The 230686-nt window shown below is 60.3% G+C and carries 180 protein-coding genes and 36 pseudogenes (2 of these 216 only partly in view); 86 read left to right on the plus strand and 130 right to left on the minus strand.

The features are described from left to right. The 7 genes and pseudogenes from LJU32_04170 to LJU32_04200 all read right to left on the minus strand — a co-directional run. Positions 1 to 249 (minus strand): annotated as a pseudogene (locus LJU32_04170) (response regulator) (it extends 692 nt beyond the left edge of the window). A 177-nt stretch (positions 250 to 426) separates the two neighbouring features. Beyond that, positions 427 to 1188, minus strand: a complete 762-nt coding sequence (gene phoU, locus LJU32_04175) for a phosphate signaling complex protein PhoU (protein WKV89587.1) — start codon at positions 1186 to 1188, stop codon at positions 427 to 429. 111 nt (positions 1189 to 1299) lie between these two features. Further along, on the minus strand, positions 1300 to 2133 hold the full coding sequence (gene pstB, locus LJU32_04180; GenBank protein WKV89588.1) for a phosphate ABC transporter ATP-binding protein PstB: 834 nt from the start codon (positions 2131 to 2133) through the stop codon (positions 1300 to 1302). A 94-nt stretch (positions 2134 to 2227) separates the two neighbouring features. Then, a pseudogene (gene pstA, locus LJU32_04185) lies at positions 2228 to 3897 on the minus strand (phosphate ABC transporter permease PstA). Between the two features lie 16 nt (positions 3898 to 3913). Further along, positions 3914 to 6197 (minus strand): annotated as a pseudogene (locus tag LJU32_04190) (ABC transporter permease subunit). Positions 6198 to 6417: 220 nt separating this feature from the next. Continuing rightward, positions 6418 to 7415: pseudogene (locus LJU32_04195) on the minus strand (phosphate ABC transporter substrate-binding protein PstS). 232 nt (positions 7416 to 7647) lie between these two features. After that, positions 7648 to 8946 (minus strand): MFS transporter, encoded by a 1299-nt coding sequence (locus LJU32_04200; protein WKV89589.1) that lies wholly within the window; start codon positions 8944 to 8946, stop codon positions 7648 to 7650. Between the two features lie 377 nt (positions 8947 to 9323). Between LJU32_04200 and LJU32_04205 the strand changes: the two genes are divergently transcribed. Together LJU32_04205 and LJU32_04210 are read left to right on the plus strand one after the other, a co-directional pair. Next, positions 9324 to 9728, plus strand: a complete 405-nt coding sequence (locus LJU32_04205) for an acyl-CoA thioesterase (GenBank protein ID WKV89590.1) — start codon at positions 9324 to 9326, stop codon at positions 9726 to 9728. A gap of 57 nt (positions 9729 to 9785) precedes the next feature. Beyond that, positions 9786 to 10685: a D-hexose-6-phosphate mutarotase gene (locus LJU32_04210; protein ID WKV89591.1), complete on the plus strand. Its 900-nt coding sequence runs from the start codon at positions 9786 to 9788 to the stop codon at positions 10683 to 10685. 210 nt (positions 10686 to 10895) lie between these two features. Here LJU32_04210 and LJU32_04215 read toward each other — a convergent pair whose 3' ends face one another. From LJU32_04215 to LJU32_04235, 5 genes are all read right to left on the minus strand, one after another. Further along, positions 10896 to 11432: a DUF3299 domain-containing protein gene (locus LJU32_04215; protein ID WKV89592.1), complete on the minus strand. Its 537-nt coding sequence runs from the start codon at positions 11430 to 11432 to the stop codon at positions 10896 to 10898. Between the two features lie 47 nt (positions 11433 to 11479). Then, positions 11480 to 11770, minus strand: coding sequence for a GlsB/YeaQ/YmgE family stress response membrane protein (locus LJU32_04220; GenBank protein WKV89593.1), 291 nt, complete (start codon positions 11768 to 11770; stop codon positions 11480 to 11482). Between the two features lie 109 nt (positions 11771 to 11879). Beyond that, the gene (locus LJU32_04225; protein WKV89594.1) at positions 11880 to 12962 is read right to left on the minus strand and encodes a 5-(carboxyamino)imidazole ribonucleotide synthase; all 1083 of its coding nucleotides are present in this window, start codon (positions 12960 to 12962) and stop codon (positions 11880 to 11882) included. Positions 12963 to 12972: 10 nt separating this feature from the next. Beyond that, a complete protein-coding gene (gene purE / locus LJU32_04230; GenBank protein ID WKV89595.1) occupies positions 12973 to 13464 on the minus strand; it encodes a 5-(carboxyamino)imidazole ribonucleotide mutase in 492 nt (163 codons plus the stop codon). Between the two features lie 331 nt (positions 13465 to 13795). Beyond that, positions 13796 to 14704 carry a LysR family transcriptional regulator gene (locus LJU32_04235; protein ID WKV89596.1) on the minus strand — a complete coding sequence of 303 codons (909 nt, stop codon included), beginning with the start codon at positions 14702 to 14704 and terminating at the stop codon, positions 13796 to 13798. Between the two features lie 180 nt (positions 14705 to 14884). On the opposite strand from LJU32_04235, the gene LJU32_04240 reads away from it, so the two are divergent. The 6 genes from LJU32_04240 (at position 14885) to LJU32_04265 (ending at position 22930) form a co-directional block, all read left to right on the plus strand. Then, positions 14885 to 16309 carry an aspartate ammonia-lyase gene (locus LJU32_04240; protein WKV89597.1) on the plus strand — a complete coding sequence of 475 codons (1425 nt, stop codon included), beginning with the start codon at positions 14885 to 14887 and terminating at the stop codon, positions 16307 to 16309. Positions 16310 to 16867: 558 nt separating this feature from the next. Beyond that, on the plus strand, positions 16868 to 18316 hold the full coding sequence (locus LJU32_04245) for an alanine:cation symporter family protein (protein ID WKV89598.1): 1449 nt from the start codon (positions 16868 to 16870) through the stop codon (positions 18314 to 18316). A 170-nt stretch (positions 18317 to 18486) separates the two neighbouring features. Further along, a complete protein-coding gene (locus LJU32_04250) occupies positions 18487 to 19491 on the plus strand; it encodes an asparaginase (protein ID WKV89599.1) in 1005 nt (334 codons plus the stop codon). A 171-nt stretch (positions 19492 to 19662) separates the two neighbouring features. Then, positions 19663 to 20658: an AraC family transcriptional regulator gene (locus LJU32_04255; protein WKV89600.1), complete on the plus strand. Its 996-nt coding sequence runs from the start codon at positions 19663 to 19665 to the stop codon at positions 20656 to 20658. A gap of 155 nt (positions 20659 to 20813) precedes the next feature. Then, a complete protein-coding gene (locus LJU32_04260) occupies positions 20814 to 21839 on the plus strand; it encodes a histone deacetylase family protein (protein WKV89601.1) in 1026 nt (341 codons plus the stop codon). Next, entirely contained in the window at positions 21836 to 22930 is a 1095-nt protein-coding gene (locus LJU32_04265) for a polyamine ABC transporter substrate-binding protein (GenBank protein WKV89602.1), read from the plus strand. Before LJU32_04260 ends, LJU32_04265 begins: the two co-directional genes overlap by 4 nt. A gap of 197 nt (positions 22931 to 23127) precedes the next feature. On the opposite strand, the gene LJU32_04270 is transcribed toward LJU32_04265, so the two are convergent. Beyond that, entirely contained in the window at positions 23128 to 23346 is a 219-nt protein-coding gene (locus LJU32_04270; GenBank protein WKV89603.1) for a hypothetical protein, read from the minus strand. Positions 23347 to 23438: 92 nt separating this feature from the next. Here LJU32_04270 and LJU32_04275 point away from each other — a divergent pair, with 92 nt between their 5' ends. The 3 genes from LJU32_04275 to LJU32_04285 are packed head-to-tail and all read left to right on the plus strand — an operon-like array spanning position 23439 to position 27199. Continuing rightward, entirely contained in the window at positions 23439 to 23921 is a 483-nt protein-coding gene (locus tag LJU32_04275; protein WKV89604.1) for a hypothetical protein, read from the plus strand. Continuing rightward, positions 23918 to 24865 carry a hypothetical protein gene (locus tag LJU32_04280; GenBank protein WKV89605.1) on the plus strand — a complete coding sequence of 316 codons (948 nt, stop codon included), beginning with the start codon at positions 23918 to 23920 and terminating at the stop codon, positions 24863 to 24865. The genes LJU32_04275 and LJU32_04280 overlap by 4 nt, the downstream gene beginning before the upstream one ends. A gap of 48 nt (positions 24866 to 24913) precedes the next feature. After that, complete coding sequence (locus LJU32_04285; GenBank protein ID WKV89606.1) at positions 24914 to 27199, plus strand: hypothetical protein; 2286 nt, start codon at positions 24914 to 24916, stop codon at positions 27197 to 27199. Positions 27200 to 27217: 18 nt separating this feature from the next. Here the strand turns inward: LJU32_04285 and LJU32_04290 are convergent, their stop codons facing one another. Then, positions 27218 to 27583 carry a hypothetical protein gene (locus LJU32_04290; protein ID WKV89607.1) on the minus strand — a complete coding sequence of 122 codons (366 nt, stop codon included), beginning with the start codon at positions 27581 to 27583 and terminating at the stop codon, positions 27218 to 27220. A gap of 40 nt (positions 27584 to 27623) precedes the next feature. Then, a pseudogene (locus tag LJU32_04295) lies at positions 27624 to 29173 on the minus strand (PLP-dependent aminotransferase family protein). 92 nt (positions 29174 to 29265) lie between these two features. On the opposite strand from LJU32_04295, the gene LJU32_04300 reads away from it, so the two are divergent. The 3 genes and pseudogenes from LJU32_04300 to LJU32_04310 all read left to right on the plus strand — a co-directional run bounded on the left by LJU32_04300 (position 29266) and on the right by LJU32_04310 (position 31029). Then, a complete protein-coding gene (locus LJU32_04300; GenBank protein ID WKV89608.1) occupies positions 29266 to 29889 on the plus strand; it encodes an FMN-binding negative transcriptional regulator in 624 nt (207 codons plus the stop codon). A 10-nt stretch (positions 29890 to 29899) separates the two neighbouring features. Continuing rightward, positions 29900 to 30346: a GNAT family N-acetyltransferase gene (locus LJU32_04305; GenBank protein ID WKV89609.1), complete on the plus strand. Its 447-nt coding sequence runs from the start codon at positions 29900 to 29902 to the stop codon at positions 30344 to 30346. 12 nt (positions 30347 to 30358) lie between these two features. Continuing rightward, positions 30359 to 31029: pseudogene (locus tag LJU32_04310) on the plus strand (GNAT family N-acetyltransferase). 117 nt (positions 31030 to 31146) lie between these two features. Here the strand turns inward: LJU32_04310 and LJU32_04315 are convergent. Continuing rightward, the gene (locus tag LJU32_04315) at positions 31147 to 32049 is read right to left on the minus strand and encodes a homocysteine S-methyltransferase family protein (GenBank protein ID WKV89610.1); all 903 of its coding nucleotides are present in this window, start codon (positions 32047 to 32049) and stop codon (positions 31147 to 31149) included. A gap of 113 nt (positions 32050 to 32162) precedes the next feature. Here LJU32_04315 and LJU32_04320 point away from each other — a divergent pair. Beyond that, positions 32163 to 32979 (plus strand): annotated as a pseudogene (locus tag LJU32_04320) (ABC transporter substrate-binding protein). Continuing rightward, positions 32976 to 33812 (plus strand): amino acid ABC transporter permease, encoded by an 837-nt coding sequence (locus LJU32_04325; protein ID WKV89611.1) that lies wholly within the window; start codon positions 32976 to 32978, stop codon positions 33810 to 33812. Before LJU32_04320 ends, LJU32_04325 begins: the two are co-directional and overlap by 4 nt. Positions 33813 to 33819: 7 nt before the next feature. Here the strand turns inward: LJU32_04325 and LJU32_04330 are convergent, their stop codons facing one another. Together LJU32_04330 and LJU32_04335 are read right to left on the minus strand one after the other, a co-directional pair. Further along, complete coding sequence (locus tag LJU32_04330; GenBank protein ID WKV89612.1) at positions 33820 to 34098, minus strand: helix-turn-helix domain-containing protein; 279 nt, start codon at positions 34096 to 34098, stop codon at positions 33820 to 33822. Beyond that, complete coding sequence (locus LJU32_04335) at positions 34095 to 35444, minus strand: HipA domain-containing protein (protein ID WKV89613.1); 1350 nt, start codon at positions 35442 to 35444, stop codon at positions 34095 to 34097. The genes LJU32_04330 and LJU32_04335 overlap by 4 nt, the downstream gene beginning before the upstream one ends. Positions 35445 to 35813: 369 nt before the next feature. Between LJU32_04335 and LJU32_04340 the strand changes: the two are divergent. Next, positions 35814 to 38023, plus strand: a pseudogene (locus LJU32_04340) (autotransporter domain-containing protein). 206 nt (positions 38024 to 38229) lie between these two features. Here the strand turns inward: LJU32_04340 and oadA are convergent. Both oadA and LJU32_04350 read right to left on the minus strand, forming a co-directional pair. After that, positions 38230 to 40038, minus strand: coding sequence for a sodium-extruding oxaloacetate decarboxylase subunit alpha (gene oadA / locus LJU32_04345; GenBank protein ID WKV89614.1), 1809 nt, complete (start codon positions 40036 to 40038; stop codon positions 38230 to 38232). A gap of 101 nt (positions 40039 to 40139) precedes the next feature. Further along, positions 40140 to 41555 carry an acetyl-CoA carboxylase biotin carboxylase subunit gene (locus LJU32_04350; protein WKV89615.1) on the minus strand — a complete coding sequence of 472 codons (1416 nt, stop codon included), beginning with the start codon at positions 41553 to 41555 and terminating at the stop codon, positions 40140 to 40142. Positions 41556 to 41745: 190 nt separating this feature from the next. Here LJU32_04350 and LJU32_04355 point away from each other — a divergent pair, with 190 nt between their 5' ends. Further along, positions 41746 to 42708, plus strand: coding sequence for a LysR family transcriptional regulator (locus LJU32_04355; GenBank protein ID WKV89616.1), 963 nt, complete (start codon positions 41746 to 41748; stop codon positions 42706 to 42708). Here LJU32_04355 and LJU32_04360 read toward each other — a convergent pair. The 3 genes and pseudogenes from LJU32_04360 to LJU32_04370 all read right to left on the minus strand — a co-directional run bounded on the left by LJU32_04360 (position 42650) and on the right by LJU32_04370 (position 46953). Then, positions 42650 to 42853: a hypothetical protein gene (locus LJU32_04360; GenBank protein WKV89617.1), complete on the minus strand. Its 204-nt coding sequence runs from the start codon at positions 42851 to 42853 to the stop codon at positions 42650 to 42652. The genes LJU32_04355 and LJU32_04360 overlap by 59 nt on opposite strands. Positions 42854 to 43086: 233 nt before the next feature. Then, entirely contained in the window at positions 43087 to 43953 is an 867-nt protein-coding gene (gene hexR / locus LJU32_04365; protein WKV89618.1) for a transcriptional regulator HexR, read from the minus strand. Between the two features lie 127 nt (positions 43954 to 44080). Continuing rightward, a pseudogene (locus LJU32_04370) lies at positions 44081 to 46953 on the minus strand (EAL domain-containing protein). A gap of 257 nt (positions 46954 to 47210) precedes the next feature. Here LJU32_04370 and uvrD point away from each other — a divergent pair. The 3 genes and pseudogenes from uvrD (at position 47211) to LJU32_04385 (ending at position 51049) form a co-directional block, all read left to right on the plus strand. Continuing rightward, positions 47211 to 49390 (plus strand): annotated as a pseudogene (gene uvrD / locus LJU32_04375) (DNA helicase II). 239 nt (positions 49391 to 49629) lie between these two features. Next, the gene (locus LJU32_04380; protein ID WKV89619.1) at positions 49630 to 50505 is read left to right on the plus strand and encodes a Tim44 domain-containing protein; all 876 of its coding nucleotides are present in this window, start codon (positions 49630 to 49632) and stop codon (positions 50503 to 50505) included. A gap of 136 nt (positions 50506 to 50641) precedes the next feature. Continuing rightward, positions 50642 to 51049: an SMI1/KNR4 family protein gene (locus tag LJU32_04385; GenBank protein WKV89620.1), complete on the plus strand. Its 408-nt coding sequence runs from the start codon at positions 50642 to 50644 to the stop codon at positions 51047 to 51049. Positions 51050 to 51069: 20 nt separating this feature from the next. Here the strand turns inward: LJU32_04385 and LJU32_04390 are convergent. Next, positions 51070 to 52832: pseudogene (locus LJU32_04390) on the minus strand (cation:proton antiporter). A 277-nt stretch (positions 52833 to 53109) separates the two neighbouring features. On the opposite strand from LJU32_04390, the gene LJU32_04395 reads away from it, so the two are divergent. Beyond that, on the plus strand, positions 53110 to 53592 hold the full coding sequence (locus LJU32_04395) for an acyl-CoA thioesterase (GenBank protein WKV89621.1): 483 nt from the start codon (positions 53110 to 53112) through the stop codon (positions 53590 to 53592). 115 nt (positions 53593 to 53707) lie between these two features. On the opposite strand, the gene pdxY is transcribed toward LJU32_04395, so the two are convergent. Continuing rightward, positions 53708 to 54580, minus strand: coding sequence for a pyridoxal kinase PdxY (gene pdxY / locus LJU32_04400; GenBank protein WKV89622.1), 873 nt, complete (start codon positions 54578 to 54580; stop codon positions 53708 to 53710). A gap of 117 nt (positions 54581 to 54697) precedes the next feature. Between pdxY and LJU32_04405 the strand changes: the two are divergent. Then, a pseudogene (locus LJU32_04405) lies at positions 54698 to 55110 on the plus strand (DUF3301 domain-containing protein). Between the two features lie 6 nt (positions 55111 to 55116). Here the strand turns inward: LJU32_04405 and LJU32_04410 are convergent. Continuing rightward, a pseudogene (locus LJU32_04410) lies at positions 55117 to 56081 on the minus strand (CobW family GTP-binding protein). Between the two features lie 40 nt (positions 56082 to 56121). Here LJU32_04410 and LJU32_04415 point away from each other — a divergent pair. After that, on the plus strand, positions 56122 to 56478 hold the full coding sequence (locus LJU32_04415; protein ID WKV89623.1) for an NADH:ubiquinone oxidoreductase: 357 nt from the start codon (positions 56122 to 56124) through the stop codon (positions 56476 to 56478). Between the two features lie 3 nt (positions 56479 to 56481). Here LJU32_04415 and LJU32_04420 read toward each other — a convergent pair whose 3' ends face one another. Together LJU32_04420 and zigA are read right to left on the minus strand one after the other, a co-directional pair. Further along, on the minus strand, positions 56482 to 57132 hold the full coding sequence (locus LJU32_04420; GenBank protein ID WKV89624.1) for a DUF1826 domain-containing protein: 651 nt from the start codon (positions 57130 to 57132) through the stop codon (positions 56482 to 56484). Then, positions 57132 to 58337 carry a zinc metallochaperone GTPase ZigA gene (zigA, locus tag LJU32_04425; GenBank protein ID WKV91038.1) on the minus strand — a complete coding sequence of 402 codons (1206 nt, stop codon included), beginning with the start codon at positions 58335 to 58337 and terminating at the stop codon, positions 57132 to 57134. Before zigA ends, LJU32_04420 begins: the two co-directional genes overlap by 1 nt. 203 nt (positions 58338 to 58540) lie before the next feature. Between zigA and LJU32_04430 the strand changes: the two genes are divergently transcribed. The 5 genes from LJU32_04430 to LJU32_04450 all read left to right on the plus strand — a co-directional run bounded on the left by LJU32_04430 (position 58541) and on the right by LJU32_04450 (position 62319). Then, on the plus strand, positions 58541 to 58918 hold the full coding sequence (locus LJU32_04430) for a glutamine synthetase (protein ID WKV89625.1): 378 nt from the start codon (positions 58541 to 58543) through the stop codon (positions 58916 to 58918). Between the two features lie 83 nt (positions 58919 to 59001). After that, a complete protein-coding gene (gene folE2 / locus LJU32_04435) occupies positions 59002 to 59898 on the plus strand; it encodes a GTP cyclohydrolase FolE2 (protein ID WKV89626.1) in 897 nt (298 codons plus the stop codon). Then, positions 59895 to 60563 (plus strand): ATP-binding cassette domain-containing protein, encoded by a 669-nt coding sequence (locus LJU32_04440; GenBank protein WKV89627.1) that lies wholly within the window; start codon positions 59895 to 59897, stop codon positions 60561 to 60563. Before folE2 ends, LJU32_04440 begins: the two co-directional genes overlap by 4 nt. Beyond that, positions 60563 to 61432: a metal ABC transporter permease gene (locus LJU32_04445; GenBank protein WKV89628.1), complete on the plus strand. Its 870-nt coding sequence runs from the start codon at positions 60563 to 60565 to the stop codon at positions 61430 to 61432. The genes LJU32_04440 and LJU32_04445 overlap by 1 nt, the downstream gene beginning before the upstream one ends. 11 nt (positions 61433 to 61443) lie before the next feature. Beyond that, positions 61444 to 62319 (plus strand): metal ABC transporter substrate-binding protein, encoded by an 876-nt coding sequence (locus LJU32_04450; protein WKV89629.1) that lies wholly within the window; start codon positions 61444 to 61446, stop codon positions 62317 to 62319. Positions 62320 to 62401: 82 nt separating this feature from the next. On the opposite strand, the gene LJU32_04455 is transcribed toward LJU32_04450, so the two are convergent. Beyond that, positions 62402 to 62920 (minus strand): DUF3617 domain-containing protein, encoded by a 519-nt coding sequence (locus LJU32_04455; GenBank protein ID WKV89630.1) that lies wholly within the window; start codon positions 62918 to 62920, stop codon positions 62402 to 62404. 131 nt (positions 62921 to 63051) lie between these two features. On the opposite strand from LJU32_04455, the gene cls reads away from it, so the two are divergent. After that, complete coding sequence (cls, locus tag LJU32_04460; protein WKV89631.1) at positions 63052 to 64491, plus strand: cardiolipin synthase; 1440 nt, start codon at positions 63052 to 63054, stop codon at positions 64489 to 64491. A gap of 10 nt (positions 64492 to 64501) precedes the next feature. Here the strand turns inward: cls and LJU32_04465 are convergent, their stop codons facing one another. From LJU32_04465 to LJU32_04485, 5 genes and pseudogenes are all read right to left on the minus strand, one after another. After that, a complete protein-coding gene (locus tag LJU32_04465) occupies positions 64502 to 65689 on the minus strand; it encodes a class I SAM-dependent methyltransferase (protein ID WKV89632.1) in 1188 nt (395 codons plus the stop codon). Positions 65690 to 65865: 176 nt separating this feature from the next. Continuing rightward, positions 65866 to 67776: a cadmium-translocating P-type ATPase gene (gene cadA / locus LJU32_04470; GenBank protein ID WKV89633.1), complete on the minus strand. Its 1911-nt coding sequence runs from the start codon at positions 67774 to 67776 to the stop codon at positions 65866 to 65868. Next, positions 67773 to 68821 (minus strand): annotated as a pseudogene (locus LJU32_04475) (protease modulator HflK). The gene cadA and the pseudogene LJU32_04475 overlap by 4 nt, the downstream one beginning before the upstream one ends. Next, positions 68818 to 69861: a protease modulator HflC gene (locus LJU32_04480; protein ID WKV89634.1), complete on the minus strand. Its 1044-nt coding sequence runs from the start codon at positions 69859 to 69861 to the stop codon at positions 68818 to 68820. Before LJU32_04480 ends, LJU32_04475 begins: the two are co-directional and overlap by 4 nt. Continuing rightward, positions 69858 to 71818: pseudogene (locus LJU32_04485) on the minus strand (protease modulator HflK). The gene LJU32_04480 and the pseudogene LJU32_04485 overlap by 4 nt, the downstream one beginning before the upstream one ends. Positions 71819 to 72020: 202 nt before the next feature. Here LJU32_04485 and lpdA point away from each other — a divergent pair. After that, positions 72021 to 73420: pseudogene (lpdA, locus tag LJU32_04490) on the plus strand (dihydrolipoyl dehydrogenase). Between the two features lie 110 nt (positions 73421 to 73530). Here the strand turns inward: lpdA and LJU32_04495 are convergent. Further along, positions 73531 to 74003, minus strand: a pseudogene (locus LJU32_04495) (Lrp/AsnC family transcriptional regulator). Between the two features lie 145 nt (positions 74004 to 74148). Between LJU32_04495 and LJU32_04500 the strand changes: the two are divergent. Continuing rightward, positions 74149 to 74778: a LysE family translocator gene (locus tag LJU32_04500; GenBank protein WKV89635.1), complete on the plus strand. Its 630-nt coding sequence runs from the start codon at positions 74149 to 74151 to the stop codon at positions 74776 to 74778. On the opposite strand, the gene LJU32_04505 is transcribed toward LJU32_04500, so the two are convergent. From LJU32_04505 to LJU32_04530, 6 genes are all read right to left on the minus strand, one after another. Continuing rightward, entirely contained in the window at positions 74775 to 76910 is a 2136-nt protein-coding gene (locus tag LJU32_04505; protein ID WKV89636.1) for a hypothetical protein, read from the minus strand. The two genes, LJU32_04500 and LJU32_04505, sit on opposite strands and share 4 nt — an antisense overlap. Beyond that, the gene (locus LJU32_04510) at positions 76897 to 78081 is read right to left on the minus strand and encodes a DUF3142 domain-containing protein (GenBank protein WKV89637.1); all 1185 of its coding nucleotides are present in this window, start codon (positions 78079 to 78081) and stop codon (positions 76897 to 76899) included. The genes LJU32_04505 and LJU32_04510 overlap by 14 nt, the downstream gene beginning before the upstream one ends. 134 nt (positions 78082 to 78215) lie before the next feature. Further along, a complete protein-coding gene (locus LJU32_04515) occupies positions 78216 to 79043 on the minus strand; it encodes a methyltransferase domain-containing protein (GenBank protein WKV89638.1) in 828 nt (275 codons plus the stop codon). Then, positions 79037 to 80191 carry an acyltransferase gene (locus LJU32_04520; protein ID WKV89639.1) on the minus strand — a complete coding sequence of 385 codons (1155 nt, stop codon included), beginning with the start codon at positions 80189 to 80191 and terminating at the stop codon, positions 79037 to 79039. Before LJU32_04520 ends, LJU32_04515 begins: the two co-directional genes overlap by 7 nt. Next, positions 80188 to 81489: a glycosyltransferase gene (locus LJU32_04525; protein ID WKV89640.1), complete on the minus strand. Its 1302-nt coding sequence runs from the start codon at positions 81487 to 81489 to the stop codon at positions 80188 to 80190. Before LJU32_04525 ends, LJU32_04520 begins: the two co-directional genes overlap by 4 nt. Continuing rightward, entirely contained in the window at positions 81483 to 83060 is a 1578-nt protein-coding gene (locus LJU32_04530) for a glycosyltransferase (GenBank protein WKV89641.1), read from the minus strand. The genes LJU32_04525 and LJU32_04530 overlap by 7 nt, the downstream gene beginning before the upstream one ends. A 525-nt stretch (positions 83061 to 83585) precedes the next feature. Here LJU32_04530 and LJU32_04535 point away from each other — a divergent pair. Next, positions 83586 to 85022: a glycosyltransferase family 4 protein gene (locus LJU32_04535; GenBank protein WKV89642.1), complete on the plus strand. Its 1437-nt coding sequence runs from the start codon at positions 83586 to 83588 to the stop codon at positions 85020 to 85022. Here the strand turns inward: LJU32_04535 and LJU32_04540 are convergent. The 18 genes from LJU32_04540 to mnmG all read right to left on the minus strand — a co-directional run bounded on the left by LJU32_04540 (position 85005) and on the right by mnmG (position 102547). Next, positions 85005 to 85631 carry a glutathione S-transferase gene (locus LJU32_04540; protein ID WKV89643.1) on the minus strand — a complete coding sequence of 209 codons (627 nt, stop codon included), beginning with the start codon at positions 85629 to 85631 and terminating at the stop codon, positions 85005 to 85007. The genes LJU32_04535 and LJU32_04540 overlap by 18 nt on opposite strands. Before the next feature lie 104 nt (positions 85632 to 85735). Then, the gene (locus tag LJU32_04545; protein WKV89644.1) at positions 85736 to 86662 is read right to left on the minus strand and encodes a LysR family transcriptional regulator; all 927 of its coding nucleotides are present in this window, start codon (positions 86660 to 86662) and stop codon (positions 85736 to 85738) included. 75 nt (positions 86663 to 86737) lie between these two features. Further along, positions 86738 to 88570 (minus strand): glutamine--fructose-6-phosphate transaminase (isomerizing), encoded by a 1833-nt coding sequence (gene glmS / locus LJU32_04550; protein WKV89645.1) that lies wholly within the window; start codon positions 88568 to 88570, stop codon positions 86738 to 86740. A 2-nt stretch (positions 88571 to 88572) separates the two neighbouring features. Further along, positions 88573 to 89349, minus strand: a complete 777-nt coding sequence (locus LJU32_04555) for a DeoR family transcriptional regulator (protein ID WKV89646.1) — start codon at positions 89347 to 89349, stop codon at positions 88573 to 88575. Between the two features lie 209 nt (positions 89350 to 89558). After that, complete coding sequence (glmU, locus tag LJU32_04560; GenBank protein WKV89647.1) at positions 89559 to 90926, minus strand: bifunctional UDP-N-acetylglucosamine diphosphorylase/glucosamine-1-phosphate N-acetyltransferase GlmU; 1368 nt, start codon at positions 90924 to 90926, stop codon at positions 89559 to 89561. Between the two features lie 117 nt (positions 90927 to 91043). Continuing rightward, positions 91044 to 91469: a F0F1 ATP synthase subunit epsilon gene (locus LJU32_04565; protein WKV89648.1), complete on the minus strand. Its 426-nt coding sequence runs from the start codon at positions 91467 to 91469 to the stop codon at positions 91044 to 91046. A gap of 45 nt (positions 91470 to 91514) precedes the next feature. Further along, the gene (gene atpD, locus LJU32_04570) at positions 91515 to 92894 is read right to left on the minus strand and encodes a F0F1 ATP synthase subunit beta (GenBank protein WKV89649.1); all 1380 of its coding nucleotides are present in this window, start codon (positions 92892 to 92894) and stop codon (positions 91515 to 91517) included. A 27-nt stretch (positions 92895 to 92921) separates the two neighbouring features. Further along, positions 92922 to 93782 (minus strand): F0F1 ATP synthase subunit gamma, encoded by an 861-nt coding sequence (gene atpG / locus LJU32_04575; protein ID WKV89650.1) that lies wholly within the window; start codon positions 93780 to 93782, stop codon positions 92922 to 92924. Positions 93783 to 93832: 50 nt separating this feature from the next. Continuing rightward, a complete protein-coding gene (gene atpA, locus LJU32_04580) occupies positions 93833 to 95377 on the minus strand; it encodes a F0F1 ATP synthase subunit alpha (GenBank protein WKV89651.1) in 1545 nt (514 codons plus the stop codon). A gap of 21 nt (positions 95378 to 95398) precedes the next feature. Next, on the minus strand, positions 95399 to 95935 hold the full coding sequence (locus LJU32_04585) for a F0F1 ATP synthase subunit delta (protein WKV89652.1): 537 nt from the start codon (positions 95933 to 95935) through the stop codon (positions 95399 to 95401). Between the two features lie 12 nt (positions 95936 to 95947). Further along, positions 95948 to 96418 (minus strand): F0F1 ATP synthase subunit B, encoded by a 471-nt coding sequence (locus LJU32_04590; protein WKV89653.1) that lies wholly within the window; start codon positions 96416 to 96418, stop codon positions 95948 to 95950. Between the two features lie 58 nt (positions 96419 to 96476). Next, positions 96477 to 96734, minus strand: a complete 258-nt coding sequence (gene atpE / locus LJU32_04595; GenBank protein WKV89654.1) for a F0F1 ATP synthase subunit C — start codon at positions 96732 to 96734, stop codon at positions 96477 to 96479. A gap of 133 nt (positions 96735 to 96867) precedes the next feature. Beyond that, positions 96868 to 97737 carry a F0F1 ATP synthase subunit A gene (gene atpB, locus LJU32_04600; protein WKV89655.1) on the minus strand — a complete coding sequence of 290 codons (870 nt, stop codon included), beginning with the start codon at positions 97735 to 97737 and terminating at the stop codon, positions 96868 to 96870. A 16-nt stretch (positions 97738 to 97753) separates the two neighbouring features. Then, positions 97754 to 98161, minus strand: a complete 408-nt coding sequence (locus LJU32_04605) for a F0F1 ATP synthase subunit I (GenBank protein WKV89656.1) — start codon at positions 98159 to 98161, stop codon at positions 97754 to 97756. A 148-nt stretch (positions 98162 to 98309) separates the two neighbouring features. Next, the gene (locus tag LJU32_04610; protein WKV89657.1) at positions 98310 to 99182 is read right to left on the minus strand and encodes a ParB/RepB/Spo0J family partition protein; all 873 of its coding nucleotides are present in this window, start codon (positions 99180 to 99182) and stop codon (positions 98310 to 98312) included. A gap of 9 nt (positions 99183 to 99191) precedes the next feature. After that, complete coding sequence (locus LJU32_04615) at positions 99192 to 99989, minus strand: ParA family protein (GenBank protein ID WKV89658.1); 798 nt, start codon at positions 99987 to 99989, stop codon at positions 99192 to 99194. A gap of 18 nt (positions 99990 to 100007) precedes the next feature. Further along, positions 100008 to 100652 (minus strand): 16S rRNA (guanine(527)-N(7))-methyltransferase RsmG, encoded by a 645-nt coding sequence (gene rsmG, locus LJU32_04620; protein ID WKV89659.1) that lies wholly within the window; start codon positions 100650 to 100652, stop codon positions 100008 to 100010. Then, entirely contained in the window at positions 100649 to 102547 is a 1899-nt protein-coding gene (gene mnmG, locus LJU32_04625) for a tRNA uridine-5-carboxymethylaminomethyl(34) synthesis enzyme MnmG (GenBank protein ID WKV89660.1), read from the minus strand. Before mnmG ends, rsmG begins: the two co-directional genes overlap by 4 nt. A gap of 569 nt (positions 102548 to 103116) precedes the next feature. Here mnmG and LJU32_04630 point away from each other — a divergent pair. The 3 genes from LJU32_04630 to LJU32_04640 all read left to right on the plus strand — a co-directional run bounded on the left by LJU32_04630 (position 103117) and on the right by LJU32_04640 (position 107124). Next, the gene (locus tag LJU32_04630; protein ID WKV89661.1) at positions 103117 to 103623 is read left to right on the plus strand and encodes a sigma-70 family RNA polymerase sigma factor; all 507 of its coding nucleotides are present in this window, start codon (positions 103117 to 103119) and stop codon (positions 103621 to 103623) included. Next, positions 103623 to 104570 (plus strand): FecR domain-containing protein, encoded by a 948-nt coding sequence (locus LJU32_04635; protein ID WKV89662.1) that lies wholly within the window; start codon positions 103623 to 103625, stop codon positions 104568 to 104570. The genes LJU32_04630 and LJU32_04635 overlap by 1 nt, the downstream gene beginning before the upstream one ends. Before the next feature lie 118 nt (positions 104571 to 104688). Further along, positions 104689 to 107124, plus strand: coding sequence for a TonB-dependent siderophore receptor (locus tag LJU32_04640; GenBank protein WKV89663.1), 2436 nt, complete (start codon positions 104689 to 104691; stop codon positions 107122 to 107124). 39 nt (positions 107125 to 107163) lie between these two features. Here the strand turns inward: LJU32_04640 and mnmE are convergent, their stop codons facing one another. The 5 genes and pseudogenes from mnmE to rpmH form a co-directional block, all read right to left on the minus strand. After that, positions 107164 to 108531, minus strand: a complete 1368-nt coding sequence (gene mnmE / locus LJU32_04645; protein WKV89664.1) for a tRNA uridine-5-carboxymethylaminomethyl(34) synthesis GTPase MnmE — start codon at positions 108529 to 108531, stop codon at positions 107164 to 107166. An 81-nt stretch (positions 108532 to 108612) separates the two neighbouring features. Beyond that, the gene (yidC, locus tag LJU32_04650; GenBank protein ID WKV89665.1) at positions 108613 to 110295 is read right to left on the minus strand and encodes a membrane protein insertase YidC; all 1683 of its coding nucleotides are present in this window, start codon (positions 110293 to 110295) and stop codon (positions 108613 to 108615) included. A gap of 2 nt (positions 110296 to 110297) precedes the next feature. After that, a complete protein-coding gene (gene yidD / locus LJU32_04655) occupies positions 110298 to 110543 on the minus strand; it encodes a membrane protein insertion efficiency factor YidD (protein WKV89666.1) in 246 nt (81 codons plus the stop codon). Further along, a pseudogene (rnpA, locus tag LJU32_04660) lies at positions 110536 to 110936 on the minus strand (ribonuclease P protein component). The gene yidD and the pseudogene rnpA overlap by 8 nt, the downstream one beginning before the upstream one ends. 16 nt (positions 110937 to 110952) lie before the next feature. Beyond that, positions 110953 to 111087: a 50S ribosomal protein L34 gene (gene rpmH / locus LJU32_04665; protein ID WKV89667.1), complete on the minus strand. Its 135-nt coding sequence runs from the start codon at positions 111085 to 111087 to the stop codon at positions 110953 to 110955. Positions 111088 to 111653: 566 nt separating this feature from the next. Here rpmH and dnaA point away from each other — a divergent pair. The 4 genes from dnaA to gyrB are packed head-to-tail and all read left to right on the plus strand — an operon-like array spanning position 111654 to position 117858. Beyond that, on the plus strand, positions 111654 to 113177 hold the full coding sequence (dnaA, locus tag LJU32_04670; GenBank protein WKV89668.1) for a chromosomal replication initiator protein DnaA: 1524 nt from the start codon (positions 111654 to 111656) through the stop codon (positions 113175 to 113177). 39 nt (positions 113178 to 113216) lie between these two features. Continuing rightward, on the plus strand, positions 113217 to 114320 hold the full coding sequence (gene dnaN, locus LJU32_04675) for a DNA polymerase III subunit beta (GenBank protein ID WKV89669.1): 1104 nt from the start codon (positions 113217 to 113219) through the stop codon (positions 114318 to 114320). A gap of 14 nt (positions 114321 to 114334) precedes the next feature. Beyond that, the gene (gene recF / locus LJU32_04680; protein ID WKV89670.1) at positions 114335 to 115435 is read left to right on the plus strand and encodes a DNA replication/repair protein RecF; all 1101 of its coding nucleotides are present in this window, start codon (positions 114335 to 114337) and stop codon (positions 115433 to 115435) included. Positions 115436 to 115440: 5 nt separating this feature from the next. Then, positions 115441 to 117858 carry a DNA topoisomerase (ATP-hydrolyzing) subunit B gene (gene gyrB, locus LJU32_04685; GenBank protein WKV89671.1) on the plus strand — a complete coding sequence of 806 codons (2418 nt, stop codon included), beginning with the start codon at positions 115441 to 115443 and terminating at the stop codon, positions 117856 to 117858. A gap of 100 nt (positions 117859 to 117958) precedes the next feature. Here the strand turns inward: gyrB and LJU32_04690 are convergent, their stop codons facing one another. Then, on the minus strand, positions 117959 to 118678 hold the full coding sequence (locus LJU32_04690) for a response regulator transcription factor (GenBank protein ID WKV89672.1): 720 nt from the start codon (positions 118676 to 118678) through the stop codon (positions 117959 to 117961). Between the two features lie 165 nt (positions 118679 to 118843). On the opposite strand from LJU32_04690, the gene LJU32_04695 reads away from it, so the two are divergent. Further along, complete coding sequence (locus LJU32_04695) at positions 118844 to 120379, plus strand: sensor histidine kinase (protein WKV89673.1); 1536 nt, start codon at positions 118844 to 118846, stop codon at positions 120377 to 120379. Between the two features lie 167 nt (positions 120380 to 120546). On the opposite strand, the gene LJU32_04700 is transcribed toward LJU32_04695, so the two are convergent. The 4 genes from LJU32_04700 to glyQ form a co-directional block, all read right to left on the minus strand. Continuing rightward, complete coding sequence (locus tag LJU32_04700; GenBank protein WKV89674.1) at positions 120547 to 121326, minus strand: 1-acyl-sn-glycerol-3-phosphate acyltransferase; 780 nt, start codon at positions 121324 to 121326, stop codon at positions 120547 to 120549. Between the two features lie 83 nt (positions 121327 to 121409). Next, a complete protein-coding gene (gene gmhB, locus LJU32_04705) occupies positions 121410 to 121949 on the minus strand; it encodes a D-glycero-beta-D-manno-heptose 1,7-bisphosphate 7-phosphatase (GenBank protein WKV89675.1) in 540 nt (179 codons plus the stop codon). Between the two features lie 4 nt (positions 121950 to 121953). After that, the gene (gene glyS, locus LJU32_04710) at positions 121954 to 124008 is read right to left on the minus strand and encodes a glycine--tRNA ligase subunit beta (protein WKV89676.1); all 2055 of its coding nucleotides are present in this window, start codon (positions 124006 to 124008) and stop codon (positions 121954 to 121956) included. After that, positions 124005 to 124958, minus strand: coding sequence for a glycine--tRNA ligase subunit alpha (gene glyQ, locus LJU32_04715; protein ID WKV89677.1), 954 nt, complete (start codon positions 124956 to 124958; stop codon positions 124005 to 124007). The genes glyS and glyQ overlap by 4 nt, the downstream gene beginning before the upstream one ends. A gap of 80 nt (positions 124959 to 125038) precedes the next feature. On the opposite strand from glyQ, the gene LJU32_04720 reads away from it, so the two are divergent. Beyond that, positions 125039 to 125596 carry a DNA-3-methyladenine glycosylase I gene (locus LJU32_04720; protein WKV89678.1) on the plus strand — a complete coding sequence of 186 codons (558 nt, stop codon included), beginning with the start codon at positions 125039 to 125041 and terminating at the stop codon, positions 125594 to 125596. A 41-nt stretch (positions 125597 to 125637) separates the two neighbouring features. Then, positions 125638 to 126525 carry a lysophospholipid acyltransferase gene (locus LJU32_04725; protein WKV89679.1) on the plus strand — a complete coding sequence of 296 codons (888 nt, stop codon included), beginning with the start codon at positions 125638 to 125640 and terminating at the stop codon, positions 126523 to 126525. Positions 126526 to 126576: 51 nt separating this feature from the next. Here LJU32_04725 and LJU32_04730 read toward each other — a convergent pair whose 3' ends face one another. The 5 genes and pseudogenes from LJU32_04730 to def form a co-directional block, all read right to left on the minus strand. Next, positions 126577 to 126891, minus strand: a complete 315-nt coding sequence (locus tag LJU32_04730; GenBank protein WKV89680.1) for a tetratricopeptide repeat protein — start codon at positions 126889 to 126891, stop codon at positions 126577 to 126579. A gap of 138 nt (positions 126892 to 127029) precedes the next feature. Further along, positions 127030 to 128406, minus strand: coding sequence for a Trk system potassium transporter TrkA (trkA, locus tag LJU32_04735; protein ID WKV89681.1), 1377 nt, complete (start codon positions 128404 to 128406; stop codon positions 127030 to 127032). 21 nt (positions 128407 to 128427) lie between these two features. Next, positions 128428 to 129738: a 16S rRNA (cytosine(967)-C(5))-methyltransferase RsmB gene (rsmB, locus tag LJU32_04740; GenBank protein ID WKV89682.1), complete on the minus strand. Its 1311-nt coding sequence runs from the start codon at positions 129736 to 129738 to the stop codon at positions 128428 to 128430. Then, a pseudogene (gene fmt, locus LJU32_04745) lies at positions 129735 to 130693 on the minus strand (methionyl-tRNA formyltransferase). Before fmt ends, rsmB begins: the two are co-directional and overlap by 4 nt. 55 nt (positions 130694 to 130748) lie before the next feature. After that, positions 130749 to 131255, minus strand: coding sequence for a peptide deformylase (gene def, locus LJU32_04750; protein ID WKV89683.1), 507 nt, complete (start codon positions 131253 to 131255; stop codon positions 130749 to 130751). Positions 131256 to 131414: 159 nt separating this feature from the next. Between def and LJU32_04755 the strand changes: the two genes are divergently transcribed. From LJU32_04755 to LJU32_04770, 4 genes are all read left to right on the plus strand, one after another. Beyond that, positions 131415 to 132440, plus strand: a complete 1026-nt coding sequence (locus tag LJU32_04755) for a LysM peptidoglycan-binding domain-containing protein (protein WKV89684.1) — start codon at positions 131415 to 131417, stop codon at positions 132438 to 132440. 84 nt (positions 132441 to 132524) lie between these two features. Further along, positions 132525 to 133622: a DNA-processing protein DprA gene (gene dprA / locus LJU32_04760; protein WKV89685.1), complete on the plus strand. Its 1098-nt coding sequence runs from the start codon at positions 132525 to 132527 to the stop codon at positions 133620 to 133622. Between the two features lie 55 nt (positions 133623 to 133677). Further along, a complete protein-coding gene (locus LJU32_04765; protein WKV89686.1) occupies positions 133678 to 134235 on the plus strand; it encodes an L-threonylcarbamoyladenylate synthase in 558 nt (185 codons plus the stop codon). Between the two features lie 221 nt (positions 134236 to 134456). Further along, positions 134457 to 135164 carry a hypothetical protein gene (locus LJU32_04770; GenBank protein WKV89687.1) on the plus strand — a complete coding sequence of 236 codons (708 nt, stop codon included), beginning with the start codon at positions 134457 to 134459 and terminating at the stop codon, positions 135162 to 135164. 177 nt (positions 135165 to 135341) lie between these two features. On the opposite strand, the gene LJU32_04775 is transcribed toward LJU32_04770, so the two are convergent. Continuing rightward, complete coding sequence (locus LJU32_04775) at positions 135342 to 136319, minus strand: NADPH:quinone reductase (GenBank protein ID WKV89688.1); 978 nt, start codon at positions 136317 to 136319, stop codon at positions 135342 to 135344. A 150-nt stretch (positions 136320 to 136469) separates the two neighbouring features. Between LJU32_04775 and hemF the strand changes: the two genes are divergently transcribed. After that, a complete protein-coding gene (hemF, locus tag LJU32_04780; protein ID WKV89689.1) occupies positions 136470 to 137384 on the plus strand; it encodes an oxygen-dependent coproporphyrinogen oxidase in 915 nt (304 codons plus the stop codon). Between the two features lie 9 nt (positions 137385 to 137393). After that, positions 137394 to 138215 (plus strand): shikimate dehydrogenase, encoded by an 822-nt coding sequence (gene aroE / locus LJU32_04785; protein WKV89690.1) that lies wholly within the window; start codon positions 137394 to 137396, stop codon positions 138213 to 138215. Positions 138216 to 138321: 106 nt separating this feature from the next. On the opposite strand, the gene LJU32_04790 is transcribed toward aroE, so the two are convergent. The 3 genes from LJU32_04790 to betC all read right to left on the minus strand — a co-directional run bounded on the left by LJU32_04790 (position 138322) and on the right by betC (position 142552). Continuing rightward, complete coding sequence (locus LJU32_04790; GenBank protein ID WKV89691.1) at positions 138322 to 139890, minus strand: SulP family inorganic anion transporter; 1569 nt, start codon at positions 139888 to 139890, stop codon at positions 138322 to 138324. 210 nt (positions 139891 to 140100) lie between these two features. Further along, positions 140101 to 141021 (minus strand): choline ABC transporter substrate-binding protein, encoded by a 921-nt coding sequence (choX, locus tag LJU32_04795; protein ID WKV89692.1) that lies wholly within the window; start codon positions 141019 to 141021, stop codon positions 140101 to 140103. A gap of 16 nt (positions 141022 to 141037) precedes the next feature. Then, a complete protein-coding gene (gene betC / locus LJU32_04800) occupies positions 141038 to 142552 on the minus strand; it encodes a choline-sulfatase (protein WKV89693.1) in 1515 nt (504 codons plus the stop codon). A gap of 114 nt (positions 142553 to 142666) precedes the next feature. On the opposite strand from betC, the gene LJU32_04805 reads away from it, so the two are divergent. Then, complete coding sequence (locus LJU32_04805) at positions 142667 to 143617, plus strand: LysR family transcriptional regulator (protein ID WKV89694.1); 951 nt, start codon at positions 142667 to 142669, stop codon at positions 143615 to 143617. A gap of 59 nt (positions 143618 to 143676) precedes the next feature. On the opposite strand, the gene LJU32_04810 is transcribed toward LJU32_04805, so the two are convergent. Then, positions 143677 to 144342, minus strand: a complete 666-nt coding sequence (locus LJU32_04810) for an NAD(P)H-binding protein (GenBank protein WKV89695.1) — start codon at positions 144340 to 144342, stop codon at positions 143677 to 143679. A gap of 81 nt (positions 144343 to 144423) precedes the next feature. Between LJU32_04810 and LJU32_04815 the strand changes: the two genes are divergently transcribed. Beyond that, the gene (locus LJU32_04815; GenBank protein WKV89696.1) at positions 144424 to 144750 is read left to right on the plus strand and encodes a DOPA 4,5-dioxygenase family protein; all 327 of its coding nucleotides are present in this window, start codon (positions 144424 to 144426) and stop codon (positions 144748 to 144750) included. Here LJU32_04815 and LJU32_04820 read toward each other — a convergent pair. Next, positions 144747 to 145157: a GFA family protein gene (locus tag LJU32_04820; GenBank protein WKV89697.1), complete on the minus strand. Its 411-nt coding sequence runs from the start codon at positions 145155 to 145157 to the stop codon at positions 144747 to 144749. The genes LJU32_04815 and LJU32_04820 overlap by 4 nt on opposite strands. A 328-nt stretch (positions 145158 to 145485) precedes the next feature. Between LJU32_04820 and LJU32_04825 the strand changes: the two genes are divergently transcribed. The 9 genes and pseudogenes from LJU32_04825 to LJU32_04865 all read left to right on the plus strand — a co-directional run bounded on the left by LJU32_04825 (position 145486) and on the right by LJU32_04865 (position 156000). Then, entirely contained in the window at positions 145486 to 146793 is a 1308-nt protein-coding gene (locus LJU32_04825) for a CitMHS family transporter (protein WKV89698.1), read from the plus strand. Between the two features lie 86 nt (positions 146794 to 146879). Beyond that, positions 146880 to 147647 (plus strand): TerC family protein, encoded by a 768-nt coding sequence (locus tag LJU32_04830; protein WKV89699.1) that lies wholly within the window; start codon positions 146880 to 146882, stop codon positions 147645 to 147647. 323 nt (positions 147648 to 147970) lie between these two features. Further along, complete coding sequence (locus LJU32_04835; GenBank protein ID WKV89700.1) at positions 147971 to 149629, plus strand: Na/Pi cotransporter family protein; 1659 nt, start codon at positions 147971 to 147973, stop codon at positions 149627 to 149629. Between the two features lie 176 nt (positions 149630 to 149805). Further along, positions 149806 to 151199: pseudogene (locus LJU32_04840) on the plus strand (insulinase family protein). A 208-nt stretch (positions 151200 to 151407) separates the two neighbouring features. Beyond that, positions 151408 to 152435: pseudogene (locus LJU32_04845) on the plus strand (DUF2914 domain-containing protein). A gap of 86 nt (positions 152436 to 152521) precedes the next feature. Beyond that, on the plus strand, positions 152522 to 153637 hold the full coding sequence (locus tag LJU32_04850) for an ABC transporter permease (protein ID WKV91039.1): 1116 nt from the start codon (positions 152522 to 152524) through the stop codon (positions 153635 to 153637). Further along, on the plus strand, positions 153634 to 154437 hold the full coding sequence (locus tag LJU32_04855) for an ABC transporter ATP-binding protein (GenBank protein ID WKV89701.1): 804 nt from the start codon (positions 153634 to 153636) through the stop codon (positions 154435 to 154437). Before LJU32_04850 ends, LJU32_04855 begins: the two co-directional genes overlap by 4 nt. 1 nt (position 154438) lies before the next feature. After that, positions 154439 to 155377, plus strand: coding sequence for an MCE family protein (locus tag LJU32_04860; GenBank protein WKV89702.1), 939 nt, complete (start codon positions 154439 to 154441; stop codon positions 155375 to 155377). Beyond that, positions 155374 to 156000, plus strand: coding sequence for an ABC-type transport auxiliary lipoprotein family protein (locus LJU32_04865; GenBank protein ID WKV89703.1), 627 nt, complete (start codon positions 155374 to 155376; stop codon positions 155998 to 156000). Before LJU32_04860 ends, LJU32_04865 begins: the two co-directional genes overlap by 4 nt. 113 nt (positions 156001 to 156113) lie before the next feature. Here the strand turns inward: LJU32_04865 and LJU32_04870 are convergent, their stop codons facing one another. From LJU32_04870 to LJU32_04890, 5 genes are all read right to left on the minus strand, one after another. Then, on the minus strand, positions 156114 to 157343 hold the full coding sequence (locus tag LJU32_04870; GenBank protein ID WKV89704.1) for a spore maturation protein: 1230 nt from the start codon (positions 157341 to 157343) through the stop codon (positions 156114 to 156116). 201 nt (positions 157344 to 157544) lie between these two features. Beyond that, entirely contained in the window at positions 157545 to 158876 is a 1332-nt protein-coding gene (gltP, locus tag LJU32_04875) for a glutamate/aspartate:proton symporter GltP (protein WKV89705.1), read from the minus strand. Positions 158877 to 159588: 712 nt separating this feature from the next. Then, positions 159589 to 160053 carry an inhibitor of vertebrate lysozyme family protein gene (locus LJU32_04880; protein WKV89706.1) on the minus strand — a complete coding sequence of 155 codons (465 nt, stop codon included), beginning with the start codon at positions 160051 to 160053 and terminating at the stop codon, positions 159589 to 159591. Between the two features lie 2 nt (positions 160054 to 160055). Further along, positions 160056 to 160220, minus strand: a complete 165-nt coding sequence (locus tag LJU32_04885) for a DUF1328 domain-containing protein (GenBank protein WKV89707.1) — start codon at positions 160218 to 160220, stop codon at positions 160056 to 160058. 74 nt (positions 160221 to 160294) lie between these two features. Then, positions 160295 to 160579 carry a hypothetical protein gene (locus LJU32_04890; protein WKV89708.1) on the minus strand — a complete coding sequence of 95 codons (285 nt, stop codon included), beginning with the start codon at positions 160577 to 160579 and terminating at the stop codon, positions 160295 to 160297. A gap of 428 nt (positions 160580 to 161007) precedes the next feature. On the opposite strand from LJU32_04890, the gene algB reads away from it, so the two are divergent. Both algB and LJU32_04900 read left to right on the plus strand, forming a co-directional pair. Beyond that, positions 161008 to 162354: a sigma-54-dependent response regulator transcription factor AlgB gene (gene algB / locus LJU32_04895; protein ID WKV89709.1), complete on the plus strand. Its 1347-nt coding sequence runs from the start codon at positions 161008 to 161010 to the stop codon at positions 162352 to 162354. A 10-nt stretch (positions 162355 to 162364) separates the two neighbouring features. Further along, the gene (locus LJU32_04900) at positions 162365 to 164155 is read left to right on the plus strand and encodes a PAS domain-containing protein (protein ID WKV89710.1); all 1791 of its coding nucleotides are present in this window, start codon (positions 162365 to 162367) and stop codon (positions 164153 to 164155) included. Here LJU32_04900 and LJU32_04905 read toward each other — a convergent pair. The 7 genes and pseudogenes from LJU32_04905 to LJU32_04935 form a co-directional block, all read right to left on the minus strand. Next, positions 164152 to 165764 (minus strand): annotated as a pseudogene (locus LJU32_04905) (EAL domain-containing protein). The gene LJU32_04900 and the pseudogene LJU32_04905 sit on opposite strands and share 4 nt — an antisense overlap. 75 nt (positions 165765 to 165839) lie before the next feature. Then, a complete protein-coding gene (locus LJU32_04910; protein ID WKV89711.1) occupies positions 165840 to 166622 on the minus strand; it encodes an N-acetylmuramoyl-L-alanine amidase in 783 nt (260 codons plus the stop codon). Between the two features lie 101 nt (positions 166623 to 166723). After that, on the minus strand, positions 166724 to 168739 hold the full coding sequence (locus LJU32_04915; protein WKV89712.1) for a diguanylate cyclase: 2016 nt from the start codon (positions 168737 to 168739) through the stop codon (positions 166724 to 166726). After that, positions 168736 to 169614 carry an endonuclease/exonuclease/phosphatase family protein gene (locus LJU32_04920; protein ID WKV89713.1) on the minus strand — a complete coding sequence of 293 codons (879 nt, stop codon included), beginning with the start codon at positions 169612 to 169614 and terminating at the stop codon, positions 168736 to 168738. Before LJU32_04920 ends, LJU32_04915 begins: the two co-directional genes overlap by 4 nt. Positions 169615 to 169628: 14 nt before the next feature. Further along, positions 169629 to 170270, minus strand: a complete 642-nt coding sequence (locus tag LJU32_04925; protein ID WKV89714.1) for a thiol:disulfide interchange protein DsbA/DsbL — start codon at positions 170268 to 170270, stop codon at positions 169629 to 169631. 197 nt (positions 170271 to 170467) lie between these two features. Then, positions 170468 to 171078, minus strand: a pseudogene (locus LJU32_04930) (cytochrome c4). 30 nt (positions 171079 to 171108) lie between these two features. Beyond that, a complete protein-coding gene (locus LJU32_04935) occupies positions 171109 to 171414 on the minus strand; it encodes a c-type cytochrome (GenBank protein WKV89715.1) in 306 nt (101 codons plus the stop codon). A gap of 191 nt (positions 171415 to 171605) precedes the next feature. Here LJU32_04935 and yihA point away from each other — a divergent pair, with 191 nt between their 5' ends. Then, positions 171606 to 172250: a ribosome biogenesis GTP-binding protein YihA/YsxC gene (yihA, locus tag LJU32_04940; GenBank protein WKV89716.1), complete on the plus strand. Its 645-nt coding sequence runs from the start codon at positions 171606 to 171608 to the stop codon at positions 172248 to 172250. A 407-nt stretch (positions 172251 to 172657) separates the two neighbouring features. Here the strand turns inward: yihA and polA are convergent, their stop codons facing one another. Continuing rightward, the gene (gene polA / locus LJU32_04945; protein WKV91040.1) at positions 172658 to 175441 is read right to left on the minus strand and encodes a DNA polymerase I; all 2784 of its coding nucleotides are present in this window, start codon (positions 175439 to 175441) and stop codon (positions 172658 to 172660) included. A gap of 94 nt (positions 175442 to 175535) precedes the next feature. Between polA and LJU32_04950 the strand changes: the two genes are divergently transcribed. Together LJU32_04950 and LJU32_04955 are read left to right on the plus strand one after the other, a co-directional pair. Then, positions 175536 to 175826, plus strand: coding sequence for a DUF2782 domain-containing protein (locus LJU32_04950; protein WKV89717.1), 291 nt, complete (start codon positions 175536 to 175538; stop codon positions 175824 to 175826). A gap of 53 nt (positions 175827 to 175879) precedes the next feature. Then, a complete protein-coding gene (locus LJU32_04955) occupies positions 175880 to 176833 on the plus strand; it encodes a homoserine kinase (GenBank protein WKV89718.1) in 954 nt (317 codons plus the stop codon). A gap of 128 nt (positions 176834 to 176961) precedes the next feature. Here the strand turns inward: LJU32_04955 and LJU32_04960 are convergent, their stop codons facing one another. After that, positions 176962 to 177882, minus strand: coding sequence for a zinc ABC transporter substrate-binding protein (locus LJU32_04960; protein WKV89719.1), 921 nt, complete (start codon positions 177880 to 177882; stop codon positions 176962 to 176964). 66 nt (positions 177883 to 177948) lie between these two features. Here LJU32_04960 and LJU32_04965 point away from each other — a divergent pair. The 4 genes and pseudogenes from LJU32_04965 (at position 177949) to LJU32_04980 (ending at position 180746) form a co-directional block, all read left to right on the plus strand. Next, a pseudogene (locus LJU32_04965) lies at positions 177949 to 178443 on the plus strand (transcriptional repressor). Continuing rightward, the gene (gene znuC / locus LJU32_04970) at positions 178430 to 179215 is read left to right on the plus strand and encodes a zinc ABC transporter ATP-binding protein ZnuC (GenBank protein ID WKV89720.1); all 786 of its coding nucleotides are present in this window, start codon (positions 178430 to 178432) and stop codon (positions 179213 to 179215) included. Before LJU32_04965 ends, znuC begins: the two are co-directional and overlap by 14 nt. Further along, positions 179208 to 179995, plus strand: a pseudogene (gene znuB / locus LJU32_04975) (zinc ABC transporter permease subunit ZnuB). Before znuC ends, znuB begins: the two are co-directional and overlap by 8 nt. 37 nt (positions 179996 to 180032) lie before the next feature. After that, a complete protein-coding gene (locus LJU32_04980) occupies positions 180033 to 180746 on the plus strand; it encodes a hypothetical protein (GenBank protein WKV89721.1) in 714 nt (237 codons plus the stop codon). 78 nt (positions 180747 to 180824) lie between these two features. On the opposite strand, the gene katE is transcribed toward LJU32_04980, so the two are convergent. Next, entirely contained in the window at positions 180825 to 182966 is a 2142-nt protein-coding gene (gene katE / locus LJU32_04985; GenBank protein WKV89722.1) for a catalase HPII, read from the minus strand. Between the two features lie 262 nt (positions 182967 to 183228). Between katE and LJU32_04990 the strand changes: the two genes are divergently transcribed. From LJU32_04990 to LJU32_05000, 3 genes are all read left to right on the plus strand, one after another. Next, positions 183229 to 184236, plus strand: coding sequence for a methionine ABC transporter ATP-binding protein (locus LJU32_04990; protein WKV89723.1), 1008 nt, complete (start codon positions 183229 to 183231; stop codon positions 184234 to 184236). Beyond that, positions 184236 to 184910 carry an ABC transporter permease gene (locus LJU32_04995; GenBank protein ID WKV89724.1) on the plus strand — a complete coding sequence of 225 codons (675 nt, stop codon included), beginning with the start codon at positions 184236 to 184238 and terminating at the stop codon, positions 184908 to 184910. Before LJU32_04990 ends, LJU32_04995 begins: the two co-directional genes overlap by 1 nt. Before the next feature lie 63 nt (positions 184911 to 184973). Next, entirely contained in the window at positions 184974 to 185744 is a 771-nt protein-coding gene (locus LJU32_05000; protein WKV89725.1) for a MetQ/NlpA family ABC transporter substrate-binding protein, read from the plus strand. Positions 185745 to 185915: 171 nt separating this feature from the next. On the opposite strand, the gene LJU32_05005 is transcribed toward LJU32_05000, so the two are convergent. Genes LJU32_05005 through LJU32_05025 form a run of 5 tightly spaced genes read right to left on the minus strand, consistent with a single transcriptional unit; the run spans position 185916 to position 189824 of the window. Then, the gene (locus LJU32_05005) at positions 185916 to 186551 is read right to left on the minus strand and encodes an SCO family protein (protein WKV89726.1); all 636 of its coding nucleotides are present in this window, start codon (positions 186549 to 186551) and stop codon (positions 185916 to 185918) included. Beyond that, positions 186548 to 187447, minus strand: a complete 900-nt coding sequence (gene cyoE / locus LJU32_05010) for a heme o synthase (GenBank protein WKV89727.1) — start codon at positions 187445 to 187447, stop codon at positions 186548 to 186550. The genes LJU32_05005 and cyoE overlap by 4 nt, the downstream gene beginning before the upstream one ends. Beyond that, positions 187435 to 188514, minus strand: a complete 1080-nt coding sequence (locus tag LJU32_05015; protein ID WKV89728.1) for a COX15/CtaA family protein — start codon at positions 188512 to 188514, stop codon at positions 187435 to 187437. The genes cyoE and LJU32_05015 overlap by 13 nt, the downstream gene beginning before the upstream one ends. A gap of 10 nt (positions 188515 to 188524) precedes the next feature. After that, positions 188525 to 189118: a hypothetical protein gene (locus tag LJU32_05020; protein ID WKV89729.1), complete on the minus strand. Its 594-nt coding sequence runs from the start codon at positions 189116 to 189118 to the stop codon at positions 188525 to 188527. Further along, complete coding sequence (locus tag LJU32_05025) at positions 189084 to 189824, minus strand: SURF1 family protein (protein WKV89730.1); 741 nt, start codon at positions 189822 to 189824, stop codon at positions 189084 to 189086. Before LJU32_05025 ends, LJU32_05020 begins: the two co-directional genes overlap by 35 nt. Before the next feature lie 70 nt (positions 189825 to 189894). Between LJU32_05025 and LJU32_05030 the strand changes: the two genes are divergently transcribed. Continuing rightward, positions 189895 to 190098 carry a twin transmembrane helix small protein gene (locus LJU32_05030; protein ID WKV89731.1) on the plus strand — a complete coding sequence of 68 codons (204 nt, stop codon included), beginning with the start codon at positions 189895 to 189897 and terminating at the stop codon, positions 190096 to 190098. Positions 190099 to 190188: 90 nt separating this feature from the next. Here LJU32_05030 and LJU32_05035 read toward each other — a convergent pair whose 3' ends face one another. The 4 genes from LJU32_05035 to coxB form a co-directional block, all read right to left on the minus strand. After that, positions 190189 to 191076, minus strand: coding sequence for a cytochrome c oxidase subunit 3 (locus tag LJU32_05035; GenBank protein ID WKV89732.1), 888 nt, complete (start codon positions 191074 to 191076; stop codon positions 190189 to 190191). Positions 191077 to 191101: 25 nt separating this feature from the next. Beyond that, complete coding sequence (locus tag LJU32_05040) at positions 191102 to 191653, minus strand: cytochrome c oxidase assembly protein (GenBank protein ID WKV89733.1); 552 nt, start codon at positions 191651 to 191653, stop codon at positions 191102 to 191104. Between the two features lie 128 nt (positions 191654 to 191781). Further along, positions 191782 to 193368 (minus strand): cytochrome c oxidase subunit I, encoded by a 1587-nt coding sequence (ctaD, locus tag LJU32_05045; protein ID WKV89734.1) that lies wholly within the window; start codon positions 193366 to 193368, stop codon positions 191782 to 191784. An 82-nt stretch (positions 193369 to 193450) separates the two neighbouring features. Continuing rightward, positions 193451 to 194578 carry a cytochrome c oxidase subunit II gene (gene coxB, locus LJU32_05050; GenBank protein ID WKV89735.1) on the minus strand — a complete coding sequence of 376 codons (1128 nt, stop codon included), beginning with the start codon at positions 194576 to 194578 and terminating at the stop codon, positions 193451 to 193453. Between the two features lie 370 nt (positions 194579 to 194948). On the opposite strand from coxB, the gene LJU32_05055 reads away from it, so the two are divergent. Further along, positions 194949 to 195599, plus strand: a complete 651-nt coding sequence (locus LJU32_05055) for a hypothetical protein (GenBank protein ID WKV89736.1) — start codon at positions 194949 to 194951, stop codon at positions 195597 to 195599. A gap of 24 nt (positions 195600 to 195623) precedes the next feature. On the opposite strand, the pseudogene LJU32_05060 reads toward LJU32_05055, so the two are convergent. The 4 genes and pseudogenes from LJU32_05060 to LJU32_05075 form a co-directional block, all read right to left on the minus strand. Beyond that, positions 195624 to 195725: pseudogene (locus LJU32_05060) on the minus strand (metal ABC transporter ATP-binding protein). Positions 195726 to 195734: 9 nt separating this feature from the next. Next, positions 195735 to 197261 carry a SulP family inorganic anion transporter gene (locus LJU32_05065; protein WKV89737.1) on the minus strand — a complete coding sequence of 509 codons (1527 nt, stop codon included), beginning with the start codon at positions 197259 to 197261 and terminating at the stop codon, positions 195735 to 195737. Positions 197262 to 197351: 90 nt separating this feature from the next. Next, positions 197352 to 198080: a carbonic anhydrase gene (locus LJU32_05070; protein ID WKV89738.1), complete on the minus strand. Its 729-nt coding sequence runs from the start codon at positions 198078 to 198080 to the stop codon at positions 197352 to 197354. Between the two features lie 236 nt (positions 198081 to 198316). Then, the gene (locus tag LJU32_05075; protein ID WKV89739.1) at positions 198317 to 199375 is read right to left on the minus strand and encodes a PA0069 family radical SAM protein; all 1059 of its coding nucleotides are present in this window, start codon (positions 199373 to 199375) and stop codon (positions 198317 to 198319) included. 235 nt (positions 199376 to 199610) lie between these two features. Here LJU32_05075 and LJU32_05080 point away from each other — a divergent pair, with 235 nt between their 5' ends. Continuing rightward, complete coding sequence (locus LJU32_05080) at positions 199611 to 199913, plus strand: hypothetical protein (GenBank protein WKV89740.1); 303 nt, start codon at positions 199611 to 199613, stop codon at positions 199911 to 199913. Between the two features lie 69 nt (positions 199914 to 199982). On the opposite strand, the pseudogene LJU32_05085 reads toward LJU32_05080, so the two are convergent. The 3 pseudogenes from LJU32_05085 to LJU32_05095 form a co-directional block, all read right to left on the minus strand. Further along, positions 199983 to 201241: pseudogene (locus tag LJU32_05085) on the minus strand (cytochrome c). Positions 201242 to 201295: 54 nt separating this feature from the next. Further along, a pseudogene (locus LJU32_05090) lies at positions 201296 to 203079 on the minus strand (GMC family oxidoreductase). Positions 203080 to 203081: 2 nt separating this feature from the next. Beyond that, a pseudogene (locus LJU32_05095) lies at positions 203082 to 203826 on the minus strand (gluconate 2-dehydrogenase subunit 3 family protein). 279 nt (positions 203827 to 204105) lie between these two features. Between LJU32_05095 and LJU32_05100 the strand changes: the two are divergent. Beyond that, entirely contained in the window at positions 204106 to 204753 is a 648-nt protein-coding gene (locus tag LJU32_05100; GenBank protein ID WKV89741.1) for a tyrosine-protein phosphatase, read from the plus strand. A 5-nt stretch (positions 204754 to 204758) separates the two neighbouring features. Here LJU32_05100 and LJU32_05105 read toward each other — a convergent pair. The 3 genes and pseudogenes from LJU32_05105 to prlC all read right to left on the minus strand — a co-directional run bounded on the left by LJU32_05105 (position 204759) and on the right by prlC (position 209262). Continuing rightward, positions 204759 to 206578, minus strand: a pseudogene (locus LJU32_05105) (M3 family metallopeptidase). Positions 206579 to 206897: 319 nt separating this feature from the next. Continuing rightward, the gene (locus LJU32_05110) at positions 206898 to 207188 is read right to left on the minus strand and encodes a YheV family putative metal-binding protein (protein ID WKV89742.1); all 291 of its coding nucleotides are present in this window, start codon (positions 207186 to 207188) and stop codon (positions 206898 to 206900) included. Beyond that, positions 207185 to 209262 (minus strand): annotated as a pseudogene (prlC, locus tag LJU32_05115) (oligopeptidase A). Before prlC ends, LJU32_05110 begins: the two are co-directional and overlap by 4 nt. 62 nt (positions 209263 to 209324) lie before the next feature. On the opposite strand from prlC, the pseudogene LJU32_05120 reads away from it, so the two are divergent. Then, positions 209325 to 209869 (plus strand): annotated as a pseudogene (locus LJU32_05120) (gamma carbonic anhydrase family protein). A gap of 28 nt (positions 209870 to 209897) precedes the next feature. Continuing rightward, positions 209898 to 210548, plus strand: a complete 651-nt coding sequence (locus LJU32_05125) for an HAD family hydrolase (GenBank protein WKV89743.1) — start codon at positions 209898 to 209900, stop codon at positions 210546 to 210548. Positions 210549 to 210647: 99 nt separating this feature from the next. On the opposite strand, the gene LJU32_05130 is transcribed toward LJU32_05125, so the two are convergent. Next, positions 210648 to 211739 (minus strand): aminopeptidase, encoded by a 1092-nt coding sequence (locus tag LJU32_05130; GenBank protein ID WKV89744.1) that lies wholly within the window; start codon positions 211737 to 211739, stop codon positions 210648 to 210650. 58 nt (positions 211740 to 211797) lie between these two features. On the opposite strand from LJU32_05130, the gene LJU32_05135 reads away from it, so the two are divergent. After that, on the plus strand, positions 211798 to 212220 hold the full coding sequence (locus LJU32_05135) for a hypothetical protein (GenBank protein ID WKV89745.1): 423 nt from the start codon (positions 211798 to 211800) through the stop codon (positions 212218 to 212220). A 40-nt stretch (positions 212221 to 212260) separates the two neighbouring features. After that, complete coding sequence (locus tag LJU32_05140; GenBank protein ID WKV89746.1) at positions 212261 to 212680, plus strand: hypothetical protein; 420 nt, start codon at positions 212261 to 212263, stop codon at positions 212678 to 212680. Positions 212681 to 212684: 4 nt separating this feature from the next. Here LJU32_05140 and LJU32_05145 read toward each other — a convergent pair. After that, positions 212685 to 212923: pseudogene (locus LJU32_05145) on the minus strand (DUF1161 domain-containing protein). Positions 212924 to 213162: 239 nt separating this feature from the next. Further along, the gene (locus tag LJU32_05150; GenBank protein ID WKV89747.1) at positions 213163 to 213594 is read right to left on the minus strand and encodes an OsmC family protein; all 432 of its coding nucleotides are present in this window, start codon (positions 213592 to 213594) and stop codon (positions 213163 to 213165) included. 239 nt (positions 213595 to 213833) lie between these two features. On the opposite strand from LJU32_05150, the pseudogene LJU32_05155 reads away from it, so the two are divergent. Next, a pseudogene (locus LJU32_05155) lies at positions 213834 to 214834 on the plus strand (LLM class flavin-dependent oxidoreductase). Positions 214835 to 215006: 172 nt separating this feature from the next. Here the strand turns inward: LJU32_05155 and LJU32_05160 are convergent. Next, positions 215007 to 215231, minus strand: coding sequence for a DUF1161 domain-containing protein (locus tag LJU32_05160; protein ID WKV89748.1), 225 nt, complete (start codon positions 215229 to 215231; stop codon positions 215007 to 215009). Between the two features lie 129 nt (positions 215232 to 215360). Beyond that, positions 215361 to 215576, minus strand: coding sequence for a dodecin family protein (locus LJU32_05165; protein WKV89749.1), 216 nt, complete (start codon positions 215574 to 215576; stop codon positions 215361 to 215363). A gap of 166 nt (positions 215577 to 215742) precedes the next feature. On the opposite strand from LJU32_05165, the gene LJU32_05170 reads away from it, so the two are divergent. Next, positions 215743 to 216069, plus strand: coding sequence for a DUF883 family protein (locus LJU32_05170; protein WKV89750.1), 327 nt, complete (start codon positions 215743 to 215745; stop codon positions 216067 to 216069). Here LJU32_05170 and LJU32_05175 read toward each other — a convergent pair. Further along, complete coding sequence (locus LJU32_05175) at positions 216042 to 216959, minus strand: LysR family transcriptional regulator (protein WKV89751.1); 918 nt, start codon at positions 216957 to 216959, stop codon at positions 216042 to 216044. The two genes, LJU32_05170 and LJU32_05175, sit on opposite strands and share 28 nt — an antisense overlap. A 113-nt stretch (positions 216960 to 217072) precedes the next feature. Here LJU32_05175 and trpB point away from each other — a divergent pair, with 113 nt between their 5' ends. Both trpB and trpA read left to right on the plus strand, forming a co-directional pair. Beyond that, a complete protein-coding gene (gene trpB, locus LJU32_05180) occupies positions 217073 to 218305 on the plus strand; it encodes a tryptophan synthase subunit beta (GenBank protein ID WKV89752.1) in 1233 nt (410 codons plus the stop codon). Further along, positions 218305 to 219114, plus strand: coding sequence for a tryptophan synthase subunit alpha (trpA, locus tag LJU32_05185; GenBank protein WKV89753.1), 810 nt, complete (start codon positions 218305 to 218307; stop codon positions 219112 to 219114). Before trpB ends, trpA begins: the two co-directional genes overlap by 1 nt. Positions 219115 to 219168: 54 nt before the next feature. On the opposite strand, the pseudogene LJU32_05190 reads toward trpA, so the two are convergent. The 10 genes and pseudogenes from LJU32_05190 to LJU32_05235 all read right to left on the minus strand — a co-directional run bounded on the left by LJU32_05190 (position 219169) and on the right by LJU32_05235 (position 229019). Beyond that, positions 219169 to 221129: pseudogene (locus LJU32_05190) on the minus strand (DUF4105 domain-containing protein). Then, positions 221126 to 221446 carry a DUF2388 domain-containing protein gene (locus LJU32_05195; GenBank protein ID WKV89754.1) on the minus strand — a complete coding sequence of 107 codons (321 nt, stop codon included), beginning with the start codon at positions 221444 to 221446 and terminating at the stop codon, positions 221126 to 221128. The pseudogene LJU32_05190 and the gene LJU32_05195 overlap by 4 nt, the downstream one beginning before the upstream one ends. Positions 221447 to 221473: 27 nt before the next feature. Next, a complete protein-coding gene (locus LJU32_05200; protein ID WKV89755.1) occupies positions 221474 to 221791 on the minus strand; it encodes a DUF2388 domain-containing protein in 318 nt (105 codons plus the stop codon). A 108-nt stretch (positions 221792 to 221899) separates the two neighbouring features. After that, positions 221900 to 222217: a DUF2388 domain-containing protein gene (locus tag LJU32_05205; protein ID WKV89756.1), complete on the minus strand. Its 318-nt coding sequence runs from the start codon at positions 222215 to 222217 to the stop codon at positions 221900 to 221902. Between the two features lie 333 nt (positions 222218 to 222550). Further along, complete coding sequence (locus LJU32_05210) at positions 222551 to 222766, minus strand: DUF1127 domain-containing protein (protein ID WKV89757.1); 216 nt, start codon at positions 222764 to 222766, stop codon at positions 222551 to 222553. Between the two features lie 321 nt (positions 222767 to 223087). Next, positions 223088 to 224581, minus strand: a complete 1494-nt coding sequence (locus tag LJU32_05215) for an acetyl-CoA hydrolase/transferase family protein (protein ID WKV89758.1) — start codon at positions 224579 to 224581, stop codon at positions 223088 to 223090. Between the two features lie 214 nt (positions 224582 to 224795). Continuing rightward, positions 224796 to 226229: an NAD(P)(+) transhydrogenase (Re/Si-specific) subunit beta gene (locus LJU32_05220; protein ID WKV89759.1), complete on the minus strand. Its 1434-nt coding sequence runs from the start codon at positions 226227 to 226229 to the stop codon at positions 224796 to 224798. Further along, positions 226229 to 226548 (minus strand): annotated as a pseudogene (locus LJU32_05225) (NAD(P) transhydrogenase subunit alpha). Before LJU32_05225 ends, LJU32_05220 begins: the two are co-directional and overlap by 1 nt. Before the next feature lie 15 nt (positions 226549 to 226563). Beyond that, positions 226564 to 227685: a Re/Si-specific NAD(P)(+) transhydrogenase subunit alpha gene (locus LJU32_05230; protein ID WKV89760.1), complete on the minus strand. Its 1122-nt coding sequence runs from the start codon at positions 227683 to 227685 to the stop codon at positions 226564 to 226566. 434 nt (positions 227686 to 228119) lie between these two features. Then, positions 228120 to 229019 carry a LysR family transcriptional regulator gene (locus LJU32_05235; GenBank protein WKV89761.1) on the minus strand — a complete coding sequence of 300 codons (900 nt, stop codon included), beginning with the start codon at positions 229017 to 229019 and terminating at the stop codon, positions 228120 to 228122. 157 nt (positions 229020 to 229176) lie between these two features. Here LJU32_05235 and LJU32_05240 point away from each other — a divergent pair, with 157 nt between their 5' ends. Further along, on the plus strand, positions 229177 to 230358 hold the full coding sequence (locus LJU32_05240) for an acyl-CoA dehydrogenase (protein WKV89762.1): 1182 nt from the start codon (positions 229177 to 229179) through the stop codon (positions 230356 to 230358). A gap of 14 nt (positions 230359 to 230372) precedes the next feature. Next, positions 230373 to 230686, plus strand: the beginning of a protein-coding gene (locus LJU32_05245; protein ID WKV89763.1) for a CoA transferase. Its footprint extends 907 nt past the window's final position; only the first 314 of its 1221 coding nucleotides appear in the window; it begins with the start codon at positions 230373 to 230375; its stop codon lies off the right edge, out of view.

A 230686-nucleotide genomic window follows, 5' to 3' on the forward strand; every position in this document is an offset into this window, starting at 1 on the left:
TGACGAACGGCATGGTCTTGAGATTGTCCTGCTCGCGGCACCAGGTCAGCAATTCGAGGCCGGACATTTCCGGCATTTCCCAATCGCACAACACCAGGTCGAAGGCTTCTCTGGCCAGCATGGCCTGGGCCTTTTACCGTTCACGGCGTCCTCGGTGCGGATCCCCGGGAAGTAATTACGCAGGCACTTTTTCACCAGGTCACGAATGAACGAAGCATCGTCCACGACCAACACACTGATCTTGCTCATCCAACACCCCTATTAAAATCCCGGCAAGCATAACGCTGGCTGATGGCACATTGCCAAAACTCTTCAGTCACGCCGGGACTTTTCGTTCGCGGGTGCTGCTTTTTAATTCGGTTGTACCTATGAAAAGCACAAACAAAAACGCCCGGCCAAAGGGCCGGGCGCTTTTCTCAGGCAATCTTACTTATCGTCAGCTTCGCCCGGAACATTAGCGGTTTCGGCGCTGGTGCCTTCAACTTCTTCTTTCATGCGCTTGAGGCCCATGTGCCGCACGTCGGTGCCGCGGACCAGGTAGATCACCAGTTCGGAGATGTTACGCGCATGGTCGCCGATGCGCTCCAGCGAGCGCAGGACCCAGATGATGCTCAGAACACGCGAGATAGAGCGCGGGTCTTCCATCATGTAGGTCGCCAGCTCACGCAGGGCGGTTTTGTATTCGCGGTCGATGATCTTGTCGTACTGCGCCACCGACAGCGCCAGATCGGCGTCGAAACGCGCGAACGCGTCCAGCGCATCGCGGACCATGTTGCGCACCTGGTCGCCGATGTGACGAACCTCGACGTAACCGCGCGGCGCTTCGCCTTCTTCGCACAACTGGATGGCACGGCGGGCGATCTTGGTCGCTTCGTCGCCGATGCGCTCAAGATCGATCACCGACTTGGAAATGCTGATGATCAGACGCAAGTCCGACGCGGCCGGCTGACGACGAGCCAGAATGCGCAGGCATTCTTCGTCGATGTTGCGTTCCATCTGGTTGATCTGGTCGTCGATCTCACGCACCTGCTGAGCCAGGCCGGAGTCGGCCTCGATCAGCGCCGTGACCGCGTCGTTGACCTGCTTCTCGACCAGCCCGCCCATGGCCAGCAGGTGGCTGCGCACTTCTTCCAGTTCGGCGTTGAACTGCGCGGAAATGTGATGGGTTAAACCTTCCTTCGAAATCATGATTTGCTCCGCAAAAGCCATGAGCTGCAAGCTACAAGCTGCAAGCTGATTTGTGTCGTACTCGAACCGCTCTTTCTTGCCGCTTGAAACTTGCGGCTTGCAGCTGTTCGATCAGCCATAACGACCGGTGATGTAGTCTTCGGTCTGCTTCTTCGCCGGATTGGTGAACAGGGTATCGGTGTCGCCGAATTCCACCAGTTTGCCCATGTACATGAACGCGGTGTAGTCGGACACCCGTGCCGCCTGTTGCATGTTGTGGGTAACAATGACGATGGTGAACTTGGACTTCAGCTCGTAGATCAGCTCCTCGACTTTCAGCGTCGAGATCGGGTCGAGAGCCGAGCACGGTTCGTCGAGCAGCAGTACTTCCGGCTCGACCGCGATGGTGCGCGCGATCACCAGACGCTGTTGCTGACCACCGGACAGACCGAGGGCCGAGTCGTGCAGGCGGTCTTTGACCTCGTCCCACAATGCCGCGCCTTTCAACGCCCATTCAACGGCTTCGTCGAGGATGCGCTTCTTGTTGATGCCCTGGATGCGCAGACCGTAGACCACGTTTTCGTAGATGGTCTTCGGGAACGGGTTGGGCTTCTGGAACACCATGCCGACGCGACGACGCAGCTCGGCCACGTCTTCGCCCTTGCGATAGATGTTGTTGCCGTACAGGTTGATCGCGCCCTCGACACGGCAGCCGTCGACCAGATCGTTCATCCGGTTGAAGGTACGCAGCAGCGTCGACTTGCCGCAGCCGGACGGGCCGATGAACGCAGTCACACGCTGCTTGGGGATGTTCATGCTGACGTCGAACAGTGCCTGTTTCTCGCCGTAGTACAGGCTCAGGCCCGGCACTTCGATGGCAACGGTTTCCTGCGCCAGGTCCAGGCTCTGCTTGTCGCGGCCCAGGGCAGACATGTTGATGCCGTGGCTGTGTGTTTCGTGCTGCATGGGGTCTCACTCCGTTCGTAGCTGCAAGCTTCTAGCTGCAAGCTGCAAGTTTGAGCAAAAGCGGCTTGTAGCTTGCCGCTTGTGGCTAATGGCTTTAGCTGTCCAGTGCTTTGTATTTTTCGCGCAGGTGGTTGCGGATATACACCGCCGACAGGTTCAGCGTCGCGATCACCAGCACCAGCAGCAGCGCGGTGGCGTACACCAGCGGGCGGGCTGCTTCGACGTTGGGGCTCTGGAAGCCGACGTCATAAATGTGGAAGCCCAGGTGCATGATCTTCTGGTCCAGGTGCATATACGGGTAGTTGCCGTCCACCGGCAGCGACGGCGCCAGTTTCACCACACCCACCAGCATCAAAGGCGCCACTTCACCGGCGGCACGCGCCACAGCGAGGATCATGCCGGTCATCATCGCCGGGCTGGCCATCGGGATAACGATCTTCCACAGCGTTTCCGCCTTGGTCGCGCCGAGGGCCAACGAACCTTCACGCACGGTGCGCGGGATGCGCGCAAGACCTTCTTCGGTCGCCACGATCACCACCGGCACGGCCAGCAACGCCAGGGTCAGCGAGGCCCAGAGCAGGCCCGGGGTACCGAAGGTCGGCGCCGGCAGTGCTTCAGGGAAGAACAAGCGGTCCACAGAACCACCGAGTACGTAAACGAAGAAACCCAGACCGAATACGCCGTAAACGATCGCCGGTACGCCGGCAAGATTGTTCACCGCAATGCGGATCACCCGGGTCAGGGTGTTCTGCTTGGCGTATTCGCGCAGGTACACCGCCGCCAGCACGCCGAACGGGGTGACGATCATCGCCATGATCAGGGTCATCATCACGGTGCCGAAGATCGCCGGGAAAATCCCGCCTTCGGTGTTCGCTTCACGCGGGTCGTCGGAGAGGAATTCCCAGATTTTGCTGAAGTAGAAGCCGAGCTTGGTCAGTGTGCTCATCGCGTTCGGCTGGTAGGCGTGAACCACTTTGCCCAGACCGATTTCGATTTCCTTGCCGTTGGCATCGCGAGCAGTCAGTGCGTCGCGGTTGAACTGCGCATGCAGGTCGGCCAGGCGCGCTTCGATGTCCTGATAGCGCGCGTTCAGCTCGGCGCGCTCGGATTCCATGTCCGCTTGTGCGGTGGCGTCGAGTTTGCCTTCCAGCTCCAGCTTGCGGCCGTGCAGACGGATGCGTTCGAGGCCGGCGTTGATCGCGCCGATGTCGGTTTTTCCAACGACTTCAGTTGCGCAGCGAGGCCGTTCACACGATCGATGCGCGCCTGCAGCTCAGGCCATGCGGCCTCGCCCTCGGCGATGACCTTGCCGTCCTGTTTGACGTTGACCAGGTAGCCGTAGAAGTTACCCCACTCACGACGCTCGATCGCCATCAACTCCGGCGGCGTGGTCTGGTTGGTCAGCCACTCGCCGACGATCCAGGTGAAGTCGTTGCCGTTCAGGTCACGGTTGCCGACCTTGATCAGCTCGCGAGTCATGAACTCCGGACCCTCGTCCGGCACCGGCAAACCGGCACTCTTCAGACGCGCGCGCGGCACTTCTTCTTTCTGTACCACTTCGCCGATCACCAGGTGATTGGCCTGGCCCAGTACGTCGTAGTGAGCATGGATCAGATCCGCCGGCCAGAAGTGACCGAGACCGCGCACGGCAATCACCGCCAACAGGCCAATGGTCATGATGACCGCGATGGACACCGCGCCACCGCTGATCCAGACGCCCGGGGCGCCGCTCTTGAACCATCCTTTCAGGGAGTTCTGTTTCACAGACTTCTACCTTTGCTTAAAGCGACGAGTATTTCTTGCGCAGACGCTGACGAATCAGTTCTGCCAGGGTGTTCATGACGAAGGTGAACAACAGCAGCACCAGCGCCGAGAGGAACAGCACGCGGTAGTGGCTGCCACCGACCTCCGACTCGGGCATTTCCACCGCGACGTTGGCGGCCAGGGTGCGCAGGCCTTCGAACAGGTTCATCTCCATCACCGGGGTGTTGCCGGTGGCCATCAGCACGATCATGGTTTCGCCGACCGCACGGCCCATGCCGATCATCAGCGCCGAAAAATCCCCGGGCTGGCGGTCAGGATCACCACGCGGGTCATGGTCTGCCATGGCGTCGCACCGAGGGCCAGCGAACCCAGGGTCAGACCGCGCGGCACGCTGAACACGGCGTCTTCGGCGATCGAGTAGATGTTCGGGATCACCGCGAAACCCATGGCCAGACCGACCACCAGAGCGTTGCGCTGGTCGTAGGTGATGCCCAGGTCATGGGAGATCCACATGCGCATGTCGCCGCCGAAGAACCAGTTCTCCATGAACGGGCTCATGTACAGCGAGAGCCAGCCCACAAACAGGATCACCGGAATCAGCAGCGCACTTTCCCAACCGTCCGGGACTTTCAGGCGGATCGATTCAGGCAGACGACTGAAGGTGAAACCGGCGACCAGAATGCCGATCGGCAGCAACATCAGCAGGCTGAAGATGCCCGGCAGATGCCCTTCTACATATGGAGCCAAGAACAGACCGGCGAAGAAACCGAGGATCACCGTCGGCATCGCTTCCATCAGCTCGATCACCGGTTTGACCTTGCGGCGCATGCCCGGCGCCATGAAGTACGCGGTGTAGATCGCCGCAGCGACGGCCAGTGGCGCGGCCAGCAGCATGGCGTAGAACGCGGCTTTCAGGGTGCCGAAGGTCAGCGGCGAGAGGCTCAGTTTCGGTTCGAAATCGGTGTTGGCCGCCGTCGATTGCCAGACGTATTTAGGCTCGTCGTAGTTCTCGTACCAGACCTTGCTCCACAGCGCGCTCCACGATACTTCCGGGTGCGGGTTGTCGAGCAGCAACGGCTGCAGCTTGCCGCCGGCTTCGACGATCACTCGGTTGGCGCGTGGCGACAGACCGAACAGGCCCTGGCCTTCAACCACCTGATCGACCAGCAACGTGCGGTGTGCGGTGCTGTGGAACACGCCGAGCTTGCCGCTGGCATCGAGGGCGAGGAAGCCTTTGCGGCGCTCTTCGGCAGCGATTTCAACGATTGGCGTGGTGCCCATCTGGAAGGTGCGGATCTGCTTCAGGCGCAGCTCGCCATCGGTGTCACGGGCCATGAACCACTGCGCCAGACCACCCTTGGAGTCACCGACGATCAGCGAAATGCCACCGACCAGTTGCGTGGTGGCAGTGACTTCGGCGTCAGCATTTTCCAGCAACTTGTAACGCCCGTTGAGGCTCTTGTCGCGCAGGCTGAACACGTCGGCCTGGGCGCGCCCGTTGACTACATACAGCCACTGCTGGCGCGGGTCGACGAAGATGTTTTTCACAGGCTCGGTCATCTGCGGCAGATCGATACGCTTCTGCTCGTTGGTGACTTCGCCTGTCATCATGTTTTCTTCGCTGGTCAGCGACAGCACATTGAGTTGCGAGCCAGTGGAGCCAACCAGCATCAGTGTCGAATCAGTGGCGTTGAGGCTGACATGTTCCAGCGCACCGCCGCTCTCGTTCAGCGCAATCGGCGCCTCGCCGTACGGGTATTCGATGGCCGGGCTGATGGTTTTCTTACCGTCCGGGTAGCTGACTTTATAGGTATGACGGAACACCAGCGCCTGACCGTTGGACAAGCCCACGGCCACCAGCGGATGACCCGGCTGGTCTTCGCCAATGGACGTTACGCTGGCACCGGCCGGCAATGGCAGATCGACGCGCTTCAATTCAGCGCCACTGTCGATATCAAAAAACAGCGCCTGGCCCTTGTCGGAAACGCGCATGGCCACCTGATTCTGCTCTTCGAGCGAGATCATCAGCGGCTTGCCGGCGTCCTGCATCCAGGCCGGGGTGATCGAGTCTTTCGCAGTCAGGTCAGCGCCTTGAAACAACGGCGCGACGACGTAAGCGAGGAAAAAGAAAATCAGGGTGATGGCCGCGAGCACCGCCAGGCCGCCGACGAGGACGTACCAACGGGTGAAGCGATCCTTGAGCGCACGAATACGGCGCTTGCGTTGCAGCTCAGGCGTATTGAAATCAATGCGCTTGGGAGGGAAGTCGTAGTCATTGGGGAATTGGCCAGATCATTCATGCGCACACCCTAGCGATCCTGTATGACAGAAAGATGACAATGCAGTGACGCAGCAAATCCGCCAGCCGGAAGTCCGGCAGCGGAGTCGAAAATTTGGTGGTTGCAGGAGCGCGTCTGTTCGCCAAAGCGTCGGGTCAGTCACATTTATGCTGCATGTGACCACCCCTTCGCGAGCAGGCTCGCTCCCACAGGAGTCCGGCTTCAGGCCGGCCTCAGGGTGTTACTTCTTGGCGACTGCGCCGCCTTCCTGCAGACCGAGGTCAGCCAGTGCTTTGGCAGCAACCTTGGCTGGCAGCGGGATGTAGCCGTCTTTCACTACCACTTCCTGACCCTGTTTCGACAGCACCAGCTTCACGAACTCGGCTTCCAGCGGGGCCAGAGGCTTGTTCGGGGCTTTGTTGACGTAAACGTAGAGGAAGCGCGACAGCGGATACTTGCCGTTCAGGGCGTTTTCTTCGGTGTCTTCGATGAAGTCAGTGCTGCCTTTCTTGGCCAGCGGTACGGTTTTCACGCTGGCGGTCTTGTAACCGATGCCCGAGTAACCGATGCCGTTGAGCGAGGAGCTGATCGACTGCACTACCGACGCCGAACCTGGTTGTTCGTTGACGTTAGGCTTGTAGTCGCCTTTGCACAGGGCTTCTTCCTTGAAGTAGCCGTAGGTGCCGGATACCGAGTTGCGGCCGAACAGTTGCACTGGCTTGTTGGCCAGATCGCCGGTCACACCCAGGTCGCCCCAGGTTTTCACGTCGGCCTTGGCGCCGCACAGACGGGTCGACGAGAAGATCGCATCAACCTGTTCCATGGTCAGGTGCTGGATCGGGTTGTCCTTGTGCACGAACACGGCCAGGGCATCCACGGCAACCGGAATGGCGGTTGGCTTGTAGCCGTATTTCTGCTCGAAGGCCGCCAGTTCGGTGTCCTTCATCTTGCGGCTCATCGGGCCCAGGTTAGAGGTGCCTTCGGTCAGCGCAGGTGGCGCGGTAGCCGAACCTGCAGCCTGAATCTGGATGTTGACGTTCGGGTATTCTTTTTGTAGTTCTCAGCCCACAGGGTCATGAGGTTGGCCAGGGTATCGGAACCGACGCTGGACAGGTTGCCCGACACACCAGTGGTCTTGGTGTAGCTCGGGATAGCAGGGTCAACAGCGGCGAACGCGTTGGCAGTCGCAACGCCAGCAGCGACAAAAGTCATTGCCGCCATCAAACGCTTCAGTTTCATGCCTTACTCCTAGCAGATAGGGTGTGTTAAGTCGGGGCCAAGTATCAGCAGGCCATGTGAACACTCTATGGCTGAAATATGACAATTGGATGAAAGGCCAGTATGTCGCGCAGATCGTTCCCACGCTCCGCGTGGGAATGCCGCCAGGGACGCTCCGCGTCCGCTTCCAGAGGTGACGCAGAGCGTCACGGGATGCATTCCCACGCAGAGCGTGGGAACGATCAGCCGTTAATCAGCGGCCGTTTTTCCAGAGCCACGCACCGACCACCATCCCCACGCCGCACAACACCGCTACATAGTAAGCCGGCCCCATCGCGCTTTCCTTGAGCAGCAGGCTCACCACCATCGGCGTCAGGCCACCGAAGATTGCGTACGCAACGTTGTAGGAGAACGACAGCCCACTGAAACGCACCACCGGCGGGAACGCCTTGACCATCACGTACGGCACTGCGCCGATGGTACCGACCAGCAAACCGGTCAGTGCGTACAGCGGGAACAGCCAGTCCGGGTGGTCGGCGAGGCTGTGGTAGAAGGTCCAGGAGCTGATCAGCAGGCCCAGGCAACCGAACACGAATACGCGACCGGCGCCGAAGCGATCAGCCAACGCGCCGGCGCCAATGCAGCCGAGGCTGAGGAAGACGATCGCCAGACTGTTGGCTTGCAGCGCCGTGGTCGCCGAGAAGTGGTAGACCGTTTGCAGCACGGTCGGGGTCATCAGGATCACTACGACGACGCCGGCCGACAGCAACCAGGTCAGCAGCATCGAGATGGCGATGGCGCCGCGATGATCACGCAACACTGCGCGCAGCGGCACTTCTTCGGCCAGTGCCTTGCGCATTTGCAGCTCGGCGAACACCGGTGTCTCGTGCAGCCAGCGGCGCAGGTACACCGAGAACAGGCCGAACACGCCGCCGAGGAGGAACGGGATCCGCCACGCGTAATCCGCCACTTCGGCTGGCGTATAAATGCTGTTGATCGCCGTGGCGACCAGCGAGCCGAGGAGGATGCCGGCAGTCAGGCCGCTGGTGAGGGTGCCGCAGGCGTAGCCGATGTGCTTTTGCGGTACGTGTTCGGAAACGAAGACCCACGCCCCCGGCACTTCACCTCCAATCGCCGCGCCCTGGATCACCCGCATGAGCAGCAACAGGATCGGCGCCCAGATGCCGATCTGCGCGTAGGTCGGCAGCAGGCCCATGATCAGCGTCGGCACGGCCATCATGAAAATGCTCAGGGTGAACATCTTCTTGCGCCCCAGCAGGTCACCGAAGTGCGCCATGACGATGCCGCCCAACGGCCGCGCCAGATAGCCCGCAGCAAAGATGCCGAAGGTCTGCATCAAGCGCAGCCACTCGGGCATGTCGGCAGGAAAGAACAGTTTGCCGACGACGGTGGCGAAAAAGACGAAGATGATGAAATCGTAGAACTCCAGCGCCCCGCCGAGGGCGGACAGCGACAGAGTCTTGTAGTCATTGCGGGTCAACGGTCGTGCGGGTTGCTCGGGCTGCGCGAGGCTCGAAGGCGCTGTGGTCATGGCAAGGGCTTCTCTTATAGTCGAATCTGTCGCCACAACAACGCTGGCGGTGGCTTGGACAGGTTCGGCACCATAGCAAATTGTTCGAAAAAGCACATAGAGGCGCGTAATTGACGGTCGAAATCAGAACCGGGTGGTCGTCGCGGGGTCTATCGACCGATATACTCGCCACCTGCGCAGGATTTGTAAGAGGTTACTGTGCGAAAACGTTGTTGGCCCGTCCTTTGCTCGGGATTTAGCCTTTTTCGCAGAGTTTCCCTTTAGGCGCCTGATGGAAAACGTGACGAACGCAGTGTGTTCGGTGTTGAATCGTTTTTCTTGAAGACGGCTACCACCCGCAATACCCACGAAGAGTCACGGGTCAGAGGCCCCTCGGCATGATAGAGCTCGAACAAGAAGATCCGATCCCACAGGGCGACCTGGCCCTGCAAATCACCGCCCTTCCGCGCGAAACCAACGGCTTTGGCGATATTTTCGGCGGCTGGCTGGTCGCGCAAATGGATCTGGCCGGCACCGCCATGGCCAGCCGCGTTGCCGGCGGTCGCGTCGCCACTGTCGCCATTGACCGCATGGCGTTTCTCGTCCCGGTCGCGGTCGGCGCGCAGCTGTCCTTTTATACCCAGACCTTGGAAATCGGCCGCAGCTCGATCCAGATGATGGTCGAAGTGTGGAGCGATGACCCACTGTCCAGCGAATGGCGCAAGGTCACCGAAGCGGTTTTCGTTTTCGTCGCCATCGACGGCAGCGGTCGCACCCGTTCGGTGCCGCCACGCGCGCGTTAAACCTCGCCGCCGTTTTGCGGTCGATAGTCGTCCCCAGTGTCTGATCGAGAGTTGCCCATGAACACGCCCAACGTTGAAGCCGTCAAACAGGATGAACTGAACTGCTGGCGCATCCGCCACGGCAAGGCCGAAGTGCTGGTGGCCCAGCAAGGCGCGCACATCCTCAGTTATCAGATCGACGGCCAGCCGCCGATCATCTGGCTCAACGACAAGGCCGAGTTCAAGACCGGCAAGAGCATCCGCGCCGGCGTGCCGGTGTGCTGGCCGTGGTTCGGCAAGTTCGAACGCAACCCGCACAGCGTGCAGGCCATGTACACCGGCGAGCAACCGGCGCCCGCGCACGGTCTGGTGCGGGCGATGGACTGGGAGTTGGGCAACATCGAATCAGAGGCTGACGGCATCAAGGTCGAATTCAAGCTGCCCTACCCGGAAGGTGGCCTGCCGGGCTGGCCCCACGAGGTCGATCTGACCCTGACCCTGCATCTGGCGGATCAACTGCATTACAGCCTGACCAGCCATAACCGGGGGACTGACAGCGTCACGCTGAGTCAGGCGCTGCACACCTATTTCGCCGTCAGTGATGTGCGTAACGTGCACGTTGATGGTGTCGCCGGGCTGGATTACATCGAGACCCTGGATGACTGGAATACAGCCAGCCAGAGCGGCGATCTGCATTTCAGCGGCGAGACCGACCGCATCTACCTCGATGCTCCGCCGCAGCTGAGCATCGTCGATCCGACCTGGGAGCGGCGCATCGTGCTGACCTCGACGGGCTCGCGCACGGCGGTGATCTGGAACCCGTGGATCGACCGCGCCGCCGCATTGTCGGACATGGACAACGACGGCTGGCAGCGCATGCTGTGCATCGAAACGGCGAATGTGATGGATGATCTGGTGACCCTGGCGCCGGGGGCGAGCCATACCATGGGTGTCAGCGTAGCTGCTACGCCGCTCTAAGCTCTAGCACCATACAAAAGGGCAAAGAGCCCTGTGGCGAGGGATTTATCCCCGCTGGGTCGCGCAGCGGCCCCCGCTTTTTCTAAATCAAAAGCTGGGGCCTGCTGCGCAGTCCAGCGGGGATAAATCCCTCGCCACAGATAAATCCCTTCACCACAGATAAATCCCCTCACCAAAAAGGCTCGCTCCTAAATTTATGTGCGGCGCGCTTTAGAGGTCAGCCTCCTGCACCACCCGCACTTTCTCCGCCTCCAGCGCATACGCCGCATCCGCCAAGTCATTGCTGACCTTCTCGATCTTCAGCGTGCCGGTCACCCACAGCGGCGTGTAGATGTCGTCCAGCTTCAAGCCCTTGGGATATCGCACCAGCACCAGTTGATTCGGCGGCGGTGGCGGCACGTGGATGCAGGCGCCCGGATACGGCACGAGGAAGAACAACGTGCTGCGGCCCTTGGCATCGGACTCCAGCGGCACCGGGTAACCACCGATGCGGATGTGTTTGTCATTCATCGACGCCACGGTTTTTGTCGAATACATCACCGCTGGCAGACCTTTGGCCTGTTTCATCCCGCCCTTCTCGGTGAAGGTGCCGGTGGCTTCGGGCGAGTTGTGATCGATTTCAGGCATGGCCTCAAGGGCCTTTTGATCCGACTTGGGCATCAGTTCCAGCCAGTCGGTTTCCGGCAGTTCGCCGGCGTGGGCGAGATAGCTGCCCAGCAAGAGGAGAGTCAACAGAAGACGGCGCATGAAGGTGCTCGGCAGGCAAAGGAATGGACGGTGAGTCGCCGCGCATTCTAGCCCTCCCGACCGCGATGGCCGAGAGGGCTTTGTCGCTTTCGATCAGTTCTTTTGATCAGACCGGAGATCACCAGCAACACGATCGCGCCGACCAGTGCGCCAAGGAAACCTGCGCCCTCGCCTGCCTGATAGATGCCCAGAGCCTGGCCGCCGTAGGTGGCCGCCAGCGAACCGCCGATACCGAGCAGGATGGTCATGATCCAGCCCATGCTGTCATCGCCCGGTTTCAGGAACCGAGCCAGCAGGCCGACGATCAAGCCGATAAAGATGGTTCCGATAATTCCCATGGCAATTCCCTCTTGATGATAGATATGCGAAGCCTAGTCAGACTTTGGCATCCTGCCATGAGAGAACGGCGGCCCCTGAATGGTTCCGCCGCTGCCACATGAAACTGTTTTACTCGGCGATCAGCGCTTCGACCTTGATGATCTGCGCCTGCAGCGTGGCCATGTCGGCGCAGCGCAGGTTGGCGTGGCCGACCTTGCGTCCGGCCTTGAACGCTTTGCCGTAGTGATGCAGATGGCAGTCTTCGATGGCGATGACTTTCTCAACCGGCGGTACCACGCCGATGAAGTTGAGCATCGCGCTCTCGCCGACCTTCGCGGTCGAACCCAGCGGCAGGCCGGCCACGGCACGCAGGTGGTTTTCGAACTGACTGCACTCGGCGCCTTCGGTGGTCCAGTGCCCGGAGTTGTGCACGCGCGGGGCGATCTCGTTGGCTTTCAGGCCACCGTCGACTTCGAAGAACTCGAAAGCCATCACGCCGACGTAGTCGAGGTGCTTGAGCACACGGCTGGAATAATCCTCTGCCAGCGCCTGCAACGGGTGACCGGTGCTGGCGACCGACAGCTTGAGAATGCCGCTGTCGTGGGTGTTGTGCACCAGTGGATAAAACTTCGTCTCGCCATCGCGGGCACGCACGGCGATCAGCGACACTTCGCCGGTGAACGGCACGAAGCCTTCCAGCAGGCAGGCAACGCTGCCCAGTTCGGCGAACGTACCGGCAACCTCTTCCGGCTTGCGCAGGACTTTCTGGCCCTTGCCGTCGTAACCCAAGGTGCGGGTTTTCAGCACGGCCGGCAGACCGATCGAAGCGACGGCGGCGTCCAGATCGGCTTGCGACTGGATGTCGGCGAAGGCCGGCGTCGGAATGCCGAGGTCCTTGAACATGCTCTTTTCAAACCAGCGATCGCGGGCGATGCGCAGGGCTTCGGCGCTTGGGTAGACCGGCACGAACTGCGAGAGAAACGCCACGGTTTCGGCCGGGACGCTTTCGAATTCGAAGGTCACCAGATCGACTTCATCGGCCAGCTGGCGCAGATGCTCCTGATCGCCGTAATCGGCCCGCAGGTGTTCGCCCAGCGCGGCCGCACAGGCGTCCGGCGCAGGGTCGAGAAAAGCGAAGTTCATCCCCAGCGGAGTGCCCGCCAGGGCCAACATGCGACCCAACTGGCCGCCACCGATTACACCGATCTTCATCTCAACAACCTCAGGCAATACGTGGGTCTGGATTGTCCAGGACGCTGTCTGTCTGCTCGGCACGGAAGGTTTTCAGTACCGCGTGGAATTGCGGGTGCTTGGCGCCGAGGATGCTCGCCGAGAGCAGCGCGGCGTTGATCGCGCCGGCCTTGCCGATGGCCAGGGTGGCGACCGGAATGCCTGCCGGCATCTGTACGATCGACAGCAGCGAATCGACGCCCGAGAGCATGGCCGACTGCACCGGCACGCCCAGTACAGGCAAGTGGGTCTTGGCCGCACACATGCCAGGCAAGTGGGCTGCGCCACCGGCACCGGCGATGATCACCTCGATGCCGCGACTTTCAGCCTCTTCGGCGTACTGGAACAGCAGATCCGGGGTGCGGTGAGCGGAAACCACCTTGACCTCGTACGGGATGCCGAGCTTTTCCAGCATATCGGCGGTGTGGCTAAGGGTGGACCAATCGGACTTGGAGCCCATGATCACGCCAACCAGTGCACTCATCGTCGCGCCTCTTCTCTCTGGAGCGCCCGCAGGCGCGTCATAAAACAACAAGCCACGCAGGTTGCGTGGCTTGATTGTACGAAAAATGGCCGGACGTGCCGGCCGAAGGCCGCGCAGTATACCGCAAAGAAAGCAATAAACAGCCCCCGAAACGACCATCTGTCAAATGAGCGAAACGCCCGGTTTTATTGACCTTGAGGTCAGCGAAAAGACATCCCCGATCCCTGTGGGAGCTGGCTTGCCAGCGATGGCGTCGCATCAGTAAAAAGAGAGGGTGACTGAACCACCGCAATCGCTGGCAAGCCAGCTCCCACAGGGTTCTTCGATGGGGTCAGGTGTTTTGTGCAGCACCGCCCTCAAGCTTGCGCCACAGCAAGCGCACGTTGGCCTTGCGCACCAATGCGCAGCGGTACAGGCGGATCTCCAGCGGCACATGCCACTGCGGGCCGCCGCACACCACCAGCTCACCGCGGGCCAGTTCGGCGCGTACGCTCAGTTGCGGTACCCAGGCAATGCCGAGGCCTTCCAGCGCCATGCTTTTCAGGCTGTCGGCCATGGCGGTTTCGTAGATCGTGGTGAAGCGCAACTGGCGCTGGCGCAGCAGGCCGTTGACCGAACGGCCGAGAAACGCCCCGGCGCTGTAAGCCAGCAAAGGCACGCTCGCCTCGCCTTCCAGATCGAACAGCGGTTTGCCATCCAGATCCGCCGCGCACACTGGCAGCATTTCCGTCTGGCCGAGATGCAGCGACGGGAAAATCTCCGGATCCATCTGCATCGCCGCGTCCGGGTCATAGAACGCCAGCATCAGATCGCAGCCGCCTTCACGCAAAGCGTGTACGGCGTCGCCAACGTTGGTCGCCACCAGCCGCGTGGCGATGTTCAGCCCTTCGTTGCGCAACTGGGCGATCCAGCGCGGGAAAAAGCCCAAGGCCAACGAGTGCGCGGCAGCGACTTGCATCACTTCACCCTGCCCGCCTTCCAGATGATGCAGATGGCGCAGCACTTCACCGAGTTGTTCGACCACGGTACGCGCGGTCACCAGAAACAACTGCCCCGCCGCCGTCAGTTCGACCGGCGTGCGCGAGCGGTTGACCAGGGTCAGCCCCAGCGCCGCTTCGAGGCTGCGGATCCGCCGACTGAACGCCGGTTGGGTCACGAAGCGCCGTTCGGCCGCCTGCGAGAAGCTGCGGGTGGCGGCCAGGGCACTGAAGTCCTCGAGCCATTTGCTTTCCAGATTCATCACGTCCTCCCGGACACGCACCAAAACAGGTCACACGTCTGCCGCACAGGCGGCGTCACACGGGCATTATGCCGAATGTGCATAGGGCAGCGCTTAACAGCATTGGCCCAAAAATCCCCACAAGCCTAGCATTCGCAGCGTTCCGGCACAGACCGGGTCCTTATCGAGATGATTTCTATCATGTCCTCCGCTGCATCTTTCCGCACAGAAACCGACCTGCTTGGCGCCCTTGAAGTACCGGCCTATGCGTATTACGGCATCCAGACCCTGCGAGCGTTGAACAACTTCCGCCTCTCGGGCGTTCCGATTTCGCATTACCCGAAACTGGTTGTGGGCCTGGCGATGGTCAAACAGGCCGCCGCTGACGCCAACCGCGAGTTGGGTCACCTGAGCGAAGCCAAGCACGCTGCCATCAGCGAAGCCTGTGCCCGATTGATCCGCGGCGATTACCACGAAGAGTTCGTGGTCGACATGATTCAAGGTGGCGCCGGCACGTCCACCAACATGAACGCCAACGAAGTGATCGCCAACATTGCTCTGGAAGCGATGGGCCACGAGAAAGGCGAATACCAGTACCTGCACCCGAACGACGACGTGAACATGGCGCAGTCGACCAACGACGCTTACCCGACGGCGATCCGTCTGGGTCTGCTGCTCGGTCACGACGCGCTGCTGGCCAGTCTCGACAGCCTGATCCAGGCCTTCGCGGCCAAGGGCAAAGAGTTTGACCACGTTCTCAAAATGGGCCGGACCCAACTGCAAGACGCCGTGCCGATGACCCTAGGCCAGGAATTCCGCGCGTTCGCCACTACCATGGGCGAAGATTTGGCGCGTCTGAAGACGCTGGCCCCGGAACTGCTGACCGAAGTCAACCTGGGCGGCACCGCGATCGGCACCGGCATCAACGCCGACCCGCGCTATCAGGCTCTGGCAGTTCAGCGTCTGGCATTGATCAGCGGCCAACCGCTGGTACCGGCTGCCGACCTGATCGAAGCGACCTCCGACATGGGCGCGTTCGTGCTGTTCTCCGGCATGCTCAAGCGCACCGCGGTCAAGCTGTCGAAGATCTGCAACGACCTGCGCTTGCTGTCCAGCGGCCCACGTACCGGCATCAATGAAATCAACCTGCCGGCGCGTCAGCCAGGCAGCTCGATCATGCCCGGCAAGGTCAACCCGGTGATCCCGGAAGCCGTGAACCAGGTAGCGTTCCAGGTCATCGGTAACGATCTGGCGCTGACCATGGCAGCCGAAGGCGGCCAATTGCAGCTGAACGTGATGGAGCCGCTGATCGCTTTCAAGATCCTCGACTCGATCCGCCTGCTGCAGCGCGCCATGGACATGCTGCGCGAGCACTGCATCGTCGGCATCACCGCCAACGAAGCGCGCTGCCGTGAACTGGTCGAACATTCGATCGGTCTGGTTACCGCACTGAACCCGTACATCGGTTACAAGAACGCCACCCGCATCGCCCGTATCGCCCTCGAAAGCGGCCGCGGCGTGCTGGAACTGGTGCGCGAAGAAGGTCTGCTCGACGAAGCCATGCTCGCCGACATCCTGCGCCCGGAAAACATGATCGCCCCGCGTCTGGTTCCGCTCAAAGCCTGAGCCGACGCGAACTTGCAGCACCGCTCACCAGGTCGAGGGACTAGACACCTCTCACCTTTTGAGGGCTTGGGGATTTTGTCCCCGAGCCCTTTTTTTAACTGTTTGATCCTGAGACCCGAATGTAGGGGGACTGAACAATATGGAGGTGAGCCCTTGTGTCAAGGGGATTTATCCCCGTTGGGCTGCGAAGCGGCCCCGATACCAACAATAAGGATGTACCAGAAACACCGCGTGCAATGGTTTACGACTGCTTCGCAGCCGAACGGGGATAAATCCCCTCGCCACAAACGCCAAGTGTTTCAAAGCTTCGTTTCGTCGCTTGCACCACTACCGTGCAGACGGGCGCGCCACTGATCGGTATAGTGCCGCCCCTCTTCGCGTGAGCGGTCGTCGGTAACGAGGCCATAACCCATGCGAAACCCGAACTAATAACAAAACCCGCGATATGGATCCGGGACGAAACCTTCGCCTCGCCCGTCGTGCCGCGCGCAGACCGGTGTAACACGATGTTTCTCCGATCCAGCATTTGCACCCACAAAAAACAGCGAGGATAAATCCATGCTCGAAGTCATCAACGACTTCCTCTCAGGGAAAGTACTGATCGTGCTCATTGTCGGGCTCGGTAGCTACTTCACGATTCGCTCGCGTTTCGTTCAACTGCGTCACTTCTTCCACATGTTCGCGGTGTTTCGCGACAGCCTCAAAGGCAGCGCCGGGCAACTCAGCTCGTTCCAGGCCTTGATGCTCAGCCTCGCCGGCCGCGTCGGTGCAGGCAACATTGCCGGTGTCGGCATCGCCGTGACCCTCGGTGGTCCGGGTGCGGTGTTCTGGATGTGGGTGACCGCACTGGTCGGCATGTCCAGCAGCTTCTTCGAGTGCACCCTGGCCCAGGTCTACAAGCGCGCCGATGGCGACGGCCTGTACCGTGGTGGCCCGGCCTACTACATCCAGCACGGGCTCAAGCTCAAAGGCATGGCGATCGTTTTCTCTGTTCTGCTGCTGGTCACCTACGGCTTCGCCTTCATTGGCCTGCAGTCCTATACCGTGACCCACTCGCTGCAGAACGCCTTTGACTTCAACCCACAACACACCGGGATTGTCCTCGCGGTGCTGCTGGCCATCACCTTTATCGGCGGGATCAAGCGCATCGCCTCGGTCTCCGACCTGCTGGTACCGATCAAGACCCTGGCCTACATCGGCGTGACCCTGTACGTGATCGGTACCCAGATCGAACACGTGCCAGCCATGCTGGAAACCATCTTCAAAAGCGCCTTCGGCCTCGACCCGGCCTTTGCCGGTCTGCTCGGCAGTGCCATTGTCATGGGCGTGAAGCGTGGCGTGTTCGCCAACGAAGCGGGCCTGGGCAGTGCGCCGAACGTCGCCGCTGTGGCTGCCGTCAAGCACCCGGGCGCGCAGGGCGTGGTTCAGGCTTTCAGTGTGTTCCTCGATACCTTCGTAATCTGCACCTGCACCGCGCTGCTGATCCTTCTCTCAGGCTTCTACACCCCGGGCTTCGAGGGTGACGGTATCGTTCTGACCCAGAACTCGCTGGCTGCCGTGGTCGGTGACTGGGGTCGCATGTTCGTCAGCGTCGCACTGTCGCTCTTCGTCTTCACCTGCATCCTCTACAACTACTACCTGGGCGAAAACAGCCTGCAGTTCCTCAGCCGCAACCGCGCTTTGCTGATGCTGTTCCGTGGCTTGGTGCTGGCGTTGGTGGTGTGGGGTTCGATGCAGGACCTGACGACGGTATTCGCCTTCGCCGACATCACCATGACCTGCCTGGCCTTCGTCAACCTGGTGGCCCTGGCCATGCTGTTCAAGGTCGGCCTGCGGGTGATGCGCGACTACGACGAGCAGCGCCGCGCCGGCGTCAAACAGCCAGTGTTTGATTCGAGCAAGTTCGCCGACCTGGACCTGGATCGCAACGCCTGGCCGGCCAACCCGCCAGCAGCAGCGGGCCAGACTGAAACTGCGCCGCAAGGCGTACCTGCAGCGCAACGCTGACAGGTGAATGACGGGCGCATCCCTGCGCCCGTCAGTTATTGTGATGCAATAACTTGTAGGAGCGAGCCTGCTCGCGATGGCGGACTTTCAGCCAACATCATTGTTGAATGACACACCGCTTTCGCGAGCAGGCTCGCTCCCACAGGACCCTCATCGTTTCGGAGAATCCTATGAGCTCGTCGACCTATCCCGCCGCTCAACACGTCATGGTGCTCTACACCGGTGGCACCATCGGCATGCAGGCCAGCGCCAACGGTCTGGCCCCGGCGTCCGGTTTCGAAGCGCGGATGCGCGACTACCTGCACAGCCAGCCTGAGCTGGTGGTGCCGCAGTGGCGATTCCGCGAAATGTCGCCGCTGATCGACAGCGCCAACATGACCCCGGCCTATTGGCAGCAACTGCGCGAAGCGGTGGTGGATGCCGTCGATGTGCAAGGCTGCGACAGCGTGCTGATTCTGCACGGCACCGACACGCTGGCGTACAGCGCGGCGGCGATGAGTTTTCAGTTGCTCGGCCTGCAGGCGCGCGTGTGTTTCACCGGTTCGATGCTGCCGGCGGGCGTGACCGACAGCGATGCCTGGGAAAACCTCGGCGGCGCGCTGGGCGCCCTCGGCCAAGGCCTGGCGCCGGGCGTGCATCTGTACTTTCACGGCGAACTGCTGGCACCGGCCCGCTGCGCGAAAGTGCGCAGCTTCGGGCGGCATCCGTTCAAGCGCCTGGAGCGTCAGGGCGGCGGCGTCAAAGCCACTTCAATTCCAGCGTCGCTGAACTATAACCAGCCGAAGCAATTGGCCAAGGTCGCCGTACTACCGCTTTTCCCGGGCGTCAGCGCAGAAGTGCTGAACGGTCTCCTCGACAGCGGCATTCAAGGCCTGGTGCTGGAGTGCTACGGCAGCGGTACAGGGCCGAGCGACAACCCCGAGTTCCTCGCCAGCCTTGGCCGCGCACGGGATAACGGCGTGGTAGTGGTTGCAGTGACGCAATGCCATGAAGGCGGGGTAGAGCTGGATGTCTACGAGGCGGGAAGCCGCTTGCGGGGCGTGGGCGTGTTGTCCGGTGGCGGCATGACCCGCGAGGCGGCGTTCGGCAAATTGCATGGCTTGCTGGGGGCCGGGCTGGAAACGGCTGAAGTGCGTCGATTGATCGAACTGGATCTCTGCGGCGAACTGAGCTGATCTGTCACAACGCAGATCCCCTGTAGGAGCGAGCCTGCTCGCGAAAGCCATGACACATTCGGCATTCGTGTGCCTGACACACCGCTTTCGCGAGCAGGCTCGCTCCCACCAAGGATTTTTGTACGGCATATAAATTGCTGCGTTCCAGCCACCTCCAGGCTGGAAGATCCCATGCTCCACTCCCACCTCACCACCCTCAACGCGGTCTCGCTGATCCTCAACACGTTCAAGGCCGAAGGCCTGTCGAGCGAGGCGCTGCTGGCTGGCAGCGGCATCGTGGCGGCGGATCTGCAGCGTGCCGATACGCGCATCACCACCCATCAAGAGATGCAGGTCTGCACCAACGCGGTTGCGCTCAAGCGTGACATCGGTCTCGAATTGGGCCGACGCATGCACGTGTCCTGTTACGGCATGCTCGGTTACGCCCTGCTGACCTGTGCCACCTTCGGTGACGCTTTGCGGCTGGCGATCCGTTATCCGGCGCTGTTGGGCACGTTGTTCGAACTGAGCCTGGAAGACGATGGCGAGCAGGTCTGGTTCGTCGCTGCTGATTACCGTGAAAGCGCGGCGATGGCGGTGTTCAACGCCGAATTCTGTCTGGTGTCGCTGAAAGTCATCTGCGACGACTTGCTCGGCCACCCGTTGCCGCTGCGCGCCACGCGCTTCGAACATGCCGCACCGGACTACCGCGCCAGCTACGCTGAACCCTTCAACTCGCCGCTGCACTTTTCGGCCAAGGACAACGCCTTCGCCTTCGACCGCCACTGGCTCGATCAGCCGCTGCCGCTGGCCGACGCCATTACCCATCAAGCGATGGCCGAGCGCTGCCGCAAGCAGAATCTGGAGTTCACCGGACGTCAGGCCTGGCTGGGGCGGATTCGGCAGTTGCTCAGCGCACAATTGAATGCCGCGCCGGGACTGGAAGGTCTGGCACAGCAGATGAAGTGCTCACCGCGCACCCTGCGTCGGCATTTGAAAGACATGGGCAGCAGCTATCAGGAGCTGCTCGATGAACTGCGCTTTGAACGGGCCAAGCAGATGTTGTGTGAGGATCAGCTGCCGATCTATCGGATCGCCGAGACGCTGGGCTTCAGCGAGACCGCGAGTTTCCGCCATGCGTTTGTGCGCTGGAGTGGCGTGGCGCCGAGTCAGTTCAGACCGCATTGATGGCTGCTCCAGGCATGAGCCTGCATGAACAAGGGGCGAATTTCGGTCAGAGGTTTTGGCCATATCGATCCCCTTTTGGCCGCTCCCGACGTTCTCCGATTCAACTTGCGCCGCAACACTGAAGGCCACCGAATCAGCCTTGCGGAGAACAACAAATGCTGACGATCTACTCAGACGATCACCACTTGCACCATGGCCGCTGCGAACTCATCGATGGCCAGCTCAAGCCGTGCTTCGAGATGCCGTCGCGTGCCGACCATGTGCTGCAACGCGTGCACAAGCAAAACCTCGGTGCGGTCGAAGCGCCGAAGGATTTCGGCCTGGAGCCGATCGCGCGCATTCACAGCCGCGACTATCTGGAGTTTTTCAAAGGTGCATGGCAGCGCTGGACCGAGTTCAACACTGACGGCGACTTGCTGCCCTACACCTGGCCGGCGCGCACCCTGCGTGCGATCAAACCGACCAGCCTGCATGGCCAGCTCGGTTATTACAGCTTCGACGGCGGCGCGCCGATTACCGCCGGCACCTGGCAAGCGGCCTACAGCGCAGCGCAAGTGGCCCTGACCGCGCAGGCTGAAATCCAGCGTGGCGCACGCGCGGCCTTCGCCCTGTGCCGTCCGCCGGGACATCACGCCGCCAGCGACTTGATGGGCGGTTATTGCTACCTCAACAACGCCGCCATCGCCGCTCAGGCCTTTCTCGATCAGGGCCACAAGAAAGTCGCGATTCTTGACGTCGACTACCACCATGGCAACGGCACTCAGTCGATTTTCTACGAACGCAGCGACGTCCTGTTCACTTCGATCCACGGCCACCCGGAAGCGGAGTTTCCATTCTTCCTCGGCTACGACGACGAGCGTGGCGAAGGTGCCGGTGAAGGTTTCAATTTCAACTATCCGCTGCCGGCCGGTTCCGGCTGGGATGTCTGGAGCGCGGCGCTGGATCAGGCCTGCGACGAGATCGATCGCTATGGCGCGGACATCATCGTCGTCTCCCTCGGCGTCGATACGTTCAAAGACGACCCGATCTCGCAGTTCAAACTCGACAGCCCGGATTACCTGGCCATGGGCAAGCGCATTGCCGCCCTCGGCAAGCCGACCCTGTTCGTCATGGAAGGTGGCTACGCGGTAGAGGAAATCGGCATCAACGCAGTGAACGTGCTGGAAGGTTTTGAACAATGAAAAAGCGACTGATCGCCTTGGCGCTGTGCGCGGCCCTGCTGAGTGCTGGCGCCCACGCCGAAGAACGCACGCTGCGCGTCTACAACTGGTTCGACTACATCACGCCCAAGGCGCTGGACGACTTCAAGGCCCAGAACAGCCAGACCAAACTGATCTACGACATCTTTGACACCAACGAAGCACTCGAGGCCAAGTTGCTCACCGGCAATTCTGGCTATGACGTGGTGGTGCCGTCCAACGTGTTCCTCGCCAAGCAGATCGAGGCCGGGGTGTTCCAGCCGCTGGATCGCAGCAAGCTGCCGAACTGGAATCACCTCGATCCGAAACTGATGAAGCTGATCGAAGCCAATGATCCGGGAAACAAGTTTGCCGTGCCGTACATGTACGGCACCATCCTCATTGGTTTCAACCCGGCCAAGGTCAAGGCAGCGCTGGGTGACAACGCGCCCGTGGACAGTTGGGACCTGATCTTCAAGGAGGAGAACATCAGCAAGCTCAAGCAGTGCGGCGTCGCCCTGCTCGACTCGCCGTCGGAGATTCTGCCGCTGGCCCTGCAGCACCTCGGCCTCGACCCCAACAGCAAGAAGCCGGCGGATTACGCCAGGGCCGAAGCGCTGCTGATGAAGATTCGCCCTTACGTGACCTACTTCCATTCCTCCAAATACATGGCTGATATCGCCAACGGCGACATCTGCGTGGCCGTCGGTTATTCCGGCAGCTTCTCGCAAGCAGCCAACCGCGCCAAGGAAGCGAAAAACGGCGTGGTGGTCGACATGCGCTTGCCCAAAGAGGGTGCGCCGATCTGGTTCGACATGCTCGCCATTCCCAAAGGCGCGAAGAACACCGAGGACGCTTACACCTTCATCAACTATCTGCTGCAACCGGCGGTGATTGCCCCGGTCAGCGATTTTGTCGGCTACCCCAACCCGAACAAGGACGCCACTGGCCTGGTCGATCCGGCGATACGCAACAACCCGAACCTGTACCCGACCGACGCTGCCATGAACACGCTGTACACCTTGCAACCGCTGCCTCGGGATGCCGAACGCGCGCGGACGCGGGCGTGGACCAAAATCAAATCCGGGACCTGATTCCCGCGCCGCATCCAGGACCCGCACACGCGGGTCTTTTTTGCCTGGCAGATCTATGTACCGCACGCGCGAACGTAGCGCCTTTTACCTTGCCGTGATCCGCCGGCTTTCGGCGCCCGACAGAGCAGGAATCACTGATGCCCGAACTCCCCACACCCAGTGCCGTCGATATCGTGACCCAACTGGTCACCGGCCCTTCACTCCATGAAGTCGCCGCGAAAACGCTGGTCCCGGCACTGAAGACGCTGTATCCCGACCTCGAGATCGATCCGCAACTGGCCATGGTCGTAGAGCCGACGTGGGAGATCGACAACGATCAGGTCTTCGCCGGTCGGCCCAACGTTGAAACGCTGACGGATGCGCTCGTACGCCTCGGCATGACCGGCAGAACCGTGACGTACCTGGACGGCGAGCACTATCTGACCCAGCAGCCCGCGTGGCCTGCCCCCGTTCAACTGCCAGTTAAAATCGAAGCGATCAGCCTGCTGCTCAATGAACTCGCCCCCTGTTGTTCATCGCTTACAAAGAACAGCACGTCAAATACTGGGATGAGTTCACCTACCCCGGGCAGCCGCGCTGGCAGCAATTGTCGCAAGCGTTGCGCAATTTATGGAAAGCCGATGCCAGCCTTGGCCGGGATGCCACTCAAACCGCCGTCGCCGAGGCGGTTTTCCGGGAGCCCGACAGACTGCAGCGCATGGCCAACGACAAATACACCACCCGCGCCTGCCTGATCGACCTCGACCGGGAGGGCGCCGGACAGAACGCACACATGACCCTGCTCGATATGGCGGTGCTGATTGGTACGGATGCACAACGTACCGTGGTTCTCACTCACGCGGTCACCCGGGGTTTCCAGTCCTTCGATTCGCTGCAAGCGCTTGGCGAAGATCTGCAGCAACGCTTCGGCGCAACCCCCGCAGATCCGAAACTCACGTGGCGGCTGGTCGAACCGCAGGGCAACTTTTTGACCATCAGGCCTGCACCTTGATTTCGCTCGAGGCCGACGCGCTGGGCAGAATCAATTTTTTTGCTGACCGGCCGCTCAACCGCGCCTATCCGCACACCGGTACCCAGGGCCAGAGCGCCGAACCAACCCCGCGCCTTGAGGAACATTTCGAACGTCTGCGACCGATGCTGCCGCCGTGGCTGAACGATGCGTCGGCCGTCGATCAGGCGCGCTACAGCCGGCATCTGCTGGACCTGACCACGGTGCAACATGAACACAACGGCAAAACGTTTCAAAGCGAGGTCATCGGCCTGCACGCATACACTCGTGATGCCCTGATGGAGCAGATGTCGAAGGACCAGCCGAGTGCCAAGGACATCAAGCTCGATGACATCGAGATTACGATCACCAGCCTCGTGGTCTGGGGAACGTTCGTATTGCCCGGCAATACCAGCACCCAGACCCTGACGTTGCCGGAACTGGCCCTGCAGAACCTTGCCGGCCTGCCATTGGGCAACAAGACCGTGAACTACAAAGCTGCCAGCTCAGCGCCTGACTGGATGACTGTGGCCTATCTGGAAAAACTGGTCAGCGCCGTGGATATCGGCAGGACCTATCCGGCGTACCTGAAGGCGCGCCTGATAGACGACGCCGATCAGGCGTCAGCCTTGAAAGCGTTATACACCGGCCAGCTACGCATCGAGCTGCCATTGCTGGCGTTGCAACACAAGATCCAGGGCAGAGCAGACATTGATGATGCGGGGTACCGCTACGTTGCAGCAGCACTGGCGGCGACCGACGCAGAACGATACGTCGATGGTCAGGAAATCGTGGTCCGTCCACTGGCCTTCGTTGCACACCGCAGCAGCTGCGCAGCCGACAGCGTGGCCAATATGTACGTCATCGGCCCGCGCGAGGTGAACAAAGGTCCCTGCCTGCTTTACCGTCCGCTCTTCGAGATGACGTTGATGCAATTCCCCGGATAGGCCAACCTCCTCTACGCGATCCAGCATTCGCGACATCTGCGCGATTCGGTGCTGGCGTGGCTGGCCGATGATGTACGTTTCAACTACAGCCAGTTCGTCTTTACCGCCAGGCTGCCATCGATATGGACAATCCCGCAGATGCTGGTCAATCCGACGACGGCTCTGGACATGTCCGGCCCGGTCGCATTGGGCACACAAGCGCTGACCGGCAATGTGCTGGACACGCTGCATGAACGCAACGTGAAGGCCCTGCTCACCCAAGCCGACCGCCAATCGGTGTCCAACGCCGAGGCACGCTGGGCCACCCTGAAGCAGGGCGGCTGGCTGATGTTCAATGCCGCTCTGCCGTTCCTGGGACGCAGCGTCGGCACGGCGGCATGGATCTGGCAAATCATGGACGATCTGCAAGAGGTTACCGATGTCGCCAACCAGCCGTCGGGCAAGGTTGCATGGACCGCAATTGCCGACATCCTCCTGGCCTTGGGCATGGTGCTCGCACATCGAGCGGCCGTTGGCGAAGCACCGCCACGTGAACGGGTGGCCCAGGCAGAAGAAGAAACAAAGCCCATCAAAGCGGCCGCCAAAGTCCCCAAAGCACTGCAACTGCCAGATATCACCAGCGCTGAACTGCCCGGCGCCCACACTACCTCCATCGACATCATCACCGCACTGAAACGGTCGCCGCAGGCACTGGCCAAGCTCCTCGACGGTTTCACCGTCGACCCTCCCAAAGGTCTCGGCGCCGCTGCAAGCAAAGGCACGCACCAAGGCCTCTACGCCCACGGTAAGACCTGGTACGCCCAGGTCGGTCGGCGCTGGTTCGAAGTGATGCGCAACGCGCTCGGCAACGTACAGATTATCGACTCGCGCCAACAACCACACCGCATCGGTCCGACGCTGGCCTATTCCGCCAGGGGCGAGTGGGTGATCGATTTGCGCCTGCGTCTGCGCGGCGGCGGCCTGGACTCGGCACTGCAAAAATCCCGGGACAGCAGGCAGGCCGTCGCGAAAGCGCTCTGCGAGAAAATTGCCAAGTTCGATACAACACTGCATACCAAGGAGACCCGCCTGAACGCCGATCGAGATGCCTTGCGCGATGCTCTGCCGCAGGCCCGTGCACAGGCACGCACCGAATATCTCGCCACACTGGATGCACAACATCAGGAGTACGCGTCGAACATTCAACAGATCAAAGAGTTGAACCTCAACCAGACTATTCCCAATTACCGCACCGTCATGACCGAGCGCTTGCAGATGCAGTTGTTTTTGGGCCAGGAGTGGCTCAGCGAGCACTCTTCTCAGTTTCAACAGAGTGTCGAGGGTATGCAGACGATGATCGCGGATGGGGCGAACGCCGATCCAGAGGCATTCAGTCTGGCGGCCGTGAGCCTGAATGACGTCACTCAAAGCATCATCGAGAAAATGGAGGCGGCACAAGCCTGCTTCGAAGAAATGAAGCTGTTGGGAAAAGACGCTGTGGAGGCAATGCGTGTGTATCAGAACGCCCTGCCGGATTACCAGTTGGATGACCTCAAGGTGCTGCAAATCAGCCTCGCCGAGCGAATATGTATCAAGCCTGGCGACACCGCGGATCATGCCAGCGCTCAACAGGCGTTGGCCGATCTGGTCGAAGACGCTGCACTGAATATCCAGAGCTCGCTGGACCTGAGCGCCGATGAAGGCCTGGGCGATCTGCGCGGACGCATTGACGCCTTGAGCAACGTTGCACAACAGTTCGACTCGGTAGACCAGCGCTTCAACGATCTGGCCAGCGAATACTCCGACCAGCTCCACACTGACCGACTCAAACATGTACAAACGCGGGTGATTGCATTCAAAGCGGCCGCCGACAAACGCCTCGCCGACCTGCTGCGCTACCGGCATTTGCTGGTGCCGCAGGCCGGAACGTCAAGGTCATCCGCGTCTGCCTCGAATCGACAGATTTTCCAGACACGATCAAAAGGCACCGTGGTCGGCGAACGCAAGAAAAGCGTCGGTGATAACACGACCGACCTGATGGAAGTTCGCGCTCCTCTGACGGGTGTCATTGCCACTTTTCACGAAGAGTCGCCCGGTGTCTGGGTCGAACAGCGAACGCCGCCTGCACCGACACCAACATCCGCAGCCGACTTGAAAAAGCGTTCGCGACGGCCAGACGCTGATCGATGGTCTGGCGGCATTCCATCGGCGCATCGAGGCGCGCCTCAAACGCGGCGCGCGGATCCCGGTGGAGGTCGAGGAGGAATACCACCAGCACGCCGCACTTCTACGCACGGCCATTGCGGCGATCGACGAAGCCCTGACCGCCAAGAACCTTACCGCCGGCCAGCATGAACCCTCCGAAACGCTCAATCACGCGCTCGACAAGGCGGCGAAAAACCTGGAAGAGAAAGGCACCAGCACGCGCATTCGTCTGGTCAAACAGCAGCTACCCACGGCGGCGGGCGTGCAGTGGCTGAAGGAAAAGGGGAAATAACCATCGATAAAACCGTGACCCGGCGGCCCATCCGACACCGCCAGCATGATTTCCTCGACGAGTACCGGATTCGTGATGCTCACAATGACAAGGTCCTGTGCTACGCCCATTTTCACTACAGCAGCGCCGACGCGCCTGATCCATCGTTCATTCGCGGGCATATGAAAACCGTCGCCCAACAACGGATGGGCGGCGCCTACGAGCCCAGCCAGCAAAGCAACCAGCAACTGATTGAAATCCATCGCAGCGAAATTTCCAGTCGCTCGGCCGAAGCGTTGTTCTTCAATCTCGCCAAACCTGTCGCAAGCGCGCCAGTGCCGCTGTGATCGCAGACTCCGGCACAGCGGCAAAACCCAGCACCAGGCCGGCGCGCTGGGCCATCGGTGTAGTCGAGTCCGGCAACCAGTAACTGCTCAGGCCGTTGATTTCGACATCGACCTCAGCGGCCTGAGCGATCAATTGCTGCTCGCGCTCGATGCTGTCCACGGCGACGGTCAGGTGCAGCCCGGCCGGCACGGCGGGCAGTTGACCGACGCCGGCGACCGTCGGCCAGCCTTCGAGCAGGCAGTTGCGTCGGCTCAGCGCAGCCCGGCGCATGCGGCGGATATGCCGCTGGAAATGCCCGGCGGCCATGAATTCGGCCATCACCGCTTGCGTGCTGACCTCCGAGTGCCGAACATCGACGGCGCGGCGTTGCGCGAACGCGTCGACCAGCGCGGGCGGCAGCACCAGATAACCAAGGCGCAAAGCCGGAAAAGCGACTTTGCCAAACGTGCCGACGTAGAGCACACGACCCTGACGATCAAGTGCCGCCAACGGCGCCAGCGGTGCGCCGGTGTAGCGGTACTCGCCATCGTAATCATCCTCGACGATCCAGCCACCGACACGCTCGGCCCAGGCGAGCAACTCCAGACGCCGGGCCAGGCTCATCACCACGCCGGTCGGGTACTGATGGGACGGCGTGACGTAAGCCACCCGACAATCGCTGAGCTGAGCCATGGCGCTGCAGTCGATGCCATCGCTGTCTACCGCCACCCCATGCAATTTCGCCCCCGCTACAGCGAAGGCATGCCCGGCGGCGCGATAGCCCGGATTCTCGATCGCCACGCCGTCCCCAGGCTCGACCAGCAACTGTGCACAAAGGCTGATGCCCTGCTGCGCGCCACTGGTGATCACAATTTGCTCAGCCGTGCACTGCATGCCGCGGGAACTGCGCAAATAAGCGGCGATCATGCCGCGCAGTCGTGCATCGCCGGCCGGATCGCCGTAACACAGTTGCTGCAGATCCGGTTTACGCCAGAAAGCCGCGTTCAGCTTGGCCCAGACCTCGAACGGAAACAGATCGAATGCCGGCACGCCCACCCTAAAGGCCCGCGGCGGACCGCTCGGTGGTCGCGGCAAATGATGCTTTTCGATGCGGGAAAATCCGTCACTGTGGATAACTTTGCTGGATGGATTCACAGGTAAATCCAGCCAATTTGTGGATAAGGCTGTGGGTAAGTCTGTTGACAAGCCTGTGGATGAATTTGTGGATAGTTTTTCTTCGACGTGGACGCATGAGCCAATTGCGCCACGTAAGTACCGTCGCCGACGCGTCCTTCGATAAAGCCTTCGGCATACAACTGATCGTAGGCGCGCACCACGCTGTTGCGGGAAATGCCCAGCGCCGCGGCCAGGTCACGGCTGGCCGGCAATCGCGTGCCGCTAACGAGGCGCCTATCAAGCACCCGCTGGCGCAAGGCCTGATAGAGCTGGCGGCTCAGGCCCTGACGGCGATCGAGTTCGATTCCGGCCGGATTGAAAGGCATCGACAGCGGCGGTAGTTCAGGCATGGCAATGGACCTATGAAATGGCTCATCAATGGCTCTTACAACGGACCAATAGCCTGCCTAGGATGCAGGCATTCGCCAAGGAAAATCTGTCCATGTACACGCCAAGCGCCTTTGCCATCGAAGACTTGTCCCAACTGCACGAACTGATCCTCGCCACGCGCCTGGCCATTCTCGTCAGCCACGGTGCGAGCGGCCTGCAAGCCAGCCACGTGCCGGTGCTGCTGCATCGCGAACAGGGTGAGTACGGCACGCTCTATGGCCATCTGGCCAAGGCCAATCCGCAGTGGAAGGACCTGCGGGACGGCGCCGAGGCGATGCTGATCTTTGCCGGACCAGACGCCTACGTCAGCCCGAGCTTCTACCCGAGCAAAGCCGAGCACGGCAAGGTCGTGCCGACCTGGAACTATATCGCCGTGCACGCCTACGGCCATGCCGAAACCTTCAGCGATGGCGGGCGCCTGCTCGATATCGTCAGCACCCTTACTGACCGTCACGAAGCGGGCCGCGCCCAGCCATGGTCGGTCGATGATGCACCGGCCGATTACATTGATGGCATGCTCAAGGCCATTGTCGGTTTTGCCATTCCCATCGACCGCCTCGAGGGCAAACGCAAGCTCAGCCAGAACCGCAGCGCCGAAGATATCGCCGGCGTGCGCGACGGCCTTGCCGCCAGCCCCGACGCCAACGACCAGACCCTCGCCCGCTTGATGCGCTAAGGAAACCCGCATGACCCAGATCGACATTCGCCCGGTCAGCGCCAATGACCACGCCACCTGGCTGCCCCTGTGGCAGGCCTACCTGCGCTTCTACAATACCGAGCTGCCAGACGCCGTGACCCAAAGCACCTGGCAGCGCTTTCTCGACCCGAACGAACCGACCCACGCCACCCTCGCCTGGGCCGAGGGCAAAGCGCTGGGCATGGTGCACTACATCTATCACCGCTCGAACTGGAGCGTCGAAAATTCCTGCTATCTCCAGGATCTGCTGGTAGCGCCGGAAGCCCGTGGCACCGGTGTCGGTCGGCGGTTGATCGAGCATGTCTACGCTACCGCCAAGGCCGATGGCTGCTGCAAAGTCCACTGGCTGACCCACGAAACCAATGCAACGGCGATCCAGCTCTACGAGCGCATCGCTGAACGCCCGGGCTTCATCCAATTTCGCAAGGCCCTGTAAGGAGACGCGCACATGACCGCTTCACTCGCTGACTGGAAAGGCGTCCCCGCCCCTCCGCCACCCTGCTCGAGGGCCGTTTCATTCGTCTGGAAAAACTCGACCCGGCGCGCCATGCCGAGCAGCTTTACGCCGCCCTCGAAGGCCCCGGTGCCGATCCGAAACTCTGGGATTACTTGCCTTACGGGCCGTTTCCCGAGCGCAGCGCGTTCAACGACTGGCTGAACAATCATGCGGCCAACAGCGACCCGTATTTTTTCAGCGTCATCGACCGTGCGACGGGTCAGGTGCAAGGCATCCTCAGCCTGATGTCGATCGTCCCGGCCCAGGGCCGCATCGAAATCGGCCATGTCACTTTCGGTGCGCCAATGCAACGCTCGCCGAAAAGCACCGAGGCGGTGTACCTGCTGGCCAAATATTCGTTCGAGTTGGGGTACCGGCGCCTGGAATGGAAATGCAACAACGGCAACGCCCGCTCCAAATACGCGGCCGAGCGTCTGGGTTTCAGCTTTGAAGGCGTGTTCCGCCAGCACATGGTGGTCAAGGGCCAGAACCGCGACACCGCGTGGTATTCGATTCTGGATGGGGAATGGCCAGCGATTGGTGCTGGGTTCGAGCGCTGGCTGAGCGATGAAAACCAGACGCCTGATGGCCAGGTGAAAGGCTTGGCCGAGTGCCGTAGCTGATCGTCACAAAGCCCCTGTGGGAGCGAGCCTGCTCGCGAAGGCGCTGTGTCAGTCACCGCAAATATTGACTGACCGCTTTCGCGAGCAGGCTCGCTCCCACAATTGGCGGGGTCTTTCTTAACGACGCAGTTCTTGCGCCAGCACCGCAATATGCTCCGGACCGATCCCGCAGCAGCCACCCAGATGACTGGCGCCGCGCTGTTGCCAGTCCAGCGCCCAGTGCAGATACCCCGGCGGATCGAGATCGTCACGCAACGGATCGAGCCCGTCGTTGGCCGTGGCTTCTTTCGGTTGCGGAGGAAACGCGTTGGCATACGCGCCGATATTGATCGTGACGCCGAGACGCTCAAAGGTTGCGCGCGCCGCGTCGATGGCCGCGCCAATCACTTCAGGCTGACTGCAATTGAACAGCAGGGTTTCGACGCCAAGTTGAGCCGCCACCGCAGCCGCATCGGCTACCGGCTCACCGGAGCGCAGGCGTGGCACTTCATCGGTGTCTTCATCCTTGAGGGTGAACGACAGCCAGAACGGTTTGCCGTCCTTCGGCAACCCGGCGTGAATGGCCCGCGCCTCGACGATCGAACTCTGGGTTTCAGCCAGCCATAGATCAACGTGCGGGGCCAGCCCCTTGACCAGCGGCGTCAGCAATTCGCTTACCCGATCCGCTTCGAACAGGTCCGGACGGTACGAGCCGAACAGCGGCGGCAACGAACCGGCAACACGCACTGGCTTGCCCGATGCCTGCACGGCCCGCCGCGCCAACTCCCCAGCCAGTGCCGCAAGCGCCTGGCCTTCAGCCGCAAAGCGCGCCTCGCCAATGTGAAACGGCACCACCGCGTAACTGTTGCTGGTGATCACGTCCGCGCCGCTGTTGATGTAAGCGGCATGCACCGCCTCGACCGCCTGCGGCGCTTCACTCAGCGCCAGTGCCGACCACTCCGGTTGGCGAAACGGCGCGCCGGCGCGTTGCAGTTCACGGCCCATGCCGCCATCGAGAATGACCGTTGCTGCTGCGCTCATATGCGATTCACTCATATGCTTATGAAAATAACTCACTATCAGAGTCGTTCTTATAACTATTTAATACGCACCACTCGGTTAATAACAACCTCTTTTTTCAACAGGGATCGACTGTGAAATTCCAACCGCTATTGGCCCTGGGCCTGACCATTCTGGCCTCCACCCAAGCCTTCGGCGGCGCGACGCTGGACCGTGTCGAGCAGAAAAAGAGCTGGTCGGTGTGCTGATGGAGAGCTATCCGCCCTTCTCGTTTCTCAATGAGCAGAATCAACTCGACGGTTTCGATGTCGAGGTTGCCAAAGCGGTGGCGGACAAGCTTGGCGTCAAACTGCGTCTGGAAACGCCGTCCTGGGACGTGATCGCCGCCGGCCGCTGGAGCGGGCGCTACGACATCTGCATCTGCTCGATGACCCCGAGCAAGGCCCGCGCCGAAGTATTCGACTTCCCGGTCGAGTACTACGCTTCGCCAGCGGTGATTGTGGTCAATGCCAAGGACGATCGCATCCACAGCGCCAAGGACCTGAGCGGCAAAAGGTCGGCCTGACCAGCGCCTCCAGCTACGAAAGCTATCTGAACAAGAACCTGGTCATCGAAGGCGCCGAGGATACCCAGTTGGAGTATCCGTTCGAGGATGTGCAGATCGCTCCGTACGATACCGACAACGTCGCCTTCCAGGATCTGGGCCTGGGCGCCGGCGTGCGCCTGGATGCGATCCTCACCAATCTGGTCACCGCGCAGCCGCGCCTGAACCAGGACCAGCGTTTCAAACTGGCCGGCGAACCGCTCTACTCGGAACCCAACTCGGTGGCCATCGAAAAGGGTGACCCGCAGTGGGACGCCAAGGTACGCGAGGTGTTTGCCCAGCTGAAACAGGACGGCACCCTGAGCAAGCTGTCGCAGAAATGGATCGGCGCCGATATCAGCCAATGACTTCCTTTCCGACCCCGCCACAGCCACCGCAACCGGTGGCTGAGACACGCCTGCAAAAGCTCTTCGGTTTCCGTACGCGCCTTTATCTGACCTGGGCTGCTCTGTTCTGCCTGTTCGCCGGATTCTTTCTCAGCTTCGACCTGAAGTTCGCGATCATCCTCGACAAGTTGCCCAACCTGGTCGGCCTGAAGCTGGCGCCGAACGGATTTCTGCAAGGCGCAGCGCTGACGCTGTTCCTCTGCGCCTGCTCGATCATCGCCTCCTCGCTGCTGGGTTTCATCACCGCGCTGGCGCGCCTGTCGAACAGCGCCGTGGCGTTCGGCATCGCCAGTTTCTACACCTCGTTCTTTCGCGGCACGCCGCTGCTGATCCAGATCCTGCTGATCTACCTCGGCCTGCCGCAACTGGGCATCGTCCCGGGCGCCATCGTCGCCGGCATCATTGCCCTGTCGCTGAACTATGGCGCGTACCTGAGCGAAATCTTCCGCGCCGGGATCCTCGGCGTCGATCACGGCCAACGCGAAGCCTCCCTGGCACTGGGTCTGCGCGAAAGCGTGATCTTCTGGCGCATCACCCTGCCCCAGGCCATGCGCACCATCATCCCGCCGACCACCAACCAGTTCATCTCGATGCTCAAGGACTCGTCGCTGATCTCGGTGATGGGCGTCTGGGAAGTGATGTTTCTCGCCCAGTCGTATGGGCGCTCAAGTTATCGCTACATCGAAATGCTCACCACGGCGGCGATCATCTACTGGCTGATGTCGATCGGGCTGGAGCTGATTCAGGCACGGATGGAGCGGCATTACGGCAAGGCGTATGTGCGGCGTAGTTGAGGTGCATTCAAATGGTGTCCCGGCGTATTCGCACAACGCCCATTTTCATGCCGAAGGGGCGGAACACCGCGTTCAGCGACTTCAGGGTCTGATTGCCTTCGCCATGTTCGATATGCACCAGCGTGCGCACTGAAATCTTGCACATCTTCGCGAACTGAGTCTGATGCAGACCGGTGACTTCGACCCGTAAACGGCGCACGGCGTCACCGATTTCCAGAGTGCCTTCGGCCAGCGCTTGCTGAATGCTTTCGATGAGCGCCGTGCGCTCGAGGACGGTCAGACTCATTGCAGGTCCCACTCTTTCAAACGTTGCTCGAGGTTTTTCAGGTGAACGCTCGGGTGATTCATGGTTCTGGCGGGCAAACCGCTGGCTGCAAGAATATCCGGCAGTGCGGCCAGACGGCGGGCATCCGCGCGCAGGCCTTCGAACAGCGCTGAGGCATCCAGCCCCGTCAACGATTCGTGCGGATCCGCGCTATCGGCCAATACGCGGCAGACACCTCGCCAATCGACATCTCCCGCCCGCTCCAACTCTTTTGGCCACTTGGTCGTACGAGTCACGCCTTCGTCATCCATGACCATCGGGGCGAGGTCATAAATAGGCGCGAGCTGGAAAGCGTTCTCTTGCCGGATAATCGCCGTGTTACGACCGTGGTTATCGGAGTTTCCGAGGATTTTATTGATCAGGTCGCGACGCAGATAATCGGCGACGAGGCTGGGAATCTGGCTGGCCTGACCCGCTTTGCGCCAGAGCCCGGCGAGCATGCGGATCACTTCCAGATGATTCATGGCACTGCCTGGCGTCGTCACTCCAGCCAGCGAATAAACCGATTCGACGGCGAAACGCGACACCGCCCCATCTTTCACTTGTCGATCAAAACGCCGCATCCACACACTCGGTTTGCTCGCCTCTTCCAAGGCCAGGCCTTCCGCCGCGACCGTTTCGATGCCCAATGTCTGCAGCGCTTTGTAGTAATGGAATTCGCTGCGCAGGATGTCCTGGTCGGTCTGCCCGCCCCTGTTTTTGGCGAATTTCACGAACCAGTGCTGTCGCACTTCTTCATCGTCCAATACCGCATCGGGATACAGAAGCCCGGCACTGTTCTCTGCCAGTAATAGCTTCGGAGCTTCACCACCTGCCCCCGTCGCGCCACTGATGGCCGCGCCCAGCTCGTAGGCATATTCAAGAAAGCGATTGTCGCGGCTAATGACCTCCTCGCGCTTGAATCCGATCGGCTTTCTTTCATCGACTGCTTCCGCCGATTCCTTTATTCGCATGTTGCCAATGGGGGCCGGTGTACTGCGGCCCAGCAGAAACAGATCGGCGCTGATCTCGGCGGGTCTTTCCTGACCCAGGCGGGCGAGTAGAAACCGCTTGGCTGCGCCTGCCGGTGCGATGTCGTGGACAAAGGCTGGCGTCTTCGCGCGCCGACCTTCCCAATCCAGCGGATACAGGGCACTCACGGCTTGGGAAAAAGGCGACCCGATCAACTCAATGTTTTCCACCAGATAGTCCGCTTCATAGCCAAAACTGCAGCGGCTTTCGAAGCCTTTTTCCGGATTATCGAAATCAAGAATCATCGCGTCGTGCCATTGCCCGGCGGTGAAGATCTGAAGCGTCAGTTCGTACATGTTGATTCCATGTGCATTTCAATGCATTTCAACGAGGAAGGATCTCTTACGCATGCAATATAGTGCATTCAAATAAGCCCATGCACCGCAAAATCTGCAACAAAATGCAGATTAACTCATGCGATCGGATTTATGGATGCAAAATAATGCAGATACGCGACTGAGGTCACGCTGATAAAAAGTCGTCATTAGTAGAAAGCCGTAGGAAAAAGAACGGATGACGCTGCGCAAAAGCGTCGTTTGCCCAGCCCGCTGAGAGTTTTTCTACAGAGCCATCCGATGTCGCCTGCGTAGATGCGGGAAGCGGCCGACATCGGTTTTTTCGGGCAGCAATAGAGTTGGGTCTTCTCGATAAGGAGGTCGAACTTGATGCCCACTCAAAACCTATTCGCACCAAAACACTTGGCTCTGGCTATTTCATTGGCAATGGGTGGCGTAGCGCTGGCTAACGCCGAGCAATCCACTGAAGCAATAGAGCAGCCCCCAAGCATGGAAACGACGGAGCAGCCCGAAACCAACCCCAAGCAACAGGCGATGGAACGGCTAAAGGGTTTTCTCACCGACGCGAGCACGGTACCGATAACCTTTACGACACCGGAAACCTTGTTCAAAGGGACTGACGTCAACGACCTGATTACCCTAACCGACGGCGCAAGCTTCACGGGTCGGCTGGATGGCGGCAAGGGCGATAATGTGTTGTTCCTGAATGCTGCGAATGGCGGCACGTTGAACGACACGCGCAACTTCAATGGGTTATTCGTCGCCCAAGGCAACTGGACGCTGAGCTCCAAAGGCGATTTCCATGAAGGTGTTCTGGTCAACAGCGGTGGAGCGTTGACCAACCTCGGCAGCATCAAGGGCGATGTGTATGTCCAGAATGGCGGCAGTTTCGCCGGTAAAGGCACGGTGGGAAATCTTGAGGTGGGTGGGCTGCTCACCGTCAATGCAGCGCTTGGCGCACCGCGAGTGAAAGGTAATTTGCACTTGGCGCCTGGTGCCGAATTGGCTTACGAGGTCACTCCCGCTGGTGGTCAGACGATCAAGGTCGATGGTACAGCCCAACTCGAAGGTGCCACCCTGAAGATTGTTTCGGCTCCCGGTGAATATCCGCAGAGCAGCCAATACAAAATCATTGAGGCCCGAGAGGTAAAAGGCGAATTCGGCAGGATAGAGAACGATCTGGCCTATATGACCGCCACAGCTCAATACAACAAGAAGTCGGTTGGACTGACTTACGCTCGCAATGGTGAACCGATTCAAAATCTCGCCACTTCAGAAAACGGCGGTTCACTTGGCGAAAGTATCATCGAGCCTGAAACACCAAGATCCCCCGTTGCACCAATATCAACACCTACGATGCAAACGCCCGCTCCAGCCTCAAGAGCAGATGCAATCCCAGCAGCATCGCCAGCCCCGGCCTCGGTTGCGACCTTGGCTGAAGACGCCATTTCGGTGGAATCATCTACACCAAACACAATCGTGACTTCACAAACCAGCGCAGTTATCCCACGGCCCGCGTCCGAGCCCACAAGGCCGACCAACGCAGCGGTCGCCGCACTACTCACCAGCGATAAGACCACCGCGCCCATCGCCCTTGATCAACTCGCCGCCGGCAGCAATGCCAATCTCGCCAAAGCCACACTGAGCAGTGTCACGCCGGTCAGTGCGAGCATGCTCTCGGCGATGCGCCAACTGGACAACCGTTCCGGCTCTACTGACGGCTCGCGCAGTTCAACTCATCAGGCCTCGGGCAGCGAAGGCTCCGGGCGGGTGTGGTTTCAGGCATTGGGCCACGGCGGCAAGATTGACCGCGACGCCGACGGCATCCTTCAACATGCCACTCAAGGGCTGGTCATGGGCGCTGACTGGCGACTCGACGAGCACTGGCATGTCGGCCTGCTCGGCGGCAAATCGCAGACGAAACTCGATGCCCGCCAGTACGACGGCGACCTCGACAGCTGGCACCTCGGCGCCTACGCCGTGCGTCAGGATGGCCCGCTATCGCTGCGTCTCGGCGCTACCTACGCCAGCCATGACGGCAGCAGCACACGGCGGGTCGCGTTCAAGGGTTTCAGCGATCGGCTCAAGGGCAATTACGACGCCAATACTCAGCAAGCATTTGCCGAGGCCGGGTTCAACCTGGGCCGCAACAACGTGACCCTCGAACCCTTCGCCAGCCTCGGCTATCAGCGTTATCAGCGCGACAGTTACAACGAAAAAGGAGGCGACGCGGCATTGAAAGTCTACGGCCAGACCCGCGACAACTTCAGCAGCACCTTCGGTCTGCGGGTTGCGCAGGTCAACACGCTGGATAACGGCATGCATTTGACTCCGCGATTGAGCGCCGGCTGGAAACATACCTTCGACGAGATCGACAGCGACACTCGCCAACAACTGCTCAAGGGGGCAAGCGTTTCGAAGTGACCGGCGCGGCACTGGATAGGAACGCTCTGTCGGTGGATGCGGGGGTCGATCTTGGTATTTCAGCGGCGCACACGCTGGGCGTGGGCTTGACGGGTGAGCTGGGCAACGACAGCCGAACATATGGCGTAGCGGGTCAATGGCGCATGGCGTTCTGATGGATTAAGCACACCTACTGTGGGAGCGAGCCTGCTCGCGAAAGCGGTGGATCACTCGCAGATGATGTTGGCTGGTCCGACGCATTCGCGAGCAGGCTCGCTCCCACATCGGCTCCTCAAGCGAGCTGAGAAATATCGAAAATCACAGGCAAAAAAGGGGAGCACCTGCTCCCCGAGGTTTAAAGCGTTGGATCGCGACTGTTATCTCAGCCTTCGATCTCGACGAGGATTTCGCCCGGGTTGACCCGATCGCCCTTGGCCACATGAATCGCAGTGACCTTGCCGGCAATGGCAGCCTGGACTTCGGTTTCCATCTTCATCGCTTCGGTGATCAGTACCGCCTGGCCAGCCTTGACGGTGTCGCCTTCCTTGACCAGCACATCGACGATGTTGCCGGGCATGGTGGTGCTGACGTGGCCTGGCGCCGAGGCCTGTTTGCGTTTGCTGCTGCCACCGCCGACGAACTCGTTGAGCGGTTCGAACACCACTTCTTCCGGCATGCCATCGATGGACAGATAGAAGTGGCGCTTGCCTTCGGCCTTGACGCCGACACCGGTGATATCGACGCGGTAGGTTTCGCCGTGGACGTCGATGACGAACTCGGTCGGCACGCCTTCGCCGCCCGCCGAGGCAACGGCACCCGCTTCCGGGATCGGCAATAGCACTTCCGGCGTAAGAGTGCCGGCAGCGCGTTCTTCGAGGAATTTGCGGCCGATATCCGGGAACATGGCGAAGGTCAGTACGTCTTCTTCGGACTTGGCCAGTGCGCCGATATCGGCACGCAGCTTGGTCATTTCCGGCTTGAGCAGATCGGCCGGGCGCACGTCAATGACGTCTTCGCTGCCGATCGCCTGACGGCGCAGTTTTTCATTGACCACGCCCGGCGCCTTGCCATAGCCGCCCTGCAGATACAGCTTCACTTCGTTGGTGATGGTCTTGTAGCGCTCGCCGGCCAGTACGTTGAAAAATGCCTGGGTGCCGACGATCTGCGAAGTCGGCGTCACCAGCGGCGGGAAGCCAAGGTCTTCGCGTACGCGCGGGATTTCCGCGAGCACTTCGCTCATGCGGTTCAGAGCACCCTGCTCTTTCAACTGGTTGGCGAGGTTGGAAATCATCCCGCCCGGCACCTGGTTGACCTGCACACGGGTGTCGACGGCGGTGAATTCGCTTTCGAACTGGTGGTACTTCTTGCGCACGGCATAGAAGTACAGGCCGATTTCCTGGAGCAGCTCCAGATTCAGGCCGGTGTCATATTCGGTGCCTTTGAGCGCGGCGACCATCGACTCGGTGCCCGGATGGCTGGTGCCCGAGGCGAAGCTGGAGATTGCGGTATCGATGTGATCGGCACCGTTTTCGATCGCCTTGAGCTGGCACATGGCGGCCAGGCCAGCGGTGTCGTGGGAATGGATGAACACCGGCAGCGACTGCTCGGCTTTCAACGCACGCACCAGTTCACCGGTGGCGTATGGCGTGAGCAGACCGGCCATGTCCTTGATCGCCACCGAGTCGCAACCCATGGACTCCATTTGCTTGGCCTGGGTGACGAAAGCGTCGATGGTGTGCACCGGGCTGGTGGTGTAGGCGATGGTGCCTTGAGCATGCTTGCCGGCAGCTTTCACCGCTTCGATGGCGACACGCAGATTACGCACATCGTTCATGGCATCGAAGATGCGGAACACGTCGATGCCATTCACCGCTGCTTTGGCGACGAAGGCTTTGACCACATCGTCGCTGTAGTGGCGATAGCCGAGCAGGTTCTGCCCGCGAAGGAGCATTTGCAGGCGGGTATTGGGCAGCGCGGCACGCAATTGGCGCAGACGCTCCCACGGGTCTTCCTTGAGGAAGCGCACACAGGCGTCGAACGTCGCGCCGCCCCAGCACTCCAGCGACCAGTAGCCGACCTTGTCGAGCTTGTCGCAGATCGGCAGCATGTCTTCGGTGCGCATGCGGGTGGCGAGCAGCGATTGGTGAGCGTCGCGCAGGATGGTGTCGGTAACGAAGATCTTCTTAGTCATTGGTATCTCCTCATAGCGGCGAACTTCAAGCTACGAGCTGCAAGAAAAAGCCAATCTGCTTTTACTTGCCGCTTGCAGCTGAAAGCTCGCAGCTGCTTCATTCATAGGCCTGCGTGGGCGGCGATGGCGGCGGCGATGGCCAGGGCCAGCTCTTCGGGTTTGCGCTTGATCGAGTAGTTGGTCAGTTCCGGGTGGCTTTCAACGAAGCTGGTGTTGAACTGGCCGCTACGGAATTCCGGGTTACGCAGAATTTCCTGGTAGTACGCGGCGGTGGTCTTCACGCCCTGCAGACGCATGTCGTCGAGGGCGCGCAGGCCCCGGTCCATCGCCTCTTCCCAGGTCAGCGCCCAGACCACCAGTTTCAGGCACATCGAATCGTAGAACGGCGGAATGGTGTAGCCGGTGTAGATCGCCGTGTCGGTGCGCACGCCCGGGCCGCCGGGGGCGTAGTAACGGGTGATCTTGCCGAAGCTCGGCAGGAAGTTGTTCTTCGGGTCTTCGGCGTTGATACGGAACTGCAATGCAAAGCCACGGTGCTGGATGTCTTCCTGCTTCACCGACAGCGGCAGGCCGGAAGCGATGCGAATCTGTTCGCGGACGATGTCGATGCCAGTGATTTCTTCGGTGATGGTGTGTTCCACCTGCACCCGAGTATTCATTTCCATGAAGTACACCTCGCCCTCGGCGAGCAGAAACTCCACGGTGCCGGCGTTCTCGTAACCCACGGCTTTGGCCGCACGCACCGACAGGTCGCCGATGTAGGCGCGCTGTTCCGGGGTCAGTTGCGGGCTCGGCGCGATCTCGATCAGCTTCTGGTTGCGGCGCTGGATCGAGCAGTCACGCTCGAACAGGTGCACGACGTTGCCGAAGCTGTCGCCGAGGATCTGCGCTTCGATGTGCTTGGGATTGACGATGCATTTTTCCAGGAACACTTCCGCCGAACCGAACGCCTTGGTGGCCTCTGATATGACACGAGGGAAGTTCTGTTCGAGTTCTTCGCGGCTGTTGCAGCGACGGATACCGCGACCGCCACCACCGGAGGTGGCCTTGAGCATCACCGGGTAACCGATGCGGTCGCCTTCGACCAAGGCTTCTTCGATGCCGGAGACATTGCCCTCGGTACCGGGCGTCACCGGTACGCCGGCCTTGATCATGCTGCGCCGCGCTTCGGTCTTGTCGCCCATGCGCCGGATGACTTCCGCCGACGGGCCGATGAATTTGATACCGCGCTCGGCGCAGATTTCCGCCAGCTCGGCGTTTTCCGACAGGAAACCGTAGCCGGGGTGCAGCGCATCGCAGCCGGTTTCCACCGCCAGGTTCACCAGCTTGCGCGGGTTCAGGTAGCCGGCCAGCGGCTCGGCTCCGACGCTGTGGGCCTCGTCCGCACGCTTCACATGCAAGGCATGACGATCGGCATCGGAGAAAATCGCAACCGAGCGAATGCCCATTTCGGCGCAGGCTCGTACGATTCGTACGGCAATCTCACCACGGTTGGCGATCAGGATCTTTTTTATCACTTGGAGGTTCCCTTGAGCCGGTGGTACCACGACCTGCTAGACCCAGGTCTACGCGTGACCAAATGTTTCAATTCAGTGGCAGGTCCACACTAGCGCTGCCAAGGGATTAACAAAAATGAATAAAAATTGGGACAGGCATAAGTAAACACTTATAGTCGAAGCACACGACCGCCAACCGAGCCCGAATAATATGCGTAAGTCATTGATGCGTATGACATTGCGTCAACTGCAAATCTTCAATGAAGTGTGCGATCTGCGCTCCTACAGCCGCGCCGCCGAGGAAATGTCCCTTACACAACCGGCCGTCAGCCTACAGATTCGACAGCTTGAAGAGCTGATCGGCCAGCCGCTATTCGATTATGTCGGCAAAAAACTCTATATGACCGAGGCGGCGGAAGCGCTTCAACGTGCCAGTCGCGACATTTTCGGGCGCCTGGAAAACCTCGATATGCAACTGTCGGACATGCAGGGATCACTGCAGGGCCAACTGAAACTGGCAGTGGAATCGAGCGCCAAATATTTTGTGCCGCACCTGTTCGCTGCGTTCAAGCGCCAGCATCCGGAAGTCAATTTGCAGCTGACCGTGGTCAACCGTGGCCAAGTCATTCGCCGTCTCTCGGACAACCGCGATGATCTGGTGATCATGTCGATGGTGCCGCAGGACATGGGCCTGGAGTTTCTGCCGTTTCTGAACAATCCGATTGTCGCCGTGGCGCGCCCGGATCACCCGCTGGCGCACATGGGCCCGTTGCGCTTGCAGGATCTGGAGCCGTATACGCTGCTGATCCGCGAGCCAGGCTCGGGCACGCGTCTGGCCTGCGAGGAATACTTCAAGGAAAAGCGCGTGCACTTCACCCAGACCCAGGAAGTGGCGTCCGCCGAAGCCCAGCGCGAATGCGTATTGGCGGGTCTGGGCCTGGCGCTGTTGACGCGCCACGCCCTGAACCTGGAGCTGGCGACCGGCGGCCTGGTCGAGCTGCCGGTCGAAGAGTTGCCGCTGATGCGCAGCTGGTGTCTGGTGCAGGCCAAAGCCAAACGGCTGTCACCGGTGGCGCACGCCTTCCTGGCCTTTATCCGCAGCGAACGGGCGCAGATTATTGCGTTGGTTGAGCGTTTCGACGGGAAGCTGCGGGCGCTGCCTGCCAGTGAGTGATCTCGGGAAAATCGCCGATCTCGGCCTGAAGCTGGCGAAGTTCGAAGCGATCTTCAATTGCGCGGCGAAATTCCATGCGGCGCTGATCTTCCTGTTGACGACGGGTTTTCGCGGCGCTGTTGCGTTCTTCGTAGGGCTGAGCCATTTCGAGTCTCCCAGGGCGAGTACGGGAGTTTCACGATAGGCGTGGGGGATGACGGTTTGGCTGCGCCGGGATGACAATGTGATGAAATGTGCGCAGGGATGTGCTGTTGTTGAAGACGCTTTCGCGAGCAGGCTCGCTCCCACATTTGATCCCGTTATGACCCAGAATTTATGTTCTCAGGAGATCCCCTGTGGGAGCGAGCCTGCTCGCGAACAAGGTCGGAACGACCTTGCTCAATCATCCAGGGCTTTCACGGCTTTTGGAGACAAACGCAAGCTGCGCAGACTGCGCTTCACGCTCTTGAGGTGATTGACCAGACTCGGCCCGCGCGCCATGGCCACGCCCATCGCCAGAACGTCGATCACGACCAGGTGGGCGATACGCGAAGTCAGTGGTGTATAGATTTCGGTGTCTTCATGTACATCGATCGCGAGGTTCACCGTCGACAACTCCGCCAATGGCGTCTGGCTCGGGCACAGTGTGATCAGCGATGCCCCGCTCTCGCGAACAAGGTTTGCGGTGATCAACAAATCCTTTGAACGCCCCGACTGGGAAATACAGATCGCCACATCGGTGGGCTTCAGCGTCACCGCTGACATCGCCTGCATGTGCGGGTCGGAATACGCCGCCGCGGTCAACAACAAACGGAAGAACTTGTGCTGTGCATCCGCTGCCACCGCACCGGAAGCACCGAAGCCGTAGAACTCGACACGCTGCGCCTGGGACATCAGCGTCACTGCGCGCTGCAACTCCACCGGGTCGAGTTTCTCGCGCACTTCCATCAGGGTGTGCAGCGTGGTGTCGAAAATCTTCAGGCTGTAGTCGGCGACGGAGTCGTCTTCGTGGATCGCGAACTGGCCGAAGCTGGCACCGGCGGCCAGGCTTTGCGCCAGTTTCAGTTTGAGATCCTGAAAGCCGGAACAACCGATCGCGCGGCAGAAGCGCACGATGGTCGGCTCGCTGATACCGACGCTGTGAGCCAGGTCGGCCATGGAACTGTGCATCACTGCCGCAGGGTCAAGCAGCACGTGGTCGGCGACCTTGAGCTCCGACTTGCGTAACAGGTGACGTGACTGGGCGATGTGTTGCAGCAGATTCAAGGGGCTGGACTCTTCTTGTGGGCAAGGATGTAGCAAGCTTGTAGTTATACTACATGAATGGGCATTTTGCCTGCTCAAAGCGTAACTCGATGTCCCGGCATCAGGCACGCTGAGCTGTATGTAGCCCTTACTGCGGATTTCCCTGATCGCGCAAAAGCCCGGCCAGACTGGCAGCGTCCACCGGCCGGCTGATCAGATAACCCTGCACCTCGTCGCAACGCTCCACGCGCAGAAATTCCAGCTGATCCTGCCGCTCAACGCCCTCTGCCACGACTTTCAGCGCCAGCCCGTGAGCCATAGCGATGATCGCGCGAGTGATCGCAGCGTCCGCACTGCCGACGCTCAAGCCGCGAATGAACGCCTGATCGATCTTCACGTAATCCACCGGAATTCGCTTGAGGTAACTCAACGAGGAATAACCGGTACCGAAATCATCGATCGCCAGTTTCACCCCAGATCGCGCAGTTGCTGGAACGTCGCAATGATGTGTTCGACGCTGTCGAGCAAATGGCTTTCGGTCAATTCGAGCTCAAGGCAGTGCGGCGCCAGCCCGGTTTCTTCCAGCACCTGCCGCACCAGACTGACCAGCTTGCCCTGGCGCAGCTGATGCACCGACAGGTTCACCGACACGCGGATCGGCGCCAGGCCCTGGCGCTGCCATTCGCACGCCTGCCAGCACGCCTGACGCAAAACGAATTCACCGATCGGCCCGATCAGACCGGTCTCCTCGGCGAGGCCAATGAAATCCGCCGGCGGCACCTGGCCCATGCTCGGATGATCCCAGCGCACCAGCGCTTCAGCGGCATTCAGGCGACCGCTCTGCAGGCACAGTTTCGGTTGGTAGAATACGGTGAGTTGCCGTTCCTCAATGGCCCTGCGCAAGTGGTTTTCCAGCTGCAGGCGTTCGAGTGTGCTGGCCTGCAAGCTGTCGGTGAAGAACTGGAAATTGTTGCCGCCCAGATGTTTGGCGTGCTGCATGGCCATGTTCGCCTGGCTGACCAGCGCTGAAATTTCGCGCGCATTGTCCGGCAACAGGCTGATGCCCATGGAAGCGCTGACCACCAGTTCATGCCCGTCGACACTCAGCGGCAAACGCAGCTTGGCCGACAACCGCGTCGCCACCCGCGCCAGGCTCGACAGATTGCCGTAGGCATCGAACAGCACGGCAAATTCGTCACCGGACAGGCGCGCAATGGTGTCGGCTTCCGGCAAGGCATTGACCAGCCGCCGCGCCATCTTCTGCAGCAGCTGATCGGCGACTTCATGGCCGAGGCTGTCATTGAGCAATTTGAAGCGATCAAGATTGATGTGCAGCAACGCCAGACTGCGGCGCCCGCCCTGCCGCACCCGCTGATGGGCTTCGTGCAGACGCTCGCGGAACAGTGCACGGTTGGCCAGGCCGGTGAGCTCGTCGTAATGGGTCAGATAGCGCATGCGCTCTTCCGATGCCCGCCGCGCCGAGAGATCGGCGAAGAAGCCGACGATATGGCTGACATTGCCGCGACTGTCGCGCACCGCATTGAGCTGCAGCCACTGCGGGTACAGCTCACCATTCTTGCGGGTTTCCACCAGTTCGCCCTGCCAACTGCCGTACTGCTCCAGCGCATGACGGATCGCCACGTAGTGACGACGGGCATCGCGGCTGCACGGCAACTCGACGACGTTGCGCCCAAGCATGTCGTCGATCTCATAACCGCTGACACGGCTGAACGCCTGGTTGATCGCAATCAGCGCGTAGTCCGGGTCGAGAATCACGATGCCTTCGCTGGCTGCTTCGAACACCGTCGCCGCCAACCGCTGCTGCTCTTCAAGGTTTTTGCTGGCGCTGATATCGCGGCGGGTGCCGACCATGCGGATCACCCGGCCGCTGGCGCTGCGCTCCACGGCGCGACCACGGTCCTCGATCCACACCCAGTGGCCGTCGCCGTGGCGCAGGCGATATTCGACCTGATAATCCTCGGTGCGCCCTTTCAAATGCTCGACCAGGGCGAACTTGAGTGACGGCAAGTCTTCGGGGTGCAGTCGCGGCTTGAGGTCGCGCAGCAGCGCGGTGACGTATTCCGGGGCGAGGCCGAACAGTTCCTGAATCTGTGTGTGGTGGACTTCGTCGGTCTGCAGGTTCCAGTCCCACAGCCCGAGCTCACTGGCCTTGAGCGCCAGCGCCAGGCGCGCTTCGCTTTTGCTCAGGGCCTGATTGGCCGCATCCAGTTCGCGGCTGCGCTGGGCCACGCGATTTTCAAGATCAACCTGTGCTTCACGCAATTGCGCTTCGGCACAGCGGCGCTGCTCGATCTCCTTGCCCAGCTCCTGATTGAGTTGTTCGCTGCGCGTCTGCGCTTGCTGCAAATGCTCGATCAGGTGCTGATTCTGAAAACGCCGGAGCAAGCCGCGATCAATCAGCCGATTGACCTGCCACGCCACCACGCTCAACGAACCGAGCAGGATCAGCCCCAGCCAGCCCCAGCCCCAGCCCTGATCGTCGCCGCCCCAGAACAGGTAGCCGATCGCTGGCAGCAGGCACGGCAAGGTAAACGAGAGGAACGCCGGCAGGCTCACCGCGTAGGCGACACTGGCCGACAGCGTCGCCGCGCCGATCAGGCCGAACACCCAGGCTTGCTGAATGAAATTGTCGGCGGGCACCAGCGCAATGCCGGCGCCGGCCAGGGTCAGGCCGGTCATGGTCGAACCGAGCAGGAACATGCGGAACCAGATCGGCTGGGCCTGGCGATCGGGAATCGCCGAATCGAACGCGGCCACCTGGATCACCCGCAACGCGACCAGCGACAGCAGCCAGACCAGCCAGACGCTGACCACGAAGTAGCGCTGCGGGCTCCAGAGCAGGGCGGCGCAGACCAGGCCGTTAATCAACATGAACAGCGTGGGCAACAACGAGCCCTGATACAGCAGACGCGTGCGCTCCACCGCCATTTCGACGGCATAGTGCTTGCGGATTAGCCGGGGCTCCACGGAGGGGCCCGACAGTTCGGCGCTGAGGGTCATGGGCAACGTTCTTGTTCTTATAAGGAGGGCGTGCGCCCGAAACGTGCACGGAGCATACACAAGCCGATCCCGTTGCCAAACTGCCGCGGATCACAATTTCAGGGATTTTTTCCGCCGCTTGCGCATGGAGGCAAGCCCTCAAGCGAGACGGGCCGAAGCCTGCAGCCAATGACCGACCGGTCGTCATCGGCAGCACTTTCATCGGCTAATGCAACACGCGGTTTGCCCGGGCCTGCGGCGCACCCTAGAATGCCCCGATGCGCGATGATCTCTCCCTTCTGCTGAACTCCTCAACGATGCCCAACGCCAGGCCGTAGCGGCCCCGTCGGCCGTCAGTTGGTCCTGGCCGGCGCCGGTTCCGGTAAAACCCGAGTACTGGTGCACCGTATCGCCTGGTTGATCCAGGTCGAAAACGCCTCACCCCACTCCATCCTGTCGGTGACCTTCACCAACAAGGCCGCTGCCGAGATGCGCCATCGCATCGAGCAGTTGCTGGGCATCAACCCGGCCGGCATGTGGGTCGGCACCTTCCACGGCCTCGCGCACCGCTTGCTGCGGGCGCACTGGCAGGAAGCGGGCCTGAGCCAGACCTTCCAGATTCTCGACAGCGACGACCAGCAGCGGCTGGTCAAGCGGGTAATCCGCGAGCTGGGTCTGGACGAGCAACGCTGGCCGGCGCGGCAGGCGCAGTGGTTCATCAACGGGCAGAAAGACGAAGGTCTGCGACCGCAACACATTCAGGCCAGCGGCGACCTGTTCCTCGCCACCATGCGCGGCATCTACGAAGCCTACGAGGCAGCGTGCCTGCGGGCCGGCGTGATCGATTTCTCCGAACTGCTGCTGCGCGCTCGATCTGTGGCGCGATCACCCCGGCCTGCTGGCGCACTACCAAAAGCGCTTCCGGCACATTCTGGTCGACGAGTTCCAGGACACCAACGCCGTGCAGTACGCCTGGTTGCGCCTGCTCGGCAAGGGCGGCGACAGCCTGATGGTGGTCGGCGACGACGACCAGTCGATTTACGGCTGGCGCGGGGCGAAGATCGAGAACATCCATCAGTACTCTTCCGACTTCCCGGACTCCGAAACGATTCGCCTGGAGCAGAACTACCGATCCACTGCCGGCATCCTCAAAGCCGCCAACGCGCTGATCGCCAACAACACCGGGCGTCTCGGTAAAGAGCTGTGGACCGACGGTGGCGACGGCGAAGCGATCAATCTGTACGCCGCGTTCAACGAACACGACGAAGCCCGTTACGTGGTGGAAACCATCGAAAGCGCGCTGAAAACCGGACTGGCCCGTAGCGATATCGCCATTCTGTACCGCTCCAACGCCCAGTCGCGGGTGCTTGAAGAAGCCCTGCTGCGCGAGCGCATCCCGTACCGCATCTATGGCGGTCAGCGCTTCTTCGAACGCGCGGAAATCAAGAACGCCATGGCGTATCTGCGTTTGCTTGAGGGTCGCGGCAACGACGCGGCGCTGGAGCGGGTGATCAACGTGCCGGCCCGGGGCATCGGCGAGAAAACCGTCGAAGCGATCCGCGAGCATGCGCGGCACAGCGATGTGTCGATGTGGGAAGCGATGCGCCTACTGGTGGCGAACAAAGGCCTGACCGGCCGTGCAGCGAGCGCGCTCGGTGCGTTTATCGAGCTGATCGAGAACCTCGCCGCCAAGTGCGCCGAGATGCCGCTGCACCTGATGACGCAAACCGTCATCGAGCAGTCCGGCCTGATCGCTTATCACGAAGCGGAAAAAGGTGAGAAAGGCCAGGCCCGGGTAGAAAACCTTGAGGAACTGGTCAGCGCCGCACGCAACTTCGAGAACACCGAAGAAGACGAAGAACTGACGCCACTGGCGGCGTTCCTCGGCCACGCTTCGCTGGAGGCCGGCGACACTCAGGCCGACGAGCACGAAGACAGCGTTCAGCTGATGACCCTGCACAGCGCCAAAGGCCTGGAATTCCCTTACGTGTTCCTCGTGGGCATGGAAGAAGGTCTGTTCCCACACAAGATGAGCCTGGAGGAACCGGGGCGTCTTGAAGAGGAACGGCGTCTGGCTTACGTCGGTATCACCCGGGCGATGCAGAATCTGGTCATGACCTACGCGGAAACCCGGCGCCTGTACGGCAGCGAAACCTACAACAAGGTGTCGCGTTTCGTACGGGAGGTGCCGAAAGGCCTGATTCAGGAAGTTCGTCTGTCCAACAGCGTCAGCCGACCGTTCGGCGGCAACCAGTCGATGAGCGGCAGCAATCTGTTCAGCGGCAGCGAGATTCCGGAAACCGGTCTTGTGCTCGGTCAGGCCGTGCGCCATTCGATCTTCGGCGAAGGGGTGATCCTCAACTTCGAAGGTTCCGGCGCCCAAGCCCGGGTGCAGGTGAACTTCAGCGAAGGCAGCAAGTGGCTGATGCTCGGTTATGCCAAGCTGGAAGCGATCTAACCACCGGCACTGAACCCCTGTGGGCGCGAGCCTGCTCGCTCCCACAGGTTATGCGGCGCAAGTGCATCAATCCCTCTGAACCTATCGCCTTTTCCTACAGACAAAAGTACATCGGCTGATTGCCTCGCCAAGCTGAACGCGACCTGTCAGGCAAAAGCCCGAAACACTCTCTCGCTAGCCAGTAACACCTCAGCTGTGCAACATGGCGCGCGTGTCTCCACAAAACGGGAATACCCTTTATGAAACGTTTTCTTAGCATCGCCATGGCGTTGTGCATCGGCCTGACGATGAGCCTCGACGCCAACGCCAAGCGCTTTGGTGGTGGCAAAAGCGCCGGCGCTGCGCCGACGCACCAGACCAGCCAGATGGCTCCTTCTTCTCCTGGCGTGGGCGGCGCAGCAGCGACCGCTGGCGCTGCCGGTGCTGCTGGCGCCGCGGCCAAGGCCGGCGGTGCTTCGCGCTGGCTCGGCCCACTGGCGGGTATTGCCGCCGGTGGCCTGCTCGCATCGATGTTCATGGGCGACGGCTTCCAGGGCATGCAGATCTTCGACATCCTGATCATGGCCCTGATCGCGTTCGTGATCTTCCGCTTCATCGCCGCCCGTCGTCGCAAGCAGCAGGAGCAATTCGCTCCGGCCGGCGCGCCGATGCAGCGTGAAGTGTTCGAGCAGAAGCCTGCCGCCATGGGTTCGATCTTCGGTGGTTCGGCTGCTCCGGTTGCCGCCCGTCCAGTGATCAATGCACCGGCCTGGTTCAACGAACAGCGCTTCCTTGAAGCTGCGCGCAGCCACTTCCAGTCGCTGCAGCAGCACTGGGACGCCAACGAAATGGACAAGATCGCCGAGTTCGTGACCCCGCAAATGCTTGAGTTCCTCAAGCGTGAGCGTGCGGATCTGGGCGACGGCTTCCAGTCGACCTACATCGACAACCTGCAGGTGCAACTGGACGGCGTCGACGATCGTGCCGACAAGACCATCGCCACCCTGACCTTCACCGGCGTGTCGAAAACCTCGCGTTTCGACCAAGGCGAAGTGTTCAGCGAAAGCTGGAACATGGAACGTCCGCAGGGCGACAACCAGCCTTGGCTGGTCGCCGGTATCCGCCAGAACGGCTGATCCCTGCTGCGCTTCACTTGCGGTAACAGAACCCCGGCCTCGGCCGGGGTTTTTCATTTCACGGTTGCATCTATAGCGAGCTACTGTATAAACCGGCCCATATAAACCGCGCCATTCAAGCAAGAGGATCCCGGACGTGGAAGAAATCATCGAACAACTGCGCGAAGCCAACGAACCCGTGCCGGTTCCATTGGAATTGCCTGACGAAGACCAATTGGTGGAGATCGAAGAAGAACTCTTCATCAACATTCCGTTCGTCTTCAAAGAGTTTTTGCTGACCGTCAGCGACGTGGTCTATGGCAGCCTCGAGCCGGTAACCGTCACCGACTCGCAATCGCACACTTACCTGCCGGACGTTGCCGCTAATGCCTGGGACGCCGGCGTGCCGCGCGACCTGATTCCGATCTGCCAGGACGGCGACAATTACTACTGCGTTGAAGAAGACGGCACCGTGGTGCTGTGGTCCGGCGAAGAAGAGCTGATCACCGAAGAATCATGGGAATCGGTGTGGCACTGGGCGCGGGACGTCTGGCTGGAAAGCTGAGCCGCCAGACGCCCCGGTGGTCAGTGCCCCGACGACTCCTTGTGGTTGTCGAGGGTTTCCAGCAAGGCCACCTGCATGCGCGTATGCACGCGGATGAACCAGCGCCACAGCAGCGCCGCCACGGCGGCCGCGACGACGGCGATCAGCACCAGCAGCTTGTTGGTCGGCAGGATACTGGCCGACAAGGCTGCCAACAGCAGGAAAATCACCAGCAGCGAGAGAATCGGGATCACTTCGGCGATCACCCGGCGCACTCGCTGCGTGTGACGCCCGGCCATCTCCGGCTTGACGCCCATTTCCGCCAGCAGCATCGACAGCGCCTTGAGCTTGCGGTAAGCGGCAATCAGGAACGGTAGCGAGACCAGCAACGCACCGCCCCAAATGAGAGCCTTCTGCCAGCTCGGATCGCTAATCCAGTCCTGCAGCCACAACGACATGCGCTCGGCGAAGTATGCGCCGGCAAAGAAGATCGCAATCACCAGCGCCAGATTGACCCCGACCTGCAACAGGATCCGCCGGATCATCGACGCCAGCAGCGCACCCTCGCCCTGCGGTTGAATACTGCGCAACCATTCGCCATACATGCCGAGCACCCGCCCGAGCCGCTTGGGCACAGCGGCCGAGAGCTTGATCGACAGCGGGTCCGCCGCACGGATCAGATACGGCGTCAGCAGCGTGGTGATCACCGACACGGCCACAGCGACCGGATAGAGGAAGTTGCTGGTGACCTGCAAGGTCATGCCCAGCGCGGCGATGATGAAGGAAAATTCGCCAATCTGTGACAGACCCATGCCGACTCGCAGCGAGGTCCGTCCGTCATTGCCGGCGATAAACGCACCGAGGCCGCAGGACAACATCTTGCCCAGCACCACGGCCACGGTGATCACCGCGATCGGCCAGGCGTATTCGATGAGAATCAGCGGGTCGAGCATCAAGCCAATGGCGACAAAAAAGATCGCACTGAACAGGTCGCGAACCGGCTCGACCAGCCGTTCGATTTTCAGCAATTGCCGCGACTCGGCCATGATCGCGCCGATCAGGAAAGCGCCGAGCACCATGCTGTATTCAAGCTTGACCACCAGCAGGCAGAAGCCGAAACACAGGCCGAGTACGGTGATCAACAGCATCTCGTTGCTTTCGAATTTCGCCACATAAGCCAGCAGACGCGGCACCACCAGAATGCCGATGACCAGCGCGACGATCATGAACAGCGACAGCTTGCCGACCGTGGAAAACACTTCCCCGAGCTCACCGTGCCGCTGACGGCGATGCTCGACAGCAGCGCGATGATGCCGATGCCAAGGATGTCCTCGACAATCAGCACACCGAAGATCAACTGCGCAAAGCGCTCGTTCTTCATCTTCAGGTCATTCAGCGCTTTGACGATGATGGTGGTTGAAGAGATCGCCAGAATCGCGCCGAGAAACAACGAATCCATGGTGTTCCAGTCGAACCAGCGACCGATTTCGTAACCGATCCAGATCATCAGGATGATTTCGAGAAACGCGGCAATGAACGCCGTTGCCCCAACCTTGAACAACTTGCGCAGGCTGAACTCCAGGCCAAGGCAGAACATCAGGAAGATCACCCCGAGTTCGGCCAGGGTCTTGATGGTTTCTTCGTCGTGAATCAGGCCGAACGGTGGCGTATGCGGGCCGATGATGAAGCCGGCGACGATGTAGCCGAGCACCACCGGCTGCTTGAAACGATGAAACAGCACGGTTACCACGCCCGCGACCAGCATGATCACTGCCAGATCCTGAATGAAACTGATGGCATGCATGGCGTGGGCTCCTTGATGACGAGGCGCGCGGACAGACGTCAGACGTTCTGCGCGAGCAGGGTAAAAATCCGCTTTTAATGTAGGAATTGCCCTTGGGCAGGGCTTTTGCAGGTTAACACCGCGACTTCGCTCTGGAAGCCGGTGCAATATATGGAAACAGATCGCTACCGGCGTGACGGCGGCCGCCGCGCGGCGTCCCGATAACGGTGCTTTTTGAAAAGCCACCAGGTGCCCGCAGAGGCGCTTCCTGCAATCAGCCTTGATCCGTGAGAACGTTATGGAACCCGGAAACGCCCAGCTGTCGATGACGGTACTGATGACCCCCGACATGGCCAACTTCTCTGGCAATGTCCACGGCGGCACCCTGCTCAAATACCTCGACGAAGTGGCCTACGCTTGCGCCAGCCGTTATGCCGGGCGCTACGTGGTAACGCTTTCGGTGGATCAGGTGATTTTCCGCGAGCCGATTCATGTCGGCGAACTGGTGACGTTCCTGGCCTCGGTCAACTACACCGGCAACACGTCGATGGAAGTCGGTATCAAAGTCGTCACCGAAAACATTCGCGAACGCTCGGTGCGCCACACCAACAGCTGCTTCTTCACCATGGTCGCGGTGGATGATCAACGCAAACCGGCCGCCGTGCCGCCGCTGCAACCGCAGAACAGCGAAGACAAACGCCGCTTCATGCAGGCGCAGCAGCGCCGGCAGATTCGTCAGGAGCTGGAGAAGCGTTATCAGGAGATCAAGGGCGACGCCTGATCAGCCTTGATTGATGTTGCCTGACAAATGGCTATCGCGAGCAGGCTCGCTCCCACATTTGGAATGCATTCTTCCTGTGGGAGCGAGCCTGCTCGCGAATAAAGACGACCCGGTCTCAGAGACTGATCGCTGTAGCCTCGAATTTCACCCGCGGATGCGCAATGCGATCCTGCGCCCGCACCAGTTGCAGCTCATAACTGGCGCACGCCTGGGTTTCCAGCAAGACCTCATGCACCGCCGCTGCGGTGAATTCGAACGCTGCCAGCAGGCTGTCGCCCAGCAGCACCCGTGCCAGGAACAGACCAGAGGTCAGATCGCCGACGCCCACTGGCTGACGCGGAAACGCCAGCAACGGACGGCGCAGATGCCAGCTGCCCTCGGCGGTCACCAGCAGCATTTCAAAACCATCCGCCGGCTTGCCCGGGTAATCCAGATGCTTGACCAGCACCGCTTTCGGCCCCCGCGCCAGCAGCGCACGGGCCATCGCCAGGCAATCGAACAACGACTGCGGCTTGCGCCCGGAAAAGCTGTCCAGCTCCAACTGGTTCGGGCACATGATGTCCGCCACAGCAGCAGCCTCATCGAGCAGAAAATCGCTGACCTCCGTCGGCACGCTGCAGCCCTTCTCCGGATGGCCCATCACCGGATCACACAGGTACAGCATCTTTGGATTGACCGCTTTGATCCGCGCCACGCCGCTGAGAATTGCCCGACCCTGCGCGGCGCTGCCGAGGTAGCCGGAGAGCACCGCGTCGCAGTTGCCCAGCTCGCCAATCGCGGCGATGCCTTCGATCAGCTCGGGAATCTGCTGTGGCGCCAGCACTTCACCGGACCACTGACCATACTGGGTGTGGTTGGAGAACTGCACGGTATTGAGCGGCCAGACGTTGACCCCGACGCGCTGCATCGGAAAAACCGCAGCGCTGTTGCCGGCGTGGCCAAACACCACGTGGGACTGGATGGCGAGCAGATGAGGCGTACGTTTCATTCGGGTCATTCCGTAAAACGATTGAAATTCAAGCCGCGCAGTATGCGACGAAACACAGCCTGTACGACAGACCGGCGAGACAGTTAAGCTGACGCCATCATTTGGAGTTCGATGTAGATGCTGACCCTGGAAAACATCTTCGTGCTGATGCTGTTCGCCGCTGCCGGTGCCTGGCTATGGCACAACCACGGCCTGCGCGAGCGCGCGCTGGAGCGGGTCAAGCAGCATTGCACCAATGTCGGCGTCGAGCTGCTGGACGGTAACGTCGCGCTGAAAAAATCGGTTTGATCAAGGATGCCAACGGTCGCCGACGACTGGCGCGGGTCTACAACTTCGAGTTCACCGTGACCGGCGAAAGCCGCCATAACGGCACCGTCACCCAGTTCGGCGCGCACAGTGCGCAGATTGAACTGGCGCCCTACCCGGCGCCGTTCGACGACACGCCGCCGGTGGTCGAAGTGCACAAGCCTCGCGCCGAAGTCATCGAGCTGAGCCAGTGGCGCCAGGAACATACCAAGTGGAAGCCTTGAGCTGACTCACTGAATCCGGCATGCAGCCAAATCGATCTTCAGCTGTTCGATGTTCTGCGGCTCGGCAAAGATCAGCTCGATTCTTGAGTCTTTACGCCATTCGCTGGCTTGCCAACTCAGTTCGGCATGCTCCAGCGCATTGCCCGAAACCCAGCCATCCGTGCTGTGGATAACCAGTTTCGCCCGCTTCCAGTCCAGCGCGCTCAGCCAATAGGCGATGCGTGCTTGATCAAATACCTGCCGCGGATGCCAGCGCCAACCGATGCTCCACCCACCCTCCTGCGCCTGACTCAGGCAAATCGGTTCGGCCGGATCTCCCCAGACCGCTGGCAGCTGTGCCAATCCAGTGGGCAGCGGCAGGTTACCTGCGCCTTCGTTTGCTTTTGCTTTCAGCCCCGGCAGCTCGCTCAGAGATAGCTGGGCTTGCTGCGTCCAGATCAGCCTGACGGGCGGCAACTGGCTGGCGATTTTCTCTCGAACCGCTTCATCGAGATCTTCCGCCTTGTTCAACAACAGCAAACCCGCGCTGGCCAACGCTTGCTGCTGGGCGTCCGGCAAGGCTCTACCCGCGTGCAATGCCTGAGCGTCCAGAACCAGCACACAGGGCTGAACCGCCAGCACGCCCAGCCACGGCGCCTCGTTCAATTGCTTGAGCAACTGCGCCGGATGGCCCAGCCCGGATGGCTCGATAAACAGTCGATCTGGCCTGGCCTTGCGCAGCAGGCGGCCGAGGCCGATCTGGAATGGCGCGCCATTGACGCAACACAGGCAGCCCCGGCCACCTCACCCAGTGCGATACCATCGGCGTCATTCGTCAGCATTGCAGCGTCCAGGCCGATCTGGCCGAACTCGTTGATCAGTACCGCCCAGCGTTCGTCCGCAGGCCGTTGCGCCAGCAACTGGCGAATCAGGCTGGTCTTGCCGGCGCCCAACGGGCCGGCGATGACGTGGGTCGGAATGTTCTGCAACATGGCGGGTACTTTCTGCGGACTGTTATTGAGGAGATCGAAGATGCGCTGGTCGGGATGGTCGTTGCTGTTGGCGCTCCTGTCGAGTGAAGCGTGGGCTCAGGCCTGCGTGGTGCACACACAGGGCGAACGGCTCGACGTCAAAGTCTGTCAGCAGAACCGGACGATTCCGCAGAAATTGTTCAATGATGGCTTCTGCCAACCGACGCTGGCCGGGCAGAAGGTCGAGGTGGAATACGTCGACCAGTGCCCGAACGGAGCTTTCGGCGTATGCAGCAACGCGCAAGTCGCCAATATGCCCTATCGCCAGGATATCCACTATTACGGCGTGGCCACTGACGCGGCGTATCTCAAGCCGTATTGCGAAGGCCAGAGCCAGGGCGCCTGGCGCAAGCCCTGAATTTCAGCCGAGCCAGTCGAGGGTCAGCAGCAGACGGCGCTCACCGGGCGCCGGTTGCGGCGAACGATGGATCAGGCCGAAGCCTTCATTGCCGTGCCATTTTTCGCCTTTGAGCAACGCGACGTCGCCGCTGTTGAGCTGGCGAATCGACGCTGCACCTTGCGGTTCGGCATTGGCCTGGCCAAGTTGCAGGCGATCCATCGCGCCCTCCTCAAGCCATTGGCTGCCAATGCCAGCGTAAGTAGTGATCAAGCGCACCGGCACGTGATCGACGTGGAAACGCGGACACATGGCCTTGTCCAGCACACGCAAACGCACGCCGATACGCCGCGCACCGAGCAGGCAGGCGAAGGCACTGATCAGCCATTTAAGATCGCTCATGAAACCTTCGAAACCTTGCAGATCACGCAGCCCTGCAGCCAGACCGGCGAGATCCGGTTCGGCATCTTCGTCGGGCAATTCCAGACACAGCGACTCGGCCAAGGGCTCGTTGAGTGACAGCACCAATTGCGCAAAATCGGCAATGTGCACGGGCAGCTGACGTTGCCAGACGGCGAGATTGGTCTGGTCTTCCAGGATTCGCGTCAACGTTTGCGGGGTCACGCCCTGGTGCTGATGACGGGTAAGCAGCGGCTGATCTTTGAGTGCGAGCATCAGGCGGCCTCTTCGTGCCAAGGACCGAATGGATCAGGCAGCAAGCGCCAGCCTTCTACACCCGTTGCCATTTCTTCGTCGGTCAGCAGACAGGCATCGAGTTCGGCGGACAGTTGTAGGAAATCTATGTTTTGACCGATGAAAACCAGCTCCTGCCGGCAGTCTCCTACGCTTTGGGTCCAATTTTCCATGATCGTCTGGACGCTTTCCTGATCCTCGGGCCATTGATTCTTTGGCACGAAACGCCACCAGCGACCGGCGAATCCATGCCGCATCAAGCCGCCGGCCTGCGACCAGCTACCGGCATCGGTGGGTTTGCTGGCGAGCCAGAAGAAGCCTTTGGAGCGCAGCAGCTTGCCGTTCAGCCATGGCCGATCAATGAAGCTGAAAAAGCGTTGTGGGTGAAATGGCCGGCGCGCGCGGTAGGCTGTCGAGGCGATGCCGTATTCCTGTGTTTCCGGGACGTGCTCACCGCGCAATTCCTGTAGCCATCCGGGCGCTTGTGCGGCCTGTTCGAAATCGAAACGACCGGTGTTGAGGATTTTCTCCAGTGAGATTTCGCCCATCACCATTGGAATGATTTCAGCCTGGGTATTCAGGCGCTTGAGGATGGCGGTGAGTTCTTCACGCTCGTGCTGGCTGATCAGATCGATTTTGCTGATCAGCAAGACGTCGGCGAATTCGATCTGCTCGATCAGCAGATCGGTGATGGATCGCTCGTCTTCTTCACCGAGCATTTCGTCGCGAGAGGCAAGGCTCTCGGCCGCCTGGTAATCCAGCAGGAAATTCACCCCGTCGACGACCGTGACCATGGTATCCAGGCGCGCGATGTCGGCGAGGCTTTGCCCCTGTTCATCACGGAAGGTGAAGGTTTCGGCAACTGGAAGCGGTTCGGAAATGCCGGTGGATTCGATCAGAAGGTAATCGAAGCGATCTTCGCGGGCGAGTTTGCTGACTTCTTCCAGTAGATCTTCTCGCAACGTACAGCAAATACAGCCATTGCTCATTTCGATGAGCTTTTCCTCAGCGCGGTTCAGGCGGACATCGCGCTGGACTTCACTGCCATCGATATTGATTTCGCTCATATCGTTGACGATCACCGCAACGCGCAAGCCGTCTCGGTTACGTAGTACGTAATTTAAAAGTGTACTTTTTCCAGCACCGAGAAATCCTGAAAGTACGGTGACGGGCAATTTGGCTGACATTGGATAATCCTTGTTAAGGGCAGCCGATCTGCGCTTTAGATCGCTCTTGGCGTATCGCGCTTCATGTATGCGGGGCAATGAAGGCAATCGATTGATCGGCAACTCAGGCTGGTTGAGGATTATGTTATAGTATAACAACTCAATCTTGCCAGTCCGACCCAGGATTTCGCAAATTGCCGCACCACCGACCGTGGGAATTCCCAATGAACAACGGGTTGAAATACCTGCTTTTGAGCTTTGCTATGTCGCTGGCCGGCCAAGCCCAAGCGCAGATGCCGGCGCTCGCGCACTGCACACGCAGCGCTAATCTGCTGGCGTGCGTGGAAGCCGACGGCAATGCCTATAGCGTCAATACGGTGGGCACCACGCTTTACCTGCGCGGATACGAGAAGGACGGCCATCGCTATTGGGCGCAGACCAACAGCCGTTTCGGCCAATTAACCTTTTTTACCGGAATCGCCTCCGATGGCGAGGCTTGGGTTAGCTATACCCGTCGTGTCGGCTGGACGACCATCAACCGCTTTTCCAGTTCAGGCGGTAGCAGCGCAAGGTTCACTTGTAGCCGAATGACGGGCTGCTAGTGAAAACCTTTTTATGAAAAAAGCATCGCCCAACGGACTGTTATAATGTAACGTTAAAAGAGGTCAATACTACGGTCTCAACCATGAATGCTCTTACTCTCCCGGATATCGCCGCACAATCTGCACGCCAGGCAATGCCTCTCGATTGGGTGGGAATGCGTGAGATCGCTCTGCCCGTTTTGCTTGAAGGCCAACGCCTCAGCGCCAGAGTCGACGCTGGCGTGAGTCTCGATGATAGTGAAGCGCGCGGGATTCACATGTCGCGCTTGTATTTGGCACTCGAAGCGCTCGAACAGCGGAGCCTTTCTCCCGCTTTATTGCATCAAGTACTCGAGTGTTTTTTGGCAAGCCACCGAGGCTTATCCGAGTGCGCATATCTGAATGTTCACACTGACTTGTTGCTGAAACGACCCGCGTTGGTCAGCCCCTTAGCCGGCTGGAAATCCTATCCGGCGTCCATTTCAGCGAGCCTGAAACAGCAAATGTTCCACGTGGAACTAAAAATTGAACTGCCCTATTCCTCGACGTGCCCATGCTCCGCAGCCTTGGCAAGACAGCTGATCCAACAGCAATTCATTGACGATTTCGCTAACAAGACTCTGCAACATGAAGATGTCCTGGCATGGCTCGGCTCAACCAAAGGGATCGTAGCGACACCGCACAGCCAACGCAGCTACGCACAACTGCACCTGCAACTCGACAACTTCATCGATGAGCTACCGCTGACCGCGATCATCGATGACGCTGAAGCAGCCCTCGGCACCGCCGTGCAGACCGCAGTAAAACGCCCCGACGAGCAAGCCTTCGCACTCGCCAATGGGCAGAACCTGATGTTCTGCGAAGACGCCGCGCGCCGTCTCAACCTGGCACTGCAACGCACGCCCGGCATCAACCAATTCCACATTCGCGTGATCCACGCCGAAAGCCTGCATGCCCACGACGCTGTTGCAGAGAGCAGTTGGCAACGGGAGCAGCCATGATCCGCTGCCAATCGCTGGTCTGGGGCACGCCTGGCCAACCGCTGACGACGCCTCTGAGTCTTGAGTTCGAAAGCGCCAGCCTGACCGCCATCATCGGCGCCAACGGCTGCGGCAAAAGCAGCCTGCTGAAAGTCATCGCCGGTTTGCAAAAACCTTTGGCTGGCAAAGTTGACATGGCTGTTCCACGACAAAGCGGAATTTCCTATCTGCCGCAACAGCAGCACCTTGATCGCCAATTCCCAATCAGCCTCGAAGAGCTCATCGCCGCAGGTTTCTGGGGCCGTCGGCTCTCGACACAACTGCGCACACAGCGACTGAAAAACGCATTGGAAGACTGGCACTTGAGTGGGCTCGAACAGCGCCCGTTGATGGCTCTGTCAGGCGGTGAGTTACAACGCGCCTTGCTCGCACGCCTGAGCCTCGCTGACGCCCCGGTGCTGTTGCTCGATGAACCGCACGCCGCACTCGACGAACTCGGCCAGCAACTGCTCTGGCAACACATCCACCACTGGCACGCCGAGGGCCGGACACTGGTCGTGGTCTGCCATGATCTGGCGGCTGTCCGCCAACACATTCCGAATACCCTGCTGATCAAAAACGGCCACTGCGTGTACGGAGCCAGTCGGGAAATGATCCAGCCGACAGCGCGCATGCAGGTGGCCTGATGCTCGCCACCCTCAGCCATTTCTGGCAACCCTTCGGCGACTTCGTGTTCATGCGCAGGGCCTTGCTTGGCGGCTTGGTGCTGGCGTGCAGCACGGCACCCTTGGGCGTGTTTCTGATTCTCAGACGGATGAGTCTGATCGGTGACGCTGTCGCCCACGGCATTCTCCCCGGTGCAGCGCTGGGATTCTGGTTTGCCGGTCTGAGCCTTCCCGCCCTCACCCTCGGTGGCCTGGGAGCCGGTCTGAGCATGGCCGGACTGGCGGCCTGGATCACCCGGCGTACGGGTTTGCGCGAGGACGCCAGCCTCGCCGCGATCTATCCGATCTCACTGGCCAGCGGCGTGCTGATTCTCGGCCTCGCCGGCAAACGCCTCGATCTTTTGCATCTGTTGTTCGGCTCGGCGCTAGCCGTGGATGGACCGACGCTGACCGGCATGCTTTGGGTCTCGGCGATCAGCCTCATGGCCATGGCCGCGATCTACAAACCCCTGCTGTTGGACACACTCGACCCGCTGTTCTTGCGCACGGTCAGTCGTCTCGGGCCGCTGGCTCATGGCGTGTTCCTGACTCTGGTCGTGCTGAATCTGGTGATCGGCTTTCAGGCCATCGGCGCACTGATGGTAGTCGGGCTGATGATGCTTCCGGCTGCCGCGTCGAGATTCTGGAGTCGTCGTCTGCCGATACTGATTGCCGTCGCCGCCGTCATGGGCTGCGTGTCGGTGTGGCTGGGTTTGCTGCTGTCGTTCTACTACTCGCTGCCCAGCGGCCCGGCCATCGTGCTGGTCGCGGGGGTCGGCTATCTGCTGTCGGTGGTGTGCGGACCGGTCCACGGTTTGCTGCGCCGCCCGCCTTTGCTCACATCCCAATGAGGTGTTTCCCGATGCGCGCTCTACTCGTGCTGTTCAGCCTGATGCTGTCGATGTCCTTGTCGGCCGCCGAAAAACTGCCGGTGGTCACCAGCTTCAGCATCCTCGCCGACATGGTTCATCAGGTCGGCGGCGAGCACGTTGAGATCACCAACATGGTCGGCGCGGATGCCGATGCGCACACCTACGAGCCGACCCCGGATGACGCCAAGGCGTTGCTCAAAGCCAAACTGATCATCAAGAATGGCCTCGGTTTCGAGCCTTGGCTGGATCGCCTGGTGAGCAGCACCGACAGCAGGGCGACGGTGATCAGTGCCAGTCACGGGGTGATTCCACGTTCGCTCGATGAAGACGGCGAAACCGTTCCGGATCCACACGCCTGGCACAATCTGGCGAACGCCGAGTTGTATGTCGCCAACATCACCAAAGCGCTGATTGCCGCTGACCCGGCCAACAAGGCTGACTACGAGCGCAACAGCCAGACCTATCTCAAACAGATCTACACTCTGCTCGCCGAAGCCAAGAGCAAACTTGGCGCACTGCCGCCGGGCAATCGCAAGATTGTTACCAGCCATGATGCCTTCGGCTATTTAGGTCAGGCCTATGGCATCGACTTTATCGCGCCACAGGGTTTGTCCACCGAACGCGAACCCTCTGCCGCCGAAGTGGCTGCGCTGATCACGCAGATTCGCCAGGCCAAGGTCAAAGCGGTGTTCATGGAAAACATCAAGGACGCGCGCCTGCTCAAGCAGATCGCGGATGAAAGCGGTGCGCACATCGGCGGCACACTGTACTCGGATGCACTGGCGGCGAGTGGACCGGCGAGCACCTTTACCGGGCTGTTCGAATACAACCTCAATACGCTGTACAAGGCGTTGAGCCAGCCATGAGCTGTGTGGTGTTCTGGCGATTCGCGAGCAGGCTCGCTCCCACAGTTGGAATGGGTTACAGCTGGGGAGCGCGGCGAAGGGTTTATGCGCGAGGTTTTACCGTACCGCAATCCTGACCCAGCCACACCGCACGGGTTTCCAGACTGCCTTTCTGGTTGATGCCAATGGCGTTGAAGGTGCCATTGGCGACGGTGGTGAATTCGCGGTCACTGAGGAATGTCGCTACGCCAGTGCCTTGGGCTTTCGGGCAGCTGAAGCGGAATTTCCATTGGTTGCCAGTGCGCTCGGTGATCTGTTGTTTGCAGCCCGATTGCGGGTCGGCCAACGGAATGTCGTTGGTCGCCACTTGCTGCGGTGTCAGGCAGGCGCGGATGCCTTTGCCGCCGATATTGATGCCATTCTTCTCCAGCGCCGCGCGTTGCTGGGGAGTGATCTGGCCTTGGATCTGGCCAAGAATCGATTGCACGTCCATGGCCTGATCATCGACCTTCAGATTGCTCGAAGTCATCTCCCACAATCCTGGCTGCAGCATTTGTGCCTGTGCAACCACCGGCAAAGCCAAACCCATGCCCAGCGCCAAACCCAGCAGACGAACGTTCATCGAGAAACTCCTGATCAGTTGTGGCCGTTAGACGCCGGCCGGTTGCGTCGGTTCATGCACCGATTAAATAGAGACATTCGCCGCGGAACATGGTCTGTTAAGCATTGCATTTCGCGGAGCAAGGCTGCCCCATGGATTTTTTCGGACCGCACATTTTCGGTTACCTGATCGCCCTGTTGCACACACTCGGGTCGATCGCGGCGATCCATGCGGTGCTCACCGTACGCACCGCGCAAGGCTCGATCGCCTGGGCATTGTCGCTGATCTTCATTCCTTACCTCACGCTTATTCCGTATCTGGTCTTTGGTCGCAGCACCTTCGATGGCTACATCAAGGCCCGGCGCCAGGCCAACGAGCAGATGCGCCTGGCCATCTCCGAATTGAACTGGCGCCCGTGGGTGGAAGAAGCCCTCGCCGCTCGCGCTTCGAGTGCCTACGCCTCACTGCGCGCGATGCCTAAACTGGGGCGCATGCCGTGCCTGGCGAACAACGAAGTGCAACTGCTGGTGAACGGCACCGCGACCTTCGATGCGATTTTCCAGGCGATCGCACAAGCGAAGGAAGCCGTGCTGATCCAGTTTTTCATCATCCACGACGATCGGCTCGGCCAGCGCTTGCGTGACTTGCTGTTGAAGAAGGCCACCGAAGGCGTGTCCGTTCATTTACTCTACGACCGCATTGGCAGCCACGCCCTGCCCCATCATTACGTGCAGGCATTGCGTGATGCCGGTGTCGAGGTCAAAGCCTTCGCCACGCGCAGCGGCTGGCTCAACCGCTTTCAGGTCAACTTCCGCAACCACCGAAAAATCGTCGTGGTCGATGGCGTAGTCGGCTTTGTCGGCGGGCATAACGTCGGCGATGAGTACATGGGTGAGAAGCCGCCACTGGCGCCGTGGCGTGACACCCACGTCAAAGTACGCGGGCCGGTGGTGGCCTGCATGCAGGAATCGTTTGCGGAAGACTGGTTCTGGGCTGCTCGAACATTGCCACCGTTGATCCTCCCGGATGCGTATCCGGAGGATGGCGTGCTTTGCCAATTGCTCGCCAGCGGCCCGGCGGATGCCTACGAAACCTGCTCGCTGTTTTTCGTCGAAGCCATTCATGCGGCAACGCAGCGGGTATGGATCACCAGCCCTTACTTCGTCCCGGACGAAGCGGTGTTCGCGGCATTGAGGCTGGCGGTGCTACGCGGGGTCGATGTTCGACTGCTGTTGCCGTCGCGGCCTGATCACCGCATCGTCTATGCCGCGTCCAGCCTGTATGCCTTTGAGGCGGTGCGTGCCGGCGTTCGGGTGTTCCGCTATCGACCGGGTTTTCTGCACCAGAAAGTGGTATTGATCGACAGCGAGATCAGCGCCATCGGCAGCGCCAATCTGGACAATCGCTCGTTCCGCCTGAATTTCGAAGTGATGTTGTTGACCGTTGACAGCGAGTTCGCCGCCTCCGTGGAACGCATGCTCAACGAGGATTTCGCCCAAGCCGATGAAGTGGCCAAAGAAGAAAGCCGGGAGATCCACCGCCTGCAGCAGGTCGGCATGCGGATCGCCCGGCTGATTTCGCCGATACTCTGAGCGCCCCGTTTCAGGGGTGGTAGATGTCGTCGCGGGTCCAAGGCAGTTCGTGGCTGCCATCCGCATGCGCTTTTACGGCGAGGATCTGATGCAGATTGATCCAGCCCCGCGCGAATGCATATGCGCAACCAGCCAGGTACAGGCGCCAGATACGCAACGCTTGCTCGGGTACCAGCTTCGCCGCAGCTTCGAGGTTGTCTTCCAGTCGCTCGCTCCAGTGATCGAGCGTGCGCGCGTAGTGCAGGCGCAAGCTTTCGACATCGACGATTTCCAGCCCGGCTTCACTGATCTCGGCTGAGATCATCGACAGATGCGGCAACTCGCCGTTGGGGAACACGTACTTCTCGATGAAGTCCCCGGCACCGCGTCCAACCGGACGGCCATCGGTGTGCTTGGCGGTGATCCCATGGTTCATCACCAGCCCGCCCTCCTTCACCGCGCCGAACAACGTCGCGCAATACTCGGCGAGATTGGCGTGGCCGACGTGTTCGAACATGCCGACGCTGACAACCTTGTCGAAGCGACCGTCCTGCGGCAGATCGCGATAGTCGAGCAACTGCAGCTCGACCTGGTCTTCCAGCCCTTCGGCCTTGACCCGCTCCTGCGCCAGCGCCAATTGCTCCTTGCTCAAAGTAATACCGAAAACTTTCACACCGAATTCTCGCGCCGCGTACCGCGCCAGACCGCCCCAACCACAGCCGACATCCAGCAGATACTCGCCCGGCTGCAAACGCAGCTTGCGGCAGAGATGGCGGAATTTGGCTTGCTGCGCCTGCTCGAGGGTTTCGCTGCCGGTTTCGAAATAGGCACAGGAATACACCATGTCGCTGTCCAGCCACAGCTGGTAGAACGCATTCGACAGGTCGTAGTGGTAGGAAATGGCTTTGGCGTCAGTGTCTTTGTCGTGATGCGCACGCACTGGCTGGCTGCCTTCTTCCTCGTCGAGCAGCGCACTGCTCAATTCGTCGCAAACCCGGATGACCTCGCTGATCGAGCCCTCCAGTTCCAGCTTGCCTTCGACGAACGCCGCACCCAGCGCATCCAGGCTTGGGTGGGTAAATTGAGTGACCATCTGCGGGTCCTTGACGACGATGGTCACGCTGGGCGTCGGGCCCAGATTGAACTCATGGCCGTCCCAGAGTCGCAGGCGAAGCGGTAGCTGCAGGTTCTGCAAGGCCGGTGGAAGTTGCGCGAGCATGGAAAATCCCCCTTGTTTCAGACGTCTGATCTGAGGGTAGACCAACCTGAAAAAATAGCAGGCTATCGATTCGATAAGCCGTGTCTATCGTCACCAGCGCCTCGGCTGAACAGCAGATACCACGCGCCTTACGATAAATGACTGCCTGTTCAGCCCGCGGTTCGATGAATTTTCTTTCATTTCGCCTGAGCGTCGAGCTTGAGCAATGGCTCCTGAAAACGCAGCAAACGTCCGGCGTTGCCCAACACCAACAGGGTACTCAGGTTATGCAGCAGCGCTGCGATCATCGCCCCTGCGGCGCCAAGCCAACCGAAAGCCGCGAAGACCACGATGGCCAGCGTCCAGCCGAGACCGATGATTACATTGACCTGCAAGGTGCGCCGGCACTGACGGCTCAAGCGCACACAGGTACCGAGGCGACGCAGATCGCTGCCGATCAGGACAATGTCTGCCGACGCCAATGCAATGTCAGCGCCGCCAGCGCCCATCGCCACGCCGACGACCCCGGCCTTGAGCGCGAGTGAATCGTTGATGCCATCGCCAACTACCATCGGCCGGAAGCCGTGATCGATTTCCTTGAGCACGCGGTTTAGTTTGTCTTCCGGTAGCGCTTGCGCCTGGACTTCATTCAGCCCGACTTCCTGCGCCAAGGTTCGGGCGACACTCTGACGATCACCCGTCAGCAGCAGCTGCCGTCCCAGACCCAGTTCGCGCAATTCGTTCAAGGCAATGCGTGCTTCCGGTTTGACGCTGTCGGCGAGCAACAGCCAGGCGAGGAACTTGCCGTTCAAAGCCAGGCCGGCGATCGGGCCATCATGTTCGGGAACAAGGGCTGTAGTGATGCCCAGTTGCGCGAACAACTCTGGACGACCGAGCGCAGCTTCGCCCTTCCCTGTCGTCGCCACTACACCCAACCCTTGGCGCTCATGGATATCAGTTAGAGGCCAATAGGTCTCTTGATCGGCGATCCCCGCAAGTGCCCGGCTCACCGGATGACCGCTTGCCGCGCCAAGACTGGCGGCCAGTGTCTGCGCTTCGGCGGTGTCCGCGTTCAGGCTGTCGATCGCCTGCAAGCGCAACGTGCCGTAAGTCAGCGTGCCGGTCTTGTCGACCACCAGCGAGGTCAGATCGGCAAGCTCTTCAAGAAATGCCGAGCTGCGAATCAGAATCCCATGGCGCGCAGCAACGGCGACACCGGCAATTGCCGTGGCCGGCGCCGACAGCACCAATGCACACGGACACGCTGCCACCAACACCGCGAGCATCGCCTGTGCATCGTTGGTGGCGAACCAGGTCACCGCTGCCAGCAGCAAGACCAGCACCATGTAACTGCCGGCATAGCGTTCGAGCAATCGCGTGATCGGCGGTTTCGAACGCTCGGCGTTCTGCATCAAAGCGATGACTTTACCCAAAGTGGATTCGTCGCCGGTGCGAGTGACTTCGACACGCAGCAATCCATCGAGGTTGATCGCGCCGCCGAACACCAGCATGCCGACGCCCGCTTCCACCGGTACCGACTCACCGGTAATCGACGCCGTATCGAGACTCGCTTGGCCGGATAACACACGACCGTCCGCCGGCACCCGATCACCGGCCCGCACCTCCACAACATCGCCCGCGCTGAGCATGCCGTTGTCCACTTCGATGATCGAACCGTCCGCTTGCAGCTTGCGCGCATGGCTGCGGGTCAACTGGCCAAGCGCGTTGATTGCTTCCTGGGAACCGATGACGCTGCGCTCCTCGAGCACATGGCCGAAGATCATGATGATCGGCAACAACGCCGCGGTGAGCAGATCACCGGTCGCCCAGGCGCCGAGCATGGCCAGCGCGATCAATTGATCGGTGATGCCATGCAGGCTCGGGTAACGCAGGCTGTACCACGCCGAACGCATGACCGGGACCGCGACCAGCAAGGAGGCGAAACCGAGCAGCAATTGGCTGACACCGTTTTGCTCCGGTAGCATCCAGCGCCAGAGCAAACCCAGGCCCAGCAGTCCGAGCGCAAGCATTGCCAGAGTCAATTGCCGCGCCGCGCGACGCTGTTCGGCCGAAGACAACAGACTTGGAGCAACAGTGTTCGCGGTCATTGACTGGCTCCTTGAATGATCAACCGGGAATCGTCTCTCGGGTTCACGCTAGTGACAGAGCCGGCCTGACCGAGAATCTTAGGCATGCGCTCGCGATACAGACGCAGGAGCATTTGCGGATCGCTAGACGTGGCCAGACTCGAGACCGTTGCGGTATCGGCCGAGGCTTTCGCGAGGCGCTCGCTCGCCTGCGCGTGAGCCACCTGCAGCGTGCGATCAGCCTGTTCGTTGGCAGATTGCGTAAGCTTTTCCGCCTCGGTTCGCGCATTGGCCACGGCTTTATCGGCCTGCTGGCTGGCGGTGAGGACCGCATTGAAGGCACTGACCGCGGGCTCCGGCAGACTCGATTGCACATCGACCCGTGACACCTCGATACCGATGCCCTGACCGCTCGCCTTCAGCTCGGCGAGACGCGCGTTGATGCCTTGCACCAGATCACCGCGCAATCGCTCGCGCCGCTCGGCCGCCTGATTGTCGGCGCCCACCAATTCCGGGCGAGCGACCAGAATAGTGTCGAGATCTCGCGCGGCGGTCAGGGCCACGGCGCTACGCGTTACCAACCGATCGAGTGCCGGCAGCACATGTTCGCCCTGTAACACGAACGCATAGGGATCGGAGACTTGGTAAAACACTCGCACGTCCAATTGCACTACGCCGGCGTCACCGGTCAATAAATAACCAGACCCAGCGAGTGCATCGCTCAATGGCGTGGCGAAGGACGCTACCCGGTCTGCCTTCAGCGCCTCGTCACTGCGCAACAGATTTTCCACTCGACGCTCGATCACCCGATCCGCCGCCGGCAACAGAACCACCTGCTCAAACGGCTGCGGCCACGCCCATAACAGTCCGGCATTCTGAACGCGGTCCAGCGCACCGAAGTGCAGTACTACTGCGCGGTTTTGCGGATCAATCTGCCGGACATTCGAGACCCCCATGCTAATGCGGCCAAAACAGTGATCACGTACAAGGCGATGAAGGTCAGACGACCGGCCTGAATCCACGGACTGTTCAACGCATGTGTTCCACGTGGAACTTCTTCGCTCATGGTTGCGATCCGGCTTTGTTGTCGAGCGCCGGTGGGCCGTCGACCAACACACGGAACGGCGCAGCATCGGTGCGCAGAATCAGTTTGGTTTCCGGTGTGACAATGGTGCCGAGGGTATCGAGCGAGCGCAGCAGGTTGTAAAGCTGCGGCGCGCTGGCGTAGGCGCGACCATAAATCTGCGCAGCCTCAACCCGTGACTGCGCTTCAATGTCAGCGGCTTTCACCGTTGCATCAGCCTGGACTATTCGCGCATCGCGCTCGGCGGCGGAGCGAATTTGCGCCGCTTCGCGTTTGCCAATGGCTGTACGTTCCGTAGCAATGGTTTCACGCTCGGCGCGCATGCGATCGACCGTTGCAATGAGCGTGACCGAGGGCAAAGTCAGCCGCTCGATACCCACCTGCACCACACGCACGCCATAAGTGACGAGCAACTGGTGATCGATCTGCTGACGCAACTGCGCTTCAAAATCGCCGATGCGCACTTGTTTGGCATCAGTGTTGACCAGATTGGCCAGATCGAAACTGCTGGCCGTGGTCTCCAGTGCTGAGCCGATAAAAGTGCGAATCTGCCGCGCTGCTTCGTCCGGCTGATTCTGCACGGCACGCATGAAACGCTGCACGTGTTCGGGATCACCCTGCACCTGCCACGCCACGTAGGCCTGAACGATGATGCGCAAACCGTCCTTGGTGCCGACGTCCTGCAAACCACTTGAGGTGGTACGTAGACGCAAGTCCACCGGGATCGCCGCTTCGAACGGTGCCGGCCAGCGCCAGCTCAAACCGGGATCAAGCAATACCCGCGAAGGATTACCGAAACGGGTGATGACTGTGGCTTCACCGGAGCGCACTTGCACCAGACTCGCGGCGGCAATGGCAAACGCCACCAGCAACGCAGCCCAAGCCATACGCCGCCATGGAAATGGACCGGCCTCTTGCGGATCGCCGTGATGATGGTGATGACCATGATGATGGTGATGCCCGCCGTGGCCGTGGTCGTGGCCGCTGTGGTCGTGAACATCATTAACAGGCGACTGGCTCAATGGGTGGCTCCTGGTTGAGCGGTGGTACGGACGGGCGACGGATCAGCCGGCAGCGTGAAAGTACGCAGGTCGATGGTTGGCGCATTTGCGCTGCCGCCGAGTCGATGATCGAGCACCAGCAACCTGGCTTTACTCAAGCCCTGACTGAGCTGGCTGAAATATTGCTCCAGCACGAAGGCCTGGCCAGCACTGGCGAAGGCTTTTTGCTCGGCGCTGAATTTAAGGTCTGCCGTTTGCGCAGCGGCATTGATCTCCCGCGCATTGGCCATTGCCTGATCCCGCGCCGTACTCGCCTGCAACTGCGCCTCGTTAGTGGCCTGCGCAGCCGCCCCGCGTTCGCGAGCGATCAACGCCCGCGCGCCGATCTGCGCCGCTTGCACACTGTGATAGGCATTCGCCGCGCCGGCCGGTGGATGAATCGCTTCGACGACTGTGGCAAGGATCTCCAAGCCACTGTTCAATCTGTTCAGATCCCTTTGCACTGCGCGACCGATTTCCTCGGCCAGCCCTGCCCTGTCGTCGCCGAGCAGACCGTCGAGGGTGCGAGAGGCAAAATCGTGAACCAGGATGCGGCTGGCGGTGCTGCGAATCAGTGTCGGCACATCGGCGCTGTTATAAGTCGCCGCGAGTGCCGCCTCGTCGTTCAACCCGATGCGATAAACGAAGCGCACGTCCATGTTGACGATTTGCAGGCCCTGCTGCGTGCCGCGGCTGCTGGCGATGACCTGGGACTTGTCATTAACGTGGCTGGCGTCCCACAAACGGTTGGCGGTCAGCGGCGCCGGGCCTTCAGCGGAGTCGGACGACACGGCGATTGGCTTGTCGTCGACACTGGTTGCCAGTTCATGGACCACGCCGTTTTCAACGGAGATCACACGCCCCAATGGCCAAGGCAACCCGCTATGCAAACCCGGGCCGAAAACCTGTACCGGTTTACCGAAGCGCTCATATATGCCGCGACCTTGCAGGGAATTTCATGTACCCCAGTCAGCAACCAACCGCTAAGGGCGACCACTGCCAACACCGGCAACAACGCCCGGCGCATGTAACTGAACGCCCAGATCTGGCGCAGATCAATGCCGAAACGATTGTGCATTTCATGCTGCAAGACCAGCAAAGGCTGCGGCGGCCAACGCAGCATATCGGCGATAAAACTGCGCGTCAGCAGGGTCGGTTCGAGCTGTTCGCGGCGCGGGCTGAAGACCGACAGCGCCGCGCGCAACAACAGTTCAAGGGCAACCAGCATCGGCAAGATTGCGCTGAGCACTGCAACGCGAATCGGCCAGACGGCGTGCTCGCTGGCAAACAACAGACACAGTGCACCGATCAACAGGGTGATGATCACCACGCGGGTCAGTTGCGCCAGCGCAGCCGCTTCTGGCCACTGCGCTGGCGGCTCCTGCGCCAGTTGCCGCTCCAGCACCAGCAAGGCGAAGGCCAGCAACAACGTCAATGCTGCACCAACGTTTGCCGACAGGCCCAAGGCCGCCGCAGGTAAAGCGAGACTCCACACTTGCTCGGTGCTGAGCAGAACCAGCAATGCCCAGCCAGCGAGCCACAATGCCGGCGCGCCGATTTGTCCTAGCAAATACCGGCCGCGCAGACTCAATCGCTCCAGCAGCCTCTCGTACCAACCTTCGGTAGCGACGCCCTCCTCCACCGCGGCCAGTTGCGCAGTTGGCGGATGCATCACCCGCGCGCGCCATTGCGCCACCCACCAGGCCGATTGCAGCCCGGCAACCAGCACCAGCAACGCTGCGCTCTGATTGACCAACAACGGCAACCACGCGGATTGCGGCGCAAATAAGCCGATGAAAAACGCCAACAGCCAGCCCAGCCCGGCCAACCCGCCGAGTCCGCAAGCCAGCCAACGCAACTTGCGTCCCTGCTCGCCAGCTTGCTGAAAGCGCGGCAGCTCGGCTACTGGCGTAGCGTCCAACTCAAGATCGACTTGCATATCACCCCGGCTAAATTGGTCTTAGCGTTACGATATAACGGAAACTGTGAAATATTCGTACACATTTACCGCTATTCAAAAACGCCGCAGCTGTCGCTTGCCTGAAGCCTTGACCGAAATGTCCGGCAAAGCTCATATTACGTACATAATTTTTATCGCGACTAATCTTGGCTATCCCCTTCGAGCAATCTGGAGCAAGCGCATGAGCAACTATGACGTAGTGATTCTGGGCGGCGGCCCCGGCGGTTATAACGCAGCGATCCGCGCCGGCCAGCTTGGCCTCAAAGCCGCTTGCGTCGAAGGACGCGCGACCCTCGGCGGCACCTGCCTCAACGTTGGTTGCATGCCGTCCAAAGCCTTGTTGCACGCCTCAGAGCTGTACGCCGCTGCAGTGGGCACCGAGTTCGCCAATCTCGGCATTGAGGTCAAACCAACACTGAACCTCGCGCAGATGATGAAGCAGAAGGACGAAAGCGTTGCTGGCCTGACCAAGGGCATTGAATTTCTGTTTCGCAAAAACAAAGTCGACTGGATCAAGGGCTGGGGCCACATCGACGGCCCCGGCAAGGTCACAGTGACCGACGATCAGGGCAACAAGACCGAGCTCAACGCCAAGGACATCATCATCGCCACCGGCTCCGAGCCCACTCCCTGCCCGGCGTCGAGATCGACAACCAGCGCATCCTCGATTCCACCGGCGCGCTGTCGCTCGGTGAAGTGCCCAGGCACTTGGTAGTGATTGGCGCCGGGGTGATCGGCCTGGAGCTGGGTTCGGTATGGCGGCGACTCGGCGCGCAGGTCACCGTGGTCGAATACCTTGATCGCATCTGCCCCGGCGTCGATGGCGAGGCCGGCAAGACCTTGCAGCGCGCGCTGAGCAAGCAAGGCATCGCCTTCAAATTGAGCTCGAAGGTCACCAGCGCCACCAGTTCAGCTACAGGCGTGCAGCTGAGCGTCGAGCCTGCCGCCGGTGGCACGGCTGAGCTGATCGAAGCCGACTATGTGCTGGTGGCCATCGGGCGCCGGCCATACACCCGGGGCCTAGGGCTGGAGAACGTCGGCCTGAGTACCGACAAGCGCGGCATGCTCGCCAACCAGCAACATCGCACCGAAGCCGCCGGGGTCTGGGTGATCGGCGACGTCACGTCCGGGCCGATGCTCGCGCACAAGGCTGAAGACGAGGCCATGGCCTGCGTCGAGCAGATCCACGGCAAGGCTGGCGAGGTCAATTACGCGCTGATCCCCAACGTCATCTACACCCAACCGGAACTGGCCAGCGTCGGCCAGACCGAAGAACAGCTCAAGGCCGAGGGCCGTGCCTACAAGGTCGGCAAGTTTCCCTTCACCGCCAACAGCCGGGCGAAGATCAATCACGAAACAGAAGGCTTTGCCAAAGTCCTCGCCGACGAGCGCACGGACGAAGTGCTCGGCGTGCATCTGGTCGGGCCGAGCGTGAGCGAGATGATCGGCGAGTTTTGTGTGGCGATGGAGTTCAGCGCCTCGGCCGAGGACATTGCCCTGACCTGCCATCCGCACCCGACGCGTTCGGAAGCGTTGCGTCAGGCAGCGATGAATGTCGAGGGGATGGCGACGCAGATGTAGCTTGGAAATACGGCGTCTGGTTAATCGCTATCGCGAGCAGGCTCACTCCTACAAGGAGCATCGCGTTCCCCCTGTGGGAGCCAGCCTGCTCGCGAATGGCCCTACTCGGTCTACAGCGGAAGATGCCCCAACGGCAACGCCCCCGGCGCTTTCACCGTATGAATGGCAAAGTTGCTGCGAATATCGCTCACCCCGGCAGTTTCAGGAGGTGCGCACTGACAAAGCGGTCATAAGCGCGCAAGTCAGGGACGACCACTTGCAAGAGGAAATCCGATTCGCCGGACACCAGAAATGCTGAGACCACCTCTGGCAGCGCAGTAACAGCGGCATAAAAAGCCTCGGCACGTTCTTCGTTGTGCCGCTCGACCTTGACCCCGACAAACACCGTCAGCCCCAGCCCGACTTCATCGCGATCGAGATTGGCCTGGTAGCCTCGAATCACCCCCGCCTCTTCCAGCATGCGCACCCGGCGCAGACACGGCGAAGCCGACAGGCCGATTTCCTCCGCCAGCTCGACATTGCTCAAGCGGCCGTTGCGTTGCAGCGCGGCGAGAATCTTGCGGTCATAGGCGTCGAGTTTCATCTTTGGCAGATCCCGATAGTCTGGCGATGTAAAATCAGCAGGTTATGCCAAAAACGCCACGGTTTGAAGCCGACTACGCAAGCACCTGCCCTGCTCTCTCGCTCTAGACTGGCCGAAGTAAATCGACATCGAAAAGGGGTGTGATGTGGCAAGTCTGTGGCTGTTTATCCTGACGCTGGCTGTGGTTCTGCTACTGCCGGGACCGGACATGATCCTGCTGTTGCAAACCGGTGCGCGGCAAGGTCGAGGTGCGGCGCTGGCCACAGCGCTGGGCCTGGCCATCGCCCGTGCCTGTCACGTGGCACTGGCGGCATTGGGCCTGGCGGCGCTGTTCAAAACCGCACCGTGGACGTTTGATGTGGTGCGCATCGCGGGTGCGGCGTATCTGCTGTGGATCGGCATTCAATGTTTTCGCAGCTCACTGGTTCCGAACCTGCAAACAGGAGAAGCGACGCCTACCGAGGATCAGTGGCGCCAAGCGATCCGGCGCGGCCTGCTGACCAACCTGCTCAACCCCAAGGCATTGCTGTTCTGCTCGGTACTGTTGCCACAGTTTATCGTCAGCGACGGCGCGCCGGTGCTGACACAGTTCGCCGTGCTCGGCCTGGTGCTGGTCAGCGTCGGGCTGCTGTTCGACAGTGTTGTCGCCATGACCGGCGCGGCACTGGGCCGTTGGCTGCAACACAGTCCGACCGCCCAGCGCATTCAGCAATGGCTGTTCGGCAGCCTGTTGATTGGTTTTGCCGTGCGCCTGAGCTTCATTCAGCAGGCTTAAGCCTTGCGTACCTTGCGCTGACGACGGGTAATGAGCAGTAACGCGATGGCCGTGACCACGACGAAGACGCCAATCTGCACCGGCCACTTGTACGGCCGCAGTGTTTCACGCACGGCATCGGTCACCTGGGTGACGTAGCGCTTGTCAGCATTCTCGAAGTCCGGGTAAGGACATTGATTACCGAAGTCCACCGCCCACAGCACATAAGGACCTTCCTTGACGTAGCGCTGGTACAGCGCACTCTGGTCTTCAAGGCTGCTGTTCCAGCCGGCCGCGTTGCACAACACCGCCGCAAACGCCTGACTGGTGTGCGGCAGGTTATCGGCGGCGCGACTGGCCAATGCCGTAGCGACAAAACGATAGTGATAACGCTGATCCGGTTGCGCGGCGCTGGCCTGCTGGCGCTGCACTTCCGCCGTGGAAATCAGCGGGCCGACATCCAGCTTCGTGCTCTCCAGCGTGTAATTGCCGCCGAAGGTGGCGTAATCAGGCGCCATCTCATAACCGAGGATGTCCATGCCCCACTCCCGGGCCGTCCATGCGGCGTTGTACAACGCACTGGCGCGTTTGCTCGGCCACCACGCCGACTCGGCCTTGAGCCGTTGCTCGCCATACAGCCTGGCCTTGTGCTGCAGTTCGTCACTGGCGAAATAAGCGACCGCTTCCTCGTAACGCCCCTCACGCAGCAAGCGCCGACCGAGCAGATTGCGCAGATTGGCGGCCGCCGACAGCGGCACATAGTTGTCGCGCTCCTGTTGGGTCAATGGCGGCGGCGCCGGCACGTTCTCATCGATATAACGCTTGAGCTCATCGACCGTCAGCACGCGCTCGGCAACTGTCGCGGCATCGAACCAGTAAAGGCTATTGCTGCGATACAACTGCACAAAGGCTTGCAAATACTCGCCGCGTTGCAGCGCCAGGATCGCGCTTTCGCCCTCGACCCGACATTTTGGCTGCACCGTTTCAAACGCCCAGTCCGGCGTGCGGCGATAACCCCAGTCTTCGTTTTGCGGGAAGGCCTGGGCGGCTTTGGCGTAGGCGGCGGCAGCGGCAGTCGTATCGCCGTCACGCACTGCGAGTTTTGCCCGCAGCCACCAGGCCAGCCCGCCGTCGCCGGCGTTTACCAGAAAGGCCTTGGCGGACGCGTAATCGCCCTGTTGATAACTCATCGCCGCCAGTCGATCGGCATTGTCGAGGCTGCCACGCGTGCTGTTCTGCAACAGCGTCACCAGTTTCTTCTCGTTTGGCGGCTGCTCACCAAATGACCAGCCCTGACGGCTGACCAGCGATGCCGTGACCAGTTGCTGCACCGCTGGCTGCTGCAGCAGCTTCGCCAGCTGAGATTCCGGCAATTCGGCCAGTTCGTTCATCAGTTGCTTGAGCGAGGTGTAACCGACGGCCGAACCGTGCAGGTTCTGTGCTTCGTACAGTTCGATGGCGCCGCTCCAGTCCCCGGCACTGCGCAGCACCCGCGCCTCCTCACCGAGGCTGGCAACGCCCAGTTCCAGCGGATCGCTGAAGCCGTCGATACTCAACTGCCGGGCCTGGCGAAAGGCATCACGCGCCTGTTCCAGCGCTTCGATACGATCGTGCGCCTCGTTGCTCAGGGCAAAAGCGATGCGCCCCAGGGAATACGCCGCCCAGGTGCTGCGCAACGGGCGCTGGTCTGCCGGCAGCGCCAGCACTTTGTTGAAATAGTCTGTGGCCAATTGCTGATCGCCGGTGGCAAAGGCCACGGCGCCGGCGACGTACAAACGGATTTCCGCCGGCAGACTGGCGCCCTGCTCCTCGGCCTGATGCGCATCGCTGAGCCCGCGCAGTCGCTTGACCACGGCGTATTGCTCAGCGCTCAGGCCCACCTGCTCAGCCTGTTCGCGCGCCAACTCTGACGCGTTGTCTTCAGCGTAATCGTTAGGGTTATGGGTCGCGGCAGTGACATTTTTCAGCCCGGCAATGGTTTTACCGAGGCGACTGACCTCGAAGCTGAAACTGCCCTCGGGCAGATCGGCCAAGGTCTGTGCGCGATTGTCGAGCAGGCGCATCGGGAAGTCCGGGCCGCAGGCCAGCGCCGAACCCAGCGGCAGGCTGAGGCTCAGGCAGAGCAGATGGCGGGGCCAGTTACGGGTCAACATGCGAACCTCCTTGATCAATATGTGCACAACGCGCCCAACCGACAGCGCGCTGCCCGCCCGCCGGCAAGCGGCCGTCTCGCAGGCGGGTGAAGGTAAGCAGATTGGCGCTTTGTTGCAACGAGTAACCAGCGAGCGCATCGGCGCCTGCACAATCCTGCGCCTTCAGCCTGATTTGCGCGGGCCACGGGCTGTCGAGATTGCCGCGGTTTTCGAGCTGGATGTCATAGAGACCGCCCTGCTCTTTGAATGACAAGCGCAACTGACTGCTCAACACATCGCCGCGAGCCACGGCACGCAAAGTGGTGAGGCTCCAGGCGCGCCGATCGTTGGCCAGCGGCAAGCGAAACCAGATCAACCCGGCCAGATGCTCGGGTGGATCCTCGCGCAAGGTCTTGGCGAGTTGGCTGAGTTGCTGCGGATCGGCGAGCAGCTCCCGGCGCTGCCCGCCGCGCTCCAGTTGTACTTCACTCTCCACCACCGGCGCGCCACCGTCAGCGCCCAACAGCGCAACGCCATAAGCTGGCAGCGCCAGATAGAAGGGTTTGTCGCTGATACGGGCCCAGGCCTTGGCCCATTTCAACGCCTGCTTGGCGTCGAATAGACCCAGTCGCGGATCGCTCACGGCATGGACTTGCAGCACGCTGCTATCAACGCTGTGCAAAAGTGCTGGCAATTGCGCACTGTCGAGCCAGGCCGGCAGCGCGGTAATGCTCAAAGGTAGAGATGGCGGCAAAGCTGCGCGCAAATGCTTGAGGAACTCAGCGTACGCGGGCAGCCGTGCATTGCCGGCATCGTGGTCGATCTCGACGCCGCTCAGCGTGAGGCCCCGCGCCTGCCAGTCGGCGATGACTTGCAGAATCTGCGCGGTGACCTGCTCCTGATCCAGTGATCGAAGCTGGCCGTCGAGGCGAACCACCGCGATCAACGATCGGCCATCCGCTTTCAGTAACGCTGGATCGACCTGCGCCCTGCTCCAACGGGTACCGGGAAAACCCTGCAATGCCAGCACCCGCACCGTCGAGAAGTCACTGCGACTGTCGCTCAATGCCGGCACGTGCGCGGACGTCCATTGCCGCTGCCAGACGTAGAGTTGCTGGTCCAAGGCTGGTGCGACGTGTTGCTCGCAGCCCACAAGCAAGACGCCAAGAAACAGACCCACGATAAACCGCATACCCTGAAAATCCCTGAGACCACAGGCCGCAAGGTTACACAAAAACCCGTAGGAGCTGACGAGTGAAACGAGGCTGCGATCTTTTGATCTTGCTTCAAGACTCCAGGTCAAAAGATCGCAGCGTGCCGCAGCTCCTACACGGATGCCGCTGGTTTACGCGCGATGATCACTTGACTCTTCGCCACCACCGCATCCAGCGCCTGTTTGATCTGCGCCCCGCGCGGGGAGTCGAGTACCGCTTGCCACGTGTCGGCCCAGTGATTGAGCAGTGGGTGATCCGGGTTGCTGAATTCGACCTTGGCTTCCCAGAACAGCATCATCCACATCGACCAGTAAAAGCCGTATTGGCTATGGCTGATGATTTCCAGCCCGGCGTCGCTGACCATCTCCTTGAACTGCTCTTCGCTGATGATGCGTATGTGATTGGGTTTCTGGAAGTACTCGGGTGCGGCGATGTCCTTTTGCAGGTCTTCGGAGCTCGGGTGCGGCACACTGAGCAGGTACAACGCGCCAGGTTTTCCAACCCGTACCAGCTCAGCGAGAAACTGCGCAGGGTCGTCGACATGTTCGATCACTTCCGTCGAGACCACACGTGTCGCCGTGGCGTCGGCAATCGGCAGCGGATTGCAATCGGTGACGTGGCACTCAACATCGCGCGCCGGAGTATCGTTCAAGCGCTGGCGGGTGGCTTCAACCTTGGCCGCATCGATATCGGCAATGATGATCTTCGCCCCGCGCGTGCCGCAAAAATGCACGTTACCGCCATCGCCGCAGCCGACGTCGAGCAGCGTGTCGTCGGGGCTTACCGGAAACCCTGTGAACAGTTCGCCGGTTTGCTGATTGAACCAGCCGCTGAGCATCGCATCGTGCAGGCCGAGCATGTACGGGTCGGTCTTCTCGGCAACCGCCGCAACAGGCTGCGCCGGCGAGGCGTTCGTGAGTTTCTTCAAAAGGCTCAGCATGAGGTGGCTCCAGTGGATGGAAGGGCGGATCGGGGCGTGCCGAGGCGCTTGACCAACGCGGCGCCACGGTTGCGCATCGGCATTTCGATCAAGCGGTAGTTCAGTTCACTGAGCAACACGATAAGTGCGCACGCCAGCAACAGCGTGCACACCGGATGCCCGGCAGGACTCGGCAAACCGGCGCTCTGCAAACGGAAAATCACTTCACGCACCAGTTGATAGGCCGGGATATGGATCAGATAAATGCCATAGGAGCGGCTGCCGATCCACGCGAGTAACCGTTGCACCGCACCGGCAGGCACCAGGTAATCGCGGTTGTATGAAGCGATCCACACCAGCACGGCACTGAGCAGGGCGATTGAACCGATGCGATAAGGCGCGAAGGTGAAACGATCGGTGGCCATGAAGCTGAGCAGCAATGCGAGGGCGATCAAGGCTGAAATCCCCGCCCACGGTGGAGCCAGCCAGGTTGGCTGCCAGCGCTGATAACCGGGCCGTGCGCTCCACATCGCCAACAGCACGCCAAGGGCCAGCGCGTCGGTGCGCACCACCATCAAAAACGGGGTGCGCACGGTCAGAATCTGCACCGCGACCAGCGCCAGCAGCGCCCAGACCAGGCGCTGGCGAAATAGCAGGATCAGCAGCGGAAACAGCAGATAAAACTGCTCCTCCAGCGCCAGGCTCCAGTAGACAAAACTGCTGCCGTATTCATATCGGAAGAAGCTGTCGGCAAAACGGAAATTGGCGTATTGCAACACGCCGGCCAGGGTCGCTTGCACGTTGGCATGCCAGGTACCGAAAGCGCCGGAGCGATTGAGGAACACACAGGCCAGCAGCATCAGCGCGAGCCATAGCCAAGCCGACGGCAGCAGGCGAAAGGCGCGGCGCAGCCAGAAGTTGCGCGTCTGCTGCCAACACTCCTGGCGACTGGTACAACCTTGCAACGCCGGAACCAGGCTGCGAGCGATGACAAAACCGGAGATGGCGAAAAACAGATCGACGCCCCACCACGTTTGCAGACTGCCGTGAATGCTGTCCAGCAAAGGCACCGGGTCCGCGAACAGACTGCCCTGCAGGTGATGGAACAATACTCCCAGTACGGCGACGGCGCGCAGCACTTCTATATCCATGATGCGCTTGCCGTTCATGCTTGGCAGGCTTCCCCTGCAGCGGCACGGTGTTCGAACAACTGTGCAAGAAATGCCCGCAGGCGCTGCTCTGCCACGGCCTGACTGCAAAAAGCCTGCAGGCTGTCGACCGCTTGTGCGGACATCGCGGCATAACGCTGCGGCTGATTTTTTGCAACGTCGTAACTGGCCCGGTAGGCCTCACATAATGATGCCCAGTTGGTCACGTACCGCAGCGTGCGAAATGCCTTGCGCGGATCGTGCGGCCAGGCTGTCAGTTCGTCGGTGGACTCGATCAGAAACGCGTTCTCAGCGCTCAGGTAATCGATCATTGCCGTGGTTCGAGGCGCTACTGCGGGCTTGCCGCAAGACATGAACTCCATCAGAGGCAGGCACTGGCCTTCCCCGTAGGACGTGTTCACGACATAACGAGTCGCCTGCACGAGTCGCTCGTAGTCCGGATCGGCGAGATAACCGTGAATCAACACGATACGGCACCGATAGGACTGGTTTTTGTACAAATGATGGAGGATGTCAGCCAGCGCCTCTTCAGCATCGAAGTGTGTCAGTTTCAGCACCAGGGTAGCGTCTTCGACTTCGCGAAAGCTAACACAGAACGCGCTGAGCATGTCCTCCCAGTTCTTGCGGCCATCGCCGGGATTGAACACTGACGTATACACCACGCCCTCAAGGGACAGGGTCTGCTCGGTCACCGGTGCGGCAAAATCAATGCCCTCGCCGCTGCGCAAATGCTCTGGGGCGAAGGCATTCAAGTCGAGCTGACGGCTGTCGGCCACCAGCCCTTTGATCGTCAAGCGCAACGGCTCGGCAGCGCAATGATCCTGTGCTTGCATCCCGCGTGCGGCGAAGCGGTCCCAGACCGGCGCCGGGATGGCGCTGATCGGGTAGTCCGCGGACATGGCTTCGCGGACCGCAGCGACGGTATAACTGGAATGGGTGACAGCCGCTCCGCAGGCGTGCAAAACGCTGCGCCAGTCGTTGCGTGGCTCACCGGCGAACGGCTCGTTGGGGATCGTGCTGAATTCCCAGGCAAACACCGGCACGGTCGGACACGCCAGATCGACTGGAGTGCGGTGCGGTGGCGAAAACGAGAAGAATACACAAGGCTCGCCTCGCGCCAGGCATTCGCCATAGAGCGCGTCGACTTGCGTCAGCGGATCAGCCACTTCGATAACGCGCCCGATTCGTTCGAGAACCGGTCGATATTCCTTGAGCACGAAGTAATAGCTGTACTCCGACCGCCCCAGATTTTGCGTAATGGTGTGCTGATTGGTTTCAGAATGAATGATGATCAGCATGAGGCGTTATCCAGAACAGGCTCGATATCAGCGGCCTTGGGAGCCACCGCGAAAAAATCCGCCAGGCGTGTCTGCAATGGCGCGAACGCACAGTAATCGTGCATCCGCTCGATGGCGGCGGCCGACATCCGCTGGTAATCCTGCGGGTGCGCAGTGGCCATACGGTAACTGTTTTCGTAGGCGCTTTTCAGCGAACCCCAGTCCGGTCGGTAGCGCAGGGTGCGGTAAATAATCCGCGTGTCCTGGGGCCAGATCGTCAACTCTTCGCTGGACCTGACCACGAATGCCACCGACTCGTCGATGTAATCCTCCATGGCCGTATGGGCAGGCGCGATCACCGGTTTGCCGCTGGACATGAATTCCATCAACGGCAGGCACAAACCTTCGCAGCGCGAGGCATTGACGTAGAACGTCGCCGCCTTGTAGAGCTCGGCATACTGCGCGTCGTCAAGGTAGCCGTGCATCACCACAACGCGGCAAGCGAACGGGCTGAGCTGCGCGAGCAACGTCATCAATTCGCTGTAATACAAGGCCAGATCGTTCTGGGTGATCTTGACCACCAGGGTCGCGTCTGGCTGCTCGCGAAATGCCCAGCAAAACGCGGTAATCAGTTGATGCCAGTTCTTGCGGCCATCCTTGGGATTGAACACCGAAACGTACACCACACCGTCGACACGGGTTTCAACGATGCGGTCGGTGGCCGGCAGGTCCAGCGGCGGTGGTTCGCTGACCAGAATCGGTTGCGCGCCGCAAATGGCGGGCAGACGTTGCTCGAGCCAAGCGTGAAGGTTGTCGGGAACGCGATCACGAACCCCTTCCCAATACCAGTTCTGCAGGTATTTTACCCTTGGGACCGGCTCTGCCAGGTCACGCCCGAGATCCAGTGCCCACAGGCGCAGATAGTGCCGGGCGATGACGAACCGGCGCTTGAGTGTCAGCGGCGGTGGACGCGCGGCTTCTATTTCAGCCGCCAGCGCAGCCTCTTCTTCAGGCGTCAACGGAGCGGGGATCAGCGCATCGGCCGACAAGTCGAGTTCGCGGCTATCGAAAATACAGCCTTTGATCGCCAAGGTTGCGCCCGCGTTGATCGATGTCGGGACATGCGCCTGACGAATATCGGAAAACTTTTCCCATAGCGCTGTCGGCAACACCAGCACCGGAAAATCCTCACCCATGGCTCGCCGGATCGCCCGGGCAGTGTGGCTCGACAAGGTGATAACCCGGCCCTGGCGCGCGAGCATTTGCGTCCAGTCCTGGCGTGGGTCGTTGTCCCACTGTTCGTCGGGAATCGAATCGAACTCCCACGCCACGACGCACATCGTCGGGCAATGAAGATCGGCCGGGGTTTTCTGCGGAGGGGCGAACGACAGGAATACGCTGTCTTCGCCAGCGGCGAGCAGTCGCCGATAGAGCGGGTCGACTTCTGCCACCGTGGATACGACGTGCACACGACCGAGGCTTTCCAACAATGGACGATAAGCCTTGAGCACAAAGTAATAACTGTATTCGGGACGACCAAGACTCTGGCCGATGGAGTTGTCGTTGACATCTGAGTAAAGAATGAAATTCATGGCATCCCACGATAAAGCAGCCATACCGGCAACTTCATGCTGTGACGACCAGATACTGGATCGGCCCGGTAGTACCGGCACGCGTCCTTCATCAGGCACGTCTTAGTTCTTGTTTTAGTGGTCAGTTTCACTCTGCGCCGCAACCCCCGAAACACCGTTCGGATTATCGCGACAAGGGGCATTCTAAACACATCCATCGAGGGTTCGGGAACCGTCCCGCGTGAATAAATCGGTCTACGCTATCCAGAACTGACCGGTCACGGTTTGGCCTGTTGAAATTGTCGTGCAATTGGCACAGATTGATCGCAGAACAAATACAACAACTGTTTCGCCTGTTGTCCTACCGGGTTTTTCTCTCGGTCTGACAGCCCCTTCTACACCGCGTGTAGGAAATGGCGAAAGATCAGCCCAAGGGGTCGTGGTTTTGAAAAATTGCCTGCTTGTCACGGGTCTCGCCAGTTTCGCGCATCACTCTCCGCGCCTAAGTTTGGTGTCCGCAGGAGCGGCGAACTCGGAGCGCGCGCTATGACTCGACTGTTGGTGGAGTGCACACACGTATTCAACCACCCGAAACTCAATTCGGGGATTCAGCGGGTGGTGCGCAATGTCATTAACAAACTGCCCTCCAGTGTTGGTGATAGCGAGTGCATACCGGTGGTATTGCTCAATGGCCAGCTCTATCGGGTCTTGCGCCTGGCGCCCCTGAACACGCCGGTGTTCAACGCCCTCGCGACATTCGCTGATCGCCTGGAACGCCTCGCTCATCGCTTCTGGCAATGGCATCAGCGCCGCGACGCCAAATGCCCGTCGAAGCTGACACGGAGGGCGCTGTATGTGGCGTATCGCCTGACCTCATTCGCCGTATTTGGTGTGCCGCTGCGATTGTTCACCCGCCTGCGGCATTTCCAGTTACTCAAGCGCTGTTCACCGTTGCAGCACCAGCCTGATGATCAACTGGTGTTGCTGGACTCGTCGTGGCATTCGGATTTCTTTCCCCATGTCGAACGGCTCAAGCGCGAAGGCGTCGCAATCATTGCGGTGATCTATGACCTCATTCCCCTGACGCATCCCCATTTCTACGAAGCCCGGCCCGCGCAGGTGTTCAGTGAGTGGTTTGACTGGGTGTGCCGCACTGCCGACGGTTACATGGCCATTTCCGCCACTGTGCGCGACGAGGTGCGCCATGAACTGCAGCGCCGACTCGGCCCCGCGCAGGCTGAAAAGCGCTGGTTCGACTACTTTCATTTGGGCTCCGAGCTGGACTTGCACAATTCGGCAGCAGCAGTGGAACCCGCTTTGCACCAAATGTTCGAGGCACCCGGCCCGGTTTTCCTGATGGTCAGCACGATCGAGCCGCGCAAGAACCATGCGTATCTGCTCGATGCTTTCGAGCGTGCCTGGGCGGGCGGCTCCGGCGCCAGGCTATGCATCGCAGGGCGCATCGGCTGGAAGTGCGACGAGTTGCTATCGCGAATACGGCATCATCCCGAGCTCAACCGACGCCTGTTCATGTTCAACAACCTGAGCGACACCAGCCTCGAGCATGCTTATACGCGAGCCAGCTCATTGGTCTTTCCGTCATTTGTCGAAGGTTTCGGCCTGCCTCTGGTAGAAGCCATGCAACGAGGCTTGCCGGCCATGGGAAGTGACATCGCGGCATTTCGTGAAATAGGCGGCGAGTTCATGGCCTATTTCGATCTGCAGGAGCCGCAAAGCCTGACCGACCTGATCAAGGCCTTCGAGGCCAGCGGCCAGTTCCCTGCCAGCAAGGATGTCAACGAATGGCGCTGGATTGACTGGCGCGAAGCAAGTCAGCAACTGGTCGAGCGCATTGCGCGACGCGTCCTTGCGGGACAGGCCACGCAAGCCGGCGTTACCCGCGAGAGCGCAAGTGAAGCGGTAGATGAGCCGCCGGGGCTTGGCGAATATCCGCGACTGCGTCCGTCAGGCAGTTTTCTGTAGCCCGGCCACCGTACGCGGCATCGCGACAAAACCCGGCAACGCTTCGATCCGCGCCAGCCAGGCGCGAACGTTGGCGTAGTCATCCAGCGAGACATTGCCCTCCGGCGCGTGGGCAATGTAGCTGTAGGCAGACACGTCAGCGATGGTCGGCTTTTCGCCCGCCAGATACGCTGTCTTGCCCAATTCCAGCTCCATGACCTTGAGCAGGTTGTGCGCACGGCCAATGACCTCCTCGGCATTCAGTTGCGCACCGAACACCGTGATCAGGCGCGCCGCCGCCGGGCCAAATGCGATCGGTCCCGCCGCCGCCGACAGCCAGCGCTGCACATGGGCTGCGCCCACCGGGTCGGTCGGCAGCCAGCGACCGTTGCCATACTTCTGCGCCAGATAAACCAGAATCGCGTTGGAATCGGCCAGCACCACGCCGTTGTCATCAATCGCCGGCACTTGACCGAAGCTGTTGATCGCCAGGTACTGCGGCTGCTTGTGCTCACCCTTGGCCAGATCGACGAAGATCAGCTCGGTCGGCAGTTGCAGCAGCGACAGCATCAACTCGACGCGATGGGCATGGCCGGAACGTGGGAAGTTGTAGAGTTTGATCGCTTGCATGGTCGACTCCGCTGAAAAGTGACGTCGCTACGGGGATGAGCGCGCCGATGGAGCCATCATCTATGGGTTGCCGGAACAACAGAATAACCAGCAGCTGCAATCGATTATTTCATCTCGTGCAATAACGCCGCTGCGCTCAAGGCCGGATGCTCGCGCAGCGCCTTCACGGCGAAGTCGACAAAACTGCGGATCCGCGCCGGCGCCTTGCGCCCGCCTTGATACACCACATGGATCGGCAACGGCGGCAACTCAAACTCGGCGAGGACGATTTCCAGCTCGCCCGCCGCCACCTTGTCCGCGACTTGATAGGACAGCACTCGCGTCAGGCCCAGGCCTTTGCGCGCGGCGGTGATCGCCGACTGATTGGCCGTGACGGTCAGGCGCGGTTCGGTGCGCACGCTGAGGGCTTCACCGCCGTCGAGAAACGGCCAGTTACGTTGCTGGCCTATCGCGGATGTCGCCACCACCGGCAGCGCGGCCAGGGCCTGGGGATGCTCGGGTCGGCCATACTCGGCGAGAAAATCCGGCGAGGCACAGATCACTCGCCGCACTTCCCCGACGCGAATCGCATGCTGATTGCTGTCCGGCAGCTCACCGATACGCACCGCGACATCAATGCCCTCCTCGACCATATTGACGACCCGATCCAGCAACAGCGCGTTGATCGACACATCCGGATAACGACAGAGGTAATCGGCCATCACCGGCGTCACAAACAGATCGCCAAACAACACCGGCGCAGTAATCGTCAATTGCCCGCGAGGCAAGGCATGGCTGCCTGCCGCCGAATCCTCGGCCTCCTGCACTTCGGCGAGAATCCGCCGGCAGTCATCGCAGTATCGCTGCCCGGCTTCGGTGAGATGCACGGTGCGCGTAGTGCGCACCAGCAACTGCGTACCAATGTGCTCCTCCAGCGCCGCCACCGCCCGCGTGACACTTGCCGCCGACAGACCCAGACGCCGCGACGCCGCCGAAAAGCCTTGCTCCTGGGCAACGACAACGAAGATCTGCATTTCCTGAAAGCGGTCCATGGGATTCCTCGGTGGCGGATACGACAATCGCAGCCGAGGCTGCGATTGTGGGAGCGTAGATCAACGGTGGATAACTTATTCCACAGTGACCGATTTCGCCAGGTTACGCGGTTGATCGACGTCGGTGCCCTTGAGCACGGCAACGTAATACGACAGCAGTTGCAGTGGGATCGTATAAAGGATCGGTGAAAGAATGTCGTGAATGTGTGGCATCTGCACTACGTGAGTGCCTTCGCCATTGGTCATCGCGGCCTTGACGTCGGCAAACACAATCAGCTCACCGCCACGGGCGCGGACTTCCTGCAAATTGGACTTGAGCTTCTCCAACAGTTCGTTGTTCGGCGCGACGGTGACCACCGGCATGTCGTTATCCACAAGTGCCAGCGGGCCATGTTTTAGCTCGCCGGCCGGGTAGGCCTCGGCGTGGATGTAGGAGATTTCCTTGAGCTTCAAAGCACCTTCCATCGCCACCGGGAATTGCGCGCCACGGCCGAGAAACAGAGTGTGGTTTTTCTCGGCGAACAGCTCGGCGATTTTTTCCACGGTGCTGTCCATCGCCAGCGCTTCGCCGAGACGGGTCGGCAGGCGACGCAGTTCTTCGACGAGTGTGGCTTCGACGCCGTTGGCCAGAGTGCCGCGCACCTGACCCAGCGACAAAGTCAGCAGCAACAGGCCGACCAGTTGCGTAGTGAAGGCTTTGGTCGAGGCCACGCCGATTTCGCGACCGGCCTGGGTCAACAGGGTCAGGTCGGATTCACGAACCAGCGAGCTGATGCCGACGTTGCAGATGGCCAGGCTGGCGAGAAAGCCCAGCTCCTTGGCATTGCGCAGCGCCGCGAGGGTGTCAGCGGTTTCGCCGGATTGCGAGATGGTCACGAACAGCGTGTCCGGCTGCACCACCACTTTGCGATAACGGAATTCGCTGGCGACTTCGACCTGGCACGGGATGCCGGCCAGTTCCTCGAGCCAGTAACGCGCAACCATGCCGGCGTGATAGCTGGTACCGCAGGCGACGATCTGCACATTGCGCACTTTGGCGAACAGCTCGGCGGCTTGCGGACCGAAGGCCTCAACCAGCACCTGATTATTGCCTAGACGACCTTCGAGAGTGCGCTGGACCACGGCCGGCTGCTCGTGGATTTCCTTGAGCATGTAGTGGCGGAACTCGCCCTTGTCGGCGGCTTCGGCACCGTCGGTGTATTGCACGGTCTGGCGCTCGACGGCATTGCCGTTTATGTCCCAGATCTGCACGTTGTCGCGACGGATTTCAGCGATATCGCCTTCTTCCAGGTACATGAAACGGTCAGTGACCTGACGCAGAGCGAGTTGGTCGGAAGCGAGGAAGTTTTCGCCCAGACCCAGGCCAATCACCAGAGGGCTGCCACTGCGCGCGGCGACCAGACGATCCGGTTGCTGTGCATTGATCACCGCCAGACCGTAGGCACCGTGCAGCTCCTTGATGGTCGCTTTGAGCGCGGCCGTCAGGTCCGGTTGTTCCTTGAGCTTGTGGGTCAGCAGGTGGGCGATGACTTCGGTATCGGTGTCCGAGCTGAACGCATAGCCCAGCGCTTTGAGTTGTTCGCGCAGCGCTTCGTGGTTTTCGATAATGCCGTTGTGCACCACTGCGATGTCCCCGGAAAAATGCGGGTGGGCATTGCGCTCGCACGGCGCGCCATGGGTCGCCCAACGGGTGTGGGCGATACCGAGGCGGCCGGCCAGCGGCTGTTCGGCCAGTGCGGTTTCCAGTTCGCTGACCTTGCCCGGACGACGCATGCGTTCCAGGGTCTGGTCGTTGGTATAAACCGCCACACCGGCGCTGTCATAGCCGCGGTATTCGAGGCGCTTCAGGCCTTCAAGAAGGATGGCGGTGATATTACGTTCAGCTACTGCACCGACAATGCCACACATGGTTATTTCTCCTGACTGACAGCCGCACAGATCAACGTGATCCCGCGGGCCTGAAGCTGATCGCGTGCCTCGACGGTCAGGCGATCATCGGTAATGAGGGTATGGATGCTGCTCCAGGGCAGCTCCAGGTTGGGAATCTTGCGGCCGATCTTATCGGCCTCGACCATGACGATGACTTCTCGCGCAACGTCGGCCATCACCCGGCTGAGGCCGAGCAGTTCATTGAATGTGGTAGTGCCGCGAACCAGATCGATGCCGTCGGCGCCGATGAACAGTTGATCGAAGTCGTAGGAGCGTAGTACCTGCTCGGCGACCTGGCCCTGAAAGGATTCCGAGTGTGGATCCCAAGTGCCGCCGGTCATCAGCAATACCGGCTCGTGTTCCAGTTCGCTCAAAGCATTGGCGACATGCAGCGAGTTGGTCATCACCACCAGGCCCGGTTGCTGGCCCAGTTCGGGAATCATCGCCGCAGTGGTGCTGCCGCTGTCGATGATGATGCGCGCGTGTTCGCGGATGCGTTTTACCGCCGCGCGGGCGATCGCCTGCTTGTACTTGGAAATACTCTGCGCCGCTTCTGCGACCAGTTCTTGCGGCATGGTGATTGCACCGCCGTAACGACGCAGCAACAGACCATGGGTTTCCAGCGCCGCGAGATCCTTGCGAATCGTAACTTCGGAAGTTTCGAAACGCTTGGCCAGCTCATCGACACTAACTTCGCCCTGCTCATTGAGCAAGGCGAGGATGTTATGACGACGCTGGGGAGTATTGCGCTTGGACATGGCGACCTAAGTTTCGTTTCGAAAGATAACGCAAGCAATGAAACGCTATCGAAAGGTTGCCGTCAAGACGCGGAGAGAAAAATTCAGAAAGATTGAAATGAGTGTGGGAGCGGGCTTGCTCGCGAAAGCGGTTGTTCATTCAACATTGATGTCGACTGAAACCACGCCTTCGCGAGAAGGCTCGCTCCCACAGGGGGATTGTGGATAAATCAGGATTTTTTGATTTTTTCCGGGCGCTTCCAGCCATCGATGTTCTTCTGACGGGCTCGGCCAACCGCCAGCTGAGCGTTATCCACATTTTGCGTGATGGTAGAGCCAGCCGCAGTGGTTGCACCATTGGAGATATCCACAGGGGCAACCAGCGAGTTGTTGGAACCGATGAACACATCCGCGCCCAAAACAGTTTTCCACTTGTTGGCGCCATCGTAGTTGCAGGTGATGGTGCCAGCGCCGATGTTGGTGCGCGCGCCGATTTCGGCATCGCCCAGGTAGGTTAGATGCCCAGCCTTGGCACCCTCGCCCATGTGCGCATTTTTGAGCTCAACGAAGTTACCCACATGGGCGCGCGCTTCGAGCACAGTGCCCGGGCGCAAACGCGAGAAGGGACCGGCGTCGCTGCCTTCACCGAGAATGGCACCTTCGATATGACTGTTGGCCTTGATGATCACGCCTTTGCGCAGGGTACTGTCCTTGATCACGCAGTTCGGGCCGATCTGTACGTCGTCTTCAATGATCACCTTGCCTTCAAGGATCACGTTGATATCGATCAGCACATCGCGGCCTACGCTGACTTCGCCACGTACGTCGAAACGGGCCGGGTCGCGCAGGGTAACGCCTTGAGCCATCAGGCGACGGCCGGCGCGCAACTGGTAATGACGTTCCAGTTCAGAGAGCTGCTTGCGATCATTGGCGCCCTGCACTTCCATCGGGTCGTGCGGTTGTTCGGTAGCCACGACCAAACCATCGCTGACCGCCATTTCGATCACGTCGGTGAGGTAGTACTCGCCCTGCGCGTTGTTGTTCGACAGGCGACTCACCCAGTCAGCCAGGCGATCGGCCGGCACAGCGAGGATGCCGGTGTTGCCTTCGGTGATCGCACGTTGCGCTTCGCTGGCATCTTTGTGCTCGACGATTGCCGCGACCTTGCCGTCAGCATCACGCACGATGCGGCCGTAACCGGTCGGGTCATCCAGCTCAACAGTGAGCAAACCCATCTGCCCGGGCACGACATGCTTGAGCAGACGTCGCAGGGTTTCCACTTCAATCAGCGGCACATCGCCGTAGAGGATTAGCACGGTGCCCGCTTCGATGAACGGCACCGCTTGAGCGGTGGCATGGCCGGTGCCCAGTTGCTTGTCCTGCAACACGAAATTCAGGTCATCAGCTGCCAGACGCTCCCGCACCGCATCGGCACCGTGCCCGATCACCACGTGGATGCGTTGTGGATCAAGTTGTCGGGCGCTGTGGATAACATGACCAAGCATGGAGTTGCCGGCAATCGGGTGCAGCACCTTGGGCAGCGCCGAACGCATGCGAGTGCCTTGACCGGCCGCGAGGATAACGATTTCGAGAGACATGACTGGCTACCAATCCTGGGTGGTCAGCGACTGCGACCGGTTTGTGGGAATTCGGAAAAGAAAAAGGGTAGCCGAGGCTACCCTTTTTTATCAATCGCACAACAAGCGGCTGACGGATTAACCGCCAAACTTCTTGCGGATCTGCTGGACGGTGCGCAGCTGGGCTGCAGCCTCGGCCAGACGAGTGGCAGCGGCGCCGTAATCGAAGTCCGCGCCTTTTTCGTTCAGGGCATTCTCGGCAGCCTTGAGAGCTGCCTGAGCCTGAGCTTCATCCAGGTCGGCGGCACGTTGCACGGTATCGGCAAGTACCTTGACCATGTTCGGCTGAACCTCGAGGAAACCACCGGAGATGTAGAACACCTCAGCTTCCCCGCCTTGCTTGATCAGGCGGATCGGACCCGGCTTGAGATTAGTGATCAGCGGCGCGTGACCCAGAGCGATACCAAGATCACCCAGTGCACCGTGCGCAATCACCATCTCGACCAGGCCGGAAAAGATTTCCCCTTCCGCGCTGACGATATCGCAATGGACTGTCATAGCCATCTGATTGCCTCAACCTAAATTAGCGCCCGTTGCCGGACGCCGGGATTACAGTTTCTTGGCTTTCTCGATCGCTTCTTCGATGCCGCCAACCATGTAGAACGCTTGTTCTGGCAGGTGGTCGTAGTCACCGTTGAGGATGCCTTTGAAGCCAGCAATGGTGTCTTTCAGGGAAACGTATTTACCCGAAGCACCGGTGAAGACTTCAGCCACGAAGAACGGCTGCGACAAGAAGCGCTGGATCTTACGAGCACGGTTAACCAACTGTTTGTCGGCTTCCGACAGCTCGTCCATACCCAGGATCGCGATGATGTCTTTCAGCTCTTTGTAACGCTGCAGAACGTACTGAACGCCGCGAGCGGTGTCATAGTGGTCCTGGCCGATCACGTTCGGGTCCAGCTGGCGCGAAGTCGAATCCAGTGGATCTACCGCCGGGTAGATACCCAGGGAAGCGATGTCACGGGACAGAACGACGGTAGCGTCCAAGTGGGCGAAGGTGGTCGCTGGCGACGGGTCGGTCAAGTCGTCCGCCGGTACGTATACCGCCTGGATCGAGGTGATCGAACCTTCCTTGGTCGAAGTGATACGTTCCTGCAGAACGCCCATCTCTTCAGCCAGGGTCGGCTGGTAACCTACTGCCGAAGGCATACGGCCCAGCAGTGCGGATACTTCGGTACCGGCCAGGGTGTAACGATAGATGTTGTCGACGAACAGCAGAACGTCGTTACCTTCGTCACGGAACTTCTCGGCCATGGTCAGGCCGGTCAGAGCTACGCGCAGACGGTTTCCCGGCGGCTCGTTCATCTGACCGTAAACCAGTGCCACTTTGTCCAGAACGTTGGAATCCTTCATCTCGTGGTAGAAGTCGTTACCCTCACGAGTACGCTCACCCACACCGGCGAACACGGAATAACCGCTGTGCTCGATGGCGATGTTACGGATCAGTTCCATCATGTTTACGGTTTTGCCTACACCGGCACCACCGAAGAGACCGACTTTACCGCCCTTGGCGAACGGGCAAACCAGGTCGATAACCTTGATGCCGGTTTCCAGCAGGTCGTTGCCGCCTGCTTGCTCGGCGAACGAAGGTGCTGCGCGGTGAATGCCCCAGCGCTCTTCGGTGTCGATCGGGCCAGCTTCGTCGATCGGGTTACCGAGGACGTCCATGATCCGGCCCAGGGTCGCTTTACCGACCGGTACGGAGATGGCTGCGCCAGAGTCGCTGACTTCCAGACCGCGCTTCAAGCCCTCGGTGGAACCCATCGCAATGGTACGCACCACGCCGTCGCCCAGCTGCTGCTGAACTTCCAGGGTGGTTGCGGCCGCGCTTTGTACAGTCAGCGCGTTGTAGATGCTCGGTACGCTGTCGCGTGGAAATTCCACGTCGATAACGGCGCCGATGATTTGAACGATACGTCCGCTACTCATAGCTGGATCCTCTGAATATTTGAACCGTTAAACCGCGGCAGCGCCGCCGACGATTTCCGAGATCTCTTGGGTGATCGCAGCCTGACGCGCCTTGTTGTAGATCAGCTGCAAATCGCTGATCAAATCACCGGCGTTGTCGGTAGCGTTCTTCATCGCGATCATCCGCGCAGCCTGTTCAGCCGCGTTGTTCTCGACCACCGCCTGGTAGACCTGCGACTCGACGTAACGGACCATCAAGCCGTCAAGCAGCTCCTTGGCGTCCGGTTCGTAGAGATAGTCCCAGTGGTGCTTGAGATCCTGATCCGGGGTGGCCACCAGTGGAATCAACTGCTCCACGGTAGGCTGTTGCGTCATGGTGTTGATGAACTTGTTGGACACCACGGACAGGCGGTCGATACGGCCGTCCAGGTAGGCATCCAGCATCACCTTGACGCTGCCGATCAGATCATTGATCGACGGCTCTTCACCCAGGTGGCTGATAGCTGCAACGACGTTACCGCCGAAGTTGCGGAAAAAGGCCGCACCCTTGCTACCGACTACACACAGATCAATCTCGACGCCGTTTTCGCGGTTTACCGCCATGTCCTTGACCAGGGCCTTGAACAGGTTGGTGTTCAAGCCGCCGCACAGACCACGGTCACTGCTCACCACAACATAACCAACGCGCTTGATTTCGCGGTCGATCATGAACGGGTGGCGGTATTCCGGGTTGGCGTTGGCCAGATGCCCAATTACCTGGCGGATACGCTCCGCATAAGGACGGCTAGCAGCCATGCGCATTTGTGCCTTGCGCATTTTGCTGACCGCCACTTTTTCCATGGCGCTGGTAATCTTTTGCGTGCTTTTGATGCTCGCAATCTTACTGCGAATCTCTTTTGCGCCTGCCATGTAACACCTATCAGGTTAGCAAGCGGGAGCCTCGCGGCTCCCGCTGCGGCTTACCAGGTTTGGGTGGCCTTGAACTTCTCGATACCGGCTTTCATGCCAGCGTCGATTTCGTCATTGAAGTCACCTTTAACGTTGATCTTGGCCATCAAATCGGCGTGATCGCGGTTGAAGAAAGCAATCAGCGCTTGTTCGAAGCTGCCGACCTTGGCGATTTCAATGTCAGTCAGGAACCCACGCTCAGCGGCATACAGCGACAGCGCCATGTCAGCGATCGACATTGGTGCGTATTGCTTCTGCTTCATCAGCTCGGTAACGCGCTGACCATGCTCAAGTTGCTTGCGGGTCGCTTCGTCCAGGTCAGAAGCGAACTGGGCGAATGCCGCCAGTTCACGGTACTGAGCCAGAGCGGTACGGATACCACCGGAGAGCTTCTTGATGATCTTGGTCTGAGCGGCACCACCCACACGGGATACCGAAACACCGGCGTTCACTGCAGGACGGATGCCCGAGTTGAACATGGCCGATTCCAGGAAGATCTGACCGTCGGTGATGGAAATCACGTTGGTCGGAACGAACGCGGAAACGTCGCCAGCCTGGGTTTCGATGATCGGCAGTGCGGTCAGGGAACCGGTTTTGCCGGTCACTGCGCCATTGGTGAACTTCTCTACGTATTCTTCCGAAACGCGGGATGCGCGCTCCAGCAGACGGGAGTGGAGATAGAACACGTCGCCTGGGTAAGCTTCACGGCCTGGTGGACGGCGCAGCAGCAGGGAAATCTGGCGGTAAGCCACTGCCTGCTTGGACAGATCGTCATAAACGATCAGCGCGTCTTCACCGCGGTCGCGGAAGAATTCACCCATGGTGCAACCGGAGTACGGTGCCAGGAATTGCAGCGCAGGAGATTCCGAAGCACTGGCAGCCACGATGATCGTGTTGGCCAGGGCGCCGTTTTCTTCCAGCTTGCGAACCACGTTGGCGATGGTCGATTGCTTCTGACCGATTGCAACGTAGACGCAGAAAATGCCGCTGTCTTTCTGGTTGATGATCGCGTCGATCGCCAGAGCGGTTTTACCGATCTGACGGTCACCGATGATCAGCTCACGCTGGCCACGGCCGACAGGGATCATGGCATCGACAGCCTTGTAGCCAGTCTGTACAGGCTGGTCTACCGACTTACGCCAGATCACGCCTGGAGCAACTTTCTCGACCGCGTCGGTCTCGGTGTTGCCCAGTGGACCTTTGCCGTCAACAGGGTTACCCAGAGCATCGACTACGCGACCCAGCAATTCCTTACCAACGGGAACTTCGAGGATGCGGCCGGTGCACTTGGCGCTCATGCCTTCAGCCAGCGACTGGTAGGAGCCCAATACCACGGCACCTACGGAGTCCTGCTCCAGGTTGAGGGCCATACCGTAGACGCCGCCCGGAAACTCGATCATCTCGCCGTACATGACGTCGGCCAGACCGTGAATCCGCACGATGCCGTCAGATACGCTGACGACAGTGCCTTCGTTACGGGCTTGGGAGGTCACATCGAGCTTGTCGATGCGGCCCTTGATAATTTCACTTATTTCGGAAGGATTGAGTTGCTGCATTGCTCTGCTGCCCCTTCAAACTCAAGATTTCAATGCTTCGGCAAGTTTCGCGATTTTGCCGCGAATCGAGCCATCGATAACCAGGTCGCCGGCGCGGATCACGACACCACCAATCAAGGCAGCGTCCTCCGCAACTTGCAGGCGCACTTCCCGGTTGAGTCGTGCACTGAGAACCTTGGCGAGTTTGTCTTGCTGTTCTTGGTTCAATGCAAATGCACTGGTTACTTCAACGTCTACCGATTTCTCTTGTTCGGCCTTGTACAGGTCGAACAGAGCGGCGATCTCCGGCAGAAGCAGGAGACGGTCGTTCTCGGCAACGACGTTGATGAAATTGCGTGCCTTTTCATCAAACTTGTCGCCGCACACGTCAATGAACGTGGCGGCCTTTTCTGCGCTCGTCAGTCGCGGGGCCTTGAGCACGCGCTGCAGGGTGTCGTCTTGCGACACCGCTGCTGCCAGGCCGAGCATGGCTGACCAATTGGCCAGTTGCTGGTGGGCCTGAGCGTGCTCGAAGGCCGCCTTAGCGTAAGGTCGGGCCAACGTGGTCAGTTCTGCCATGATCGCCCTCGCTTAGATTTCAGCAGCCAGTTGGTTAACCAGCTCTGCGTGCGCGTTTTGATCGATTGTGGCACCCAGGATCTTCTCGGCGCCGCCAACAGCCAGCAAGCCCACTTGGGCACGCAGCTTGTCTTTGACGCTGTTCAGTTCCTGTTCGATCTCGGCTTGAGCCTGAACCTTCACACGGTCAGCGTCGATACGGGCTTTTTCAACAGCCTCTTCGACAATCTGGTTACCGCGTTTCTTGGCTTGCTCGATGATTTCAGCTGCCTGAGCTTTCGCTTCGCGCAGTTGCTGACCCGCTTTCTCTTGGGCCAACTCCAGGTCGCGAGCTGCACGGCTGGCAGCGTCCAGACCATCAGCGATCTTCTTTTGACGTTCGTGCAGAGCAGCGATGACCGGAGGCCATACATACTTCATGCAGAACAGTACAAAAATCAGGAACGCAACGGACTGGCCAATCAGGGTCGCATTAATGTTCACGCCAACACCTCGCAGTTACGTTGTCCATCACACCAAATTACCCGGAAGATCCGAGTAATCAGCCAGCGATCTGACCAACGAACGGGTTCGCAAAGGTGAAGAACAGAGCGATACCAACACCGATCATGGTTACGGCGTCGAGCAGACCGGCAACGATGAACATTTTTACTTGCAGCATTGGAACCATTTCTGGCTGACGCGCTGCGCCTTCCAGGAACTTGCCGCCCAGCAGGCCGAAACCAATTGCGGTACCCAGTGCGCCCAGGCCGATCAACAGTGCAACAGCGATAGCGGTTAGACCAACTACAGTTTCCATCTTTCCTCCCGACTTTTACGTCGTATGGTTTAGGTTTTTTAGATTAAAGCGGTAAAACAAATCGTTTCAGCTGCCCCGCAAGGAGCTCCCTCCCGTTTGACCGGGAGGAACATCAGACTAGTCGAGACTGGTCTTAATGGTTTTCTTCGTGCGCCATCGACAGGTAGACGATGGTCAGCATCATGAAGATGAACGCCTGCAGGGTGATGATCAGGATGTGGAATACAGCCCACGCCCACTGCAGAACAACGCCCAGGCCGCTGAGCCAGAGCAGGCCGCTGCCGAACATCACAGCGATCAGAATGAACACCAGCTCGCCGGCATACATGTTGCCGAACAGACGCAGAGCCAGAGAGATCGGCTTGGCGATCAGGGTGACGAATTCCAGCAGGAAGTTCACCGGGATCAGCAGGGCCTGAACGAAGATGTTCTTGCTGCCGAACGGGTGCAGGGTCAGTTCGCCGATGAAGCCGCCGATGCCCTTGACCTTGATGCTGTAGAAAATGATCAGTGCGAACACCGAGAACGCCATGCCCAGAGTCGCGTTCGGGTCGGTAGTCGACACGGCGCGGAACGGGATGTGGGCATCGCCGGAGATCAGGATGGCCAGCTGAGGAATCCAGTCGACCGGTACCAGGTCGACGGCGTTCATCAGGAACACCCAGACGAAGATGGTCAGCGCCAGCGGTGCAATCACCGGGCTACGGCCATGGAAGCTGTCTTTCACGCTGCCATCGACGAATTCGACCAATACTTCAACGAAGTTCTGCAAGGCACCCGGCTGACCCGACGTCGCTTTCTTTGCCGCCATGCGGAAAAGAAGAACGAAGATCAGACCCAGTGCGACCGACCAGCCGAGGGTATCGACGTGGAAAGCCCAGAAGCCCATTTCCTTGGCTTCTGCTGCGGTGTGGGCAAAGCCCCAGCCGCCGTTGGGTAGCTGACCGAAAGTCAGGTTCTGCAAGTGGTGCTGGATATAGCCCGAAGCGGTTGTCTCTGCCATGGTTGCCTCAAACGCCCTAAGGTCTCGAAAGTCTTGTTCTCATCAGCAGGGGAGCGAACCAGCTGACCGACTGCGTCAGCACGAACACGCCGAATACTGCGATCGGCGCCAGTGGCTTCACACCTGCGAACACCAGTGCAAACAGCACTGCCGTCAAAATAAGTTTGCCTGCCTCGCCGGCATAAAAAGACCGGACGATGGACTGGGCTGCTCGGGCGCCGGAAAACCGAAATGCCCTGTGAGCGAAATAAACATTGGGCAGCAAGGCTATCAGGCCTCCGCAAAGTCCCGAGTATCCGGCAACGACTCCATGCCATTGCCAGAGCGCCAAAGCGGCAATGAGCAAAACGACAAATTGAGCCATCAACACCGGAAAAACCGCCAGGCGATGGAAAGGCAAGCGGTTTGGCGTGCGGGTTTCCATCACAGTTGCTCTCCAATGGTCGGCTGCCGAAATTCAATAACTTGGCATAATTTGTGCCGACAAAATGCGCGCAGAGTATAGGGGCGGTTCTGCCCCTATTCAACTGTCAGGTAGTGATTTCCGACTGCGCGCTACATGAGGAAATGTTTCAGCGGATGTGTGCGAGCACACCTTGAAGCTCATCGAGCGAGTTATACCCAATCACCAATTGGCCTTTGCCCTTCTTGCCATGGCGAATCTGCACCGCAGAGCCTAGGCGCTCGGCCAAACGCTGCTCGAGGCGAGCGATGTCCGGATCGGGTTTTGCGGCTTCAACCGGCTCCGGTTTGCCACTCAACCACTGACGAACCAGTGCCTCGGTTTGGCGCACGGTCAGTCCTCGTGCGACAACATGTCGCGCCCCTTCGACCTGCTGATTGTCCGGCAGACCGAGCAAGGCACGTGCGTGACCCATTTCCAGGTCACCGTGCGACAGCATGGTCTTGATCACTTCCGGAAGCGCAATAAGTCGCAACAGGTTAGCCACAGTCACACGTGATTTACCCACAGCCTCGGCAACCTGCTGCTGGGTCAGCTGGAATTCCTGCTGCAAGCGCTGCAAAGCCACTGCTTCTTCGATCGGATTGAGGTCTTCACGCTGGATATTCTCGATCAGCGCAATCGCAATGGCGGTTTCATCCGGCACATCGCGGACCATCGCCGGAATGGTTTCCTGCCCGGCCTGCTGACTGGCGCGCCAGCGGCGCTCACCGGCAATGATCTCAAAGCGACCGCCGCCAATCGGGCGTACCACGATCGGCTGCATCACGCCCTGAGCCTTGATCGACTGCGCCAGCTCTTCCAGGGCCTGCGGGTCCATGTCGCGGCGCGGCTGATATTTGCCACGCTGCAGCAGATCCAGCGGCAGGTGCTGCAATTCGCGTGTGTCAGCCTGCGCGGCTTGTTCTTCCAGCGCGCTTACCGTCGGACCACTCAGCAGTGCATCCAGTCCACGTCCGAGACCTCGTTTCTTGACGGCCATGGGGATTCCTTAAGTTGGCTGAGCGGCAGCAATGCGTGAATTTTTGCGCTGACGGCGAACCATCTCGCCCGCCAGAGCCAGATAGGCCAGGGCGCCACGCGATTGCTTGTCGTAAGCCAGCGCCGGCATGCCGTAGCTCGGTGCTTCGGCCAGGCGAATGTTGCGCGGGATCACCGTGTCGTACAACTGATCGCCGAAGTGTTCCTTGAGCTGCGCCGAAACATCGTTCATCAGGCTCAGGCGCGGGTCGTACATGGTGCGCAGCAAGCCTTCGACTTTCAGGTTCGGATTGAGCAGCTCGGCGATGCGCTTGATGTTATCCACAAGGTCGCTCAAACCTTCCAGAGCGAAGTATTCGCACTGCATGGGGATAATCACCCCGTCAGCGGCGACCAATGCGTTGAGCGTAAGCATCGACAGCGACGGCGGGCAGTCGATCAGAATGTAATCGTAGTTGTCACGGATCGGCGCCAGCGCGCTGCGCAGACGGCTTTCCTTCATCTGCATTTCCAGCAGCACGACTTCAGCTGCGGTGAGATCGCGGTTGGCCGGCAGCAGCTGATAACCGCCGTGCTCGGAGAAATGCATGGCCTGGCCCAGGTCGCATTCACCGATCAGCAGATCGTAGACCGAGTTTTCCAGACCATGTTTATCCACACCGCTACCCATGGTGGCGTTGCCCTGTGGATCGAGATCGATCAACAGCACCCGGCGCTTGGTCGCGACCAGGGATGCTGCGAGGTTGATGCAGGTGGTGGTTTTGCCCACACCACCCTTCTGGTTCGCTATCGCGAATACCTTAGCCATTCTTGCTTGTGTTCCCAATCATGCCGTGCGGCGCAGTATCAGCAGATGGCGTTGGCCTTGGCAACCGGGGACGGCCAGGGCGTGTTCGCTATCGAGTTTGAAATCTGCCGGCAATGCTACCAGCTCATCGGCCGGATGAACGCCCTTCATTGCCAGCCAGCGTGTATCGGCATCGCCCAAGTGGCGAGTCCAGTTGGTGAAGTTTTCCATGCTGCTGAAGGCCCGGGAAATGATCCTGTTGAATGGCTGCGCAGGCTGGAACGCTTCGACGCGACTGTGGATAACCTGCAAGTTATCCAGCTTCAATTCGAGCTTGACCTGGGTCAGGAAGCGGGTTTTCTTGCCGTTGCTGTCCAGACAGGTCACTTGCGAGTCCGGGTACAGGATCGCCAGCGGGATACCAGGCATGCCACCACCACTGCCAACGTCGAGCCAGCGACCGTTTTCGATGAACGACATCACGCTGAGACTATCGAGCAAGTGCCGCGAAACCATTTCGTCCGGATCGCGCACGGCGGTCAGGTTGTAAGCCTGATTCCATTTGATCAACAGGGCCAGATAACCCAGCAGCAATTCGTGCTGAGTTTCTGTGAGATTGACACCGAGCTCGCGGGCTCCTGTGGATAACTCTTCGGCGTGTTGCGAAGTGACCTTGGCACTCAAGCGCTTTGCTCCAACTGACGGCCCGCGCCGCGTTTTTTCAAATGAATCATCAACAGCGAAATCGCTGCCGGGGTAACGCCCGGAATGCGCGAGGCCTGACCCAGGGTCTCGGGACGTGTGGCGCCGAGCTTGCTCTGGATCTCCTTGGACAGACCGGAAATGTTGGTGTAATCGATATCCACAGGCAGTTTCGTGTCTTCGCTGGCGCGCAGACGAGCGATTTCGTCCTGTTGACGGTCGATGTAACCGGCGTACTTGGTCTTGATCTCAACCTGCTCGGCGACCTGTGGATCTTCTGCGCCCTGCCCGGTCACTTCGACCAGACCGGCGTAATCGATTTCCGGACGGCTCAACAGGTTGAGCAAATTGTATTCGTGGGTCAGCGGCGTGCCGAATTTCTCGGCAATCGCATCGCCCTGCGGGGTATTTGGCCGTACCCAAGTGCTTTTCAGGCGCTGCTCTTCGAGTTCAATGCTTTCGCGTTTCTTGCAGAAGGCCGCCCAGCGCGCGTCATCGACCAGACCAAGCTCGCGACCTTTTTCGGTCAGACGCAGGTCGGCGTTGTCCTCGCGCAGAATCAAGCGGTACTCGGCGCGGGACGTGAACATGCGATACGGCTCTTGGGTACCGAGGGTGATCAGGTCGTCGACCAGAACGCCGATGTACGCTTCATCGCGGCGCGGACACCAGGCTTCTTTGCCCTTCGCGCGCAGTGCGGCGTTGGCCCCGGCGAGCAGACCTTGCGCACCCGCTTCTTCGTAGCCGGTGGTGCCGTTGATCTGACCGGCGAAAAACAGACCGCCAATGACTTTGGTTTCCAGGCTGTACTTCAGGTCGCGCGGATCGAAGTAGTCGTACTCGATCGCATAACCCGGACGCACGATGTGTGCGTTTTCCATGCCGCGGATCGATTGCACGATCTGCAATTGCACGTCGAACGGCAGGCTTGTGGATATCCCGTTCGGGTACAGCTCATGGGTGGTCAGACCTTCCGGTTCGATGAACACCTGATGGCTTTCCTTGTCGGCAAAGCGGTGGATCTTGTCTTCGATCGATGGGCAATAACGCGGGCCGATGCCTTCGATTTCACCGGCAGCGGAATACATCGGCGAACGATCGAGGTTCGCCGCGATGATTTCGTGGGTGCGGGCATTGGTATGGGTGATCCAGCAGCTGACCTGACGCGGATGCTGTTCTTTGTTGCCCATGAACGACATCACCGGAATCGGCGTATCGCCCGGTTGCTCGGTCATTACCGAGAAATCCACAGACTTGCCATCAATGCGCGGCGGTGTACCGGTTTTCAAACGCCCGACACGCAATGGCAACTCACGCAGACGGTGGGCCAGAGCAATCGACGGTGGATCACCGGCGCGACCGCCGGAGAAATTCTGCAAACCGATGTGGATAAGTCCGCCGAGGAAGGTACCGGTGGTCAACACCACGGAATCGGCGAAGAAACGCAGACCCATCTGTGTAACCACACCACGGACTTGCTCCTGCTCGACGATCAGGTCGTCAGCAGCCTGTTGAAAGATCCACAGGTTCGGCTGGTTTTCCAGTATTTCGCGGACAGCTGCCTTGTAGAGAATCCGGTCGGCTTGTGCACGGGTGGCCCGCACGGCCGGGCCTTTGCGGCTGTTCAACACGCGAAACTGGATGCCGCCCTTGTCGGTAGCCATGGCCATCGCGCCGCCGAGGGCATCGATTTCCTTGACCAGATGGCTTTTGCCGATGCCACCGATGGCCGGGTTGCAACTCATGGCGCCGAGGGTTTCCACGTTATGCGTCAGCAACAGGGTTTTTGCCCCCATGCGTGCTGACGCCAGTGCTGCCTCGGTACCGGCATGACCGCCGCCGATGACGATCACTTCAAAACGGGAAGGGAAATCCACCACGCACCTCGTGCCTGCTTAAGTAGGTCATTCAGGAAATAGTTGAGCTCAGGTTTCTGGACCTGGTCGGCAAGTATAGGGACTTCGCCCTTTCTAAAGAACCCTTTGCACAAAATTTAACCAGCTGTGGAGAACTCGAGGTTAAAAGAATAAAAAGAGAGAAATTTATAAAACCTTTGTTTTTATGTTTATTCTTAGTGAGCACCGTTTCTGTGGATAGATCGCCACAAGCCTTATTTCACAAGCTGTACAGAGGTTTAAAACTCTGTGATCATGTGGCAATGAGGTCCTTGGATAACCGCTGTAAGCCTGTGGATGAAAGGGTATGTTATCCACAGAGGGGTTTATATCCAGTTTTAAAGCCCGTTTATCAACTGACCTCATTGGCAGTTATCCACAGGGCTTAACCCACAGAAAATCGCCTACATGGTTTTCCCGGACACAAGAAAAGCGCCAGCGAAGGGATCGGTGACGGTTGGCAAGCCAAGGGCAGAAAATGAAAAGGCTATTGTGAGAGGACGTTACAGAGGCTAATAATAGCCATTATCATTAACTCGCCAGTTTCTCCCATGCCCCTACCCGCCCACACAGCTGCGATCGAGCAAATCTACAAGCAACATCATTCGTGGCTATATGGCTGGCTCAAGGGCAAACTGCACAACGCCTGCGATGCAGCCGATGTGGCGCATGACACGTTTTTGCGAGTTCTGGCGGCGCGCAATGCAGCTCATATTCGTGAGCCAAGGGATTACCTGACGACCATTGCGCGCGGCTTGGTCATCGACCGTTATAGGCGGTGGGCCATTGAAAGCGCTTATCTGCAGGCCCTCGCAGCTCGGCCGCAAGCGACAATTGTCAGCGAAGAAGACAGAGCGCTGATCATTGAAACCCTGGTTGCTGTGGATAAAGCGTTAACCGGGCTGGGCACGCGGACACGGCAGATCTTCATGCTTTCGCAAGTCGACGGACTGACTTATCAACAGATCGCCGTGCAATTGAGGGTCTCGCTGACCACTGTGAAAAAACACATGATCCGCGCCCTGACTGAATGCGCCCTGATCATGGCGCAACCATGATGGCCGCCGCTTCAGACCGTCAGGTATTCGAGACTGCCGCCAGTTGGTACGTGCAGTTTCAATCCCAGCCACCGAGCCTTGCCGAACAAAAGGCCTGGCAGCTGTGGATAGACAGCGATCCGGCGCATCTGGCGGCGTGGAACCAGATGGAACAATTGCAGCGCCACCTCGGTACGCTGCCGCAGGATCTGAAACGACGTGCGCTCAATAGCGGCCAACAACGACGCCAGGTACTCAAACTGCTACTGCTTGCAGCGGGAACAGGTTTCGTTGGCTGGAACGTTCAACGACACATATCCCTCGGCAACGTCTGGGCCGACTATAAAACCGGTGTAGGCCAGCGTCGCACCATCAGCCTGGCCGATGGTAGCCAGATCCAGCTCAACACCAACTCGGCCATTGATGTCTCTTTCGACGCAGCACAACGCCTGATCCAACTGCGTGCCGGTGAAATCCTCGTCCAAACCGGCAAGCTTGGCGATCAGCGGCCGTTCTATGTGCAAACCCGTGACGGGCGGATACAAGCATTGGGCACCCGGTTCTCGGTGCATCAGATGCCGAACTCAACCCGGGTCGGCGTGCTGGAGGATCGAGTCAGCGTCCAACCTGCGCACTCATCCACCGCTGCGCAAATCCTGATAGCAGGCGAAGGCGCGGATTTCGACAGTCAGCATATCGGCCTCAGTCGTCCCTTCCAGTCATCAGAAGTGGCGTGGATCAACGGCCAATTGATCGTCCTGAATGCGCGCTTGGGCGATGTCATCGCAGAATTGGGTCGCTATCGCAGCGGTGTATTGCATTGCGATCGCCGCGCCCGGGATCTACGGGTTTCCGGGACTTTCCGGCTCGATTCGACCGACACAGTGTTGGCCAACCTTCGGGCTTCGTTGCCGATCAACGTCCGCTATTTCAGTCGTTACTGGGTGTCGATCAGCCACAGCGTTTGATCAAAAAAAGCCTGGGGAAAAATAATCGCACAGAGGGTTATCTTTTTTCGCCCTGACCCGGCCCTACAGGTAATCGCGATCAACGCGGCTCTTCGCCACCTTCAGGGTTAACCCACACATGCGTCTTCCCACGTTCCGTCAGCGCTTTTCTCCACACTGCATTGCATACAGCTTATTGATGGCTAGCGCTGCGTCTTGTCTGGTGATCAGCAACAGCGCCTTCGCGGCGTCGACATCCCAGCGCTTCGCCATCGCCGCCGGCCCGCTGGATAGTGCCTTGAGCCAGTTCGCCGCTGCCGCGAATGTAATTCTGTCGTTCTCGCCGCAGCAGACCAGCCGCTTGCGCAGTGCCGGGCTTAACGGCGACTTCAGCGTCGAACAAGGTTTCGCTCGATTGCTGCAAGGCTCGGGTTTACAGGCCGTGCCACAAGCACCCGGCAGTTACATTCTGCAGAACGTGCCCAGCGGTGACTCCTTGGAGCTGGCGCCGACCAACATCAACGCGCAGTTGGCCAATCCAATGGATCTGGATTACGCCGCGGACGTCGGCTACAAGGCGCAAAACAGCCGGATCGGTACGAAAACCAGTACCCCGCTGTCGGAAACACCGCGTTCGGTGTCAGTGGTAACCGGACAACGCATCAAGGATCAGAAATCCCAGACACTCACCGACGTCCTCGGCTATGTACCGGGGATCTTCGCCCCACCGTTCGCCGCCGGCGACAGTCTGGCGGGGGACTTGTTCTATATCCGCGGCTTCAACGCCACCGATTACGGCTACGGTCTGCTCCGAGATGGACTGCGCGTGCAGGGCAATCGCTATGACACCAGCACCGAGCCGTACGGACTTGAACGGGTCGAGGTATTCCGTGGCCCTTCTTCGCTGCTGTATGGTGAAAATGCGCCGGGCGGTCTGGTCAATCTGGTCAGTAAGCGTCCGACTGCCGCGCCTCAGGGCGAAGTGCAGCTGGGCTATGGCTCGAACAATCGCCGGCAAATCGGCGTCGACGTCTCCGGCCCGCTCAATGACAGCGGCAACGTTCTCGGACGCGTGGTGATGCTGGGGCGCAAATCCGATACCCAGACCGATCACGTGCCTGACGACCGCATTTATATCGCCCCTTCGCTGTCCCTGAATTTCGACGACTTCAATACGCTGACACTGCTGGCCAACTACCAGAAAGACCACACCAACATGGAGCTCGGTCTGCCGGCCGCCGGCACGTTGCTGAGCAATCCCAACGGGAAATTGTCCAAAGGCACCATGCTCGGCGACCCGGACTGGAATACTTTCGAACGGGAAACCTGGAGCACCGGTTACGAGTTCAGCCACTCGTTCAACGATGACTGGCAGTTCCGCCAGAACTCGCGCTACATGCAGTCGCGCATCACCCGCCACGAAACCTGGCCGGGCAATCTGAACAACGCCGGCTTCGGCACGCGGTTGAACATGACCGCCTATGATCGCTTCAACAAATCCATGGTGTATTCGCTGGATAACCAGCTCGAAGGCAAATTCCAGGCTGGCGATCTGGAGAACACCGTGCTGTTTGGCGCCAGCTACGATCGCACCTCGTTCAACCAGGACTGGAATGCCGGCATTGTCGGGCCGATCGACATCTACAACCCGGTCTACCTGCGTGATCCGACGACACCGATAGCTGTGCAGAACACGTTGCTCGAGCAGCAGATGAAAGGCGTTTATGCACAGATCCAGAGCAAATACGATCATTGGCTGTTCCTGCTCGGCGGACGTCAAGACTGGGTCGACAGCGACTTCCGCGACAAAGTGGCGCGAGGCAGCAACATCAGCTCCGAGGACAGGAAGTTCACCTATCAGGGCGGCGTGATGTATCAGTTCGACAACGGCATGACGCCATATGTCAGCTACTCCACTGCGTTCGTGCCGGTGCAGCAGATTTCCAATGCCGGCGCACCGCTTGATCCGATCACCAGCAGCCAGTACGAAGTGGGCTTGAAGTACGAACCGATCGGCTGGGACACCGCGTTCACCGCTTCGGTGTATGACCTGCGCAAGAAGGACGACACCTATTTCGACGCAACCACGTCGACCTATCGCCAAGTGGGTGAAAGCCGCGCCAAGGGTGTGGAGTTGGAACTCAACAGCAATCTGACGCAGAACCTCAATGTCACGGCGGCCTATACCTACACCGACGCGAAGATCACCAAGGATGCAGCGACATCGCTGGTTAAAGGCCATCAAATGACCGGCGTGCCACGTAATCAGGCCTCGGTCTGGGCGAAATATCGCTTCCTCGACAGTGATCTGAAAGGCTTGTATGTGGCCGGTGGCGTACGCTATTTCGACAGTGCGTTTGCCTACACCTCGCCTTCTCTGTACGGAAAGCTGGATGCCGGCGACGTCACATTGATCGACGCGGCTGTTGGATATCAGATCGATACACACTGGAGTGTCGATCTGAATGCGAAGAACCTGTTCGACAAGGAATATGTGTCGGGCTGCAACGACGCAGGCCGCTGCTATTGGGGCGAGGATCGTACTTTGCTCGGTACGGTGTCCTATAACTGGTGAATAAAAAAAGGGCTGTGGATGAATTATCCACAGCCCTTTTTATTTGCCGATGCAGAAGCTGGAGAAAATCCTTCCGAGCAAATCATCAGAGCTGAACGCCCCGGTAATTTCACCCAGGGAATGCTGAGCCTGGCGCAAATCCTCGGCGAGCAACTCGCCAGCCCCGGCCAGGGTGAGTTGCGCGCGGCCATGTTTCAATGCCGCGCTGGCGTGGCGCAGTGCTTCCAGGTGCCGGCGACGTGCGCTGAAACTGCTCTCCGACGTCTGCTCGTAACCCATGCACGCCTTGAGGTGATCACGCAGCAGGTCGAGGCCTTCGGCAGACTTGGCGCTGAGACTGATGGTCACGTGGCCGTCGTCACTGGTTTCCAGAACAATCGCTTCGCCGGACAGATCGGCTTTGTTGCGGATCAGGGTGACTTTCGTCGGATCCGGCCGAGACTCGAGGAATTCCGGCCACAAGGCAAAAGGATCCAGTGCCTCTGGTGCGGTCGCATCGACTACCAATAGAACCCGATCCGCTTCACCGATGGCTTTCAAGGCCCGTTCCACACCGATCTTTTCCACATGATCATCGGTGTCACGCAGTCCCGCAGTATCGACGACGTGCAACGGCATGCCGTCGATGTGGATATGTTCGCGCAGGATATCCCGCGTGGTGCCAGCAATCTCGGTAACGATGGCGGCCTCACGACCGGCCAAAGCATTCAACAGGCTGGATTTTCCGGCATTCGGCCGACCAGCGATGACGACGGTCATGCCATCACGCAATAACGCACCCTGTCCCGCTTCGCGGAGCACTGTGGATAACTCATCGCGTACTTTGTCGAGCATGCTTAATACGTGGCCGTCGGCGAGAAAATCGATTTCCTCTTCCGGGAAGTCGATGGCGGCTTCGACGTAGATACGCAAGCCGATCAGTTGCTCGGTCAGGTTATGCACACGCTGGGAAAACGCACCCTGCAATGAACGCAGCGCATTGCGCGCAGCCTGGGCAGAACTGGCTTCGATCAAGTCGGCGATTGCCTCGGCCTGGGCCAGATCGAGTTTGTCATTGAGGAAGGCGCGCTCGCTGAATTCACCCGGACGGGCAAGACGGCAGCCCAGTTCCAGACAGCGTTTGAGCAACATGTCCAGCACGATCGGGCCGCCGTGGCCTTGGAGTTCCAGCACGTCTTCGCCTGTGAAAGAGTTCGGCCCCGGAAAATACAAAGCCAGACCTTCATCCAGCACCTGCCGGTCGTCACTGAAAAACGGCCCGTAATGGGCGTAACGCGGTTTCAGTTCTCGGCCGCTGATGGCTTTTGCCGCCACGCTGGCCAACGGCCCCGAAATACGGACGATGCCCACACCGCCGCGCCCTTGAGCGGTGGCGACGGCGGCGATGGTTTCACGGGGTGTGCTCATAAAGCGGCATCCAGACAAAAGTGGCAGATAGCAAAACGCCCCACTAGGGGGCGTTTTGAGTGGTGTTATCCACAGTGCAAGTTACGCCTCGGCTTTTTTCGTTGCCGCTTCGATCTTACGCGTGATGTACCACTGTTGTGCAATCGACAGACAGTTGTTCACAACCCAGTACAGCACCAGACCCGCCGGGAACCACAGGAAGAAGAAGGTGAAAATGATTGGCATCATTTTCATGACCTTCGCCTGCATCGGATCCGGAGGCGTCGGGTTCAGCTGCTGCTGGATGAACATGGTTGCGCCCATGATGATCGGCAGAATGAAGAACGGATCCTTGATCGACAGGTCGGTGATCCACAGCATGAACGGCGCCTGACGCATTTCCACGCTTTCCAGCAGAACCCAGTACAGCGACAGGAAGACCGGCATCTGCACGAGGATCGGCAAGCAGCCGCCCAGTGGATTGATCTTCTCTTTCTTGTACAGCTCCATCATGGCCTGCGACATTTTCTGCCGGTCATCGCCATGTTGCTCTTTCAGCGCAGCCAGTTTCGGTGCCACGGCACGCATGCGCGCCATCGATTTGTAGCTGGCTGCCGACAGCGGGAAGAAGATCCCTTTGATCAGCATGGTCAGGAAGATGATCGACCAGCCCCAGTTACCGACGATGGCGTGGATATGTTGCAGCAGCCAGAAGATCGGCTGGGCAATGAACCACAGAATGCCGTAGTCGACGGTCAGTTCCAGACCTGGGGACAACTCTTTCAGTACAGCCTGGCTTTTCGGACCGGCGTACAGCACAGCGCTGGTTTCAACTTTTGCGCCTGGAGCAGCGGTCAAAGTAGGACCGGTGTAACCGATGATGTAGTTGCCTTTGCTGTCCTTACGGGTCTGGACGATGTTGTTTTCGCCCTTGGCCGGGATCCACGCGGTCACGAAGTAGTGCTGCAGCCAGGCTACCCATCCACCGGTGACAGTTTCCTTGAGCTGCGCCTTGTCCATGTCCTTCATCGACACTTTCTTGTACGGCTCGGAACTTGTCCACAGGGCAGCGCCGAGGTAAGTCGCGGTGCCAGTAGCCGTGGTCGACGACGGATCAGCACTGGCGTCTCGCTTCAACTGGGCAAACATTGCGCCGTTCCAGGGCTGAGCACTCTGGTTATCCACAATGTAGGAGACGGCAACGTCATACAGGCCACGTTTCAAGGTGAAACGCTTGATGTAATTCACGCCGTCCTTGCTGAATTTCAGGTCAACGACGAGTTGATCCTGACCGTCAGCCAGTTGGTAAACCTTCTTCTCCGAGGAATAAACCGGACGACCGGCCGGGTTTGCGTCCGGACCGTTGGTACCGATCAGACCGCTTTGCGCCAGATACACACGTTCGCCGCCGTTATCGAACAGCTGGAACGGAACGTCAGGACGGTCCTGACGGCGTGGATACAGAGGCAGAGTCAGTTGCGCAACGTCGCCACCCTGTGGATCGATTGCCAGATCGAGCACATCGGTCTTGACCTGAATCAGGTCCTTGCTGGCAGCAACCGGCGTTTCCGCTGGTGCACTGGTATCGCTGGCGGCGCGCGGAATATCGTCACTGGCGGCAGTATTTGTGCCAGTGGCGGTGTCCGGCAAACCGGATGTAGTCGTACTGGAAGCAACATTCTGAGTCGGCAGGGCAGCCTGGCCATAATCCTGGTTCCATTTAAGAACCATGACGTAGGACACGATTGCCAGGGCGACGATCAGGATCGTGCGTTTGATATCCATGATTACTCGGCCATCGAAGAAGAACGGGAGGTAGGGACAGGTGGAACCGGGTCATAACCACCGGGATTCCACGGATGACAGCGACCTAAACGACGAAAGGTCAGCCAGCCACCGCGCAGAAGGCCATGATTTTCAATGGCTTCATACGCGTAGCAGGAACAACTGGGGTAGAAGCGACAGTGGCTGGCCATTAGAGGACTAATGGCATAGCGATAAAACTGGATCGGAACGAGGGCCAGTTTACGCATCGGTACTGTCTACCCCTACAGTTTCGGTTTTGACTGCCGGAACGGGCTTGTTGCGTGCCAGACGCTTCCAGAGCTTGCCGAAATGCTGAATCAATTCGGGGTTTTCTACATCACCCAAACCTTTGCGCGCGACGATAACGATGTCCCAGCCGACCAGTGAATCCTGGTGCAGACGGAACGATTCGCGCATCAGACGTTTGAGGCGATTGCGTTCAACGGAGAGCTTTACACTCTTTTTCCCGATAACCAGCCCTAGACGGGGGTGATCAAGATCGTTGTCGCGTGCAAGGAGCAGGAGGTTTTTCCCCGGAACCTTGCCGGTAGGGGAGTCAAAGACTGCCTTGAAATGCCGGGGGTAAGCAGACGCTTTTCCCGACTGAAGTCCTGACTCACCTCCAGTACCGGATTATCAAACTGCCAGACGCGCACGACCTTTGGCGCGACGACGCGACAGGACTGCGCGGCCGTTCTTGGTAGCCATGCGAGCACGGAAACCGTGGGTACGAGCGCGTTTGATAGTGCTTGGTTGGAAAGTACGTTTCATGTCGTGTTACCTGGTTCGTCCACAACGGGCCGGAATGGCCCCCGTTTTAAGAGACCGGGGATTCTAGAGAAAGCAAGCCCTCAGGTCAATTTCCAACCAGCGTTTCCTTATAAATAGATCGAGGCAGGGTTTGCGCTCGAATGCCTGTCAGCCAGATATAAAAATAAAGAAGGGAATTATTTAAAGCTTTTTTGTAAAGCTTGTAAAAGCTAGACACGCCATCTTCTGTGGATAACTGCTATCAGGCCTTATTCTGTGCGGTGTACAGAGAATGACAACTACAGTGGAAAACCGTGTTCAGCCTGTGCTGCGCTGTCGGATAAGCTGTGCGTGGAATGGGCTGTTATCCACAGGCTGGTTATCCACCGAGTTTAGCCCCTACTTGTCCAGTGCCCTCATAGGTGTTTATCCACAGGGCTTATTCACATGCCGTTGGTCGCCTTTTAATGCTTTAACGCATTGATAAATGATGGTGAGGGACCTACCTGCATGTGGATAAGTGAACCGCTCGCCGCTACAATGGCCGCTTGTTTTTGCCTCACCGGCTTTCAACTTAGGGGATATCCGTGTCAGTGGAACTTTGGCAGCAGTGCGTAGAGCTTTTGCGCGAAGAGCTGCCTGCCCAACAATTCAACACCTGGATCCGTCCACTACAGGTCGAAGCCGAAGGCGACGAGTTGCGCGTCTACGCACCCAATCGTTTCGTGCTGGACTGGGTCAACGAAAAGTACCTGGGCCGCGTCCTCGAATTGCTCGATGAACATGGCAATGGCTCGACGCCGTCGCTGTCCTTGTTAATAGGCAGCAAACGCAGCTCGGCACCTCGTGCCGCACCCAATGCACCACTGGCGGCCGCGCAGGTTGCTCAGGCGCAGGCCAACAACGCGCCGTCGAGCAACCCGGCACCAGCGCCCGCGCCTGCTCCGGCCAAGCGTTCCACGCAGAAAACCGCTGAAGTCAGTGAAGAGCCTTCCCGCGACAGCTTCGACCCGATGGCCGGTGCCGCCTCGCAGCAGGCGCCGGTTCGCGCCGAACAGCGCACCGTGCAGGTAGAAGGTGCGCTCAAGCACACCAGCTATCTCAACCGCACGTTCACCTTCGAGAATTTTGTTGAAGGTAAATCCAACCAGCTCGCCCGTGCGGCGGCCTGGCAGGTGGCGGACAATCCCAAGCACGGTTACAACCCGCTCTTCCTTTATGGTGGCGTCGGCTTGGGTAAAACCCACTTGATGCACGCAGTGGGCAACCATCTATTAAAGAAGAATCCGAATGCCAAGGTCGTGTACCTGCATTCCGAGCGTTTCGTGGCCGACATGGTCAAGGCGCTGCAACTGAACGCGATCAATGAATTCAAGCGTTTCTACCGTTCGGTGGACGCCTTGCTGATCGACGATATTCAGTTCTTCGCCCGCAAGGAGCGCTCCCAGGAAGAGTTTTTCCACACCTTCAACGCTCTGCTTGAAGGTGGCCAGCAGGTCATTCTCACCAGTGACCGCTACCCGAAAGAAATCGAAGGCCTTGAAGAACGTCTCAAATCCCGCTTTGGCTGGGGCTTGACCGTTGCCGTCGAGCCGCCTGAGCTGGAAACCCGTGTGGCGATTCTGATGAAGAAGGCCGATCAGGCCAAAGTCGAGCTGCCCCATGACGCCGCGTTCTTCATTGCCCAGCGCATCCGCTCGAACGTCCGCGAACTGGAAGGCGCGCTGAAACGCGTGATCGCCCACTCGCACTTCATGGGCCGCGACATCACCATCGAGCTGATTCGCGAATCCCTGAAAGACTTGTTGGCGTTGCAGGACAAACTGGTCTCTGTGGATAACATTCAGCGAACTGTCGCCGAATACTACAAGATCAAGATCTCCGATCTGCTGTCCAAGCGCCGTTCGCGCTCGGTAGCACGTCCGCGTCAGGTGGCCATGGCGTTGTCCAAGGAACTTACCAACCACAGCCTGCCGGAAATCGGCGATGTGTTTGGCGGCCGCGACCACACTACGGTGCTGCACGCTTGCCGCAAGATCAATGAACTTAAGGAATCCGACGCGGACATCCGCGAGGACTACAAGAACCTGCTGCGTACACTGACCACTTGATGAACACCAGCGCAGCTTATTAAGGCAAGGGACTAGACCATGCATTTCACCATTCAACGCGAAGCCCTGTTGAAACCCCTGCAACTGGTCGCAGGCGTCGTCGAGCGCCGACAGACCTTGCCGGTACTGTCCAACGTGCTGTTGGTCGTCGAAGGCCAGCAACTGTCGTTGACCGGTACCGACCTTGAGGTCGAGCTGGTCGGTCGCGTGCAACTTGAGGAGCCGGCTGAAACAGGTTCCATCACCGTGCCGGCGCGCAAGCTGATGGACATCTGCAAGAGCCTGCCCAACGATGCGCTGATCGACATCAAGGTCGACGAGCAGAAGCTGGTAGTGAAGGCCGGTCGTAGCCGCTTCACCCTGTCGACCCTGCCGGCCAACGATTTCCCGACCGTCGAAGAAGGCCCGGGCTCGCTGACCTGCAGCCTGGAGCAGAGCAAACTGCGTCGTCTGATCGAACGCACCAGCTTCGCCATGGCCCAGCAGGACGTGCGTTACTACCTCAACGGCATGCTGCTGGAAGTTTCCGCTGGTGTGATCCGCGCCGTGGCCACCGACGGTCACCGTCTGGCGATGTGCTCGATGCAGGCCGATATCGGTCAGCCGGATCGCCATCAGGTGATCGTGCCGCGCAAAGGTATCCTCGAACTGGCGCGTCTGCTCACTGAGCCGGATGGCAATGTCAGCATCGTCCTCGGTCAGCATCACATCCGCGCCACCACGGGCGAGTTCACCTTCACCTCGAAACTGGTTGACGGTAAATTCCCGGATTACGAACGCGTACTGCCCAAAGGTGGCGACAAGCTGGTACTCGGCGATCGTCAGGCGTTGCGTGAAGCGTTCAGTCGTACCGCGATTCTGTCCAACGAGAAATACCGCGGTATCCGTCTGCAACTGGCCAGCGGTCAGTTGAAGATCCAGGCCAACAACCCGGAGCAGGAAGAAGCGGAAGAAGAAGTGGGCGTTGAATACAACGGCGGCTCGCTGGAAATCGGCTTCAACGTCAGCTACCTGCTCGACGTGCTGGGCGTGATGACCACCGAGCAGGTTCGCCTGATCCTGTCCGACTCCAACAGCAGTGCGCTGGTGCAAGAGTCCGACAATGACGACTCGGCTTACGTTGTCATGCCGATGCGTCTGTAATCAGCTGATCCTGAATGTCGTTAAGTCGTGTTTCGGTCACCGCGGTGCGCAATCTGCACCCGGTGACCTTCTCCCCTCCCCGCATCAACATTCTTTACGGCGCCAACGGCAGCGGCAAAACCAGTGTTCTGGAAGCCATTCATCTGCTGGGGCTCGCCCGTTCGTTTCGCAGCACGCGGCTTTTGCCGGTGATTCAGTACGAACAGCTCGCCTGTACTGTATTTGGTCAGGTTGAGCTGGCTGAAGGCGGACACAGTGCGCTGGGGATTTCTCGCGACCGTCAGGGCGAGTTCCAGATTCGCATCGATGGCCAGAACGCCCGTAGCGCTGCGCAGCTGGCAGAGATCCTGCCACTGCAATTGATCAACCCGGACAGCTTCCGCCTGCTGGAAGGCGCGCCGAAGATTCGCCGGCAGTTTCTCGACTGGGGTGTGTTCCACGTTGAACCGCGTTTCATGGCCACCTGGCAGCGTTTGCAGAAGGCGCTGCGCCAGAGAAACTCCTGGCTGCGGCATGGTACACTTGACGCCGTTTCGCAAGCGGTATGGGACAGGGAACTGTGCCAGGCCAGCGCTGAAATCGATGAATACCGCCGCGCTTACATCACAGCCTTGAAACCGGTCTTCGAACAGACCTTGAGCGAACTGGTTGAGCTTGAGGGTTTGACGCTCAGCTATTACCGAGGCTGGGACAAGGACCGCGAATTGAGCGCCGTACTCGCCGGTTCCGTGCAACGGGACCAGCAGATGGGGCACACCCAGGCCGGACCGCAACGCGCTGATTTGCGTCTCAGATTGGGCGCACACAATGCCGCAGACATCCTGTCCCGGGGTCAGCAGAAATTGGTGGTCTGTGCGCTACGGATTGCCCAAGGGCATCTGGTCAGCCAGGCCCGTCGCGGACAGTGTATTTATCTGGTGGATGACTTGCCGTCCGAGCTGGACGAGAGCCACCGTCGCGCGCTGTGCCGCTTGCTGGAAGACTTACGCTGCCAGGTGTTCATCACCTGTGTAGATCACGAATTACTGAGGGAAGGCTGGCAGACGGAAACGCCAGTCGCTTTGTTCCACGTGGAACAGGGCCGTATCACCCAGACCCACGACCATCGGGAGTGAAGGCATTGAGCGAAGAAAATACGTACGACTCAACGAGCATTAAAGTGCTGAAAGGCCTGGATGCCGTACGCAAACGTCCCGGTATGTACATTGGTGACACCGACGATGGCAGCGGTCTGCACCACATGGTGTTCGAGGTGGTCGACAACTCGATCGACGAAGCCCTCGCCGGCCATTGCGACGACATCAGCATCATCATCCACCCGGACGAATCCATTACCGTTAAAGACAACGGTCGTGGCATCCCGGTAGACGTGCATAAAGAGGAAGGCGTTTCCGCCGCCGAGGTCATCATGACCGTCCTCCACGCTGGCGGTAAGTTCGACGACAACTCCTACAAGGTATCCGGCGGTCTGCACGGTGTAGGTGTTTCGGTAGTGAACGCACTATCCGAAGAACTGGTCCTGACTGTTCGCCGCAGTGGCAAGATCTGGGAACAGACCTACGTCCACGGTGTGCCTCAGGCACCGATGGCCATCGTTGGCGACAGCGAAACCACCGGCACCCAGATCCACTTCAAAGCTTCCAGCGAGACCTTCAAGAACATTCACTTCAGCTGGGACATTCTTGCCAAGCGCATTCGTGAACTGTCCTTCCTCAACTCCGGTGTCGGCATCGTCCTCAAGGACGAGCGCAGCGGCAAGGAAGAGCTGTTCAAGTATGAAGGCGGCCTGCGTGCGTTCGTTGAATACCTGAACACCAACAAGACTGCGGTCAACCAGGTGTTCCACTTCAACATCCAGCGCGAAGACGGCATCGGCGTGGAAATCGCCCTGCAGTGGAACGACAGCTTCAACGAGAACCTGTTGTGCTTTACCAACAACATTCCGCAGCGCGACGGCGGCACCCACCTGGTGGGCTTCCGTTCGGCACTGACGCGCAACCTGAACAACTACATCGAGCAGGAAGGTCTGGCGAAGAAGCACAAAGTCGCCACCACCGGTGACGATGCCCGTGAAGGCCTGACCGCCATCATCTCGGTGAAGGTGCCGGATCCGAAGTTCAGCTCGCAGACCAAAGACAAGCTGGTGTCTTCCGAAGTGAAAACCGCGGTTGAACAGGAGATGGGCAAGTACTTCTCCGACTTCCTCCTGGAGAACCCGAACGAAGCCAAGCTGGTGGTCGGCAAGATGATCGACGCCGCCCGTGCCCGTGAAGCTGCGCGTAAGGCCCGTGAGATGACCCGCCGCAAAGGCGCGCTGGACATCGCCGGCCTGCCGGGCAAACTCGCTGACTGCCAGGAAAAAGACCCGGCGCTGTCCGAACTGTACCTGGTGGAGGGTGACTCCGCGGGCGGCTCTGCCAAGCAGGGACGTAACCGCAAGACCCAGGCGATCCTGCCGTTGAAGGGCAAGATCCTCAACGTCGAGAAAGCCCGTTTCGACAAGATGATCTCGTCCCAGGAAGTGGGCACGCTGATCACCGCGCTGGGCTGCGGCATCGGTCGCGAAGAGTACAACATCGACAAGTTGCGCTATCACAACATCATCATCATGACCGATGCTGACGTCGACGGTTCGCACATCCGCACCCTGCTGCTGACCTTCTTCTTCCGTCAGCTGCCGGAGCTGATCGAGCGTGGCTACATCTACATCGCCCAGCCACCGCTGTACAAGGTCAAGAAAGGCAAGCAAGAGCAATACATCAAAGACGACGACGCCATGGAAGAGTACATGACGCAGTCGGCCCTGGAAGATGCAAGCCTGCACCTGAACGAAGAAGCCCCGGGCATTTCCGGTGAAGCGCTGGAACGTCTGGTCAACGACTTCCGCATGGTCATGAAGACGCTCAAGCGCCTGTCGCGCCTGTACCCACAGGAGCTGACCGAGCACTTCATCTATCTGCCGGCCGTCAGCCTCGAAACCCTGGGCGACCACGCAGCGATGCAAGAGTGGCTGGCCCAGTATGAAGTTCGCCTGCGCACCAACGAGAAGTCCGGCCTGGTCTACAAGGCCAGCCTGCGCGAAGACCGTGAACGTGGCGTCTGGCTGCCGGAGGTCGAACTGATCTCCCACGGCCTGTCGAACTACGTCACCTTCAACCGCGACTTCTTCGGCAGTAACGACTACAAAACCGTGGTCACCCTGGGCGCGCAACTGAGCACCCTGCTCGACGAAGGCGCGTACATCCAGCGTGGCGAGCGCAAGAAAGCCGTCACCGAGTTCAAGGAAGCCCTCGACTGGCTGATGGCCGAAAGCACCAAGCGCCACACCATCCAGCGCTACAAAGGTCTGGGCGAAATGAACCCTGATCAGCTGTGGGAAACCACCATGGACCCAAGCGTGCGACGTATGCTGAAAGTCACCATCGAAGATGCCATTGGCGCAGACCAGATCTTCAACACCCTGATGGGTGATGCGGTCGAACCTCGCCGGGACTTCATCGAGAGTAACGCGCTGGCGGTTTCGAACCTGGATTTCTGATCCAGGTTGTCGTCAACGAAAAGGCCAACGCATCGCGTTGGCCTTTTTTATTTCGGGGTCTGTCCTTCCAAGCCAGTCCGGGCATTTTGCTTGGGATGGGCTACTCGACCGCAGTTGCGACACTTTCGAGACGATAGCCATACCCATAGATCGTCAGTAACTGCCAACCCCGATCTGCCGTCAGCCCGAGCTTGTTGCGCAATCGGTAGATATGCGTATCCAGCGGCCGCGAGGAAGTTGTTTCCTCGTTCGGCCAGAAGCGCTCGTACAGATAATCCCGCGACAATGGCCGCCCCAGGTTGCTGAACAGACACCGCGCCAGTCGGTATTCGCGCTCAGTCATGAGGATCGGTTTGCCTTCGCGGGTTACGGTCAATTCGGCGTCGTCGAAAGTCAGGTCGTGAAACGTTTGTACTTCACCTGCCGCACTGCGCGGTTGGCTATGCCGGCGCAATACCGCCGCCACCCTCGCCTTCAACTCGTTGGGGCGAAACGGCTTGCTGACATAATCATCGGCCCCGGCATTCAAGGCTTGAACGATATCGCTTTCGCCGTCGCGACTGGTCAGCATGATCGCGGCCGGTGGCGCGTCCATGTGTTCACGGGTCCAGCGCAGCAGTGCCAGACCCGTGAGGTCGGGAAGTTGCCAGTCGAGGATCAGCAGGTCGAACGTTTCCCGGCGTAACTGGCGCAACAAGTCTTCGCCACGCTCGAAGCTGTGCAGTGACCACGGCTGTTCCCCAATTTCGGCCATTTGCTCCAGGGTTTGCTCGACCCGGCGCAGTTCGGCGGGTTCGTCGTCCAGAATGGCAACGCGCATCGGCGGTGTTCCTTGTCGCTGGGGCTGGGATGTCGACAATAGCGACTCCCCGGCCGCGATGAAAGAAGCAGCCCGTCGGTAGTCGACGTCCGCTATGATTCTTCGGGTCTACGCCTCAGACCTGAGACCTATGAACACATCCCACATCGCTTTGCCGTTTGCGCCATGAATAAACCTCAACGCCGACTTGAAAGTCGGGAGCCGAGCCAGGTCCAGCGTCTGTTCCGGCGGTTGGTGCGCGAGTGGTTGTGGATAAGTCTAGTGCTGTTACCGCTGACTGGCCTGTTGTCTTATCGCGCTCAGGTCAATCTGCACAATCCGTCGCCGGCGCTTGGCGCGCTGCTGTCGGTGACGATGGTCGGGTGTGTGCTGGGATTGTTGCTGTGGCGACCGCGTTGGGCGCTGTGGGTAACCTTGATCGGCATGGCCGGTGCGCTGATCAGCAGTGCCCTGCTCGCCGAGATCCGCCACTGGTGGTCGCCGACATCTGCGGCGCTGGGCATGTTGTTCGGTTACCTGATCTGGAACTGGCGGCGCCTGAGTGTGGTGCTCACCTATTTCGGCTGGGAGCTGGCGCGTCTGGACAGTGAACCGAAAGTCTTCCCGGAACGACGCCGGACTCGTTTCACCGGAACTGATCAACTGCAAGGCCAGATCATGGCGCTCGAACAAGCCATGAGCCGCACCCGCGATACCCGGCGCTTCATTGCCGACGGCCTGGAATACCTGCCAGTGGCGACGCTGATCAGTGATCCGCAGGGCAAGATTCTGCTGGGCAATCGCAAAGCGCGTGAGCTGTTCGAAGATCCATTGGTAGGCGATGAAGTACTCGAGCAACTGGCTCGGCTCGGCTATCCGGATTTATCCACAGCACCGCGACCGGCGCTGGCCACGCTGGCGCTACTGGAGTTTCGCGATCACAAGGAGCGCAGCCTGCGCCTGGAAAGAGCGGCGTTGCTACCGGTCGATGGCGATACACCGATCGGTTGGCTGCTCAGCCTGACGGATTTGAGCGCCGAGCGCGCCGCCGAGGAGCAACGCGGCGTCCTGCTGCGCTTTCTTTCCCACGACCTGCGCGCGCCGCATTCGGCGATCCTCGCCCTGCTCGATGTGCATCGCCATCAAGCGGGCGCTGATGCACCGTTGTTCGAGCAAATTGAGCGTCAGGTGCGCCGCGCGCTGGATCTGACCGATGGTTTCGTCTTGTTGGCACGAGCTGAGTCCGAGACCTACCAGTTCCGCCCGACGTTGTTCGCGATGCTGGTATTGGACGTCCTTGATCAGGCGCTGCCCATCGCACAGCAGAAACGCATCGAGCTACTCAACGAAGTTGATGAGGAATGCCAGGAGCGGCTGATTCTCGCCGATCAGGGATTGCTGACGCGCGCCCTGTTCAATCTCCTGGAAAATGCCATCAAGTACAGTCCGGCAAACAGCACCGTGCAACTGAAGGTCAGCTGTTGTGGGTCATGGCTGCGCTGCGAATTGACCGATCAGGGCAAAGGGATTGCTGCTGATGAATTGCCTGACCTGTTCAGCCAGTATCGGCGTTTCTCCTCAGCCCAAGGCATCGACGGCGTGGGCCTGGGTCTGTCGATGGTCAAAGCTGTGATTGATCATCATGGCGGTACGATCGAGTGTCACAGCGTGGTCGATGCGGGAACCACATTCCGCATCGAGTTGCCGCTGATTGCCGAATGAACAAGCACAAAAAAACCGGCTATAAGGACCGGTTTTTTTACATCGGAATAAAACTTATGCACGGATTTCGTTCAATTTGTCCATATAGAAATATCGTTAAAAAACAATAAGTTAGATAGCGATTGCGGACTTTTTAAACGAAAGCGTACACAGGTTATCCACAAAATTCAGACAGCCAGTTGATCACTGGCTGCCGGTGCCTGTGGCACCTGCGGCAGCGAACCCATTTCGCGCTGGGTTTTCTCGTTCCACGCCTGCACACGGTCATTCAGATCAGCGATGGCGCGCGGCCCGCTGCCTTCGGCATACATCGGTTCGCCGATGACCACGGTGATCACTCCGGACTGTTTGCCCCAGCCGATTTTTGGCCAGAATTTGCCGGCATTGTGTGCAATCGGCAGTACCGGAAGCGCTGCATTCACCGCCAAAGCGCTACCACTGCGGGAGAACTTGCCGACAGTGCCGTAAGGAACACGCGTACCTTCCGGAAAGATCAGCACCCAGACGTTGTCCTTGAGCAGTTCGTCGCCTTTGGCTGCGACTTGTTTGAGCGCGGCTTTCGGGTTGTCGCGGTCGATGGCGATCGGGCGCAGCATGGCCATGGCCCAGCCGAAGAACGGCACGTACAGCAATTCGCGCTTGAGCACCTGGCTCAATGGCGAGAAATAAGCGGAGAGAAAGAACGTCTCCCAAGTGCTCTGGTGGTTCGACTGAATCACGCAGGGGCGGTCTGGCACGTTTTCCGCGCCTTTGATTTCGTAGCGGATACCAAGGAACACCTTGGTCAGCCACAGGGCGCAACGGCACCAGTAGACATTGATGAAACGATAGCGCGCCTTGAATGACAGAAACGGCGCGATGAAAAAGCTCAGGCTGCACCACAGCAACGCTGTTGTACCCAGCAGCAGATAGAAAACAAAGATTCTGAAGGCCCGCAGTATCGACATGGCGACGGTTACCGTTACGGGGCAATGCCCGACTGTTCAAGCGCACTCCCGAGCAATCCCTGGCCAGGGAATTCAGAAGTACTCTAGTTGTGGATAAGTTCTGCGGCAATCGCCGCCAGATCGTCAAAAATCAGAGTGCCCACCGGCAGGGTTTTGCCCCGGGTCTTTTCGCCTTTCCCGGTCTTCACCAAAACTGGCTGTGAATCGACGGCTTTGGCGGCCTCCAGGTCACCAAGGCTGTCGCCAACGAACCAGACATTGGTCAACGGCACCGTGTAATGCTCGGCAATGGTTCTCAACATTCCCGGTTTCGGTTTACGGCAATCGCAGCCTTCGTCCGGGCCATGCGGGCAATACACGATCAAGCCAACTTCGCCGCCCTGCTCCGCGACCAGCTCGCGCAGGCGCGCGTGCATGGCCTCGAGGGTGGCGATGTCGTAATAGCCGCGAGCAATGCCCGACTGGTTGGTGGCCACCGCCACCGTCCAGCCGGCCTTGCTCAACTGCGCGATCGCTTCGATCGAGCCGGGCAGCGGAATCCACTCCTCCACCGACTTGATGTAGGCATCGGAGTCGTAATTGATCACGCCGTCACGATCGAGAATCAGCAGTTTCAACAGCAATTCCTCAACCCAGCAGCGAAATGTCGGCAACACCGAGGAACAGGCCACGCAGACGCGCCAGCAGCGCGTAACGGTTGGCCCGCACGTTGGCATCGTCGGCATTGACCATCACCGCGTCGAAGAACGCGTCGACCGGCTCGCGCAGGGCGGCCAGGCGTGCCAGCGATTCGTTGTACTGACGCGCCGCGGCCATTGGCTGCACCGCTTGGTCCGCTTGCTGGATTGCCGAATACAGCGAGAACTCGTTGGCGTTGTCGAAATACTTGGCTTCGACCACGGTCGGTACCGAGCCTTCGACCTTGCTCAACAGGTTCGACACACGCTTGTTCACCGCTGCCAGCGCTGCCGCTTCCGGCAGTTTGCGGAAGGCCTGCACCGCTTGCACACGCTGGTCGAAGTCCAGCGCCGAGCCCGGCTTGAGGGCACGGACCGACAGGTAAGTAGCGACATCAACGCCTTCGTCTTCATAACGCGCCCGCAGGCGGTCGAAGATGAATTCCAGCACGGCTTCGTTGAGGCCGGCAGCCTTGACCTTGGCGCCGAATGCATTCACCGCGAAAGCCACGGCGTCGTTCAGGTCCAGGTCCAGTTGTTTCTCGATCAGGATACGCAGCACGCCCAGTGCCGCACGGCGCAGGGCATACGGGTCTTTGCTGCCGGTTGGCAGCATGCCGATACCGAAGATGCCGACCAGGGTGTCGAGCTTGTCGGCGATGGCCACGGCTGCACCCGTCAGGGTCGCCGGCAATTCAGCCCCGGCACCGCGTGGCATGTACTGCTCGTTCAGTGCCAGCGCGACATCCTGTGGCTCGCCGTCATTGAGCGCGTAGTAGTAACCGGCGACACCTTGCATCTCCGGGAACTCGCCGACCATTTCGGTGGCCAGGTCGCACTTCGACAGCAGGCCCGCGCGGGCGGCCCACGAAGCGTTGCCGCCGATGCGTGCGGCGATGTACGCCGCCAGTTTCGATACGCGCTCGGCCTTGTCGTAGACGCTGCCGAGCTTTTCCTGGAACACCACGTTCTGCAGGCGCAGGTTGAAGTCTTCGAGCTTCTGCTTCTTGTCCTGCTTGAAGAAGAACTCGGCGTCGGTCAGGCGTGGGCGAACCACTTTCTCGTTACCGGCGATGATCTGCTGCGGGTCTTTGCTTTCGATGTTGGCCACGGTAATGAAACGTGGCAGCAACTTGCCGTCGGCATCCAGCAGGCAGAAGTACTTCTGGTTGTCCTGCATGGTGGTGATCAGCGCTTCCTGCGGCACGTCGAGGAAGCGTTCCTCGAAGGAACACACCAGCGGCACCGGCCATTCGACCAGTGCGGTCACTTCGTCGAGCAGCGCCGGCGGCACGATTGCGGTGCCTTCCTGACGGGTAGCCAGCTCTTCGGTGCGCTTGCTGATGATCTCGCGACGCTCGTTGGCATCGGCCAATACGTAAGCGGCACGCAGGTCAGCGAGGTAGCTCGATGGCGAACTGATGCGCACGCTTTGCGGGTGATGGAAACGGTGGCCACGGGAGTCACGGCCAGCCTTCTGCGCAAGGATCGTGCAGTCGATGACCTGGTCACCGAGCAGCATCACCAGCCACTGGGTCGGACGCACGAATTCTTCCTTGCGCGCACCCCAACGCATGCGTTTCGGGATCGGCAGGTCGTTCAGCGAATCTTCGACGATGGTTGGCAGCAGGCTCGCGGTCGGCTTGCCGGCGATGTTCTGGCTGTAGCGCAGTTTCGGACCGCTCTGGTCGATTTCGCTCAGCTCGACGCCGCACTTTTTGGCGAAGCCGAGGGCGGCCTGCGTCGGATTGCCGTCAGCGTCGAACGCCGCCTGACGCGGCGGGCCATCGAGGTTGATGCTGCGATCCGGCTGCTGAGTGGCCAGCGCGGTGATCAGCACAGCCAGACGCCGTGGTGCGGCGTAGACGGTTTTGCTTTCGTAGCTCAGGCCGGCGGCTTGCAGGCCCTTGTCGATACCGGCGAGGAACGCATCAGCCAAAGTGTTCAGGGCTTTGGGTGGCAGTTCTTCGGTGCCCAGTTCAACCAGAAAATCTTGCGCACTCATTGTGCAGCCTCCAGCTTGGCCAGTACTTCATCACGCAGGTCCGGGGTCGCCATCGGGAAGCCCAGCTTGGCGCGTGCCAGCAGGTAGGCTTGCGCAACGGAACGCGCCAGGGTGCGCACGCGCAGAATGTATTGCTGACGCGCAGTCACCGAGATCGCCCGGCGCGCATCCAGCAGGTTGAAGGTGTGCGACGCCTTCAGGACCATTTCGTAGCTCGGCAACGGCAGCGGCTGGTCGAGTTCGATCAGGCGCTTGGCTTCGCTTTCATAGAAGTCGAACAGCTCGAACAGTTTGTCGACGTTGGCGTGTTCGAAGTTGTAGGTGGACTGCTCCACTTCGTTCTGGTGGAACACATCGCCGTAGGTGACTTTGCCGAACGGGCCGTCAGCCCAGACCAGGTCGTAGACCGAATCGACGCCTTGCAGGTACATCGCCAGACGCTCGAGACCGTAGGTGATCTCGCCGGTCACCGGGTAGCACTCGATGCCGCCCGCTTGCTGGAAGTAGGTGAACTGGGTGACTTCCATGCCGTTGAGCCAGACTTCCCAGCCCAGACCCCAGGCGCCGAGGGTCGGCGATTCCCAGTTGTCTTCGACGAAGCGGATGTCGTGCACCAGCGGGTCGAGGCCGACATGCTTGAGCGAGCCCAGGTACAGTTCCTGGAAATTGTCCGGGTTCGGCTTGAGCACGACCTGGAACTGGTAGTAGTGCTGCAGACGGTTCGGGTTTTCGCCGTAACGGCCGTCAGTCGGACGGCGGCTTGACTGCACGTACGCGGCGTTCCAGGTTTCCGGGCCGATGGCGCGCAGGAAGGTCGCGGTGTGGAAAGTGCCGGCGCCTACTTCCATATCGTAGGGCTGAAGTACCACACAACCTTGCTCGGCCCAGTATTGCTGGAGCGCGAGGATCAAGTCTTGGAAGGTACGCACGGCTGGCGTAGGCTGGCTCACGAAATTCACCTGTTTCTTGGGCTGCGATTTAAAGAGCGGGAGTATACCCGATTCGTTGCTGCGCACGCCCCTGGAGCCTTATGCCACGCTGCTTTTGGTGTACCGAAGATCCGCTGTACATGGCTTATCACGATCAGGAGTGGGGCACGCCGCTACGCGATGCGCAGGGTTTGTTCGAGTTGCTTTTGCTCGAAGGGTTCCAGGCCGGGCTGTCGTGGATAACCGTGTTGCGCAAACGTGAGCGCTATCGCGAGGTGTTGTTCGGCTTCGACGTGCAGCGCGTGGCGCAGATGAGCGACGCCGAGATCGACGAGCTCATGCTTGATCCGGGCATCATCCGCAATCGCCTGAAACTCAACGCCGCCCGGCGCAACGCCCAGGCGTGGCTGGCGCTGGAGGATCCGGTGGCATTTCTGTGGTCGTTCGTGGGCGACCAACCGATCATCAATCATTTCAAGGATCGCAGCGAAGTCCCGGCGATCACCCCGGAAGCGCTGGCGATGAGCAAGGCGCTGAAAAAAGCCGGCTTCACTTTCGTCGGCCCGACCATTTGCTACGCGCTGATGCAGGCCTCGGGCATGGTCATGGACCACACCCAGGATTGCGACCGCTACGCGCAGCTTGCCAACGCCGGTTAGAATGCCCGCCTCGCGCACAGCACAAAGATCAGGAGTGACCTGTGGAAAAGTTTAAAGGCGCCTTGCTGGTAGGCGCTCTGCGGCTGTTTGCCCTGTTGCCATGGCGGGCCGTGCAGGCCGTGGGTTCGGCGATCGGCTGGATCATGTGGAAAACCCCCAACCGTTCCCGCGACGTGGTGCGGATCAACCTGTCCAAGTGTTTTCCCCAGATGGATGCGGCCGAACGTGAGCGTCTGGTCGGGCAGAGTCTGAAGGACATCGGCAAGTCGCTGACCGAAAGCGCCTGCGCGTGGATCTGGCCGGCGCAGCGCTCGATCGATCTGGTCCGTGAGGTCGAAGGTCTCGATGTGTTGAAAGACGCGCTGGCTTCGGGCAAAGGCGTGGTCGGCATCACCAGCCACCTCGGCAACTGGGAAGTGCTCAACCACTTCTATTGCAGCCAGTGCAAACCGATCATTTTCTACCGTCCGCCGAAGCTCAAGGCAGTGGATGAATTGCTGCGCAAACAGCGCGTGCAGCTGGGCAACAAGGTCGCGGCGTCGACCAAGGAAGGCATTCTCAGCGTCATCAAGGAAGTGCGTAAGGGTGGTGCCGTGGGTATTCCTGCCGACCCGGAACCGGCCGAATCCGCCGGGATTTTCGTGCCGTTCTTCGCCACTCAGGCGCTGACCAGCAAATTCGTGCCGAACATGTTGGCCGGCGGCAAAGCGGTCGGTGTGTTCCTGCATGCCCTGCGCCTGCCTGACGGCTCGGGCTACAAAGTGATCCTCGAAGCCGCGCCAGAAGCGATGTACAGCACCGATACCGCCGAATCCTGCGCGGCTATGAGCAAAGTGGTCGAGCGTTACGTCGCGGCGTATCCGAGCCAGTACATGTGGAGCATGAAACGCTTCAAGAAGCGTCCGCCTGGCGAGGCGCGCTGGTACTGAGCAACTTCGCTTGGGTGACGGTTAAAGCAGACGCCTTGGGCCGTCTGTAGCTCAAAGCGCCTGCCGCTCGAGCTTCTTCAGGAACACCGTCATCTCCTTCTCGGCCTGTTTGTCACCGTGGGCGCGGGCGGCTTCCAGGCCCTGTTCCCAGGCCTGACGCGCAGCGGCGTGATCGCCTAGCGCCAGCTGCGCCTTGCCCAGCAGCTTCCACGCCGCCGAGTATTTCGGGTCGAACGCGACACAACGCTGAAAATGCTCGACAGCCTTGGCGTTTTCGCCCAGATCCAGATACCCCTTACCCAGGCCGAAGCGCAACAAAGCGTTATCCACACCCTTGGCGAGCATTTTTTCCAGGGATTCGAGCATTTTATTCAACCTCGCATGATCGTTCCCACGCTCCGCGTGGGAATGCAGCCCGGGACGCTCCGCGTCCCTTCAACAGCCGAACGCGGAGCGTCCGCTGAGGCGTTCCCACGCAGAGCGTGGGAACGATCAGTGGTGGGATCAGAAAAAGCTCAAACCCACATGAAACAGCTTCTCCACATCGCGAATATGCTTTTTATCCACAAGGAACAGAATCACGTGGTCGCCCGCTTCGATCACCGTGTCGTCGTGGGCGATGATCACTTTCTCGTTGCGGATCACCGCGCCGATGGTGGTGCCCGGTGGCAGGCCGATCTTCTCGATCGGCTTGCCGATGACCTTGCTCGACTTCGCATCACCGTGGGCAATCGCCTCGATCGCTTCCGCCGCGCCGCGCCGCAGTGAGTGCACGCTGACGATATCGCCTCGGCGCACGTGGGCGAGCAAGGTGCCGATGGTCGCCAGTTGCGGGCTGATGGCGATGTCGATGTCGCCGCCCTGGATCAGGTCGACGTAGGCCGGGTTGTTGATGATCGTCATGACCTTCTTCGCCCCCAGCCGTTTGGCCAGCAGCGATGACATGATGTTGGCTTCGTCGTCGTTGGTCAGGGCGAGGAAAATATCGGCATCGGCGATGTTCTCTTCCAGCAGCAGATCGCGATCCGAGGCGCTGCCCTGCAACACCACGGTGCTGTCGAGGGTGTCGGAGAGGTAGCGGCAGCGCGCGGGGCTCATCTCGATGATCTTCACCTGATAACGGCTTTCGATGGCCTCGGCCAGGCGCTCGCCGATCTGCCCGCCACCGGCGATGACGATGCGTTTGTAGGTCTCGTCGAGGCGGCGCATTTCGCTCATCACTGCGCGAATATCCTCACGGGCAGCGATGAAGAAGACTTCGTCATCCGCCTCGATCACCGTGTCGCCCTGGGGCAGGATCGGTCGGTCACGGCGGAAAATCGCCGCCACGCGCGTTTCGACGTTCGGCATGTGCTCGCGCAATTGGCGCAGTTGCTGGCCCACCAGCGGACCGCCGTAATAGGCGCGCACCGCCACCAGTTGCGCCGCGCCTTCGGCGAAGTCGATCACCTGCAAGGCGCCGGGGTGCTGGATCAGGCGCTTGATGTAGTTGGTCACGACCTGCTCGGGGCTGATCAGCACGTCGACCGGAATCGCCTCGTTCTGGAACAGTTGCTCCTCGCGATTGAGGTACGACGCTTCGCGCACCCGGGCGATTTTCGTCGGGGTATGGAACAGCGTGTGCGCGACTTGGCAGGCGACCATGTTGGTTTCGTCGCTATTGGTCACCGCCACCAGCATGTCGGCGTCATCGGCACCGGCCTGACGCAGCACCGACGGCAACGAGCCACGGCCCTGCACGGTGCGGATGTCGAGGCGGTCGCCGAGGTCGCGCAGACGCTCGCCGTCGGTGTCGACCACGGTAATGTCGTTGGCCTCGCTGGCCAGATGTTCGGCCAGCGAACCGCCGACCTGTCCCGCACCGAGGATGATGATTTTCATCCAGTCACTCCATGAATCCGTTTAGCCGCGCGCGGCAGCGATCTTGATCAGCTTGGCGTAATAGAACCCGTCATGCCCGCCCTGCTGGGCCAGCAATTGGCGACCATGGGGCTGCTTGATCCCGGCCGCCGTGGCCAGATCCAGTTCCCGCGCACCGGGTGTGCGTTCGAGGAACGCGGCGATGACTTCGGTGTTCTCCGTCGGCAGCGTCGAGCAGGTGGCGTAGAGCAGGATGCCGCCGACTTCGAGGGTCTTCCACATGGCATCGAGCAGCTCGCCTTGCAGTTGCGCGAGGGCGACGATGTCGTCGGGCTGGCGGGTCAGCTTGATGTCCGGATGGCGGCGGATCACCCCAGTGGCCGAGCAAGGTGCATCGAGGAGGATGCGCTGGAACGGTTTGCCGTCCCACCATTTATCGATATCGCGACCGTCGGCGGCGATCAGTTCAGCGTCGAGGCCGAGGCGCTCAAGGTTTTCCTTCACCCGTACCAGACGCTTGGCTTCCAGATCCACGGCTACCACGCCGGCCAGCGCCGGTTCGGCTTCGAGGATGTGGCAGGTCTTGCCGCCAGGGGCGCAGCAGGCGTCGAGCACCCGCTGCCCCGGCGCCAGATCAAGCAGGTCGGCAGCCAGTTGCGCGGCTTCGTCCTGCACGCTGATCCAGCCTTCGGCGAAACCCGGCAGGCTGCGCACATCGGCGGCGGTTTCAAGGACGATGCCGTCGCGGCTGTAAACGCACGGCGTCGCGGCGATCCCGGCTTCGCCCAGCAACGCAAGATAAGCATCGCGGCCGTGATGACGGCGGTTGACCCGCAGGATCATTGGCGGATGCGCGTTGTTCGCTGCGCAGATGGCTTCCCACTGTTGCGGCCAGAAGGCTTTCAGGGATTTTTGCAGCCAGCGCGGGTGAGCCGTGCGCACCACCGGGTCGCGTTCCAGTTCGGCGAAGATCGTCTCGCTTTCGCGCTGGGCATTGCGCAGCACCGCGTTGAGCAGACCTTTGGCCCAAGGCTTTTTCAGCTTGTCGGCACAACCGACGGTTTCGCCGATGGCGGCGTGGGCCGGCACGCGGGTGTAGAGCAATTGGTACAGACCAACCAGCAGCAACGCCTCGACATCAGCGTCGGCGGTTTTGAAAGGTTTCTGCAGGAGTTTTTCCGCCAGTGCCGACAGGCGTGGCTGCCAGCGCGCGGTGCCGAAGGCCAGATCCTGAGTGAAACCGCGATCGCGATCCTCGACCTTGTCCAGCTGCGTCGGCAGGGAGCTGTTCAGCGAAGCCTTGCCGCTGAGTACGGCAGCGAGAGCCTTGGCGGCGGCCAGACGCGGATTCATTGCGCGTCCACCGCTGCGCCGAGGACGCTGCCGACGGCGAATTCTCGCGGCGGCTGTTGAACAGGTCGCTGAAGTTCAGCGCCTTGCCGCCGGGCAATTGCAGGCGGGTCAGACAGAGCGCTTGTGCACCGCAGGCGACAATCAGGCCGTCCTTGCTGGCGCTGAGGATTTCACCCGGAGCGCCAGTGCCGTCGGCCACGGTCGCGGCCAGCACTTTCAACGCTTCGCCATTGAGCGTGCTGTGGGTGATCGGCCATGGATTGAAGGCGCGGACCAGACGTTCCAGCTCCACCGCCGGACGGCTCCAGTCGATGCGCGCTTCGTCTTTGTTGAGTTTGTGTGCGTAGGTGGCGAGTTCGTCATTCTGCACTTCGCCTTGCAGGGTGCCGGCAGCCAGACCGGCAATCGCCTGCACAACGGCGGGCGGCCCCATCTCGGCGAGGCGATCATGCAGGGTGCCGCCGGTATCTTCAGCGCTGATCGGCGTGACGACCTTGAGCAGCATCGGCCCGGTGTCGAGGCCGGCTTCCATGCGCATCACTGTTACACCGCTTTCGGCGTCGCCGTGTTCGACCGCGCGCTGGATCGGCGCCGCACCGCGCCAGCGTGGCAGCAGCGATGCATGGCTGTTGATGCAGCCCAGACGCGGAATATCCAGCACCGCTTGCGGCAGGATCAAACCGTAAGCGACCACCACCATCAGATCCGGCTTCAGCGCGGCCAGCTCTGCCTGAGCGTCGGCATTGCGCAAGGTCGGCGGCTGCAACACCTGGATATTATTTTCCAGGGCCAGTTGTTTGACCGGGCTTGGCATGAGTTTTTGCCCACGGCCGGCCGGGCGATCCGGCTGGGTGTAGACCGCGACGATCTCGTACGGGCTGCTCAGCAGGGCCTTGAGGTGTTCAGCGGCGAATTCCGGGGTACCGGCAAAAACAATGCGCAGTGGCTCAGTCATGAAGGGCGTCTCACAAAAGAAAAGGCTTGCCGCAGCAAGCCTTTGAAGAGGGGCATCAAGCGTTCTGGCGGTGCAGCTTTTCCAGCTTCTTCTTGATCCGGTCGCGTTTGAGCGTGGACAGGTAATCGACGAACAATTTGCCGTTGAGGTGGTCGCATTCGTGCTGGATGCACACCGCGAGCAGGCCTTCGGCGATCAGCTCATAGGGCTTGCCGTCGCGGTCCAGCGCTTTGATTTTGACCTTCTGCGGGCGGTCGACGTTTTCGTAGAAGCCCGGTACCGAGAGGCAGCCTTCCTGATACTGGTCCATCTCGTCGGTCAGCGGTTCGAACTCGGGGTTGATGAATACCCTTGGCTCGGTACGGTCTTCGGACAGGTCCATCACGACGATACGTTTGTGCACGTTGACCTGGGTCGCGGCGAGGCCGATGCCCGGCGCTTCATACATTGTTTCAAACATGTCGTCGACCAACTGACGCACTTCGTCGTCCACTACAGCCACTGGTTTGGCGATAGTGCGCAGACGCGGGTCCGGAAATTCGAGGATGTTTAAAATGGCCATAGGCTTCGATTGCTGCACACGTTGAGTAAAGTCGGGTCGATGGCCTGGCGGGTCCGAAGATGCAGGCTACCGTTGTGAAGCGTAGCTTCTGAAAAACAGAAGCGAGCCACGGGGGCTCTGACGATTCACGCGAATGCACATGATAAAGGGATTCACTGCATGAGGAAAACACTACTCGCCCTGCTGCTCCTGGCTTCGGCCGGCGCCGCGCAAGGGCAAGTGCAACTCAAGGACGGTTTTCCACAGCAATACACGGTGGTTTCCGGAGACACCCTCTGGGACATTTCCGGCAAATACCTGCGCCAGCCGTGGCAATGGCCACAACTGTGGCGGGCCAACCCGCAGGTCGAAAACCCCAACCTGATCTACCCCGGCGACACGCTGACCCTCAGCTACGTCAACGGCCAGCCGCAACTGACCGTCAATCGGGGCGAGTCGCGCGGCACCATCAAACTTTCGCCACGAATCCGCACCAGCCCGGTGGCCGAGGCGATTCCGAGCATTCCGCTGAAATCGATCAACAGCTTTCTGCTGAGCAATCGCATCGTCGACAAGGCCGAAGATTTCGACAAGGCGCCTTACATCGTTGCCGGCGATGCCGAACGCGTGCTCAGTGGTACCGGTGACCGCATCTTCGCCCGCGGCCATTTCGATCCGGAGCAACCGGTGTACGGCATCTTCCGCCAGGGCAAGGTCTACACCGACCCGCAAACCAAGGAGTTTCTCGGCATCAACGCCGACGATATCGGTGGCGGCGAAATTGTTGCCAGCGAAGGCGACGTCGCCACTCTCGCCCTGCAACGCACCACCCAGGAAGTGAGACTCGGTGACCGCTTGTTCGGCGGTGAAGAACGTTCGATCAATTCGACTTTCATGCCCAGCGCGCCGAAGCGTTCCATCGACGGGCTGATCATCGATGTACCGCGCGGCGTCACGCAGATCGGTGTGATGGACGTGGTCACCTTGAACAAGGGCAAACGAGACGGTCTGGCCGAAGGCAATGTCCTGGCGGTGATGAAAACCGGCGAAACCGTGCGTGACCGGATCACTGGCCAGCCGCTGAAGATCCCCGATGAACGCGCCGGTCTGCTGATGGTCTTCCGCACCTACGACAAACTCAGTTACGGCCTGGTCCTCAATGCTTCACGCTCGCTGGCGGTGCTCGACAAGGTGCGAAATCCGTAAGCTTGCTTAACAAGTTACCAACAGAGTTATCCACAGCTTGTTCCGAATGGTTCGGAGCATCGAACGATCAAGGATGATCCATTCATGTTGTCTGTCAGTACGGCCATTTCCCCGGCGGAACTGGAAGCGCGTCTGCGCCTGCACCGCATGCCGGATATCGGCCCCAAGCGTTTCGCCAAACTGCTCGACGCCTTTGGCTCGGCGTCGAAAGCCATCAGCGCGCCAGCCAGTGCCTGGCGCTCGCTGGGGTTGCCGGCGAACTGTGCCGAGGCAAGGCGCTGTCCGACGGTGCGTGACGGCGCCAGCCACGCAATGCGCTGGCTAGAGCACCCCGACCAACATTTGCTGATGTGGGACCAAGCGGATTATCCAGCGTTGCTGGCACAAATTCCCGATCCGCCGCCACTCCTGTTCGTTGCCGGCGATCCGTCGATTCTGGAGAAACCGCAGCTGGCGATGGTCGGTAGCCGTCGCGCTTCGCGTCCCGGGATGGACACGGCGGCGGCGTTTTCCCGCAGTCTGGCCGGGGCCGGTTTTGTCATCACCAGTGGTCTGGCGCTGGGCATCGATGCCGCTGCCCATCAGGCCGCTCTGGATGTTGGCGGCTTGACCGTGGGTGTGCTCGGCACGGGGCTGGAAAATTTTTATCCACAGCGCAATAAACGCCTGGCTGAGGCGATGATTGCCTCGGGCTGCGCGGTGCTTTCCGAGTTTCCGCTGGTCGCCGGGCCGAGCCCGAGCAACTTTCCCCGGCGCAACCGCATCATCAGCGGGTTGTCCCTCGGCGTGCTGGTGGTCGAGGCCAGTGTTGCCAGCGGCTCGTTGATCACGGCGCGGCTGGCAGCCGAACAGGGCCGCGAGGTTTATGCGATTCCGGGCTCGATCCATCACCCCGGCGCGCGCGGTTGTCACCAGTTGATTCGCGACGGGGCGGTGCTGGTGGAGACTATCGAACATATCCTCGAAGCCCTGCGCGGCTGGCAGCAGCCGCTGTTATCCACGGCGGCGGCGCAGGCCGATCACCCGTTGCTGGCGCTGCTGCACGCGGCGCCGCACACCAGCGAGGCCCTGGCCGCAAGCTGCGGCTGGGCACTGCCGAAAGTGCTGGCGGCGCTGACCGAGCTGGAGATCGACGGCCGCGCGGTGTGCGAAAACGGTCGCTGGCTGGCGCGGACAAGCTAGGTTTTACGAGGAAGATCGGTAAACTGCGCGAAACCTGTTTGTGGAGAGTTTTTTCATGGTCAACAGTTGGCGTGTGCAACAAGCCGCGCGTGAAGTTCGCGCCGGCGCGGTGATTGCCTATCCAACCGAAGCCGTCTGGGGGCTGGGTTGCGACCCGTGGAATGAAGACGCGGTGGACCGCTTGCTGGCGATCAAGAATCGCTCGGTAAGCAAAGGTCTGATCCTGGTCGCGGACAACATCCGTCAGTTCGATTTCCTGTTCGAGGACTTCCCGCAGGACTGGATCGACCGCATGGCCAGTACCTGGCCGGGGCCGAATACCTGGCTGGTGCCGCATCAGAACCTGTTGCCGGAATGGGTCACAGGCGTGCATGACACCGTGGCGCTGCGGGTCAGTGATCACCCGCAAGTGCGCGATTTGTGCTCGCTGGTCGGGCCTTTGATTTCGACTTCGGCCAACCCACAGGGGCGACCGCCAGCGCGCACGCGTTTGCGCATCGAGCAGTATTTCCGCGGGCAAGTCGATCTGGTGCTCGGCGGCAGCCTTGGCGGGCGCAAGAACCCCAGCGTGATCCGCGACCTCGCCACCGGTAACGTCGTTCGTCCTGCCTGACGCCATTCTTTTTATTTTTTGCGGACTCCTCGGCGCTATTGCCGAGGAGTTTTGCGCATGCCAGCGATTGATTCCGGTGTCTGTTCAAAACTTATCCGATGCAATTGTTCTTTGATGCGTCAGACGAATCTTTGGGTCTGCAATATCTGTAAGTTTTCCCACGTGATTATCAGAACACGCGCAGTGGCGAGATTTTCAAAAGCAACCATTCTTCAGTGTGCTTGAAGCAACTTCGAAATGTTAATGGCTGCGGAGAAGTAATGGATATTACGGATTTACACCTCAAGGATTATCTGCAGGGCTTTCAGGAAACACTCAAGAATCAACAGGCCGAGTATCGTGTGGCCATTCTTGAGGCAGGGTCGGATGCCGGGGAGTTTGAACGCTTCATCAATCGACAGTTTCGCCTGCGATTGCAGCATTACATGCTCACCTCCAGAGCCCGGGCGCTGGAGACCCGATTGGCGATTACCTCACGCAGTACGCACTTTTTGTTGTATCAGCGAGATCAGCTTATTGCGGTGCTGCGGGCAACCCCGGCGCCCTTCGAATGGGCCTCATTGGCCCAGCATCATGTTTCTCCCACAGTGGCATTGGCGCGCCACGTCGAGTTCAGCCGCCTGATCACCCATTCCCAGCAGCACCGGCCGGTGTCGGTCAATGGTCTGCTTGCCACTGCGGCGGAATGGGCGATCGATCGCGGATATCAGGGAGTGACAGCCTTGTGCAGATCGCCACAGCGGCAACTGTATCAGCGCTTCGGCCTGACACCGATTGCTTCGCAGGCAATGCATATCGAGCAACGTGCCCGGGGCGATTATTGGCTGTTGTCTGCCGAATGGCGGCAAGTGTTGATGGCCCTGGATCAGCCTGTGAACATGAACGCACATCAGCCGGAGTATCGTGATGTTTTTAACCGTCAGTATTGATCCGCCAGTGATTGAAGAGTGGGCTGAGAAATGGCTTGTATATGAATCCAGGAAGTTGCGCAGGAAGTTTGCAGGGCGTAGGCCGGCAGCGAAGAAACTTCACCGCAAGATGTATTTGATATAGCTGCAAGATACTCGGCGAACTCATGGAAGAGTTCGCCCAGTATCCACTTGGAATTACGGCAACAGAATTGTCGAACCGGTGGTGCGCCGTGCCGACAGTTCGGTTTGCGCTTTCGCCGCATCGGCCAATGCATGGCGCTGGCTGACGTCGACCTTCAGTTTGCCGCTGATGATCATCTCGAACAGCTCATCGGCCATACGCTGCAGGTTCTCGGCGTTGTTGGCGTAGGTCGCCAGCGTCGGCCGGGTGACGTACAGCGAGCCTTTGGCGGCGAGAATGCCCAGATTGACCCCATCGACCGCGCCCGAAGCATTGCCGAAACTCACGACCAGGCCACGTGGGGCCACGCTGTCCAGGGACGTGAGCCAGGTGTCCTTGCCGACGCCGTCATATACCACCGGGACTTTCTTGCCGTCAGTCAGTGCCAGCACGCGCTCGGCAACGTTTTCATGGCTGTAGTCGATGGTGGCCCAAGCGCCGTTGGCTTTGGCCAGGTCGGCTTTCTCCTTCGAGCTGACGGTGCCGATCAGCTTCACGCCCAGCGCTTTGGCCCATTGGCAGGCCAGCGAGCCGACGCCACCGGCTGCGGCGTGGAACAGAATGGTTTCGCCGCCCTGCAGCTCGTAGGTCTGGCGCAGCAGGTACTGCACGGTCAGGCCCTTGAGCATGACCCCGGCGGCCGTTTCAAAACTGATTTGATCGGGCAGGTGCACCAGATTGTCCTGCGGCAGAACATGCAACTGGCTGTAGGCGCCGAGCGGGCCGCTGCCGTATGCCACGCGATCGCCGACCTTGAACCGGGTGACGCCGCTGCCCACCGCCTCGACGGTGCCGGCGCCTTCTGAGCCCAGGCCAGAAGGCAACGCGGGTGGCGCATAGAGGCCGCTGCGGTAATAGGTGTCGATGAAGTTCAGGCCGATCGCCTGGTTGGCCACGCGCACTTGGTTCGGCCCGGGCGCAGCGGGTTCGTAGTCAACATATTCGAGCACTTCGGGACCGCCGTGGGCGCGGAACTGGATACGCTTTGCCATCTGCCTGCTCTCCTTGGGTCATCGGTAAGCCCCCTATCCAACTCCCCTGCTTGATCTTCGTCAACTGCGGCGCGCCGGTCCGCGATGGTATGCTACGCGCCCATTTGCGCCGCCCGTCTGCCGGGGCGCCGCCCGATTCAAGGTGAAGCCATGACGACCCGCACCGACGCCGTAAAGGCCTATCTGCTCGATCTGCAAGACCGCATCTGCGCAGCACTGGAAACCGAAGACGGCGGCAAAAGCTTCGCCGAAGACGCCTGGACCCGACCGGCGGGCGGTGGCGGTCGCACCCGCGTGCTGGAAAACGGCACGCTGATCGAAAAGGGCGGCGTCAACTTTTCCCACGTATTCGGCAGCGGCCTGCCGCCCTCGGCCAGCGCCCATCGACCGGAGCTGGCCGGGCGCGGTTTTGAAGCACTCGGCGTGTCGCTGGTCATTCACCCGCACAACCCGCATGTGCCGACCTCCCACGCCAACGTGCGCTTTTTCATCGCTGAAAAAGAAGGTGAAGAACCGGTCTGGTGGTTCGGCGGCGGTTTCGACCTGACCCCGTATTACGGCGTCGAGGAAGATTGCATTCACTGGCACCGCGTCGCCGAGCAAGCCTGTGCGCCGTTTGGTGCCGACGTCTATCCGCGGTACAAGGCCTGGTGCGACACGTACTTCCACATCAAGCACCGTCACGAGCCACGCGGTATAGGCGGCTTGTTTTTCGATGATCTGAACGAGTGGGATTTCGACACCAGCTTCGCTTTCATGCGCGCCATCGGTGACGCCTACATCGAGGCCTACCTGCCGATCGTGCAGCGGCGCAAGAATGACGCCTTCACCGCTCAGCAGCGCGAATTCCAGGAATTCCGTCGTGGCCGCTACGTCGAATTCAACCTGGTTTACGACCGTGGCACGCTGTTCGGCCTTCAGTCGGCCGGCCGTACCGAATCGATTCTGATGTCGCTGCCGCCGCAAGTGCGCTGGGGTTATGACTGGAAGGCCGAGCCGGGCAGCGAAGAAGCGCGCCTGACCGAATACTTCCTGCAGGATCGCGACTGGCTGGCCGAGGCCTGAGGACTTGTGATGGATCGTTACGTTGTTTTCGGTAACCCGATCGGCCACAGCAAGTCGCCGATGATTCACCAGCTGTTCGCCGAACAGACCGGCCAGAGCCTTGATTACAGCACGCTGCTCGCGCCGCTGGATGATTTTGCCGGCTGCGCCACGGCGTTTTTTCGCGAAGGGCGCGGCGCCAACGTGACAGTGCCGTTCAAGGAAGACGCTTACCGTCTGGCCAACAGCCTGACCGCCCGCGCGCAGCGCGCCGGTGCGGTGAACACCTTGAGCAAACTGGACGATGGATCACTGCTCGGCGACAACACCGATGGCGCAGGCCTGGTCCGCGATCTGACGGTCAATGCCGGGTTCAGCCTGACCGGCAAGCGCATCCTTTTGCTCGGCGCTGGGGGCGCGGTTCGCGGGGCACTAGAGCCATTGCTGGCGGAGAAACCGGCCTCGGTGATCATCGCCAATCGCACGGTGGACAAGGCTGAGTTGCTGGCGGAATTATTCGCCGATCTGGGGCCGGTGTCGGCCAGTGGTTTCGACTGGCTGCGCGAGCCGGTGGACGTGATCATCAACGCCACCTCCGCCAGCCTGACCGGTGACGTGCCGCCGATCGCGCCAAGTCTGATCGAGCCGGGCCAGACCCTGTGCTACGACATGATGTACGGCAAGGAACCGACCGCATTCTGCCGCTGGGCCACTGCGCACGGCGCGGCGCTGGCGATGGATGGTCTGGGCATGCTCGCCGAGCAGGCGGCCGAGGCGTTCCTGCTGTGGCGCGGCGTACGCCCGGATACCGCGCCGGTACTCGCCGAACTGCGCCGCCAGCTAGCGCAATAACCCCTGTAGGCGTGAGCCTGCTTGCGATTGCGGTGTGTCAGTTGAAATTTCGTCTCTGACACACCGCAATCGCGAGCAGGCTCACTCCTACAAAGGCATGCGGTGCTCAGTCTTCAAACCGGATCGGGCATTTCTCCGCCCCTTCCAATTTGCGCAATTCCTCCACCACCGGCGGCCGTGCGCGGCGCAAAGTCAGGCTGCGCCCCTGGCCCAGCAGTCGCCGCGCTTCCTGATGCAGCATCTCCACCCCTGAATAATCGATGAAGTTGATCTGCTGTGCCTCGATCACCACCCGCGCGCCTTGCAGGCGTTGCAGGCGCACTTGCAGGTAATGGCTGGCGCCGAAAAAGATCGAGCCGCCCACCCGCAGCACGTCGTCGTCACCGTCGCGCCAATGCTGCACTCGTGGTTGCGAGGTGCGCTTGAGGTAGAAAAACAGCGACGCCAGCACCCCGGCGTAGATCGCCGTCTGCAATTCCAGCAGCAGAGTCGCGAGGCAAGTCAGGACCATCACCACGAACTCGGCGCGGCTGACCCGCAGTAAAGCGCGAATGCCGCGGTGATCGACCAGACCCCAAGCTATCAACAGGATGCTGCCGGCCATGGCCGGGATCGGAATGTGCGCGATCAGCCCCGCGCCGAACACCGCAAACAGCGCCACCCAGAGCGCCGAAAACACCCCGGCCAGCGGCGAGCAGGCACCCGCCTCGTAACTCAGACCTGAGCGGGTAAACGATCCGGCTGACAGCGACCCGGAAAAGAACGCACCGACAATGTTCGACAGACCCTGTGCGCGGACTTCCTGATTGGCGTCGAGCAACTGTTGCGAGCGCGCCGATATCGAACGGGCGATCGACAGACTGGTGACCAGCCCGAGCATGCCCACCGCCACGGCGCTTGGCAGCAGGCGCAGGATCACCTCCAGATCCAGCGGCAAGGCGCTCAGCGGCGGCAGGCGTCCGACGAAAGCGCTGACCAGATGCACATGACCGAACATTCCTGGCCAGATCCACACCAGCAGACTGGCCAGCACCAGTGTGAGCAACAGCGTCGGCCAGCGCGGCAGGAGTTTTTTCAGGGCCACACCGACGATTACCGTGGCGACGCCAAGGATCAGCGAAGGTTTATCCACAGCCCCCAGATGTCGCAGCAGATCCATCAGGCTGGCGAGCGCCGTGGTGTTGGCCGGCAGTTCCAGACCGAGCAGATTGGGCAATTGCCCGATGGCGATGACCACCGCAGCACCGAGGGTGAAGCCGAGCACTACCGAATGCGAAACGAAATTCACCAGCGCGCCGAAGCGCAGCAAGCCGAGCAGCCATTGGAAAATCCCGGCGAGAAAAGTCAGCAGCAGGATCAGGGTGATGTAGTCCTCGGACGCCGGCACCGCGAGCGGGCTGACGCTGGCGTACAGCACAATGGAAATCGCTGCCGTCGGGCCGCAGATCAGATGCCATGACGAACCCCACAGGCACGCGACCAATACCGGGATGATCGCCGCATACAGGCCGTATTCCGGCGGCAGACCGGCAATCAGTGCGTAGGCTATCGACTGGGGTAACGCGAGAATCGCACCGCTGAGGCCGACGATCAGGTCCCGTCCGACGCTGGCGCGGGTTTGCCGTGGCAACCAGCTCAGGAAAGGGAAAAGTGAACGACGGCTGGGGAAGGCCATGGGTCCTCGCGGTTGGGTTTTTCAGGCAAGCCTATCAGGACACGGCAATCATTGTGGCGAGGGATTTATCCCCGATGGGCCGCGAAGCGGCCCCAAACCCAGAGTTCTCGGTGAGTCAGGTATATCGAGTTCACGGATCTTGCGACTGCTTCGCAGCCGATCGGGGATAAATCCCCTCGCCACAGGTAAGTGGTCGACAGTCAGATCGCATTACAGTTTGGCTTTCACCGCCGCCAACGCCTCCTTGCCATCCAGCGTTTTCACGCCATCGAGCCACTTGTCCAGCACCGCCGGATTGGCCTTGATCCACGCCTTCGCCGCTTCGGTATTGCTGACCTTCTTGTTCACCACGTCGGCCATGATGCTGTTCTCCATGTCCTGGGTGAACGCCAGATTGGTCAGCAACTTGCCCACATTCGGGCAGGCCTCGGCGTAGCCCTTGCGGGTCAGGGTGAACACGTTGCCGGTGTCACCAAAGTATTTTTCGCCGCCTTTCAGATAGCGCATTTTCAGTTGCACGTTCATCGGGTGCGGGGTCCAGCCGAGGAAGGTGACGAATTTCTGTTTCTTCACCGCCCGCGACACTTCGGCGAGCATCGCCTGCTCGCTGGATTCGATCAGCTTCCACTGACCCATGTTGAAGTCGTTCTTCTTGATGATTTCCTGCAACGAAATGTTCGCTGGCGCGCCCGAACCGATGCCGTAGATTTTCTTGTCGAACTTGTCGGCGAATGTGTTCAGGTCGGCAAAATCATGCACGCCCGCCTCCCAGACATAGTCGGGGACGGCGAGGGTGAATTCCGTGCCTTCGAGATTTTTCGCCAGTTGCGTCACATCGCCGGTGGCGACGAATTTGTCGTAGAAGCCCTGCTGCGCCGGCATCCAGTTGCCGAGGAACACGTCAACCTGGCCATCCTTCAAGCCGCCAAAGGTGATCGGCACCGCGAGGGTGTCGATCTTGGCCTTGTAGCCCATGCCGTCGAGCAGAAATCCGGTGATGGCATTGGTTGCGGCGATGTCGCTCCAGCCTGGATCGGCCATCTTCACGGTTTCGCAGCCTTGCTCGGCGAAGGCCGAGGCGCTGCTCAATGCGATCAGGCCAACGGTCACAGCTGTGGATAACTTGCGCATGGACTTCCCCTTAACATTATTGGTTTTGGCAGGGTTGTGGATAACGGGCCTTGCGCTCCAGATCATCGAGGTCGATGTGGTTGCGCATGTATTGCTGACTGGCATCGACCAGCGGCTGGTGGTCCCAGCTCTTCAGCTTGCCGATGGTTAACGCATCGGCGACGAAACGGCGTCGGCGCTGGCTGGCGAGCACCTCCCGGTGGATCGCCGGGATGTCCCACTTGGCCCGCGCTTCAGCGAGAAAGTCTTCGAACAGCTGACGATGTTGCGGCGACTGGCTGAGCTCCTCTTCTTCGCGCGGATCGTTATCCACATCGAAGAGTAGGCACGGGTCGCTTTCGCTGTAGATAAATTTGTAGGCGCCACGGCGGATCATCATCAACGGGCTGACAGTGCCTTCGGCCATGTATTCGCCGAACACTTCGTCATGCCCGCCCTGCCCTTGCAGGTGCGGCAGCAACGAACGACCGTCCAGCGGCAAGCCTGGCTCGAGCGTGCCACCGGCCAGATCAACGAACGTTGGCAGCAGGTCGGCGGTGGAAACGGCGGCGCTGACCCGGCTCGCTTCGAATTGCCCCGGCGCGCTGATCAGCAGCGGCACTCGCGCGGCCATCTCGAACCAGTGCATTTTGTACCAGAGCCCCTTCTCGCCGAGCATGTCGCCATGGTCACCGGAGAAAACGATGATGGTGTCGTTAATCAGCCCGGTTTCCTCAAGCGTTTGCAGCAGTTTGCCGACGTTGGCGTCGATATAGCTGCAAGCCCCGAAGTAGGCGCGACGGGCATCGCGGATTTTATCCACAGGCAGCGGCTTGTCCCACAGGTCGTAAACCTTCAGCAGGCGTTGCGAGTGTGGATCAAGATCGTCCTGGTTCATGGCTGTAGGCAACGGGATATCGGCATCGTCGTACAAATTCCAGAAGGCCTTGGGAATCGTGTACGGGTCGTGCGGATGGGTCATCGACACGGTCAGGCAGAACGGTTGGTCGCCGTCTTCGCGGATGTGATCGAACAGGTACTGCTGCGCTTTGAACACCACCTCTTCATCAAAATCCAGCTGATTGGTGCGCACGCACGGCCCGGCCTGCAGTACCGAAGACATGTTGTGATACCAGCTCGGCCGCACGTCCGGCTCGTCCCAGTTCACCGCCCAACCGTAATCCGCCGGGTAGATATCGCTGGTCAGGCGTTCTTCATAACCGTGCAGCTGGTCGGGCCCGCAGAAATGCATCTTGCCCGACAGCGCGGTGCGGTAGCCGAGACGGCGCAGGTAGTGCGCATAAGTGGGGATATCGGCAGGGAAATCGGCAGCGTTGTCGTAAGCGCCGATCTTGCTTGGCAACTGACCGCTGACCAGGGTGAAACGCGACGGTGCACACAACGGGCTGTTGCAATAAGCAGCATCGAACACCACGCCTTGGGCGGCGAGGCGGGACAGATTCGGCAGTTTGATTGGCGATGGGCCGTAGAACGGCAACATTGGCGCGGCCATTTGATCGGCCATGATGAAAAGAATGTTCTTGCGCTTCATGTGATCGCGGCATTCCATGTTGAATATTTATGCGAGAGTGCTGCGATCGAGCATGGAGTCCATGCCTGTTTCGGTAAAGCCCGCGCCGGACAATGACTAGGATAAGCACAGCTTATGTATGAAGCCCTCGGTGACCTGTCCCTCGATCTGCTCCGCGCCTTTGAGGCGGCGGCACGCCATCGCAGCTTTACCGCTGCTGCGGTAGAGCTCGGCACTACGCAACCGGCGATCAGCCAGCAGATAAAACGTCTGGAAGAACAGCTCGGTACGCGTCTGTTCGATCGTATTTATCGGGGCATTGAACTGACCGAAGTGGGCGCCCTGCTGTTCGAGCAAGTTACCCTCGGGTTGCAGAATATCGACGCCGGATTGAGCGCAATCAGCACTCAGCAGCAACATGAAGTGCTGCAAGTAGCCACGGATTTTGCGTTCGCCGCTTATTGGTTGATGCCGCGCCTGCACCGCTTTCACGAAGCCAATCCGCACATCGATGTCAGCCTGGTCACCAGCGAGCGCAACCACAACATGCTGCGCACCGACATCGACGTGGCGATCCTGTTTGGCGACGGTCGCTTCAAGCAGGGTGAGAGCCACTGGCTGTTCAGCGAAGAAGTGTTTCCGGTGTGCAGTCCGCTGTTGCTCAAGGACCGCTCATTGCCGTTGCCCGCGCAGGCGCTGCTGGAGTTTCCGCTGCTGCATCTGCGTGGGGAAAACAGCAGTAATTGGTTCGACTGGAGTGGCTTGTTTCGTCAATTGGGCCTGACTACGCCACCGGCGCCGGGCCAGTTGCGCTTCGACAATTACACCTTGCTGATTCAGGCTGCGATTGGCGGGCAAGGTGTGGCCATTGGCTGGCGGCACCTTGTGGATAACTTGCTGGTGCAGGGGTTGCTGTGCCGGCCACTGGCGGAAACCACGCTGTCGCGGCTGGGGTATTACGTGGTGTTGCCGCAACGCAAGCGTCGGGGTGCGTTGATTCGGGAATTTGTTGATTGGTTAATGGCGGAACAGGCCAGCAGTGCGGAATCGCTGAACGGTCTGGCCCTGCCCTCGATTGCGGTGTGAAGAGTAAAAGAGCAACCGATCGCGGCTCGAGCCTTCGGCTGCTGCGCGGTTGCGATCTTTTACGAATCAGAAGCCGCCACAAAATTCACATGCTCACCGACATGCAGATTCAACCGCAGCTCATCGGCGATGCCCACCGCGACACGGTTCAGGCGCTCCAGCGGTTCGGCCAGTCCCGGTTCGAGATTGCCGCCGACCTGACTGAAGTGCTCGATGGTCAACCCGGCCACGCCATGCGGCGCATTGACCAGGGTCCAGCGCAGTGAGCTGCTTTGTACTGCCTCGAGGATTTCTTCGGCAGCGTGACGTTGCAGACGTTCGTCACTGTCAGGTTCGTCGAGCACGGCAAAACTGCCGACCAGAAACAGGCGCGGCACGCTGGCCAGTTGCAAACCTTCGACCAACGCGTCGACTGCCAGCACCTGTTCAACCGGCCCCAGAGTCACCGAGCGCTCGACGTGGTCGCTGCTGAACGGCAGCCCTGGCGCGTCCAGCAGGCAGATCACTGCCGAACTGCCGGCAACGCTCTGATTGACTCGCTCGGCATCGAACAGATCGCCGGTCTTGGTGCGCAAGCCCGGACGCGGCGCCAGCGCAGTGAGATCATCGAGAATGGCGATGACTTCGTGTTGGCGGCGCAGTAATTCAGCCATCAACGCACCGCCCAGGCTGGCCATGGCACCATAGAGCACCACTTTCACCACTGGGGTTTCGGCATTTTTCATGGCTGTTTTCCTTATTGTTGTCCTATATGGCCTGTGACGGTGGAAACAGCCAAGGGTTCGAACCGATTGAGAGGCGACACGATGCAAGGGATCAAGGGTTATCACGCCCATGTCTATTTCGACGCGCAGACCATCGACCAGGCGCGGGCCTTGTGCGAACAGGCCGCGCAGTTGTTTGCGCTGAAAATGGGCCGCGTGCACGAACGCCCGGTAGGGCCGCACCCCGACTGGAGCTGCCAACTGGCCTTCGGTCCCGAGCTGATCGGCGAGGTGCTGCCATGGCTGGCGCTCAACCGCAAAGGCCTGGTGGTGTTCCTGCATCCGGACACGGGCGACGACTTGCTTGACCACACCGAACACGCGATCTGGATGGGCGCGGTGCGGCCGCTGGATCTGTCGGTGTTTTAATCGAGGGTTTCTTCGGCTTCGCCCGGCAGATGTTCATCCAGATGCAGCCAGGGCAATCGGCTGTCGGTCCAGATGTGCCGCTCGGCCGGCGCCGTTTCCGGATGATCCAGCGTAGCGATGGTCACATCGATGCTGTCGGGGCTGAGCGCGGTCACCAATGCCAGTTGCGCGCCGCAGTTTGCGCAGAAAAACCGCACGCAACTGGCTGACGAGTCATAGCGGGCCGGCGTCCCTTTCACCCATTGAAATTTTTCCGCCGGCACGGTGATCCAGGTGGTGACGATGCCGCCGCTGACCTTGCGGCAGATTGAACAATGACAGTGAGCGATATCGCGCAACGGACCGCTGAACTGATAGCGGATGTGTCCGCAGTGACAGCCACCCTCATGCGCCTGATTCGTATCCATCGCCCTTCTCCCGTGTTTATTGGCGCTCGCCGTATCCGACCACCGGTTGGCCGTTCATTCACCGCTTTCAATAGCGAAAGGTAGCTGAAAGCTTCCCCGATTAGGATCGCCTCACTCCCGGCAACAGACCGGTTGGCCCAAGACCTGTGTTTGCTCCACAGGCCCGGCCCAATTAACAACAACAATGGTGATTCTGATGTCCTCTGCAACCCGCCGTTTCTCCTGCTTCCTGCTGGTCACTCCACCCGTACGCCTCGCGCCTCCCGTTCTGCGCTGATCACACCCGATCCGCCCATTCCATTAGCCGCGCTACGCCTGGAGTATTCCCATGCTGACTTTCCTTGGCTTCGCCATGGTCATCACGTTCATGTTCCTGATCATGACCAAGCGCCTGTCTGCGCTGATCGCCCTGATCATCATCCCGATCCTGTTCGCCCTGTTCGGTGGTTTCGCGCCGAAAATCGGTCCGATGATGCTCGAAGGCATCACCAAACTGGCGCCAACCGGCGTGATGTTGATGTTCGCCATTCTGTATTTCGCCCTGATGATCGACTCCGGCCTGTTCGACCCGGCCGTGCGCAAGATCCTCAAACTGGTCAAGGGCGACCCACTGAAAGTTTCGGTCGGCACCGCCGTTCTGGCGCTCGTTGTTTCCCTCGATGGTGACGGCGCGACCACTTACATGATCTGCGTGGCCGCGATGCTGCCGCTGTACAGCCGCATCGGTATGAGCCCGCGGATCATGGCCGGTCTGATCATCCTCGCCGGCGGCGTGATGAACATGACTCCGTGGGGCGGCCCGACTGCCCGTGCTGCGAGTGCCCTGCATGTCGACCCGTCGGACATTTTCGTGCCGATGATCCCGGCCATGGCCGCCGGTGTCGTAGCGATCCTGCTGATTGCCTACTTCTACGGCAAGCGTGAGCGTGCCCGCCTCGGCGAGCTGCACCTGGTTGGCGACGAGATCGATCACAGCGAAATCAGCGTCTCGCAATTCCCTGACGCACGCCGTCCGAAGCTGATCTGGTTCAACGCCGCACTGACTTTCGGCTTGATGTGCACACTGATCGGCGGCCTGTTGCCGCTGCCGGTGCTGTTCATGGTGGCGTTCAGTATCGCGATGATCGTCAACTACCCCTGCCTGCAAATGCAGAAGGATCGCGTCGCCGCGCATTCCGGCAGCGTGCTGGCAGTGGTCGGGCTGATCTTTGCGGCCGGTATCTTCACCGGTATCCTGTCGGGCACCGGCATGGTCGATGCGATGTCGAAGAGCCTGTTGGCGGTGATTCCGGACTTCCTCGGCCCGTACCTGGCGGTGATCACGGCGCTGGTGAGCATGCCGTTCACCTTCTTCATGTCCAACGACGCGTTCTACTACGGCGTGTTGCCGGTGTTGGCCGAAGCGGCCAGCCACTATGGGATCACTGCGGTGGAAATGGCCCGTGCCTCGATCGTCGGCCAGCCCGTCCACTTGCTGAGCCCGTTGGTGCCGTCGACCTACTTGTTGGTGGCGCTGGCCGGTATCGATTTCGGTGATCACCAGCGTTTCACCCTGAAATGGGCGATCCTGGTGTGCATCTGCATTCTGATTGCTGCACTGCTGTTGGGGACTTTCCCGGTGTTCAGCACTCTATAAGCCCAAGACTCACCGTAACGGGTCCTGGCTTCGCGGTTTGAAGCCCGGACCTTTTTCGGTTCAACAAATTGCTCAAAGGAATACACATGGATTGGCTGACCAACCCCGAAATCTGGGTTGCCTTCTTTACCCTGACCGCCCTGGAAATCGTCCTCGGTATCGATAACATCATCATGATTTCGATCCTGGTCAGCCGCATGCCCAAACACATGCAGCAGCGCACGCGGATCTTCGGTCTTGGCCTGGCCATGATCACGCGGATCCTGTTGCTGCTGTCGATCACTTGGGTCATGCGCCTCACCGCCGATCTCTTCGAAGTGTTCGGCCAAGGCATTTCCGGCCGCGACCTGATCCTGTTCTTCGGTGGCCTGTTCCTGCTGTGGAAAAGCTCGCAGGAGATGTACCACGCGCTGGAAGGCGAAGAAGAAGGCGACGACGCACCGTCGGGCAAGGGCGGCAACTTCCTCTACACCATCATCCAGATCGCGATCATCGACATCGTGTTCTCGCTGGACTCGGTCATCACCGCTGTCGGCATGGTCTCGCACGTTCCGGTCATGGTTGCGGCGATCGTCGTGGCGGTGCTGGTGATGATGCTGGCGTCGGGCAAGATCAGCGAATTCATCGACAAGCACCCGTCGCTGAAAATGCTCGCGCTGTCGTTCCTGCTGGTGGTCGGTACCGTGCTGATCGCCGAATCGTTCGACGTGCACGTGCCAAAAGGCTACGTCTACTTCGCCATGGCGTTCTCGCTGGCGGTGGAAGCGATCAACATCAAGATGCGCGGTGCGATCGCCCGCAAGAAGAAGCAGCAGGATCCGGTGAAACTGCGCAAGGATGTACCGGGCCAATAACCCGGTAGTCCAGCAGCGCGCTACATCCCTGTGGAGCGAGCCTGCTCGCGAAAGCGGAGTGCCAGTCGACAACAATGTTGACTGGCACTCCGCTTTCGCGAGCAGGCTCGCTCCACAGTTGTATTGGGCAATAGAGGGAAAGGTGTCGGATACGGTGAGTGAATGAATTTGTTTTGATGACACTTTTGTTTCAATCCCCTCTTTAGCTGTGCAATGCTGGCGCCGAGACCGTTAGCCAACTACAGCTTAAGTATCAAAAACGTAGAAACCGCGCGGTGCCGTCCACTTGCCCCTCTGGGGCGCTGCTACTACAGGGGGTCTGCATGCTCACCCTGCTCAATCTGCTGTCCGCCGTCGCCCTGCTGATCTGGGGCACGCACATCGTCCGAACCGGCATCCTGCGGGTTTATGGCACCAATCTGCGACATGTCATCGGCCAGAACATGTCGAAGAAATGGCTGGCGTTCATCGCCGGTATTCTCGTCACCGCCATGGTGCAGAGCAGCAACGCCACGGCGATGCTGGTTACCTCGTTTGTCGGCCAGGGTTTGATGGCGCTGACGCCAGCGCTGGCGACCATGCTTGGCGCCGACGTCGGCACCGCGTTGATGGCGCGGGTGCTGACGTTTGATTTGTCGTGGCTGTCGCCGCTGCTGATTTTTCTCGGGGTGATTTTCTTTCTGTCGCGCAAACAGACGCGGCTCGGGCAAATGGGCCGGGTGTCGATCGGCCTGGGGCTGATCATTCTCGCCCTGCAATTGATCGTCGAGGCCGCCGCGCCGATTACCCACGCGCAAGGGGTGAAGGTAATTTTTGCCTCGCTGACCGGCGACATCCTCCTCGATGCCCTGGTCGGCGCGCTGTTCGCGATGATTTCCTACTCCAGCCTCGCCGCCGTGCTGCTCACCGCCACGCTGGCCGGGGCTGCGGTGATCAGCCTGCCGGTGGCGATCGGTCTGGTGATCGGCGCCAACATCGGCAGCGGCATCCTCGCGTTCATGAGTACCAGCATGCAGAACGCCGCCGGCCGCCAGGTGGCGTTGGGCAGTCTGTTGTACAAGTTGATCGGTTTGCTGCTGATCATCCCGGTGCTCGATCCGCTGGTGCACTGGATCGACAGCCTCGATTTCAGTCCGCAGGAAATGGTCATCGGCTTTCACTTGCTCTACAACACCGCGCGCTGCCTGATCCTGCTGCCGAGCGTCGGGCCGATGGCGCGGCTTTGTGCGTGGCTGCTGCCGGAGCGCCCGGAAGTCAACGGCACCGCCAAACCACGCCATCTCGACCCGACCGCGCTGGTAACACCGAGCCTGGCGCTGGCCAATGCCGCGCGGGAAACCCTGCGCATGGGCGATCTGCTCGACAACATGCTCGACGCCTCCCTGGATGTGCTGCGCGGCAAGCAGACCGCCGTCACCCAGGAGATGCGCCGCCTGACCGACGATGTCGAGGCCCTGTACAGCGCGATCAAGCTGTATCTGGCGCAGATGCCCCGCGAGGATCTCGGCGAGCACGACAGTCGGCGCTGGGCCGAGATCATCGAACTGGCGATCAACCTGAAACTCGCCGCCGACCTGATCGAGCGCATGCTGCGCAAGATCCAGCAGCAGAAGACTTCGCAGCGCCGTTCGTTTTCCGAAGAAGGCCTGGAAGATCTTGCCGGGCTGCAACAACAACTGATCGCCAACCTGCGTCTGGGGCTGTCGGTGTTTCTCAGCGGCGACCGCGAGAGCGCCCGGCAGTTGCTGCGGGAGAAACGCCGTTTTCGCGCGCAGGAACGGCGTCTGGCCCACGCTCACGTCAGCCGCTTGCAACGCAAGATCGTCCAGAGCCTAGAGACCAGTTCGCTGCATCTGGAGTTGATCGCCGACATGAAGCGGCTCAATTCGCTGTTCTGCAGCAGCGCCTATGTCGTGCTGGAAACCGCGGACACCGGCGCGCTGGCGGTGGATGACATGGCTGACATTACGCATTCACCTTGAACGTCTGGGGCTGGGGTCAGTCAGTTACAGTGGTTCAGCCTTGAGACCGTCATCGCTGGCAAGCCAGCTCCCACAGGGTTTTGTGAGCGCCGCAGATCCTTGTGGGAGCTGGCTTGCCAGCGATGGAGCCCTGACTGACGACACGGATCTCCAAATCAGCCGTATGGAAGCCTGTTATGCGTTGCCTGTTGTTCGCCTGTCTGTTGCTCGGTTCCCTGCCCGCCTTCGCCCTGGATCGCTTTCAGGTCGAAGGCTATGCGCTGCCCAACGGTTTGCAGCTGATGCTCAAGCCCGGCACCGAGCGTGGGCATGTGGCGATCCGGTTGGTGGTCGGCGTTGGTCTCGATGACTTTGACTGCAACGAAAAAGAGCTGCCGCATTTGCTCGAACACCTGCTGTTCAGCGGTATCGACGCCACTGGCGAAGGCGGTCTGGAAGAGCGCATGCAGGCGCTCGGCGGTGACTGGAATGCGTTCACCAGCAATGCCGACACCACTTTTGTCATCGAAGCCCCGGCAAAAAACCAGCGCAAGGTGCTCGACCTGCTGCTCGCGCTGTTGACCCAGACACGCATCGACGACAACGCAATCAACGCCGCCAAACGGGTGGTCGAGCGGGAAGACGGCGGGCATTACACCAAACTCCAGCGTTTCCTCGACCGTCAGGACCTCGGTCATACCGCGAGCAGTCAACTGGCTGTCGAACTGGGACTGAAGTGCCCGCAGCGCGCCGAAGTCGGCCATCTCACCCAAGAGCAATTGGAGAAGGTACGCAAGGCCTGGTACGCGCCGAACAACATGACCCTGATCGTCGTCGGCGAACTCGACAAACTGCTGCCGGCCTATCTCGAGCGCACCTGGGGTGAGCTGGAGCCGGTCGAGCCCACCGAACACCGGGCGCTGCCGGACATCCGCACCAGCGCCGCCCATGAGCGCACCCTCACCCGTGGCTTTATCGGCGACAGCGCCAAGCTGCACTGGCTGGTGCCGGAACCGGTGCTCGACGATCAGTACGACCAGACGTTCGACATTCTCAAGGATTATCTCGACTGGGCACTGTACCGGCAGATTCGTCTCAACCATGGCTTGTCGTACGGGCCGTGGGCCGAGCGTGAAGTGTTCGGCGGTGTCGGCTTCATGAGCCTCAACGCCGACCTGGATCGCGATGACGTCGACGAAGCCATTCAAGTGCTGGAAGACCTCAAGGCCGACCTGCTGAAAAACGGCCTCGACCCGAGCACCTTCGCCCGCATCAAACAAGCCGCCATCGCCCACCAGGCCTGGGCCGTGCAGGGCAACAGCGCACTGGCGGACTATTACTGGAGCGCGCTGGCCGACTATCAGGATGGCCGCTTTGCTAATCCCGCGCGGGAGTTGCAGGGGTGACGCTGGAAGCGGCGAACAAGGCGATGCGCGAGCTGCTGTTACAGCCGGGGTATATCAGGATCGAGAAACCGTTGATCAGTGATGATCAGGTGTTGTGGCTGGTCGCGGGTGGTGTCGGGGTGTTGCTGCTGATCGTGATCGGCTGGCGCCTGCATCGCCGCCACAAAATTGCTGGAAGCCATTAATCCTGTGAGTGAGCACTTGTGGCGAGGGGATTTATCCCCGATGGGCTGCGCAGCAGCCCCAATAAGGGCAGCTCGGTAGATCCAGACAAAATTCGCTCGCAGGATCTACGACGGCTGCGCCGCCGATCGGGGATAAATCCCCTCGCCACAGGGGGCATGCGGCGTTAACCTTTCCGGGATTGTCCCCATATCGTCGTGAACCGCCAAAATGCCAAAACTGACCCTCCTTATCCAGCGCCTTCTCGAGCTGATGAAGCGCTACCCCGGGTTGATCGCGGCGGGTGGTTTCATTTCCGGGGTCGGCAGTTTCATCCTCGTCGATCGCCAACAGGGGCTGGCGAGCTGGATCACGGTGATCATGCTGCTCAGCTGGATCTGGCTGATGCTGGAAAACACCCTGACCGGACTGTTCACGCGGATCTTCAAGCGCGAGATTCCCCAGCCGCTGCTGCGCTACGCGACGCAGATGATCCATCAGGAAAGCCTGTTCTTCGTCCTGCCGTTCTTCTTCATCACCACGACCTGGAACAGCGGCCAGTTGATTTTCACCGGGCTGCTGGGCATTGCCGCCCTGATCTCCATTGTCGATCCGCTGTACTACAAATGGCTGGCGCCACGACGCTGGGCGTTTCTCGCGCTGCACACCCTGACCCTCTTCGCAGCCCTGCTCACCGCGCTGCCGGTGATCATGCACCTGACCACCGCGCAGAGTTTCAAATGGGCGCTGGGAATTGCCGTACTGCTGTCGTTCCCGAGCCTGGCGTCGATCTTCCCGATCCGCACGGTGCGCAATGCCCTGGCGATTCTGTTCATCACAGTCGGCATCGGCGGCGTCGGTTGGGCGCTGCGTTCGTGGGTGCCGCCGGCAACGCTGTGGATGACCGACGTGGCGATCAGCACGCAGCTGCAGGATCGCACCCCGGCGCCAGCCTCGATACCGTCAGCGCCGAGCAGATCCGCGCAGGCGGGCTCTACGCCTACACCGCGATCAACGCGCCGCGCGGCCTCGACGAGCGGATTTATCATGTGTGGACTTTCAACGGCAAAGAAGTCGACCGCATCGCCCTCGACATCCATGGCGGGCGCAAGGAAGGCTACCGGGCGTGGACGCACAAACAGAATTTCCCGGGTAACCCGGCGGGCAAATGGCAGGTGCGGGTGCTGACCGAGGACGGGCAGTTGATCGGCGTGTTGCGTTTCGCAATTACGGACAGCACACCGGCCAAAGAAAAGTAATCCGGTTCGTGCTATTACGTAGGCTCTCGTAACGGCCGTACAAGCACGGAGCTTATGACCAGCAGCCCAACCCCGGCAGTGCCCACCTGGACACCGCGTTCAGCCCTGCCCGCCTGCGCGTCAGCGGCGACTGGACGCTCGCCCACTACACCGCGCTCAAGCACCTGAGCGAAAAGCTCCGCGGCCAGTATGACGCCAACACTTCCATCGATCTGAACGGCCTCGGTGCCCTCGACACCGCCGGCGCCTCGTTGCTGGTCGAGCTGCTCGGTTCCGAGCGCTTGGGCAAAACCGCCGAACACCCCGATTGCACCCTTTCAACTGCCGACCGCGCCTTGCTGCAAACCGTGTACTGCTCGCTGAGTGATTTCTGCGTGCCGATCAAGGAGCCGGAAATCAGCGTCAGCGTGCAACTGCTGACGCGCATTGGCCGCGCGGTGGACAAGGTCTGGACCGACACGCTGCAACTGCTCGGCTTCGTCGGCCTGATCCTTGAAGTCATCGCCCGTGGGCTGTTGCGGCCCAAGCGCTGGCGCATCACGCCGATGATCGCGCACATCGAGCAGACCGGCCTCGACGCCGCGCCGATCGTGGCCCTGCTGACGTTTCTGGTGGGCGCGGTGGTGGCGTTTCTCGGCGCCACAGTGCTGGCCAGTTTCGGCGCGACGATTTTCACCGTGGACCTGGTCGGCTTCTCGTTCCTGCGCGAATTCGGCGTGCTGCTCACGGCGATCCTGATGGCCGGGCGCACCGCCAGTGCGTTTACCGCACAGATCGGCTCGATGAAGGCCAACGAAGAAATCGACGCGATCCGTACTCTCGGTCTCGACCCGATCGAATTGCTGGTGGTGCCGCGCGTGCTGGCGCTGCTGGTGGCGCTGCCGATGCTGACGTTTCTGGCGATGCTTTCGGGGATTGTCGGCGGCGGCGTGGTCTGCGCAGTGTCGCTGGACATCTCGCCGGCGATGTTCCTCTCGCTGCTGCAATCGGACATCGGCATTCAGCATTTTCTGGTCGGGCTGGTGAAGGCGCCGATCTTCGCCTTCCTGATCGCGGCGATTGGTTGCCTGGAAGGCTTCAAGGTCAGCGGCAGCGCCGAATCGGTCGGCGCGCACACCACCTCCAGCGTGGTGCAGTCGATTTTCGTGGTGATCGTGCTCGATGCGGTGGCCGCGCTGTTTTTCATGGAGATGGGCTGGTGAGTCGTCTACCCCGCGCGCCCTCGGAGGCGGTGATCGAAGTCCGTGGCCTGTGCAATCGCTTCGGCCCGCAGAGCGTGCACGAGAACCTTGATCTGGACGTGTACAAAGGCGAAATTCTCGCCGTGGTCGGTGGCTCCGGTACCGGTAAATCGGTGCTGCTGCGCAGCATCGTCGGGCTGAATCGGCCCAGCGAAGGCATGGTCAAGGTCTTCGGCCAGAACCTGCCGAATCTGCCCGAGCATGAACGCTCATTGATCGAAAGGCGCTTTGGTGTGTTGTTCCAGAAAGGCGCGCTGTTTTCCTCGCTGACCGTGACCGAGAATGTCGCCCTGCCCCTTATCGAACACGCCGGCCTCAGCCGTCACGACGCCGAGCACCTGGCGGCGGTGAAGCTGGCGCTGGCCGGGCTGCCGTTGTCGGCGGCGGACAAATACCCGGCGTCGCTGTCCGGCGGCATGATCAAGCGTGCGGCGCTGGCGCGGGCCCTGGCGCTGGATCCGGACATTCTGTTTCTCGACGAACCCACCGCCGGCCTTGATCCGATTGGCGCGGCGCAGTTCGATCAATTGATCCTGACCCTGCGTGATGCGTTGGGTCTGAGCGTGTTTCTGGTGACCCACGACCTCGACACGCTGTACACCATCACCGATCGCGTGGCGGTGCTGGCGCAGAAGAAAGTGCTGGTCGCCGGCCCTATCGACGACGTCTCGGAAACCGACGACGCGTGGATTCACGAATACTTCCACGGCCCGCGCGGCCGCTCGGCGCTGGACGCCGCCAAATTGCTCAACGAGGTCTGATATGGAAACCCGAGCCCATCATGTGTTGATCGGCCTGTTCACGGTGATCGTCGTAGCCGGCGCCCTGCTCTTCGGCCTGTTTTTGGCCAAATCGAGCGTCGACACCGAGTTCAAGGATTACGAAGTGGTGTTCAACGAGGCGGTCAGCGGTCTGTCCAAGGGCAGCTCGGTGCAGTACAGCGGGATCAAGGTCGGTGACGTGGTCAGCCTGCGCCTCGACCCGCAGGACCCGCGCCGGGTGCTGGCGCGGATTCGTCTGGCGGGCGACACGCCGGTCAAGGAAGACACCCAGGCCAAACTGGCGCTGACCGGCATCACCGGCACCTCGATCATCCAGCTCAGCGGCGGCACACCCGAGAGCCCAAAACTGCGCGGGCATGACGGCAAGCTGCCAACTCTGGTCGCCTCGCCCTCGCCTATTTCCCGCCTGCTCAACGACAGCAGCGACTTGATGACCGGCATCAGCGCCCTGCTGCAAAACGCCAACCACATGTTCTCCGCGGAAAACGTCGAGCGTGTGAGCAAGACCCTTGCCCATCTGGAACAGACCACCGGCACCATCAACGACCAGCGCGGCGACATCAAACAAGCCATGCAGCAACTGGCGACCGTCGGCAAACAGGCCGGCAGCATGCTCGAGCAGACCTCACTGTTGATGCGCAACGCCAACGGCCTGCTTAACGATCAGGGCAAGCAGGCCTTGGGCAGTGCCGAACAGGCGATGAAGTCGCTGGAGCAAAGCAGCGTGACCATCAACGGCTTGCTCAGTAAAAACCAGAATTCGCTGGATAACGGCATGCAGGGCCTCAACGGCCTGGCCCCGGCGATTCGCGAACTGCGCGAGACGCTGACCTCGCTGCGCGCCATTTCCCAACGGCTTGAGGCCAACCCCAGCGGCTACCTGCTGGGCAGCGACAAGAACAAGGAATTCACCCCATGAAGTTGACTCGAATCGCCCTGCTCGGCGCTGGCCTGACCCTGATCGGCGCGTGCTCGATCTTGCCCAAGTCGGAACCTTCGGACGTCTACCGCCTGCCCGCCGCGCAAGCGCCCGCCTCGGCCAGCCCGGCGGCGACGCAGTCGTGGTCGCTGCGCTTGAATAAATTGCAGGCCAGCGAAGCACTGAACCGGCCGAGCATTGCCGTTATCCCGCAGGGCGATGTGATCAGCAGCTACAAGGGCTCGCGCTGGAGCGATCCGGCGCCGGTACTGCTGCGCAATCGCCTGCTCGATGGATTCCAGCGTGACGGCAGAGTGACGCTCCTGAGCACCGACGACAGCAACTTCCAGGCGGATCTGGAGCTGGGCGGCAGTTTGCAGGCGTTTCAGACCGAATATCAGGGCACCCAGGCCGGCGTCGTGGTGCGGGTCGATGCGTTGCTGGTGCGTGGTTACGACCAGCGCATCCTCGCCAGCCGCCGTTTTGAAGAGCGCCAGCCGTTGAATGATGTGCAGGTGCCAGCGGTGGTTGCCGGGTTTGGCCTGGCCAGTGATCGCCTCACGGCCAAGGTTGTGGCTTGGGCCGTGGAGCAAGGCCAGAAACTGGCCCCGCAACCGCGCTGACACACCACAACTCCTGTGGGAGCGAGCCTGCTCGCGAAAGCGGTGTATCAGTCACTTAAGCGTTGACTGACACTCCGTCTTCGCGAGCAGGCTCGCTCCACATGGAATTTTGCTCAACCAAAGAACCAGTAGCAGACCCCGATAGCGCCCACCACTCCGGCAAACTCCGCCAGCAACGCACACCCCACCGCGTGCCGTGCGCGTTGAATCCCCACCGCGCCGAAGTACACCGCCAGCACATAGAACGTGGTTTCGGTACTGCCCTGCACCGTCGCCGCGACCAGCGCCGGGAAGCTGTCGACGCCGGAGGTCTGCATGGTCTCGATGAGCATCGCCCGCGCGGCGCTGCCGGAGAACGGTTTGACCATCGCCGTCGGCAGCGCATCGACGAAGCGCGTGTCCCAGCCGGCCCACTCGACCAGATGGCGAATGCCGTCCAGGCCGAAATCCAGCGCACCAGAGGCGCGCAGCACGCCAACCGCACAGAGCATCGCCACCAGATACGGCAAGAGATTCTTCGCCACATCGAAGCCTTCTTTCGCGCCTTCGACGAACGCCTCGTACACCTTGACCTTGCGCAGCGCGCCGATCAGCAGAAACAGCATGATCAGGCCGAACAGCGTGAGATTGCCGAGGATCGACGACAATCCCGCCAGTGCTGTCGCGGAAAGCGTGCCGAGCAGGGCCATGAAGCCGCCAAGGATCAGCGCGCCGGGCAGCAGATAGGCGAGGACCACCGGGTCCAAGATGCGCAGGCGTTGCATGAAAGCTACGGAGAGAAAACCGACGATAGTCGAGCAACTGGTCGCCAGCAGAATCGGCAGGAACACCAGCGTCGGATCCGGCGCGCCTTGCTGGGCGCGGTACATGAAGATGGTCACGGGCAGCAGGGTCAACGACGAGGCGTTGAGCACCAGAAAGAGGATCTGCGCGTTGCTGGCGATGGTGGCGCTGGGATTGAGCTCCTGCAACGCTTTCATGGCTTTCAGGCCGATCGGCGTGGCGGCGTTGTCCAGGCCCAGACCGTTGGCGGCAAAGTTCAGCGTGATCAGGCCAAGGGCAGGGTGGCCGGCCGGGACTTCCGGCATCAGCCGCAGAAACAGCGGGCCGAGGACCTTGGCCAGCCACTCGACGATCCCGGCCTTTTCGGCGATGCGCAGAAAGCCCAGCCACAGGGTGAGGGTGCCGAACAGCAGTACCATGACTTCGACCGACAGCTTGGCCATGGCGAAAATGCTTTCCACCATCGCCGCGAAGATCCCGGCGTTGCCGCCGATCAGCCACTGCGCCAGCGCCGACACGGCTGCCACGATGAAGAAGCCAAGCCACAGGCCATTAAGCATCAGTCAAATCCCCGAAGAATGCGGCGAATGATAGCGGGGTCGCCAGAAACGACAAACCCCGGATTGCTCCGGGGTTCGTTGGTGGGGCGTGCATCAATCACTGTGGGAGCGAGCCTGCTCGCGAAGAGGCCAGCACATTCAACATCTCTGTAGATTGATACACCGTCTTCGCGAGCAGGCTCGCTCCCACAGGGTTTTGCATCAGTTCTTGGAAATCTCGCCAGCCGGCAGTTTTTCCTTGCTGCGCCAGTGCGGCAGGGAGTTCCAGTAGCGCTCGCCCTTGGCGTCGTCGTACATACCTTCCCAGCGTGCGATCACCAGCACCGCCAGGGCGTTACCGATCACGTTCAGTGCGGTACGCGCCATGTCCATGATGCGGTCGACACCGGCGATGAACGCCAGGCCTTCCAGCGGGATGCCAACGCTGCCCAAAGTGGCCAGCAGCACCACGAAAGACACGCCCGGTACGCCGGCGATACCTTTGGAGGTGACCATCAGCGTCAACACCAGCAGCAGTTGCTGGCTGATCGACAGGTCGATGCCATACAGCTGGGCAATGAAGATCGCCGCGATCGACTGGTACAGGGTCGAGCCGTCTAGGTTGAACGAGTAACCGGTCGGTACCACGAAGCTGCAGATGGCTTTCGGCGCGCCGTAGGCTTCCATTTTCTCGATGACACGTGGCAGCACGGTTTCCGAGGAGGCGGTGGAGTAGGCCAGTACCAGCTCATCCTTGAAGATGCGCATCAGCTTGAGCACCGAGAAGCCGAACAGCCTGGCGATCAGGCCCAGCACGACGAAGGCGAAGAAGGCGATGGCGACGTAAACCAGAATCACCAGTTTCGCCAGCGGCAGCGGCGAGGCGAAGCCGAAGTTGGCGACGGTCACCGCGATCAGCGCGAATACGCCGATCGGCGCGTAGTTCATGATCATGTGGGTGACTTTGAACATGCTTTCCGAGACGCCCTGGAACATCTTCACCAGCGGCTCGCGCAGGTCCGACTGCAGGCTCGACAGGCCGAGCCCGAACAGCACAGAGAAGAAAATGATCGGCAGCATTTCGCCGCGAGCCATGGCCGCGAAGATGTTCGACGGGATCAGGTTGAGGATGGTTTCGATGAATGCATGTTCATGCTGCACTTCGGCGGCGGTCGCCTGGTACTTCGAAATGTCGACCGTGCCCAGAGTGCTCATGTCGATGCCGGTGCCCGGATGGAACACGTTGGCCAGCACCAGACCGACAACGATGGCGATGGTGGTGACGATCTCGAAATAGATGATGGTCTTCAGGCCGATACGCCCGAGTTTCTTGGCGTCGCCGACGCCAGCGATGCCGACGATCAGCGAGGAAATGACGATCGGGATCACGATCATCTTGATCAGACGGATAAAGATATCGCCTGCCGGTTGCAGGACGTTGCTGATCCACCAAGCCTTTTCAGCACTGAAGTGGTTGAGCAACGCACCAATTGCAATCCCCAGAATCAGACCGATGAGGATCTGCCAGGCGAGGCTGATTTTTGCCTTCTTCATTATCTTTACCCTTACTTGCGTTTGACTCAGGCACATGCAGGAACTGGAACGCTCATCAGCGGAAAAGTCTGTGCATCTGCCTCCGTATAAGGTGCCCCGAAGCGCGTGTTTACGGCTCTTTGGCAGGCGAAAAAAGGCGCAACTATTCCGATGCAAGGTGGCGCCGTCTAATGCCGTAAACGCCTACCCTATGCCTAATCGGCATGAGCTTTTTCATTTGAAACTGGCGTCCCAAGCGGTTCGATTGTGACATTTGTGCCAGCATAAGTGCCGTGAACCGGCCGTTACAGCGTAGGCTGGTTAAATTTTGCACAGGCAAAACCGGCGGAAATTTCCGGAAAAAGTCTGAATCGCAAGACTAGAAGTCACACGGAACGAGCGCGATCTTTGTCGATATACGGTCGCCAGGAAACACCGCGAAATGTTTTCCTCGCAGTGTCGACGATTGAAAAAAGGAATTTGGCGTGCTGGATCAATGTTTTAGCGGATTCAAAGCCCAGCGCAGATTCGTCAGACCACCGGGTCGACGAACCTGCGGCGCAGCTTTACCCTGACCCGGCCCTTGCGCAGGTACTCCCTGTACCCGTAGGTCACTCCGACCCTGTATCAGTCAGAACATCCCGGCCCCCTGGTCATGCACCGACCCTCATCGGGCGGTGCAATGGAAAGCAGCGGGGCGCTGCATTCGTGTTCGAAACCTTTGCGTCCTGCGTCAGTACCACTTCGGATCTTTCTTCAGGGTTTCCATCAGCAGATCCTGCATGCCCTGATCAGGTTTGCCGAAGAAGCGATAAGTCGCGTGTCGCGTCGGCGACTTGTCCTGCGGCAGACCTTCCGGCACATCGACCAGCATGGCGTAGGCGTCATCCTTGTCGAAGCTGAAGGCCACGATCAAACGGTGATTCAGGCACTTGTCCTGACTCTCGCAGAGCAGGCCGACCAGATACTGATCGCCATCTTCCGTAACGGCATGCATCTGTTGTTCGGAGGTGCCGGACAGGTTGATCACCCATTCCGGTACGCGCTCTTCCTTTTTGATCACGCCTTCCCAGGTTTCACGGTACTGCGCGTCGGAGGCGAGCAGTTCGTTGACCCGGGTCTGGCCGTCATTGGCCGCCATGGCCATGGCACTGCCGCCCAGAAGCAGGGCGGCGGCCAATGTCTTGAGACCGATCATCGTTAACCTCGGCCGCGACGGCCAAAGAAGAAGGAAGCGATGAACATCACCAGGAACACGACAAAGAGAATCTTGGCGATACCCGTGGCGGTGCCCGCGATACCACCGAAGCCCAGAACGGCGGCGATGATGGCAATGATCAAGAATGTAATTGCCCAGCTCAACATGGTGATTCTCCTTACTTCTCTATTTAGGGGTGTTTCCGGTTTCCGGCGCTACGCGCCTGAATGTGTTCAAAGGCTTAGAAAACCCAGCGCTCTTCCCGTGGCAATTGATCCAGCGGTTGCGCCTGGTCGACATCGATCATGTGCATCGAAGCATTCTCGGCCTGGCTGCTGCTAACGGCACTGAAGTGCGTTTGAGTGCTGTGCTGCATCGAAATCAGTGGCTCGGGTTTACGGCTGTTTTCCCAGCTCATGTACTGCTGGCAAACGATCAGGGTGATCAGCAACGCCAGTACACCGAACAGACCTTGCTGGATCTGCAGTGGCGAAATACGTACTTGGGCGGCGATTGGGCGAGTCATCCTGTGTTCCTCACGCTTGTTCGGTTGGGGCAGTGCTGTTCTGCCCGGGCTGAGTGAGGTATTGCAGCCTGCATGCCAGTTTTTTCATCTGTGAAAAAACCAATGAAAACAATGAGTTATGCGTGGTTGAGAAATTTCCTAAGACGCATCCTGCACGATGGCTCTTCTGCGGTCGTGCGCAATGCACGATTATTTCGTGGGAAATTTCGATGATATGGAATTGCTACCGGTACGCAGATGTCAGAAGAGGACGCAGGATCTGCCCTGCAAAACGCAGAATGTTTTAAAACTCAACGAAATCAATGAATTGGCCGTTATGGCAGTAGAGAGCTACCCTCCTATGGCTGGTATCGTTCAGAATCAACCATGCAACTTGCCCGATTTTTCCGGGACTAACCCAAGACTAATCACTATGGAGCGTAGGAAAAATGGAATCTGCCACTGAGCAACAAGGCCGCATTCTGCTGGTGGACGATGAATCCGCCATCCTGCGTACGTTTCGTTATTGCCTCGAAGACGAAGGCTATACGGTAGCCACCGCCAATAGCGCGGCCCAGGCCGATGCTTTGCTGCAACGTCAGGTCTTCGATCTGTGCTTCCTTGATTTGCGCCTGGGCGAGGACAACGGTCTCGACGTCCTCGCGCAGATGCGCATTCAGGCGCCGTGGATGCGCGTAGTGATCGTCACCGCCCACTCGGCGGTCGACACCGCGGTTGATGCCATCCAGGCTGGCGCCGCCGATTATCTGGTCAAGCCGTGCAGCCCTGATCAACTGCGCCTGGCCACCGCCAAGCAGCTGGAAGTGCGCCAGCTCTCCGCGCGGCTCGAAGCGCTGGAAGGCGAGATCCGCAAACCGAAAGACGGTCTCGATTCCCACAGCCCGGCGATGAAAGTCGTGCTGGAAACGGCCCGGCAGGTCGCAAGCACCGACGCCAACATTCTTATCCTTGGCGAGTCCGGCACGGGTAAAGGTGAACTGGCCCGTGCGATCCACGGCTGGAGCAAGCGCGAGAAGAAATCCTGCGTCACTATCAACTGCCCGTCGCTGACTGCCGAGCTGATGGAAAGCGAGCTGTTTGGCCATAGCCGTGGCGCGTTTACCGGCGCCAGCGAAAGCACGCTGGGTCGAGTCAACCAGGCGGACGGCGGCACGCTGTTTCTCGACGAGATCGGCGACTTTCCGCTGACTTTGCAACCCAAGTTGCTGCGCTTCATCCAGGACAAGGAATACGAGCGGGTCGGCGATCCGGTCACTCGCCGCGCCGATGTGCGCATCCTTGCCGCCACCAACCTCAACCTCGAAGACATGGTCCGCGACGGCCGTTTCCGCGAAGACCTGCTCTATCGTCTCAACGTCATCACCCTGCATCTGCCGCCGTTGCGCGAGCGCGCCGAAGACATCCTGACCCTTGCCGATCGCTTCCTCGCACGTTTCGTCAAAGAGTACGCGCGTCCGGCGCGCGGCTTCAGCGATGAGGCGCGCGAAGCGCTGCTCGGTTATCGCTGGCCGGGCAATATTCGCGAACTGCGCAACGTCGTCGAGCGAGCGAGCATCATCTGCCCGCAGGAACGCGTGGAAATCAGCCACCTGGGCATGGCCGAACAACCGGCCAACAACGCGCCACGGGTCGGCGCGGCGCTGAGCCTGGACGAGCTGGAGAAAGCGCACATCGGCGCGGTGCTGGCCACCGCCGGCACCCTGGACCAAGCGGCGAAAACCCTCGGCATCGACGCCTCGACCCTGTATCGCAAACGTAAGCAGTACAACCTGTGAGCACTGCGCGATGAAACTGGCGATCAAGCTGCGCACGCGCCTGTTCCTGAGCATTTCTGCATTGATCACCGTGGCCTTGCTCGGGCTCTTGCTCGGGCTGGTCAGCGTGATGCAGATGGCCGGGTCACAGGAAGCGCTGGTGCGCAGCAACTTTGTCACTCTGGATCTGGGCCTCAAGCTGCGCCAGACCCTCGGTGATCAATTGATCATCATGCTCGCCGAGAAGCCCGATCCCGTCGCGTTCGAAGCGTCCAAGCAGCACTACTTCGAGTTGCTCGACCAAGGCATCGCCCAGCAGCGGGAGGGCGATGGCCAGCCTTACGGTTTCCGCCAGGCCAAGGCCGATTACCTGAACTTCCTCGCCTCATTCGACGTGACTGCCGAAGCGGCGAAGAACGCCAGCACCAGTGCGGATTTCCGCGAGCGCTTCAACATTCTGCGTAATGGCCTGATTGCTGAGCACAAACACGCACTGGAAACCATCAATGCCGTCCAGCACGCTGCCCGCGAACGGGCCTTGCTGATTGCCGGGCTGCTTGGCCTGGTCGGGCTGGCGGTGCTGATCATCGGTTTCGTCACTGCCCAGGGCATCGCCCGACGTTTCGGCGCACCGATCGAAGCGCTGGCCAAGGCTGCCGACAACATCGGCCAGGGCAACTATGACGTGACCCTGCCGATTTCCACGGCCATGGAAGTCAACCTGCTGTCGCGACGCTTCGGCCTGATGGCCGAGGCGTTGCGCGAACACCAGGCGATGAATGTCGACGAACTGTTGGCCGGTCAGCAGCGTTTGCAAGCGGTGCTCGACAGTATCGACGACGGTTTGTTGATGATCGACCGCCAGGGCCAGCTCGAACACCTCAATCCTGTGGCTCAGCGCCAGTTGGGCTGGGAAGACGACCGCCTCGGCCAAGGCTTGGGCACCGCACTCGGGCGCCCGGAGCTGGATGCGCAACTGCAATTGGTCCTGCGCGGCGGCACGCTGGAGCGCGCGCCGGAAGATCTGAGCATCGAAGTCGATGGCGAATCGCGCCTGCTGACCTACAGCCTGACGCCGGTCAGTCATACCCAGGGGCATATTCTCGGCGCGGTGATGGTGCTGCACGATGTCACCGAGCAACGCGCGTTCGAGCGCGTACGCAGTGAGTTTGTCTTGCGCGCGTCCCATGAACTGCGTACGCCGGTGACGGGCATGCACATGGCCTTCGGGCTGTTTCGCGAGCGGGCCAAGTTCCCGGCGGAATCGCGCGAAGCTGACCTGCTGGATACGGTCAACGAAGAAATGCAGCGCCTGATGCAATTGATCAACGATCTGCTGAATTTCTCGCGCTACCAGAACGGTCTACAGAAACTCACCCTGGCGCCATGTTCCATTGAGGACCTGCTGGAGCAGGCGCAACTGCGCTTTGCCGACGTGGCTGCGGCCAAAGGTGTTGCGCTGAACGTCGAGATTCAAGGCCCGCTGCCGAGGTTGCAGGCTGATCAGGCGCAACTTGATCGCGTCCTCGACAACTTGATCGACAACGCCCTGCGGCACACTGCCCGCGACGGGCAGATCCGTCTGCAGGCGCGCCGCCATGGCGAGCGGGTCATCATCAGTGTCGAAGACAATGGCGAAGGCATTGCCTACGGCCAGCAGGGGCGGATTTTCGAGCCGTTCGTGCAGGTCGGGCGCAAGAAGGGCGGTGCCGGGCTTGGCCTGGCGCTGTGCAAGGAAATCGTCCAGTTGCACGGCGGGCGCATGGGCGTTTATTCGCGGCCGGGGCAGGGCACCCAGTTCTACATGGCGCTGGCGGTTTAGGCTTCATCGTCCATACGCCGTCCGGCCAGGCGTCGTCCACGGGTGATCAGTTCAATGAACTGCACGGCGCTCAGTGCGTGAGCGAACAGCCAGCCCTGACCGAACTTGACTCCCTCACTGCTGAGCAGTGCGGCTTGGGATTCCAGCTCGATGCCTTCGGCAATCACTTTCAGATCCAGCGCCTGCGCCATGTGAATGATGTGCGGAGCGACGCCGCTGCTCGCTGCGTCATGGCCGAGCGCATCGATGAACGCCTTATCGATCTTCAGGCAGTCCACCGGCAAGGTCTGCAGATAGGCGAGGCTGCAATAGCCGGTGCCGAAATCATCGATCAGCACCTGATGGCCGACGTCGCGCAAGGCTTGCAGGTTTTCCCGCGCCACCACCACATCAATCAGGCCCCGCTCAGTGACTTCGAAGGCTATCTGCCGCGCGGCGACACGGTGCAGCGCGAGCAGCCGCGCCATGACCTGGCCGATGCGCGGCACCATGACATCGCAGGCTGCGAGGTTCACCGAGATATACAGCTGCGGATTGGCGCGCAGTAACTGGCCCAGCTGTTCGAGCAGACGCTGCAAGACGAAGTCGGTCATCTGCCGGATCTGCCCGGTGTTCTCCGCCATGGGAATGAACAGGTCGGGGCTGGTCAGCGTGCCGTCCGGGCGCCGCCAGCGCAGCAGCGCTTCGGCACCGACGCAGTTGCGGCTGTCGAGATCGAAGATCGGCTGATACAGCACCTGCAACTCACCCCGGCGGATCGCCCCGTGCAGCTCGGCATCCAGCGACTGGCGCTGACGCACCAGCAACAAGGTCAGAAAGCCGACAACGGCGCCGGCGATCAGGCACACCGGCAACAGCCACCACCACACCGCCGGGACGTGCATGCCCGTGCGCGGCGTAATCAGCACCAATTGATATTCCGGGTTGTCGGTGGGCATGCGATAGATCAGCCGCGTTTGCGTGACTTGCAGCGCATCAGGGCTCTTCGGTGGCCAGGGTTCGGTCGGTGGCCAGGTCTGTGCGGTGCCGAGCACCGGAATCGCGCGAGTGCCGTGATCGAGTACCACCAGCAGGCTGCTGCCGGGCGACAGATCGACCATGTCGGTCAAATGCCCGCGCGAGGTCGCGACACGAAAGTTGCCGCGACCGAGCATCAGCGCCGCGCGATTTTCATCGGGTTCGGTGGTGGTGTTCAGCCAATAGCTGTAGGTCGGACCCTGAATGTCCGGCGCGCGCACCAACGACAGACCTTCCTGGCGCGGACGGTTGGAGCAGAACCGCGAGGCGTCCATGTACGCGGCTTCGTAGACGAAGCGGTAGTTGAAGGTGACTTGCTGCAGAGTCGCGATCATTTCTTCGTCGCAGCCGCGCAAGGGCTGGGCTTCAAGGTCGTCGAGACTTTCGCGCAACTGGCCGAACAATTGTTCGAGGCGCGCGAGGAAACGCTCGCCTTGGGCGTTCATTTCCTGGCTCTCGCGCATTTCCATCTGGCGCATCGCCGCGAACATACCGCCGGCGATCAGCAGGCTGGCGCTGAGGACAGCCGCGATCATCGCCAAAAAACAGGGCGATAAAACCAGCTACGCAGCGTCTCTCGGGTCGCAGCCATCAGGGATTTTCCGAAGAATTACCATGAGTTATAGCTGCTGATTGCGATTTCGCCCTGACCGTCGGGCGGGCGTCATTATTTTGTCTGATTGAGGACCAAAAGAAGTGCTGCGGTTTGTGCGTCCGGCGTGCCGTCGAAGCGGGCAGGGCGGTAATGCATCTGGAACGCGGCGAGGACATGCCGCGTGGCGACGTCCAGCTCGCCGGTCTGCGGTGTGTCGTAACCCAGACGCGCGAGTTGCGCCTGGAACCAGCCGATCTCCGGCAACGGGTTGCTGTTAAAAATAGCCTGCTGACGCGCCACCGCTTGCTCGTTCGGCCACAGGCCAAGGCCTTCGGCGGCGAGACGTTTCCAGGGGAACAGTGGCCCCGGATCAAGCTTGCGCAACGGCGCGATGTCGCTGTGACCGATGATGTGCCGCGGGCTGATGCCGTTGCGTTTGCTGATGTCCTTGAGCAGGGTGGTCAACGACTGGATCTGCGCTTCGCTGTACGGATACCACAGGCGCCCGGTCGGGGTGTCCTTGTAGCCGGGATTGACGATTTCGATGCCGATGGAACTGGAGTTCAGCCAGGTACGGCCCTGCCACTGACTTTCGCCGGCGTGCCAGGCGCGCTGGTTTTCGTCCATCAGCTTGTACACGGTGGCGCTCTTGTCATCGCCAATCAGGTAATGGCTACTGACGTCGCCATGGGTCAGCAATTGCAGCGAGCGCTCCAGCGACGTGGAGGTGTAATGCACCACGACAAACTGGATGCGGCTGTCGTAATTGGCCGAAGGGTGGCTGGTGTCGTAACGCGGGCCGCTGGCGCAACCAGCGAGGACGAACAGCGAGGCAACAAGGGCAAGGAATTTCATGGCAGAGGACGATACGCTGAAAACGATAATGCAACAGTGTAACGTACGGATTTGCTTAGAGTCCGCCAGCGGGCGGATTTAAACAAAATGGAACAATTGCCTTAGCCGAGCTCGACTCGGTTGCGCCCGGCGTTCTTTGCTCGGTACAGCGCCTGATCGGCTCTTTTCAGCACCAGATCGCTGTGTTCTCCCACCCGGAATGACGCGAGTCCCATGGAAATGGTGATAGTCACTCGCTCGCCCTTGAAATGAAACGGGCAGGCTTCGATCGCCGCGCGCAGGGTTTCCAGCAGTTTCGCGCCCACCGCTGGTGGCGTCGCGGGCAGCAACAGCACGAACTCCTCACCGCCGAAACGGGCGATGAAATCCGAGCCGCGCAGGCGTTTGCGCAATACCGTGGCGATGATCTTCAGCACTTTGTCGCCGGCCAGATGGCCATAGCTGTCGTTGATCCGCTTGAAGTGATCGAGGTCGAGCATGGCCAGGCTGAGGGTGTTGCCGTGCTGCTGCCATTGCTGGATTTCATGCTCAAGGCGTTCGCTCCACGCTGCACGGTTGGGCAGGCCGGTCAACGGATCGATCAGGGCTTTCTGCCGCTGCTCTTCAAGGTGTTCACGGAAGCCCATGGCTTCCTGTTCCATATGCGCCACTCGCTCCGACAGGCTCTTCAACCTGGCGGCGACTTCCTGTTCGCGGGCGTCGCGCTGCTTCTGGTGCTGGTCCATCGTTCCCAGCAGGCCTTCCAGATGATTCTCCAGCACATGCTTGAGGTCATCGAGGTCGGCTGCTTGCTGGACGCTGCTCTGCAAGCCGTCGACCTGCTCGCGAATCTGCGTGTCCATGGCCCGCGCCGCCGAGCTGTTGTCGGCATGCCCTTCGCTGGCCGCTTGCAGGTTGCTCTGGAACGCTTCAAGGCGTTCGTTGAGCTGTTGCAGATAGGCTTCGAATTCGTGCTGACCGCTATCGGTAATCGCCAGCATCAAAGTCGCGAGATCGTCGAGGATCGGCAACAGTTCGTACCAGTTCAGCCCGTGTTTGAGCCGTTCGCGCATGGCTTCGGCTTGCGGCCGGTGGCGCTCGGGCAGGGTCAGGTCGTCGAGCAGGCCGATCAGCGTGTCTTCGATATGTCTGGCCACGGAGCTGTAGGACGGCTCAGGGGAATCCGGCAGAGAGAAGAGGATGTCGTGCTCCGACTGCTCCGGGTCGATGGCGGCCAAGGCCTGAGCGATCGGCTCGGGCAAGGGCAGGCTATCGAGAATCAGCGGCGACGGATCGCCGGGGTGGATCAGTTCATCGGGGTTGAACGCCTCGGTTGCTGGCGCAGCGACGGTCATCTCGGTGTCAGCGGTTGGTTCAACCTGCACTGGCTCGGCTTCAACGACGACCACAGGCGCAGCGAACGCAACGACTTGCGGCTCATCAGGCGGCGTCTGGGCGGGCGCCTCGATGACGGTCTCGGGCGCTGCGATTGATGGCTCCGCGTTGGCCACCGGTGCCGATTGCGCAGGCTCCGGTTCAGGTTGCCGGGCTTCGACCGGCTGCGGCACTGGTGTTGCTGGTATGTCGGCCGCCGGTGCAGCGGCTTCCTCACCGTCACGGCTGCCAAACAAACGCTGCAACAGCCCCGGCCGGCCTGGCTCGGCAGGAGTCTCCAACTGACTCAAGGCCTTGCCCTGCAAACCACTGAGTTCGCTCAACAGCAGCGGCATTTCCCGCGCCTGACCGACGCGGCTGTCCAGTTGTTTGGCAAATTTCTTCAGCGGTTGCGCGACTTCGCGCGGCAATGGCAGGGCCTGCAACTGGGTGACCAGCGCGGTGAGCGCCGTGCTGACCTGATCAATGCGGGTCTCACGGCGCTGCTCGGAGTCGAGCACGGCTTTTTCCAGACGCGGCAGCAGGGCGGCGAGGCCGGCGTCCATGTCATCGGTGCGCACGACTTCGCGCATTTCCTTCATGCACTGATCGACGACCTTGTCGGTGCCCTCGGCCGCCAGCGTGCTGCGCACCAGACCGCGCCGCAGCAGGTCGAGCCGCGCGGCCCAGCGGCGTTCGAGCTTGTCCTGCTGTTCGATGCTCTTGAGGTACTTCTCTTTCCAGCGCTGGGCGTCGTCGCTCATTCACAGGTTCCGCGAGGGGCAGGGCTCAACGCGGGCAATGCGTCGGCCGTGAGCGAACCCGGCAGACGAATTTCCACCGCGACCGGCAGGTGATCGGAAATGGGCTGGGCCAGCACCTCGACCTTTTCCAGGGTCAGGGTCGGGCTGAGCAGAATATGATCAAGGCAACGCTGTGGGCGCCAGCTGGGGAAGGTCGCTTCCACCTGCGGGGCCAGCAGGCCGAGATCGCGTAACGGCGAGTGTTCGAGCAGGTCGCTGGCATGGGTATTCATGTCGCCCATCAGCACCTGATGCTTGTACCCGCTGATCAAATCACGAATGTAGGCCAGTTGCAGGCTGCGCGTCCGCGCGCCGAGGGCCAAATGCATCATCACCACCACCAGTGCCTCCGGACCTTCGCCGAAGCGCAGCAGGATCGCGCCGCGACCTTTCGGGCCGGGCAGCGGGTGATCCTCGATCGCCCACGGCTTCAGGCGACTGAGCACGCCATTGCTGTGCTGGGCCAGTCGACCGAGGTTGCGATTGAGTTGTTGATACCAGTAGGGAAAGGCGCCGAGGTGGGCCAGATGTTCGACCTGATTGACGTAGCCTGAACGCAGGCTGCCGCCATCGGCTTCCTGCAGGGCGACCAGATCGAAGTCGCCGAGCAGGTCACCGATCTTTTGCAGATTGCCGGAACGCCCGGTGTGCGGCAGCAGATGCTGCCAGCTGCGGGTCAGGTAATGCCGATAGCGTTCGGTGCTGATGCCGACCTGAATGTTGAAGCTCAGCAAGCGCAGACGCTGGTCTGCGGGCAGGCCCGTAGACGCCAGATGATGCTCGTTGACCTGCGGATCATGCAGGCCAACGATGCGTTCGGACTTCCAGCGGCGCATGGCGAATGCCGCGCTTAGTTGGCAGCAGCCTTGTTCGCCGCTCGCTCTTTGGCGACCAGATCGTCAGCCAGCTTCAATGCTTGCTCGGCACCACCGGCAGAGCCGATGTCGAAGCGGTATTTACCATTGACGATCATGGTTGGCACGCCAGTGATTTCGTACTTCTTCGCCAGCTCACGGGCTTTGACGATCTGGCCTTTGATAGCGAACGAGTCGAAAGTGGCGAGGAACTTGTCCTTGTCCACGCCTTGAGTGGCGAGGAAGTCAGCCATGTCGTTCTTGTCGGTGAGCTTCTTGTGTTCTTTCTGGATCGCGTTGAACACGGCGTTGTGCACCTGATGCTCGACACCCATGGCTTCCAGAGTCAGGAACATCTGACCGTGAGCGTCCCATGGGCCGCCGAACATGGCGGGAATGCGCACGAAGTTGACATCGGACGGCAGTTTTTCAACCCATGGATTGATCACTGGCTCAAAAGCGTAGCAATGCGGGCAGCCGTACCAGAACAGCTCGACCACTTCGATCTTGCCAGGCTTTGCCACCGGCACCGGGTTGGCCAGTTCGACGTAAGGGGCGGCAGGGGCTTCAGCGGCCTGGGCGGTGACGCCGAACAGGCTGGCAGCGACGAGGGCGGCGCTGATGATCAGATTACGCATGCTTTACTCCTGAACAATTTGGGTCGCCTCGCTCGACCTGTTTCGACACAGATCCTGGCGGGCATGAGTGCTGTAGTGTAACGGCAGCGGCCACAAAAAGGGCGGCCAAAGCCACCCTTTTATACTTGCTGCGAAGGATTAATCGAGCGTTAACGTGGCCGGCGCTGCGCGCCTCGTTCAGCCCTCGATTCAGGGCCTCAGTGCAGGCCCTGGATGTAGCTGGAAACCGCAGCGATGTCTTCATCGCTCAGCTTGCGCGCGATGGTGCGCATGGTCATCGCGTCGCCGTCGTTGGCGCGACCGCCTTCTTCCTTGCGGAAATCGGTCAGCTGCTTGGCGATGTATTGCGCATGCTGGCCACCCAGATGGGGAAGCCTGCTGCAGCATTGCCGGCGCCGTTCGGCGAGTGGCAGCCGGTGCAGGCTGGCAGACCTTTTTCCAGGTTGCCGCCACGGAACAGCGCTTCACCGCGAGCGACGATCTTCGGATCGGCGGCGCCGACGCTGCCTTTCTGGCTGGCGAAGTACGCGGCGATGTCGGCCAGATCCTGATCGTTCAGGTTGGTCAGCAGCCCGGTCATTTCCAGCACCACGCGCTTGCCCGACTTGATGTCGTGCAATTGCTTGTCGAGGTAGCGTTCACCTTGACCGGCCAGTTTCGGAAAGTTTGGCGCCATGCTGTTGCCGTCCGGGCCATGGCAGGCTCCGCACACGGCAGCTTTGGCCTGGCCTGCTGCGGCATCGCCGGCAGCATGGGCGACACCTGAAATTCCCACGGTCAACAGCAGACTCACGATCAATTTGTTCATCAGCTAATCCAACTACGGCTAAGGGTTAAGTTATGGACCGGGCTTACTCTCGCTCATCCAAAGGATGATGGCCTGGTAATCCTCGGCACTGCAGTCCATGCACAAACCACGCGGCGGCATCGCCTTGAAACCCTGGGTCACGTGTTGCACCAGCGTCCCCATACCTTTCGCCAACCTCGGCGTCCAAGCTTCCTGATCGCCTCTTGCGGGCGCCATGGGTAGTTGGCCGGAATGACAGGCACCACAAACACGGTTGTACACAGCTTCCGGATCCTGTGTAGCCTGTGCGCTGTAAAGCGGCATCAAGACTCCGGCAGCCAGCAGCCATTTCGTCATAAAACGACCTTTTCAGGGTTGAGAGCGTTCTGCGTTCTAATGCGCAATCAAAGTCTGTCGCTCTCGTGAACTTCATCCTTCGCTGGGACAAAGCACACACAAAATCTGCGGCATTATATACTGGCGTCACTGAAACGGAAGCGACACCGCGTTCCGCGCCCAATCCCGGCGCCGCCCACATCGGAAATCCCATGCAACTCAAGAATCCCATCCTCGGCCTGTGCCAACAGTCCACGTTCATGCTCAGTGCCGCCAAAGTCGATCAATGCCCTGACGACGAAGGCTTCGAAGTGGCGTTTGCCGGTCGTTCCAACGCCGGCAAGTCCAGCGCGCTGAACACCCTGACCCACGCCAGCCTGGCGCGCACCTCGAAAACTCCGGGCCGCACACAGCTGTTGAACTTCTTCAAGCTAGACGAAGATCGCCGTCTGGTCGACCTGCCGGGCTACGGTTATGCAAAAGTACCGATCCCGCTCAAGCAACACTGGCAGCGCCACCTCGAGGCTTACCTCGGTGGTCGGGAGAGTCTGAAAGGTCTGATTCTGATGATGGACATCCGCCATCCGATGACCGACTTCGATCTGCTGATGCTCGACTGGGCCGTCGCCGCCGGCATGCCGATGCACATCCTGCTGACCAAGGCCGACAAGCTCACCTACGGCGCAGCCAAGAACACCCTGCTGAAAGTACAGTCGGAAATCCGCAAAGGCTGGGGCGACTCGATCACCATCCAGTTGTTCTCCGCACCAAAACGCATGGGCCTGGAAGAGGCCTACACTGTGCTGGCCGACTGGATGGAACTGGCAGACAAAGGCGCCGAGGCGGCAGCCGAGTAAATTCAGAATGGGGAAAAATTGGTTGTAGTGTGGCCAGGCAAGGCAAAAGTAGCGCTAAAAAGCGGAGTTTAGGGGACCTAAATGAGCATTTTTAGCGATGCTTTAACGCAGCATGGCCGCGCTACAGCCGATTTTTGGCAAAAAAAGCCCCGGATTTCATTGGGGAGGGAGAAATTCCGGGGTTCAAGTTCCGAACCGCTAGGGCGGGGTTCAGATATCTGCCAACACTTAACACAACATAGGAGCATCGAAGGGCTTCACCAGCCATTCAGTACCTCTGAGTGTTCGATCGACAGATTAGTTCAGATTTTTTTCAAAAAGCTTTGGAATAGCCTCAAGCGTCTTTCGATCTAAGCCGGATTCCCGGCAGTTGCCGCGACGGTAGGTCGCGGCAACTCTGGCAATACTCAGTGCGCCTCATCCCAGTTGTTGCCCACGCCGACTTCCACCAGCAGCGGCACATCCAGTTTCGCCGCTTCGCTCATGTGCGTACGAATTTCGGCGCTGACCTGCTCGACCAGATCCTCGCGAACCTCCAGCACCAGTTCGTCGTGCACTTGCAGGATGACCCGCGCGTCCAGACCCGACGTCGCCAGCCAGTTATCCACAGCCACCATGGCTTTCTTGATGATGTCCGCTGCCGTGCCCTGCATCGGCGCGTTGATCGCCGTGCGTTCTGCCGCAGCGCGTTCCTGCGGCTTGTTCGAGTTGATCTCCGGCAAGTACAGGCGACGGCCGAAGAAAGTTTCGACGTAACCCTGATCCGCCGCTTGCGCGCGGGTACGCTCCATGTATTCGCGCACGCCTGGATAACGGGCGAAGTAGGTGTCGATGTAAGCCTTGGCGGTCTTGGTGTCGACGCCGATATCCTTGCCGAGCTTCTGCGCGCCCATGCCGTAGATCAGACCGAAGTTGATCGCCTTGGCGCTGCGACGCTGGTCGGAGGTCACTTGATCAAGCTCGACCTTGAATACTTCGGCAGCGGTTGCAGTGTGCACGTCGAGATTGTTGCGGAAGGCGTTCATCAGGCCTTCGTCACGGGACAGGTGCGCCATGATCCGCAGTTCGATCTGCGAATAGTCCGCCGCCAGCAGTTTGTAGCCTTTGGGCGCGACGAACGCCTGACGAATGCGTCGGCCTTCGGCAGTGCGCACCGGAATGTTCTGCAGGTTCGGATCACTGGAGGAGAGGCGCCCGGTCGAAGCCACAGCCTGGTGATACGAGGTGTGGATGCGCCCGGTGCGCGGGTTGATCTGCTCCGGCAGGCGATCGGTGTAGGTGCTTTTCAACTTGCTCATCGAGCGGTGCTCCATCAGCACCTTCGGCAAGCGGTGATCGTCTTCGGCGAGTTTCGCCAACACTTCTTCAGCGGTGGACGGCTGGCCCTTGGCGGTTTTCTTCAGCACCGGCAGGCCGAGCTTTTCATAAAGAATCACGCCCAGCTGCTTCGGCGAGCCGAGGTTGAATTCTTCCCCGGCGATTTCGAAGGCTTCACGCTCCAGCGCGACCATTTTGTTGCCCAGCTCAATGCTCTGAATGCCCAGCAACTCGGCATCGACAAACGCACCCTGGCGTTCGATGCGCGCCAGCACTGGCACCAGCGGGATCTCAATGTCGGTCAGCACGCTGGCCAGGCTCGGAATCGCGCTGAGCTTGTCGAACAGGGCCTGATGCAGGCGCAGGGTGATGTCGGCGTCTTCAGCGGCGTACGGCCCGGCCTGTTCCAGGGCGATCTGGTCGAAGGTCAGCTGCTTGGCACCTTTGCCGGCGATGTCCTGGAAGCTCACCGTGGTGTGGTCGAGGTATTTCTGCGCGAGGCTGTCCATGTCATGGCGGGTTGCGGTGGAGTTGAGTACGTAGGACTCAAGCATGGTGTCGAAGGCGATGCCGCGCACGCTGATGCCTTCACTCTGATCGCCGCCAATGGCGCAGTTGGCCAGAATGTTCATGTCGAACTTGGCGTGCTGGCCAACCTTGAGTTTGCTCGGATCTTCCAGAATCGGCTTGAGTGCGCGCAGCACGGTGTCGCGATCCAGCTGCTCCGGCACGCCGATGTAGGAATGGGTCAGCGGGATGTACGCGGCTTCGTTGGCCTGTACGGCGAACGACAGGCCAACCAGTTGCGCCTGCTGCGCGTCGATGCCAGTGGTTTCGGTGTCGAAGGCGATCAGCCTGGCGTTGCGCAGTTTTTCCAGCCAGGCGTCGAAGCGGGCCTGATCAAGGATGGTTTCGTACGCGGCCTCGGCAGGGGCAGCAGGTGCCTCGGCTTGCGGGGCGCTGAACAGATCATGGGCGGGCGCAGGTTCGGCAGCCGCGCTCAGTTCCTGACGCTTGGCATCGCGATCCAGATCATTGAGCCAGCTCTTGAATTCCAGCAGGGTGTACAGCTCGTAGAGTTTGGCCGGGTCTTCCTGGCCCATTTGCAGATCGTCGAGGCCGATATCCAGCGGCACGTCGACCTTGATGGTCGCCAGTTGATAGGACAGGAAAGCCATCTCCCGGTGCTCTTCGAGCTTGGCCGGCAAGGTTTTTGCGCCACGGATCGGCAGGGTCGGCACGATGTCGAGGTTGGCGTACAGCTCGGTCAGGCCGCCATTGACGCCGACCAGCAGGCCGGACGCCGTCTTCGGGCCGATGCCCGGCACGCCTGGAATGTTGTCGGACGAATCGCCCATCAGCGCCAGATAATCGATGATCTGCTCCGGTGCGACGCCAAATTTCTCCTTAACGCCCTCCACATCCATCGAGCTACCGGACATGGTGTTGACCAAGGTAATGTGGCCGTCGACCAGTTGCGCCATGTCCTTGTCACCGGTGGAAATGATCACCGGGCGATCTGCTGCCGCACTGCTGCGGGCGAGGGTGCCGATCACGTCGTCGGCCTCGACGCCGTCCACGCACAGGAGCGGGAAGCCGAGGGCGATCACGCTCTGGTGCAGCGGCTCGATCTGCACGCGCATGTCATCGGGCATGCTTGGCCGGTTGGCCTTGTATTCGGCGTACATCTCATCGCGAAATGTCCCGCCCTTGGCGTCGAACACTACGGCGAAGGGGCTGTCCGGGTACTGCTTGCGCAGACTCTTGAGCATGTTCAGCACGCCTTTGACCGCACCGGTCGGCAGGCCTTTGGACGTGGTCAGTGGCGGCAGTGCATGAAAGGCGCGGTACAGGTAAGACGAACCGTCCACCAGGACGAGGGGGCTTGGCTCATGAGCAGGATCAACCTTTTCGGCGGGTCCGGGGCTAGAATAGCGGGACCGTTGACGACAAAGGGACAAGGTTATCATGCGTACGTTAAATCGCTTGCTGCTGGTCGGGTTGATCGCTGTCTCACCACTGGCCGCGATGGCGGCGGATGATGCGCCGGGCGGCGACCCCGAGGTCACCATCCGCACGGAGGGCGACAAGACCATTGAGGAGTACCGCCAGAACGGTTTCCTCTATGCGATCAAAGTCACGCCAAAGGGCGCGCCGCCGTACTTTCTGGTGCGCGCCGACGGGACGGATGCCAATTTCATCCGTTCGGATCAGCCGGATATGCTGATCCCGTCATGGAAGATATTCGAATGGAAGTAGGTTTTTAATTCACTCGGCGCCGCCGTTGCGGCGCCCGTACTGGCAGTTAAGACATGTCTGTGTTCACTCCCCTGGCTCGGCCCGAGCTGGAAACCTTTCTCGCCCCTTACGGGCTCGGCCGTCTGCTTGATTTCCAGGGGATCGCCGCCGGCAGCGAAAACACCAATTTCTTCATCAGTCTGGAGCAGGGCGAGTTTGTCCTGACCCTGGTCGAGCGCGGCCCGGTGCAGGAGATGCCGTTCTTCATCGACCTGCTCGACGTGCTGCACGAAGCCGAACTGCCGGTGCCTTACGCCCTGCGCACCACCGACGGCTTGGCCCTGCGTGAGCTCAAAGGCAAACCGGCGCTGCTGCAACCGCGCCTGTCCGGCAAGCACATCAAAGTCGCTAACGCCCAGCACTGCGCCCAGGTCGGCGAGTTGCAGGCGCATCTGCACCTGGCGACCCAAGGCGAGCGCATGATCAAGCGCAAGACCGATCGTGGTCTGGACTGGATGCTGGAGGAGGGCACTGAATTTCTCTCGCACCTGAGCGATGAGCCGCGTGCCTTGCTGCAAAAGGCGCTGGATGAGATCACCGAGCGCAAAGACAAGATCCTTGCACTGCCTCGGGCGAACATTCACGCCGACCTGTTCCGCGACAACGCCATGTTCGAAGGCACCCACCTGACCGGGCTGATCGACTTCTACAACGCCTGCTCGGGGCCGATGCTGTACGACGTGGCAATTGCCTTGAATGACTGGTGTTCGGACGAGGAGGGCGTGATCGATGGCCCGCGTGCGCGTGCGTTTCTCGGTGCCTATGCGGCGCTGCGCCCGTTCACGGCGGCGGAGGCTGAGCTCTGGCCAACGATGTTGCGTGTGGCCTGTGTGCGGTTCTGGCTGTCACGCTTGATCGCCGCCGAGCAGTTCGCCGGGCAGGATGTGTTGATTCACGATCCGCAAGAGTTCGAGCAGCGCCTGGCGCAGCGGCAGAAGGTCAATACACCGTTGCCCTTCGCCCTCTGAGTAGATTCGCCAAGCAAACATAAACCTGTGGGAGCGAGCCTGCTCGCGAAGGCGGCGGCCCGTTCAGCATTTTTGCTGACTGACCCACCGCTTTCGCGAGCAGGCTCGCTCCCACAGGGTTTGTGTTGTTACAGCGATTCCAGGCATCCGGCCAGATCATTGCCGAGTTTTTCCAGCACCTGCTCATATCCCTGAGCGGTCGCCGGCGTATAACCACCCAGCGCATCCAGCTCGGCCAGTTTCACTGGCAAACCGGCCACCAGCGTTTCCGCCAGTCGTGGACGCAATGGTGGCTCGCTGAACACACAGGTCTTGCCTACTTCTTGCAAACGCTTGCGCATCGCCGCGACATGCTGAGCGCCGGGCTGTACTTCAGCGGCCACCGCGAACACGCCCGCGTGCTTCAGGCCGTAAGCGTCTTCGAAATAATCAAACGCCTCATGAAAGACGAAGTACGGCTTGCCTTCGACATTGGCCAGGCGCTTCTTCAAACGCTGATCGAGCGCATCCAGACGTTCATCGAAGGCTTTGGCATTGCTCTGATAACGCTGGGCATTGGCCGGGTCGGCGGCGCTGAGATCGGCGGCCATTTTGTCGGCGATCACCCGCGCATTGACCGGTGACAGCCACAGGTGTGCATCCAGCGAGCCGGGGCGATGATCATGATCATGCTCATCGGCCTCTTCGGCGTGGGAATGGTTGTCCGCGCCAAAATGCCTCAGGTTGAGGCCTGGCAGATCCTGCACCGCGACGCTCGGCAGGCTGCGACCGCCGAGCACGCGCGGCAGGAAACCTTCCATGTCCGGGCCGATCCAGTAGAGCAGATCGACCGACTGCACCTTCCGTACGTCGGACGGGCGCAGGGCGTAATTGTGCGGCGAGGCACCCGGTGGCAGCAGCACCTCGGGAATCGCCACGCCGTCCTGCACGGCAGCGGCAATCAACTGCAACGGTTTGATGCTGGTGAGCACTTTGACCTCGGCCTGAGCCGTACCGATCAGCAGAAAACCGGCAACAAAAGCCACAAAAACAGAAAAAAGTCGGGACACGATGACCACTCAAGGAAGCGAGAACGGGTAACATAATAACGTCTCCAGCAAATCTCGTCGCCGCTCATGCCTATTACCCCGATTGCCAGCCGTCCCCACGACCACTCCCATTGCGTGCACAGCGCTTTGTCCGAGGCCGATACCTTGTGCGCGCAGAAAGGTTTGCGTCTGACTGCCCTGCGCCGCCGTGTGCTGGAACTGGTCTGGCAGAGCCACAAGCCGCTGGGTGCCTACGACATCCTCGCGGTGCTCAGCGAGCAGGACGGCCGCCGCGCCGCGCCGCCTACCGTGTACCGCGCACTGGATTTCCTGCTGGAAAACGGTCTGGTTCATCGCATCTCTTCGCTCAACGCTTTCGTCGGCTGTGTACATCCGGAACACGCGCATCAGGGCCAGTTCCTCATCTGCCGCGAGTGCCACGCCGCTATCGAACTTGAGCAAAAAGTGATCAGCGACGCGATCATCAGCAGCGCCAAAGACGTCGGTTTCATCGTCGAAGCGCAGACCGTCGAAGTGGTCGGCCTGTGCGCCGGTTGCCAGGGGCCTGATGAGCAACGCGCTGATCCGTCTGGAACAGGTCGCCGTCACGTTTGCCGGGCAGACCGTGCTGGACAACATCGAGCTGAGCGTCGAGCCGGGGCAGATCGTCACCCTGATCGGCCCCAACGGCGCCGGCAAGACCACGCTGGTACGCGCCGTGCTCGGGCTGTTGAAGCCAAACAGCGGCAGCGTCTGGCGCAAACCGAAGCTGCGCGTCGGCTACATGCCGCAGAAGCTGCATGTCGATCCGACCCTGCCGCTGTCAGTGCTGCGCTTCCTGCGCTTGGTGCCTGGCGTCGATCGTTCGCGTGCCCTGGCCGCGTTGAAGGAAGTCGGCGCCGAACACGTGATCGACAGCCCGGTGCAGAGCGTTTCCGGCGGCGAAATGCAGCGCGTGCTGCTGGCTCGGGCACTGCTGCGTGAGCCTGAGCTGCTGGTGCTTGATGAGCCGGTGCAGGGCGTCGACGTGGCCGGGCAGGCCGAGCTGTACAGCCTGATCACCCGGCTGCGCGACCGCCACGGTTGCGGCGTGCTGATGGTGTCGCATGATTTGCATCTGGTGATGAGCACCACCGATCAGGTGGTCTGCCTCAACCGCCACGTCTGCTGCTCCGGGCATCCCGAGCAGGTCAGCGGCGATCCGGCATTCGTCGAGCTGTTCGGCAAGAACGCGCCGAGTCTGGCGATCTATCACCACCATCACGACCACGCCCACGACCTGCACGGTTCGGTGGTCAAAGGCCCGCTCGGCGGGCAACCTCATGTTCATGGAGACGGCTGCAAGCATGGCTGATTTTCTTTTGTATGCCCTGCTTGCAGGCCTGGCCCTGGCGCTGGTGGCCGGGCCGCTCGGCTCGTTTGTGGTGTGGCGGCGCATGGCCTATTTCGGCGATACGCTGTCCCACGCCGCACTGCTCGGCGTGGCGCTGGGCTTTTGCTGGACGTCAGCCCGACCGTGGCGGTGACGGTCGGCTGCCTGCTGCTGGCGGTGCTCTTGGTGACGTTGCAACAGCGCCAGCCACTGGCGTCCGACACGCTGTTGGGAATTCTTGCGCCAAGCACGCTCTCTCTCGGCCTGGTGGTACTAAGCTTCATGCATGAAGTGCGGATCGACCTGATGGCCTATCTGTTTGGCGATTTGCTGGCGATCAGTCCGAGCGACCTGGCGTGGATTCTCGGCGGCACTGCGGCGGTGCTGGTGTTGCTGGTGACGCTGTGGCGGCCGTTGCTGGCGGTCACCGTGCACGAAGAACTGGCGCGGGTCGAAGGCTTGCCGGTTGCGGGTTTGCGCTTGGCGCTGATGCTGTTGATCGCAGTGGTGATCGCCGTGGCGATGAAAATCGTCGGGGTGCTGCTGATCACTTCGCTGCTGATCATCCCAGCGGCTGCGGCACAGCGTCACGCCCGTTCGCCGGAGCAGATGGCGCTGGGGGCTAGCCTGCTGGGCATGCTCGCGGTGTGCGGCGGGCTGGCGTTGTCGTGGTTCAAGGACACCCCGGCGGGGCCGTCGATCGTGGTGACGGCAGCCGCGCTGTTTCTGTTGAGTTTTGTTCTGCCCCGTCGTGGGGTGTAGACTTGGCCGCTTTTTGCGCAATTAGAGAGTCGCAGGAATGAAGCCGTTCGCCTCCCGTTATCTGCTCCTTGTCGCATTTTCAGTGCTGCTGGGCGCCTGCCAAAGCACGCCGCCGGTGGCTGAAGTCCCGGACGCGCGGGCTACGGCCATCGCGCAGCTGGAGCAAAGCCTGGCCAGCAGCGAACTGGCCACCGCCGAAGACCAGTTGGCCGCGTTGCAGGCCGCAACCCCCAACGATCAATCCCTTGAGCAATACCAGCGGCAGCTGGCCGAGGCGTACCTGCGCCGCAGCCAGATCGTCCTGCAGAAAGGCGATGTCAACGCTGCCGCCACCGCGCTCAGCCGCGCCCGTGCTCTGATGCCCAAGGCGCCAGCGCTGACCGGCGGCGTCAACGGCGCGATCACCGAAGCGCGCAAGGCCGAGCTGGAAAAGGCTGAGGCCGCACTGCTGGCAGCTGAAGCCAGGCCGAAAGCCAAGGTCATCGACCCGACCGCCGAGAGCACCACAGTTGCGTTGAACATCGGTGATATTCACAAGCTGCAACGACAACTCGATGCGATCGCCGCCGATGTGGTGAATTACGAATGCGCCGTCAGCATCCAGGCCCCACGCACTGCGGATTATCCGTGGCTGGCGACGTTGCTGAGCAAGCGAGTCAAGAAGCTCGATCCTGACTTTGATTTGCAGATCGAGAAGCAGATCTTGCGCACAGTGCCGGCGCAGATGGTTTTAAGCCCGCGCAAACCGTAAAAAGATCGCAGCCTCCGGCAGCTCCTAAATGGGATCGAGTACATCCTGTAGGAGCTGCCGAAGGCTGCGATCTTTGCTTTACGCTGGAATCGCCTTGGCCTTAGGCTCCCGCGCCCACACCCGATGCTCGCCGATCGCAGCGAAGAACGGCTTGGTCAACGCACCCACATCCGCGCCCTGCAACAACCCGGCATCCGCATCCAGCTTCAACAAGTCCTGCAACTGCTTGGCCTCGCCGTGCAGCGCGATCGCCTTCAGGTGCTTGTAGGCCTCCAGCAGATAATGCAGCGCCACGCCGTCGCCGCTCAACGCGGTAATCGACGCCGCGCCACCCGGTACGAACACCGCATCGAACGCAATTGAAGGCATGCCTTCCATCGATGCATCCACCGGCAGTGCCTTGCCGTCAGCGGTCTTGACTGGCGCCGAGGTCGGGCCGAGCAGTTTCGCGTGGGCGCCCTCGGCTTCCAGCGCTTTCTTCATGGCATCGATGGCCGCAGCATCAACGCCGTTGGCGGCAAGGATTGCCACTTTGCGCGTCTTGATATTGCCCGGCAGCAGGTTGGCCTGGCTCAGCGCTGGCGATTGCTCCAGCGAGGTCTTGCGCACTTCGACCGTACCTTTGGCTGGCGCCGGCAAACCAAGGTTTTCCGCCACGCGTTTGGCCAGGGTCAGGTCGATATTGGCAAGGATCTCGTTCACCTCACGGGCACGAATGAACTCACGCTCGACCTTGCCCAGCTCAAAGCTGTAGGCGGCGATGATGTGCTCTTTCTCGTGCTCGCTCATGCTGTTGAAAAACAAGCGGGCCTGGGAGAAGTGATCACTGAACGACTCGCTGCGCTGACGGATCTTCGCTGCGTCGATGCGCTCTGGATAGCTCTCGAAACCACCGTCCTGTGCCGCCGGCGGGGTTTCCTTTGGCCAGCCGCCGTCGATCGAGTTCGGCTCGTAAGAGGCACGACCCTTGTCGATGGTGGTGCGGTGCTGCGCATCGCGCTGGCCGTTGTGGAATGGCGCGACCGGACGGTTGATCGGCAGCTCATGGAAGTTCGGCCCGCCGAGTCGGCTGATCTGCGTGTCGGTGTAGGAAAACAGCCGACCTTGCAGCAGCGGGTCATTGGAGAAATCAATGCCCGGGACGATGTGGCCAGGGCAGAAGGCGACCTGCTCGGTTTCGGCGAAGAAGTTGTCCGGGTTGCGGTTCAGGGTCATTTTGCCCAGCGGCGTAATCGGGACGATTTCTTCGGGGATGATTTTGGTCGGGTCGAGGATGTCGAAGTCGAAGTCGTGTTCGTTTTCCTCTTCAACGATCTGGACGCCCAGTTCCCATTCCGGGTAGTCGCCCATCTCGATCGCTTCCCACAGGTCGCGACGATGGTAGTCGGTGTCTTTACCGGCGAGCTTCTGCGCCTCGTCCCACACCAGCGAACAGGTGCCGGCGGTAGGGCGCCAATGGAATTTGACGAAACGTGATTTGCCCTCGGCGTTGATCAGGCGGAAGGTGTGAACACCGAAGCCCTGCATGCTGCGCAGGCTTTTCGGGATGGCCCGGTCAGACATCGCCCAGATCACCATGTGCGCCGATTCCGGCACCAACGAGACGAAGTCCCAGAACGTGTCGTGCGCCGAGCCGCCGGTTGGGATTTCGTTATGCGGCTCGGGTTTCACCGCGTGCACGAAGTCCGGAAACTTGATTGCGTCCTGAATGAAGAACACCGGCATGTTGTTGCCGACCAGATCGAAGTTGCCCTCGTCGGTGAAGAACTTCACCGCAAAGCCGCGCACGTCACGCACGGTGTCGCCGGAACCCCGTGGACCCTGCACCGTGGAAAAACGCACGAATACTGGGGTCTTCTTGCCCGGATCCTGCAGGAAACCGGCCTTGGTCAGGGCTGCATGGTTCTCGTAAGTCTGAAAGAAACCGTGCGCGCCGGTACCGCGCGCATGGACGATGCGCTCTGGAATCCGCTCATGGTCAAAATGCGTGATCTTTTCACGCATGATGAAGTCTTCCAGCAACGACGGCCCGCGTGGCCCGGCTTTGAGAGTGTTCTGGTTGTCGGCGATCTTCACGCCCTGATTGGTGCGCAGTGCCTGACCGGTGGCGTCGGAACGGAATTCTTCCAGGCTGTCGAGCTTGGCGTTGGTGTTGGCGCGATCCGGGGTGTCGGTTCCGGCCATCTCGCTTTTAGCAGGTGCAGGCTTTTTGATGCTCATCAGACGTAAACTCCTCGTTTGGCCCCGGATGCCTTCCGCAGACCCTTGAGTGATTCCCAGGCACGGCACCCAGGGTTTCAAGTCGCTTACTTAGTGACTGACGAGCGTTTCAGCCGTTCCGTTTATCTGACCTTTGATCGCGTTATTGCCAAATCGAAGGTTATTTGCGAAATAAATGCTAAGAACCTCTATACGGACAGGCTAAAATGCGCGCCCGGCTAACCGCTGATCCTTTTCCAACGCGCCCCACAAGGTTCGCTACGTGATCGAGTTTCAAAACGTCCACAAGACTTACCGCGTCGCCGGTAAGGATATTCCCGCGCTGCACCCGACCAGTCTCGCCATCGAGAACGGCCAGGTGTTCGGCCTGATTGGCCATTCCGGTGCGGGCAAAAGTACCCTGCTACGTCTGATCAATCGCCTGGAAGATTGCAGTGGCGGCAAGATCATCGTCGACGGCGAAGAAGTCACCGCACTGGACGCCAATGGCCTGCGCCGTTTCCGTCAGCAGGTCGGGATGATCTTCCAGCACTTCAACCTGCTCGCCTCCAAGACTGTCGCCGACAACGTTGCGTTGCCACTGACCCTGGCCGGTGAGCTGTCGAGCAGTGAAATCAACCAACGGGTAGCCGAGTTGCTGGCGCGGGTCGGTCTGTCCGACCATGCGAAAAAGTACCCGGCGCAACTGTCCGGCGGGCAGAAGCAGCGCGTCGGCATCGCCCGTGCGCTGGCGACCAAGCCGAAGATCCTGCTGTGCGACGAGGCCACCAGCGCCCTCGACCCGCAGACCACCGCGTCGGTCCTGCAGCTGCTGGCGGAAATCAACCGCGAACTGAAGCTGACCATCGTCCTGATCACCCACGAGATGGACGTGATCCGGCGCGTCTGCGATCAGGTCGCGGTGATGGACGCCGGCGTGATCGTCGAGCAGGGGCCGGTGGCCGATGTGTTCCTGCATCCGCAGCATCCGACCACCAAGCGTTTCGTCCAGGAAAGCGAGCAGATCGACGAGAGCGAGCAGCGTGACGATTTTGCCCATGTGCCCGGGCGTATCGTGCGTCTGACCTTTCAGGGCGAGGCGACCTACGCGCCGCTGCTTGGCACCGTCGCCCGGGAAACCGGCGTCGACTACAGCATCCTTGCCGGGCGCATCGACCGCATCAAAGACATTCCGTACGGGCAACTGACCCTCGCTGTCACCGGTGGCGACATGGAGGCGGCGTTTGCCCGCTTCACCGCCGCTGACGTTCACATGGAGGTGTTGCGCTAATGGCTGACCTGATGAGTTTCTTCGCCAATATCGACTGGTACGAAATCTGGCTGGCGACTGGCGACACCATGCTGATGCTCGGCGGTTCGCTGTTGTTCACCGTGTTGCTCGGTCTGCCACTGGGCGTGCTGCTGTTTCTCTGCAGTCCCCGTCAGTTGCTGGAAAACCGTGGCGTCTACGCAGTGCTGTCGCTGGTGGTGAACATTTTGCGTTCGCTGCCATTCATCATTTTGCTGATCGTGATGATCCCGTTCACCGTGCTGATCACCGGCACCTCGCTGGGTGTGGCCGGGGCGATCCCGCCGCTGGTGGTCGGCGCCACGCCGTTCTTTGCGCGTCTGGTGGAAACTGCGCTGCGCGAAGTCGACCGCGGCATCATCGAAGCGACTCAGTCGATGGGCGCGACCACCCGGCAGATCATCATGAACGCGTTGCTGCCGGAAGCTCGCCCGGGCATCTTCGCAGCGATTACGGTGACAGCGATTACACTGGTGTCCTACACGGCGATGGCCGGTGTGGTCGGCGCTGGTGGTCTGGGTGACCTGGCGATCCGTTTCGGCTACCAGCGTTTCCAGACCGACGTGATGATCGTCACCGTGGTGCTGCTGTTGATTCTGGTACAGGTGCTGCAAATGGTGGGCGACCGTCTGGTCGTGCATTTCTCGCGCAAATAAGCGGTTTTTAATCAAGAGGCGCGGGCCATTCGTTGGCGGGCGTCCTCACAAGGAGTTAGCTGAATGAAAAAACTGATCGCTGCTTTCGCCGCTGTTGCGGCGTTTTCGGCCCACGCCGAGACCCTGACCGTTGCCGCCACCCCGGTGCCGCACGCGGAAATCCTCGAGTTCGTCAAACCGGCCCTGACCAAGGAAGGCGTGGATCTGAAGGTCAAGGTCTTCACCGACTACATTCAGCCGAACGTACAGGTCGCGGAAAAGCGCCTCGACGCCAACTTCTTCCAGCACCAGCCGTACCTCGATGAATTCAACAAGGCCAAGGGCACCAGCCTCGTTGCCGTGACCGGTGTGCATCTGGAGCCGCTGGGCGCTTACTCGAGCAAGCTCAAGGATCTGAAAGACCTGCCCGGCGGCGCCAACGTGGTGATCCCGAACGACGCCACCAATGGCGGCCGTGCGCTGTTGCTGCTGGCCAAGGCTGGCGTGATCACCTTGAAGGACCCGAGCAACATTCTGTCGACCCTCAAAGACATCGAGCAGAACCCGAAAGACCTGAAATTCCGTGAACTGGAAGCCGCCACTATTCCGCGTGTGCTGACCCAGGTCGATCTGGCGCTGATCAACACCAACTACGCGCTGGAAGCCAAGCTTGATCCGTCCAAGGATGCGCTGGTGATCGAAGGCAACGACTCGCCGTACGTGAACATCCTCGTGTCCCGCGCGGACAACAAGGACAGCGACGCAATGAAGAAACTGGCGGCTGCCCTGCACAGCCCGGAAGTGAAGCAGTTCATTACCGAGAAGTACAAAGGCGCGGTGTTGCCGGCGTTCTGATTCAGGTTGCTGCAATGAAAAGGGGACGCCAATGGCGTCCCCTTTTTGTGCCTGGAATATCGTCCGTGTGGAGCGGGCTTGCTCGCGAATGCGGTGTGTCAGCCAACATGTCTTTATCTGACCCACCGCATTCGCGAGCAAGCCCGCTCCCACAATGGTTCATTGGTGTTCCTACTGGCGCTCAAGCATCGCCGGCAACTGCGCCACCAGCTTGGCATTGTTCAACGGCGCGCGAATAAACCCGCGCTGCGTGCCGTCCGGGCCGATCACGGCCAGATTGCCGCTGTGATCCACGGTGTAGTTCGGCTTGCTGGTATCGGCCGGAATGAATGGAATGCTCACCGCGTTCGCGACCTTCTGCAGCTCCTCGATCGAGGTTGGCGTCAGGCCAATGAACTGGGGATCGAAATAGCCCAGGTACTGCTTCAACTGCTTCGGCGTATCGCGGTTGGGGTCGACGCTGACCAGCACGATCTGCAATTTATCCACCGCCTCTTTCGGCAGCTCGCTCTTGATCTGCCGTAGTTGCGCCAGGGTGGTCGGGCAGATGTCCGGGCAGAAGGTGTAGCCGAAGAACAACAGACTCCACTTGCCTTTCAACTCGTCAATCGCCACCGGTTTGCCGTCCTGATCGGTCATGGTCACGTCCGGCAGGTTGCGGCTCTGCGGCAGCAGGATGATGCCGGCGTCGATCAGCGCAGTCGGGTCGCCCTGGCCTTTGCCGCTCAGCACTTTGTTGACGGTAAGCCCGAGGATCAATGCGATCACGGCAACGAGGATGAAGACGGTTTTCTGGGTTCGGGTCATAGGTTCAACAGTAAGTAGTGGTCTACGAGCAGGGCGATGAACAACAGGAACAGGTACCAGATAGAGTACTTGAAGGTGTTGATCGCCGCGTGCGGCCGAGTGCCACGGTACAGCACCACGGCCCATTGCAGAAACCGCGCGCCCAATGCCAGCGCGCAGACCAGATACAGCACGCCGCTCATGTGAATCACGTACGGCAGCAGACTCACCGCCAGCAGCGCGAAGGTGTACAGCAGAATGTGCACTTTGGTGTAGTGCTCGCCATGGGTCACCGGCAGCATCGGAATGTCGGCCTTGGCGTATTCCTCTTTGCGATGAATCGCCAGCGCCCAGAAATGTGGCGGGGTCCAGGCGAAGATGATCAGCACCAGCAACAGCGGTTCGGCGCTGACATGGCCGGTGGCGGCGGTCCAGCCGAGCAGCGGTGGCGCGGCGCCAGCGAGGCCGCCGATGACGATGTTCTGCGGCGTCGCACGCTTGAGAAAACCGGTGTAGACCACGGCGTAACCGAGCAGTGAAGCGAGAGTCAGCCAAGCGGTCAGTTGATTGGTGAACGTCAGCAGCAAGGCCTGACCGAGCAACGCCAGCAGCAACGCAAATGTCAGCGCCGCCGCAGGTGAAACCCGCCCTTCGGCCAACGGCCGTTTGTGCGTACGCGCCATCACCGCATCGATGCGCCGGTCGACCACATGATTGACCGCTGCCGCGCCGCCTGCACACAAGGCAATGCCCAGATTGCCGAACACCAGCACCGTCCATGGCACGCCCGCGCGGGTGGCGAGGAACATGCCGACCAGCGAGGTGATCAGCATCAGCACCACGACTTTCGGTTTGGTCAGCTCCAGATAATCGCGCCACAGCGCCTGCGCTGGACGTTCGCCGATCAGACTCGCCATGGCGTTTCTCCTTTCAATGCAATGGGCGCGACGGCAGGTTTGGGTGCACTGAAGCGCCAGCGCGCCAGCACCGGTTGGCTCACCCGCAGCAGACTGGTGCGCGCGTGATAATTGACCAGCACCAGGGTCAGCAACAACGCCGCGCCGCCAGCGTTGTGGGCGACGGCCACCGGTAGCGGCAGATGAAACAGCACGTTGCTGATGCCGAGGGTGATCTGCGCGGCGAGGGCGATCAGCAGCAATCCGGCCAAACGGGTCATGCCCACGGCTTTCAACTGCCACGCCAGACCGAGCAGCACGACCGTCACCAGCAAAGCGCCGATGCGGTGGGTCAGGTGAATCGCCGTGCGCGCATCGCTGTCGAGTTGTCCGCCGAGATAATTCGGGCCGATGTGCTGAGTCAGGTGAAAACCATTGGCGAAGTCCGCCGGCGGCAGCCATTGGCCATGGCAGGTGGGGAAGTCGATGCAGGCCACCGCTGCGTAGTTGGAACTGACCCAGCCGCCCAAGGCGATCTGGCCGATCACCAACAGCAGGCCCGCCGTCGCCCAGTATTGCAGGCGCTTGGGTACGGTCAGCACCGGCAGCACGCCGGACAACCTCAGCGTCAGCAGGAACAGCAGACTCAGCGTGGCGAAGCCGCCGAGCAAATGCCCGGTAACCACTTGCGGCCAGAGCTTGAGTGTCACCGTCCACATGCCGAACGCTGCCTGAGCGATGACCACCGCCAGCAGAAACAGCGGCAGTTTCACCGGTTGGCCCGGATGGCGCCGGTTGACCCAGGCGCGCCCGGCCAATACTGAAATCAGCAGACCCAGAGTGCCGGCGAAGTAGCGGTGGATCATCTCGTTCCAGCCTTTGTGCGCCTCCACCGGCGCGTCAGGGAAATGCAGCTCGGCATGGGCCAGTTGCGCCTCGCTTTTCGGCACGCTGATAAACCCGTAACAGCCCGGCCAGTCGGGGCAGCCGAGGCCGGCGTGGGTCAGGCGCGTATAGGCGCCGAGCAACACCACAATCAGTGCCAGCAGGGTGGCAAACAGCGCGAGGCGAAATCCAGGTTTGGCCATGACGATGCCCTTATCCGATGTTCGACAGTTTCAGCAGATGCCGCAGGTCGTTAAGCAGATCCTTGCCCTTCACATTGGGCTCGTAGCGCAGCACCAGATTGCCGTGCGGGTCGACGATCCACAGCTGCGGCACGGCTTTGTCGCCGGTGGTCCTGGCAAACACTCCGGCATCCAGTGGGTAACGCTGCAATTGCGGATATTCACGGTCGAGCTTGGCGGCGTAGTCGGCGCCCAACGGTTGCGCGGCGGCGAGGGCGTGGCTGGCACGTCCGGCTTCGCGGCCGAGGCTGATCTGGATCTGCCGCGCCAGATAAACCAGTTGCTGGCAATCGACTGCGCAATCCTTCGGCGCCGTGACCAGAATCTGCCAGCGCTGCTCATCGGCCTGCACGCCGAGGTCGGCGCGGGTCTGGCCGTTGCCGATCAGCTCGCCGTGATAGCTGCGTCCTTCCGGCACCCAGAACTGCAATTTGTACATGCCGGTGGCGAGCAGCATCGGCCCGACCACGCCAAGCACAATCAGCAGCAACTGAATGCGCCCACGCCGGCGGCTGGGAACGGGTTTGGCCTCAGACATGCTGGGTGGATTCATGGCGCTTCCCATGGCGTTTCTCCTTTGCGTGGTGCCAGCCGAAATAGAGGTAAAGACCGAGCAGAGCCGTGGCCATGGCGAACCATTGCACGGCGTAGCCGAGGTGTTTTTCCGGGCCCATCGCGACCACCGGCCAATCGGTCTGATAGCTGGCCGGGCCGGGTTCGGCGCGCAGCTCAAAGGCGAAACCGTCGCGCTCGAGGGTCTGCCACAACTTGCTCGGTTCGACAGCGGTAATGATTTGCGGCCAGACACTGCTCACCGGATCGGCGTGCAATTGAAACGTCGCGCCGGGGGCGACGTAGACCCAGGCGTCGAGCGTCAGTGTCTCGGCCGGTGTCGTGAATTGCGGCGGCACGCGCCGGTCGGGCCAAGGCAGCCAGCCCCGATTGACCAGCAGCCACAGGCCGCTGCGCTGATCCTGAAACGGTTGCAGCAACTCGACGCCGACCTTGCCGTTACGCTGGCGGTTGTCCAGCAGCAGCGTGTGGGCAGCGTCGAACTGACCGTGCAGGCGCACGCGGCGGTAAGCCGGGTCGGCGCTGGCGAGCAGTTCACTGCTGGCCATCGGTTCGGCCACGCGACGTTCGGCGTAACTGGCCAGCAGCGCGGTTTTCTCCGCGCCCCGGCCCAGTTGCCAGAAGCCCAGCGCAACCATCAGCGGCAGCAACAGGCCGACCACTACGGTGGGGATCACGCCCGGGCGAAAGCGCTTCATGGGCGCGCCATAAAGTCAGTCATCGCGATCGCTATACTCAAGTGCATCGCCTGTCCCCCGGAGTCTTGCCATGTTCAAAGCAGCGATCGTCCTGATGCTGATTGCCACGGTCATCAGCCTGTTCAGCGGCCTGTTTTTCCTGGTCAAGGACGACAGCAGCTCCCATCGGCTGGTCATCGCCTTGAGTGTTCGGGTGGCACTGGCCGTGGTCACCGTCGGCCTGATGGCCTGGGGTTTCTACAGCGGCCAGTTGGTGTCCCATGCGCCGTGGTAGACGCGAGCGGCAAGCTTCAAGCGGCAAGCTACAAGTTAGAGGCCATCCCGCTTTGACTTGAAGCTTGCAGCTAGCAACTTGCAGCTGTTTTCAGAGCACATAGACGAAGAAGAACAAGCCGATCCACACCACATCGACAAAGTGCCAGTACCAGCTCGCCGCTTCGAAACCGAACTGGTGCTCGTTGTCGAAGTGGCCCTTCATGATCCGCATCAGCATCACGAACAGGATGATCGTGCCGATGGTCACGTGGGCGCCGTGGAAGCCTGTGAGCATGAAGAACGTCGCACCGTAGATGCCCGAACCGAGGGTCAGCCCCAGCTCTTTATAAGCGTGGATGTACTCCTCGGCCTGGAAACCGAGGAACGCGACGCCCAATAGCACGGTGATCGCCAGCCACAGTTTCAGCGCGCCGCGATGGCCTTTCTTCAGCGCATGGTGGGCGATGGTGATGGTCACGCTGGAGCTGACCAGCAGGATCGTATTGATCAGCGGCAGGCCCCACGGGCTGATGACTTCTTTGGGTGGCGGGAACAGTTTCGGGTCTGGTGTGTGCAGCAACGGCCAGACAAATTCGAAATTCGGCCAGAGCATGTGCGCGATGCCTTTCGGCCCTTCGCCGCCCAGCGCCGGCCCGGACACGTGGCGCACGTAGAACAGCGCGCCGAAGAAAGCGACGAAGAACATCACTTCGGAAAAGATGAACCAGCTCATGCCCCAGCGGAACGAGCGATCCAGTTGCGGACTGTACAACCCCGCGCGACTTTCCTTGATCACCGCACCGAACCAGCCGAACAGCATGTACGCCAGCAGCAGGCCGCCGACGAAAAAGATCAGCGGGCCGTGGGATTCCGGGCGCGCGGCCTTCAGATCGTTGAACCAGGTGGCCAGGCCGTACACGGTGACGAACATCCCGAGCGTAGCGATGATCGGCCATTTGCTCTGGGCCGGGACGTAATAATGCTCATGAGTTGCCATTTATTGTTCTCCTTATCGGGCACGCTCAACCGCCAGTGTTAACAGCCACCGGCGGATGTCGGGCGGTGATATCGAACAGCGTGTAGGACAGCGTCAGGTGCTTCACTTCCTTGGGCATGTCGCGGTCAACGATGAAACGCACCGGCATTTCGATCTGTTCACCGGGTTGCAGCACCTGCTGGGTAAAGCAAAAGCATTCGGTCTTGTGGAAAAACGCTGCGGCATTGCTCGGCGCAATGCTCGGCACCGCTTGCGCGCTCATCGGTTTGTCGGTGGGATTGCGCGCGATGAACACCATCTCGTTCACCGCGCCGGGGTTGGCGGTCAGCTCGTCGTGTTTCGGGTAAAAGTCCCACGGCATGTCGGCGGTGTTGGTCGACAGGAACTGCACGCGTACCTGGCGCGAGGTGTCGACCACTTGCTCGCCTTCGTACTGGCCACCGGTCTTGCCATTGATGCCGAAGGCTTTGCACATCACGTCGTAGATCGGCACCAGGGCGAAGCCGAAGACGAACATCGCCACCACCACCAGCAGCAGGCGAGTGACGAGTTTCTTCAGCGAGATCGAGTCAGCCATGGTGTTTGACCTCTGCCGAGAAACCTGTGGGAGCTGGCTTGCCAGCGATGGCACCCCGCGGTGTGTCAGGCAGGCAGCCATCGCTGGCAAGCCAGCTCCCACAGAGATTTTCACAAGGCTAAAGGTGTTCATTTCACTTCCGGCGGCGTGGTAAAGGTGTGATACGGCGCCGGCGACGGCACGCTCCACTCCAGGCCTTCGGCGCCGTCCCACGGTTTCGCCGGGGCCGGTGCACCACCACGGATAGTCTTGATGACGATGAACAGGAAGAAGATCTGCGTGGCGCCGAACATGAATGCGCCGATCGACGAGACCATGTTGAAGTCGGCGAACTGCAGGTTGTAGTCCGGAATCCGCCGTGGCATCCCCGCAAGACCGACGAAGTGCATCGGGAAAAAGGTCAGGTTCATGCCGACGAACGACAGCCAGAAATGCAGCTTGCCGAGGGTTTCGTCGTACATGTGCCCGGTCCATTTCGGCAGCCAGTAATAGGCCGAGGCGAAGATGCCGAAGATCGCCCCCGGCACCAGCACATAGTGGAAGTGCGCAACGACAAAGTAGGTGTCCTGATACTGGAAGTCCGCCGGGGCGATCGCCAGCATCAGCCCGGAGAAACCGCCAATCGAGAACAGGATGACGAACGCCACGGCAAACAGCATCGGCGTCTCGAAGGTCATCGAGCCTTGCCACATGGTGCTCGCCCAGTTGAACACTTTCACACCCGTCGGCACGGCGATCAGCATGGTCGCGTACATGAAGAACAATTCGCCCACCAGCGGAATGCCGACCACGAACATGTGGTGCGCCCAGACGATGAACGACAGGAACGCGATGCTCGCTGTGGCATAGACCATCGAGGTGTAGCCGAACAGCGGCTTGCGCGCGAAGGTCGGGATGATCTGGCTGACCGCGCCGAACGCCGGCAGGATCATGATGTACACCTCGGGGTGGCCGAAGAACCAGAACACGTGCTGGAACAGTACCGGGTCACCACCGCCGGCAGCGCTGAAGAAACTGGTGCCGAAGTGAATGTCCATGAGCATCATCGTCACGCAGCCGGCCAGCACCGGCATCACTGCGATCAGCAGAAACGCGGTGATCAGCCAGGTCCAGACGAACAGCGGCATTTTCATCAGGGTCATGCCGGGGGCGCGCAGGTTGAGGATGGTCGCGACCACGTTGATCGCGCCCATGATCGAACTGATGCCCATCAAGTGGATGGCGAAAATGAAGAACGTCACGCTTTCCGGCGCGTAGGTCGTCGACAGCGGCGCGTAAAAGGTCCAGCCGAAATTCGGCCCGCCACCCGGGGTGAACAGCGTCGACACCAGCAGCAGAAACGCCGCCGGCAACAGCCAGAAGCTGAAGTTGTTCATCCGTGGCAGGGCCATGTCCGGCGCGCCGATCATCAGCGGAATCATCCAGTTGGCGAGGCCGACGAACGCCGGCATTACCGCGCCGAATACCATCACCAGACCGTGCATGGTGGTCATCTGGTTGAAAAATTCCGGCTGGACGATCTGCAGGCCGGGCTGGAACAGCTCGGCGCGGATGACCATGGCGAACGAGCCGCCGAGCAGGAACATGCAGAAGGCAAACCACAGGTACAGCGTACCGATGTCCTTGTGGTTGGTGGTCAGCACCCAGCGCATCAGGCCTTTGGCGGGGCCGTGGGCGTGGTCGGCGTGACCGTGGTCATCGATGACAGCGCTCATGGCCGGTCTCCTTCACGAAAGTGGACGGGGCAGGCCAGGGCGCGCTGCCCCGACCGGTTCACTGAATACGCAATTGACCGGTTCATTTGCTTTCCGCCTGTTTCAGCTCCAGCACTTCTTTTGGCGTGACCATGTCGCCCTTGTTGTTGCCCCAGGCGTTACGTTCGTAAGTCACCACCGCGGCGATATCGACTTCCGACAGCTGCTTGCCGAACGCCGCCATGGCGGTGCCGGGTTTGCCGTGGAAGACAATGCTCAGGTGGCCCTCCTTTGGCCCGGTGGCGATTTTCGAGCCCTTGAGTGCCGGGAACATTGGCGGCAAGCCCTGGCCTTCGGCCTGGTGACACGCCACGCAAGTGGTGTGATAGACCTTGTCGCCGCGCTCCTTGAGCTCGTCGAGGGTCCATTCCTTGCTGGTCAGTTCTTTGAGCTGCGCGGCCTCGGCCTTGCGTTCGGCGAGCCATTTTTCGTAGTCGGCCTTCTCCTTGACCTCGACCACGATCGGCATGAAGCCGTGATCCTTGCCGCACAATTCGGCGCACTGGCCACGGTAGAGGCCGGGTTTGTCGATACGCGTCCAGGCCTCATTGACGAACCCGGGAATCGCATCGCGCTTGACCGCAAATGCCGGCACCCACCAGGAGTGAATGACGTCGGCGGAGGTCACCAGAAAGCGCACCTTGGCGCCGATCGGCAGCACCAATGGCTTGTCGACTTCGAGCAAGTAATGCTCGCCCTTGGCTTCTTTGTTGTGAATCTGTTCGGCGGGGGTGGCCAGGTTGCTGAAGAACTCGACGTCCTGGCCCAGGTATTTGTAGTGCCACTTCCACTGATAACCAGTGATCTGGATATCGATGTCCGGCTCGCTGGTGTCGTACATCTTGATCAGCGTTGCGGTGGCGGGAACGGCCATGGCCACGAGGATCAGCAGCGGCACGATGGTCCACATGATCTCGACGCCGGTGCTTTCGTGGAATTTTGCGGCGACCTGGCCGGTGGAGCGGCGATGCACCATCATCGACCAGAGCATGGCGCCGAAGACGATGATCCCGATCACCACACAGATCCAGAAAATGGTCATGTGCAGGTCGAATACTGCGTGACTGATTTCAGTCGCTCCAGGCGCCATATTCACAGTCCAGGCTGCATTGGCCTGGCTGAAAATCGACCACAACAGGAGGCCCATCCAGACATGTGGATGTCGCATCATTGCGGGTTCCCCTTATCGTTCTTGTTATCCCGCCGGCGTATCGCCTGCGGCAAGGGAGCGGCTGCATCAGACTACGAACTTGAATCGCCGGGCCTTGCTGCGGGTGCAGTCGGGCGTCATCAGCTAACTCCATTCATTGGCGAGTATAGACAGCGCCCGGGAAATGCAACTGGCGCACGTAAATGAGCTGAAACAACCGCCGCTTGCGTTCAAGTGCCCGAATGGAGAAGGATGCAGACGAGTGGTGGCAAATGGATATAACGCAGCTGCATCAAGGATGAAATAATTATGACAAATGCGTCTTAGCGTTTTTCGTAAGCCAGCTAAGTTATGTCTTCCCTATTTCATTGCCTTGTTTCCTGGAGTTTTCATGAACACCGCCGCATTGCGCGAGCAGATCCAAAAAGCCCAACAGCACGAAAAAGACACCGGCCTGCTGACCCGTCAGCTGGAAAGCAAGCTGCCTCACCTGCACCCGGCGATCCAGTTGCCGGAAGCCGACGCCAATGGTGTGCTGACACGTTTTGTCGCCGCCTACATTGATGAAGTACCTGACCTGCTGGATGCAGCCAATGAAGTCGCCAGGGAAGCGGGCATCGAATCGCAGATCAAACCGGTACTGAAAATCGCCGAGCAGTATTTCCTCCAGCCGCCGGCGATCATGGCCGGGCATGTCGGCCTGGACAGCCTGCTCGACGAGGCCTATCTGGCGCACCGTTTTGTCGAAGAGGTCAACGACCTGTACATCAAGCACTTCGGCCAGCCACTGATCCCCTTGGACATGACGGTCGCCAACCTGATCGCTCACCAATTGATCGGTGAGGAATTTGCCAACCAACTGGACGAAGCGGTGCATCACGCGATCGACGAGATGCTCAACGACGAGAGTTTTGCCCTGGAATCGGTAGAAGCCTATCGCGAAAAACTCAGCAGCCCGGACACTGGCGCGGCGTGGAAACGCTGGCCGTGCATGAGCCGCCGCTTGGGTGTGGGGCTTGAGCTCGATCAGCCTGCTGCGTAACGCTCATACACCGTAGATCCAATGTGGGAGCGAGCTTGCTCGCGAATGCGGTGTGTCATTCAACATCATGGTTGACTGATCCACCGCTTTCGCGAGCAAGTTCGCTCCCACAGGGTCTGCTTTCAGGCAGGAGTTTCAACCCGCCGCACCAATCCCCGTATTGGTCCGCACCCGGCCTTCCAGCCTGCGCTTCAACCCACGCGACTCAATCAACAGCTTCGACCCCTTCGCTGCATTCGCCCGGCCCCATTCCTCAAGCAACTCGAGACAGGAATGGTCGATGTAGCTCAGGTTATTCAGCGGCACATGCACCGTCGTGCCGTGAGGAATGCTGCCCAGCACCTGGGTCAGCGCCGGCACTTTGAGGAACGTCGCCGCGCCGACCAGGCGCAATTCCATCTCACCGTCCTGCGGCAGGTCGATCAGGCTGATCTTCAGGCGGGAAGCCTTGAACGCCAGCTTCAACATGGTCAACCCGAAGCCGATCAGCACACCGGTGAGCAGGTCAGTGAAGATGATCGCCAGCGCCGTCGCAGCGTAGGTGAACATCGGCATCCGCCCGTATCGACCCAGACCACGGAAAGCTTTCAAGTCGACCAGTTTGAAACCGGTATACACCAGCACACCCGCCAGACTCGCCACCGGAATGCTTTGCAGCACGCTCGACAGCAACAGCACGAATGCCAGCAGCCACAGACCATGGAAAATCGTCGAGTAACGCGTGGTCGCACCGGCCTGAACGTTGGCCGAACTACGCACGATCACCCCAGTCATCGGCAGCGCGCCGACCAGGCCGCAGAGCATGTTGCCGACACCTTGCGCCGACAGCTCTCGGTCGAAATCCGAACGCACACCGCTGTGCATGCGGTCCACCGCTGCGGCGGACAACAGGGTTTCGGCGCTGGCAATAAACGCCACGGCGAACGCAGCAATCAGCAGCGTCGGGTCGGCCAGACTCATCAGGTCGGCAGGTTTGAGCCAATCGATCGCCTCGGCCAGATTCGCCGGCACCTCCACGCGTTTGACCTGCAACGCCAGCATCAGGCTCGCCACCGTCGCCAGGCCCACACCGAGCAATGCGCCGGGAATGAAGCGCAGCGAATGTGGGCGGAATTTTTCCCAGAGCCACATCACCGCAATCGTCGACAAGCCGAGCAGACCCGCCTGCCAGCCGAACGACGGCAAGGCTTGCGCTACGGCCGAGGGGAACGCCGTTAGGTTGTCGAGCCCTGAAGGCTGCGGCTTGGCATCGAGCATCACATGGATTTGCGAGAGCACGATCAACACGCCAATGCCCGCGAGCATGCCGTACACCACCGCTGGCGCCGTGACGCGAAACCAGCAGCCAAGCTTCAGGCGCCCGGCGACCAGTTGCAGAAAACCGGCAAGTAGCAGAATCGGCCCGAGCATCTCCATGCCATGCTGGCGCACCAGTTCGAACACCAACACCGCCAGCCCCGCCGCCGGTCCGCTGACCTGCAACGGCGAACCCGCCAGCCAACCGACCACCAGACCACCGATGATACCGGTGATCAGACCCTTGGCCGGCGGCAGCCCTGACGCAATCGCGATGCCCATGCACAGTGGCAGGGCGACCAGAAACACAACCACGGAAGCGAGCAGCTCCCGTGGCAACACAGCTTTCAATTGAGCCGCACGCATGGCGATTCTCCCGAAGTTTTCTTCAGGCGTGGCGAGGCCGGGCCGCTGAATCAGCGGCCGGCGTCATACCACACAGATTGTTGGGAAGATTTAGAAGCGCGCTTTGGGCGTCGCCACAGGAATCGGATGGCTGCCGTCGAGAGGCAGGAAACGACCCTGGTCCGCGTCGTAAGCTTTGATTTCGCTGGTTTCGATGTTGTAGACCCAGCCATGGATGAACAGATGACCGTTCGCCATGCGCGAGGCTACCGAAGGATGGGTACGCAAGTGCTGCAGCTGGGCGATGACGTTTTCCTCGGTGAGGATCGGCATGCTTTCTTTTTCGTCGGTGCAGTTGCAGTTGTCGTGCACCATGGTTTTTGCGACTTCAGCGTGGCGCAGCCAGGCTTTGACCGTGGGCATTTTTTCCAGGCTGTCGGGGTTGAGTACCGCACGCATGGCGCCGCAATCGGAGTGGCCGCAAATGATGATGTGTTGCACGCCCAGCGCCAGTACCGCGTACTCGATCGCGGTGGAGACGCCGCCGTTCATCTGACCGTAGGGCGGCACCACGTTGCCGACGTTACGGGTGACGAACAGATCGCCCGGCGAGCTCTGGGTGATCAGCTCGGGAACGATGCGCGAGTCGGCACAGGTGATGAACATCGCCTTGGGCGCCTGGGCGGTGGCGAGCTTCTTGAACAGTTCTTCCTGCTGCGGAAAAACGTCATGATGAAAGCGTAAAAAGCCATCAACGATCTGTCGCAGTGCTGCATCGGCGGATTCCGCTTCAGGGCTTTGCGCCGAGGCAGCCAACGACTGTTTATCCTTGTCACTCATGATTCATCCTCTTGTGCGGATTCAGGAGTCTTCCCCGGTATTCCGGTATGAAGCCAGTGGCTGTTTAAACCATCCGGGTCATCCCGACCCGTCAGTCACTCGATGAACAAGGTAGCCGCCGAAACTTAACTGAAACTGAATCAAACGCTCTAGAACGTGTGTTCCAGGTCACAAAAAACGTGACCGGCGTGTTTCGGCGGAAGGATTCCAACCCGTCAACCCAAAGCCAATTGTCGCTAAATCAACGACATCTGGCGACCCGGCGGACAGAAGGCCGTGCAGTCGAGGTTATAGCCCTCGCGTTTGTTCAGGCCAAGCTTTTTGATGGCCTTGGCAAATCTTTGTGCGAGCAGGTCGGCAAACGGCCCTTCACCGCGCATCCGCACGCCGAAACGGCTGTCGTAGAGTTCGCCGCCGCGACTCTGGCGGACCAGGCTCAGCACATGGGCGGCACGTTGCGGATAGTGCGCCTGCAACCACTCCTCGAACAGGGGCGCGACTTCCAGCGGCAGGCGCAGCATCATGTAGGCAGCGCTTTGCGCACCGGCGGCGTGGGCCTCCGAAAGCAGGCTTTCGATTTCGCTGTCATTGATCATCGGAATCATCGGCGAACACAGCACGCCGACCGGAATGCCTGCTTCGCGCATCACCCGGATCGCGCGCAGGCGTGCCTTGGGTGCAGCGGCGCGCGGTTCGAGGATGCGTTTGAGTTCGTCGTCCAGGGTGGTCAGGCTGATCATCACCGACACCAGCCGTTGCTGCGCCAGTTCGGTGAGCAAATCGAGATCGCGCAGAATCAGCGAGCCTTTGGTGACGATGGTCACCGGATGGCGATAGCGCAGCAGCACTTCCAGCGTCTGTCGGGTGATTGTGTATTCGCGCTCGATCGGCTGATACGGGTCGGTGTTGGAGCCCAGATTGATCGGCGCGCATTGATAGCCGGGTTTGCTCAGCTGTTCTTCCAGGACCTGGGCCGCATTGGTCTTGGCGATCAGCCGGGTTTCGAAGTCAAGGCCCGGCGACATGTCCCAGTAGGCGTGGCTGGGTCGTGCGTAGCAATAGATGCAGCCGTGTTCGCAGCCGCGATAGGGATTGAGCGAACGGTCGAAGGGCAGATCCGGCGAAGTGTTGCGGCTGATGATCGATTTGGCCTTTTCGATGATCACTTCGGTGTTTTGCGTCGGCGGTACTTCCTGATGCCAGCCATCGTCCTCGGCCACCGAACGGCTCGGCGCAAAGCGGTTGTGCGGGTTGGTTGCGGTGCCGCGACCGCGGGGCGGAACTTGGATGATCATCGAACGAGCCTCGCTTCTGTATATGCATACAGTATCCGAGGGCGCGCGCTGTGATCCAGTACCGTTCAGCGATGCTTTGCCAATAGTGATACCGCACAGCGTTTCACTGACCAATTTTAATCAGGTCACGACAAGTCAGGATACAGATGCCTAATTGCTGAACTCAGGTCCCCTATATAGGCTCTGGAACTCCCGGCGACAGACTCCGGGCAACTAATTAAAAGGATTTGATTGAATGTCTTATTTGAATCAACGCGGTGTTTTTCTGCAAATGATGCAGCCGAGTATCACCGACTCCAATACTATTGTTTCGCTGCAACTGGCACGCAAGGAGCTGGGCTGGAATGCAGAGCAGCAGCTGTCGACCGAAGCACTGGTCGATTCGATTTACGTTGTGGCGGTATCGGCTGACAAGGGCAAAACGTTCACCATTCGCACTGACAAGAAAGATGTCGATGGCGACGGCGATATTGATAGCGATGACAAGGCAAAGTTGATCGCACTGGCCAAAGCTTATGTGGCCATCATTAATCCGTAAGCAGAAGTAGTTGCCAGAAATATATTAATAAAAGCCCCTGCATGCTTACATCATGCAGGGGGCTTGTTTTTATTGATGTTGGGTAACCTGGCCGAGATCATCTCCGGAGGTGTTTTGCATATCTTCGCTGCGCAGATGCGCAACGTCTTTGGCACTGACCGGCGCGCCCTGGTTACCCCAGCTGCCCCGAATGAAGCTCACCACATCCGCGACTTCCTGATCCGACAGGCGCCAGGCGAAACCGGGCATGGTGAAGGTCGACGGCGCGGTGTGCGTGGCCGGCAGCGTGCCGCCCTTGAGCACGATGTGGATCAATGAGGTCGGATCCTCCGTCTGCAACACCGGATTGCCCGCCAGCGCCGGGAACACGCGGGTGTAGCCGTGCCCGTCGGTGCGGTGGCACGCCGCGCAATTGTCGATGTACACCGAAGCGCCACGCTGACTGTCGTCGCCGTTCCACAACGCTTTGGCCGCTTTCTCGTCGTACTGATGCGGCTGATCCGCCGGGTCATTGGCCGGTAGCGATTTGAGATAGCGGGCAATCGCGGTGAGGTCGGCATCGCTCATGTACTGCATGCTGTGGGTCACCACATCACTCATGCCGCCGAACACCGCACTGCGATCACTGCGCCCGGTCTTGAGGAACTGCACCAATTGCTCTTCGCTCCAACTGCCGAGGCCATCCTTGTGATCGCCGCGCAGGCTCTTGGCGATCCAGCCTTCCAGCGGTGCGCTGCCGGCGAGGAATTCGCTGCCGTCCGCTGCGCTCAGGGATTTTTCCTGCATGGTCAGCGCGCGCGGGTGTGACAGGCGCCGCAGTGGCCGAGGCCTTCAACCAGATACGCGCCGCGATCAATCACCGGATCGTCCGACGTGGTCTGGTAATCCTCGACCTTCGGCGCGAACAGCCAGCGCCAGCCCATCAGCGGCCAGCGCATGCTCAACGGCCACGGGATATCGCTGGCCTTGTTCGCCTGCGCCACCGGTTCGACGCCATGCATGAAATACGCATACAGCGCCTGCATGTCGGCCTGGTTGACCCGCGCGTAGGACGGATACGGCATCGCCGGGTAAAGCGTGCTGCCGTTTTTGGCCACACCATGACGCACGGCCTGATCGAAGTCTTCGAAGCTGTAATCGCCAAGGCCGGTCTTATCCGGGGTGATATTGGTCGAGTAGATCGTGCCGATCGGCGTTTCCATCGGTAGGCCGCCGGCGAACGGCTTGCCGCCCTTGGCCGTGTGGCAGGCCACGCAGTCGCCGGCGCGGGCCAGGTATTCGCCGTGCTTGATCAGATTTTGATCAACGTTGGCCGCATAGACTGCCATGCTGCCGAGCAGGGCGAGGGTGGCGATAACGAAATTTTTCATGGTCATCGCTCCTTAAGCCTGAACCAGCGGGCCGGGGTTTTTCAGATATTGCTCGCGGATCGCTTTCGCCGACCAGTAGGTCAGCGCCGCCACCAGACCGGTCGGGTTATAACCCAGGCCCTGCGGGAACGCCGAGGCGCCCGGAACGAACACGTTATGCACGTCCCAGCTCTGCAAATAGCGGTTCAGCGCGCTGGTCTTCGGATCGGTGCCCATGATCGCGCCACCGTTGAGGTGGGTGGTCTGGTACGAGGCGGTGTTGAAGTGGTCGCCGACTTGCTTGCCGATCACTGAAATGGCTTTCGGGCCCATGGCTTGGGCGATCTTGCCCATCTTCTCGACCATGAAGCGGTTCATCTTGATGTCGTTTTCCTGCCAGTCGAAGGTCATGCGCAGCAGCGGCAGGCCGTAGGCATCGCGGTACACCGGATCGAGATCGAGGTAGTTGCCACGGTAGGACTGGTGCGCGCCGTGGGCGTCCATCGACACCTGATGGGTGTAGTAATCGGCGGTGGCGCGTTTCCACGCACTGCCCCACGCCGGTGTGCCCGGCGGGTTCGAGGTGCCGGCAATCGGTCGGCTGCCAGCCTGGTTGACCCACATCGGCGAGCCGCCGACGAAGCCGTGCGGGCCATGATCGAAGTTGTCGGCGTTGAAATCGTCCACCGCCACGCCGTTGCCGCCAGCGCCGATGAAGTTGTTGGTGTGGGTGTCCTTGTCGAAGAACGCCTTGATGGTGGCCATGTTCTGGTAGGCGAAGTTACGCCCGACCACGCCTTCGCCGCTGATCGGGTCGTACGGTTTGCCGATCCCGGAAAGCAGCATCAGACGCACGTTGTGCAACTGGAATGCGCCGAGGATCACCAGATCCGCCGGCTGCTCGATCTCGCGGCCCTGGCCGTCGATATAAGTGACGCCGGTGGCTTTGCTTTTCGTGCTGTCGAGATTGACCCGCAGCACATGGGAGTTGGGGCGCAGTTCGAAATTCGGCAGGGCTTGAGCGCCGGCAGAATGTTCACGTTCGGTGAGGCCTTGGAATACATGTAGCAGACGTAGCCGCTGCAGAAACCGCAAAAGTTGCACGGACCCATCTGGGCGCCGTAGGGATTGGTGTACGGCCCCGAAGTATTGGCCGAAGGCAGGTTGTAGGGTTTGTAACCGACTTCTGTAGCCGCTTTGCCGAACAGTTGTGCGGATACGGTGTTCTTCTGCGCTTGAAGCGGGAACGGGTTGGAGCGATCCGCCGCGTATGGGTTGCCGCCCTTGCCCTGACCGACCAATTGGCCTTTCACCGTCCAGGCCTGACCTGAGGTGCCGAAGACTTTTTCCGCGAAGTCGAAAAACGGTTCCAGCTCTTCATAGCTGACACCGAAGTCCTGGATGGTCATGTCCTTGGGAATGAAGCTTTTGCCGTAGCGTTCTTCGTAATGGCTGCGCATGCGCAACTCGATCGGGTCGACCCGGAAATGCACGCCGGACCAATGCAGTCCGGCGCCGCCGACGCCATTACCCGGCAGGAACGCGCCCAGTTGGCGGTTGGGCAGGGCGATGTCGTTGACGCTGTGACGAATGGTCACCGTCTCTTTGGAGATGTCCTGAAACAGTTTCTTGCGCACGCTGTAGGTGAGTTCGTCGATCACCTGCGGATAGTTGCCGTCGGGGTAGGTGTCCTGCATCGGCCCGCGTTCCAGCGCCAGCACGTTGAGACCCGCCTCGGTGAGTTCCTTGGCCATGATCGCGCCGGTCCAGCCAAAACCGACGATGACTGCATCAACCTTCTTCATTACCGTCGCCATGCTCATGCCCTCTCGCCGCGAATCGACACTGCCGGGAAGGGGTATTGCTCGTTGCGTTCCACCCAATCCATGAAATCGGCGCGGGCGCCGGGAAACCGATCATGGTCCAGCCGACCATGCCTTTATTGCCACCGTGGATCGGGTCGCAGAAGAAACCTTCCTTGGTGTTTTGCAGCAGCAGATTGAAAAAATCTTCGCCGGCACCGCAGCGAACTGCGGCTTGCCGGCTTCAATTTGCCTGAGCAAATCGTCTCGGGTAGCGCTGTCTTGCTCGGCAAATGTTTTACCGCTGAGACCTTTTACCCACTGATCCGTGGCGGCGATGCCGAGGCGATAAATGTCTTTGGGCACCAGTTTGCTCTGCCAGCCCATCTCCGGCGCAGCGTCGGCATTGAACGGGCCTTGCATGTACCACAGCGCGCCGGCGGCGTACGGGGTGTTCATCTGCCGGTCGATGTATTCCGGCACACCGGCTTCGAGCGCGCCGGGGCCTTGCGCATCGTTGGGGATCAACTGCGCGACGGCGGCGTTGATGAATGCCCATTCTTCAGCGGTGAAAAAGCTCGGCTGATAATCGCCTGCGGTGGCAAGGAGAGGTTTCGGCGCGGCAGGCGCTGGCGCACTTTCAGGTGCGGCTTGCAGCACGCTGCTGCCCAGGCCGGTACCGGCAAGGGTGACCACCGGAATCAGGGTCAGGGATCTGCGCAAGAACTCACGCCGCGGGTTGTCTCGATCTTGATCAGACATGGGGTACCTCATCAGGCATAGAAGTCAGCCGCTTCTGCGAGCAGCTCGAGGAATTTCGCGTCGCGGTGACGGGTGTCTGTCCCGGTAAAGGAGCGCCACGTCTGCAACATCATGTGACAAATGGTAGCAGGCTAAGCATCAAGAAAAACCGTTTGCACGGAAAAAAGCCCGGCGAGGCGACGATTCACATTTCTTTGACGGCCGGCTCACGGCGCATTGACCGCCGAACGTCGAAGCTGAGATTCCTTCCATGAAGATTGCCGAAACGGTCAGCCCAGCATGTCTCGAGTGCGCTTTTTCCCCGCTTTGTGTTTTTCGCTTGTCGCGCTGTTGCATGGCATGGCCGCCCGGGCGGCCGACGCAATATCGCCCCGCCCGGCCGATTGGGCGCAGCCGGTCGAGGCGCAGTTCAACCTGTTCCGCATGTCGCCAACCCTGTATCGCAGTGCCCTGCCGAGTCGTGGCGCGGTGCCGTTGCTGAACAGTCTGCATGTCGTCACAGTGATCAACTTCCTGCCTGAAACCGATAGTGACTGGCTGTCCACGCCCGGGGTCAAGCAGGTGCAGTTGCCGTATCGCACCAATCATGTCGACGACAGTGATGTGCTCAAGGCCCTGCGCGCGATTCAGTCCGCTGAAGCTGATGGCCCGGTGCTGATGCACTGCAAGCACGGTTCTGACCGCACCGGACTGATGGCGGCGATGTACCGCGTGGTAGTGCAGGGCTGGAGCAAAGAGCAGGCGCTCAAGGAAATGACCGAGGGCGGTTTTGGTGACAGCCAGCATTTTCACGACAGCGTACGTTACGTGATGCAAGTCGACGTCGACCGATTGCACGAGGCGCTGGTCAATGGCGAATGCAGCACCAGTGCATTCGCCATGTGCTCGATGAAGAGTTGGTTCGACTCGGCGCACGTCCAGCGTTGATCGGCTCAGTCTGGCAGCGCCGCGAAGAGCTCAGGGTTGATCGGCTGGCCGAGAAAGGCGTGCAGCGCTTCGGGCAGCGATTTCATGTCAGCCGAAAGCAGCGTTTCACGCAGATCGCGGCCGGTCTGCTCGTTGAACATGCCTTCGCGTTCGAAGCGTTTGAATGCCTCGCTCGCCAGCACGCCTGACCACTTGTAGGCATACAACGAAGCTTCGTAACCGGTCGCCAGATAGTCGCAGCTGTTGGCGAAGCGGCATTCTCCCGGCAGTTGCAAATGAGGGAACACGCCTTGAACCTCATCGAATACCTGCTGAACGCTGCGCCCGTCGCCCTGACTGCGGTGCAGCTCGAAGTCTAGCAGTGCGCTCATCAGCAGCATTGCCGTGTCTCGACTGCGCTGAGCGCCGAGAGCAAGCAGTGCACGGTTGATCTGCGCTTCGCCAAGACGCTCGCCGGTTTCGTGATGCGTGCCCAGCCAGCGCAGGAATTCCCTGACCGCGCCCAGTGTTCGAACAGTTGACCGGTAAATTCGGCCGCGTCGCGGCTCAATTGCGATATGCCTGACAGGTTGTAATGAGGCGAGCGCGTCAGCACGTGATGCAGGCAATGCCCGAACTCGTGCAGAAGCACGCGCAGGTCCTGGTGAGAAAGCAGATCGGGGTGGCCGGCAGCGGCAGCGGTGAAATTACTTTGCAGCGAGGCGATCGGCAGTACCGGCCGGCCTTCGGCGGTGATGCGCCGATTGCGCAGCACACCGGTCCAGGCGTAATCGCTGCCAGTGTCACGATGGAATGGGTCGATGTAGATATAGCCGATCGGCTGCCCATGCTCACTGACCTCGAATAATCGAACCTGATCATCGAGGCGTTCGCCCTGCGGGTCCTCAACAAGGGTGATGCCGAACAGATGCTCGCCGAACCGGCACAGGCTGCGCAGAGTGGCATTGAGCGGGAAATACTCGCGAAGGTCATGAAGTGCCCCGTCCAGTTGCTGCAGGCGCAGCTGTTCCGCGAGGAAGTCCTGATCCCACGCCTGCACCTGCTCGATGCCCCACTGGCGGGCGAAGACTCGCAGTTCTGCGGTGTCACGCGCCAGTTGCGCGGCATTGAGCGCGATCTGTTGATGCAGGAAACGGCTGACCTGATCGGTATGCGTGGCCATGCGGTTGTGCAGGCGCAATTGGGCGAAATTGTCGAAGCCCAGCAACTTCGCCTTCGCATGCCGCGAGAGCAACAGCCTCGCCAGTACAGGCTCATTATCGAAGCGCCCGGCCGTGGGCCCCTGATCCGAGGCACGGGTGTAGTAAGCCTTGAAATACTCCTCTCGCAATGCGCGGTTCTGCGCGTGGGTCATGATCTGTTCGAAAGTGTGCTGATTCAGCGTAAGCCGCCAGCCGGAAAGCCCAGCCTGTTTGGCGTTGGCAGCCAGATGCGCTTGCACATCGGGCGTCAGCCCTTCCAGCACGGTCTGATCATCGATGTGTTTGTACCAGGCGGCGTTGGCTGCGGCGAGGTTGGCCAGAAAGCGCTTTTCCTGCAGGTCGATGTCCTCGTTCAACTGCGCCAGCTGTGCTCGCTGCGCTGCTGGCAACTCAGTGCCGGCCAGACGAAATCTGCGCAGGATTTTCGCCAGCGAGGTTTTGCGCGAATCACTGAAGCTGGCGGCAATCGAGCTCTTTGCCAACCGCTGACAGGTTTCGAGCAACCCCCGATGACTGCTCCTCGTCGCGCTGAATCGTGCTGCGGCATTGCTGCTCAGTGCGCTCTGCAGTAACCAGTCGGCATCGTTGGAGTGGATCACCGTCAGGAACTCGATGATCGCCATGGTTTCCGCCAGGCGCGCGTCGGCTTCATCAATGGCAATTACCACGTCGTCCCAGTTGGGATGATCGACCTGAGTGGCGATGACGTTGTCGATAATCAGCTGGTTGTCGGCAACGATGTACTCGACAGCCGGCAACAAATGCTCGGCGCGTACCGCCGACCAGGGCGGCAACTGCCAGTGTTGCAGGAGAGGATTGATGTCAGGCATGGCGTCTTCCGTGAGAGAGGGCTGGATTGACCAGCCTAATCAGGAAGCGCAGGGGCGCGGTGGTAGATAGTTACCGCCGCCTGCGACGGTCATCGGCAGGCGGCGGTAATTGTCACTGCTGCTCGTCGGGCTTTTTCTTCAACTTGGGGTTGGGGAAGAACTGCACGGCCTGGACCGTTTTGTCGGCGGCAGGCTTGAGCGCGCTGGTATTGACCCGCGTGCCCAGCTCTTTAGGCACCGACAACCCCTGCTCGTTGAGGGTGTCGGAGTAACCGCAGGCCACGCATTCGCGGTGTGGCACGCCGTCCTCGTTCCACATCATCAACTTGTCCGGCTCGCTGCACGCCGGGCAGACTGCCCCGGCGATGAAGCGCTTCTTGGTGATCACAGGGCCTTCGCTCATGCTGCCGCGTCCTCACTCAGACCGCTGTGGCGCAACAGCGCGTCGATCGACGGCTCACGGCCACGGAAGTCGACGAACAGCACCATCGGTGCCTGCGAGCCGCCGCGCGCCAGAATCGCTTCGCGGAAGGCGCGACCGGTTTCAGCGTTGAGCACGCCGTCTTCTTCGAACTTGGAGAAGGCATCGGCGGACAACACTTCAGCCCACTTGTAACTGTAGTAACCGGCCGCGTAACCACCGGCGAAGATGTGCGCGAAGCTGTTGGGGAAGCGGTTGTAGGCCGGTGGACGCATCACCGAGACCTCGTCACGTACGCCCTCGAGCACTTGCGCCACGCTGCGGCCATCGCCATGGGTGGCGTGCAGTTCGAAGTCGAACAGCGAGAACTCCAGCTGACGCACCATCATCAGGCCGGACTGGAAGTTCTTCGCCGCGAGCATTTTTTCCAGCAGGTCCTGCGGCAGGGGTTCGCCGGTCTCGTAGTGGCCGGAGATCAGTGCCAGGCCTTCCGGCTCCCAGCACCAGTTTTCCATGAACTGGCTCGGCAGTTCGACCGCATCCCAGGCCACGCCATTGATGCCGGAGACGCCAGCGTGTTCGACGCGGGTCAGCAGGTGATGCAGGCCGTGCCCGAACTCGTGGAACAGGGTGGTCACTTCATCGTGGGTCAGCAGCGCAGGCTTGCCGCTGTCGGCCGGGGTGAAGTTGCACACCAGATTGGCGACTGGGCTTTGCAGCACGCCGTCGACGGTGCGGCGACGGTCGCGGGCGCCGTCCATCCACGCGCCGCCACGCTTGTTGGCGCGGGCATACAGGTCGAAGAAGAAGCGGCCGACGTGCTGGCCGTTTTCCTTGATCTCGAACAGGCGTACGTCGGGGTGCCAGGTGTCGAAGCCTTTCTGCTCGGCGATCTCGATGCCGTACAAACGCTGGACAATGGCGAACAGGCCGCTGAGGACTTTATCGATCGGGAAGTAGGCGCGCAGGGTTTCCTGAGCGACGCTGTAGCGTTGCTCGCGGAGTTTTTCGCCGTAGAAACCACTGTCCCAGCTTTGCAGATCGGCGCAGCCCTGTTCGGCGGCGTAAGCGCGCAGCTGTTGCAGATCCTGCGCGGCGAACGGCTTGCTGCGCTGGGCCAGATCACGCAGGAAGCTCAGTACCTGATCGCTGGATTCGGCCATTTTCGTCGCCAGGCTCAGCTCGGCGAAACTGGCGAAACCCAGCAGTCGGGCCAGTTCCTGGCGCAGGTCGAGGATCTCTTCCATCACCGGGCCGTTGTCGTTCTGGCCGGCATTCGGGCCTTGATCCGAGGCGCGGGTGCAGTAGGCGGCGTAGACTTCTTCGCGCAGCGCACGGTCTTGCGCGTAGGTCATCACCGCGTAGTAGCTGGGGAATTCCAGGGTGATCAACCAGCCATCCAGACCTTTGGCCTGCGCGGCGGCAGCCATCTGCGCCTTGGCCGAATCGGTCAGGCCGGCGAGGGCGGCTTCGTCGGTAATGTGCTTGGTCCAGGCCTGCGTAGCGTCGAGCAATTGGTTGGAGAAGCGGCTGCCGAGCTCGGACAATTTGCTCTGCACTTCGGCGTAACGCTTCTGCTCGGCTTCCGGCAGGTCGATACCCGACAGGCGGAAATCGCGCAGGGCGTGTTCCAGGATGGTTTTTGCGCGACGTCGAAATTGGCAGCTTCCGGACTGTTGGCCAGCGCTTCATACGCCTGGAACAGTTCGCGGTTCTGGCCCATTTCGGTGGAGTAGGCGCTCAGGGCCGGCAGGCACGACTCGTAGGCTTCGCGCAGTTCGGCGCTGTTGCACACGGCGTTAAGATGGCTGACCGGGCTCCATGCCGCACCGAGACGATCGTTGAGTTCGTCCATCGCCAGCACCAGACCGGCCCAGGTCGGGTTCTTGCCCTGGGTCTTGAGAATGTCGGCGATGGCGGCGCGGTTGTCCGCGAGGATGGTTTCGATGGCGGGCAGGACGTGTTCGGCACGGATCGTGGAGAACGGCGGCAGGTCGTAGGACTGCAAAAGAGGGTTGTTCACGCTCACGGTTGGCACCTTGGCTGGAAGAAACATGCGCCCATCTTAATTACAATCGACACTCACCGCAGCTATCGGCGACAGAGAGAGAACTAATCGTGTCCCTTCGCAAATACCAGAATCACACCCCCGCCTGAGCAACGGCGCATTCGTCGACGGTTCGGCGGTGGTGATCGGCGACGTCGAAATTGGCGCAGACAGCTCAGTCTGGCCGCTGACGGTGATCCGTGGCGACATGCACCGCATCCGCATCGGCGCGCGCACCAGCGTGCAGGATGGCTGCGTACTGCACATCACCCACGCCGGCCCGTTCAACCCGGACGGTTTTCCACTGCTGATCGGCGATGACGTGACCATCGCCCACAAGGTCATGCTGCACGGCTGCACCGTTGGCAGCCGCGTGTTGATCGGCATGGGCAGCATTGTCATGGACGGCGCCGTGGTCGAGGACGACGTGATCATTGGCGCTGGCAGCCTGGTGCCGCCGGGCAAGCGCCTGCAGAGTGGCTTCCTGTACGTCGGCAGCCCGGTCAAGCAAGTGCGTCCGCTGACCGAAAAGGAAAATGCCTTCTTCATCTACAGCGCGGCGAATTACGTCAAGCTCAAGGACCTGCATCTGGCCGAAGGCTACGACCAGCTCTGAATCGCCCTACACCTGCCCGGGAATTTCCATGCATTACCAGACCGTACTGTTCGACCTCGATGGCACCCTGACCGACCCGCGTGAGGGCATTACCCGCTCAATTCAATTTGCCTTGGCCAACCTCGGCATCGACGAACCGGACCTGAGCAAACTGGAACACTTCATCGGTCCGCCGCTGCTGCAAGCGTTCATGCAGTTCTACGATTTCGACGAGGCCAAGGCCTGGGAAGCGGTGAATTTCTATCGCGAGCGCTTCAAGGTCACCGGGCTCTACGAGAATCGGGTGTTCGACGGGGTGACGCCGTTGCTGGAAACCTTGAGCGGGCAGGGGCGGCAGTTGTACATCGCGACGTCCAAGCCGTGGGTATTTGCCCGCGAGATCGCCCGGCACTTCGACTTCGCCCGGCATTTCAAAGTGATCTACGGCAGCGAACTGGACGGCACGCGCACCAACAAGGTTGAGCTGATTGCGCACCTGCTTGAGGAAGAACGCCTCGACCCGGCGCAGACCCTGATGATCGGCGATCGCAAGCATGACCTGATCGGCGCCCGCAGCAACGGCTTGGATGCAGCGGCGGTGGGCTATGGGTTTGGCAGTTTCGAGGAGTTGAATGCCGAGGCGCCGGCTTACCACTTCGAAACCCTGGATGCGTTGCATCAGGCGTTTTTGCAGCGCTGATCAGATGGCTATCGCTGGCAAGCCAGCTCCCACAGGTTAGCGATATCTTCAGGCTCACCGCTGCCCTGTGGGAGCTGGCTTGCCAGCGATGAGGCCCGTTCAGCCGCTGGAGGACTCAGGAATGGCCAAGGCCCTCAAAGCCGCCTTGCGCTCATCAACCGGCAATCGTCCCAACCGCTCAACCTCGGCATAAAACCTCGGCCAATCCCCACCGACCTGCCGGAACACGGCCGCGAACGCCGGCACCCACTGGTCATACAGCCCGAACGGCAACAGTCGCGCGTTGTTCAGCGGCGCGTTGACCCAGGCGTCATAGCGCTTGTCCCCGGCCCACTGACTGTCGCGCATGACCCGATACTCCCGGCGCAAGCGCTCGAACTCCGCCGCTTTGCGCTCTCGCATCTGCTCGACCGACAGTGGCTGCGCATACAGCTTCTCCAGTCGAGAACGCGTGGCGAGTACCAGTTCGATGAACTGGTCACGCTGCTTGAGTCTGGCATCCGACTCCGCTGGCAAGCCGCGAAACGCCCGCCACTGCCGCGTCCCTTCCTGCTCGACAAACGTGGCAAATGACTCGTTGAACTCGGTGTCGTCCTTTACATAGAACTTCTGGTGCGCCAGCTCATGAAAAATCAGCGTGGCCAGTCGTTCGTCGCCCCAGCCCATCATCGAATTGAGGATCGGGTCATTGAACCAGCCAAGCGTCGAGTACGCCTCGACCCCGCCGATCGACACGTCCATGCCCTGCAAGCGCTGAAGCGCCGCTTCGCCACGGGCGGCGCTCTGGCTGTAGTAGCCGCGATAGGCCACGCAGCCGGCAATCGGGAAGCAGTGATTCTGCGGCGTGAGGGAAAACTCTGTGGTGGCGAACACGTTCCACACCACGAACGGCCGGCCAAGGTCGGCGTACAGGCGATAGCTCTGGTTGTCCGGCAGGTGCAGATGCTCGCTGGCGAACGCGCGGGCCTTTTGTGATTGAGCCAGATGCGCGCGCAATTTGGCATCGCGGCTTGGGTCGGCAATGACGTGCTCGACCGGCTCCCGCGCGCGCAGCAACTGCAATTGTCCGCTGGCCAACTGGCTGTAATAGCTGACGCTGGCGCAACCGTTGAGCAACAAAAACAACACACCCGGAAACAAAATCGGAAAAACGCGATCAAGTAACCCAAGGCTGGAATACGGCCTGATCAAAATAAGAAATTCCCCGGAAAGTCTGCCCCAAGACTATCCCGCCTCAAGGAGCACCGCTATGCGCATGTTGATGCTGACAGGAGGCCTGCTGACGCTGGCCGGTTGTGCCGGATTCGGAATGCCCGACCCCGACCCTTCGCAAGCCTGGATCGATCTCGACGCCCGGCAACACGACACGGCACTGCAAGCCGTGCAAGTCGATGCCACACAGGCTGTCGACAAACGATATTTCGAAGTGCAGCCCGGCAGCCATGAGCTGAAGGTGCGCTATCAGTTTCCGGTCAAAGCCACCAACATCGGCCCGACTGCCGAACCGCTGTGGCGCGATTGCCAGTTGAGCGTGAAATTCAAGGATTTCAACGCCGGCCAGCGCTATCAGTTGCAGGCGGGCAGCATCGGCTTCCGGCCTTGGGCCAAGCTTTATGACGAACAGCGCAAGGTCGTCGGTCAGGGTACGCCGGCGGGCTGTCAGAGCAGTTGATCGGCGCTATGCTGGCTGTTAAAACCTGCGGATATCCACCATGCGTACCTTGCTGCTGTTGTTCGTTGTCGGTCTCGTCGCCGGTTGCCAGACGCCATTGCCACCGGTTGACCCGCACATGGCCTGGGTCGACTTCTCAACGCCAAGCCCCGGCGGCAAGTTGCTGATGGCCGAGCGCCTCGACAACCAGCGCTTGAACGACGGGCGCTTCTTCCAGGTGACGCCCGGCAGCCACGAGCTGCGGGTGCGTTTCGACTTCGAAGTGTTTGGCGGCGGTGGCAGTCTGCTCACCGGCCCGGTCGAGCGTTTGTGTTATCTGACGATCCGCTACGACCACTTCGAAGCCGGCCAGCGTTATCTGCTGGAAGGACGTTCGTTGGCATTCACGCCGAGCGCACGTTTGTACAATGCCAAACGCGAAATCGTTGCTGAAGACCGCGAGTTCAACTGCATCATCTAGCGCTTCAGCTGTCGTTTTTCTGATAGATGATGCGCTTGGTGCCGTTCTCGCAAGAACCGACGATCATGGCTGAGTCGTGCTGCTTCGCCTCTTCGGCCGTGATGATTTCCAGTGTGTACGAGGGAATGGCCTTCGCCTGGATCTTGATCTCGATTTCCTTTCTGAGCTCTTCGCAGTCCTTGGGGCTGCGAAAGCGGACGTGGCCAGTGCACTGCAAAGGATCGCCAAGCCAATACGTTTCATCGATGAAGCTCCTTGAGGCAGCGCGCACGGGTGTGCGCTGAAGCTGCTGTCGATTATTCGACCACATTTTTACAGAGCGGGTTCTGACTTTGCTCACACCTTGTATTAATTGCCGGCCGCTGAGCTGGTTTCGAGATTGCCTTCGCGAGCAGGCTCGCTCCCACACCGGATCTGCGATGTGCACAAATCCCTGTGGAAGCGAGCCTGCTCGCGAACGCGTCAGCGCTGCAAACGCCGAATCAGCTGACCAGCGAAGCCTCAAGGGTGATCTTCGCATTCAGCACCTTGGAAACCGGGCAACCTTCCTTGGCCTTGTTGCTCAACTCCTCAAACTGTTGCTGAGTTGCGCCCGGGATCTTCGCCTTGAGAATCAGCTTCACCGCAGTGATCGCGAAGCCGCCGTCAACCTGATCGAGAGTAACTTCAGCGTTGGTGTCGATGCTGTCTGCCTTCAGGCCGGCGTCGCCGAGAATCATCGAAAACGCCATGGAGAAGCATCCTGCGTGGGCCGCGCCGATCAGTTCTTCCGGATTGGTGCCCTTGCCGCCTTCAAAGCGCGCCTTGAAGCCGTACGGTGCTTCGCGCAGTACGCCGGTTTCGGTGGAGATCGAGCCGAGACCGGTTTTCAGGTCGCCTTCCCAATGCGCCGATGCCTTTTTCACGATAGCCATGTCTGCCTCCTCAAATGTGGCGCGGAACGCCGCGCCGTCGCGGTTTTTACTAGCAAGGCTTCTGAGGATAGACGGCAGAACAAAGTTCAGCCTGGCTGAATCGTTGACTTTTTAGTAGGAAATTTCGTTGCTGCTATTGAATCTCGGGTATATGCCCTCATTCCATAAAACACGCTTATGGATTTGGCAGGTTTTCGTTTGCAAGAAAAACCTGCCTCCCCACCCGGAGATGCAGGTTCATGAAAAAACTGTCCGACGTTAAATTTTCCACCCTCGACCTGGTGCCGGTGCGCGAAAACGGCAGCGCGGCGCAATCGCTGCACAACTCGCTGGATCTGGCGCAGCATGCCGAGAAATTCGGCTACACAAGATTCTGGGTCGCCGAACACCACAACATGGACGGCATCGCCAGTTCGGCCACTTCGGTGTTGCTCGGCTATTTGGCCGGGGGCACGTCGACGATCCGCGTCGGTTCCGGCGGGGTGATGCTGCCCAACCATGCGCCGCTGGTGATTGCCGAACAGTTCGGCACCCTCGAGAGCCTGTATCCGGGGCGAATCGACCTGGGTCTGGGCCGCGCGCCCGGCTCGGACCAGATGACCGCCCGCGCCTTGCGCCGTGAGCGCTCGGGCAGCGCTGACGACTTCCTGAAGACGTCGCCGAACTGATGCGCTACCTCGGCCCGCGCACCCCTGAGCAACGGGTGATCGCCATGCCCGGCACCGGCACCAACGTGCCGATCTGGCTGCTCGGCTCAAGCCTGTTCAGTGCGCAATTGGCGGGTGAGCGCGGCTTGCCTTACGCCTTTGCCTCGCACTTCGCGCCGCGCTTCATGCACGAGGCGATCCGCATCTACCGCAATCACTTCAAACCGTCGGCGGTGCTCGACAAGCCTTACGTGATGCTCGGCGTGCCGTTGGTGGCAGCGGATACCGACGAGCAGGCCGATTACCTGGCGACGTCGGTGTACCAGCGCATTCTTGCGCTGATGCGTGGCCAGAGCCTGGTGCAGCGTCCGCCGGTGAAAACCATGGACGGTCTGTGGCTGCCCCATGAACGTGAAGCGGTGGGCGATTTCCTCGGCCTCGCCATGGTCGGCGGCCCGCAGAAGATCCGCGCCAAGCTTGAAGTGCTCATCGAGCAGACCCAGGCGGACGAGCTGATTTTCACCAGCGATTTGTATGAGCATGCTGATCGCGTGCGCTCGTACGAGCTGCTGGCGCAGGTGATGAAGGGCTAAGATTCACCACGCATACCTTGTGGGAGCGAGCTTGCTCGCGAAGACGGAGTGTCAGGCACTCGATATGTCAACTGACCCACCGGTTTCGCGAGCAAGCTCGCTCCCACATCGGGTACATGGAGCCCACAAAAAAGCCGACGCATCCACGTCGGCTTTTGTATTTCAGGCGCAATCAACCGCGCTTGTAGACGATTTCCTTGCTGCCGCCTTCGCAGCTGCCGACGACATCGCCATCAGCCGCTGCACCCTTGTCGACAACCTCCAGCGAATAACCGGAAACGCCCTTGGCGTCGAGCTTCGCTGCGATTTCGCTTTTCAGCTCTTCACAAGGTTTGCCGGCTGCAAATGCACCACCCGCAAGGCTCAACAAACCTACTGCCAACATGAACTTCTTCATCGGTCGCACTCCCTGGTCGGATTGAAAGAGGCGGGCATCGAGTCATCCACCCGATGCGCTCACCTTGTAGCGCTTTGCCATTCCCTATGGCACTCGGCCAGCGCGCAAGTTCAGAAGACTAGCTCAAACTCAGCTGGCGACAATCTTGAAGCCGACTTTCAGCGTTACCTGAAAATGCGCCACTTGGCCGTTTTCGATGTGGCCGCGGGTTTCAGTCACTTCAAACCATTCCAGATTGCGCAGGGTCTTGTTGGCCTCGGCCAGGGCATTGTTGATGGCGTCTTCGATGCTGGTGGTGGACGAACCGACCAGTTCGACTTTCTTGTACGTGTGATGGTCACTCATGGCGATCTCCTTGGGTTGGAATGGCGTGTGAAATTGAGACTAGCAGGCAATTGCACTGTTGATTTCGGCGCCGCTGCGCTGCCGAAGTTCAGAATTTCTGCACTTTCTCGAAGTGGTGAAGTCCCAACCAACACACGCCACTCATCACCAATGCAGGAGAGCCACCATGGCCAACACCTCTTTACGTAAAGCCTCGTTGCAAAGCATGGAAGCCGAGATCGAGAGTCTGCTCAAATCGTTGGAAAGCTTGAAAGACGATGCTTCGGACGAGTCGCGCAAGACCCTCAAGGCGCTGAAAAGCAACGCCGAAAGTGCGCTGAAACATTCCCGTCATCTGCTCAGCGACGCGTACGAAGAAGTCAAAGTGAAAACCCGCGAGACCGGCATTGCCACTCGTGACTACGCGCAGGAACACCCATGGACCACAGCCGGCGTGGCTGTCGGTGCAATCGGTCTGCTCGCCGCCTACTTTTTGTTCAAGCGCGGTGAGTGATCAGGCTGGCGCAGCTCGTTTTTGAGCCATTGCGCCAGTTGCCGGGCGCGTCCGTCTGCGGCGCGCTTGGGTAGCCACAACGCCAGTTGCGCCGGGGTTTCGCAAAAGCCCCACGGCGCAACCAGGCGACCCGCCTTCAGATCTTCGGTTACCAGCGGCTCCGGCGCGATTGCCACGCCGAGACCTGCAACAGCCGCCTCCAGCAAATAATACAAATGCTCAAAACCTTGCCCGAGCTTCAACGCCTTGGGATTGAGGTGGTTTTGCTGCGCCCAGCTGGGCCAGGCTTGTGGGCGAGAGGTGGTGTGCAGCAAGGGCTCATCAAAAAGATCTGCGGCCACAGCGGTGTGCAGCTTCTGATAACCGCTATACAACGGGCTCATTACGGGGCCGATGCGTTCCGCCGCCAGTTCATAGACCTGCATATCGGCCGGCCACGGTGGTTCGGCGAACAGCAACAACGCATCAAGGCCCGGGCGCCGGGGATCGAGATCGCCTTCACCGGCCGACAGGTGCAGACGCAGATCCGGCAAATCGGCATTCAGCCGCCCCAGGCGCGGAATAAACCAGCGCGCCAGCAGGCTCCCCGAACAACCCAGCACGAATGGCGCATCCGCTGTGCTTTGTGTGAGTTCGGCGCAAACACTGCGCAGCCGATCGAACGCTTCAGCGCTGGCATCGCGTAGACGCACGCCGGCATCTGTGAGTTTCAAGCCGCGCCCGTCCTTGATGAACAGGCTCACGCCGAGATGTTCCTCAAGCACCTTGAGCTGGCGGCTGACCGCGCCGTGGGTGACGTGCAGCTGTTCGGCAGCCTGACTCACACTGTTCAGTCGGGCGGTGGCCTCGAAGGCGCGCAAGGCATTTAGCGGGGGAAGGTCATGGCTCATGGTATCTGTGAGTTTTCCTGACAGGTTTAGGCGATCTTATCGGTTTTCAGCCTGGAAAGTCAGGGGTAGAGTGGTCGTCATTGTCTTCTGACCGAATCCACCTGGAGCGACCCATGACCCAGACTTCGCACACCTCCGATCTGCGTAACGGCCCCGACGCCAACGGCCTGTTCGGTGCGTTCGGTGGCCGTTATGTAGCGGAAACCCTGATGCCGTTGATCCTCGACCTGGCTCGCGAGTACGAAGCGGCCAAGGAAGATCCGGCCTTCAAAGAAGAATTGGCCTACTTCCAGCGCGACTACGTCGGACGCCCGAGCCCGCTGTATTTCGCTGAGCGCCTGACCGAATTCTGCGGCGGCGCCAAGATCTACCTCAAGCGTGAAGAGCTGAATCACACCGGCGCGCACAAGATCAACAACTGCATCGGCCAGATTCTGCTGGCGCGGCGCATGGGCAAGAAGCGCATCATTGCCGAGACTGGCGCCGGCATGCACGGCGTGGCTACGGCCACCGTTGCTGCGCGTTTCGGTCTGGACTGCGTGATCTACATGGGCACCACCGACATCGAACGTCAGCAGGCCAACGTCTTCCGCATGAAACTGCTCGGCGCTGAAGTGATTCCGGTTGTCGCTGGTACCGGCACCCTGAAAGACGCGATGAACGAAGCCCTGCGCGACTGGGTGACCAACGTCGACAACACCTTCTACCTGATCGGCACCGTAGCCGGCCCACACCCGTATCCAGCAATGGTCCGCGACTTCCAGGCCGTCATCGGCAAGGAAACCCGTGATCAGCTGCAAGCCCAGGAAGGTCGTCTGCCGGACAGCCTGGTGGCGTGCATCGGTGGCGGTTCCAACGCCATGGGCCTGTTCCACCCGTTCCTCGACGACAAAAGCGTGGAAATCATCGGTGTCGAAGCCGCCGGTTACGGCATCGAAACCGGCAAGCACGCGGCCAGCCTGAACGGCGGCGTGCCGGGCGTGCTGCACGGTAACCGCACGTTCCTGCTGCAGGACGACGATGGCCAGATCATCGACGCCCACTCGATTTCAGCCGGCCTCGACTATCCGGGCATCGGCCCTGAACACGCCTGGTTGCATGACATCGGCCGCGTCCAGTACACCTCGGTAACCGACGACGAAGCTCTAGAAGCGTTCCACAAATGCTGCCGTCTGGAAGGGATCATTCCTGCCCTGGAAAGCGCCCACGCTCTGGCCGAAGTGTTCAAACGCGCACCGAAGCTGCCGAAGGATCACCTGATGGTGGTCAACCTCTCGGGCCGCGGTGACAAGGACATGCAAACCGTGATGCACCATATGCAACAGTCGCAGCAGGAGAAACACTGATGAGCCGCCTGCAAACCCGCTTTGCCGACCTCAAGCAACAAAATCGTGCGGCGCTGGTGACCTTTGTCACTGCCGGTGATCCTGACTACGACACTTCGCTGGCAATCCTCAAAGGCCTGCCTGCCGCAGGTGCCGATGTGATCGAACTGGGCATGCCGTTCACCGATCCGATGGCCGATGGCCCGGCGATCCAGTTGGCCAACATTCGCGCGCTGGGCGCCAAGCAGAATCTGGCGAAAACCCTGCAAATGGTTCGCGAGTTCCGTGAAGGCAACAGCGACACGCCGCTGGTGTTGATGGGCTATTTCAACCCGATCCACAAATTCGGCGTCGAGCGCTTCATCGCCGAAGCCAAAGAGGCTGGCGTTGACGGCCTGATCGTGGTCGACATGCCGCCAGAGCACAACGAAGAACTGTGCGACCCGGCGCAGGCTGCCGGTCTGGATTTCATCCGCCTGACCACGCCGACCACTGACGACGCGCGTCTGCCGCGCGTGCTCAACGGCAGTTCCGGTTTTGTCTATTACGTGTCCGTCGCGGGTGTCACCGGTGCCGGTGCAGCGACTCTGGAGCATGTGGAAGAGGCGGTTGCACGTCTGCGTCGGCATACCGACCTGCCGATCAGCATCGGTTTCGGTATCCGAACACCGGAGCAGGCCGCAGCGATCGCGCGTCTGGCTGACGGTGTGGTGGTGGGCTCGGCGTTGATCGATCACATCGCCAGTGCCGATACGCCTGAGCAGGCCATCGATGGCGTGTTGAGTCTGTGTTCGGCGCTGTCCCAAGGCGTGCGCAAGGCTCGCGTCTAAGACCGAAGGAAAACCAAAAGGCTTCAGAACATCGTTCTGAAGCCTTTTTTGTGCTCAGGGCAATTGCAGTCCGCCTGATGCCTTGTGCAGTTTGCGCAGGTGCTCGCCAATCTGTTTGACATTGGCCTCGCTCGCGGCAATCTCGGCGGCGCGCTTGGGTTCGAGCAGTTTGCGCACTTCGGTATCAAGGTCGCCGGACAGCGCCAGCAGCTTCTTCTGGCGCTGACTGCTTTCCGCTTCCAGTCGGCTGAACTCGTTTGGCTGCGGCAGTCCATAACCTTTGGAATCGAGCAGTTCCGCCGGGCGGCTGAGGAAGCCGCTGTTGGCGAGGATCTCCTGCAGCGTCGCGTTGGCTTTGTCCATGCCGCCGTTTTCCAGCTCGCGGGCGCCGAGGTAGCGTTGCTTGACCTCGTCCTGCGCCAGCAACAGCTGCCGGCGAAAACTCGCCTGCTCGAGCAGCAACAGCGCCGCGCTGGTGCGCAGGTCGGCGCGGTCAAACCATTCGCGGCGTTGTTCAGCGCTGAGTGACAGCCAGTCTTCGACAGTGGTCTGCTTGATCGGCAGCTGCTTCTTCAGCACATCGAACATCGCTTGATAGCGATCACGGAACGAGTCGAAGCGGTAGCCCAGGCGTAGCGCTTCTTTCGGATCGTCTAGCACGCTGGTATCGGCCAGACCACGGCCCTTGAGCACTTCGAGCAAGCCGTTGGGCATGATGCTGTCGAGCCCGACAAGCTGGCTGTTATTGCTGCCGCTGCGCAACAGCTTCAAGCCTTCTACCGCGCAGTTGTTGGACAGGAAGAAGTAGTTACCGTCGTAGCTCCAGTGCATCTCGGCGGCATGTTCGACCACGCCTTCGATTTCCTCGCGAGACAGGTTCAGCGGCACCGAAGCGAGGCTGCGCAGCTCGGTTTTGGTGTATTCGTCGATCACTTGCGCCAGCGGCAGCACGAACAGCCGCGACGGGTATTTGCCGACCAGACCATCCCAACTCGACAGCTGCACATCGCCAACGAAGGCGCGATAGGACAACACCAAGTGCTGATCGAGGTCGAGGCGGCAATCCGGGCCACGCGGGCGACCGGGGCGCAGATCACCAGGCGCAGCATGCTGTGGCCCCAGCGGCTGACCCAGTTCTGATTGGCCTCGGCCAGCAGGTAATCGACCGCGTAGACCCGTTCCGGATCGACTTGTCCCAAGGGCTGCTTGGCGAAGTCATTGCCCGCATTGAGAAAGGCGAAGCTCTTGCTGCAGGTGTCCTGTGCTGGCGGCGCCCAGCCGAAATGTTCCTTGTAGTAGCGATACAGCGCCGGGCGGCGGCAGGCGTAGCTCGGGTCGAGGAGGAAGTACTCCATGTTGACCGCAACGAATTCCTTGGGACTGGAGATCTCGTAAAGATCCGGGCTGCGGGCGACCTGGCGATTGTGTTGTTCGCGCTCGCCGCGGCGGCCGACGTATTGCTGCCACCCGGCCAGGTCGAGCAGGCGCGGGTCGTCGCTGATGGTGAAGCGGCGACCGTTCTGCCCGCGACACTCATCGGGAATGCCGATCAGCCCGGCGCTGTTGAAGCGTCGGGAGCAGCGCTGGATCAGCGTGCGTTCGGCGCCTGGCCATAAACGCGCGCGATCATAAATGTGGGTGATTTCGTGCAGCACCGTGGCCAGCAGTTCCTGGCGCACAGTGCCGTGGGGGCGATTGGTTTTCTCTTTCGCCGCGCTGCCATCGGTGAGACCGTCGAGCAGCTTGCGATTCAGATCGAGCTCGGCAACCAGCGTTGCCTGCCCGTAAGCGTTGGCAGGCATGTCATCGGTCCAGCCGACGTCGATGCGCCGATCCAGCCGCTCGATGAAGCTCGGCGGCAGTTTCGCCATGGCTTCATCGATCAGCGCCTGACTGGCCTGTACTTGAGCCGGGCTCAAACCCTCGGTCTTGAGCCGCAATTGCAGGCCGGCGTGGGCGCTGTTGCCAAGCAGCAACAACGCTCCGGCCAGCAGCCAGGCGCCAACGGACCTCACAGTGCGAGGATTGCTTCGGCGAGTACCTGATCGCTGGCGTCGCGTGCTTCCGGCACGCGGGTACGCAAGGTGTTGAGGGCGGCTTCGAGGTGCGCGCCACGGATGTCACCGTTGCTGGCGACGAAACTGGCGGCGTCGTCGTGGGCTTCGCGGATGATTTTCGAATCGCGAATCGACGTGGTGGTATCGGAGGTGAAATCGATGGTGCGCTGGGAGGCACGAACGATGATGTTACTGGTGGCTACCAGGGTGTGCGCCTGGGCCACATCGGCCAACACAAACAGGCCAAGGGCGGCAGCAATCAGCGGGCTACGCATGGAACGACTCCGGAAGGACAAGGATAACTATTGGACGAGAATTGCCTCTGCCAGTTCAAGGTCGCTGGCATGAAGTTTCGGCCGGGTTTTGCGCAGGTAATGCAGCGCGGATTCCAGCCGTGCGCCTCGCCATTCACCTTCACTGGCAACAAAGGCAGCCGCGTCATCATGGGCGGCGAGCAGCAGTTTACGGTCGAACGGCGCAGAAGACACCATGCTGGTGGCGTAACCGCTGACAACCGTGCCTTGGGTCGACGCATTGAAAGCATCGAAGGCGTTGGCAGACATCGCCCAGCAGGCAGCGAATAAAGTAGAAGAGATGAGCAGAGTTGGAAGAAAGCGCATGGGACTCGACAACTGTTGACGAGCCTGAAGGCTAGCGCAAAAGCCCGGGCCAGAGCCAGCATTGAAACATCGGGACACGGCTGCCGTGTCCCGCAATACCGCAAGCGATCAGAGGGTCAGAATGGCCTGAGCCAATTGGGCATCGGTGGCATTGAGTTGTGGCGCCTGATGGCGGATGTGCTCAAACGCGCTTTCCAGCTTCACCCCACGGATATCGCCTTCGCTCGCCACGAAGCTGGCGGCATCGTCGCGTGCGGCGAGGACGATCTTGTCGTCACGGAACGAGGAGGTCACATCGGAAGTGGCATCGGAAGAGGCTTTCAGCGCGCCGACGATCGAGTCGGTGGTCACGATGAAGCTGGTAGCGCTGGCGTTGGCAGCCACGGCCAGCAGGGCAGCGGCACTGAGCAGGCGAAGACGGGTCATGATGGAACTCCTTTGGATAAACCGTAGTGAGAGGTGGCTCGGTATCTGAGGAGTCAGACGCCTGTTGCGCAACGTTCGCCACGTTCTGCAGGGATATTAGGCTGGCAAATGCGGTTCGCCCAGTGGTGGCCAGTGATACTCCAAAGGTTCTGGATGACTGTACTGGCGTCATACGAGAATTCGAAAATTGTACCTGTGCTCATTCAGTTATGCGTTTTAGAGCATTCAAAGCCCCTGAAGCGACAAAACCCGTCGTGGTTTCCCACGACGGGTTCTGCTTGTGCAATTCGGGTTGCTGGCGGTGGGTCTGAAGACCAGAGCCAGCGACGCTGCTTAGCGCCAGAATGGCTTGCTCAGCTCTTCGTAGCGTTGTGCTTCGCTGATACCGGCATCAGCCAGCAGACGCGAATCCAGACGGGCCAGTTGATGGCGGCTGGAGATGCGGCGCTGCCACAACATCAGATTGGCGATAACGCGCAGAGGCAGGGAAGCCTGGGTGTTTACAGCTTTGTCTTCGAAGAACAGTTCGGAACTGAGTGTACGTTCCATGGTTGACATCCTTCCGCTTGTGGCGGGATCAGGTAGTGGTTTGACTGGTGCCCATGATCCTCTCGTTTGGATAGTCTCTGTAGATACAGTTCATTTGTATTGTGAGTGAGCAGTTAACTGTTTATGCATGGTGTACGGGTCGAAATTGGGCAAACTGTACCTGTCTGCACTCGGTTGGTGCATTTCGGCTCGTATCTGGGGATTTAGTAGGACTTTGCTGTAGGAAAAGACCGGTACAGCAGTACAGTTTTTTGCGATCCTGCTTCTCGCGCACACCCACCGAGGCAAAACTGTGTTTGCCTCGGTGATTATCTGTGTGAATCACACCGCCAGCATGCGCCCGGTTTCTTCCAGGTTCATATGCCAGCTCAGTGCTTCGCGCAGAATGTGCGGGGTATGACCGCCGATTGCACAGGCAGCGCTGAAGTAGTCATTCAGTGCCTGGCGAAAGTCTGGATGCACGCAGTTGTCGATGATCACTCGTGCACGCTCCCGTGGCGCCAGGCCACGCAGGTCGGCGAGGCCGACTTCGGTCACCAGGATGTCGACGTCATGCTCGGTATGGTCGACGTGGCTGACCATCGGCACCACGCTGGAAATCGCGCCACCCTTGGCGATCGACTTGGTCACGAATACCGCCAGATGCGCATTGCGCGCGAAGTCGCCGGAGCCGCCGATGCCGTTCATCATCCGCGTGCCGCAGACATGGGTGGAGTTGACGTTGCCGTAGATATCGAACTCCAGCGCGGTGTTGATGCCGATGATGCCCAGACGGCGCACCACTTCCGGGTGATTGGAGATCTCCTGCGGCCGCAGAATCAGTTTGTCCTTGTACTTCTCCAGGTTGCCGAACACGTCGCTGTTGCGCCGCTCGGACAGGGTGATCGAACTGCCCGAGGCAAAGCTCAGCTTGCCGGCATCGATCAGGTCGAAAGTCGAATCCTGGAGCACTTCCGAGTACATGGTCAGGTCTTCGAACGGCGAGTCGATCAAGCCGCACATCACCGCGTTGGCGATGTTGCCAATGCCGGCCTGCAGTGGGCCAAGCTTGTTGGTCATGCGCCCGGCCGCAACTTCCTGCTTGAAGAAGGTGATCAGGTGTTCGGCGATAGCGTTGGTATCAACGTCCGGTACCGACACTGTAGACGGCGAGTCCGACTGCTGAATGATGACAATCGCGACGATCTTCTCCGGCGGAATCGGAATTGCCGCGCTGCCGATGCGATCGTCGACTTTCACCAGCGGGATTGGCGTGCGCGTCGGGCGGTACGTCGGGATATAGATGTCGTGCAGGCCTTCGAGGTTGGCGTTGTGGGCCAGGTTGATCTCGACGATCACTTGTTTGGCGAAGATCGCGAAGCTGGCCGAGTTGCCCACCGAAGTGGTTGGCACGATGTGGCCTTGTTCGGTGATGGCGACTGCCTCAATGACGGCAATGTCCGGCAGCTTTAATTGCTGGTTGCGCAACTGCTCTACCGTTTCCGAGAGATGCTGGTCAATGAACATCACTTCGCCGGCGTTGATTGCCTTGCGCAACGTGCTGTCGACCTGAAACGGCATGCGCCGCGACAGCACGCCGGCCTCGGTCAGTTGCTTGTCGAGGTCGTTGCCCAGGCTGGCGCCGGTCATCAGGCTGATCTTCAGCGGCGTGACCTTGGCGCGCTCGGCCAGTGCGTGGGGAACGGCCTTGGCTTCGCCGGCGCGGGTGAAACCGCTCATGCCGACGGTCATGCCGTCCTCAATCAGAGCGGCAGCGTCGGCAGCGCTCATCACTTTATCCAACAACGAAGGCAGGCGAATACGGTCACGGTACATGGATTATTATCTCGGGCAACGAGTAGCAGGATGCGCAGTCTAGTGAATTTGGCCGGCGCCTGTCCCGCTACCAAGGTCGCAAACGAGGCCTCTATTTCGCGGGTTTGCAGTAAAACACCGTTACCGGATCTGCAACAACGCGGCAAATTGTCCAGCGTCTGGCGCAACCAAAAACGCCCCGACAGGTCGGGGCGTTCGCTATTGCAGCGGTGAATTACTCGACCGATTTGACCATATCTTCGATGACTTTCTTCGCATCGCCGAAGACCATCATGGTCTTGTCCAGATAGAACAGTTCGTTGTCCAGGCCGGCGTAGCCGCTGGCCATCGAGCGCTTGTTGACGATGATGGTCTTGGCTTTGAACGCTTCGAGAATCGGCATACCGGCAATCGGTGACTTCGGATCGTTCTTCGCGGCCGGGTTGACCACGTCGTTTGCGCCGAGCACCAGCACCACGTCGGCCTGGCCGAATTCGGAGTTGATGTCTTCCATCTCGAACACCTGGTCGTAAGGCACTTCGGCCTCGGCGAGCAGGACGTTCATGTGCCCAGGCATGCGACCGGCAACCGGGTGGATCGCGTACTTCACGGTTACGCCGCGATGGGTCAGCTTCTCGGTCAGTTCCTTCAGCGCGTGTTGTGCACGGGCCACTGCCAGGCCGTAACCCGGGACGATGATCACGGTGTCGGCGTTGGTCAGCAGGAAGGTTGCATCATCAGCCGAGCCGGATTTCACCGGACGGGCTTCCTGCGCACCAGCGGGACCTGCATCGGCTGTATTGCCGAAACCGCCGAGCAGCACATTAAAGAAGGAACGGTTCATCGCCTTGCACATGATGTACGAGAGAATCGCGCCGCTCGAACCCACCAGCGAGCCGGCAATGATCAGCATCGAGTTGTTCAGCGAGAAACCGATGCCCGCCGCCGCCCAGCCGGAATAGCTGTTGAGCATCGACACCACCACCGGCATGTCGGCGCCGCCGATCGGGATGATGATCAGCACGCCCATCACGAACGCCAGCGCCAGCATCAGTGCGAACGCCGTAAGGTTGCCGGTGAACATGAAGGTCAGGCCGAGCACCAGCGTAGCCAGACCCAGAATCGCATTGAGCTTGTGCTGACCGGCGAACTGTACCGGCGCGCCCTGGAACAGGCGGAACTTGTACTTGCCCGAGAGCTTGCCGAAGGCAATCACCGAACCGGAGAAGGTGATCGCACCGATCGCAGCGCCGAGGAACAGCTCCAGACGGTTGCCCGCCGGGATCGCATCGCCCAGCTGTTTAACGATACCCAACGACTGCGGCTCAACTACCGCCGCAATGGCAATGAACACCGCCGCGAGGCCGATCATGCTGTGCATGAACGCTACCAGTTCCGGCATCTTGGTCATTTCAACGCGCTTGGCCATGATCGAACCGGCGGTGCCGCCGACCAGCAGACCAACGATGACATAACCGATACCAGCCGTAGCCAGCTCAGCGCCCAACTTATAGATGAGGCCGACCGTGGTGATGATAGCCAACGCCATGCCAAGCATGCCGAACAGGTCGCCGCGCCGCGAAGTGGTCGGGTGCGAAAGGCCTTTGAGTGCCTGGATAAAGCAGATCGACGCGATCAGGTAGAGCGTCGTGACGAGATTCATGCTCATTACTTCGGCGCCTCTTCTTTTGCTTTCGGGGCTTTCTTCTTGAACATCTCAAGCATGCGGCGGGTGACCAGGAAGCCACCGAACACATTGACCGCCGCCAGTGCCACAGCCAGCGTGCCCATGGTCTTGCCCAGCGGCGTGACGGTCAGTGCGGCCGCGAGCATGGCACCGACTATCACGATCGCGGAAATGGCATTGGTCACCGCCATCAACGGCGTGTGCAGCGCAGGCGTAACGTTCCAGACCACGTGGTAACCGACATAAATCGCCAGCACGAAGATGATCAGGTTGTAGATACCGGGGAGATAAGCTCTTCCATCGTCTGAATCCCTGCTTAGGCGTTTTTGCGGATGACTTGGCCGTCGCGGCACATCAGGCACGCGGCGACGATGTCGTCTTCGAGGTTGACGTCGAACTGGCCTTCCTTGGTGAACACCAGCTTGAGGAAGTCCAGCAGGTTGCGTGCGTACAGCGCCGAAGCATCGGCAGCGACTTCACCGGCGAGGTTGGTCGGGCCGACGATGGTCACACCGTTTTCCACAACGACCTGATCGGCGACGGTCAGTGGGCAGTTGCCACCCTGGGCGGCGGCAAGGTCGATGACCACCGAGCCCGGTTTCATCTGCGCCACGGTCTCGGCGCTCAGCAGCGTCGGCGCCTTGCGGCCCGGAATCAGCGCGGTGGTGATGACGATATCGGCCTGCTTGGCGCGATCGTGCACAGCCTGGGCCTGACGCTGCATCCAGCTCGCCGGCATGGGCCGCGCGTAACCGCCGACACCGACGGCACATTCGCGCTCTTCATCGGTCTCGTACGGCACGTCGACGAACTTGGCGCCGAGGGATTCGATCTGTTCCTTAACGGCTGGGCGTACGTCAGACGCTTCGATCACCGCACCCAGACGTTTCGCCGTGGCAATCGCCTGCAGACCGGCCACACCCGCGCCGAGAATCAGCACGCGCGCCGCTTTCACGGTGCCCGCAGCAGTCATCAGCATCGGCATGAAGCGTGGGTAATAGTGAGCGGCGAGTAGCACCGCTTTATAACCGGCGATGTTCGCTTGCGACGACAACACATCAAGGCTCTGCGCCCGCGAGGTACGCGGCGCCGCTTCGAGGGCGAACGCGGTAATGCCGCACTCAGCCATCTTCGCGATGGTCTCGTTGTTGAATGGGTTGAGCATACCCACCAGCACCGCACCGCGCTTGATCAGCGTCAGTTCGGCATCGCTTGGCGCGACCACTTTGAGTATCAGCTCGGCGCCAAACGCATCATTGGCGCTGCCAATGCTTGCGCCGGCCGCTTCATAGGCACTGTCAACAACACTGGCTTTGACGCCGGCGCCGCTTTGTACAGTGACCTTATGGCCTTGGCTGATCAGCTTCTTGATGGTTTCCGGGGTTGCAGCAACCCGTGTTTCACCGGTCTGGGTTTCGAGAGGAACACCAATGTGCACGTCAAATCTCCTGCGTGATCTTATTGAGTAAACCCATGCACTACGGATGGTGCGACTGGGGCGGCCGATCAGCACGATCCCGCCGAATCAGGGCGGGGCGCGGCATTTTGCAGGCGAACTTTATGCCCTTCAAGGGATTATGACGGGTGACGGAAAATTAACTACAAGTCATGCCGTGACCGAATGTCGCAGATGGCCAGGTGAACCCCTTGCAGACCGTGCCCTGCAAGGATTCTGGCTGAATTTAGAAAAATTTCGCATCGGTGGCGTGAATAGGCAGCAATGAGTCGCCATTTGAGGCTCAAAGCCACGTGTTTGGCAGCTTGTGGGACGTCTGTACGACTTTCGGATACAGTCTGCGCGAAAGCGACAAATAGTTATATCTGTAGGGCTTTGGTTTTTCTGACTACGGGGTTAAGTATTGCGCAAAGCCTTTATTCTTCTAGGCTGTAGCTCTGCGCTTGATTTACCAGCCAGTCGCGAAATGCCTTCAGCGATGCCGATTCGACCTTTCGCTCCGGAATCATCAGATAATAGGCCTTGATGCTGGAGAGCGCTTGAGGGTTGGCAACCACCAGCCGTTTCTCTGCCAGCTCGCGCTGGATCAGAAACGGCGGAATCAGCGCGACGCCCATGTCGTGCATGGCTGCCTGGGCGAGCATGGAGAATAGCTCGTAGCGTGGACCTGTCATGTCGCGAGGGATATTCAGTTGCTGCGAGTTGAACCATTGGCGCCAAGCGTAGGGTCGGGTGGTCTGCTGCAGCAGCGGTAGCTCGGCGATGGCTTGCGCTGTCGGTTGCTTGCGATCGCCGAGTAGGGCGGGGCTGCACACCGGCATCGGATTCTCGCCCATCAATCTGTGGGATTCGGTACCCGACCAATCGGCATCACCGAAGTAGATCGCGGCATCGAATTGGGTGTCGGCAAACAGGAATGGCCGGGTGCGGTTGGTCAGATTGACGGTCACTTCCGGGTGCTTGAGCTGGAAATCCTTGAGGCGTGGCAGCAACCACTGCGTGCCGAAAGTCGGCACCACGGCGAGCTCGATAACGTTGGTGCCCTGCTGGCCCATCACCGAGAGGGTATCGCGCTCCACTGCATCGAGCTGAGTCGCCACCCGGCGGCTGTAGGAAAGTCCCGCTTCCGTCAGCTTCACCCCTCGTCGCGAACGCCGGAACAGTTGCACACTGAGGAACTCTTCGAGGTTGGCGATCTGTCGGCAAATGGCGCCTTGGGTGAGGGACAGCTCTTCAGCGGCACGGGTAAAGCTCTCATGGCGGGCGGCAGCTTCGAAGCTGATCAGGGCGGCGGTGCTGGGGATCTTTCTGCGCATGTACGTCAACCTCACTAATGCGCCGCATAAAAGGCTATTCGCGACGTTTCGGAGTGAGAAATTAGCACAACAGGATGCGAAATCCTCGTTTGCCGCGATGGCGAACCGCGCCTAGGATCAATGCCACGTTAATTCACCCGATTGCGAGGGCACACTCATGGGCGGTAAAGCTAGTTTCAATTGGATCGATCCCCTGCTGCTGGATCAACAGCTCACCGAAGAAGAGCGGATGATCCGCGACACCGCCGCGCAGTTCGCTCAACAGAGTCTGGCGCCGCGTGTGCTCGAAGCTTTCCGTCATGAGAAGACCGATCCGGCAATCTTCCGCGAGATGGGTGAAGTCGGCCTGCTCGGTGCGACCATTCCCGAACAATACGGTGGCAGCGGTCTGAACTATGTCAGCTACGGTCTGATTGCCCGAGAGGTCGAGCGCGTCGACTCCGGTTATCGCTCGATGATGAGCGTGCAATCCTCGCTAGTGATGGTGCCGATTAACGAATTCGGCACCGAGGCACAGAAACAGAAGTATCTGCCGAAGCTGGCATCCGGCGAATGGATCGGTTGCTTTGGCCTGACCGAGCCGAACCATGGTTCCGATCCGGGCGCGATGATAAGCCGGGCGCGCAAAGTCGATGGCGGCTACAGCCTGACTGGCGCGAAGATGTGGATCACCAACAGCCCGATCGCTGACGTATTCGTGGTCTGGGCCAAGGACGATGCTGGCGACATCCGTGGTTTCGTTCTGGAGAAAGGCTGGAAAGGTCTGAGCGCTCCGGCGATTCACGGCAAGGTCGGCCTGCGCGCTTCGATCACCGGTGAGATTGTCATGGACAACGTGTTCGTGCCGGAAGAAAACATCTTCCCGGATGTCCGTGGCCTGAAAGGTCCTTTCACCTGCCTCAACTCCGCACGCTATGGCATTTCCTGGGGCGCGCTGGGCGCCGCCGAGTTCTGCTGGCACACCGCACGCCAATACACACTGGATCGTCAGCAGTTCGGTCGACCGTTGGCCGCGACTCAACTGGTGCAGAAGAAACTCGCCGACATGCAGACCGAAATCACCCTGGCACTGCAAGGCTGTCTGCGTCTGGGTCGTATGAAAGACGAAGGTACCGCCGCCGTTGAAATCACTTCGATCATGAAACGCAACTCGTGCGGCAAATCGCTGGATATCGCACGGATGGCGCGCGACATGCTTGGTGGCAATGGCATCTCTGATGAGTTCGGCGTGGCCCGTCACTTGGTTAACCTGGAAGTAGTGAATACCTATGAAGGTACCCACGACGTTCACGCGCTGATCCTCGGGCGTGCGCAAACCGGTCTGCAAGCGTTCTATTAATAGGAGAGCGGACCATGGGCGCACTGTCGCATCTGCGGGTACTGGATTTATCACGAGTGCTGGCCGGGCCTTGGGCCGGACAGATCCTCGCCGACCTTGGCGCCGAAGTGATCAAGGTCGAGCGCCCCGGCAATGGTGACGATACTCGCGCGTGGGGTCCGCCCTTCCTTAAAGACGCTTATGGCGAGAATACGTCGGAAGCGGCGTATTACTTGTCGGCCAACCGCAACAAGCAATCGGTAACCATCGACTTCACCCGGCCTGAAGGGCAGAAGCTGGTGCGCGACCTGGCGTCGAAGTCGGACATCCTCATCGAGAATTTCAAAGT

This window comes from Pseudomonas sp. B21_DOA, assembly GCA_030544685.1.
GTDB lineage: Bacteria > Pseudomonadota > Gammaproteobacteria > Pseudomonadales > Pseudomonadaceae > Aquipseudomonas > Aquipseudomonas fluorescens_AO.

Coding starts and splice junctions, on each gene's coding strand:
- phoU (WKV89587.1), bottom strand. CDS start 1,188: ATGATTTCGAAGGAAGGTTTAACCCATCACATTTCCGCGCAGTTCAAC.
- pstB (WKV89588.1), bottom strand. CDS start 2,133: ATGCAGCACGAAACACACAGCCACGGCATCAACATGTCTGCCCTGGGC.
- LJU32_04200 (WKV89589.1), bottom strand. CDS start 8,946: ATGACCACAGCGCCTTCGAGCCTCGCGCAGCCCGAGCAACCCGCACGA.
- LJU32_04205 (WKV89590.1), top strand. CDS start 9,324: ATGATAGAGCTCGAACAAGAAGATCCGATCCCACAGGGCGACCTGGCC.
- LJU32_04210 (WKV89591.1), top strand. CDS start 9,786: ATGAACACGCCCAACGTTGAAGCCGTCAAACAGGATGAACTGAACTGC.
- LJU32_04215 (WKV89592.1), bottom strand. CDS start 11,432: ATGCGCCGTCTTCTGTTGACTCTCCTCTTGCTGGGCAGCTATCTCGCC.
- LJU32_04220 (WKV89593.1), bottom strand. CDS start 11,770: ATGGGAATTATCGGAACCATCTTTATCGGCTTGATCGTCGGCCTGCTG.
- LJU32_04225 (WKV89594.1), bottom strand. CDS start 12,962: ATGAAGATCGGTGTAATCGGTGGCGGCCAGTTGGGTCGCATGTTGGCC.
- purE (WKV89595.1), bottom strand. CDS start 13,464: ATGAGTGCACTGGTTGGCGTGATCATGGGCTCCAAGTCCGATTGGTCC.
- LJU32_04235 (WKV89596.1), bottom strand. CDS start 14,704: ATGAATCTGGAAAGCAAATGGCTCGAGGACTTCAGTGCCCTGGCCGCC.
- LJU32_04240 (WKV89597.1), top strand. CDS start 14,885: ATGTCCTCCGCTGCATCTTTCCGCACAGAAACCGACCTGCTTGGCGCC.
- LJU32_04245 (WKV89598.1), top strand. CDS start 16,868: ATGCTCGAAGTCATCAACGACTTCCTCTCAGGGAAAGTACTGATCGTG.
- LJU32_04250 (WKV89599.1), top strand. CDS start 18,487: ATGAGCTCGTCGACCTATCCCGCCGCTCAACACGTCATGGTGCTCTAC.
- LJU32_04255 (WKV89600.1), top strand. CDS start 19,663: ATGCTCCACTCCCACCTCACCACCCTCAACGCGGTCTCGCTGATCCTC.
- LJU32_04260 (WKV89601.1), top strand. CDS start 20,814: ATGCTGACGATCTACTCAGACGATCACCACTTGCACCATGGCCGCTGC.
- LJU32_04265 (WKV89602.1), top strand. CDS start 21,836: ATGAAAAAGCGACTGATCGCCTTGGCGCTGTGCGCGGCCCTGCTGAGT.
- LJU32_04290 (WKV89607.1), bottom strand. CDS start 27,583: ATGGATTTCAATCAGTTGCTGGTTGCTTTGCTGGCTGGGCTCGTAGGC.
- LJU32_04300 (WKV89608.1), top strand. CDS start 29,266: ATGTACACGCCAAGCGCCTTTGCCATCGAAGACTTGTCCCAACTGCAC.
- LJU32_04305 (WKV89609.1), top strand. CDS start 29,900: ATGACCCAGATCGACATTCGCCCGGTCAGCGCCAATGACCACGCCACC.
- LJU32_04315 (WKV89610.1), bottom strand. CDS start 32,049: ATGAGCGCAGCAGCAACGGTCATTCTCGATGGCGGCATGGGCCGTGAA.
- LJU32_04325 (WKV89611.1), top strand. CDS start 32,976: ATGACTTCCTTTCCGACCCCGCCACAGCCACCGCAACCGGTGGCTGAG.
- LJU32_04330 (WKV89612.1), bottom strand. CDS start 34,098: ATGAGTCTGACCGTCCTCGAGCGCACGGCGCTCATCGAAAGCATTCAG.
- LJU32_04335 (WKV89613.1), bottom strand. CDS start 35,444: ATGTACGAACTGACGCTTCAGATCTTCACCGCCGGGCAATGGCACGAC.
- oadA (WKV89614.1), bottom strand. CDS start 40,038: ATGACTAAGAAGATCTTCGTTACCGACACCATCCTGCGCGACGCTCAC.
- LJU32_04355 (WKV89616.1), top strand. CDS start 41,746: ATGCGTAAGTCATTGATGCGTATGACATTGCGTCAACTGCAAATCTTC.
- LJU32_04360 (WKV89617.1), bottom strand. CDS start 42,853: ATGGCTCAGCCCTACGAAGAACGCAACAGCGCCGCGAAAACCCGTCGT.
- LJU32_04380 (WKV89619.1), top strand. CDS start 49,630: ATGAAACGTTTTCTTAGCATCGCCATGGCGTTGTGCATCGGCCTGACG.
- LJU32_04395 (WKV89621.1), top strand. CDS start 53,110: ATGGAACCCGGAAACGCCCAGCTGTCGATGACGGTACTGATGACCCCC.
- pdxY (WKV89622.1), bottom strand. CDS start 54,580: ATGAAACGTACGCCTCATCTGCTCGCCATCCAGTCCCACGTGGTGTTT.
- LJU32_04415 (WKV89623.1), top strand. CDS start 56,122: ATGCGCTGGTCGGGATGGTCGTTGCTGTTGGCGCTCCTGTCGAGTGAA.
- LJU32_04420 (WKV89624.1), bottom strand. CDS start 57,132: ATGCTCGCACTCAAAGATCAGCCGCTGCTTACCCGTCATCAGCACCAG.
- zigA (WKV91038.1), bottom strand. CDS start 58,337: ATGTCAGCCAAATTGCCCGTCACCGTACTTTCAGGATTTCTCGGTGCT.
- LJU32_04430 (WKV89625.1), top strand. CDS start 58,541: ATGAACAACGGGTTGAAATACCTGCTTTTGAGCTTTGCTATGTCGCTG.
- folE2 (WKV89626.1), top strand. CDS start 59,002: ATGAATGCTCTTACTCTCCCGGATATCGCCGCACAATCTGCACGCCAG.
- LJU32_04440 (WKV89627.1), top strand. CDS start 59,895: ATGATCCGCTGCCAATCGCTGGTCTGGGGCACGCCTGGCCAACCGCTG.
- LJU32_04445 (WKV89628.1), top strand. CDS start 60,563: ATGCTCGCCACCCTCAGCCATTTCTGGCAACCCTTCGGCGACTTCGTG.
- LJU32_04450 (WKV89629.1), top strand. CDS start 61,444: ATGCGCGCTCTACTCGTGCTGTTCAGCCTGATGCTGTCGATGTCCTTG.
- LJU32_04455 (WKV89630.1), bottom strand. CDS start 62,920: ATGAACGTTCGTCTGCTGGGTTTGGCGCTGGGCATGGGTTTGGCTTTG.
- cls (WKV89631.1), top strand. CDS start 63,052: ATGGATTTTTTCGGACCGCACATTTTCGGTTACCTGATCGCCCTGTTG.
- LJU32_04465 (WKV89632.1), bottom strand. CDS start 65,689: ATGCTCGCGCAACTTCCACCGGCCTTGCAGAACCTGCAGCTACCGCTT.
- cadA (WKV89633.1), bottom strand. CDS start 67,776: ATGACCGCGAACACTGTTGCTCCAAGTCTGTTGTCTTCGGCCGAACAG.
- LJU32_04505 (WKV89636.1), bottom strand. CDS start 76,910: ATGTTGACCCGTAACTGGCCCCGCCATCTGCTCTGCCTGAGCCTCAGC.
- LJU32_04510 (WKV89637.1), bottom strand. CDS start 78,081: ATGCGGTTTATCGTGGGTCTGTTTCTTGGCGTCTTGCTTGTGGGCTGC.
- LJU32_04515 (WKV89638.1), bottom strand. CDS start 79,043: ATGCTGAGCCTTTTGAAGAAACTCACGAACGCCTCGCCGGCGCAGCCT.
- LJU32_04520 (WKV89639.1), bottom strand. CDS start 80,191: ATGAACGGCAAGCGCATCATGGATATAGAAGTGCTGCGCGCCGTCGCC.
- LJU32_04525 (WKV89640.1), bottom strand. CDS start 81,489: ATGCTGATCATCATTCATTCTGAAACCAATCAGCACACCATTACGCAA.
- LJU32_04530 (WKV89641.1), bottom strand. CDS start 83,060: ATGAATTTCATTCTTTACTCAGATGTCAACGACAACTCCATCGGCCAG.
- LJU32_04535 (WKV89642.1), top strand. CDS start 83,586: ATGACTCGACTGTTGGTGGAGTGCACACACGTATTCAACCACCCGAAA.
- LJU32_04540 (WKV89643.1), bottom strand. CDS start 85,631: ATGCAAGCGATCAAACTCTACAACTTCCCACGTTCCGGCCATGCCCAT.
- LJU32_04545 (WKV89644.1), bottom strand. CDS start 86,662: ATGGACCGCTTTCAGGAAATGCAGATCTTCGTTGTCGTTGCCCAGGAG.
- glmS (WKV89645.1), bottom strand. CDS start 88,570: ATGTGTGGCATTGTCGGTGCAGTAGCTGAACGTAATATCACCGCCATC.
- LJU32_04555 (WKV89646.1), bottom strand. CDS start 89,349: ATGTCCAAGCGCAATACTCCCCAGCGTCGTCATAACATCCTCGCCTTG.
- glmU (WKV89647.1), bottom strand. CDS start 90,926: ATGTCTCTCGAAATCGTTATCCTCGCGGCCGGTCAAGGCACTCGCATG.
- LJU32_04565 (WKV89648.1), bottom strand. CDS start 91,469: ATGGCTATGACAGTCCATTGCGATATCGTCAGCGCGGAAGGGGAAATC.
- atpD (WKV89649.1), bottom strand. CDS start 92,894: ATGAGTAGCGGACGTATCGTTCAAATCATCGGCGCCGTTATCGACGTG.
- atpG (WKV89650.1), bottom strand. CDS start 93,782: ATGGCAGGCGCAAAAGAGATTCGCAGTAAGATTGCGAGCATCAAAAGC.
- atpA (WKV89651.1), bottom strand. CDS start 95,377: ATGCAGCAACTCAATCCTTCCGAAATAAGTGAAATTATCAAGGGCCGC.
- LJU32_04585 (WKV89652.1), bottom strand. CDS start 95,935: ATGGCAGAACTGACCACGTTGGCCCGACCTTACGCTAAGGCGGCCTTC.
- atpE (WKV89654.1), bottom strand. CDS start 96,734: ATGGAAACTGTAGTTGGTCTAACCGCTATCGCTGTTGCACTGTTGATC.
- atpB (WKV89655.1), bottom strand. CDS start 97,737: ATGGCAGAGACAACCGCTTCGGGCTATATCCAGCACCACTTGCAGAAC.
- LJU32_04605 (WKV89656.1), bottom strand. CDS start 98,161: ATGGAAACCCGCACGCCAAACCGCTTGCCTTTCCATCGCCTGGCGGTT.
- LJU32_04610 (WKV89657.1), bottom strand. CDS start 99,182: ATGGCCGTCAAGAAACGAGGTCTCGGACGTGGACTGGATGCACTGCTG.
- LJU32_04615 (WKV89658.1), bottom strand. CDS start 99,989: ATGGCTAAGGTATTCGCGATAGCGAACCAGAAGGGTGGTGTGGGCAAA.
- LJU32_04630 (WKV89661.1), top strand. CDS start 103,117: ATGCCCCTACCCGCCCACACAGCTGCGATCGAGCAAATCTACAAGCAA.
- LJU32_04635 (WKV89662.1), top strand. CDS start 103,623: ATGGCCGCCGCTTCAGACCGTCAGGTATTCGAGACTGCCGCCAGTTGG.
- LJU32_04640 (WKV89663.1), top strand. CDS start 104,689: ATGCGTCTTCCCACGTTCCGTCAGCGCTTTTCTCCACACTGCATTGCA.
- mnmE (WKV89664.1), bottom strand. CDS start 108,531: ATGAGCACACCCCGTGAAACCATCGCCGCCGTCGCCACCGCTCAAGGG.
- yidC (WKV89665.1), bottom strand. CDS start 110,295: ATGGATATCAAACGCACGATCCTGATCGTCGCCCTGGCAATCGTGTCC.
- yidD (WKV89666.1), bottom strand. CDS start 110,543: ATGCGTAAACTGGCCCTCGTTCCGATCCAGTTTTATCGCTATGCCATT.
- rpmH (WKV89667.1), bottom strand. CDS start 111,087: ATGAAACGTACTTTCCAACCAAGCACTATCAAACGCGCTCGTACCCAC.
- dnaN (WKV89669.1), top strand. CDS start 113,217: ATGCATTTCACCATTCAACGCGAAGCCCTGTTGAAACCCCTGCAACTG.
- recF (WKV89670.1), top strand. CDS start 114,335: ATGTCGTTAAGTCGTGTTTCGGTCACCGCGGTGCGCAATCTGCACCCG.
- LJU32_04690 (WKV89672.1), bottom strand. CDS start 118,678: ATGCGCGTTGCCATTCTGGACGACGAACCCGCCGAACTGCGCCGGGTC.
- LJU32_04695 (WKV89673.1), top strand. CDS start 118,844: ATGAATAAACCTCAACGCCGACTTGAAAGTCGGGAGCCGAGCCAGGTC.
- LJU32_04700 (WKV89674.1), bottom strand. CDS start 121,326: ATGTCGATACTGCGGGCCTTCAGAATCTTTGTTTTCTATCTGCTGCTG.
- glyS (WKV89676.1), bottom strand. CDS start 124,008: ATGAGTGCGCAAGATTTTCTGGTTGAACTGGGCACCGAAGAACTGCCA.
- LJU32_04720 (WKV89678.1), top strand. CDS start 125,039: ATGCCACGCTGCTTTTGGTGTACCGAAGATCCGCTGTACATGGCTTAT.
- LJU32_04730 (WKV89680.1), bottom strand. CDS start 126,891: ATGCTCGAATCCCTGGAAAAAATGCTCGCCAAGGGTGTGGATAACGCT.
- trkA (WKV89681.1), bottom strand. CDS start 128,406: ATGAAAATCATCATCCTCGGTGCGGGACAGGTCGGCGGTTCGCTGGCC.
- rsmB (WKV89682.1), bottom strand. CDS start 129,738: ATGAATCCGCGTCTGGCCGCCGCCAAGGCTCTCGCTGCCGTACTCAGC.
- def (WKV89683.1), bottom strand. CDS start 131,255: ATGGCCATTTTAAACATCCTCGAATTTCCGGACCCGCGTCTGCGCACT.
- LJU32_04755 (WKV89684.1), top strand. CDS start 131,415: ATGAGGAAAACACTACTCGCCCTGCTGCTCCTGGCTTCGGCCGGCGCC.
- dprA (WKV89685.1), top strand. CDS start 132,525: ATGTTGTCTGTCAGTACGGCCATTTCCCCGGCGGAACTGGAAGCGCGT.
- LJU32_04765 (WKV89686.1), top strand. CDS start 133,678: ATGGTCAACAGTTGGCGTGTGCAACAAGCCGCGCGTGAAGTTCGCGCC.
- LJU32_04775 (WKV89688.1), bottom strand. CDS start 136,319: ATGGCAAAGCGTATCCAGTTCCGCGCCCACGGCGGTCCCGAAGTGCTC.
- hemF (WKV89689.1), top strand. CDS start 136,470: ATGACGACCCGCACCGACGCCGTAAAGGCCTATCTGCTCGATCTGCAA.
- aroE (WKV89690.1), top strand. CDS start 137,394: ATGGATCGTTACGTTGTTTTCGGTAACCCGATCGGCCACAGCAAGTCG.
- LJU32_04790 (WKV89691.1), bottom strand. CDS start 139,890: ATGGCCTTCCCCAGCCGTCGTTCACTTTTCCCTTTCCTGAGCTGGTTG.
- choX (WKV89692.1), bottom strand. CDS start 141,021: ATGCGCAAGTTATCCACAGCTGTGACCGTTGGCCTGATCGCATTGAGC.
- betC (WKV89693.1), bottom strand. CDS start 142,552: ATGAAGCGCAAGAACATTCTTTTCATCATGGCCGATCAAATGGCCGCG.
- LJU32_04805 (WKV89694.1), top strand. CDS start 142,667: ATGTATGAAGCCCTCGGTGACCTGTCCCTCGATCTGCTCCGCGCCTTT.
- LJU32_04810 (WKV89695.1), bottom strand. CDS start 144,342: ATGAAAAATGCCGAAACCCCAGTGGTGAAAGTGGTGCTCTATGGTGCC.
- LJU32_04815 (WKV89696.1), top strand. CDS start 144,424: ATGCAAGGGATCAAGGGTTATCACGCCCATGTCTATTTCGACGCGCAG.
- LJU32_04820 (WKV89697.1), bottom strand. CDS start 145,157: ATGGATACGAATCAGGCGCATGAGGGTGGCTGTCACTGCGGACACATC.
- LJU32_04825 (WKV89698.1), top strand. CDS start 145,486: ATGCTGACTTTCCTTGGCTTCGCCATGGTCATCACGTTCATGTTCCTG.
- LJU32_04830 (WKV89699.1), top strand. CDS start 146,880: ATGGATTGGCTGACCAACCCCGAAATCTGGGTTGCCTTCTTTACCCTG.
- LJU32_04835 (WKV89700.1), top strand. CDS start 147,971: ATGCTCACCCTGCTCAATCTGCTGTCCGCCGTCGCCCTGCTGATCTGG.
- LJU32_04860 (WKV89702.1), top strand. CDS start 154,439: ATGGAAACCCGAGCCCATCATGTGTTGATCGGCCTGTTCACGGTGATC.
- LJU32_04865 (WKV89703.1), top strand. CDS start 155,374: ATGAAGTTGACTCGAATCGCCCTGCTCGGCGCTGGCCTGACCCTGATC.
- LJU32_04870 (WKV89704.1), bottom strand. CDS start 157,343: ATGCTTAATGGCCTGTGGCTTGGCTTCTTCATCGTGGCAGCCGTGTCG.
- gltP (WKV89705.1), bottom strand. CDS start 158,876: ATGAAGAAGGCAAAAATCAGCCTCGCCTGGCAGATCCTCATCGGTCTG.
- LJU32_04880 (WKV89706.1), bottom strand. CDS start 160,053: ATGATCGGTCTCAAGACATTGGCCGCCGCCCTGCTTCTGGGCGGCAGT.
- LJU32_04885 (WKV89707.1), bottom strand. CDS start 160,220: ATGTTGAGCTGGGCAATTACATTCTTGATCATTGCCATCATCGCCGCC.
- LJU32_04890 (WKV89708.1), bottom strand. CDS start 160,579: ATGACTCGCCCAATCGCCGCCCAAGTACGTATTTCGCCACTGCAGATC.
- algB (WKV89709.1), top strand. CDS start 161,008: ATGGAATCTGCCACTGAGCAACAAGGCCGCATTCTGCTGGTGGACGAT.
- LJU32_04900 (WKV89710.1), top strand. CDS start 162,365: ATGAAACTGGCGATCAAGCTGCGCACGCGCCTGTTCCTGAGCATTTCT.
- LJU32_04910 (WKV89711.1), bottom strand. CDS start 166,622: ATGAAATTCCTTGCCCTTGTTGCCTCGCTGTTCGTCCTCGCTGGTTGC.
- LJU32_04915 (WKV89712.1), bottom strand. CDS start 168,739: ATGAGCGACGACGCCCAGCGCTGGAAAGAGAAGTACCTCAAGAGCATC.
- LJU32_04920 (WKV89713.1), bottom strand. CDS start 169,614: ATGCGCCGCTGGAAGTCCGAACGCATCGTTGGCCTGCATGATCCGCAG.
- LJU32_04925 (WKV89714.1), bottom strand. CDS start 170,270: ATGCGTAATCTGATCATCAGCGCCGCCCTCGTCGCTGCCAGCCTGTTC.
- LJU32_04935 (WKV89715.1), bottom strand. CDS start 171,414: ATGACGAAATGGCTGCTGGCTGCCGGAGTCTTGATGCCGCTTTACAGC.
- yihA (WKV89716.1), top strand. CDS start 171,606: ATGCAACTCAAGAATCCCATCCTCGGCCTGTGCCAACAGTCCACGTTC.
- LJU32_04950 (WKV89717.1), top strand. CDS start 175,536: ATGCGTACGTTAAATCGCTTGCTGCTGGTCGGGTTGATCGCTGTCTCA.
- LJU32_04955 (WKV89718.1), top strand. CDS start 175,880: ATGTCTGTGTTCACTCCCCTGGCTCGGCCCGAGCTGGAAACCTTTCTC.
- znuC (WKV89720.1), top strand. CDS start 178,430: ATGAGCAACGCGCTGATCCGTCTGGAACAGGTCGCCGTCACGTTTGCC.
- LJU32_04980 (WKV89721.1), top strand. CDS start 180,033: ATGAAGCCGTTCGCCTCCCGTTATCTGCTCCTTGTCGCATTTTCAGTG.
- katE (WKV89722.1), bottom strand. CDS start 182,966: ATGAGCATCAAAAAGCCTGCACCTGCTAAAAGCGAGATGGCCGGAACC.
- LJU32_04995 (WKV89724.1), top strand. CDS start 184,236: ATGGCTGACCTGATGAGTTTCTTCGCCAATATCGACTGGTACGAAATC.
- LJU32_05000 (WKV89725.1), top strand. CDS start 184,974: ATGAAAAAACTGATCGCTGCTTTCGCCGCTGTTGCGGCGTTTTCGGCC.
- LJU32_05005 (WKV89726.1), bottom strand. CDS start 186,551: ATGACCCGAACCCAGAAAACCGTCTTCATCCTCGTTGCCGTGATCGCA.
- cyoE (WKV89727.1), bottom strand. CDS start 187,447: ATGGCGAGTCTGATCGGCGAACGTCCAGCGCAGGCGCTGTGGCGCGAT.
- LJU32_05015 (WKV89728.1), bottom strand. CDS start 188,514: ATGGCCAAACCTGGATTTCGCCTCGCGCTGTTTGCCACCCTGCTGGCA.
- LJU32_05020 (WKV89729.1), bottom strand. CDS start 189,118: ATGGGAAGCGCCATGAATCCACCCAGCATGTCTGAGGCCAAACCCGTT.
- LJU32_05025 (WKV89730.1), bottom strand. CDS start 189,824: ATGAAGCGCTTTCGCCCGGGCGTGATCCCCACCGTAGTGGTCGGCCTG.
- LJU32_05030 (WKV89731.1), top strand. CDS start 189,895: ATGTTCAAAGCAGCGATCGTCCTGATGCTGATTGCCACGGTCATCAGC.
- LJU32_05035 (WKV89732.1), bottom strand. CDS start 191,076: ATGGCAACTCATGAGCATTATTACGTCCCGGCCCAGAGCAAATGGCCG.
- LJU32_05040 (WKV89733.1), bottom strand. CDS start 191,653: ATGGCTGACTCGATCTCGCTGAAGAAACTCGTCACTCGCCTGCTGCTG.
- ctaD (WKV89734.1), bottom strand. CDS start 193,368: ATGAGCGCTGTCATCGATGACCACGGTCACGCCGACCACGCCCACGGC.
- coxB (WKV89735.1), bottom strand. CDS start 194,578: ATGATGCGACATCCACATGTCTGGATGGGCCTCCTGTTGTGGTCGATT.
- LJU32_05055 (WKV89736.1), top strand. CDS start 194,949: ATGAACACCGCCGCATTGCGCGAGCAGATCCAAAAAGCCCAACAGCAC.
- LJU32_05065 (WKV89737.1), bottom strand. CDS start 197,261: ATGCGTGCGGCTCAATTGAAAGCTGTGTTGCCACGGGAGCTGCTCGCT.
- LJU32_05070 (WKV89738.1), bottom strand. CDS start 198,080: ATGAGTGACAAGGATAAACAGTCGTTGGCTGCCTCGGCGCAAAGCCCT.
- LJU32_05075 (WKV89739.1), bottom strand. CDS start 199,375: ATGATCATCCAAGTTCCGCCCCGCGGTCGCGGCACCGCAACCAACCCG.
- LJU32_05080 (WKV89740.1), top strand. CDS start 199,611: ATGTCTTATTTGAATCAACGCGGTGTTTTTCTGCAAATGATGCAGCCG.
- LJU32_05100 (WKV89741.1), top strand. CDS start 204,106: ATGTCTCGAGTGCGCTTTTTCCCCGCTTTGTGTTTTTCGCTTGTCGCG.
- LJU32_05110 (WKV89742.1), bottom strand. CDS start 207,188: ATGAGCGAAGGCCCTGTGATCACCAAGAAGCGCTTCATCGCCGGGGCA.
- LJU32_05125 (WKV89743.1), top strand. CDS start 209,898: ATGCATTACCAGACCGTACTGTTCGACCTCGATGGCACCCTGACCGAC.
- LJU32_05135 (WKV89745.1), top strand. CDS start 211,798: ATGCGCATGTTGATGCTGACAGGAGGCCTGCTGACGCTGGCCGGTTGT.
- LJU32_05140 (WKV89746.1), top strand. CDS start 212,261: ATGCGTACCTTGCTGCTGTTGTTCGTTGTCGGTCTCGTCGCCGGTTGC.
- LJU32_05150 (WKV89747.1), bottom strand. CDS start 213,594: ATGGCTATCGTGAAAAAGGCATCGGCGCATTGGGAAGGCGACCTGAAA.
- LJU32_05160 (WKV89748.1), bottom strand. CDS start 215,231: ATGAAGAAGTTCATGTTGGCAGTAGGTTTGTTGAGCCTTGCGGGTGGT.
- LJU32_05165 (WKV89749.1), bottom strand. CDS start 215,576: ATGAGTGACCATCACACGTACAAGAAAGTCGAACTGGTCGGTTCGTCC.
- LJU32_05170 (WKV89750.1), top strand. CDS start 215,743: ATGGCCAACACCTCTTTACGTAAAGCCTCGTTGCAAAGCATGGAAGCC.
- LJU32_05175 (WKV89751.1), bottom strand. CDS start 216,959: ATGAGCCATGACCTTCCCCCGCTAAATGCCTTGCGCGCCTTCGAGGCC.
- trpB (WKV89752.1), top strand. CDS start 217,073: ATGACCCAGACTTCGCACACCTCCGATCTGCGTAACGGCCCCGACGCC.
- trpA (WKV89753.1), top strand. CDS start 218,305: ATGAGCCGCCTGCAAACCCGCTTTGCCGACCTCAAGCAACAAAATCGT.
- LJU32_05195 (WKV89754.1), bottom strand. CDS start 221,446: ATGCGTAGCCCGCTGATTGCTGCCGCCCTTGGCCTGTTTGTGTTGGCC.
- LJU32_05200 (WKV89755.1), bottom strand. CDS start 221,791: ATGCGCTTTCTTCCAACTCTGCTCATCTCTTCTACTTTATTCGCTGCC.
- LJU32_05205 (WKV89756.1), bottom strand. CDS start 222,217: ATGACCCGTCTTCGCCTGCTCAGTGCCGCTGCCCTGCTGGCCGTGGCT.
- LJU32_05210 (WKV89757.1), bottom strand. CDS start 222,766: ATGGAACGTACACTCAGTTCCGAACTGTTCTTCGAAGACAAAGCTGTA.
- LJU32_05215 (WKV89758.1), bottom strand. CDS start 224,581: ATGTACCGTGACCGTATTCGCCTGCCTTCGTTGTTGGATAAAGTGATG.
- LJU32_05220 (WKV89759.1), bottom strand. CDS start 226,229: ATGAGCATGAATCTCGTCACGACGCTCTACCTGATCGCGTCGATCTGC.
- LJU32_05235 (WKV89761.1), bottom strand. CDS start 229,019: ATGCGCAGAAAGATCCCCAGCACCGCCGCCCTGATCAGCTTCGAAGCT.
- LJU32_05240 (WKV89762.1), top strand. CDS start 229,177: ATGGGCGGTAAAGCTAGTTTCAATTGGATCGATCCCCTGCTGCTGGAT.